This is a genomic window from Streptomyces sp. RK9, from assembly GCF_045070545.1.
Taxonomy (GTDB): domain Bacteria; phylum Actinomycetota; class Actinomycetes; order Streptomycetales; family Streptomycetaceae; genus Streptomyces; species Streptomyces alboflavus.
Genome location: NZ_CP173704.1, coordinates 3,761,179 through 3,991,864, shown reverse-complemented (window position 1 = coordinate 3,991,864; position 230,686 = coordinate 3,761,179). Strand labels below are relative to the sequence as shown.

183 protein-coding genes and 1 pseudogene (1 of these 184 cut by a window edge) are annotated in these 230,686 nt (G+C 73.4%); 76 read left to right on the top strand and 108 right to left on the bottom strand.

All coding sequences use genetic code 11. The annotated features are described in order from the left end of the window. From AB6L24_RS37380 to AB6L24_RS37370, 3 genes are all read right to left on the bottom strand, one after another. Positions 1-188, bottom strand: the start of a protein-coding gene (locus tag AB6L24_RS37380; protein ID WP_405663056.1) for a class I SAM-dependent methyltransferase. 556 nt of this gene lie to the left of the window's left edge; 188 of the gene's 744 nt are visible here — the first part of the coding sequence; the start codon lies at positions 186-188; the stop codon falls past the left edge of the window. Positions 189-446: 258 nt separating this feature from the next. Next, entirely contained in the window at positions 447-785 is a 339-nt protein-coding gene (locus tag AB6L24_RS37375) for a 4a-hydroxytetrahydrobiopterin dehydratase (RefSeq protein WP_405663054.1), read from the bottom strand. Positions 786-940: 155 nt separating this feature from the next. Continuing rightward, positions 941-2,053: an ADP-ribosylglycohydrolase family protein gene (locus AB6L24_RS37370; protein WP_405663616.1), complete on the bottom strand. Its 1,113-nt coding sequence runs from the start codon at positions 2,051-2,053 to the stop codon at positions 941-943. A gap of 28 nt (positions 2,054-2,081) precedes the next feature. Here AB6L24_RS37370 and AB6L24_RS37365 point away from each other — a divergent pair, with 28 nt between their 5' ends. After that, entirely contained in the window at positions 2,082-2,969 is an 888-nt protein-coding gene (locus tag AB6L24_RS37365) for a helix-turn-helix domain-containing protein (RefSeq protein ID WP_405663052.1), read from the top strand. 11 nt (positions 2,970-2,980) lie between these two features. Here AB6L24_RS37365 and dnaK read toward each other — a convergent pair whose 3' ends face one another. Then, positions 2,981-4,969 (bottom strand): molecular chaperone DnaK, encoded by a 1,989-nt coding sequence (gene dnaK / locus AB6L24_RS37360; RefSeq protein ID WP_405663050.1) that lies wholly within the window; start codon positions 4,967-4,969, stop codon positions 2,981-2,983. Between the two features lie 187 nt (positions 4,970-5,156). Beyond that, the gene (locus AB6L24_RS37355) at positions 5,157-5,582 is read right to left on the bottom strand and encodes an OsmC family protein (RefSeq protein ID WP_164318624.1); all 426 of its coding nucleotides are present in this window, start codon (positions 5,580-5,582) and stop codon (positions 5,157-5,159) included. 331 nt (positions 5,583-5,913) lie between these two features. On the opposite strand from AB6L24_RS37355, the gene AB6L24_RS37350 reads away from it, so the two are divergent. Together AB6L24_RS37350 and AB6L24_RS37345 are read left to right on the top strand one after the other, a co-directional pair. Then, complete coding sequence (locus AB6L24_RS37350) at positions 5,914-9,219, top strand: S8 family peptidase (protein ID WP_405663614.1); 3,306 nt, start codon at positions 5,914-5,916, stop codon at positions 9,217-9,219. 314 nt (positions 9,220-9,533) lie between these two features. Next, complete coding sequence (locus AB6L24_RS37345; protein WP_405663047.1) at positions 9,534-11,165, top strand: DUF6345 domain-containing protein; 1,632 nt, start codon at positions 9,534-9,536, stop codon at positions 11,163-11,165. Positions 11,166-11,178: 13 nt separating this feature from the next. Here AB6L24_RS37345 and AB6L24_RS37340 read toward each other — a convergent pair whose 3' ends face one another. From AB6L24_RS37340 to AB6L24_RS37330, 3 genes are all read right to left on the bottom strand, one after another. Next, on the bottom strand, positions 11,179-12,564 hold the full coding sequence (locus AB6L24_RS37340; RefSeq protein WP_405663046.1) for an amino acid permease: 1,386 nt from the start codon (positions 12,562-12,564) through the stop codon (positions 11,179-11,181). 84 nt (positions 12,565-12,648) lie between these two features. Continuing rightward, a complete protein-coding gene (locus tag AB6L24_RS37335) occupies positions 12,649-14,937 on the bottom strand; it encodes a phage holin family protein (protein ID WP_405663044.1) in 2,289 nt (762 codons plus the stop codon). A 1,460-nt stretch (positions 14,938-16,397) separates the two neighbouring features. Next, on the bottom strand, positions 16,398-16,829 hold the full coding sequence (locus tag AB6L24_RS37330) for a hypothetical protein (RefSeq protein ID WP_405663041.1): 432 nt from the start codon (positions 16,827-16,829) through the stop codon (positions 16,398-16,400). Between the two features lie 81 nt (positions 16,830-16,910). On the opposite strand from AB6L24_RS37330, the gene AB6L24_RS37325 reads away from it, so the two are divergent. Both AB6L24_RS37325 and AB6L24_RS37320 read left to right on the top strand, forming a co-directional pair. Beyond that, the gene (locus AB6L24_RS37325) at positions 16,911-17,705 is read left to right on the top strand and encodes an MBL fold metallo-hydrolase (RefSeq protein ID WP_405663039.1); all 795 of its coding nucleotides are present in this window, start codon (positions 16,911-16,913) and stop codon (positions 17,703-17,705) included. Beyond that, positions 17,702-18,334, top strand: coding sequence for a DedA family protein (locus tag AB6L24_RS37320; protein ID WP_405663036.1), 633 nt, complete (start codon positions 17,702-17,704; stop codon positions 18,332-18,334). Before AB6L24_RS37325 ends, AB6L24_RS37320 begins: the two co-directional genes overlap by 4 nt. Positions 18,335-18,392: 58 nt before the next feature. Here the strand turns inward: AB6L24_RS37320 and AB6L24_RS37315 are convergent, their stop codons facing one another. From AB6L24_RS37315 to AB6L24_RS37300, 4 genes are all read right to left on the bottom strand, one after another. Beyond that, positions 18,393-19,556: an MBL fold metallo-hydrolase gene (locus tag AB6L24_RS37315; protein ID WP_405663033.1), complete on the bottom strand. Its 1,164-nt coding sequence runs from the start codon at positions 19,554-19,556 to the stop codon at positions 18,393-18,395. Then, complete coding sequence (locus tag AB6L24_RS37310; RefSeq protein ID WP_405663030.1) at positions 19,553-20,800, bottom strand: aminotransferase class I/II-fold pyridoxal phosphate-dependent enzyme; 1,248 nt, start codon at positions 20,798-20,800, stop codon at positions 19,553-19,555. The genes AB6L24_RS37315 and AB6L24_RS37310 overlap by 4 nt, the downstream gene beginning before the upstream one ends. A 108-nt stretch (positions 20,801-20,908) precedes the next feature. Then, positions 20,909-21,820 (bottom strand): hypothetical protein, encoded by a 912-nt coding sequence (locus tag AB6L24_RS37305; protein WP_405663027.1) that lies wholly within the window; start codon positions 21,818-21,820, stop codon positions 20,909-20,911. A 78-nt stretch (positions 21,821-21,898) separates the two neighbouring features. Beyond that, the gene (locus AB6L24_RS37300) at positions 21,899-22,600 is read right to left on the bottom strand and encodes an ANTAR domain-containing response regulator (protein ID WP_405663025.1); all 702 of its coding nucleotides are present in this window, start codon (positions 22,598-22,600) and stop codon (positions 21,899-21,901) included. 99 nt (positions 22,601-22,699) lie between these two features. On the opposite strand from AB6L24_RS37300, the gene AB6L24_RS37295 reads away from it, so the two are divergent. After that, entirely contained in the window at positions 22,700-23,821 is a 1,122-nt protein-coding gene (locus tag AB6L24_RS37295) for a PAS domain-containing protein (RefSeq protein ID WP_405663021.1), read from the top strand. On the opposite strand, the gene AB6L24_RS37290 is transcribed toward AB6L24_RS37295, so the two are convergent. Continuing rightward, the gene (locus tag AB6L24_RS37290; protein ID WP_405663018.1) at positions 23,802-24,770 is read right to left on the bottom strand and encodes an RNA polymerase sigma factor SigF; all 969 of its coding nucleotides are present in this window, start codon (positions 24,768-24,770) and stop codon (positions 23,802-23,804) included. The genes AB6L24_RS37295 and AB6L24_RS37290 overlap by 20 nt on opposite strands. Before the next feature lie 265 nt (positions 24,771-25,035). On the opposite strand from AB6L24_RS37290, the gene AB6L24_RS37285 reads away from it, so the two are divergent. Further along, complete coding sequence (locus AB6L24_RS37285; protein ID WP_405663612.1) at positions 25,036-25,407, top strand: hypothetical protein; 372 nt, start codon at positions 25,036-25,038, stop codon at positions 25,405-25,407. A 130-nt stretch (positions 25,408-25,537) separates the two neighbouring features. Further along, on the top strand, positions 25,538-25,936 hold the full coding sequence (locus tag AB6L24_RS37280; RefSeq protein WP_405663016.1) for a CBS domain-containing protein: 399 nt from the start codon (positions 25,538-25,540) through the stop codon (positions 25,934-25,936). Positions 25,937-25,973: 37 nt separating this feature from the next. Here AB6L24_RS37280 and AB6L24_RS37275 read toward each other — a convergent pair whose 3' ends face one another. The 3 genes from AB6L24_RS37275 to AB6L24_RS37265 form a co-directional block, all read right to left on the bottom strand. Further along, positions 25,974-26,558 carry a TIGR03086 family metal-binding protein gene (locus AB6L24_RS37275; protein WP_405663013.1) on the bottom strand — a complete coding sequence of 195 codons (585 nt, stop codon included), beginning with the start codon at positions 26,556-26,558 and terminating at the stop codon, positions 25,974-25,976. 478 nt (positions 26,559-27,036) lie between these two features. Then, complete coding sequence (locus AB6L24_RS37270) at positions 27,037-27,999, bottom strand: AraC family transcriptional regulator (protein WP_405663011.1); 963 nt, start codon at positions 27,997-27,999, stop codon at positions 27,037-27,039. 53 nt (positions 28,000-28,052) lie between these two features. Next, positions 28,053-29,690 (bottom strand): ABC-F family ATP-binding cassette domain-containing protein, encoded by a 1,638-nt coding sequence (locus AB6L24_RS37265; RefSeq protein WP_405663007.1) that lies wholly within the window; start codon positions 29,688-29,690, stop codon positions 28,053-28,055. A gap of 177 nt (positions 29,691-29,867) precedes the next feature. Here AB6L24_RS37265 and AB6L24_RS37260 point away from each other — a divergent pair, with 177 nt between their 5' ends. Both AB6L24_RS37260 and AB6L24_RS37255 read left to right on the top strand, forming a co-directional pair. After that, positions 29,868-31,355: a bifunctional phosphatase PAP2/diacylglycerol kinase family protein gene (locus AB6L24_RS37260; RefSeq protein ID WP_405663004.1), complete on the top strand. Its 1,488-nt coding sequence runs from the start codon at positions 29,868-29,870 to the stop codon at positions 31,353-31,355. Between the two features lie 104 nt (positions 31,356-31,459). After that, complete coding sequence (locus AB6L24_RS37255) at positions 31,460-32,287, top strand: class I SAM-dependent methyltransferase (protein WP_405663001.1); 828 nt, start codon at positions 31,460-31,462, stop codon at positions 32,285-32,287. A gap of 87 nt (positions 32,288-32,374) precedes the next feature. Here the strand turns inward: AB6L24_RS37255 and AB6L24_RS37250 are convergent, their stop codons facing one another. The 11 genes from AB6L24_RS37250 to AB6L24_RS37200 all read right to left on the bottom strand — a co-directional run bounded on the left by AB6L24_RS37250 (position 32,375) and on the right by AB6L24_RS37200 (position 39,407). Then, positions 32,375-32,644 carry a gas vesicle protein K gene (locus tag AB6L24_RS37250; protein ID WP_405662999.1) on the bottom strand — a complete coding sequence of 90 codons (270 nt, stop codon included), beginning with the start codon at positions 32,642-32,644 and terminating at the stop codon, positions 32,375-32,377. Between the two features lie 25 nt (positions 32,645-32,669). After that, positions 32,670-32,966 (bottom strand): gas vesicle protein, encoded by a 297-nt coding sequence (locus AB6L24_RS37245; protein WP_405662996.1) that lies wholly within the window; start codon positions 32,964-32,966, stop codon positions 32,670-32,672. Then, positions 32,963-33,829: a GvpL/GvpF family gas vesicle protein gene (locus AB6L24_RS37240; RefSeq protein WP_405662994.1), complete on the bottom strand. Its 867-nt coding sequence runs from the start codon at positions 33,827-33,829 to the stop codon at positions 32,963-32,965. The genes AB6L24_RS37245 and AB6L24_RS37240 overlap by 4 nt, the downstream gene beginning before the upstream one ends. Next, positions 33,819-34,217 (bottom strand): gas vesicle protein, encoded by a 399-nt coding sequence (locus AB6L24_RS37235; RefSeq protein WP_405662992.1) that lies wholly within the window; start codon positions 34,215-34,217, stop codon positions 33,819-33,821. The genes AB6L24_RS37240 and AB6L24_RS37235 overlap by 11 nt, the downstream gene beginning before the upstream one ends. Beyond that, on the bottom strand, positions 34,214-35,401 hold the full coding sequence (locus AB6L24_RS37230) for an SRPBCC family protein (RefSeq protein WP_405662990.1): 1,188 nt from the start codon (positions 35,399-35,401) through the stop codon (positions 34,214-34,216). The genes AB6L24_RS37235 and AB6L24_RS37230 overlap by 4 nt, the downstream gene beginning before the upstream one ends. Further along, positions 35,394-35,978 (bottom strand): DNA primase, encoded by a 585-nt coding sequence (locus AB6L24_RS37225; protein WP_405662988.1) that lies wholly within the window; start codon positions 35,976-35,978, stop codon positions 35,394-35,396. The genes AB6L24_RS37230 and AB6L24_RS37225 overlap by 8 nt, the downstream gene beginning before the upstream one ends. Before the next feature lie 13 nt (positions 35,979-35,991). After that, positions 35,992-36,270, bottom strand: a complete 279-nt coding sequence (locus AB6L24_RS37220; protein WP_405662985.1) for a gas vesicle protein GvpG — start codon at positions 36,268-36,270, stop codon at positions 35,992-35,994. Between the two features lie 9 nt (positions 36,271-36,279). Further along, positions 36,280-37,047 carry a GvpL/GvpF family gas vesicle protein gene (locus tag AB6L24_RS37215; protein WP_405662982.1) on the bottom strand — a complete coding sequence of 256 codons (768 nt, stop codon included), beginning with the start codon at positions 37,045-37,047 and terminating at the stop codon, positions 36,280-36,282. Continuing rightward, positions 37,044-37,478 carry a gas vesicle structural protein GvpA gene (locus AB6L24_RS37210; RefSeq protein WP_405662979.1) on the bottom strand — a complete coding sequence of 145 codons (435 nt, stop codon included), beginning with the start codon at positions 37,476-37,478 and terminating at the stop codon, positions 37,044-37,046. The genes AB6L24_RS37215 and AB6L24_RS37210 overlap by 4 nt, the downstream gene beginning before the upstream one ends. Before the next feature lie 150 nt (positions 37,479-37,628). Continuing rightward, positions 37,629-37,988, bottom strand: a complete 360-nt coding sequence (locus tag AB6L24_RS37205; protein ID WP_405662977.1) for a gas vesicle protein — start codon at positions 37,986-37,988, stop codon at positions 37,629-37,631. A 54-nt stretch (positions 37,989-38,042) separates the two neighbouring features. Then, positions 38,043-39,407: an NAD(P)/FAD-dependent oxidoreductase gene (locus AB6L24_RS37200; RefSeq protein WP_405662974.1), complete on the bottom strand. Its 1,365-nt coding sequence runs from the start codon at positions 39,405-39,407 to the stop codon at positions 38,043-38,045. 147 nt (positions 39,408-39,554) lie between these two features. Here AB6L24_RS37200 and AB6L24_RS37195 point away from each other — a divergent pair, with 147 nt between their 5' ends. Both AB6L24_RS37195 and AB6L24_RS37190 read left to right on the top strand, forming a co-directional pair. After that, positions 39,555-40,658 carry an enolase C-terminal domain-like protein gene (locus AB6L24_RS37195; protein ID WP_405662972.1) on the top strand — a complete coding sequence of 368 codons (1,104 nt, stop codon included), beginning with the start codon at positions 39,555-39,557 and terminating at the stop codon, positions 40,656-40,658. 74 nt (positions 40,659-40,732) lie between these two features. Beyond that, a complete protein-coding gene (locus AB6L24_RS37190; RefSeq protein WP_405662969.1) occupies positions 40,733-41,377 on the top strand; it encodes a hypothetical protein in 645 nt (214 codons plus the stop codon). Here the strand turns inward: AB6L24_RS37190 and AB6L24_RS37185 are convergent. Beyond that, entirely contained in the window at positions 41,352-42,035 is a 684-nt protein-coding gene (locus AB6L24_RS37185) for a hypothetical protein (RefSeq protein WP_405662967.1), read from the bottom strand. The genes AB6L24_RS37190 and AB6L24_RS37185 overlap by 26 nt on opposite strands. 136 nt (positions 42,036-42,171) lie before the next feature. Between AB6L24_RS37185 and AB6L24_RS37180 the strand changes: the two genes are divergently transcribed. Further along, entirely contained in the window at positions 42,172-42,531 is a 360-nt protein-coding gene (locus tag AB6L24_RS37180; RefSeq protein ID WP_405662965.1) for a VOC family protein, read from the top strand. A gap of 159 nt (positions 42,532-42,690) precedes the next feature. On the opposite strand, the gene AB6L24_RS37175 is transcribed toward AB6L24_RS37180, so the two are convergent. The 9 genes from AB6L24_RS37175 to AB6L24_RS37135 form a co-directional block, all read right to left on the bottom strand. Beyond that, positions 42,691-44,649, bottom strand: coding sequence for a DUF5107 domain-containing protein (locus AB6L24_RS37175; RefSeq protein ID WP_405662963.1), 1,959 nt, complete (start codon positions 44,647-44,649; stop codon positions 42,691-42,693). Between the two features lie 126 nt (positions 44,650-44,775). Continuing rightward, on the bottom strand, positions 44,776-45,672 hold the full coding sequence (locus tag AB6L24_RS37170) for an arginase family protein (RefSeq protein ID WP_405662961.1): 897 nt from the start codon (positions 45,670-45,672) through the stop codon (positions 44,776-44,778). Between the two features lie 33 nt (positions 45,673-45,705). Further along, entirely contained in the window at positions 45,706-46,272 is a 567-nt protein-coding gene (locus tag AB6L24_RS37165; protein ID WP_405662958.1) for a GNAT family N-acetyltransferase, read from the bottom strand. A 77-nt stretch (positions 46,273-46,349) separates the two neighbouring features. Then, entirely contained in the window at positions 46,350-46,601 is a 252-nt protein-coding gene (locus AB6L24_RS37160; protein ID WP_405662956.1) for a hypothetical protein, read from the bottom strand. A gap of 123 nt (positions 46,602-46,724) precedes the next feature. Further along, positions 46,725-47,660, bottom strand: a complete 936-nt coding sequence (locus AB6L24_RS37155; protein ID WP_405663610.1) for an LD-carboxypeptidase — start codon at positions 47,658-47,660, stop codon at positions 46,725-46,727. A gap of 107 nt (positions 47,661-47,767) precedes the next feature. Then, complete coding sequence (locus AB6L24_RS37150) at positions 47,768-49,765, bottom strand: prolyl oligopeptidase family serine peptidase (protein WP_405662954.1); 1,998 nt, start codon at positions 49,763-49,765, stop codon at positions 47,768-47,770. A gap of 16 nt (positions 49,766-49,781) precedes the next feature. Next, a complete protein-coding gene (locus tag AB6L24_RS37145; protein ID WP_405662952.1) occupies positions 49,782-51,107 on the bottom strand; it encodes a M20/M25/M40 family metallo-hydrolase in 1,326 nt (441 codons plus the stop codon). Further along, positions 51,100-51,933 (bottom strand): M55 family metallopeptidase, encoded by an 834-nt coding sequence (locus tag AB6L24_RS37140; protein WP_405662950.1) that lies wholly within the window; start codon positions 51,931-51,933, stop codon positions 51,100-51,102. Before AB6L24_RS37140 ends, AB6L24_RS37145 begins: the two co-directional genes overlap by 8 nt. A gap of 356 nt (positions 51,934-52,289) precedes the next feature. Beyond that, entirely contained in the window at positions 52,290-52,871 is a 582-nt protein-coding gene (locus tag AB6L24_RS37135; RefSeq protein WP_405662948.1) for a TetR/AcrR family transcriptional regulator, read from the bottom strand. 344 nt (positions 52,872-53,215) lie between these two features. Between AB6L24_RS37135 and AB6L24_RS37130 the strand changes: the two genes are divergently transcribed. Both AB6L24_RS37130 and AB6L24_RS37125 read left to right on the top strand, forming a co-directional pair. After that, positions 53,216-54,364, top strand: a complete 1,149-nt coding sequence (locus AB6L24_RS37130; RefSeq protein ID WP_405663608.1) for an agmatine/peptidylarginine deiminase — start codon at positions 53,216-53,218, stop codon at positions 54,362-54,364. Positions 54,365-54,391: 27 nt separating this feature from the next. Beyond that, on the top strand, positions 54,392-55,267 hold the full coding sequence (locus AB6L24_RS37125; RefSeq protein WP_405662946.1) for a DUF4436 family protein: 876 nt from the start codon (positions 54,392-54,394) through the stop codon (positions 55,265-55,267). A gap of 45 nt (positions 55,268-55,312) precedes the next feature. Here the strand turns inward: AB6L24_RS37125 and AB6L24_RS37120 are convergent, their stop codons facing one another. The 4 genes from AB6L24_RS37120 to AB6L24_RS37105 all read right to left on the bottom strand — a co-directional run bounded on the left by AB6L24_RS37120 (position 55,313) and on the right by AB6L24_RS37105 (position 62,029). Beyond that, entirely contained in the window at positions 55,313-56,047 is a 735-nt protein-coding gene (locus AB6L24_RS37120) for a class I SAM-dependent methyltransferase (protein ID WP_405662944.1), read from the bottom strand. Positions 56,048-56,277: 230 nt separating this feature from the next. Continuing rightward, positions 56,278-58,725, bottom strand: a complete 2,448-nt coding sequence (locus tag AB6L24_RS37115; protein ID WP_405662942.1) for a SpoIIE family protein phosphatase — start codon at positions 58,723-58,725, stop codon at positions 56,278-56,280. A gap of 177 nt (positions 58,726-58,902) precedes the next feature. Continuing rightward, positions 58,903-61,344, bottom strand: a complete 2,442-nt coding sequence (locus AB6L24_RS37110) for an MFS transporter (RefSeq protein WP_405662940.1) — start codon at positions 61,342-61,344, stop codon at positions 58,903-58,905. 241 nt (positions 61,345-61,585) lie between these two features. Continuing rightward, positions 61,586-62,029 (bottom strand): SRPBCC family protein, encoded by a 444-nt coding sequence (locus tag AB6L24_RS37105; RefSeq protein ID WP_380857945.1) that lies wholly within the window; start codon positions 62,027-62,029, stop codon positions 61,586-61,588. Positions 62,030-62,178: 149 nt separating this feature from the next. Between AB6L24_RS37105 and AB6L24_RS37100 the strand changes: the two genes are divergently transcribed. From AB6L24_RS37100 to AB6L24_RS37090, 3 genes are all read left to right on the top strand, one after another. Further along, the gene (locus AB6L24_RS37100; RefSeq protein ID WP_405662937.1) at positions 62,179-63,213 is read left to right on the top strand and encodes an Rv2578c family radical SAM protein; all 1,035 of its coding nucleotides are present in this window, start codon (positions 62,179-62,181) and stop codon (positions 63,211-63,213) included. Positions 63,214-63,357: 144 nt separating this feature from the next. After that, the gene (locus AB6L24_RS37095) at positions 63,358-64,959 is read left to right on the top strand and encodes an alpha/beta hydrolase (protein ID WP_405662934.1); all 1,602 of its coding nucleotides are present in this window, start codon (positions 63,358-63,360) and stop codon (positions 64,957-64,959) included. Positions 64,960-65,082: 123 nt separating this feature from the next. Beyond that, entirely contained in the window at positions 65,083-65,499 is a 417-nt protein-coding gene (locus tag AB6L24_RS37090; RefSeq protein ID WP_405662931.1) for a RidA family protein, read from the top strand. Between the two features lie 53 nt (positions 65,500-65,552). Here AB6L24_RS37090 and AB6L24_RS37085 read toward each other — a convergent pair whose 3' ends face one another. Beyond that, positions 65,553-66,155 (bottom strand): TetR/AcrR family transcriptional regulator, encoded by a 603-nt coding sequence (locus tag AB6L24_RS37085; protein ID WP_405662929.1) that lies wholly within the window; start codon positions 66,153-66,155, stop codon positions 65,553-65,555. Between the two features lie 61 nt (positions 66,156-66,216). Here AB6L24_RS37085 and AB6L24_RS37080 point away from each other — a divergent pair, with 61 nt between their 5' ends. Continuing rightward, the gene (locus tag AB6L24_RS37080; RefSeq protein ID WP_405662927.1) at positions 66,217-66,717 is read left to right on the top strand and encodes an SRPBCC family protein; all 501 of its coding nucleotides are present in this window, start codon (positions 66,217-66,219) and stop codon (positions 66,715-66,717) included. A gap of 4 nt (positions 66,718-66,721) precedes the next feature. On the opposite strand, the gene AB6L24_RS37075 is transcribed toward AB6L24_RS37080, so the two are convergent. Next, positions 66,722-67,315, bottom strand: a complete 594-nt coding sequence (locus AB6L24_RS37075) for an adenylosuccinate lyase (RefSeq protein ID WP_405662926.1) — start codon at positions 67,313-67,315, stop codon at positions 66,722-66,724. Positions 67,316-67,696: 381 nt separating this feature from the next. Here AB6L24_RS37075 and AB6L24_RS37070 point away from each other — a divergent pair, with 381 nt between their 5' ends. From AB6L24_RS37070 to pssA, 9 genes are all read left to right on the top strand, one after another. Beyond that, positions 67,697-69,478: a 3-hydroxyacyl-CoA dehydrogenase family protein gene (locus tag AB6L24_RS37070; protein ID WP_405662924.1), complete on the top strand. Its 1,782-nt coding sequence runs from the start codon at positions 67,697-67,699 to the stop codon at positions 69,476-69,478. 118 nt (positions 69,479-69,596) lie between these two features. Next, entirely contained in the window at positions 69,597-70,424 is an 828-nt protein-coding gene (locus AB6L24_RS37065) for a TetR family transcriptional regulator (RefSeq protein WP_405662922.1), read from the top strand. A gap of 451 nt (positions 70,425-70,875) precedes the next feature. After that, positions 70,876-72,213 (top strand): crotonyl-CoA carboxylase/reductase, encoded by a 1,338-nt coding sequence (gene ccrA / locus AB6L24_RS37060; RefSeq protein ID WP_380857918.1) that lies wholly within the window; start codon positions 70,876-70,878, stop codon positions 72,211-72,213. Positions 72,214-72,230: 17 nt separating this feature from the next. After that, a complete protein-coding gene (locus AB6L24_RS37055; protein WP_405662919.1) occupies positions 72,231-74,282 on the top strand; it encodes a protein meaA in 2,052 nt (683 codons plus the stop codon). Further along, positions 74,279-75,262 carry an HpcH/HpaI aldolase/citrate lyase family protein gene (locus tag AB6L24_RS37050; protein WP_405662917.1) on the top strand — a complete coding sequence of 328 codons (984 nt, stop codon included), beginning with the start codon at positions 74,279-74,281 and terminating at the stop codon, positions 75,260-75,262. Before AB6L24_RS37055 ends, AB6L24_RS37050 begins: the two co-directional genes overlap by 4 nt. A gap of 5 nt (positions 75,263-75,267) precedes the next feature. Then, a complete protein-coding gene (locus tag AB6L24_RS37045) occupies positions 75,268-75,780 on the top strand; it encodes a MaoC family dehydratase (protein ID WP_405662915.1) in 513 nt (170 codons plus the stop codon). 2 nt (positions 75,781-75,782) lie between these two features. After that, positions 75,783-76,988: an acyl-CoA dehydrogenase family protein gene (locus AB6L24_RS37040; protein ID WP_405662913.1), complete on the top strand. Its 1,206-nt coding sequence runs from the start codon at positions 75,783-75,785 to the stop codon at positions 76,986-76,988. A 182-nt stretch (positions 76,989-77,170) separates the two neighbouring features. Beyond that, positions 77,171-77,836: a phosphatidylserine decarboxylase gene (locus AB6L24_RS37035; RefSeq protein ID WP_405662911.1), complete on the top strand. Its 666-nt coding sequence runs from the start codon at positions 77,171-77,173 to the stop codon at positions 77,834-77,836. After that, the gene (pssA, locus tag AB6L24_RS37030; protein ID WP_405662908.1) at positions 77,823-78,677 is read left to right on the top strand and encodes a CDP-diacylglycerol--serine O-phosphatidyltransferase; all 855 of its coding nucleotides are present in this window, start codon (positions 77,823-77,825) and stop codon (positions 78,675-78,677) included. Before AB6L24_RS37035 ends, pssA begins: the two co-directional genes overlap by 14 nt. 155 nt (positions 78,678-78,832) lie before the next feature. Here pssA and AB6L24_RS37025 read toward each other — a convergent pair whose 3' ends face one another. Continuing rightward, positions 78,833-80,023: a glycerate kinase gene (locus AB6L24_RS37025; protein WP_405662905.1), complete on the bottom strand. Its 1,191-nt coding sequence runs from the start codon at positions 80,021-80,023 to the stop codon at positions 78,833-78,835. A 238-nt stretch (positions 80,024-80,261) separates the two neighbouring features. On the opposite strand from AB6L24_RS37025, the gene AB6L24_RS37020 reads away from it, so the two are divergent. From AB6L24_RS37020 to AB6L24_RS36995, 6 genes are read left to right on the top strand one after another with little or no spacing between them, the layout of a single operon-like run. Continuing rightward, positions 80,262-81,392 (top strand): ADP-ribosylglycohydrolase family protein, encoded by a 1,131-nt coding sequence (locus AB6L24_RS37020; RefSeq protein ID WP_405662903.1) that lies wholly within the window; start codon positions 80,262-80,264, stop codon positions 81,390-81,392. A gap of 45 nt (positions 81,393-81,437) precedes the next feature. Next, on the top strand, positions 81,438-81,866 hold the full coding sequence (locus AB6L24_RS37015) for a CU044_2847 family protein (RefSeq protein WP_405662901.1): 429 nt from the start codon (positions 81,438-81,440) through the stop codon (positions 81,864-81,866). Between the two features lie 2 nt (positions 81,867-81,868). Further along, on the top strand, positions 81,869-84,157 hold the full coding sequence (locus tag AB6L24_RS37010) for a trypsin-like peptidase domain-containing protein (RefSeq protein ID WP_405662898.1): 2,289 nt from the start codon (positions 81,869-81,871) through the stop codon (positions 84,155-84,157). Then, on the top strand, positions 84,154-85,248 hold the full coding sequence (locus AB6L24_RS37005; RefSeq protein ID WP_405662896.1) for an AAA family ATPase: 1,095 nt from the start codon (positions 84,154-84,156) through the stop codon (positions 85,246-85,248). The genes AB6L24_RS37010 and AB6L24_RS37005 overlap by 4 nt, the downstream gene beginning before the upstream one ends. A gap of 5 nt (positions 85,249-85,253) precedes the next feature. Then, positions 85,254-89,465 carry an SAV_2336 N-terminal domain-related protein gene (locus AB6L24_RS37000; RefSeq protein WP_405662894.1) on the top strand — a complete coding sequence of 1,404 codons (4,212 nt, stop codon included), beginning with the start codon at positions 85,254-85,256 and terminating at the stop codon, positions 89,463-89,465. Positions 89,466-89,489: 24 nt separating this feature from the next. Beyond that, entirely contained in the window at positions 89,490-89,984 is a 495-nt protein-coding gene (locus AB6L24_RS36995; protein WP_405662891.1) for an NUDIX domain-containing protein, read from the top strand. Between the two features lie 60 nt (positions 89,985-90,044). On the opposite strand, the gene AB6L24_RS36990 is transcribed toward AB6L24_RS36995, so the two are convergent. From AB6L24_RS36990 to AB6L24_RS36960, 7 genes and pseudogenes are all read right to left on the bottom strand, one after another. After that, positions 90,045-90,530, bottom strand: coding sequence for a methylated-DNA--[protein]-cysteine S-methyltransferase (locus AB6L24_RS36990; RefSeq protein WP_405662888.1), 486 nt, complete (start codon positions 90,528-90,530; stop codon positions 90,045-90,047). 50 nt (positions 90,531-90,580) lie between these two features. Next, positions 90,581-92,419: an AlkA N-terminal domain-containing protein gene (locus AB6L24_RS36985; protein ID WP_405662885.1), complete on the bottom strand. Its 1,839-nt coding sequence runs from the start codon at positions 92,417-92,419 to the stop codon at positions 90,581-90,583. Positions 92,420-92,654: 235 nt separating this feature from the next. Next, positions 92,655-93,090: pseudogene (locus AB6L24_RS36980) on the bottom strand (O-acetyl-ADP-ribose deacetylase); the annotation flags it as partial. After that, complete coding sequence (locus tag AB6L24_RS36975) at positions 93,087-94,499, bottom strand: phytoene desaturase family protein (protein ID WP_405663605.1); 1,413 nt, start codon at positions 94,497-94,499, stop codon at positions 93,087-93,089. The gene AB6L24_RS36975 and the pseudogene AB6L24_RS36980, both read right to left, overlap by 4 nt. Positions 94,500-94,684: 185 nt before the next feature. Continuing rightward, a complete protein-coding gene (locus AB6L24_RS36970; protein ID WP_405662883.1) occupies positions 94,685-95,539 on the bottom strand; it encodes an inositol monophosphatase family protein in 855 nt (284 codons plus the stop codon). Between the two features lie 172 nt (positions 95,540-95,711). Beyond that, positions 95,712-97,559: a gamma-glutamyltransferase family protein gene (locus tag AB6L24_RS36965; RefSeq protein WP_405662881.1), complete on the bottom strand. Its 1,848-nt coding sequence runs from the start codon at positions 97,557-97,559 to the stop codon at positions 95,712-95,714. A gap of 9 nt (positions 97,560-97,568) precedes the next feature. Beyond that, positions 97,569-98,477 (bottom strand): response regulator transcription factor, encoded by a 909-nt coding sequence (locus tag AB6L24_RS36960; RefSeq protein ID WP_405662879.1) that lies wholly within the window; start codon positions 98,475-98,477, stop codon positions 97,569-97,571. Positions 98,478-98,901: 424 nt separating this feature from the next. On the opposite strand from AB6L24_RS36960, the gene AB6L24_RS36955 reads away from it, so the two are divergent. Further along, positions 98,902-100,287, top strand: a complete 1,386-nt coding sequence (locus AB6L24_RS36955) for a hypothetical protein (protein WP_405662877.1) — start codon at positions 98,902-98,904, stop codon at positions 100,285-100,287. 118 nt (positions 100,288-100,405) lie between these two features. Further along, positions 100,406-123,553: a non-ribosomal peptide synthase/polyketide synthase gene (locus tag AB6L24_RS36950; RefSeq protein ID WP_405662875.1), complete on the top strand. Its 23,148-nt coding sequence runs from the start codon at positions 100,406-100,408 to the stop codon at positions 123,551-123,553. Positions 123,554-123,569: 16 nt separating this feature from the next. Here AB6L24_RS36950 and AB6L24_RS36945 read toward each other — a convergent pair whose 3' ends face one another. Continuing rightward, positions 123,570-124,028 carry an SsgA family sporulation/cell division regulator gene (locus AB6L24_RS36945; RefSeq protein WP_405662873.1) on the bottom strand — a complete coding sequence of 153 codons (459 nt, stop codon included), beginning with the start codon at positions 124,026-124,028 and terminating at the stop codon, positions 123,570-123,572. A 207-nt stretch (positions 124,029-124,235) separates the two neighbouring features. Between AB6L24_RS36945 and AB6L24_RS36940 the strand changes: the two genes are divergently transcribed. After that, positions 124,236-125,462 (top strand): cytochrome P450, encoded by a 1,227-nt coding sequence (locus tag AB6L24_RS36940; protein WP_405662870.1) that lies wholly within the window; start codon positions 124,236-124,238, stop codon positions 125,460-125,462. Between the two features lie 47 nt (positions 125,463-125,509). Here AB6L24_RS36940 and AB6L24_RS36935 read toward each other — a convergent pair whose 3' ends face one another. From AB6L24_RS36935 to AB6L24_RS36900, 8 genes are all read right to left on the bottom strand, one after another. Continuing rightward, complete coding sequence (locus AB6L24_RS36935) at positions 125,510-126,787, bottom strand: cytochrome P450 (protein WP_405662868.1); 1,278 nt, start codon at positions 126,785-126,787, stop codon at positions 125,510-125,512. After that, on the bottom strand, positions 126,784-127,401 hold the full coding sequence (locus AB6L24_RS36930; RefSeq protein WP_405662865.1) for a GTP-binding protein: 618 nt from the start codon (positions 127,399-127,401) through the stop codon (positions 126,784-126,786). The genes AB6L24_RS36935 and AB6L24_RS36930 overlap by 4 nt, the downstream gene beginning before the upstream one ends. Then, the gene (locus AB6L24_RS36925) at positions 127,382-127,738 is read right to left on the bottom strand and encodes a DUF742 domain-containing protein (protein ID WP_030361827.1); all 357 of its coding nucleotides are present in this window, start codon (positions 127,736-127,738) and stop codon (positions 127,382-127,384) included. The genes AB6L24_RS36930 and AB6L24_RS36925 overlap by 20 nt, the downstream gene beginning before the upstream one ends. After that, complete coding sequence (locus tag AB6L24_RS36920) at positions 127,735-128,172, bottom strand: roadblock/LC7 domain-containing protein (protein WP_405662861.1); 438 nt, start codon at positions 128,170-128,172, stop codon at positions 127,735-127,737. The genes AB6L24_RS36925 and AB6L24_RS36920 overlap by 4 nt, the downstream gene beginning before the upstream one ends. A 188-nt stretch (positions 128,173-128,360) precedes the next feature. Then, a complete protein-coding gene (locus AB6L24_RS36915; RefSeq protein ID WP_405662859.1) occupies positions 128,361-130,370 on the bottom strand; it encodes an ATP-binding protein in 2,010 nt (669 codons plus the stop codon). A gap of 485 nt (positions 130,371-130,855) precedes the next feature. Next, the gene (locus tag AB6L24_RS36910) at positions 130,856-131,581 is read right to left on the bottom strand and encodes a DUF4232 domain-containing protein (protein WP_405662857.1); all 726 of its coding nucleotides are present in this window, start codon (positions 131,579-131,581) and stop codon (positions 130,856-130,858) included. Between the two features lie 124 nt (positions 131,582-131,705). Continuing rightward, complete coding sequence (locus tag AB6L24_RS36905) at positions 131,706-132,431, bottom strand: response regulator (protein WP_405662854.1); 726 nt, start codon at positions 132,429-132,431, stop codon at positions 131,706-131,708. A 5-nt stretch (positions 132,432-132,436) separates the two neighbouring features. Continuing rightward, on the bottom strand, positions 132,437-133,510 hold the full coding sequence (locus AB6L24_RS36900; RefSeq protein WP_405663603.1) for a sensor histidine kinase: 1,074 nt from the start codon (positions 133,508-133,510) through the stop codon (positions 132,437-132,439). 285 nt (positions 133,511-133,795) lie between these two features. On the opposite strand from AB6L24_RS36900, the gene AB6L24_RS36895 reads away from it, so the two are divergent. From AB6L24_RS36895 to AB6L24_RS36885, 3 genes are all read left to right on the top strand, one after another. Further along, positions 133,796-134,650: a class I SAM-dependent methyltransferase gene (locus AB6L24_RS36895; protein ID WP_405662851.1), complete on the top strand. Its 855-nt coding sequence runs from the start codon at positions 133,796-133,798 to the stop codon at positions 134,648-134,650. A gap of 284 nt (positions 134,651-134,934) precedes the next feature. After that, positions 134,935-135,654: a GntR family transcriptional regulator gene (locus AB6L24_RS36890; RefSeq protein WP_051810960.1), complete on the top strand. Its 720-nt coding sequence runs from the start codon at positions 134,935-134,937 to the stop codon at positions 135,652-135,654. Positions 135,655-136,069: 415 nt separating this feature from the next. After that, positions 136,070-137,956, top strand: a complete 1,887-nt coding sequence (locus tag AB6L24_RS36885) for a collagenase (protein ID WP_405663599.1) — start codon at positions 136,070-136,072, stop codon at positions 137,954-137,956. Positions 137,957-138,032: 76 nt separating this feature from the next. On the opposite strand, the gene AB6L24_RS36880 is transcribed toward AB6L24_RS36885, so the two are convergent. The 5 genes from AB6L24_RS36880 to AB6L24_RS36860 form a co-directional block, all read right to left on the bottom strand. Beyond that, complete coding sequence (locus tag AB6L24_RS36880) at positions 138,033-139,049, bottom strand: TIGR03842 family LLM class F420-dependent oxidoreductase (protein WP_405662848.1); 1,017 nt, start codon at positions 139,047-139,049, stop codon at positions 138,033-138,035. Positions 139,050-139,097: 48 nt separating this feature from the next. Next, entirely contained in the window at positions 139,098-140,501 is a 1,404-nt protein-coding gene (gene hydA, locus AB6L24_RS36875) for a dihydropyrimidinase (protein ID WP_405662846.1), read from the bottom strand. Positions 140,502-140,594: 93 nt separating this feature from the next. Continuing rightward, complete coding sequence (locus tag AB6L24_RS36870; protein ID WP_405662843.1) at positions 140,595-141,878, bottom strand: aspartate aminotransferase family protein; 1,284 nt, start codon at positions 141,876-141,878, stop codon at positions 140,595-140,597. Next, a complete protein-coding gene (locus tag AB6L24_RS36865) occupies positions 141,875-142,717 on the bottom strand; it encodes a nitrilase-related carbon-nitrogen hydrolase (RefSeq protein ID WP_030361840.1) in 843 nt (280 codons plus the stop codon). Before AB6L24_RS36865 ends, AB6L24_RS36870 begins: the two co-directional genes overlap by 4 nt. 173 nt (positions 142,718-142,890) lie before the next feature. After that, positions 142,891-144,456, bottom strand: a complete 1,566-nt coding sequence (locus tag AB6L24_RS36860; protein WP_405662839.1) for a hypothetical protein — start codon at positions 144,454-144,456, stop codon at positions 142,891-142,893. A gap of 465 nt (positions 144,457-144,921) precedes the next feature. On the opposite strand from AB6L24_RS36860, the gene AB6L24_RS36855 reads away from it, so the two are divergent. The 3 genes from AB6L24_RS36855 (at position 144,922) to AB6L24_RS36845 (ending at position 148,174) form a co-directional block, all read left to right on the top strand. Further along, the gene (locus AB6L24_RS36855) at positions 144,922-146,163 is read left to right on the top strand and encodes a Cmx/CmrA family chloramphenicol efflux MFS transporter (protein ID WP_405662837.1); all 1,242 of its coding nucleotides are present in this window, start codon (positions 144,922-144,924) and stop codon (positions 146,161-146,163) included. 95 nt (positions 146,164-146,258) lie between these two features. Next, positions 146,259-147,701: an MFS transporter gene (locus AB6L24_RS36850; protein ID WP_405662835.1), complete on the top strand. Its 1,443-nt coding sequence runs from the start codon at positions 146,259-146,261 to the stop codon at positions 147,699-147,701. Then, a complete protein-coding gene (locus AB6L24_RS36845) occupies positions 147,698-148,174 on the top strand; it encodes a MarR family winged helix-turn-helix transcriptional regulator (RefSeq protein ID WP_405662832.1) in 477 nt (158 codons plus the stop codon). The genes AB6L24_RS36850 and AB6L24_RS36845 overlap by 4 nt, the downstream gene beginning before the upstream one ends. Positions 148,175-148,176: 2 nt before the next feature. Here AB6L24_RS36845 and AB6L24_RS36840 read toward each other — a convergent pair whose 3' ends face one another. Continuing rightward, complete coding sequence (locus tag AB6L24_RS36840) at positions 148,177-148,428, bottom strand: helix-turn-helix domain-containing protein (RefSeq protein WP_380860998.1); 252 nt, start codon at positions 148,426-148,428, stop codon at positions 148,177-148,179. Between the two features lie 50 nt (positions 148,429-148,478). Between AB6L24_RS36840 and map the strand changes: the two genes are divergently transcribed. Continuing rightward, complete coding sequence (gene map, locus AB6L24_RS36835; protein ID WP_405662829.1) at positions 148,479-149,246, top strand: type I methionyl aminopeptidase; 768 nt, start codon at positions 148,479-148,481, stop codon at positions 149,244-149,246. Between the two features lie 26 nt (positions 149,247-149,272). On the opposite strand, the gene ggt is transcribed toward map, so the two are convergent. Then, entirely contained in the window at positions 149,273-151,171 is a 1,899-nt protein-coding gene (gene ggt, locus AB6L24_RS36830) for a gamma-glutamyltransferase (RefSeq protein ID WP_405662827.1), read from the bottom strand. Positions 151,172-151,275: 104 nt separating this feature from the next. Between ggt and AB6L24_RS36825 the strand changes: the two genes are divergently transcribed. From AB6L24_RS36825 to AB6L24_RS36815, 3 genes are all read left to right on the top strand, one after another. Further along, positions 151,276-152,037 carry a hypothetical protein gene (locus AB6L24_RS36825; RefSeq protein ID WP_380861004.1) on the top strand — a complete coding sequence of 254 codons (762 nt, stop codon included), beginning with the start codon at positions 151,276-151,278 and terminating at the stop codon, positions 152,035-152,037. A 189-nt stretch (positions 152,038-152,226) separates the two neighbouring features. Then, complete coding sequence (locus AB6L24_RS36820) at positions 152,227-153,438, top strand: Ig-like domain-containing protein (protein WP_405662824.1); 1,212 nt, start codon at positions 152,227-152,229, stop codon at positions 153,436-153,438. A 117-nt stretch (positions 153,439-153,555) separates the two neighbouring features. After that, positions 153,556-155,151 carry a CocE/NonD family hydrolase gene (locus tag AB6L24_RS36815; RefSeq protein ID WP_405662822.1) on the top strand — a complete coding sequence of 532 codons (1,596 nt, stop codon included), beginning with the start codon at positions 153,556-153,558 and terminating at the stop codon, positions 155,149-155,151. A 47-nt stretch (positions 155,152-155,198) separates the two neighbouring features. Here AB6L24_RS36815 and AB6L24_RS36810 read toward each other — a convergent pair whose 3' ends face one another. From AB6L24_RS36810 to AB6L24_RS36785, 6 genes are all read right to left on the bottom strand, one after another. Further along, a complete protein-coding gene (locus AB6L24_RS36810) occupies positions 155,199-156,095 on the bottom strand; it encodes an amino acid ABC transporter permease (protein ID WP_385713264.1) in 897 nt (298 codons plus the stop codon). Beyond that, on the bottom strand, positions 156,092-156,736 hold the full coding sequence (locus tag AB6L24_RS36805) for an amino acid ABC transporter permease (RefSeq protein ID WP_405662820.1): 645 nt from the start codon (positions 156,734-156,736) through the stop codon (positions 156,092-156,094). The genes AB6L24_RS36810 and AB6L24_RS36805 overlap by 4 nt, the downstream gene beginning before the upstream one ends. Before the next feature lie 9 nt (positions 156,737-156,745). Next, a complete protein-coding gene (locus tag AB6L24_RS36800) occupies positions 156,746-157,654 on the bottom strand; it encodes a glutamate ABC transporter substrate-binding protein (protein WP_405662818.1) in 909 nt (302 codons plus the stop codon). 13 nt (positions 157,655-157,667) lie between these two features. After that, positions 157,668-158,411: an amino acid ABC transporter ATP-binding protein gene (locus tag AB6L24_RS36795; RefSeq protein ID WP_087886414.1), complete on the bottom strand. Its 744-nt coding sequence runs from the start codon at positions 158,409-158,411 to the stop codon at positions 157,668-157,670. A 121-nt stretch (positions 158,412-158,532) separates the two neighbouring features. Beyond that, the gene (locus AB6L24_RS36790; RefSeq protein WP_405662814.1) at positions 158,533-158,973 is read right to left on the bottom strand and encodes a DUF6278 family protein; all 441 of its coding nucleotides are present in this window, start codon (positions 158,971-158,973) and stop codon (positions 158,533-158,535) included. Positions 158,974-159,100: 127 nt separating this feature from the next. Then, the gene (locus AB6L24_RS36785; protein ID WP_405662812.1) at positions 159,101-159,544 is read right to left on the bottom strand and encodes a DUF3093 domain-containing protein; all 444 of its coding nucleotides are present in this window, start codon (positions 159,542-159,544) and stop codon (positions 159,101-159,103) included. A 322-nt stretch (positions 159,545-159,866) separates the two neighbouring features. On the opposite strand from AB6L24_RS36785, the gene AB6L24_RS36780 reads away from it, so the two are divergent. Next, positions 159,867-161,672, top strand: coding sequence for a GDSL-type esterase/lipase family protein (locus AB6L24_RS36780; RefSeq protein WP_405662811.1), 1,806 nt, complete (start codon positions 159,867-159,869; stop codon positions 161,670-161,672). Positions 161,673-161,948: 276 nt separating this feature from the next. Here AB6L24_RS36780 and AB6L24_RS36775 read toward each other — a convergent pair whose 3' ends face one another. The 4 genes from AB6L24_RS36775 to AB6L24_RS36760 all read right to left on the bottom strand — a co-directional run bounded on the left by AB6L24_RS36775 (position 161,949) and on the right by AB6L24_RS36760 (position 165,824). After that, positions 161,949-162,728, bottom strand: coding sequence for an exodeoxyribonuclease III (locus AB6L24_RS36775; RefSeq protein ID WP_405662809.1), 780 nt, complete (start codon positions 162,726-162,728; stop codon positions 161,949-161,951). Between the two features lie 78 nt (positions 162,729-162,806). Further along, positions 162,807-163,439, bottom strand: a complete 633-nt coding sequence (locus AB6L24_RS36770) for an MBL fold metallo-hydrolase (RefSeq protein ID WP_405663597.1) — start codon at positions 163,437-163,439, stop codon at positions 162,807-162,809. Positions 163,440-163,544: 105 nt separating this feature from the next. Next, on the bottom strand, positions 163,545-164,840 hold the full coding sequence (gene pcaC, locus AB6L24_RS36765) for a 4-carboxymuconolactone decarboxylase (protein ID WP_405662806.1): 1,296 nt from the start codon (positions 164,838-164,840) through the stop codon (positions 163,545-163,547). A gap of 138 nt (positions 164,841-164,978) precedes the next feature. After that, on the bottom strand, positions 164,979-165,824 hold the full coding sequence (locus tag AB6L24_RS36760) for a PIG-L family deacetylase (protein ID WP_405662803.1): 846 nt from the start codon (positions 165,822-165,824) through the stop codon (positions 164,979-164,981). Between the two features lie 156 nt (positions 165,825-165,980). Between AB6L24_RS36760 and AB6L24_RS36755 the strand changes: the two genes are divergently transcribed. Continuing rightward, positions 165,981-166,736 (top strand): phosphotransferase family protein, encoded by a 756-nt coding sequence (locus AB6L24_RS36755; RefSeq protein ID WP_405662801.1) that lies wholly within the window; start codon positions 165,981-165,983, stop codon positions 166,734-166,736. 94 nt (positions 166,737-166,830) lie between these two features. Here the strand turns inward: AB6L24_RS36755 and AB6L24_RS36750 are convergent, their stop codons facing one another. The 4 genes from AB6L24_RS36750 to AB6L24_RS36735 form a co-directional block, all read right to left on the bottom strand. Continuing rightward, positions 166,831-167,631 carry a GNAT family N-acetyltransferase gene (locus AB6L24_RS36750; protein ID WP_405662798.1) on the bottom strand — a complete coding sequence of 267 codons (801 nt, stop codon included), beginning with the start codon at positions 167,629-167,631 and terminating at the stop codon, positions 166,831-166,833. Positions 167,632-167,696: 65 nt separating this feature from the next. Then, the gene (locus AB6L24_RS36745) at positions 167,697-169,223 is read right to left on the bottom strand and encodes an amino acid permease (RefSeq protein ID WP_030361864.1); all 1,527 of its coding nucleotides are present in this window, start codon (positions 169,221-169,223) and stop codon (positions 167,697-167,699) included. A 76-nt stretch (positions 169,224-169,299) separates the two neighbouring features. Continuing rightward, positions 169,300-170,316, bottom strand: a complete 1,017-nt coding sequence (locus AB6L24_RS36740; RefSeq protein WP_087886377.1) for a hypothetical protein — start codon at positions 170,314-170,316, stop codon at positions 169,300-169,302. Positions 170,317-171,410: 1,094 nt separating this feature from the next. Then, positions 171,411-174,836, bottom strand: a complete 3,426-nt coding sequence (locus AB6L24_RS36735; protein ID WP_405662794.1) for an AfsR/SARP family transcriptional regulator — start codon at positions 174,834-174,836, stop codon at positions 171,411-171,413. A 132-nt stretch (positions 174,837-174,968) separates the two neighbouring features. Between AB6L24_RS36735 and AB6L24_RS36730 the strand changes: the two genes are divergently transcribed. After that, a complete protein-coding gene (locus tag AB6L24_RS36730; RefSeq protein ID WP_405662791.1) occupies positions 174,969-175,958 on the top strand; it encodes an ornithine cyclodeaminase family protein in 990 nt (329 codons plus the stop codon). A gap of 15 nt (positions 175,959-175,973) precedes the next feature. Here the strand turns inward: AB6L24_RS36730 and AB6L24_RS36725 are convergent, their stop codons facing one another. The 8 genes from AB6L24_RS36725 to AB6L24_RS36690 all read right to left on the bottom strand — a co-directional run bounded on the left by AB6L24_RS36725 (position 175,974) and on the right by AB6L24_RS36690 (position 184,363). Further along, positions 175,974-177,239 carry a sulfite oxidase gene (locus AB6L24_RS36725; protein WP_405662788.1) on the bottom strand — a complete coding sequence of 422 codons (1,266 nt, stop codon included), beginning with the start codon at positions 177,237-177,239 and terminating at the stop codon, positions 175,974-175,976. A 254-nt stretch (positions 177,240-177,493) separates the two neighbouring features. Then, positions 177,494-178,102 (bottom strand): sugar kinase, encoded by a 609-nt coding sequence (locus AB6L24_RS36720; RefSeq protein ID WP_405662786.1) that lies wholly within the window; start codon positions 178,100-178,102, stop codon positions 177,494-177,496. After that, positions 178,103-179,260, bottom strand: a complete 1,158-nt coding sequence (locus tag AB6L24_RS36715) for an ROK family glucokinase (RefSeq protein ID WP_030361870.1) — start codon at positions 179,258-179,260, stop codon at positions 178,103-178,105. Positions 179,261-179,520: 260 nt separating this feature from the next. Next, the gene (locus AB6L24_RS36710) at positions 179,521-180,369 is read right to left on the bottom strand and encodes an ATP-binding cassette domain-containing protein (RefSeq protein WP_405662782.1); all 849 of its coding nucleotides are present in this window, start codon (positions 180,367-180,369) and stop codon (positions 179,521-179,523) included. Next, on the bottom strand, positions 180,366-181,418 hold the full coding sequence (locus AB6L24_RS36705; protein ID WP_405662780.1) for an ABC transporter permease: 1,053 nt from the start codon (positions 181,416-181,418) through the stop codon (positions 180,366-180,368). The genes AB6L24_RS36710 and AB6L24_RS36705 overlap by 4 nt, the downstream gene beginning before the upstream one ends. After that, positions 181,415-182,398, bottom strand: a complete 984-nt coding sequence (locus AB6L24_RS36700) for a sugar ABC transporter substrate-binding protein (protein ID WP_087886371.1) — start codon at positions 182,396-182,398, stop codon at positions 181,415-181,417. The genes AB6L24_RS36705 and AB6L24_RS36700 overlap by 4 nt, the downstream gene beginning before the upstream one ends. Positions 182,399-182,534: 136 nt before the next feature. Further along, a complete protein-coding gene (locus AB6L24_RS36695; RefSeq protein WP_405662777.1) occupies positions 182,535-183,524 on the bottom strand; it encodes a sugar ABC transporter substrate-binding protein in 990 nt (329 codons plus the stop codon). Positions 183,525-183,613: 89 nt separating this feature from the next. Further along, positions 183,614-184,363, bottom strand: a complete 750-nt coding sequence (locus AB6L24_RS36690) for a GntR family transcriptional regulator (RefSeq protein ID WP_405663594.1) — start codon at positions 184,361-184,363, stop codon at positions 183,614-183,616. A 140-nt stretch (positions 184,364-184,503) separates the two neighbouring features. Between AB6L24_RS36690 and AB6L24_RS36685 the strand changes: the two genes are divergently transcribed. Then, the gene (locus tag AB6L24_RS36685; RefSeq protein ID WP_405662775.1) at positions 184,504-185,523 is read left to right on the top strand and encodes a Gfo/Idh/MocA family oxidoreductase; all 1,020 of its coding nucleotides are present in this window, start codon (positions 184,504-184,506) and stop codon (positions 185,521-185,523) included. Positions 185,524-185,619: 96 nt separating this feature from the next. Here AB6L24_RS36685 and AB6L24_RS36680 read toward each other — a convergent pair whose 3' ends face one another. From AB6L24_RS36680 to AB6L24_RS36655, 6 genes are all read right to left on the bottom strand, one after another. Next, on the bottom strand, positions 185,620-186,102 hold the full coding sequence (locus tag AB6L24_RS36680) for a PaaI family thioesterase (protein WP_405662772.1): 483 nt from the start codon (positions 186,100-186,102) through the stop codon (positions 185,620-185,622). A 10-nt stretch (positions 186,103-186,112) separates the two neighbouring features. Further along, entirely contained in the window at positions 186,113-187,297 is a 1,185-nt protein-coding gene (locus AB6L24_RS36675; RefSeq protein ID WP_405662769.1) for a cytochrome P450, read from the bottom strand. Between the two features lie 64 nt (positions 187,298-187,361). Beyond that, positions 187,362-188,030 (bottom strand): response regulator, encoded by a 669-nt coding sequence (locus AB6L24_RS36670; protein ID WP_405662767.1) that lies wholly within the window; start codon positions 188,028-188,030, stop codon positions 187,362-187,364. A gap of 50 nt (positions 188,031-188,080) precedes the next feature. Further along, positions 188,081-189,514 carry a hypothetical protein gene (locus tag AB6L24_RS36665; protein ID WP_405662764.1) on the bottom strand — a complete coding sequence of 478 codons (1,434 nt, stop codon included), beginning with the start codon at positions 189,512-189,514 and terminating at the stop codon, positions 188,081-188,083. Further along, entirely contained in the window at positions 189,511-190,746 is a 1,236-nt protein-coding gene (locus tag AB6L24_RS36660) for a hypothetical protein (RefSeq protein WP_405662762.1), read from the bottom strand. Before AB6L24_RS36660 ends, AB6L24_RS36665 begins: the two co-directional genes overlap by 4 nt. Before the next feature lie 160 nt (positions 190,747-190,906). After that, entirely contained in the window at positions 190,907-192,181 is a 1,275-nt protein-coding gene (locus AB6L24_RS36655) for a sensor histidine kinase (protein ID WP_405662759.1), read from the bottom strand. A 179-nt stretch (positions 192,182-192,360) separates the two neighbouring features. Between AB6L24_RS36655 and AB6L24_RS36650 the strand changes: the two genes are divergently transcribed. Then, on the top strand, positions 192,361-192,567 hold the full coding sequence (locus AB6L24_RS36650) for a hypothetical protein (protein WP_030361883.1): 207 nt from the start codon (positions 192,361-192,363) through the stop codon (positions 192,565-192,567). A gap of 51 nt (positions 192,568-192,618) precedes the next feature. Here AB6L24_RS36650 and AB6L24_RS36645 read toward each other — a convergent pair whose 3' ends face one another. Next, positions 192,619-193,044 (bottom strand): ribonuclease domain-containing protein, encoded by a 426-nt coding sequence (locus tag AB6L24_RS36645; protein ID WP_405662757.1) that lies wholly within the window; start codon positions 193,042-193,044, stop codon positions 192,619-192,621. A gap of 273 nt (positions 193,045-193,317) precedes the next feature. On the opposite strand from AB6L24_RS36645, the gene AB6L24_RS36640 reads away from it, so the two are divergent. Then, positions 193,318-194,058, top strand: coding sequence for an SDR family oxidoreductase (locus AB6L24_RS36640; protein WP_405662755.1), 741 nt, complete (start codon positions 193,318-193,320; stop codon positions 194,056-194,058). 209 nt (positions 194,059-194,267) lie between these two features. On the opposite strand, the gene alc is transcribed toward AB6L24_RS36640, so the two are convergent. After that, on the bottom strand, positions 194,268-195,389 hold the full coding sequence (gene alc, locus AB6L24_RS36635; RefSeq protein WP_405662753.1) for an allantoicase: 1,122 nt from the start codon (positions 195,387-195,389) through the stop codon (positions 194,268-194,270). A gap of 5 nt (positions 195,390-195,394) precedes the next feature. Beyond that, positions 195,395-196,732, bottom strand: coding sequence for an allantoinase AllB (allB, locus tag AB6L24_RS36630; protein WP_405662751.1), 1,338 nt, complete (start codon positions 196,730-196,732; stop codon positions 195,395-195,397). Positions 196,733-197,087: 355 nt separating this feature from the next. Between allB and AB6L24_RS36625 the strand changes: the two genes are divergently transcribed. Further along, the gene (locus AB6L24_RS36625; protein WP_380856163.1) at positions 197,088-197,888 is read left to right on the top strand and encodes an IclR family transcriptional regulator; all 801 of its coding nucleotides are present in this window, start codon (positions 197,088-197,090) and stop codon (positions 197,886-197,888) included. Between the two features lie 255 nt (positions 197,889-198,143). On the opposite strand, the gene AB6L24_RS36620 is transcribed toward AB6L24_RS36625, so the two are convergent. After that, the gene (locus AB6L24_RS36620; protein WP_405662749.1) at positions 198,144-198,635 is read right to left on the bottom strand and encodes a universal stress protein; all 492 of its coding nucleotides are present in this window, start codon (positions 198,633-198,635) and stop codon (positions 198,144-198,146) included. Between the two features lie 128 nt (positions 198,636-198,763). On the opposite strand from AB6L24_RS36620, the gene AB6L24_RS36615 reads away from it, so the two are divergent. Next, the gene (locus tag AB6L24_RS36615) at positions 198,764-200,233 is read left to right on the top strand and encodes a PLP-dependent aminotransferase family protein (protein ID WP_405662746.1); all 1,470 of its coding nucleotides are present in this window, start codon (positions 198,764-198,766) and stop codon (positions 200,231-200,233) included. A 62-nt stretch (positions 200,234-200,295) separates the two neighbouring features. Here AB6L24_RS36615 and AB6L24_RS36610 read toward each other — a convergent pair whose 3' ends face one another. Continuing rightward, complete coding sequence (locus AB6L24_RS36610; protein WP_405662744.1) at positions 200,296-200,613, bottom strand: DUF5955 family protein; 318 nt, start codon at positions 200,611-200,613, stop codon at positions 200,296-200,298. 186 nt (positions 200,614-200,799) lie between these two features. On the opposite strand from AB6L24_RS36610, the gene AB6L24_RS36605 reads away from it, so the two are divergent. The 3 genes from AB6L24_RS36605 to AB6L24_RS36595 all read left to right on the top strand — a co-directional run bounded on the left by AB6L24_RS36605 (position 200,800) and on the right by AB6L24_RS36595 (position 204,664). Then, complete coding sequence (locus AB6L24_RS36605) at positions 200,800-201,423, top strand: NTP transferase domain-containing protein (protein ID WP_405662742.1); 624 nt, start codon at positions 200,800-200,802, stop codon at positions 201,421-201,423. 287 nt (positions 201,424-201,710) lie between these two features. Next, complete coding sequence (gene aceB, locus AB6L24_RS36600) at positions 201,711-203,333, top strand: malate synthase A (RefSeq protein WP_380856179.1); 1,623 nt, start codon at positions 201,711-201,713, stop codon at positions 203,331-203,333. Positions 203,334-203,509: 176 nt separating this feature from the next. Continuing rightward, positions 203,510-204,664, top strand: a complete 1,155-nt coding sequence (locus tag AB6L24_RS36595) for a serine hydrolase domain-containing protein (RefSeq protein WP_405662739.1) — start codon at positions 203,510-203,512, stop codon at positions 204,662-204,664. A gap of 30 nt (positions 204,665-204,694) precedes the next feature. Here AB6L24_RS36595 and AB6L24_RS36590 read toward each other — a convergent pair whose 3' ends face one another. Both AB6L24_RS36590 and AB6L24_RS36585 read right to left on the bottom strand, forming a co-directional pair. Next, entirely contained in the window at positions 204,695-204,997 is a 303-nt protein-coding gene (locus AB6L24_RS36590; RefSeq protein WP_405662737.1) for a SelT/SelW/SelH family protein, read from the bottom strand. After that, positions 204,994-205,908, bottom strand: coding sequence for a HipA family kinase (locus AB6L24_RS36585; RefSeq protein WP_405662735.1), 915 nt, complete (start codon positions 205,906-205,908; stop codon positions 204,994-204,996). The genes AB6L24_RS36590 and AB6L24_RS36585 overlap by 4 nt, the downstream gene beginning before the upstream one ends. A 70-nt stretch (positions 205,909-205,978) precedes the next feature. On the opposite strand from AB6L24_RS36585, the gene AB6L24_RS36580 reads away from it, so the two are divergent. Then, positions 205,979-207,274, top strand: coding sequence for a VWA domain-containing protein (locus AB6L24_RS36580; protein WP_405662733.1), 1,296 nt, complete (start codon positions 205,979-205,981; stop codon positions 207,272-207,274). Continuing rightward, positions 207,274-208,086 (top strand): hypothetical protein, encoded by an 813-nt coding sequence (locus AB6L24_RS36575; protein WP_405662730.1) that lies wholly within the window; start codon positions 207,274-207,276, stop codon positions 208,084-208,086. Before AB6L24_RS36580 ends, AB6L24_RS36575 begins: the two co-directional genes overlap by 1 nt. A 213-nt stretch (positions 208,087-208,299) precedes the next feature. Here the strand turns inward: AB6L24_RS36575 and AB6L24_RS36570 are convergent, their stop codons facing one another. Further along, on the bottom strand, positions 208,300-208,947 hold the full coding sequence (locus AB6L24_RS36570; RefSeq protein WP_405662728.1) for a winged helix-turn-helix transcriptional regulator: 648 nt from the start codon (positions 208,945-208,947) through the stop codon (positions 208,300-208,302). A gap of 84 nt (positions 208,948-209,031) precedes the next feature. Between AB6L24_RS36570 and AB6L24_RS36565 the strand changes: the two genes are divergently transcribed. From AB6L24_RS36565 to AB6L24_RS36555, 3 genes are read left to right on the top strand one after another with little or no spacing between them, the layout of a single operon-like run. After that, a complete protein-coding gene (locus AB6L24_RS36565; protein ID WP_405662725.1) occupies positions 209,032-210,243 on the top strand; it encodes a pyridoxal phosphate-dependent aminotransferase in 1,212 nt (403 codons plus the stop codon). Positions 210,244-210,270: 27 nt separating this feature from the next. Beyond that, positions 210,271-210,906 (top strand): peptidase, encoded by a 636-nt coding sequence (locus AB6L24_RS36560; protein WP_405662722.1) that lies wholly within the window; start codon positions 210,271-210,273, stop codon positions 210,904-210,906. 48 nt (positions 210,907-210,954) lie between these two features. Then, the gene (locus tag AB6L24_RS36555) at positions 210,955-212,172 is read left to right on the top strand and encodes an FAD-dependent monooxygenase (protein ID WP_405663591.1); all 1,218 of its coding nucleotides are present in this window, start codon (positions 210,955-210,957) and stop codon (positions 212,170-212,172) included. A gap of 127 nt (positions 212,173-212,299) precedes the next feature. Here AB6L24_RS36555 and AB6L24_RS36550 read toward each other — a convergent pair whose 3' ends face one another. Then, the gene (locus AB6L24_RS36550) at positions 212,300-213,946 is read right to left on the bottom strand and encodes a methyltransferase domain-containing protein (RefSeq protein ID WP_405662719.1); all 1,647 of its coding nucleotides are present in this window, start codon (positions 213,944-213,946) and stop codon (positions 212,300-212,302) included. 135 nt (positions 213,947-214,081) lie between these two features. Between AB6L24_RS36550 and AB6L24_RS36545 the strand changes: the two genes are divergently transcribed. From AB6L24_RS36545 to AB6L24_RS36535, 3 genes are all read left to right on the top strand, one after another. Next, positions 214,082-214,675 carry a histidine phosphatase family protein gene (locus AB6L24_RS36545; protein ID WP_405662717.1) on the top strand — a complete coding sequence of 198 codons (594 nt, stop codon included), beginning with the start codon at positions 214,082-214,084 and terminating at the stop codon, positions 214,673-214,675. A 626-nt stretch (positions 214,676-215,301) separates the two neighbouring features. Next, positions 215,302-215,949, top strand: a complete 648-nt coding sequence (locus AB6L24_RS36540; protein ID WP_405662715.1) for a hypothetical protein — start codon at positions 215,302-215,304, stop codon at positions 215,947-215,949. Between the two features lie 129 nt (positions 215,950-216,078). Continuing rightward, a complete protein-coding gene (locus tag AB6L24_RS36535; protein WP_405662713.1) occupies positions 216,079-216,516 on the top strand; it encodes an acyl-CoA thioesterase in 438 nt (145 codons plus the stop codon). Positions 216,517-216,539: 23 nt separating this feature from the next. Here AB6L24_RS36535 and AB6L24_RS36530 read toward each other — a convergent pair whose 3' ends face one another. Further along, the gene (locus tag AB6L24_RS36530) at positions 216,540-217,475 is read right to left on the bottom strand and encodes an oxidoreductase (RefSeq protein ID WP_405662712.1); all 936 of its coding nucleotides are present in this window, start codon (positions 217,473-217,475) and stop codon (positions 216,540-216,542) included. A 164-nt stretch (positions 217,476-217,639) separates the two neighbouring features. Here AB6L24_RS36530 and AB6L24_RS36525 point away from each other — a divergent pair, with 164 nt between their 5' ends. The 4 genes from AB6L24_RS36525 (at position 217,640) to AB6L24_RS36510 (ending at position 220,343) form a co-directional block, all read left to right on the top strand. Then, positions 217,640-218,314 (top strand): DNA-binding response regulator, encoded by a 675-nt coding sequence (locus tag AB6L24_RS36525; protein WP_405662710.1) that lies wholly within the window; start codon positions 217,640-217,642, stop codon positions 218,312-218,314. A 311-nt stretch (positions 218,315-218,625) separates the two neighbouring features. Next, positions 218,626-219,048, top strand: a complete 423-nt coding sequence (locus AB6L24_RS36520) for an RICIN domain-containing protein (protein WP_405662708.1) — start codon at positions 218,626-218,628, stop codon at positions 219,046-219,048. Positions 219,049-219,306: 258 nt separating this feature from the next. Then, positions 219,307-220,140 carry a Scr1 family TA system antitoxin-like transcriptional regulator gene (locus AB6L24_RS36515; protein ID WP_405662706.1) on the top strand — a complete coding sequence of 278 codons (834 nt, stop codon included), beginning with the start codon at positions 219,307-219,309 and terminating at the stop codon, positions 220,138-220,140. Further along, a complete protein-coding gene (locus AB6L24_RS36510; RefSeq protein ID WP_405662704.1) occupies positions 220,137-220,343 on the top strand; it encodes a DUF397 domain-containing protein in 207 nt (68 codons plus the stop codon). Before AB6L24_RS36515 ends, AB6L24_RS36510 begins: the two co-directional genes overlap by 4 nt. Here AB6L24_RS36510 and AB6L24_RS36505 read toward each other — a convergent pair. Further along, positions 220,303-220,992, bottom strand: a complete 690-nt coding sequence (locus AB6L24_RS36505) for a S1 family peptidase (protein WP_405662702.1) — start codon at positions 220,990-220,992, stop codon at positions 220,303-220,305. The two genes, AB6L24_RS36510 and AB6L24_RS36505, sit on opposite strands and share 41 nt — an antisense overlap. Positions 220,993-221,120: 128 nt before the next feature. Here AB6L24_RS36505 and AB6L24_RS36500 point away from each other — a divergent pair, with 128 nt between their 5' ends. The 4 genes from AB6L24_RS36500 (at position 221,121) to AB6L24_RS36485 (ending at position 224,699) form a co-directional block, all read left to right on the top strand. Beyond that, on the top strand, positions 221,121-221,825 hold the full coding sequence (locus AB6L24_RS36500) for a hypothetical protein (RefSeq protein WP_405662700.1): 705 nt from the start codon (positions 221,121-221,123) through the stop codon (positions 221,823-221,825). A gap of 195 nt (positions 221,826-222,020) precedes the next feature. Further along, positions 222,021-223,259 carry a Cmx/CmrA family chloramphenicol efflux MFS transporter gene (locus AB6L24_RS36495; RefSeq protein WP_405662699.1) on the top strand — a complete coding sequence of 413 codons (1,239 nt, stop codon included), beginning with the start codon at positions 222,021-222,023 and terminating at the stop codon, positions 223,257-223,259. A gap of 10 nt (positions 223,260-223,269) precedes the next feature. Next, a complete protein-coding gene (locus tag AB6L24_RS36490; RefSeq protein WP_405662697.1) occupies positions 223,270-223,848 on the top strand; it encodes a TetR/AcrR family transcriptional regulator in 579 nt (192 codons plus the stop codon). A 62-nt stretch (positions 223,849-223,910) separates the two neighbouring features. Further along, positions 223,911-224,699 (top strand): GNAT family N-acetyltransferase, encoded by a 789-nt coding sequence (locus AB6L24_RS36485; protein WP_405663588.1) that lies wholly within the window; start codon positions 223,911-223,913, stop codon positions 224,697-224,699. Here AB6L24_RS36485 and AB6L24_RS36480 read toward each other — a convergent pair. Continuing rightward, positions 224,650-226,482 carry an alpha-L-fucosidase gene (locus AB6L24_RS36480; protein ID WP_405662695.1) on the bottom strand — a complete coding sequence of 611 codons (1,833 nt, stop codon included), beginning with the start codon at positions 226,480-226,482 and terminating at the stop codon, positions 224,650-224,652. The two genes, AB6L24_RS36485 and AB6L24_RS36480, sit on opposite strands and share 50 nt — an antisense overlap. Positions 226,483-226,733: 251 nt before the next feature. On the opposite strand from AB6L24_RS36480, the gene AB6L24_RS36475 reads away from it, so the two are divergent. Both AB6L24_RS36475 and AB6L24_RS36470 read left to right on the top strand, forming a co-directional pair. Further along, positions 226,734-227,324 (top strand): hypothetical protein, encoded by a 591-nt coding sequence (locus AB6L24_RS36475; protein ID WP_405662693.1) that lies wholly within the window; start codon positions 226,734-226,736, stop codon positions 227,322-227,324. A gap of 153 nt (positions 227,325-227,477) precedes the next feature. Continuing rightward, positions 227,478-229,715 carry an alpha-N-acetylglucosaminidase gene (locus AB6L24_RS36470; protein ID WP_405662690.1) on the top strand — a complete coding sequence of 746 codons (2,238 nt, stop codon included), beginning with the start codon at positions 227,478-227,480 and terminating at the stop codon, positions 229,713-229,715. Positions 229,716-229,805: 90 nt separating this feature from the next. On the opposite strand, the gene AB6L24_RS36465 is transcribed toward AB6L24_RS36470, so the two are convergent. Beyond that, positions 229,806-230,447, bottom strand: a complete 642-nt coding sequence (locus AB6L24_RS36465) for a DUF4360 domain-containing protein (RefSeq protein ID WP_405662687.1) — start codon at positions 230,445-230,447, stop codon at positions 229,806-229,808. Positions 230,448-230,686: the final 239 nt, after the last annotated feature.

Below are 230,686 nucleotides of genomic sequence, written 5' to 3'. Positions count from 1 at the left end.
CCCACCACCCGCAGCCCCGGCTCCGCCGCGAGGCGCCGCGTCACCAGGCCCGTGCCGCAGGCCACGTCGAGCAGCGGGCCCGTCCCCGGCGGCAGCAGCGAGAGCACCGCGTCGGCGGCGGCCACGGCCCGTGGCTCACCCCCGCGCGACGCGTCGTACCGCACCGCCTCCTTGCCGTAGTCGAGCATCAGGCACCCGCTCCGCACCTCGCGCGGCCCCTGCCGGGCCCCGGGCCCGGCGGACGGCTCCCCGCCGGCCGCGAACCGGGCGGGCGCCGCATGGCCGTGACGGCCCCCGGCGCCGCGGCCCGGGCCGCCCCGGCCCCACGGCCCCGACCACCCCGGACGACCGCCGCACGACGGCGCGAGGAAGCCCCCCAGGAGGAAGCGGCACGCCCCCTGTCCCGGCGGCCCGCGCCGTCCCGCCCCGCCCCGTCGCGTCCCGCATCATTCCGCTCCGTGGCCCGTCGCCAGCGCCTCGACCCTGCGGGCCAGTTCGAAGTCGAGGTCGGTGAGTGCGCCGCCCGCGCTGTGGGTGTTCACGGCGAGGGTCACGGTGTTGTAGCCGAGGGTCAGCTCGGCGTGGTGGCCGAGTTCCTCCTGGACCTGGGAGACGTGCACGACGAACGCGGTCGCCGCGAAGTGCGAGGGAAGGCCGTAGGCGCGGGTGAGCTTCACCTCGGCGGCGGAGTCGTCGGCCGCCGCGGGGGCCGATGTGAGCGACCAGCCGGGAAGCTCGGCGAGCCGGTCCTCGATCTCCTTCTGCGACAGCGGTTCGAGAGGCATGACCGCGCTCCTTCCTGCGTTTGTGCGGGTGTGGACCCTGTCGTGAAAGCGTGCCACAGCACCTGCCGGGCGGAGCGCCGACGGCACGCCCCTTCGGGTCACGGCCGCACACATCCGGCCGCGGCGACACCGCCCCCGCCCCGCCCGGCGGGCCCTCAGCGCCGGGCGCACTCCCCCGCCAAGTCGTCCGCCACCGCCGCGATCACCGCGCGCCCCTCGGTCAACCGCACCCACTCCTCCGGCAGTTCGTGGTCGCCGCGCAGCGCCCCGAGAAGGTTGCCGCAGACGGACCCGGTGGAGTCGCTGTCGCCCGAGTGGTTCACGGCGAGGAGCAGCGCGTCCTCGACGCCGTGGCAGGCGAGGGCGGCGTACACGCCGATGGCCAGGGCCTCCTCGGCGACCCAGCCCTCGCCCAGGGACGCGACGCGCTCCGCGCTCGGCTCCCCCGCGGCGGCCAGGTCGACGGCGGCGGTCAGGGCCGTGGACGTCTCCTCGTGCCCGGCGTACCGGGCGAGCAGCCGCAGGGCGCGCAGGACGGCGCCCTCCAGGGAGTCGCCCTCGACGAGGCGCGCGACGACAGCGGCGAGCGCGCCCGCCGCGTAGTAGCCCGTCGGGTGACCGTGCGTGATCTGGGCGCAGCGCGCGGCGAGTTCGAAGGCGCGGTCGGCGGGTGCGCGCGTGAGGCCGAAGGGCGCCGAGCGCATCACGGTGCCGCACCCCTTGGACTCGGGGTTGACGCGGCCGTGCGGGCCGAGCTCCAGGGCGGGGTCGGGCGCGTATCCCTGCGCCGCTCCGCTCAGGCAGGCGTTGCCGGGGGCCCGCCGGGCGTACAGCCAGGCCTGGGAGCTGAGGTCGGCGGGGTGCGGGGGTCCCTGCGGGGTGTCCGCAGGGTCGGCGCCGGGCTTCGGCCGGGGCGCGGGGCCCGGCTTGTGCTGGGTGTCCAGCCAGCGCAGATACGCCTGCTGCACCAGCCTCGGCGCCGCGCCCCCGATGCCCTTGCGGCGCTCGCGTGCGTGCGCGGTCCGCAGGGCCTCGGCGGTGAACAGCGTCATCTGGGTGTCGTCGCTGATCCGGCTGACGCCCGTCGCGTCGACCACCGGTGCCCGCAGTCCGCGCGGGCCGTGCGCGGCGCGGATGGCGTCGAGGGAGCTGAACTCGACCGCGTACCCGAGCGCGTCACCGACCGCGCCGCCGAGCAGACAGCCCCGCACCCGGGCCCGGTACGCGGCGGTGGCCTCCCACGGCAGCGGGTCCCACGGATTCGTCATGCGCTCCTCCTCGATTACCGTCTTTGCCATGCCAACTGTCGCGCCTCGCCGCCGGAACAGTGAAGTCGGCCCCCAGAACACCCGGGCCGCCCGTGCCAAGGGCCCACGCGCCGCCGCGCCGTCCGGTGCGGCCGAGCCGTCCGAGGTGGGCGCTCTGCTGCGCGCCTGGCGCGAGGAGCGGCGCGTCAGCCAGCTGGATCTCGCCCTGCGCGCGGACTCCTCCGCGCGCCACATCAGCTTCGTGGAGACGGGCCGCGCCAAGCCCAGCGAGGACTTCGTCCTGAAGCTCGCCGAGCACCTGGACGTGCCCGTGCGCGAACGCAACGCGCTGCTGCTCGCCGCCGGGTACGCGCCCCGCTTCAAGCAGACGCCCCTGGACGACCCGTCGATGGCCACGCTGCGCGCCGGTCTCGAACAGCTTCTGCAGGGCTACGAGCCGTATCCGGCGCTGGTCGTCGACGCCACGTACCAGGTGGTCGCCGCCAACAGCGGCATCGCGATGCTCCTCGACGGAATCCCCGAGGACCTGCTCGCACAGCCCCCGAACGCGATGCGGCTCGTCCTGCACCCGCGCGGCCTCGCCCCGAGGATCCGCAATCTGCGGGAGTGGCGCGAGCATCTGCTGCACCAGATGGGGCGGCAGATCGCCCTGCACCGGTCGGCGGAGCTGAAGGCGCTGTACGACGAGGTGGCGGCGTACCCCGTGGCCGATCCCGGCGAGGACGCGGCCGCCGACGGGCAGGTGGCGCCCTTCGCGCTGCCGCTCAGGATCGAGCACGAGGGCCGGACGCTGTCCTTCGTGTCGTCGATCTCCACGTTCAACACGCCGATGGACGTGACCGTCGCCGAGCTGGCCATCGAGACCCTGCTTCCGGCCGACCCGGCGACGGTCAAGTACCTCCAGTCGAAGGCGTAGCCGGGGCGCCCTCAGGTCCGGGGCGGCTGCCCGGGCTCGCCGCCGCCCGCCCCCGGGCCACCGCTCTGCCCCGTCCCGTCGTCCGCCCGCTTCCCGCCCTCCGGTTCGTCCTCCACGATCTCCGCCTCGACGACACCCTCGTCGCCCTTGGCCCCGGCCCCGCCGTCGCCCTGCGGCGGAGCGTCCTGCGGGCCGCCGCCGCTCTCCGGACCGGCCTGGCCGCCCTGGTTCGCCTGCGCGGCCGCGTACATGGCCTGCCCCATCCGCTGGCTGACGGCGGCGAGCTTCTCCGCCGCCGCCCGGATGGCGAGGGTGTCGTCGCCGGTGAGCAGGGGCCTCAACTCGGCCGCCGCGGCCTCCACTTCGGCCTTGGTGGCGGCGGGGATGCGCCCGTCCTCGCCGCCGTTGTCCCGCAGGAACCGCTCGGTCTGGTAGAGGAGCTGCTCGGCCTGGTTGCGGGTCTCGGCGGCCTCGCGGCGCTTCCTGTCCTCCTCGGCGTGCGCCTCCGCCTCCCGGACCATGCGGTCGATGTCGTCCTTGGGCAGCGCCGAGCCGCCGGTGACGGTCATGCGCTGCTCGCGCCCGGTGGCCTCGTCCTTCGCGGAGACGTGCATGATGCCGTTGGCGTCGATGTCGAAGGTGACCTCGATCTTCGGCACGCCCCGGGGTGCGGGCGGCAGGCCGGTGAGGTCGAAGACGCCGAGCTTCTTGTTGTACGCGGCGATCTCGCGCTCGCCCTGGAAGACCTGGATGCCGACCGACGGCTGGTTGTCCTCGGCGGTGGAGAAGGTCTCCGAACGCCGGGTGGGGATGGTGGTGTTGCGCTCGATGAGCTTGGTCATGATGCCGCCCTTGGTCTCGATGCCGAGGGACAGCGGTGTCACGTCGAGCAGCAGGACGTCCTTCACGTCGCCGCGGATCACGCCCGCCTGGAGGGTCGCACCGAGGGCCACGACCTCGTCGGGGTTGACGCCCTTGTGCGGGTCCCTGCCGGTGAGCTCCCTGACCAGGTCGCCGACGGCGGGCATCCGCGTGGAGCCGCCGACGAGGATGACGTGGTCGACGGCGGCGAGCTCGACGCCCGCGTCCTTGACGGCCTGGTCGAAGGGGCGCCTGCAGCGGTCGAGGAGGTCGGCGGTCAGCTCCTGGAACTGGGCCCGGGTGAGCTTCTCGGCGAGGTGCAGGGGGCCGTCCGCGGACGCGGTGACGTAGGGCAGGTTGATGTCGGTCTCGCTGGACGAGGACAGCTCGATCTTCGCCTTCTCGGCGCCTTCGCGCAGGCGCTGCAGGGCCATCTTGTCCTTGCCGAGGTCGATGCCGTACGCGTTCTTGAACTGGCGCACGAGGTGCTCGACGACCCGCTGGTCCCAGTCGTCGCCGCCGAGCTGGGTGTCGCCGTTGGTGGCCTTGACCTCGATGACGCCGTCGCCCATCTCCAGGAGCGACACGTCGAAGGTGCCGCCGCCGAGGTCGAAGACGAGGACGGTCTGGTCGTCGCCCTTGTCGAGGCCGTAGGCGAGGGCGGCGGCCGTCGGCTCGTTGATGATCCGCAGGACCTTCAGCCCTGCGATCTCCCCGGCCTCCTTGGTGGCCTGGCGCTGGGCGTCGTCGAAGTACGCGGGCACGGTGATCACCGCGTCGGTGACGTCCTCGCCGAGGTAGGACTCGGCGTCCCGCTTGAGTTTCTGCAGCACGCGGGCCGACAGCTCCTGGGCGGTGTAGCGGGTGCCGTCGATGGTGGCGCCGGAGCCGCTCTCCGGGAAGCGCCAGCTCCCGTCGCCCATGTGGCGTTTGACGGAGCGGGCGGTGCGCTCCACGTTGGTGACCGCCTGGCGCTTGGCGACCTCGCCGACGAGGACGTCGCCGCTCTTGGCGAAGGCGACGACCGACGGGGTGGTGCGGGCTCCCTCCGCGTTCGCGATGACGGTTGGCTCGCCGCCCTCCAGGACGGCCACCACCGAGTTCGTCGTCCCGAGATCGATCCCGACCGCACGTGCCATGTCCAACAACCCCTTCCGACGCGGCGCTACTTCGCCCTCCAGCACAAAACTTGAGCGGGCCATTGTCAATGCCGCGTACGGGGGCGGGGTGTGCGGGTGGGCCGCTGCGCGCGGCGCCGGGGGCCGGACATGGCGAAGCCGCCGACCGATGGCTCCGGTCGGCGGCTTCGCCGCGGTGGTGCGGGGCTCAGGCCAGCTTGGCCGAGAGCGTGATCGTCGTGCCGGTGAGCGCCTGGCTGACCGGGCAGTTGGCCTTGGCGTCCTCGGCGGCCGAGGTGAAGGCGGCCTCGTCGAGCCCGGGCACCTCGCCCTCGACGGTGAGGTGGATGCCGGTGATGCCGGTGCCCGGCTGGAAGGTCACGTCGGCGGACGTGACGAGCTTGGTGGGCGGGGTGCCCGCGCCGGTGAGGCCGTGGGAGAGAGCCATGGAGAAGCAGCTCGAGTGCGCGGCGGCGATGAGCTCCTCGGGGCTGGTCTTGCCGTTCGCCTGCTCGGCGCGGGACGGCCAGGAGACGGCCTGCTGCCCGATGCCCGAGGAGTCGAAGGTCACGGTGCCGGAGCCCTCGGTCAGGCTGCCTTCCCAGACCGTGTGTGCGGAGCGCGTGGTAGCCACGATGCCAAATCCCTTCGGTGAAGTTCCTTGGGGTCCATCCGATCACACTCCGGGGCCGGTCCGCGCGTCGGGCGGCCGTGCGCGGCCGAGGGAGGGAGGGGCCGGTTCGGGTCCACCCCGGGCGTCCCGGCCGCGCCATGCAACGCGATGACCTCAACCGTGCGTCTGAAGAGGTGAGTTGGGGCGCACGACCGAGCGCCCCGGCCAGGACGCGACGATCGCGAGGGACACGTTGCACCATCACACCGAGGAAACGACGGCGACACCAGGGGCGGGCGGGACGCCCCGGCGGCGAAGAGCGTACGCGGCGACGGTCGCCGCGGCGACGGCCGTGGCGCTGGCGGCGGGTCTGACCGGCCCGGCGACGGCGGACGCGGGCCCCGCGCCGGACGGCCGGGGCACCGGCACGGCCGCCACCGACCGGGGCCAGGGCCCGACCGCCGCGCGGCCGGGCTCGGGGCACCGCCTCACCCTGGTCACCGGCGACCGCGTCACCGTGGACGCCGAGGGGCGGCTCACCGGCTTCCGGCCCGCGAAGGGGCGCGAGCACATCCCCGTGCGCACCCGCACCTTCGCCGGGCACACGCTGGTCCTGCCGTACGACGCGCAGCGGCTCATCACCGCGGGCAAGGTCGACCAGCGCCTGTTCGACGTCACGGAGCTGAGCCGGAAGGCGAACCGCGCGGCCCAGCGGAACGGCCTGAAGCTCATCGTCGGCTACCGGGGCACCGCGGCCCGCGACGCCCGCGCCGGGGTGCGCGCGGCCGGTGACACCACGGTCCGCCGCTCCTTCACCTCGCTGAACGCGGACGCCGTGACGACGCCGGAGCGGGACGCGGCGGCGCTGTGGAAGGCGCTCACCGACGAGCGGGGCGGAGCGACCTCCGGGGTCGACCGGCTGTGGCTGGACGGCACCCGCCGGGTGAGCCTGGACAAGAGTGTGCAGCAGATCGGCGTGCCGAAGGCGTGGGAGGCCGGGTACGACGGCAAGGGCGTCAAGATCGCCATCCTGGACACCGGTGTCGACGCGACCCACCCCGACCTGAAGGAACAGGTGATCGGGGACAAGAACTTCACGCCGTCGCCGGACAGCAAGGACCGGTACGGGCACGGCACTCACGTGGCGTCCATCGCGGCGGGCACCGGCGCCAAGAACGCCGCTTACAAGGGTGTGGCGCCCGGCGCCGAGCTCCTGAACGGCAAGGTCCTCGGGGACGACGGCCGGGGCAGCGACTCGGGGATCATCGCGGGCATCGACTGGGCGGCCGCGCAGGGCGCCGACATCGTGAACATGAGCCTCGGCGGGGGCGACACGCCCGGCGTCGACCCGATGGAGGCCGCGATCAACAAGGTCTCCGCCGAGAAGGGCATCCTGTTCGCCGTCGCGGCGGGCAACGCCGGTGATCCGGGGTCCGTCAACTCCCCGGGCAGCGCGGAGGCGGCGCTGACCGTGGGCGCGGTCGACGACCACGACAAGCTCGCGGACTTCTCCAGCCAAGGGCCGCGCGCCGGTGACGGCGCGGTCAAGCCCGACGTGACCGCGCCCGGCGTCGACATCACGGCCGCCGCGGCCCCCGGCAGCGCGATCGAGAAGGAGGTCGGCCAGAAGCCCGAGGGCTATCTGACGATCTCCGGCACGTCGATGGCGACCCCGCACGCCGCGGGCGCCGCCGCCCTCCTCAAGCAGCAGCACCCCGACTGGAAGCAGCCCGAACTGAAGGGCGCCCTCACCGCGTCCACCAAGGCCGGCAAGTACACGCCCTTCCAGCAGGGTTCGGGCCGCATCGCCGTCGACCGGGCCGTCAAGCAGACCGTGTACGCCGACCCGGTGTCCCTCAACTACGGCACCCAGCTGTGGCCGCACACCGACGACAAGCCCGTCACCAAGAAGGTGACCTACAAGAACCGCGGCACGCAGGACGTCACCCTCGACCTGACCGTCTCGGCCCTCGACCCGAAGGGGCGTCCGGCGCCCGCGGGGTTCTTCACGCTCGGCGCGAAGAAGGTCACCGTCCCGGCGGGCGGGACGGCCGCTGTCGACCTGACCACCAACACGCGCCTCGGCGGGACGGTCGACGGCGCCTACTCCGCGTACGTGGTGGCGAACGGCGGCGGCCAGAGCGTCCGCACGGCCGCGGCGGTGCGGCGCGAGGTCGAGTCGTACGACGTGACGCTGAAGTCGATCGGCCGTGACGGGCGGCCCGCGCGGCACCACGAGACGATGCTGTCGGCGATCACCGGCGCGGACACCGGCACGAACCTCTTCCCGTACGACCCGTCCGGGACCGTCAAGGTCCGGGTGGCCAAGGGGAGTTACCTCCTGGACTCCGCGGTCTACGTCGACCCGCAGAACGGGGACAAGGGCGTCGACTGGCTGGTCCGGCCCAAGCTGACCGTCGACAAGAAGACGACGGTCACGCTCGACGCCCGCAAGGCCAGGCCGGTCGACATCACCGTCCCGGACCGGAGCGCGAAGCTCGCCTTCATGGACGCGCGCTACATCTACGAGGGCTACGAGATGGGCGCCCTGCGCGTCAGCGCCTTCCAGAGCATGCGCACCGCGCACCTCGGCCCCGCGGTGCCGACCGGCCTCGGCCAGCAGTGGCTCGGCACCTGGCGCAAGGGCGCCGACACCGCGTACGAGATGCTCCTCGGCGGCAAGGTGACCAAGCTCGCCACCGGCTACGTCAAGCACCTCAAGCCCGCCGACTTCGCGACCGTGAAGGTGCGGATGGGTGCGTCGTCGGCGGACAAGACGGGCAGCCTGAGCGCGGCGGGATATCTCCCGGAGGCGGGCGGCATCTCCATGATCCCGCCGGTGCAGAAGTTGCCGCGCACCAAGACGCTGCACCTGTCGGCACTCGGCAAGGTGACCTGGGACCTCGGCTTCGAGCAGTACGGCGGCGTCGACGAGGAGGGCAACCCGCTGATCGAGAGCTACTACCGGTTCCCGGAGCCGCGCGCCTTCAAGGCGGGGCGCAGCTATCAGGAGTCGTTCGGCGTCGGCGTGTTCGGACCGCGCGTCGGCTCGGGCGCGGGCGTGTTCCGCGACGGCTCGAAGCTGTACGGCGACCTGCCGCTGTTCGCCGACGGGAAGGGCAACATCGGCTGGACCGATCTGACGTCGGCGAAGACGGAGCTGTACCGCGACGGCACGAGGATCGGCGCCAACGAGGACCCGCTCTCGGGCGAGGACGGGGCCTTCCAGGTTCCGGACACGGATGCCGAATACCGGCTGACCACTTCCGTCAGGCGCTCGGCGTCCCTCTCGGCGGCGTCCACCCGCGTCGACGCCTCCTGGACGTTCCGCTCCGAGCGGGGCGGCCCGAGGGTACTCCCGGTGTCCACCGCCCGGTTCGCGCCCGTGCTCGACCTGACCAGCCGGGCGCCCGCGGGCGAGAAGCAGCGGATGCCGGTGACCGTGCAGGGCGCGGCGGCCGGGGCGAACCTGAAGTCGCTGCACGTCTACGCCAGTTACGACAGCGGCAGGACCTGGAAGGAGCTGAAGGTCACCGACGGCCGCGTCACCGTGAAGAACCCCGCCGCGGGCAAGGCCGTCTCCTTCCGCGCCAAGATCGCCGACAGGAAGGGCAACAAGTCGACCTTGGCGGTCCACGACGCGTACTACGGCAAGTAGCACCAAGGGTGTTCGAGAGGGCCGCGCTGGTGCGCGGGGTGCGGTACGAACAGTGAGGCACCGTCGCGCGTTCCGTGCCGTGCGCCGATCCCCCTCGGACACCCGGTTCTGTACCACCCCACGCGCCCCCGCCACCGGGGCGCGTGGGGCACGCGGCATGGGCGGTACGCGGTACCTATGGCCGGAATGGCAACTGGGCAAGGCCCCCACGCGGTGACACTTTTAGGCCCCCTCGACCGTGCGGACTCAGCCACGTGACGGCTGCGCGGCGCAGGCGCCCGGGCACATCGGGGAGATCACTCAGGGGGTTAGGCATGCGCATGATCTACACGGACCGGGGTCCGTCGCCGCTCGAGCCCGACAAGCCCGGCGCCGCCGGTGACCGGGACTCGACGTTCCACTGGTGGGGCGCGTTCAGCATCGAGAAGTTCGCCACCGCGTCGCCGCTGTTCTACACCCACGAGGACGCCACCGGCTGGCTGGCGTACCTCCAGCAGTTCTACGACCGGAACTTCTGGTTCGCCGACGGGGGCGTGCAGGTCTGGGCGTACGAGGAGACGTACGACAACTGGCAGGACCGCTACGGCATGGACGCGGTGTGCGCCGTGTACCACTCGGGCCACGGCGACATGGACGGCAACGGCGTCTTCCACGCGCCCATGGGCGCGGCCTGGGACGGGCGCACCACGGCGACCTCCAACCGGATGGCGCTCGGCAACGAGAAGTGCCGGTACATCTTCTGGTCGACCTGCTTCTCGCTGCGGGTCCTCGCCGGGCACTCCCCGATCCGCACCTGGGCCGGGCCGAACCTCGGCTTCCGGATGCTCTTCGGCTTCGAGACCACCAGCATCGACCACCCGGACTACGGCCGGAAGTTCTGGGACAAGTGGCGGTCCGGGCAGACGTACTGCGACGCCTGGCTGAACGCGAGCTGGGACATCCACAAGGGCCAGGCCCCGTCCGTGTGCGCGGTCGGCGCCACCCAGGCCGAGGCCGTGAACCGGCTCAACACGGAACGGAACTTCTACCGTGACGCCGTGCCGGACAACTGGTACGCGTGGCGCTGGTACAACGCCCGCGAGTCGCTCGCCGAGCAGCTCACCGCCGCCCCGGACAACCCGCAGGTGATCCAGCTCGCGCCGCGCGACCCCAGCTCCGAGCTGGCCGCGGCGGGACGGATCGCGAGCTTCCCGACGGCGGCCCTCGAAGAGGTGCAGGTCGAGCGGCAGGGCGTGCTCAGCGCCACCTCCGGCGACCGCGTCGCGTCCACGGGCCCGCACGCGGTGCGCTGGGTGCGGCTCGCCGAGCCCAACCACCGCAACACCACGGCGCTGCCCACCGACCGCGCCGTCGAGCTGGCACGCGCCTTCGCCGAGCAGCACGCCGACGGCGCCGAACTGGTCGTCGACAGCGTGCACGACCTGATGCAGAACTCCGGCACCAAGGACGGCTCGGAGATCGGCGCGCCGGTGTCGCTGCAGACCCACGTCACGTTCCGGCAGGCCTTCGACGGCGTCCCGGTCATCACTCCGGACCGCGGTGTGATCCGGGTCGGCCTCGACAACGACGGCACGGTCGTGCAGGCGCAGCTGTCGACGCGCACGGCGACGGGCACGACGCGCGAGGCCGGCGCCCTCGTGACGCCTCCCGGCGCCGGGGGCGCCGAGGCACCGGCCGTGCGGGATCCGCAGGAGGCGCTCGCCGCGGCCCAGGAGCGGCTGCTCGCCGAGCTGGCGGTCCGGGGCACGCCCGAGGACGGCGACTACCCGGCGGCGGTCGGGCGCGCGCAGCGGCCCGAGATCAGGGACGTGCCCGGCACGCTCCAGGTCGGCTACGAGGTCGAGGGCAACGAGGCGTACCTCGCGGCCCGCAAGCTCGTCGAGATCGGTCCGCGGGACAGCGGCTACCGGACGCAGCGCTGGGTGATCGCGCCGCTGGCGAGGTAGCGGGGAGAGTGCGCTAACGGGTGGCGGTCCGCTGCTTGCGGGCCGCCATCCACGCGTACACGAGGACTCCCACGAAGAGGAACAGCACGCCCTGGTAGACGGCCGCGTACCCGGCGCCCGCGACCAGCCACATCGAGAAGCCGAACGCGAGCGCGGCGAGGACCGCGTCGCGCACGAGGCGGCCCCGGTGCACGCGCTCGCCCTGCCCGGAGGCGAGGAAGTAGATCTGCGCGGCGGTGGCGAGGAGGTACGGCACGGTGGCGGTGAACGTGGTGACGAGCACGAGGACCTCGAAGACGCCCGCCGAACCGGCCGTGTAGTTGTAGACCGTCAGGAGCGAGGCGAGGACGACGGTGACGAGGACGCCGACGGTCGGCACACCGCGCCGCTTGCGGGCGAACGCGCTCGGGAAGAGGCCGTCGCGCGCGGCGGCGTACGGCGTCTGGGCGCTCAGAAGCGTCCACCCGTTGAGGGCGCCGACCATCGACACGAGCGCGGCGAGCGCCACGGCCGTACCGCCCCAGGAGCCGCCGAACATGACGTTCACGGCGTCCGAGAACGGCGCCGTGGACGCCACCAGCTTGTCGTGCGCGACGGTCCCGAACACGGCGAGGGTGCCGAGGAGGTAGACGAGGGCGGCGCCGAGGGTGCCGAGGACGGTGGCGCGTCCGACGTTGCGCCGGGGGTCGCGCACCTCACCGGCGCTGACGGCGGCGGACTCCACGCCGAGGTACGAGAAGAGCAGGATCGCGGCGGACGCCGACACCGCGCCGACGGGGCTCTCGTCGCCCGCCCGGAACGGCCCGAGGTTCGCGCTGTCGAAGAAGAACAGACCACCGAACGCGACGAGCAGCAGCGGCAGGAACTTCAGGACGGTGGCGATCAGTTGGACGGCGCCGACATAGCGGGTCCCGGCGAAGTTGGCGAGCGCGGGCAGCAGTTGCAGCGTCAGCGCGGCGAGGCACGCCGACCACTTGTGGTCCGCCACCGGTATCAGCACGTCGAGATAGCCGACGGCGGCGACGGCGAGCGCCGCGTTCGACACCCACGTCGTGATCCAGTACGACCAGGCGGCGAGGAACCCCGCGAAGTCGCCGAACGCGGCCCGCGCGTACACGTACGGCCCGCCGGTGCGCGGGTCACGGCTCGCGAGCCGCCCGAAGACCAGCGCCAGGCAGATCGCGCCCGCCGTGAGGACGGCGAACGCGACGAGGCTGATGGTGCCGAACGGCGCGACGGACGCGGGCAGCAGGAAGATGCCGCCGCCGATGATGTTCCCCATCACGAGGCAGGTGGCGACGGGAAGCCCGAAGCGGCGGGCGTGCTTGTCGCTCTCTGCCGGAAGTTCCCCCAGGTCAGGGGCCGGAGCCGACGAGGAAACGGTTCCGGTGTCGTGCATGGGGTGGTGCGCCTCTCGTTGTGCCGTGCGCCCGGGATCGCCGGGGGCCCGCCCATGGTCGGGCACGGCACACGCTCCGCAAAATCAAGAGGTTTTGTCCTGTACGGCGTGGTCGGCGGCCGGAAAAGCTGTGGGCGGCGGGGCTTGGCGGAGGCAATCGTCCGCAGCGGCGACAGGGCCGCTGACCTGGGCGGCATCGGCTTCCGCCACCGTGGCCCGCACCCGCGCCCCGTGCCCGCACTCCTCCTCCCGCCAGCGCCGCAGCACGGCGTGCACGGCCTCGGCGCCGACGAGTTCACCGCCGTCCGGGGCGGCCGGGGACAGCGCGAGCGGGGACAGCAGGAACGGGCGGGACTGGGCGCCGCCGAGCCCGCCGTGGGAGCCGATCTGCTCCTCGAAGGCGAGGACTTCGCCGTCCTCGGGGTCGTACCAGGAGTTGACCATGATGTCGGCGGTGTGCGGGAAGGAGTCGGTGCGGCGCACGGCGTCGGCGGCGCCGGGCCCGAAGTCGTCGAGGGGGCCGGGGCCGCCGGAGCCGCCGGAGCCGTCCTCGTCGAGGCGCAGCTCCGCGCCGCGCGCGCCGAGGACGAGCGGCCCGTGCTCGGCGCTGCGGACGAGCAGGAAGCCGACGCCGGGGTGGTTGGCGAGGGTCGGCAGGAGCGCCGGGTGGCGGCGGTCGATCTCCTCGCGGGTCATGCGGTGGGGCACGTCGGGGAACGACACGAGGCCGAGGTTGCCGGAGGCGAGGACGATCGGCTCGGCGCGGCGGCCGGGACGGTGCTCGCCCGCGCCCTCCTCGACGGGACGGCGCAGCGCGGCACGGACCGCCGAACGGGCCTCGGCACCGCTGTGCGTACGCCCCGCCCTGCGGGGCACGGGCAGCCCGCACCCGGCCCGCACCAGGTCGGCGAGGGACAGGCCGTAGCGGGCGCGGAAGGTCTCGCCGGGGCTCTGGCCGTGGTCGGACAGCAGCACGATGCGGTAGAGCCGGGGCGCGTGGTCGGCGACCTGCTCGATCAGGGCGAGGGAGCGGTCCAGGCGGCGCAGGACCCGCTCGGCGTCGCCGCTGGTGGGGCCCGAGTGGTGGGCGACCTCGTCGTACGCGACGAGGTCGGCGTAGACGGCGGCGCGCCCGGCGAGCATGTCGCCGATGACGGCGGCGACGACGACGTCGCGCTCCACGACGGTGGCGAAGGCCCGGATGAAGGGGTAGAGCCCGCCACGGCTCACTCGGGGCCGTCGTTTGCACAGCCGGGCCCGGGTGGACTCGCCGATCTCGCGGCCGACCTCGGCGACGAAGGAGAGGGCGGTGCGGACCGCGTTCGCGGGGTCGGAGAAGTACGCGAAGTACCCGGCGCGGGAGCGGTTCCGCTTGCCGCGCCGCGCCGCCATCGAAAGGACGAGGGCGAGCTGGTCGGCGCCCCCGCTGAACAGGTTCCCGCGGCTCGCCCCGTCCTCGGCGAGCAGCCCCCGGTCACCGGTGCGGGCGACGGCACGGCGCTGCAGCTCCACGGCGGAGGCCGGGCGGTTGGACACCATGACCTCACCGGTGTCCTTCTCGTACCAGCGGAAGGCGGGAACGTCGAAGTTGCTGCCGTGCAGGATGGCGAGCTGGCTGGCCCCGGTCTGACTGGACCAGTCGGTGCGCCAGGGGGTGAGGCGGTGGGTGGGGGGTGGGGCGGGGGTGAGGTCGCGGGGCGGTCTTGTGCCGGTGAGGCTGCCGGTGCCGGTGAGGCTCTCGTTCCCGGCTTTCGTCTCTCTCTCGCTCTCGCTCTCGCTCTCGCCGAGCCAGCGGGCGACGGTGGGCATGAGGCCCTTGCGGACGGCGTCCTGGAGGACGTCGTGGCCGACGCCGTCGAGCTGGAGGAAGAGGATGCCCGGGGTGCTGGGGCCGTGGGCGCCGTGGGCACGGCGGCGTCTTCGGTCGGCGAGGCGGTACAGGCGGCGGCGGTAGGCGTCGTCGTCGCGGACAGCGAGGGCGCCGCCGGTCGCGGAGGCGACGGCCGACATCACGGCGGCGACGACCACGGCCGTCTCGGCGTTCGCGTCGCCGCGGCCGTCGGGGATGAGGCGCAGGGCGAGCAGGAGCAGGGAGCCGTTGAGGAAGAAGTTGAGCAGGCCGAGGACCAGGGCGGGTACGAGGAGCAGCGCGCGTACGAGCAGCGGCCACACCAGGGCCGACAGGAGGCCGAAGGCGCCCGCGCCGAGGGCCGCGGTGATCGCGATGCGGGTGGCGCTGTCGCCGTCGTCCGACTGGAGCTTGAAGTCCGGGAGGATGCCGGCGAGGGCGAGCATCGTGACCGTGCTCACCGCCCACACGGCGATCACGCGCCACAGTGCGCGTCCCACTGCCCGCCATCGCCCATCGCGCACCGCGTCTGCCCACCCTCACGTGCATTGACCTTGCCCCCAGCGTGTCACAGGCCGTGGGCCTCGACCGGACTCACCTGGCCGTGCCCGCCGGGCTGCGGCAGCCGTCCCCGCCGCTGCGCGGCGGTTCTCCCCACCCGCCCGCCCGTGACTGTGGTCCCCGGGGCACCCCCGGCGGCAACCCCCCGCCGCTGCGCGGCGTAACCCCACCCACCCACCCGTAACTGTCGGACCCGCCATGCCCCGGGCCCCCCGAGCCCCTGGGCCCCTCGGGGCGAAGCAGGGCAGGAGCAGCCGTTGCTCGGTCCAGTGACGAGTCGGTGCGCTGCACCGGACCCGCCGCGAGCCACGGGGTTGAGGAAGCAGGGGGTGCCGCCGGGGCGGCACGGGGCAGGGCGGGATGCCTGGGCGGGGTGGTGGGTGGGAGTAGCAGGTCGGCGGGGGTGGGCGGGTGTTGGGGGGTGGGGGGTGCGGTGTCAAGAGTGGCTGTGGGAGGGGCAATGTGCACGGTGGGTGGGCAGGGTGGCGGGGTTGGGGGGCGGGAGCCGAGGGACCGGCGCTGAGAGGACAGGGCTCAGGGGCCGGAGCTGAGGGCCTCAGGGGTGGGGAGGGCTGGAGCTGAGGGACCGGAGCTCAGGGATTGGGGCCATGGGGCCGGGGCTCAGGCGCGGGGGCTCAGTCGCCGTGGCTCAGGGGCCGGGGCTCGGGGACCGTGGCTCGGGGACCGGCGGCGCAGAGGGACCCGGGATCGGGACCGGAGCTGAGGGACCGGGGCTCGGGTCCGGCGCTGAGGGGCCAGGGCTCGGGTCCGGCGCTGAGGGACCCGGGATCGGGACCGGCGCTGAGGGACCCGGGATCGGGACCGGCGCTGAGGGGCCAGGGATCGGGACCGGCGCTGAGGGACCCGGGGCTCAGGCGCCGGCGCTGAGGGACCCGGGGCTCAGGCGCCGGCGCTGAGGGGCCGGGGCTCAGGCGCCGGCGCTGAGGGGCCGGGGCTCAGGCGCCGGCGCTGAGGGGCCGAGGGCTCGGCGAGCGGGCGAGGGCTCGGCGCGGGGCGACTCGGGGATCACAGTCACGGGCGGGCGGGGTGACCGCCGACGGGCACCCGGGGACCACCGTCACGGGCGGGCGGGTGGGGAGAGCCGCCGCGAAGCGGCGGGGAGGGGTGCCGCCGAGGGGGCGACCCGGGGACCACAGCAACGGGCGGGCGGGGTGGCCGCCGACGGGCGCCCGGGGACCACCGTCACGGGCGGGTGGGTGGGGAGAGCCGCCGCGGAGCGGGGGCGGGGGTTGCCGCCGAGGGGGCGCGGGGACGGCGGGCGTCGCCGGTCGGGGTGGCCGTCGAGGGTTGGTCGGGGACGGCAGTCACGGGTGGGCGGGTGGGGGAAACCGCCGCGGAGCGGTGGGGAGGGTTGCCGTGCGGCGACCGAGGGGGTGGTCCGGTGGAGGCCCAGGGGCCCGGGTCAGCAGCCGTCGTACCCAGCCGTCGGCATGGACAGACGCCGGTGCACCCGCGCCTTCATCCCCGAGTCGTACGCCGGCTCGGCGAACCCCGCGGTCTCGATCCGCACCCCCCGCCGAGCGCACTCCGCGGTGAACTCGTCGGCGGACCGCAGGGCGAGTTCGAGCACCCGGCGGCAGGGGACGACGAAGAGGTCGACGAGCCCGGCGTCGACGTCGCCCCACAGGACGGCGTGGTCGGCGCGCAGGCCACGGACGACGAGCTCACGGGTCACCACGTACCCCTGGGCGGCAGCCCACTTCGCGCACATGGCGTGCTGGCTGCGTGAGTCCACGAGGAAGGGGTCGGCGTCCAGCTCCTCCAGGGGCGTCAGGCTGGCGATCGCGGCGACCCGCACCGCGCGGGCGGTGCTCCCCCCGCCGGCATCTCCCATGGCGTCCCCTCACCTCTGGCGTCAGCCGACGACACTACTCCTGGCCGTAGGCTCGGAGACAGTCACACGAAGGAGGAACGGGTGCGGGCCGACGTCACGGTCACCTGGTGGGGCCATGCCACGTGCACGGTGGAGGACTCGGGCACCCGCGTGCTGACCGATCCGCTGTTCGTGCGCCGTCTCGCGCACCTGCGCCGGCGCAGAGGGGCGCTCCCGCCCGCGCACGCCGCCGTCGCGGACGTCGTCCTCCTGTCGCACCTGCACGCCGACCATCTGCACGTGCCGTCCCTGGCCCGCCTGGCCCCGGGCACGCGCGTCCTGGTCCCGCGCGGCGCTCCCCGCTCCGTACCGGGCCTGCGCAAGCTGTCGCACCTGCGCTTCACGGAGGTCGCCCCGGGCGACGAGGTGCCCGTGGAGAGCAAGAGCGGCGGCGGTGTCGTCGTACGCGTCGTGCCCGCCCTCCACGACGGCCGCCGCCTCCCCCTCGGCCCGCACCGCTCCCCCGCCCTGGGCTATGTCGTCGAGGGCCGCGCCCGCACGTACTTCGCGGGCGACACGGGCCTGTTCGACGCGATGGCCGACGAGGTGGGCCCCGTCGACGTGGCGCTGCTTCCCGTCGGCGGCTGGGGCCCCTACCTCGGCCACGGCCATCTGGATCCGGCCCGCGCCGCCGAGGCCCTGGCGCGGATCGCGCCGCGCAGCGCGGTGCCGGTGCACTACGGCACGTACTGGCCGATCGGCATGGACGCGGTGCGGCCGCACGAATTCCACGGCCCCGGCGACGAGTTCGTGCGCCAGGCGGCCCGCCGCGCGCCGGACGTCGCCGTGCACCGGCTCGGGCACGGCGAGTCCGTACGGCCGGAGGTCGCCCGATGATCCTGGCCGCCGCGGCGACGGTGACGCCGGAGTCCACGCAGCAGGCGGTGGGCTATCCGTCGCTGTTCCTGCTGGTGGTGCTCGGCGCGCTGGTGCCGGTGGTGCCGACGGGCGCGCTGGTGAGTTCGGCGGCGGTGGTGGCCTTCCACCAGACCGACACGTCGCCGTTCGCGCTGCTCATCGTGTTCGGGGTGGCGTCGCTCGCGGCGTTCGCCGGGGACATGGGCCTGTACTGGCTCGGGCAGCGGGGCATGCGGTCGAGGAACGGCTCGCGCTGGCTGGAGGCCATCCGGGACCGGGCCCCGGAGGAGCGGCTCGCCCAGGCCCAGGACAAGCTCCAGGACCACGGCGTGCTGGTGCTCGTCCTGTCGCGCCTGGTCCCCGCGGGCCGCCTCCCGGTGATGCTGGCCTGCCTCCTGGCGAAGCTGCCGCTGCGCCGGTTCGCCCGCGGCAATCTCCCGGCCTGCCTGGCCTGGGCCGTGACGTACCAGCTCATCGGCATTCTCGGCGGCTCGCTGTTCAGGGAGCCGTGGCAGGGCGTGGCCCTGGCCGTCGGCCTCACGGTCGTCATCAGCCTGGCCCCGACGGCGTGGCGCCGCCTCCGCGGGGCCCGCTCGACGGCCACCTGAACACACCGGCACCTCGGCCGCCGCGGCCACCTCACCCGCCTCGGCCACCTCAGCCGCCTCAGTCAGGAAGCACCCGGGACCCGCCCACCGGCAGATCCCACAGCTCCCCCCGCCCCCTCCCGGCCGCCGCCCAGGCGTCCCGCACCCGCGCCAGCGGCTCGAGGACCGGCTCCGCCGACAGCAGGAACGTCCCCCAGTGCATCGGCGCCATCCGCCGCGCCCCGACGTCCAGCGCGGCCCGCACCGCCTCCTCCGGGTCGCAGTGCACGTCCCGCAGCCACCAGCGCGGCTCGTACGCCCCGATGGGAAGCAGCGCCAGGTCGATCCCGGGGTAGCGCTCCCCGATCCGCTCGAACCAGTGCCCGTACCCCGTGTCCCCGGCGAAGTACACCCGCTGCCCGTCCGCGTCCGTGAGCACCCAGCCGCCCCACAGGCTCCGGCAGGTGTCCCGCAGCCCTCGCTTGGACCAGTGGTGCGCCGGTACGAAGTCGAAGCGGACCCCGCCGAGTTCGGCGCCCTCCCACCAGTCGAGCTCGACGACCCGGGTGAAGCGGCGGCGCGTGAACCACCGGGCGAGACCCGCGGGGACGAGGACGGGGGTGTCGCGCGGGAGCCTTCTGAGGGTGGGCGCGTCCAGGTGGTCGTAGTGGTTGTGGCTGATGACCACGGCGTCGACGCGGGGCAGCGCGCTCCAGGGGACGCCGACGGGCGTGACCCGGGCGGGGGTGCCGAGGATCCTGTGGGACCAGACGGGGTCGGTGAGGACGGTGAGGCCACCGACGCGCAGCACCCAGCTGGCGTGCCCGGCCCAGGTCACCGCGACCGTGCGGGAGTCGACGCGGGGCAGCGGACCCGGTTCGTACGGCAGCCGCGGAATGTCGGCGAGCGCAGCGAGCGGCGGCCTGAGCGCCCCCTCGCGAGCGAACCGCGCGAACGCCCGAAGGCCGGGCAGCGGCGCGGTGAGCCGATCGGCGAAGGACTTGGGCCACAGCCGGACGGTGCCGGGGGTACGGGGCGCGACCGGGAAGGCCCCGGTCCGGACGGCCCGCGCGCCCCGCGCCTGCGACCCGCCTCGTACGTCCTGCGCGACCCGTGTCTCCGACCGGCCCCCGCCGCCGTCGAGCCCGCCCCCGCCGTCCTGCGCCTCCCGGCCCCGTCCTACCGGCTGTGTCTGCTCCGTCTGTTCGCTGTCCCGTGGCTGCTGCTGCGTCTGCTGCGTCACCGAGGAGGCTCCCATCGCTGTGCTTCGGCACGGAGGTCGTCGAAGGCCGCTGCGAACGAGGTCAACGCTCGTTCCACATGCGGTAGTTCCAGGGGGTCGGGGGCGCCGAGCGCGGCCATCCGCTCGTCCGGGTCCGTGCCGAGGAACGGCCCCGTGGAGAGGCGGACGCGCAGTGCGGCGATGTCGTCGCCGAAGCGGTGGCCGCCGGGGGCGGGCATGCCGAGACGGTCGCCCAGGAAGTCCTCCAGGTCCTGCGCGTCGCCCACCCCGCGCGCGGCCAGCTCGGAGCGCAGCGGCCCGAGGTCGGCGTACAGGTGCCGCCCCGCGCTCGGCGGCCGGGCGAAGCCGCCCGCCGCGACCACCGCCTGCCGCAGGGCGACGGCCACGCGCGCGTGCAGCCTCGTCGCGGCGGTCAGGCGGGCGGTGATCTCGTCCGGCTCCCCCAGGGCGTACGCGGCCGCGGCGGCGACCGGCGCGGCCGGGGACGCGCCGAGCGCGGTGAGGACGTCGAGGACGCGGGCGCGCAGGGCCGCCGCGGGGCCGCCCGCCGGGAACCGGGCGACGGCGGCGGGCAGCGCGGGCGGCAGGAAGGCGCCGGACAGGTCGCAGACGACGGTGACCCGTTCGGGGGCCATCTCTGCGGGGCCGACCAGGACGGTCTCGTGGGGGCGGTGCAGGGTGTCGCGCCAGGTCTCGTCGCTGACGATGTGCAGGCCCTCGCCCGCCGCGGCCTCGACGGCCTCGTGCACGACCTCCGGAGGCGGCACCGTGGCTGTCGGGTCGTCGGCGACCGACATCACGAGCAGGCGCGGCGAGCCGCCCTCGGCGCGGACGCGGCGGACGGTTTCGAGGAGGGCGTACGGGTCGGGCACGCCGCCGCACTCGGCGGGCGTCGGCACGTGGTACACCGACCGGCCGAGGAGGCGTACCTGGGGCTCCCACCAGGCGGCGCACGGGCGGGGCAGGAGGACGTCGCCGCCGACGGCCGCGGTGAGCGCGAGCAGCAGCGGCGCGGCTCCGGGCGCGGCGGCCACGTGGTCGCGCTCGGCGGGCAGGCCGCGCCGGGTCCAGTAGCCGCAGGCCGCGTCCAGGAGCGGCGGGCCGCCGCCGGGCGGCTGCGCGTGCGAGCGGCCCGCGGCGGACGCGAGGACGGCGGTCAGCTCCGCGAGGACCGGGAGCCCCGGCTCCGGCAGAGGCGGGCCGTACCGGACGCGGCCGCGGCCCTCGTGGTCCGTCCGCCGCATGGGTACCTCCGTGCGCTCCCGTGACCTCTCGTGTGCCGTCGGGTGTCTGCGTACCCACGGCGGCGCCGCTCCACCTTCCGGTGGTCGGCCACTTGACCCGACCGGGAGTCAGCGGGCGGACGTCCGGTCGCGGCGCAGCCGGTGCACGGCGGCGCCCAGGGCCCCGCTGACCAGCAGGCCGCCCGCGGCGAGCGCCGCCGGCGAGTCGGTGAAGCCGCCGTCACGGCCGGCGTGGACGCCGTGGGCGGCGGGGGCCGTACGGGTGGGGGTGGGAGTGGGCCGGTGCGTGGGGGTGTGGGCGGTACGGGTGACGGTGAACGTCGCCTTCCACCGGCCGTCGTCGTGGCAGGCGCCGTCCACGGCCCACTGCGACTCGGGGCCGACGGCGTTCGGGCCGCCGCCCTCGAAGGACCCGGCTGCGGCGATGCGGGCTGTGCCCTGGTAGGCGACCCCGGCGCCGCCGCCGTTCGCGCTGTCGTCACGGTTCACGCCGTCGTCACGCGCGGCGCCGGGCCCGTTCGCGGCGCCGTCCCCCTTCGCGGCGCCGTCCCCGTTCTCGGCGTCCCCCCTGATCCCGACCTCGTCCCCCGCCCCTGCCCCCGTATCGGCTCCGGTCCCCATGTCCGTCCCCGTCCCGGTGTCGGACTCCTCGCCGGGCATCGTCCCGAGGTCGGGCTCCAGGCCGGGCCCGGTGTCGGGTTCGAGTCCCTGCGGGTCGGTGAGGCCGTACGGGTCGGCCTGCTCGTGCTGCCGTTCGTCCGGGAGCCCCTGGCCGGTCTGGACGCGGTGGAGCTGGACGCTGCCCTGCTCGAAGGCCTGGGAACTCGCGGTCATGGTCTGCGGGGGTGTGCCGCCGGTGTCGGGGCAGGACACGGAGACGGTGATCTGTTCGCCGGGGGCGAGGTGCTTGGGGGTCACTTCGGCGGTGGCGTCTCCCGCGTACGCGGACGGGGCGGCGGCGAGGGTGCAGAGGGCGGCCGTGGTCAGGGTCAGGGCGAGGTGCGGGACGGAAGTGCGCATGAGGTCATTCGAGCGTGGGGGTGCGTCATCCGCGCGGTGTGGCCTCCGGCCGGGTGACCGCGGGCCCGGCCCGCCGGCTCACTCGGCCAGTGCCGTCAGCTCGTCCTCAAGACCCCTGCCCCGCGTCTGGACCAGCGCCGCCGCCACTTCGGCGAGTTTGCGGTTGGACTGCTGGGAGATGCGGCGCAGAAGGGTGAAGGCGCGGTCGGCGTCGCAGGTCACGATGTGCATGATGATGCCGCACGCCTGGTCGACGACGGGGCGCGTGCGCAGCGCCTCGCCCAGGTGGTCGAGCTCGGTGAGCGCGGCGCGGTAGTGCCGGTCGCGGACCAGGCCCGCCGCCGCGAGGTCGCCGAGCGCCTGCGCGGGGCCGCAGCCCGCGTCGTCCAGGGTGCCGGGGCGGAAGCTGAACAGCGTGAGGGTGAGGGTGAGCCCCGAGCGCCGGAAGGGCAGCGTGACACTCGCGCGGACCCCGGAGTCCAGGGCGAGCGCGCGGTACTCCGGCCACCGGTCGTCGTGCAGCAGGTCCCCCGCGTCCACCGGCGCGCCCCGCTCCTCAGCCGCGGGGATCGGCCCGTCGCCGGAGCGCAGCTGCGCCGAGACCAGGCCCGACAGGTCGGGGTGGGTGACGGCGGCCGGATGCACCTGGCCGCCCTCGGTGACGGTCGCGCCCGCGCCGCAGCACTCCGTGGTGCAGCGCAGCGCCTGTTCGGCCAGTTCCGAAAGCCTGCGCGCGGGCAGGGTGGATTCCGGCCCGTCCGTTCCGGGCAGCATCGGCATCGTGACGCGCCTCCTCGTCTGCGCTTCTCCTGTTCTTCTCCTGTTTTCGAGTTCCCGGGGACTCCCCCGGAAAACGGCCCCAGGCGCTACGTTCATGGCATGGCGGACACCGACCGTTTCGGCGAGGACCTGGCGGACTTCGTGCGCCGGGTCGCGGAGTTGAAGACATCACGCACGGTCCCCTCCGGTGACCTGCGCACCATGCTCGACGCGGCCCTGTTCGAGCTCGACCACGTGGCGGAGCGGCTGTGGCCCGGATACGAGCGGCTGACCGCGGACGGCACGGCGGTGGGCACGACGCCCGTGCGGGACGAACAGCGCCTGCTGCGCGCCGTCTTCCAGCGGTTCCCGCTGCCGGTCGCGCTGGTCGACGGCGAGACGGTGGTGCGGCGCCTGAACACCGCGGCGGCGGATCTCACGGGCCTGCGCGGCGGGTACGCGACGGGGCGGCCGCTCGCCGGATTCCTGACGCCGTCCGACCGGACCGCGTTCCGCTCGCAGGCCGCCGCGGTGGCGCGCAGGGAGGGCGACCGCAGCCTGACGGTCCGGTTGCAGCACCAGCCGGGGATCCCGGTGCGGGCGACGCTGACCGCGCTGCACCCCGGCAACGAGCCCCGCACGGTCGTCCTCGTCGTCCTGCAGCCGCCGAGCACCCGGGACCCCCTGCCGCGCAGCGTACGGGGACGCGTCCCCGACCTCGCCGAGGCGACCCGCAACGCCGAACTCCTGGAACTGACCGACGCCATGACGGTCGCGCTGCTCACCACGCAGGCCGGGGACCCCGGCCGGGTGCTCGCCCGGGTCCCCGAGGTGCTGCACGGCCGGTTCGCCGACTGGGTGATCGCCGACGAGGGCGCCGAGCGGCCGCGGCGGCGCACGGTCCTTGGCCCCGAGGGCGGACCGGTCGCCGACGTGCTCGCGCAGGATCCGGCCGACTGCCCGCTGGTCATGGAGACGGCGCGCTGCGGGGCGCCGACGCTCCAGGTGCGGCCGGATCCGCCGGACAGCTTCGGCCGGGACGCGAGCGGCGCCCCGGTCCTGGTGCGCGCGCACGTCACGTCCCTGCTGTGCGTGCCGATCGCGCCGGGCCCCGGCGGTCCGGTCGAGGGGGTGCTCAGCCTGTTCAGGACCGGCGCGCGCCTCGCGTTCTCGATGGCGGAGGCGCGCGCCGTGGATGTGATGTCCCGGCACATCGCCCTGGCTATGCGGCGCTCGGGGTGACCCGGGCGGCGCGGGCCCGCTCCTCGTGCCGGGCGGCGGCCGTGTGGTGGGTGGCCTCGCGCAGGACCTCCTCGCGCATCCGCCCGCAGCAGCGGCTGATCAGACGCGACACGTGCATCTGGGAGATGCCCAGGTGCTCGGCGATGCGGCTCTGCGTCATGTCACGGAAGAACCGCAGGTAGAGGATGGTGCGTTCGCGTTCAGGGAGTTGGGCGAGGCGGGGTTTGACGGCCTCGCGGTCGACGACGACGTCGAGCGCCGGGTCGGGGCCGCCGAGGGTGTCCCGCAGGGCGTAGCCGTCGTCGCTGCCGGGGAGTTCGGCGTCCAGGGACAGCGCGGTGAAGCTGTCGAGCGCTTCGAGTCCGGTCGCCGCGTCCTCCTCGCTCATCCCGGCGCGCTCGGCGATCTCGGCGACGCTGGGGTGGCGTCCGGGGGTGGTCTGGGTCAGGTCCTGGCAGGCGAACCGCACGCGGTTGCGCAGGTCCTGGACCCGGCGGGGCACGTGCAGCGTCCACATGTGGTCGCGGAAGTGGCGCTTGATCTCGCCGGTGACGGTCGGCACGGCGTAGCTCTCGAAGGCGTTGCCGCGCTCGGGGTCGTAGCGGTCGACGGCCTTGACCAGGCCGAGGGCGGCGACCTGACGGAGGTCGTCGAGGGCTTCGCCGCGGTTGCGGAAGCGGCCCGCGAGGCGTTCGGCCATGGGCAGCCAGGCCCGGACGAGTTCTTCGCGCAGGGCGTCGCGCTCGGGTCCGTGGGGCAGTTCGCACAGCCGCCGGAAGGCCGCGGCGGTGTCGGGGGCGTCGTCGTGCGGGTGCCGCTTGGACCGCGGCCGCTGCGGACGCGGAGGCTGGGCGTGCGAGGACTCGGGGTGCGGGGTCTTGGAGTGCGCGGGACGGACCGCCCCGTGGTGACGGGTCGTGTCCTGGAATCGTGCTGCATCGGGTCGCATGATGCGTGCAACTCCCTGTGAGCCGGTGCCTGGTGTGGACGGTCACCGTGGGAGGGCGTGCGCCGACAGCACCTGGGCACACCCGGGCGAGCGCAACCGCTCCCACGGACGTGCCTCCGGTCCGAAGCACTGCCCTTCCGCCTGCCCCGGGCGCCGCGGGGCAAACGCCCGCCCGGGCACACCGGAGCCGCACCGTCCGAAGGGAGGCCGCCTCCGTATCCTCTGCGTCAGGCCGCCGACCAGCAGAGGAGGACACGTGGGGCTGATGCTGTACCCGGCGGGCGCGGACGCCGAAAGTCCCGATGTCTCCTGGTCGTACACCGGCTTCTCAATGTTCCGGAAGTGGCTGGCGCGGACCGAGGGTCTCGCGCCGGACGCGATGAGCGGCTTCGGCGGCACCCGCCCCTGGAGCGACACCGCGACCCCGCTCGCGCCGCTGCTCGACCACGCCGACGACGACGGCCCCGACCTCACCCCTGGCCGGTGCGCCGCGATGCTGCCGCGCCTGCGGGAGATCGCGGCGCGGTACGAGGGCGACACGGACCCCGCGCACCGGCGGCGCGTGGACGACGTACGCGAACTGATCGCCGTCCTGGAGCACTGCGTCACGCACGACGTCGGCCTCGTCTTCGGCTGACGCCGCGCCCGGACTCGCCGGGCTCCCAGGTCCCTGCAACCCCGATGTGAGAACCCCCGCCGGATGGGCACCCGGACGGCGGTGGCTCGGACCGCGAGGACGGACGGACCGGAAAGAGGGGCTCAGCACCATGGAGCGGACGGAGCGGTACGTGAGGGACGTCATGACACCGGGAGTGGCGGCGGTCAGGCCCGACGCGTCGCTGGTGGAGGCCGCGCAGCTGATGCGCGCCGAGGGCATCGGCGGTGTCGTCGTGACGGGCGGCGGTCAGGTCCTCGGGGTGCTCACCGACCGGGACATCACTCTGCGTGCCGTGGCCGACGGCGCCGACCCGCTGACGGTCAGCGCGCAGTCCGTGTGCACGCCGGACCCCGTGGTGGTGGCGCCCGACGACGCGGTGTCGGAGGCCGTCGGCCTGATGCGGGCGCACGCGGTGCGCCGGCTGCCGGTCGTCGAGGACGGCAGGCCCGTGGGCATGGTGTGCATCGGTGACCTGGCGGCCGAGCGGGGCGGCTGGGACGGGCGTTAGGCGGGGGCGGGCGCCGGGGGCTCAGCGGGCAGGGGCGTCAGGGGGTGCGGCCCAGGAGGTTCAGGAGCGCCGTCTGGGCGTCCGCTCCCGGCGGGGGCTGCACGGCCGGGGCGAACAGGCCGCTCTTGCTCAACTCGGCCGCGTACGGCGTCACTTCGCTCACGGCGTCGGCGACGAGGTCGTCCGGAAGCCGCTCGTCGGCGCCGATGGCCCGGGACAGGTCCCAGGTGTGCACGACGAGGTCGGTGACCATCTGGGCGCAGTAGTCGGTCGCGGGTGTCGCGCCGTACGAGAGGTGCACGGCGCGGTCCAGGGCGCCGGGCTCGCCGAACGCGGTGCGGGCCGCGTCGGCCGCGGTGTCCCAGGAGGCGACCGGGTCGGGGCCGAGGACGTCGCCGTCGAAGGCGTCGCCGACGGCCTCGATGGTGGCGCCGTCGCGGACCAGCGGCGGGACCCACAGCTGCTCGACGACGAGGTGGCCGACGAGGTCCCGCACCGTCCACCCTTCGCAGGGCGTCGGCGCGTCCCACTGGTCGGCGCGGACGGCGTGCACCCGGTCGGTGAACAGGTCGACGGCCCGGCCGTGGCGCCGCAGCAGGGGGGTGGTGTCGGTCGCGCTCATGCCGCCTCCGGTCGCTCTCCGGTGCGCGGCACAGCTGTGCGCGCACGCACCTCCGAGTGTGGCCCCGGCGGGCGGACCGGGCAGCGGGAGGCGGCCGGAAGGCCGGAAAAGGAGGCCGGGAGTGGCGGGCCCGATGGCACCGCGTGGGTGCCGAGGGGGAGCGACCGGGCCCGCTGGTCCGAGCCGGCCCGGCGGACTGCGCCGGGCCGGAAGCACCGGGGTTCCGTCCACGGCCGACGCCCCGGAAGCAGGCTAGGGCTCCCGCGACGGCGACCGGTCCTACCGGCACCAGCGACACCCTAGGCGGGCGCTCCGGAGCCGACGATCCGCTCGACGCGCCGGGTGTCCGAATAACGCACTACGACACGCCGTTCCGTGTCACGGACCACGCCGCACCACCCCACGCGCGGCCGCACACCAGCCACCCACGCACCACGCACCCGCGCAACTCACCGGCACACCCAGTCACCCGCGCGCCTCACCCACGCAGCGTCTGCGACGGCAGCTCCCCGAAGCGCGCCCGGTACTGCTCGGCGAACCGCCCGAGGTGCGTGAAGCCCCAGCGGTGGGCGACCGCGCTCACGCACTGCTCGTCGGGCACGGCCGCGCGCAGTTCGTCCCGCACGCGCTGCAGCCGCACGGCGCGTACGTACGCCATCGGGGACATCCCCACATAGCGGCGGAAGGCCTCCTGGAGCCAGCGCACCCCGACCCGGGCCTCGGCGGCGAGGGTCGCCGCGGTGAAGGGGTGCTCGGGCCGCTGCTGCACGGCGTCCATGGCGCGCTTGACCGGCGCGGGCCGCAACCGGGCGACGGGGTCGGCGAGTTGGTCGCGGTAGCGGTGTCCGGCGGCGAGCAGGAAGCCGTTCAGGAGCGCCTCCTGGAGGGGGGCGGCGACGAGGGACCCGCTCAGCGTCGCGGACTCGTCGAGGAGGTCGTCCGCGACCGCGCGGACCAGGCGGGTCCAGCTCCGGCCGGGCCCCTGGCCGGTGTCGAAACCCGGGTCCAGCGGCACCGGGCCGCGGGTGGGCCGGTCGAGCAGCGTCTCCAGGCTCTCCTCCAGGGCCACCCGGTCCAGCTTCACGGCGAGCACCCGGCAGTCGCCCGACCAGCGGTCGACGACGGTGTCGCCGCACGGCTGGTAGACGGCGGCGCTGTCGGGCGTGGTGAGCGTGCTCTCGGCGGAGCCCTGGCGCCAGGCCATGTGGCCGCTCAGCGGGATGTTGACGTGGTACGCCCCGAGTTCCCCGAGACGCACCCGCACATCGGTGTTGCAGGTCAGGCCCCCGACGGTGATCGCGCCGAGGTGCCCGATGGTGAACTCGGCCCGGAAGGACCGCTGCCGGTCCAGCACGTCCAGGAAGTTGCTGTAGTAGGCAGCCGCCAACACCTCCCGGGCCTCGTCCACATCACTGGTCCGAAAGGGCGTCCTGACAGCCACGGTCTCTCCAACTGCGCAGCGTACGGCGTGGTTTCACCACGCTACCCGGCGCGCTAGCGGACCCGTTCCACTCTTTGCTCGTCCCATACGGCCTCCGGGGTCTCCCGGACGCGGCCGTCGGCGCCGAAGACCAGGTACCGGTCGAAGGAACGGGCGAACCAGCGGTCGTGGGTCACGGCGAGCACCGTGCCCTCGTACGCCTCCAGGCCCTCCTGCAGTGCCTCGGCCGACTCCAGGTCGAGGTTGTCGGTGGGCTCGTCGAGCAGCAGGACGGTGGCGCCCTCCAGCTCCAGGAGCAGGATCTGGAAGCGGGCCTGCTGGCCGCCGGAGAGCTTCTCGAAGCGCTGCTCGGCCTGCCCGGTGAGTTCGTAGCGGCGCAGCCGGGACATCGCCGCGCCCCTGTCCTTGGCGTGCTCGCGCCACAGGATGTCGAGGAGGGTGCGGCCGATCAGCTCCGGGTGGGCGTGGGTCTGCGCGAAGTGTCCCGGCACGACGCGCGCGCCGAGCTTCCACTCCCCCGTGTGGGCCACCGGGTTGTCGTGTGGGCCGAGGTTCCCCGCGAGGAGGCGCAGGAAGTGCGACTTGCCGGAGCCGTTGGAGCCGAGGACGGCGACGCGCTCGCCGTAGAAGACCTCCAGGTCGAAGGGTTTCATCAGGCCCGTCAGTTCGAGGTTCTTGCAGGTGACGGCGCGCACGCCGGTGCGGCCGCCGTGCAGGCGCATGGTGATCTCCTGCTTGCGCGGCGGCTCGGGCGGCGGTCCCGCCTCCTCGAACTTGCGCAGCCTGGTCTTCGCCGCCTGGTAGCGCGATGCCATCTCGTCGCTGCGCTTGGCGTACTGCTGCATGTCCAGGACGAGCTTCTTGAGCTGGGCGTGCTTCTCGTCCCACCGGCGGCGCAGCTCCTCGAAACGCTCGAAGCGCTCCTGGCGCGCCTCGTGGTACGTCGCGAAGCCCGCGCCGTGCACCCACACCTCCGAGCCGCCGGGGCTCGGCTCCACGCTGACGATCTTCTCGGCGGAGCGGGCCAGGAGCTCCCGGTCGTGGCTGACGAACAGAACGGTCTTGCGGGTCTCCTTCAGGCGCTGTTCCAGCCAGCGCTTGCCGGGGACGTCCAGGTAGTTGTCGGGTTCGTCCAGGAGCAGCACCTCGTCGGTGCCGCGCAGCAGCGCTTCGAGGACCAGGCGCTTCTGCTCGCCGCCGGAGAGCGTGCGCACCTCACGCCACTGGGCCTTGTCGTACGGCACGCCGAGGGCCGCCGTCGTACAGATGTCCCACAGCGTCTCGGCCTCGTACCCGCGGGCCTCCGCCCAGTCGGAGAGCGCCTGCGCGTACCGGAGCTGGGCCGCCTCGTCGTCGACCGTCATGATCGCGTGCTCGGCGCGGTCGACGGCACGGGCGGCCTCGCGGATGCGGGGCTGCGCCACGGACACCAGGAGGTCGCGCACGGTGGTGCCGTCGCGGACCGAGCCGACGAACTGGGGCATCACGCCGAGCCCGCCGCTCACCGTCACGCCGCCGCCGTGCGGCTGCAGCTCCCCCGCGATGAGCCGGAGCAGTGTCGTCTTGCCCGCGCCGTTCGCCCCGACGAGCGCCACTACCGCGCCCTCGCCCACCCGGAACGAGACGTCACCGAGCAGCGCTCGCCCGTCCGGCAGGTAGTACTCGAGGTGCGCGGCTTCCAGATGTCCCATGGGGGCGATTGTCCGGGGCGCCGTTCGGTGGCGGCAAACGGATTGTTCGGGAGGGGGCGAGGGCGGGGCGGCGGAGCGGATTCCCGGGGGCGGGGGTGCCCGGGCCGTCAGGACGGCGTCAGAGGGCCTCGGCGGGTCGATCCGTTGCAGAACGCCGACGTGGGGTACGCGACCCGTATGACCTCAGATGCCGACCGCACCCTGTCCCCGGCCCGCGGCCCCAGGAGCCGGATGATCGCCCTGGACCGCCGGGTCTTCGACGCCGTGGCCGCCCGGCACTGGCCTGGCGCCGACCGGCTCCTGCCGCGGCTGAGCCACGCCGCGAACCACGGACGGCTGTGGTTCGCCACCGCGGGCGCCATCGCCGCGACCCGGGGCCCCCGGGCCAAGCGGGCCGCCGTCCGCGGCGTGGCCTCCCTCGCGCTGGCGTCCGCGACGATCAACACGCTCGGCAAGCGCTCGGTGCGGCGGACCCGGCCCGCCCTGGACACCGTGCCGCTCGTGCGCAGGCTGAAGCGGCAGCCCATCACCACGTCCTTCCCCTCGGGGCACGCCGCGTCCGCGGCGGCCTTCGCGGTGGGTGTGGCCCTGGAGTCGCCCCGGCTCGGCGCGGCCGTCGCCCCGCTCGCGGGCGCCGTCGCGCTGTCCCGCGTCTACACGGGCGTGCACTTCCCGAGCGACGTCCTCGCCGGTGCCGCCCTGGGCGCCGGTGCCGCGTTCGCCGTACGCGGCCTGGTGCCGACCCGGTCCCAGCTGCCGCTGCCCGGCCGCCCGCGCGCCGAGGCCCCCGCGCTGCCCGGCGGGCGCGGCCTCGTCGTGGTCGCCAACAGCGGCGCGAAGACCTCCGAGCGGGTGCGTGAGCTGCTCGACGTCCTGCCGCACGCCGAGGTGGTGACGTGCGCGCCCGACGGCCTGGTGGCCGAGCTGGAGAAGGCGGCGGCCCGTGCCCGCGCCCTCGGGGTGTGCGGCGGCGACGGCACGGTCAACGCGGCCGCGTCGGTGGCCCTGCGGCACGGCGTGCCGCTGGCGGTCCTGCCCGGCGGCACGCTCAACCACTTCGCGTACGACCTGGGCGTCGAGGGGCCGCGGGAGCTGGCGCGGGCCGTGGAGGTGGGCGACGCGGTCGCGGTGGACGTCGGCCGCTTCCGGTCCCACACCGGCTCCGGGCACTTCCTCAACACGTTCAGCCTCGGCGTCTACCCCCAGCTGGTGCGCGAGCGGGAGCGGTGGTCGCCCCGGATCGGCGGCTGGCCCGCGGGCGTGCTCGCCGCGGCCCGGGTCCTGCGCTCCGACCAGCACCCGCTGCGCGCCGAGATCGGCGGCACCGAGCGGGCCCTGTGGCTGCTCTTCGCCGGGAACTGCGCGTACAACCGCCTGGGCCCCGCGCCCACGCGGCGCTTCGACCTCGCCGACGGCCTCCTGGACGTGCGCGTCGTGCACGGCGGCCGCAGGCCAGGATCCCGGCTGCTCGCGGCGGCGCTGACGGCTCCCCTGGAGCGCTCCCCCGTGCAGACCACGGCCCGCCCGCGCCGACTGCGCATCGACGGTCTCGCACCCGGCACGCAGATCGCCTACGACGGTGAACTCACCTCGGCCGAGGGCGAGTTGCTGCTCGACAAACTGCCGGAGGCGCTCGCGGTGTACCGGCCTTCGCTGGCGACGTGACCCGCGCGGCCGCCGAGCGCCGTCGACCGTGAGCCGCACGCCCGACTGACCACATAGCGAGACGGGGGTCTCATCATTCGGCATGACCGGCCTACAGTGCGGTCATGTCAGCACCCCAGCGGCAGCATGCCGAGACCGCCGTCTACACACACGGCCACCACGAGTCCGTCCTGCGCTCCCACACCTGGCGCACGGCCGCCAACTCGGCGTCCTACCTCCTCGATTCACTCCGGCCGCACCTGCGGATCCTGGACGTCGGATGCGGCCCGGGCACCATCACCGCCGACCTGGCCGCACTGGTCCCCGACGGGCACGTCACCGCCGTCGACCACGCGCCCGGCATCCTGGACCAGGCGCGCGCCACGGCCGCCGGCCGCGGCCTGGACAACGTGTCGTTCGCCGTCGCCGACGTGCACGCCCTCGACCACGCCGACGACACCTTCGACGTCGTGCACGCCCACCAGGTGCTCCAGCACGTCGGCGATCCGGTGCGGGCGCTGCGCGAGATGCGCCGGGTGTGCCGCCCGGGCGGGATCGTCGCGGTGCGCGACAGCGACTACGAGGCGATGACCTGGCATCCGCACGTGGCGGGCCTGGACGACTGGCTCGACCTGTACCGGCGGGTCGCCCGCGCCAACGGCGGCGAGCCCGACGCCGGGCGGCGCCTCAAGTCCTGGGCGCTGGCGGCCGGGTTCACCGACATCACGGCGTCGGCGGGCACCTGGTGCTACAGCACGCCCGAGGAGCGGGCCTGGTGGAGCGGGCTGTGGGCGGACCGCACGGTGGCGTCCGCGTACGCGGAGCGCGCGACGGCGGGCGGGCACGCGGACCAGGAGGAGCTCGCCGCGATCGCGGCGGCCTGGCGGGAGTGGGGGCAGGCCGAGGACGGCTGGTTCACGGTGCTGCACGGGGAGTTGCTGTGCCGCGTCTGAGGTGAGCCGCCGAGGCCGGAGGGGGCGCAGGCGGCGGGGTCCGTTCCGGGGCTTCCGGGGCGGGGGCTTCCGGGGCGGGCTGCGGGATCACTCCCGGGGCAGCAGGGGGCCCAGGGGGCCGAGGTCCAGGTTCAGGTCCTCGGGCCGCAGCCCGTAGCGCTCGCGGAGCCGCGTCATGCGGTCCTCCAGGAGCATCAACGTCATGCCGACCCGCTCCTCCTGATCCTCCGTCAGCTCGCCGGACTCGAAGCGGCGGACGGCCTGGCGCTCCATCAGCTCCCGCAGCAGCTCGACGACGGTCAGGACGAGGGCGACGAGGTCGCGCTCCACGGTGTCCGGTTCCAGGTCCAGCTTCATGAGGCCTCCCGCTCGATGTCCCTCTTCATGACGCCTCCCGCTCGATCGCCTCCGGTCCCGCCCGCCGCCCGCCCGGGTCCCCGCCGCCCTCCCCGGCCGCAGGCCACGGCGAGGGCACCTGGGCGTTGACCGCGCTGATCAGTGCCTTCAGGTCGATGCGGACGAGGTCGACGTCCGCGATGCGCAGGGTGATGTCGCCCGTGATGACCACGCCACCGGCGAGCAGCCGGTCGAGCACGTCGACGAGCGCGATCTCCCGTCGCGCGAACGGCTCGGCGAAGCCGGGCCCGGCGCGGTCGGCGCGGTCGGCCGGCGCGCTCACGGCGTCCCGCCCGCGTCCTGACGCGCCGCGCCCTCCCCGCCGTGCGGTTCCTCACGCGGGTCGGGGTCGTCCGTGAAGGAGTACGCCGCCCACGGTCCGGTCACCTCCACGCGCAGCCCCGGCCGGGTGCCCTCCGTGCGGCCGATGAGCTCGAGGAACTCCTCGGACCACGTACGCGGCACCAGATAGGCGGAGTTGAGGATGTTCCGTCCTGATCCGGCGTCGGTCAGCGGCCCGCTCTGCGCGGGGTGCAGCCGCGCGTCGGCCGCGTACCGGCTGAGCTCGTCGTGCAGGCGCCGCGCGAACACGTCGGCCCGCGCGAGCGCCTCCTCGCGTGCGGCGTTCCCGGCCCGGCGGCGGCGCAGATAGTCCCGCCCCGACGTCGGCGCCCGCGAGGACGGCGAGGCGGCGGACCTGCCCCCGCCCCCGTCCGTGCTCTCGCCCCCGGCCCCGTCACCGGTCGTGGCACCCAGCCACACCTTCACGCCCCACTCCACATGGCCGTCGATCCGGTCCAGGATCCGGTGCAGGCGCTCGGACTCGTCCTCCAGCATGGCGCGTACGCCGCTGTCGTCGTGGAAGACCGTGGCGAGCCGCAGCGGCAGCGGACAGGTCACCGTCGCGAGGGCGGCGACGACGTTCTGGTGGGCGCGGGCCGTCTCCGCGAGCCAGCGCAGGTCCTCCAGGCGCGCGCGCAGCGGCTCCCGGCCGAAGTCCCGTTCGGGTACGGGGCTGACGACGGCCACCAGGCCCTCGTGGGTGAGCTGGCGCGGCGGCGCGCCGCCCACGCCGGTGAGGTCGGCGTGCAGCGGCGCGGCCGGCGGACGGCACACGGCGTACACATAGCGCAGGTCATCGTTCACGTTCACGTTCTCCTCGGCCGTCTTGCCCCGTGCCGTCGTCCGCCGTCGCGGCGCCGCGGTCGAGGGCGCCGCGGCCCTCCGCCCCCGTGCCCGCCTCCAACTGCTCGACACGGCGCCGCAGTTCCTCGTTCTCCCGCGCGAGCGCGGTCCGGCGCGCACCGCTGGACAGCGCCGGATCGTCCTCCCACCAGTCGATGCCCATTTCCTTGGCGCGCTCCACGGAGGCGACGACGAGGCGGAGCTTGATGGTGAGGAGTTCGATGTCGAGCAGGTTGATCCGGATGTCCCCCGCGATGACGATGCCCTTGTCCAGGACGCGTTCGAGGATGTCGGCGAGGTTCGCGCCGCCCTGCGGGTAGGGCTCGGACAACCGGCTCGCGGTGGTCATCGGCGGTTCCGGCCGCCGTCGGCGGCGACCAGTTCGTCATCGGCGTCCTCGTCGGCCACGTCCTCGCCGTCGTCGGCCGCCTCCGGGTCCACGTCGGCCCGGCCCTCGGCCTCGTCTTCCTCCTCCGTGCCCTCCCCCTCTTCCTCGGCGAGCGCGTCCTCGTCGGCCTCCTCGTACGCCCCCTCCTCGTCGTCCTCGTCCTCGTACGCCCCCTCGTACCCGTCCTGGTCGTCCTGGTCGTCCTGGTCGTCCCGGTCGCCGTCCTCGTACGCGCCCTCGTCGTCGGCGCCTTCCTCGTCCGCGACCGCCTCCTCGTGGCCGCGCACCACCTCGCCGTCGCGGATCTCGCCGCGCCAGCCGTCGCTCGCCTCGCCGCGCATGGAGATGTGCCGGGCGAAGTGCTTGAGGTCGAGGCGGACCCGGCGGCCCTGGGCGCGCCAGATGTTGCCGGTCTTCTCGAACAGGCCCTTCGGGTAGTACTCGACGACGAGCAGGACGCGGGTCAGCTGTTCGCCGAGCGGGTGGAAGGTGACCACGCCCTTCGTGGTGCCCTTCGCCCCCTCCGACGTCCAGGAGATCCGCTGGTCCGGCACCTGCTCGGTGACGTGGGCCTTCCAGCTGCGGCTCGAGAGGAAGATCTTGAGCTGCCAGTCGGAGTCCGTGTCGCCCGCCGCGCTCGCGCTCTTGACGCCCTTGGCGTACGTGGAGAACTCCTGGAACTGCGTCCACTGGTCGTAGGCCTCGCGCACCGGCACGCCGACGTCGACGTACTCCAGGATGACGGTGGGCTTCTGGCCGCCCCCGCCCTTCTTGCGGCGTCCGGTGAGGTTCTTCACGGCTCCCTTGACGGAGTCCTTGAGGTGGCTGCCGCCCAGCTCCAGGGCGCCGCGCAGCGGGCCCTTGCCCTGGGCGAGCTTGCGGCCGCCTTCGAGGGCGAGCTTGCCGAAGCCGGGGCTGCGGCCGTCGGCGATGTCGTTGAGCTTGACGGTGGTCTCGCCGAGCTTGCGGCCGACGCCGATCAGGGCGCGCTCGGCCTGCGCCATCGCGTAGGCCTTGGCCTCGTCCTTCAGGCGGTCCGCCGCCGGGCTGTTGGCGGCGGACCGCAGCATGTTGGGGGCCTTCGACCGGCCGCCGTTTTCGGTGGCCTCGGTGTCCTCGCGGGTCTGCTCGCGGGTGTCAGTCATCGCTGCCTCCCCGGGCCCGGGTGGTCTTCTTCGCGGTGCGCCGCTGCGAGCCGCGCGCGCTGTCCGTGCCGCGCGCTTCCTGCGTCTTGCGGGCCGGGCCCTTCTTGCGCTCGCCCCGGGCAGCCGACGTGGCCTTCTTGGTCGCCGAACCGGTCTTGCGGGCACCGGACTTCGCCGCCCCACCCGCGTTCTTGCCCGCGTCCTTGCCCGCGTCCCTGGCCTTGTCGGACGCCTCGTCCGCGCCGGGCACGGCATCCGTGGCCCCGGAGAGCCGGTCGCGCACGTCGAGGGTGCGGTCGTGCAGCCGGTCGGCGATGCCTTCGAGCTGCCGGTCGAGCAGCGACCCTGTCGCCGCCTTGCCGACGCCCCGCAGGTCCTGCTTCAGCTGGTCGCCGATCTCCTTGAACTGCGGGTTGTTCTCCAGTTGCCGGGTCACCGCACCGACGAGCGCGCCGGGGCTGAGCTGAAGCCTGCGGCCCGCCACCATCGTGCCCACGGCGAAGGCGAGTTTCGCCTTCTTCGTGCGTCCGAGAAGGTACCCCGCGCCCACGGCGAGGCCCACTGCCAGTCGATTCATGACGTTCCTGTCCTCACTGCCCTGACGGTGCCGGCGGTTGGCCGTCCGTCCCTGCCACGCCGCCGACGGGTCCGTGGCCGAGACGGGCGAGGAGTTCGTCCTCGCGGCGGTCGAATTCGTCCTCGTCGATCTCGCCGGCGTCCAACCGCTCGGTGAGAAGGGTGAGTTCCTGGGTGATGGCCGAGGGGTCGTAGTACTGCCGCTCCGCCTCCGTGACCACCTGCCGGAGCACCCAGAGGGTGCCCCGGGCCGGGGCCAGCGGCAGGGCGAGCAGTTCACCGATGAGTCCCATGGCCGGGCCTCACCGCCCCGGGCCGACGCCCGCGGCGTCGTCGGCGGGCCGCGCCGGGCCCGGGTCGACGAAGCTGTAGGGGGGCAGCGGGCCGTGCACGCGCAGCTCCAGGTGGGGCTGGTCGCGGCGCAGCTCCTCGACGGCGGCGACGAATGCGTCGGCGCTGTCGCGGTTCACCAGGAACGACACGTTGGCGAGCCAGCCGGTGCCCTCGGGCCCGACGCTCACGGAGTCGGCGCACGGCTCCAGGGCGCGCAGCACCTCGGCGCCGTCCCCGGCCTCGCGGGCCCGCACGGCCGCGGTGATCTGCTCGCCGAGGTGCAGCTTCTGTTCGTAACTGCCGCCGCCCGCGCGCCGATTGGCCTCGACCATGGTGCGCAGCTCGGGGCTCTCGGCGAGCACCTGGTGCAGGACGGCCTGTTCGTCGTGGGCGGCCTTCACGTTGTACTCGGCCTTGCCTTCGAGGGCGCGCAGCCGCTCCGCGTAGTGCTCGGCCCGTTCGGCGAGCACCGCGACGACGGCGTCGTCGTCCTGCGCGATGCTGCCGAAGCGCATCGGCAGGACGGGGCCGCCCGCGCCCGCCTCGTCCAGGACGCTCTGGTGCGCGAGCAGGTCGCGCCGCTTGGGCCGCAGGTCCTCGGGGCTGTCGGAGACGAGCGCGGCGAGGTCGCCGTGGCGCACGGTGCGCACCTTGTGCGCGGGGTCACCGATGCCGCCCATGCCTTCGGGAAGCGCCGGGTGCGTGGTGGCGGCGATGCCGTAGATGTACGTGGTCACTCCTGCTCCTCCTTCCGGCCGCGGGACGGTGCGCGCCGGGCGCGCGGCTTGGCGGGCTCCTCCTCGCCGCGGCCCTCGTCACGGGCCTGCTTGAACGCGTCGGAGATGGTCTCCGCGGCGCCGGAGAGCGCGCCCTTGGACTTGCCGCGCGCGCCGGACTCGGTGATCTCGCCGACGAGGTCGGGCAGGCCGGGGCTCTTGCGGGGGCCCGCCTCCAGGTCGAGGCGGTTGCAGGCCTCGGCGAACCGCAGATAGGTGTCGACGCTCGCGACCACGACCCGCACGTCGATCTTGAGGATCTCGATGCCGACGAGCGAGACACGGACGAAGGCGTCGATCACGAGCCCGCGGTCCAGGATGAGTTCGATGACGTCGTACAGGCCGCTGGTGCCGCCTGCGCCGCCGGATTGCTGTGCCGGGACGACGGTCATGCCGACCGGTCCTCCTTGCGTCGGGGATGTCTGATGTCTGGGGGTTGTCGGGCCGGGGATCCGGTGACGCCGGGCCCGGCAGGGGGATCGGGGCGCTCGGGCGCGCCGCGGGCGTCCGGGGCGGGTCGCCGCCGTCCGGTGGGGCGGGGGTCAGCCGCCGCCCGGCCGGGGCGGGTCGGCCCGCCCTCGTTCGTAACGCCGCACGCGCCGGTACCCGGTCAGGTCGCCCTGCGGGTCGAGGGTCACGGTGTAGGTCGCGAGCAGGCTCATCGTGTCCGGCACGCGGACCAGTTCGAGCACCTCGACGGCCAGGTCCCAGCCCTCTTCGGTCCGTTCGAAGGACGACACGGACTCGACGGTCTGGCCGGTGAGTTCCGCCAGTTGCTCACGCGCGCAGCGCAGCACGGCGACGGGTCCGGGCAGGCCATCGGTGTCGGCCTCGGTCTGGTTCTGGTTCTGGTTCTTGTTCTGGTTCGTGTTCGCGCTCTGCTTTCTCGACGTCTGGGTCATGACCACCTCCTGGTCCGAGTGACCCTGTGGGCGCGGGCCAAACGCCGTCCGCCCTCACTCCTCCCCGGTCCGCTCGGCGGCGGCGTCCCGCGTCCGCCCCGGCGCCCCCGCCACCCGCGCGGTCTCCGGCGACGCCGTGTCCAGCGGCACCGACCAGGACCGGACCAGGCCCAACTGCACGCCCTGGCGCGGGAGTACGGCGTCCAGGAGCCAGTCCGCGGCGACCCGGACCCGGTTGCCGGGCATCGCCGCCAGGTGGTAGCCGCGGGTGACGGCCCCGGCGAGGGGGCCGGACAGCGGGACGCCCAGCGGGTTGGCGGCGCCGCTGACGCCGCCGAGGTCGACGGTGAAGCCGAGGTCGTGGTGGCGGTAGGAGCGCCGCCGGCCGAGGCCGAGGGAGGCGGCGACGTTGTGGCCCGCGGTCTTGCCCTGCCGCCAGGCGTGCTGCGCGGTCATCGCCGTGTACTGCCCCTTCTCGGTCAGGTCGGGCACGGCCGCCGCGTCGCCGCACGCGAACACCTCGGGGTGGTCCGGCACGTTCAGGAACGGGTCGACGAGGAGCCGTCCCCGCTCCAGGGCGCTGCCGATCCCGGCGACGAGCGGGTCGGGCCGCACGCCCACGCACCACAGCAGGGTGCGCGTGGGCAGGTGGTCGCCGTCGGAGAGGAGCACGCCCTCGCGGGTCGCCTCCTTCACGGACGTCTGTGTGCGGACCTCCACGCCGCGCCGCCGCAGCACCCGGTCCGCGGTGGCGGAGAGCCGCCGGTCGAGCTCCGGCAGGACCCGCGGGGCGATGTCGAGCAGCACCCAGCGCGGCTCGATGCCGGTCCGCAGCGGCTGCCGCCGCACCAGGGAGCGGGTGAACAGCTCGCCGTGCGCGGCGACTTCGACGCCCGTGTAGCCGGCGCCCACCACGACGAACGTGCAGCGCGCCCGGCACGCCGACGGGTCGTCCGATGCCGCGGCCAGCTCGATCTGCCGCGTCACGTGGTCGCGCAGGTACAGGGCCTCGGGAAGCCCGCGGAAGCCGTGCGCGTGCTCGGCGACCCCGGGCACGGGCAGCAGCTTGTTGACGCTGCCGACGGCGAGGACCAGGCGGTCGTAGGAGAGTTCGCCGTCCTGGCCCTCCGGGTCGGCGTAGTGCACGGTCCGCCGCGTCAGGTCGATGTGGTCGGCCTCGCCGAGCACGAGGCGTACGTGGCGCAGTGCGCCGGTGAGCGACACGGTGACGCGGCGCGGTTCGAGCACGCCCGCGGCGACCTGGGGAAGCAGCGGCAGGTACAGGAAGTAGTCGGTGGGGTTGAGCAGGGTGATGTCGGTCTTGCCGCGGGTCAGCCGCGACAGGGTGCGGGCGGCCTGGAACCCCGCGAAGCCCGCGCCGACGATGACGACGTGCGGTCGGACGGCGGTTCGGCTCACAGTGTGCCTCCTGCGTGGTCCGGTACGTCCGGTGTGTTCCGGCGGACCTCCCGCGTGCCCTGGCCCGGCCGCGGTGAAACGCCCGCCGTTTGCCGTCGCGCCCCCCGGTTACCCGGCCCGCACACCAGAGTGAAGGGCGTGTGCCCCATGGCCGAGTCCGGATACGTCAGCGTGGAGCCGCCCATGATGTCGGCGTACACGATCCCGGCGGACGCCCCGGAGGCCGACGGCACGTTCGCGTGGGACACCACCACGATCGTCGTCGCGGAGGTCTCCGCGGGCGACGCGACCGGCACCGGCTGGACCTACGCGCCCGCCGCCACCGTCGACCTCGTACGGGAACAGCTCTCGCCCGTCCTCGCGGGCCGCGACGCCCTCGACATCCCCGCCGCGCACGACGCGCTCACCAAAGCGGTGCGCGACACCGGCCGCGAGGGGCTCGCCGCCCGCGCGATCTCGGCCCTCGACATCGCCCTGTGGGACCTCAAGGCCCGCCTCTTCGAGGTCCCCCTGGTCCGGCTGCTCGGCGCGGCCCGCGACGACGTGCCGGTCTACGGCAGCGGCGGCTTCACCACGTACCACGACACGCATCTGGCGGCCCAGCTCAACGGCTGGGTGCACGGCCAGCGGATTCCGCGCGTCAAGATCAAGGTCGGCGAGGGCTGGGGGCGGGCCGCGGCGCGCGATCTGTCGCGGGTGCGCCGGGCCCGCGATGTCATCGGGCGGCAGGCCGAGTTGTACGTCGACGCGGGCGGCGCGTACACGCGCAAGCAGGCGGTGCGGATCGGCCGGGTGCTCGCCGAGCACGGCGTGGGCTGGTTCGAGGAGCCGGTGTCCGCCGAGGACCTGCGGGGGCTCGCGCTGGTGCGCGACGCCCTCGTCTGCGACGTGGCGGCGGGCGGCTACGGGCACGGCCTCCCCTACTTCGCCCGGATGATCCCCGCCGTCGACTGCCTCCAGGCCGACGCCACCCGCTGCGGCGGCCTCACCGCGTGGCTGCGCGCCGCCGCGCTCGCCGAGGCCCACGGCCTTGAGGTGTCGGCGCGCGGCGCCCCGCACGCGCACGCGGCGGTCGCGGCGTGCGTGCCGAACCTGCGGCACGTCGAGTGGTTCCACGACCACGTCCGGGTCGAGTCGATCGTCTTCGACGGCGTCCTGGACCCGACCGGCGGCACGGTCCGCCCGGGCGGCGGCACCGGCCACGGGCTGCTCCTGCGCACGCCGGACGTGGAGGAGTACCGGGTCGCGTGAGGTCGCGCGCGGTCCGTCGGCGGCGGGGAATATCGGTCGCGCGAGGCGGTGGGGCGCGGGCATGCTCGGCGGTCATGGACGCGATGAGGGACACGGGGCCGGGCGGGGACGAGACGACGGCCGGTGGGGGCGCGGGGGCGGACCCGGCGCACGCCGGCGGGGCCGACGCGGGGCCGGGCATCGGGCCGGGCCCCGGTCCGGACGTCGCGCTGATCGGAGGGCGTTCGGGGGTGGGGAAGTCGTCCGTCGGCTGGGAGGTCGCGGCCCAGCTGGCGGCCGCGGACGTCGGGCACGCCCTGATCGAGGGCGATTTCCTGGACGCGGTCCACCCCGCCCCGGCGGGAGACCCGCACCGCTCCCGGCTCACCTGCCGCAACCTCGCCGCCCTCTGGGCGAACTACGCCGACCTGGGCTGCCGCCGCCTCGTCTACACGAACACGGCGAGCGTCCTGCCCTCCGAGGAGTGGCTGTTCACCGAGGCCATCGACCACCCCCGGCTCGTCCGGATCCTGCTCACGGCGACCGACGCCACCGCCGAAGAGCGCCTCACGAAGCGCGAGACGGGCTCCGAGCTGGAACGCCACCTGCGGCGCAGCGCGTTCATGTCCCGGCACCTGGAGGAGCTGGTGCCGCCGGACACCCACCGTGTGCCGACGGACGGCCGGACGGTGGGCGACATCGCGGCGGAGGTGATCAGGCGGGCGGGTTGGGCGGCCTGAGGGGCGCGTGGGACGGCGGGACCGTCGGGAAGTCGGCGGTGCCGCCGGTGGGGGCGGGCGGGGTCGTCGGGGGTGTGGGCTCCGCGGGGGCCGCCGGCCGCGCCGGGGTCACGGGCTGTGCCGGGGTCGGCGCGGTCGCCGGGGTGTTCGGGGCCGCCGCCGAGGGTTTCACCGCCGCCGGGGTCCCGGTCGGCGCGGGCGCCTCGGGGACCGCCGGAGCACCGGGAGCGGCGGCGGCCGCGCGGGCCACCGGAGCAGCCGCGGGGGCCTTGCGCGCCCCGGGTGCCTTCCCCGGTGACCGGGCCGCGTTGCGCATCACGACGGCGGCCACGGCGAGCAGCGCGGTCACGATCAGCGCGGCCGCCCATCCCGGCAGGCCGAGGGCGATGACCAGGCCGAGGGTGAGCGCGGCGGCGGCGCCCGCGTACAGGGCGGCGGCACCGGAGGACGCGTAAAGGGCGGCCTTGCGGCGCTGCTTGCGCGCCACCCCGGAGACCTCCGTGCGCAGTTCCTCGCGCAACTCGTGGCGCAGCTCCTCGCGCAGCGACTGCCGCACCGTCTGCCGCAGGGACTCGTCCACCGCGTCGCGGACGACCTGCGACAGGGCGTCGCCCAGGGTCCTGTCGGTCAGCGGTGTGTTCTTGTCCTGGACCGGCATGTTCCCGTCCTTCCTTTCCGAAGCGGTCGGGGCGGACGAGTACCCGGCGTCCGCGTCGCGTAACGGCGGCGGGTCGCCGGTGCCCGAGAACCGGAAACGATCTCGTGTCCGCGCGGCGCCAACTAGGCTCGTCCCCATGGAGATCCTGGGAACCGTGCTGCGCGTCTGCGTCAGCGACTTGGAGGCGTCCGTCACGTTCTACGAACGGCTGACGGGCAGCACCGCGATGCGTTTCGAGCGGGGTGGCGTCGCCGTCGCCTCGGTCGGCTGCTTTCTGCTCATGAGCGGCCCCGAGGCGGAGTTGGAGGTGCTGCGCAAGGTCGCGGCGACCATCGCCGTCAAGGACGTCGACGAGGCCCTCGCGACCCTCACCGCCTCCGGCGCGCACATCGTCGCGGGCCCCGTGCCCACCCCCGCGGGACGCAACCTCATCGCGATGCACCCCGACGGCGCGGTCTTCGAGTACGTCGACCGGAACGCCCCCGCCCCCCACTGACCCCCGCTGCCCCCACCCGCACCCACGAGCACCCGCCCGTCACCCCCGCCCCGGCACCGCACCGGGGCGGACCAGGGCGGACCGGGACGGCGTGGGCACGGAGGCGGGCCGACGCGCGCCAGCAGCGGCCGAAGCGCCCGGATCACCGCACGGGCACCCTCACGGCCGCATCCGGAAGTCGTACCTCTCCGGCAGGGGCTCGTCCGACACCGCCGCCCACACCTCGCCCATGACCTCGTCGGCTTCCCGGAGGTCGGCCACCTCGAAGCCCTCGTCGAAGATGGCGCGGGCGGCGCGGAGTTCGCCCTCCGCGAGGAGCAACTGGGCCTCGATCAGCCGGAATCGGCCCGTCTGACGCGTGTGCGCGTGCAGGCGGTCCCAGACGCTCCGCGCCGCCTCCGCGCGCCCCGCGGCCACGAGGGCGCCGATGGCCTCCCGGCCGAGGGCGGCGGTCGCCGCGGACCACACCACGCCGTCGTCGCGGCGCTCGGCACACAGGTCGTCGAAGGCCTCGGCGTACCGGTCGGCGGCGCGCTCCACATGTCCCGACTCCTGGTCGGCGACGGCGAGGCAGCGCAGCAACGGCCAACGCGACGGGGCGAGTTCCAGGCCGCGCTCCCAGCTGCGCACCGCCTGGGCCAGGTCACCGGCGTGCCACTGGGCGACGCCGAGGTGGTACTCGGCGTGCGGCCGCGCGGGTGCGGTCTCCAGCATGTCCCGCCAGTGCGGGGCGACCAGGGTGGGCCCGGGCGGCCCGACCCTGCGGGGCTCCGGCACCGCCCCGCTGTGCAGCAGCTCCAGCCACGGCTCCTGTTCGGGGCCGAGCGTGGCCTCGGCGAAGGGCGTGCCGGGCAGCTTGTACTGCCCGCGCAGGACTTCGAGGGCGCCCCACCCCGACCCGACGGCGAGGGTCTCCTCCGGCTCGGCGTCGGCGCGGGGCCGCCACTGGTCGTAGGCGGCGTCCACGGCCGCGGCGGGCAGCGCCTGTTCGAGCCGTGCCTGGGCCTCGCCGCGCGCGGCCGCCCAGTCGGCGCCGTGCACGACGTCCGGGTCGGCGGTGAGCGGCCCGTACGACTCCAGCCATGCGAACTCGCTCTCGGCGTCGAGGCGTACGTGCTCCAGCTGGGTGCGCGCGAGCCCGGCCTGGATCTCGGCGTAGCCGCCGGTGCCGGGCTCGGTGAGCCACCGCTGCCAGCGGCGCCCGCCCGTGCCGGTGCCCCACACGAAGAGCTTGCGGCCGCGCAGCGTCGGCGTGGAGGTCTGCGCGAGGCCGTGCCCGTCCTCGTCGAGGGCGGCGATCCAGCGGCGCGCCCCGTCCGGGACGTCGTAGAAGTAGTCGGCGGGGAACTCGGCGCGCGGCGGCCGGGTGCGGTCCACGCCGTCGTGCTCGGGCACCGGCACCTTCCGCAGGGTGCGCGCGTAGCCGTAGTGCCAGGCCTCGTCGGCGGGGGCGAGGACCCTGCGCTCCTCGGGCACGGCGATGTTGGACCACCAGTAGACGGGCACGGGCCGCTCGTGGGGGTTGCGGATCCGCACGCCGACGTGCAGGAAGTCGGAGTCCTCCGGCAGCCACAGGTCGACCTGGAAGGGGATGTCGCGCAGCCGCTCCCACTCCCACAGGCGCACCATCTCGCCGCCGTCGGGCGCGGTCAGGCGCGCGGCGTGCAGGGGCGCGCAGGACAGGGCGGTGTGGCCGGTGGCGCCGATGTTCCACTCGATGCCGCCGGAGTACCAGGCGCCGTTGAGCGCGAAGTCGGCGGGCTGGAACACCGGGTTGCGGTAGAGGAGTTCACGGCCGGTCGGCTTGTGGAAGAGGGAGTGGATCCGGCCGCCGAGGCCGGGCAGGACCGTGACGCGCAGCCGGGTGTTCTCGATGACGAGGGTGTCGAAGGACGTGGCGGTCCGCTCGCGGCCGTAGCCGTCGCGGACGCGCGCGGGCAGCACCGACCGGAGCGGTTCGTAGCCGAGCTGCCGCGCCATGTCGCGCGGCAGCCCCCGCAGGTCCCTGTCGTCGAGGCCGTGCGCCGCGTCGAGCGGCTTGAGCGGCGGCAGCGGGTTCTCCGGCCCCAACTCGGCGGCCGGCAGGGTCGTGGTGTCGCGTCGCACGGTCGTCGCCAAGGCATCCTCCTCAGTTCGAGGACGCTGTGCGCCCCCGGTCCTCCGTCGACCATGGAACACGCTCGGCCCCGCTCCGGCCAGGGCTTTCGCCGGTCAGGTTCGCGCACGGATCCCGCTCGGAGGGGGTCAGGACTCCGCGAAGGCCGCCACGACCACGTCGGTGAGGACGTCGCCCGCGGTGCCGTCCGGGTCCAGGTCGGGGTCGTAGATCGTGACGTTGAGGCCGATGCAGCGCGGGGAGCGCACCAACGGGCGCAGGAGCGCGAGGAGTTCGTCGGGGTGCAGGCCGTCCGCGTCGGGGCTGTCGACGGCCGGCATCACGGCGGGGTCGAGGACGTCGGCGTCGAGGTGCACCCAGAAGCCCTCCAGGGTGTCGTGCTCCAGGCTGAGGACGGCGGAGCGGGCCACGTCGTCGGCGCCCCACTGGCGCAGTTCGCCGACGGTGACGGTGGCTATGCCGAGCTCGCCGAGCTCCGACCGGTCCTCGTCCTCGTCGCGCATCCCGAAGAGCCGTACGTCCTCGTCGCGCAGATAGGGGCTCAGCCCTTCGATGTCGGAGAGGTCGCGCTGGCCGCGGCCGGTGGCGAGGGCCAGCTCCTCGCCGCCCGCGGCGCCGACGCGGTCGGAGTTGCCCGGGTGGCGGAAGTCCGCGGAGGCGTCGATCGCGGCGAGGCCGAAGCGTCCGATCCGGCGCAGCGCGAGGGACGCGCCGAGCTGGATGGAGCAGTCGCCGCCGAGGACGACGGGCAGGTCACCGGCGCGCACATGCCGCTCGATGCGGTCGGCGAGCTTCGGGGTGTAGGCGGCGATGGCGGCGGCGTTGAAGACGCCGTCGCCCTCCTTCCAGTCGCCGCGGTCGTAGCGCGGCGGTACGACGACGCCGCCCTCCACGGCGTCGAGGCGGCGCAGGATGCCGCGCTCGCGCAGCGCTCCGGCGAGCTTGTAGCAGCCGGGGACGGTGCCCGGGGCGGGCGGACGCAGGCCCAGGTTGGAGGGCGCGTCGATGATCACAACAGTTCGCATGCCGCTCATCCTCCGTGACCCGAGCGGCTGCTTTCAATGGCCTCCGGCCGCCGTCATCTCCGTCATCTCCGTGGTGAGGGCCCACCTCTGGTGGTCGCGCCAGCCGCCGTCGATGAACAGGAAGCGGGGGGAGAACCCTTCGAGGCGGAAGCCCGCGCGGCGGGCGAGCGCGATGGAGGCGGTGTTGCGGGGCTGGACGTTGATCTCCAGGCGGTGCAGGCGCAGCTCCCCGAAGGCGTGGCCCACGACGAGCCCGAGCGCCTCCCCCATGAGCCCGCGCCCCGCCGCGTGCGCGAACGCGCCGTAGCCGAGGGCCCCGCACCGGAAGCCGCCCTCGACGATGTTGTTGATGTTGATGAACCCCGCGAGGGCGCCGTCGGCCCGGTCGTACACGAGGAAGCCGGCCTTGGTGGGGTCCTCGATGAGCACGCGCGCGTACGCCGCGTAGGTCTCGTCCGTCGTCGGCGGGAACAGCCAGGGCCGGTGCAGCGCACCGCTCTCCCTGGCCCGGGCGGTGAACTCGGCGGCGTCCTCGTACGTGTAGGGGCGTATGCCCACGCGGGGGCCTTCGGCGAGCGCGGCGGGACGGGTGTGCGGCATCCGGCCACGCTACCCGGCGGCCGGTGGCGGCAGCGCCCCCGGTCGCGCCCGCCCGCGGGCCGCGCCCCGGCGGGCCGTCACTTGCGGCGGCTGACGAAGAACGCCCCGCACAGGGCGCCGATCAGGCCGGTGCCGAGCAGCGCCATCCACAGCGGCACGGTGACTTCCGGGATCAGGAGCCGGATCTTGGTGCTGCGGGTGTTCTCGAAGATGAAGACGAGCGTGAGGAGGGCGATCAACGCGACGGTCACTCTGCCGGGCGTCATCAGCGCGCCCACGCCGCCCTTCGAGGGGCTCGTGGAGCCGCCCGTGGAGCTCTTGGGGCTCATGTCTGGACCCTTCCGTTCCGTCGGAGCGTCGGCCGCTCCCCCGGGTCCAGGATGGGCAGTGGCACGGGATCCCGCGCGGTGGGTGTCGCCGGGGGCGGGACGAGGTGGGCCGTTCGGGTGACGTCAGGCCGTGCGCTCCCCCAGCGCCGGTGTGTCCAGGCGCAGCGTCCCCGTCTCCGCGTCCAGCTCCCCCGGCACCCCGAACGGGATCGTCAGCGCCCCCTCGCAGTGGCCGAACCCGAACTCCTCCACGACCGGCACGCCGAGGCCCCCGAGCCGGTCGCGCAGGACCGCGCGCACGGCGTCGTAGGGGCCGCACTCCTCCCAGGAGCCGAGGGCGACGCCCGTGACGCCGTCGAGTTGTCCGGCGCGCAGGAGCTGGGTGAGGTACCGGTCGAGCCGGTAGGGCTCCTCGCCGATGTCCTCCAGGAACAGCAGCCCGCCCCGCGCCGGCAGCCGCGTCCCCGGCACCCCGAGGTCCGCGGCGAGCAGCGACAGACAGCCGCCGAAGGTGACCCCGCGGGCCCGGCCGCCGACGAGGGGCAGCCCGGGCGAGTCGATGACCTGGACCGCCTCCGGCTCGAAGAGGGTGAGCCGCAGGTGTTCCTGGGCGCGGGCGTTCTTCAGGAAGTCGGACGCGGCCACCATCGGCCCGTGCAGGGTGACGACGCCGAGGCGCCGCGCGATCGCCTCGTGCAGCGTGGTGATGTCGCTGAACCCGAGGAACACCTTGGGCGGGAAGGCGCGCAGGGCGTTCCAGTCGATCAGCTCCACCATCCGCGCGGCGCCGTAGCCGCCGCGCGCGCAGAGGACGCCCGCCACCGACGGATCGCGCCAGGCCCGCTCCAGGTCCCTGGCCCGGTCGGCGTCCTCGCCCGCGAGGTAGTCGAACTCCCGGTGCACGTCGAGGACGTGGGGCGCGACGACGGGCTCCAGGTCCCAGCCGCGCAGGATGTCGAGGCCCGCTTCGAGCCGGTGCTCGGGCACGGGCCCGCTGGGCGCGACGACGGCGACGCGGTCGCCGGGGACGAGGCGGGGCGGCCGGACCAGGGGCGGCAGGGCGACCGAGGGCGCGGGCGGGGGTGCGGGCGGCGGCACGGTCAGCCTCGGACCGGCCACGGTCTCCTTGGCCACGGGCTGCTCGGACAAGGGCTCCTCGGATCCGCTCACTTGGCGAGCTCCAGCGTGGGCGTGCCGCCCGCCGGGTCGAGGCGGAACACCTGCGCGTACAGGGAGAGTTCGGCCTCCAGGGCCCTGATCATGGTGTCCGCGCGCCGGAACCCGTGCCCCTCGCCCTCGAAGGCGATGTACGCGTGCGGCACCCCGCGCCGCTGCATCCGTTCGAGCAGCAGCTCGCACTGCGCGGGCAGGCAGACCACGTCGTCGAGGCCCTGGAGCAGCAGGAACGGCGCGGTGATGCGCTCGGCGTGCCGGGCGGGCGAGCGTTCCTCGTAGCGGCCGGGCACCTCGGCGTAGGGGCCGACCAGCGTCTCCAGATAGCGCGACTCGAAGTCGTGGGTCTGGCCGTCCTGCCAGGAGGCGAGGTCCAGGACGGGGTAGATGATGGTGCCGCAGGCGTACACGTCGGTCGTGGTCAGGGAGGCCGCCGCGGTCCAGCCGCCCGCGCTGCCGCCGCGGATCGCGAGCCGCGCCCGGTCGGCGGTGCCCTCGTCGGCGAGGGCGAGCGCCACGGCCGCGCAGTCGTCGACGTCGGCGATGCCCCACTGCTCGCGCAGCCGGTTGCGGTAGGCCCTGCCGTACCCCGTGGAGCCGCTGTAGTTGACCTCGGCGACGCCTATGCCGCGCGACGTGAAGTAGGCGATGGCCAGGTCGAGGACGAGGGGGGCGCGGGTGGTGGGGCCGCCGTGCGCCCACACCACGTAGGGCGGCAGTTCGTCGCCGGGGGCGACGTGGCCGGGATGGTGCGGCGGGTAGATGTGGGCGTGGATCTCGCGTCCTGCGGGGCCGAGGAAGGTGCGGATCTGGGGTTCGGGGTAGTACGTCGGGTCGACCGGGTCGTCGTGCGCGGCGCCGATGACGCGGGCCCTGCCGGTGCGGGTGTCCAGCTCCACGACCTCGTAGGCGCTGCGGGGGCTGGCGGCGATGCCCGCGACGCGGGTGCCGTGGACGGCGAGCGAGGCGGACCACTCCGACCAGGGGCCCGCCGCGTCGACGACCTCGCCGGTCTCCGGGTCGAGGACGCCGAGCGCGGTGGCGCCGGTGCCGTGCACGACGGCGACAAGACCGCTGTCCAGGGGCGCGAACCAGCTGAGGCCGAGCTGCCACAGGGGCCCGCCGAACTCCTCCTCGCGCGGACAGAGCGCGCTCGCCGTGCCCTCGGGCTCCGCGCGGTACAGGTTCCACCAGCCGGAGCGGTCGCTGGCGTACAACAGCCGCCCGTCCGGCCCCCAGTCGGCCTGCGCGATCGACTCCTCCGGGCCGCCCGCGAGCACCCGGGCGCCCGCGAAGGCGCCGTCCACGACGTCGGCGACCAGGAGTTCCGTGCCGTCCCACGGCATCCGCGGGTGGTCCCAGGCCAGCCAGGCGGCCCGGGTGCCGTCCGGGGAGAGCCGCGGCCCGGTGACGAAGCGGTGCCGCCCGTCGGACAGTTCGCGCAGCGCCGACCGGTCCTCGGCGGCCGAGCCGTCCAGGGGGACGGCGACCACCACGCGCCGCACGTCGGTGGGCGCGTCGCCGGTGAACTCCTCCAGGACGCACCACACCTCGCCGCGGTCCGCGTGGACGCGCGGGTCGGCGAAGCGCAGGCCGCCGCCGACGCCGGACAGCGGGGTCAGGGGTCTGGGCTCGACCTCGGGGGCGTCGGGCTCGTGGGCGTACAGGCGCTGGTCGGTGAAGTCGGCGAACACCACCAGCGGCCCGCGCGGATCACCGGGCCGCGCGGCGGCGGCCCAGGGCAGGCCGCCGTACTCGATGACGCGGCTGCGGACGTTCCACGGCGCGGGCAGCACCGACTCCTCGGACCCGTCCGGGCGACGCCGCACCAGCGCCCGCCGCCCGCCCTCGGTGGGCCGTGGCTCGGTCCACCAGACCTCGTCCCCCACGAAGCCGACGAAGGCGGGGTGGCCGTCGTGGGCCGCGGCGAGCGCGGCGTCGATCGGGGACCGCCACGAGCCGTACGGCGTGGTCTTCGCCATGTCGTTCATCTCCCCCAAAGGTCGGTCAGGCCGTGCGCAGGAAGCGGTCGAGCACCCAGGTGCCGAAGTGCAGCGCCTCGACCGGCACCCGCTCGTCCACTCCGTGGAAGAGGGCCTGATAGTCGAAGCCCTCCGGCGTCCGCAGCGGCGAGAAGCCGTAGCCGCGGATGCCGAGCCGCGAGAACTGCTTGGCGTCCGTGCCTCCCGACATGCAGTACGGAAGGACGCGGCCCTCCGGCGCGAACTCCTCGACGGCCGCCCGCATCCTGGCGTACGTGGGGGTGTCCACCGGCGCCTGCAGCGCCACCTCCCGGTGGTGGAACTCCCAGTCGACGTCCGGTCCGGTGAGCAGGTCAAGGGTGGCGCGGAACTCTTCCTCGCCGCCCGGCACATATCGGCCGTCCACATAGGCCGTGGCCTCACCCGGGACCACGTTGACCTTGTACCCGGACTGGAGCATGGTCGGGTTGGCGCTGTTGCGCACCGTCGGCTCGACGAGGGCGGCGGTGGGGCCGAGCTTCTCCATGAACGCGTCGACGTCGAAGCCGGGGGCGTCCGGGTCGGCCTCCAGGCCGTAGAGCCCGGCGAGTTCGACCAGGGCCGCCCGCACCGTCGGGGTGATCCTGACCGGCCAGCGGTGCTCCCCGATGCGGGTGACGGCCGCGGCGAGCCTGCTGACGGCGTTGGCGCGGTTCACCTTGGAGCCGTGGCCCGCGGTGCCGCGCGCGGTGAGCTTGAGCCAGCCGGTGCCGCGCTCGCCCGCCGCGATCGGGTAGAGCTGGTTGCCCCGGCCGTCGTGGAACGTGAACGCCCCGGACTCGCTGATGCCCTCCGTGCAGCCCTCGAACAGGTCCGCGTGCTCGTCGGCGAGGTACCCGGAGCCGTCGAGGGCGCTGGCCTCCTCGTCGGCGGTGAACGCGATCACGATGTCCCGGCGCGGCGCCACGCCCGTGCGCGCCCAGCCGCGGACGGCCGCGAGGATCATCGCGTCCATGTTCTTCATGTCGATGGCGCCGCGCCCCCACACGTCGCCGTCGACGATCTCGCCCGAAAAAGGGTGCACGCGCCAGTCGGCGGCCTCGGCCGGGACGACGTCCAGGTGCCCGTGGACGAGCAGCGCGTCCGCCGACGGGTCGGTGCCCTCGATCCGGGCGACGACGTTCGTGCGGCCCGGCGTGCGCTCCAGGAGCGTGGGCTCGAGGCCCGCCCCGGCCAGCTGCTCGGCGACGTACTCGGCGGCGGGGCGCTCGCGGCAGGCGCCGTCGCCCCGGTTGGTGGTGTCGATGCGGATGAGGTCGGAGGTGAACCGGACGACCTCGTCCAGTGCTTGCGGGTCGACCTGCTCAGCCATACTGCTCCTCGACAGCGGCGGAGGCGATCGTGGTGACCGCCTTGAACGTGCGGATGCCTTCGTACATGGTGTCGCTCGTGTAGGCGACCTTCCGTTCCGCCACGCGCCGCACGCCGGGAACCACCGTCGCGGCCATCGACAGGTGTTCCGCGTCGAACTCGACCTCCACGGTGTGCGGGCCGCCCACCACCGGCTCGTGCCGCACGGCGAGGGCCGCCGCGTCCTTGGCGGCGGCCCTGATGTCGGCGGCGGTGCGCGCGGGGGTGCGGCACACCGCCGCGTACCGCGACACGTGGTCCTTGACCGCGACCTTCAGCGCGCCGGGGGCGTAGCCGAGTGCGTCCTCGCAGGCCAGGTCGTCGCCGGTGACGAGGACCACCGGGACGCCGTGCTCCGCGACGACATGCGAGTTCAGCAGGCCCTCGCTGGCGCGCACGCCGTCGACCCACACGCCGGTGATCTGGTTGGCCAGATAGGTGTGCGCGAGGACGCCCTCCATGCCCGCGCCCGCGTGGTATCCGATGAACGCGATCCCGTCCACGTCACCGTGCTGGACGCCTTCGACCATGGACAGCGACTTGTGCCTTCCCGTGAGCATCTCGGCCCGCTCGTCGAGCTGTTCGAGGAGCAGGTTGCGCATGGTCCAGTGCGCCTCGTTGACGATCACCTCGTCGGCGCCGCCGTCGAAGAACCCGAGCACGGCGGCGTTCACGTCCGAGGTGAACATCGACCTGCACCGCTCCCACTGCGGCGTGCCCGGCAGCACGTCGGCGGGCCAGGTGACGCCGGTGGCGCCCTCCATGTCGGCGCTGATGAGGATTTTCATGAGCTCCAGCCTTGGGTGCGTGGCGGTACGTGGGAGGCGTGGGCGCGGGGAGCGGCATCAGCACCGCTCACCCGGCCCGTGGGCACCGCCGGTCCGAGGTAAAGATCTTCACACGGCGTCACGCTACGCGGTACGGAACGCCCCGGCCTAGACCTCTCCCCCGAGCCCGCCGCTCAGGCCGTCACACGGGCTGCTGCTGGGTGAGGCAGTTGGATGCCGCCGCCGGGCGCGGACGGCGGCGGCCGGGCGCGTGCGGCGGGTGTCAGCGGCGGGCACAAGCAGCAGGAGTGGGCCGACTGAATTTTCAGCCACGACTCTGGAGCGCGTTGTCGCTGCCGACGGGACGCACCCGGGCGCTACTTCCGCAGCAGCAGCGCCAGTTCGGCGTCGATGGCGCCGCGCATCAGGTCCCGCGCGTGATCGAGGCGCATCCCGCCACTGAGCCAGCGCACGCTGAGCCCTTCGAGCAGCGCCGTGAGCCGTTCACCGGCCGCGGCCAGGGCGGGCGCCGGGGCCGTCGGCTGCACCCGGCCGAGCAGGACGGCGACCTCCTGCACCCACACCAGCGTGGCCCGGGCCAGGTCCTCGCGCAGGACCTCGTCGAAGACGGCACTCGCCCGCAGTTCGCCCCAGGCGGAGCTGTTCTCCCTGACCTCGCAGGTGTCCTGGAGTTCCAGGAGGAGGACCTCCTCCAGTTCCTCGCGCGGCGCGAGGGGTGCCGCCTCGGGGTCGCGGCCGGTGGTGTAGCGCTCGGCGCGGTCGTTGATGAACTCCAGGGTGCGGCGCAGGATCCCGGTGCGGTCCTTGAAGTGGTAGTAGATCAGCCCGGTGGAGACGCCCGCCTCGGCGGCGAGTTCTTCGACGCGCAGGCCGCGGACTCCGCGACGGGCGATCAGCCGTGCGGCGGCTTCGAGGATCTGGGTGGTGCGAGGCGCCATGGGTCCGAACCCTACCGGGCCGGTTCGGGCCCGGTGATCTCGGCCGACGGGCGGGGCCGGGGCCCATGCGAGCCGCACGGACCCCGGCCCCGTGCCCACCACCTGTCTCTTTGACTGAATTTTCAGTCCATGCCAGAGTGACAGCGCGGCCACGGCGACGGGGCCGCACCCCCTGGCGCAGCGCGTCACCCGGCCGCTCCCGGTACGGCACCGCCGTCCGCGCCGCGCTCGTCGAGCGCCCCACCTAGGCGACGGCTAGCTTGTGACCATCACGATGATCGGAGTTCACCGTGTCCCGCCTCACCCCCCACGCCCGCCTCGCCCCGGCCTCCCCCCTCGCCTCGATGCGCCCCTCCCGCCGCTCCGCCCTGCGCGCGCTCGCCGGTATCGGCGCCGTCGTCCTCGGCTCCGCGGCCTGCGGGCCCGGCGGATCCGGCGAGACGAAGGCCGCGGGCACCGCCGGCGCGGACACCGAGGCCGAGGGGCGGCGCCTGGGCGCCGAATGGGAGAGCCACGCGCGCACCTTCATGTCGTGGCCCGCCCTGGAGTCGGTGTGGGAGGAGGACCTGCCCTACGTACGGGAGGACATCGCCCGCATCGCGCGGGCCATCGGCGAGTACGAGTACGTGGTGATGATGGCCCGGCCCGACCAGGTCAAGGCCGCCCAGCGGGCGTGCGGGCGCGACGTCGAGGTCATCCCCCTGGCCGTCGACGACCTGTGGGCGCGTGACACGGTCCCGGTGTTCGTGGAGGAGGACGGCGAGGTCGTCGGCGTCGACTTCAACTTCAACGGGTGGGGGAACAAGCAGGAGCACACCAACGACGGCCGGGTCGGCCGCACGCTCCTGTCGAAGTACGACATCCCCCGTGAGAAGGCGCCCCTGGTCTCCGAGGGCGGCTCCTTCGAGACCGACGGCGAGGGCACGCTCCTGATCACGGAGAGCTCGATCGTCAACGACAACCGCAACCGCGGCAAGAGCCGTGACCGGATCGAGGCCGAGCTCAAGGAGACCCTGGGCGTCGAGAAGGTGATCTGGCTCGCGGGCGTGCGCGGCGAGGACATCACCGACGCGCACGTGGACAGCCTCGTCCGGTTCACCGCGCCCGGCGTGGTGCTCCTGGACCGGGCGTTCCCCGGCATGCCCGCCGACTCCTGGTCCCGCTCCGCCGACCAGGCGAAGTCCGTGCTCAGCAAGGCCACCGACGCCAAGGGCCGCCGCTTCGAGATCATCGACCTGCCGCAGCCCGACCTGGACCGGATCACCGGCGAGGGCGACGACTTCGTGTCGACCTACGCCAACTTCTACGTCGCCAACGACTCCGTGTTCATGCCGCGGTTCGGCGACCGCAAGGCCGACAAGCGCGCCAAGAGCATCCTCCAGGAGCACTTCCCCAAGCGCGACATCGTGCAGGTCGAGATCGACACCATCGCCTCCGGCGGCGGTGGCATCCACTGCGCCACGCACGACCAGCCCGGCGAGCCGGTCGACTGACCGTCCGTCCCACCCTCTGGAGCGGCTGTGGTCATCCGACGCCTCCCCCCGTCCCGCCGCAGGACTCTGCTCTCAGGGCTCGTCCTGCTCGCCGTGGCGGCGGCCGTCGCCTTCGGGGTGTGGCTCCAGTTCGGCGAACGGCACGCCCTGGACACCCGCTACCGCGCGGGCGACCCGGCACCCGACCGGGTGGACATCGAGGCGTCGGTCCAGCGGGTCGACGCGGCGGGCCGTGAACTGGTCCTGCGGCTCCTGGTGACCCCGCGCGGCGACCTGGCGGAGGCCGGCGGGATCTCCCCCGCCGAGACCCTCACGCTCCAGACGGCGGCCTCGACGCGCGGGGACCTCACCTTCCCGGCCCACAGCCGGATCTCGACCGTGGACGTGCCCGTCACCCTGACGGCGGGATCCATCACGGACTATCCGTTCGACGCCTACGACGCCGCCCTGGAGTTCGGCGCCGTGCGGGGCGGCGAGGCCGTCCCGGTCCGGATGACGCTGTCCAACAACGACGCGCTGTTCGCGACCTCGGTCGAGGCGTCCGACGAGGACGGGGTCGCGGTGTTCGACCTGGGCCTGGAGCGCTCCACCAGCGTGCTCATCTTCGCGGTGTTCATGATGGCCGCCATGTGGGCGCTCGCCGTCGCCGTCCTCATCGGGGCGTGGTTCCTGCTGAGCAGGAAGAAGGGCCTGACGTGGCCCGCGCTCGGCTGGATGGCGGCGACGCTCTTCGCCCTCGCGGCCTTCCGCAACACCGCACCGGGCGCGCCGCCCATCGGCTCCCTGCTCGACTACATCGCGTTCCTCTGGGCGGAGACGGTCGTCGCGTTCTGCGTGATCACCGTGGTGGTCATGGGCATGCGCGCGGAGGCCCGGCTCCCGGAGTCGCCCACTCCTGCGTGAGCGGGCGCCGCTGCCAGGGCCCCGGCGCCAGGAGGTGGTCCCGCGCTAGGAGGTGGCCCCGGTGCGGCCCACGACCAGCCACTTCGAGGGCAGTTCGATGCGGGTGCCGTCCGCTCTGTACTCGGTCGTGGTCAGCGGCAGCGAACCGGCGGCCAGCACCGTCAGACCCGCCGAGCGCACCAGCTCCGGGACGGCGGCGTCGGCCACCTCGCCCGGCGCGATGCCGTGCGCGAACACGGGCGCCAGCTTGGGCGGCGGGCCCCCGGCGCCCTGCACCAGGTCGCGCAGCACGGGCCCGGCGGCCTCGGCAAGATCGACCAGGCAGGCCCGGCCGCGCTCCCCGGTCAGGGCGGCGACGGAGTCGATGAGCGGCTGCCGGTCGGCGGGCTCGCACTGGTGCAGTACGCCGCGCATGTAGACGTTGGTGTCGCCGAGTTCGGCGTGCAGTTGCTCGGCCGTGCTCTTGTCGGCCGCGTCGAGCTGGCGGAACTCGGCCTGGCCCGCGGGGTCCGCGTGCCGGGCGTGGTCGACGGCGGCGGCCGCGAGGTCGACGCCGAGGACGCGCGGGAAGCGGTCGGCGAGGAAGCGGGTCTGGGTGCCGTTGCCGCAGCCGAGGTCCACCATGGGCAGGTCGGGCGCCGTCAGGTGGGGTTCGAACAGGGCCAGGTGGATGCCCGCGGTGAGGGCGGGTTCGGAGTCCCAGAAGACGCCGCCCGGCTCCGGCGGTGCCTCGCTCCAGAAGCCCTCCCAGGCCTCCTGATACCGACTGGTGACGCCCATGCCAGCTCCCCGGGGTGCGACAAGCGCCGCCGAACGCGGCGACAAGATCGGTCTACCGCTCGGGGCGGCGCCCGACAAGCCGCACGCGCACACCTTCACGGCGCTTTCGAGGCGCGTTCCCCCCGCGTGCGCCCGCACACGGCCCCGCGACCCGGGCGCGCGGACCCCGGCGCGGCCCTGCGCGCGTCCCGACCGCGCGGTCCGGCGGTCCTGCGACCCGGCGCGCGCGGCTACCGGCGCGGCGACGACAGCTCGAACCACACGGTCTTGCCCGTGCTCGTCCGGCTGGTGCCCCACTCCTTGGCGAGGCTGGTGACGATGCGCAGGCCGCGCCCGAACTCGTCGGCGGGGCCCGCGCTGAGCAGCGTCGGCAGGGTCGCGTCGTCGTCCTCGACCTCGCACAGGAGCCGGTCGGAGCGGACCAGGCGCAGGCCGATGCGGCCGCCGTGCGCGTGCCGCACGGCGTTGGTGACCAGTTCGCTGGCCAGGAGCACGGCGGTGTCGCTGATGGCGTCGAGGCCCCAGCTGCGCAGTTGGCCGCGGACCAGGTCGCGGGCCCTGCTGACCTCGCTGGGGTCGGGCGCGAGCCGCCAGTGCCCGACGTCGGCGGAGGCCACGCCGTTCAGCCGGGCCATCAGCAGGGCGACGTCGTCCTTGCGGCCGCCGCGGCCCGCTTCCGAGAAGGTCGCGGCGAGGGCGCGGATGATCGTGTCGCAGGCGTCGTCCATGGCGGCGGCGGGGTGGGCGGCCGACTCGACGAGGGTGGCGAGGCCCACGCCGATGTCCTCGCCGCGCACCTCGACCAGGCCGTCGGTGCACATCAACAGGCGGTCGCCGGGCGCGACCCGGACCCGCACCGACTCGAACGGCACGCCGCCGACGCCGATGGGCGCGCCGGTGGGCAGGTCGAGCAGTTCGCTGCGGCCGTCGAGGGCGCGCACCAGGACGGGCGGGATGTGGCCGGCGTTGGCGAGCTGGAGCTCACCGGCGATCGGGTCGTACACCGCGTACAGGCAGGTCGCCAGGTAGTGCTCGCCGAGCCGCTGGGCGAGGTCGTCGAGGTTGCGCAGGAGCTGGGCGGGCGGCAGGTCGAGGGCGGCCATGGTCTGCACGGCCGTGCGCAACTGGCCCATCATGGCGGCGGAGTTCAGGCCGTGTCCCATGACGTCGCCGACGACGAGGGCGGTGCGGGCGCCGGGGAGTTTGACGGAGTCGAACCAGTCGCCGCCGACGCGCCCGAGCAGGGTGCCCGGGAGGTAGCGGGTGGCGATGTCGCAGCCGGACATCCGGGGCTGGATCTGCGGCAGCATGCTGTCCTGGAGGGTGTCGGCGACCGACTCCTGGTACGTGTACATGCGGGCGTTGTCCAGGACGAGCCCGGCGCGGGCGGCCAGTTCGGCGCCGGTGACGCGGTCCATGTCGTTGAAGACGGGCCGCTCGCGGTGGCGCAGCAGGATCATGAAGCCGAGGACGACGTTGCGCGCCTTCAGGGGCACCACCAGCATCGAGCGGTGGTTGATCAGCGGCCGGATGTCGCGCTTCTCGAACTGGGAGGCGATGGCGTTGCCCATCTCCTCGGTGATGCGCGGTACGAGGACGGGGTCGCCCGACGTCATGCACTGGAAGAACGGGGTGTGCGCGGGGAACGGCATGGACTCGCCGACGGGCACGACGTCGTCCCAGCGGCCCGGCTCGTCCGTGTGCTCCACGGCGACGCGGTGCCACAGGGTGGTCTCGTCGGGCGGGCCCTCGGGGAAGCCCTCGCCCGCGACGACCTGCTCGCGCAGATAGGTGCCGGCGACGTCGGTGAAGCGCGGCACGACGGCCTTGCTGACCTCGACGATGGTGCGGGACAGGTCGAGTGAGGTGCCGATGCGCCCGCTGACCTCGTTCAGGAACTCCAGGCGCTCGCGGACCGCCGCGTATTCGAGGTCCTCGCCGTCGTCGGTGTCCGCCGCGGGCGGGGGCGCCTGTCCGGCGGCGGCGGCCGCCTCGGCGCGCTGTCTGCGGGCCCGGCGCTCGGCGCGGCGCGGGACGCCCCAGTCGGGGGTGACGGGCACGCGGTCGTGCTGGCTGAACTCCAGGACGGGATAGCCCAGTTCGAGGACCTGGGCGGCGATGCGGGCGCTCTCGCCGACGCTCATGCTCGGCAGGATCTCGGGGAGGCGGCGCGCGAGTTCGTCGGCTCCGGGGAAGTCGGTGTGCAGCGCGAACCCGGGCGCTATGCGCTCCACCCGGTCGGTGTCCGGGTCGCCCGCGACGGCGAGGCGGGTGGCGTCGGCGGCGAGCACGAGCAGCCGCTCCGGGCCGGGGCCGACGAGCGGGTAGGCCCACCACAGGACGTCGATGCGCTCGCGCCCGGGGGTCGGCGCGGTCAGGCGGGCGCGGCCGGCGGCGGGGTAGGAGAGCCGTCCGTCCAGGGAGCTGCCGAGGTCGGGGCCGAGCGCGTCGTACTCCCCGTGGGCGCCGCCGTCCCGCGGCAGGGCGCCGGAGACGGGCAGCAGGTCACCGGCCGGGTGGCCGACGGCTTCCTCCCGCGCGTACCCGAACAGGCGCCGTGCGCCGGTGCTCCAGTGGGAGACGAGGCCGTCGCCGTCCACGACGACCACGGCGAGGGGGACGCGGCCGGACATGCCGCCGCGGGTCACCGGCTCGCCGTCCGGGATCTCACGCTCCATGGCCTCGGCTCCTTCCCTCGGCACGGCAAGATCTGCAACGCCCCCAACCACCGTACGGCCGCATCGGGTTGCGGTGCGGCGCCTTCGGCGAATTGGCCCGCGGAGGGGGCGCCTCCGGAGCACTGGCCGGGCCCGCGGGGGCACGCGAGCACCGGCCGGACCCGCGCGGGCATCCGCTCAGTCCTCGTGGCCCAGTTGGAGATCCCGCTCCGTGCGCCCGCCGCCCGCGACCTGGAGCACCGTGGCGACCGGCGGGTAGCCGGCGGCGATCACGGTGTACTCGCCGGAGGACAGGTCGACGAAGCGGAACGTGCCGTCGGAGCCCGTGGTCAGAGTGTCGACGACGTTGCCCGCCGCGTCGAGGAGCGTGACGCGGGCGTCCTCCACGGGCCGCCCGCCACCGGCCCGCACGGTGCCGCGCAGCACCGCTCCCCCGGCCAGCTCGATGTCCTGGCGGGTCTCGCGGGACGCCTGCACGCTGACCGGCAGGGCCGCCGGGCGGAACGCGGGCGCGCTGGCGGCCAGCGTGTACTCCCCCGCGACCAGCTCCGTGATCGCGTACGCGCCCTCGCGGCCGCTGCGGGCGGTGGCGACGACGTCGCCGCGGACGTCGGTGAGGGTGACGGCGGCGTCCCTGACGGGCGAGCCGTCGGCGGTGCGCACGCTCCCGGCGAGGCGGCCCGCGCCGCCGAGGACCACGTCGAGCTCCACGGGGCGCTCGCCGACGGTGACGGTGACGGCCTGCGGCTGGTGACCGCCCGCCGCGGCGATCAGGACGAACGATCCGGCGCCGGGGGTGGCGAGCGCGTACCGTCCGTCGTCGCCGCTGGCGCCGCGCCCGATCTGCTGGCCCGCGATGTCGATGAGGGTCAGGGCGGCGCGCGGCACGACGGTGCCGTCGGGGTGCTGCACGGTGCCGCAGACGGGCACTCCGGCGGCGTACGGGGTGCGGGCCCCGGGGACGGCGGCCTGCTCGCCGAGGGGGGCGGGCGGGGTTTTCGAGGACACGGCGCTGGACACGAGGGGGGTCTCCTTGAGGAAGAAGGCGAGCAGCAGGCCGAGGACGAGGACCGGGACCAGATAGAGGAAGATCCGCGGCATCGCCTCGGCGTACGCCTGGATGTAGCCCTCGCGCAGCGGGGCGGGCATGGCGTGGACGAGCTGGGGGGTGATCGATTCGGCGTCCGGCAGGTCGGCGCCCGCGGGCAGGCTCTCGGCGAGGGCGTCGGTGAGGCGGTCGGCGAAGAGCGTGCCGAAGACGGCGGCGCCCACGCTGCCGCCGATCTGCCGGAAGTAGTTGTTGGCGCTGGTCGCGGTGCCGAGGTCGGCGGGCGGCGCGGCGTTCTGCACGGCGAGGATCAGGACGGGCATGACGAGGCCGACGCCGGCGCCGAGGACGGCCATCCAGATGCTGTAGTGCAGCCGGGGTGTGTCCGCCTCGAGCCGGGAGAGCAGGAACATGCCGACCACGGAGAGGGCGCCGCCGAGGATGGGGTAGATCCGGTAGCGCCCGGTGTGGCTGATGAGTTGACCGGCGATGATGGAGGCGCCGACGACGCCGCCCATCATCGGCAGCATCAGGAGGCCGGACTCCGTGGCGCTCGCGCCGTCGACCATCTGCAGGAACGTCGGCAGGTAACTGGCCGCTCCGAAGAGGGCGATGCCGACGACGAGCCCCACGAGACCCGTGATGTTGAAGACGGAGTCACGGAAGAGGCGCAGAGGGATGATCGGTTCTGCCGCGAACCGCTCGGCGACGAGGAAGAGCACGGTCGACACGACCGCCCCGGCGGCGAGCCCGAGGATGACGCGCGATCCCCAGGCGTGCTCCGTGCCGCCCCAACTGGTCAGGAGCACAAGGCAGGTGGAGGCGGCGACGAGCAGGAGCGCGCCGAGCACGTCGAGCCTGCCCCGGGCCGCGGGCTTGGGCAGCTTCAGGACGAGCGCGACCACGAGCAGGGTGACCAGGCCGAACGGCACGTTGAAGTAGAAGCACCAGCGCCAGGAGACGTGGTCGGTGAAGAAGCCGCCGAGGAGCGGCCCGGCGACGGAGGCCAGGCCGAAGGAGGCGCCGATGAGGCCCATGTAGCGGGCCCGCGCGCGGGGCGGCACGATGTCGGCGATGATCGCCTGGACGCCGACCATGAGGCCGCCCGCGCCGACGCCCTGGAGCGCGCGGAAGGCGATGAGCTGGTCCATGGTCCGGGACCAGCCCGCGAGCGCGGAGCCGATGACGAAGACGACGATGGCGAACTGGAAGACGCCCTTGCGTCCGAAGAGGTCGCCGAGCTTGCCGTAGATGGGCAGGCCGACGGTGGCGGTCAGCAGGTACGCGGTGATCGCCCAGGACATCTTGTCCAGGCCGTGCAGCTCGCCCACGATCTTCGGCAGGGCGGTGGCGACGATCATCTGCTCCAGCGCGGCGAGCAGCAGCGCGAGCATGAGGCCGACGAAGACCATCCGCACCCGGGCGGGGCTGAGGCCGTGCGGGGGCGTGCCGGTGGCGTCCTGGGGCGATGGCGGCTCCTGTGCCCCGCCCTGGTCCGCGGCGGCCGCGGGGGGCGGTGCCACCGCCCGTTCGCCGTGTCCGGCGCCCATCACCAGCGTCGTACCGCCCACTTGCTGCTCCCCTCGTCGCGCCTGCGCCGCCCATTTCTCGCATTACGCGACAACTGTGAGCAAGCGCGACGAGTTGGCCGCGGGCGCGCACCGGCGCGTGTAAGCGCCGGTGGGAGCCCTACGGCGTACAACCGGGCCGTCGGCGAAAACCACTCGAAACGGTGAGCGCGGCAACAACCCCGATGGGCTACGGGAGTTGGCGGGGCTCGACGCCCGCGCAGCCCCGACCGGCCCGGTGGGCCTACTTCTCGACCTCCGCGGCGAGCTTGTCGAGCACGGCGTCGTAGATCCGCGCGAGACCCTTGGGGGCGAAGGTCTTCTCGAAGAAGCCGCCGATGCCGCCCGCGCCGTTCCACACGGAGGTGACGACCACGCGCGAGGAGCCCTCGCCCGCGGGGGTCACGCGCCAGGTGGTGACCATGGACGAGTTGCGGTCCTTCTCGACGAGTTCGCCGTCGGTGGGCTCGCTCACCTCGAGCAGGCAGTCGCGGATCCGCTTGCTGGTGGCCTGGAGCTTCCAGTGGACGAGGGTGCCCTCGCCGTCGCCGCCCTCGCGCACCTCGTACTCGCTGAAGTGCTCCGAGAGGATCTTCGCGCGCGTGCCGCTGTAGTCGGCCAGTGCATCGAAGACGTCCTCCGGCCGCGCCGCGATGATCCGCTCCGTGGTCGCCTCGACCTGCGCCATTGCACTTCCTCCAGCAGTTGGGTGTCTCAGGGGTTGAGCGGTCAGCCAACCACCCCGCGCACCGGCGCCCCAAATCGGGTCCGGGCCACGTTCGCACGATCAAGGGAACATGTGTTCTATTCTGTGGCCAGTGCTACCTAGGAGGCTCCATGCGCTGGGAGAATCTGTCCGACGGGCCGCGAGGGGGCGCCGCGGACGCCGCCCTGTTCGGCGCCGACGCCGTGACCACCCGGACCTTCGACACCCCCGAGTTCCGCGGGATCACCTTCCACGAGGTGCGGGCCAAGTCGATCGTGAACCGGGTGCCGGGGGCGTCCCGCATGCCCTTCGAGTGGACGGTCAATCCCTACCGGGGCTGCACGCACGCGTGCGTGTACTGCTTCGCCCGCAAGACCCACTCCTATCTGGACCTGGACACGGGCCTGGACTTCGACAGCCAGATCGTGGTGAAGGTCAACGCCCCCGAGCTGCTCCGCCGGCACCTGTCGTCCGCGCGCTGGGGCGGCGAGCACATCGCGATGGGCACGAACGTGGACTGCTACCAGCGCGCGGAGGGGCGGTACGCGCTGATGCCGGGCATCATCGCGGCCCTCCGCGACCACGCCAACCCGTTCTCGATCCTCACCAAGGGCACGCTGATCCTGCGCGACCTCGACCTGCTGCGGCAGGCCGCCGCCGTCACCGACGTCGGCATCTCGGTGTCCGTGGGCTTCCTCGACGAGCACCTGTGGCGCACGGTCGAGCCGGGCACCCCGGCCCCCGGGCGGCGCCTGGAGGTCGTGCGCACCCTGAGCGGGCACGGCATCGAGTGCGGGGTCCTGATGGCCCCGGTGATCCCGTTCCTCGGCGACCACCCGGACCAGCTGCGCGCCACGGTGCGGGCGATCGCGGCGGCCGGGGCGACGTCGGTGACACCCCTGACGCTGCACCTGCGGCCCGGCGCGCGCGAGTGGTTCATGGCCTGGCTCGCCCACCACCACCCGCATCTGGTGCGGCGGTACGAGCGCCTGTACGCGGACGGCGCGTACGCCCCGAAGTGGTACCAGCGCCGCATCACCCGCCAGGTGCACGACCTGGCGCGGGAGTTCGGCATCGGCCCGTCCCGCGCGGGCGCGGCGCGCCGCATACCCGAGCCGCGGGAGACGGCACCCGCCCCCGGCGCCACCCAGCTCACGCTGCTCTGATCCGGGCTGGGCCATCGGCGGCCTTCGTCATGCTCCTTTCAGGTAGTTCGCCCGGAGAACCGCCGCTTCCCGGCGGCGTTTCCGGGACGATGCCGCGGGGGCCGTGGGCCTCGCGGCCCCGAACCCTCCGCTCTGGGAGGCTCGATGAGAGCAACCGCCGTCTCGCTGTGCGGCGCCGCCGCGCTGGTGACCGGTCTCGTCGTGGCGGTGCCGTCCGCCGCGGGCACCGACACCCGGGCCGTGCCGCGCACCGCGCACACCCCGCACCCCCTCACGTGGAAGAAGTGCGCCACCAAGGACCACCCGAAGCTCCAGTGCGCGTCCCTGAAGGTCCCGCTGGACCACGACCACCCGCACGGCGAGCAGATCACGCTCGCCCTGTCCCGGATCGCGCACACCGCGAAGCGCTACCAGGGCCCGCTCCTGGTGAACCCCGGCGGCCCCGGCGGCAGCGGTCTGACCATGGCCGGCTTCGTCGCCAAGACGCTCCCGGCGAAGGTCGCCGCGGGCTATGACGTCATCGGCTTCGACCCCCGCGGCGTCGGCAGGAGCAAGCCCGCCCTGACCTGCCGCCCCGGCCACTTCAAGCCCGTACGGCCCGCCACGGTGCCGCACACGGCCGCCCTGGAGAAGGCCAACCTGAACCGCGCACGCGCCTTCGCCGCGGCGTGCGGCAAGAAGTACGCGGACGTCCTGCCGTTCATCGACACGGTGAGCGCGGTCAAGGACATGGACGCGATCCGCGCGGCACTCGGCGCCCACAAGATCAACTACTTCGGGTACTCGTACGGCACCTACCTGGGCGCCGTGTACGGGAAGCTGTTCCCCGACCGGGTGCGCCGCATGGCGTTGGACTCCGTGGTCGACCCGCACAACGTCTGGTACGACGCGAACCTCACCCAGGACCACGCCTTCGACAGCCGCCACAAGGCCTTCATGGCCTGGGTCGCGAAGCACCACAAGCAGTACCGGCTCGGCAAGGACCCGGCGAAGATCGAGGCCAGGTGGTACGCCATGCGCGCCGCCCTCGCCAAGAAGCCGGCCGGAAGGAAGGTCGGCGCCGCCGAGCTGGAGGACACCTTCATGCCGGGCGCCTACTTCAACGGCTACTGGCCGTTCCTGGCGGAGGCGTTCTCCTCGTACGCGCGCACCAAGGACACCGACCTCCTGGTCGAGGCGTACGAGAACTTCGGCGCCGTGGACGCCGCGGGCGACAACAGCTACTCGGTGTACACCTCCGTGGGGTGCAGGGACGCGGCCTGGCCGCGCGACTGGGCGCAGTGGCGCCGCGACAACTGGCGGACGCACGCCAAGGCGCCGTTCATGACCTGGAACAACGCCTGGTACAACGCCCCGTGCGCGTTCTGGCCGGTGCGGTCGCTGCACCACCCCGACGTCACCAACACGTCGCTCCCGCCGGTGCTGCTGTTCCAGGCCACCGACGACGCGGCCACGCCGTACGAGGGCGCGATCACGATGCACCGCAAGCTGCGCGGATCGAGCCTGGTGGTGGAGCAGGGCGGCGGCAACCACGGCATCACGCTGAGCGGGAACGCCTGTCTGGACCGGCATCTGGCGGCGTACCTGACGGACGGAAAGGTGCCGCACAGCGGCGGTGAGGTCGACGCGGTGTGCAAGCCGCTGCCCGACCCGAAGCCGAAGGGCGCGGCGCGCGCCGGCGCGACCAGGGGCGAAGCGGCCGGCAGCGGCGCGGAACTCCACCGGATGCTCGGCTTCCGTAGCTGACACACGGCCGCCCGCAGCTGCGCACGCGGTCGTCCGCGGCTGACACGCGGTCGTCCGCGGCCGGGACGCGGGCGCCGGACTCCGCCGGGGGCGCTGTCACCGCCATGGTCCACCATGGTCACCATGAGCCGACTGACACACATCAGCGCCCCCGACGGGGTCGCGCCCGCGACCGCCTACACCCATGTGGTGTCCGGCACGGGCCGCCTCGTCGCGGTCTCCGGTCAACTCGCCCTGGACGAGGAGGGCGAGCTGGTCGGCGCGGGGGACGCGGCGGCGCAGGCCCGTCAGGTCTTCGAGAACCTGCGGCGCTGTCTGGCGGCCGCGGGCGCCGACTTCGACGACGTGATCAAGCTGACGTACTTCGTCACGGACGTGGCGCACATGCCCGCGGTCCGCGCCGCCCGCGACGCCTTCCTCGACCCGGCCCGGCTGCCCGCCGCGTCGGCGGTGCAGGTGGCGGCCCTGATGGGGCCGGAGTTCCTGATGGAGATAGAGGCGCTCGCGGTGGTGCCGGAGGAGCGCGCGACGGGCGCCTAGCGACGCCTCGGCGCCCGGCGGCTCCCGGACCCCCCTGGCCCCGCCCCGGGCTCCTAGCCGGGCCCGGCCCCCTCGCCCAGGAGCAACAGCGCGCTCTGCCCCGCGAGGTCCTCCGCGTGCGCGGGCAGCTCCTGGCCGCGGCGCAGCTGGCGGCGGACGATCGTCAGGGGCAGGTCGATCACGGCGAGCGCGACCCGGTCGGCGGCGGGCCCGGCCTCCGCGCCCAGCTCCGCGCACAGCCCCGCCACGGCCTCGCCCACCCGCCGGTGCCCCGCCTCCGCCCGCAGGACGCTCGGCGCGGGCCAGTCGTCCTGGGCGAACTCGGCGGCGCCGTACAGGAGCAGGGCCGCGGCGCGCGGGTGCGCCCTGCTCCACGCGACCACATGGACGGCCGCCGCCCGGGCCGCCGCGCGCGGATCACCGGCGCCCGACCCCAGCGCCGCGAACCACCCCTCCTGGAAGCCCTCGACGGTCCGCAGCCACACCTCCGCGAGCAGCGCCGGACGCCCCGGGAACCGGTGGTACACCGAACCGCTGGGCGCGCCGACCGCCTTGGCCACGGCCGCCATCGTGACCGCGGACGGGCCCGCGTCCGCGACCAGTTCGACGGCGGCGTCGAGAAAGCGGCTCACGTCGTACCGGGGTGGTCTCGCCATGTATTGGAGAGTACCCTCCAATTAAATAGAGAGGTCCCTCCAAAACACGCTTGGAGTCATCATGGCCGTCCTCAACGTCCACGAACGCGTCCTGCCCGTCGAGCCGGGCGCGGTCGGCGCGCTCGTCGACGCCCTCGCCACCGCGGACGACCCGCTGTGGCCCACGGCGGACTGGCCGCCCATGCGGCTCGACCGGGGGCTCGCGCCCGGCTCGCGCGGCGGCCACGGCCCGGTCAGGTACACCGTGGCGGCGTACGCGCCCCGGCAGTGGGTGCGGTTCGCCTTCACAGGACCGCGCGGCTTCGACGGGTTCCACGAGTACACGGTGCACCCCCTGGACGACGGCAGCGGGCACACGGTCCTGCGCCACACCCTGACGATGCGCGCCCGCGGCGCGGCCCGGCTGACCTGGCCGCTGGCGTACCGCGCCTTCCACGACGCCTGCCTCGAGGACAGCCTCGACCGGGCGGAGCACGCCCTGACCGGCACGGTCCGCCGCCCCGCCCGCTGGAGCCCCTATGTGCGCCTCCTGCGCCGCCTCACGCCCGACCGGCCCTCGTGACCCTTCATGACCCCTGCGCCCGCACCGACACCCGGGCCAGCGCCGCCGCCGCGGCCGCCGCGAGGCGCGGGTGCGCGCAGGCGGCCGTGAGCACCGGTATGGCCCGCGCGTCCCCGAGCGCCCCGAGGCCCTCGACGCAGGCCAGCGCGACCTTGCCGTAAGGGTCGTTGGGAGTGAGGCGGCGCTGGAGAGTGACGATCAGGGCGGGCGCCGACTCCGGGGCGCGCAGTTCCGTGAGGAGCCGCACCGGGTGCAGGGCGTAGGCGACCCGCAGTTCGTTCGTGGCCAGCGCCGCGGCCGCGCGGGCCGTGCGCCGGTCGCCGAGCCGCGCGAGGGCGTACGCGGCGGCGGCGCAGCGGGGCGGATCTCGGTGGTTCAGGAGCAGCACCAGCGACTCGAAGGCCCGCCTGTCCCCCAGGACCCCCAGCCTGACCGCCGCCAACTCCCGCGCCCACAAAGGCTGTCCGGCCGCGAGCAGCACCCCCGCGAGCTCGTCCGCGGTATGGGTGGCCAGCAGTCTCTCGTACGCGTCCAGCGCTCCCGACGCCGCCGCCTCGCGTCGTAAGCGATCCGTCACCGTCCGCAACTCCGCATCCATGCGCCGAGCCTAGTCGCGACGGACGTCACAGACACCGGGGGCTGGCGCGCTCGTTACTCGCGGGTTAATCTCATGTGAGCGGGGCACACTCCCCGCGTGGAGTTCGTTCGCAGTTCTCGCACTTCGCATTGCAGCTCCTGACGGCCTGGTGACGCAGCCGTCTTGAGTGTTGTCGGTTCGGTACGCACGTACCGCAGGACGGCGTGGCCACGGGACAGGGCCTGCCGGTTCCCCTCTCGCGCAACCTCCTTACGCCGTACGCCACTTCACGCCCGCTCGCGCGGCCGCCACGCACGCTCGCGTGGCCCGTGTCCGGTGCGCCCCCGCCACGCGCCGTGCGCGTGTGCCCCTCAGTCGTCACTCACTTCCTGGAGTCCACCCATGGACGCTCCCTTCAGCACGGTCGCCGTCGTCGGTCTCGGCACGATGGGCACCGGCATCGCCGAGGTCCTCGCCCACGCGGGCCGCGAGGTCATCGGCATCGACATCAGCGAACAGGCCACGGCCCACGCCGTCGCCGCCCTGGAGGCCTCCACCGCGCGTGCCGTGCGCCGCGAACGGATCACCGAGGGCGAGCGCGAGGACATCCTCGCCCGCTTCCGCGCCTTCACCGACCTGCGGGCGGCGGCCGACGCCGATCTGGTGATCGAGGTCGCCCCCGAGTCGTACGAGGTCAAGCAGCAGATCTTCCGTGAGCTCGACGGCATCGTGCGCCCCGACACGGTCCTCGCCACCGGCACGAACGCGCTGTCGGTGACCCGGCTCGCCGCCGAATCCGCGCATCCGGAGCGGGTGTTGGGCCTGCACTTCTTCAACCCGGCACCGGCCATGAAGCTCGTCGAGGTCGTCTCGTCGGTGCTCACCGCGCCGGCCGCCGTGGCGGCGGTGACCGAGCTCGCCTGCGCGCTCGGCAAGGAGCCCGTCGCCGTCGGCGACCGCCCCGGCTTCGTCGCCGACGGGCTGCTCTTCGGCTACCTCAACCAGGCCGCGGCGATGTACGAGGCCAAGTACGCGAGCCGGGAGGACATCGACGCGGCGATGCGGCTCGGCTGCGGCCTGCCGATGGGGCCGCTCGCGCTGCTCGACCTGATCGGCGTCGACACCGCCCGCACCGTCCTCGACGCCATGTACGCCGAGTCGCAGGACCGGCTGCACGCGCCCGCGCCGATCCTCAAGCAGCTCAGTGAGGCGGGCCTGACGGGGCGCAAGTCGGGCCGTGGCTTCTACACCTACGCGGCGTCCGGCAGCGACGAGGTGGTGCGGGACGCGGCGACCCCCCTGGAGGGCACCCGGCAGGCGCGCGGGCGCGAGGTCCGCTCCGTCGGCGTGGCCGGTTCCGGCACCATGGCGTCCGGGATCGCGGAGGTCTTCGCGAAGGCCGGCTACGACGTGGTGCTCGTCGCCCGCAGCGAGGAGAAGGCCGCCGCGGCCAGGGCCCGGGTCGCCAAGTCCCTCTCGCGCTCCGTCGACAAGGGGCGCCTCACGTCCGAGGCGGCGGCGAAGACCCTGGACCGGATCACGCCGAGCGGGACCTACGACGCGTTCGCCGACGTCGATCTCGCCCTGGAGGCGGTCGCCGAGGACCTGGAGGTCAAGCAGCAGCTGTTCGCGACGCTCGACAAGGTCTGCAAGCCCGGCGCCGTCCTCGCCACCACCACGTCCTCGCTGCCCGTGGCGGCCTGCGCCCGCGCCACCACACGGCCCGGCGACGTGATCGGCCTGCACTTCTTCAACCCGGCGCCGGCCATGAAGCTCGTCGAGGTCGTGCGCACCGTCCTGACCGAGGACGACGTGCACGCCACCGCCCGCGAGGTGTGCGCGTCGATCAAGAAGCACCCGGTGGACTGCGGCGACCGGGCCGGCTTCATCGTGAACGCGCTCCTGTTCCCGTATCTGAACAACGCGATCAAGATGGTCCAGGAGCACTATGCGTCCCTCGACGACATCGACGCGGCCATGAAGCTGGGCGGCGGCTACCCGATGGGGCCCTTCGAGCTCCTCGACGTCGTCGGCCTGGACGTCTCGCTCGCCATCGAGAAGGTGCTGCACCGCGAGTTCCGCGAGCCCGGGCTCGCCCCCGCGCCGCTCCTGGAACACCTGGTGGCCGCGGGCTGCCTCGGCCGCAAGACGGGCCGGGGTTTCCGCGAATATGCCCGGCGCTGACCGGCGCGCGGACCCCGGGGCCAGAGCACACGAGGCGGTGCGCGCCGAGCGCGCGGACTGGGGCGGGCTGCTCGAACCAGCGGGCAGCCCCGTCCCACAGGCGCACTCAGCTGCGCACATGCAGTACGTTCGGGGCATGCCCAAGGCCGCCAAGTCCTCACGTACGACAGCTACGCCCGACGCTCCGGAGAGCGCCGCGGGCAGCCGCGCCGCCGCACAACGGCTCAAGATGCGCCGCGAGCTGGCGGCCGCCGCCATGGAACTCTTCGCGTCCAAGGGCTACGAGGCGACGACGGTCGACGAGATCGCCGCCGCGGCCGGGGTGGCCCGCCGGACCTTCTTCCGCCACTTCCGGTCCAAGGAAGAGGCGATCTTCCCCGACCACGACGACACCCTGATCCGCGCGGAGGCCGTGCTCAACGCGGCGCCCGCGCACGAGCACCCGCTCGACACGGTGTGCCGCGGGATCAAGGAAGTCATGAAGATGTACGCCGCGTCGCCCGCCGTCTCCGTGGAGCGGTACCGGCTGACGCGGGAGGTGCCGACGCTGCGCGAGCGCGAGATCGCCTCCGTGGCGCGGTACGAGCGGCTGTTCACGCGCTATCTGCTCGGGCACTTCGACGAGCACGCGCACCATCACGGCAACGACGATCCGCTGCTCGCGGAGGTCGCCGCGTCCGCCGTCGTCACGGCCCACAACCACGTCCTGCGGCGCTGGTTGCGGGCCGGGGGCCAGGGGGACGTGGAGGGGCAGCTGGACCACGCCTTCGGGATCGTGCGGCGGACCTTCGGCACGGGGATCCCTGCCGGGCGGGACACGGTGCCCTCCTCGGCGGCGGCCACCGTCTCCGACGGGGGTGAGGTGCTCGTCACCGTCGCCCGCACGGACGCGCCCCTCGACGAGGTCATGCGGACCATCGAGAAGGCCTTGCGCAGCCGGACCTGACCTCCCTATGGGGCTTCGCCCCTCTCCCCCTCTTCGGCCCTTCGGGCCTCGTCCTCAAACGCCGGACGGGCTGACCATCTACCGGCAGGTAGTCAGCCCGTCCGGCTTTTGCATGCCCTCTGACCTGCAATGATCGATCATCGCTCAGATGAACCCCCTCGGTGACAACTGAGAGAAATTGTTGGCACTGAGTGTCTTGCCGACTGGCACGCGGTGTCATACGTTGATGTTGTCCGGGCGGCCGACGGGTGGAGAACTTCCCCCACCGGCTGTCCCCGCGAGCCACTGGCGAGCGCGCCCGGACGCCTGCGTCACAGGCACCCCGCGCCCCACCAGGGCGCCGCCACAGCACCACCTCCGCCGAACCGACGGCACCACCCGCTTTCCAGCACCACCCCGACGTACCCCTCAGAGCGCTCCCCCTCGAAGCGCCCTTCGCCGGAGGCAACCCATGCAGGAAATCCTGGACGCGATCCAATCGCAGGACACCTCGGCCGCCGACTTCGCCGCGCTGCCGCTGCCCGAGTCCTACCGCGCGGTGACCGTGCACAAGGACGAGACCGAGCTGTTCGCAGGGCTCGCGACGCGCGACAAGGACCCGCGCAAGTCGCTGCACCTGGACGAGGTGCCGGTGCCCGAACTCGGCCCGGGCGAGGCCCTGGTGGCCGTGATGGCCTCGTCCGTGAACTACAACTCCGTGTGGACGTCCATCTTCGAGCCGCTGTCGACCTTCGGGTTCCTGGAGCGGTACGGCAAGTTGAGCGACCTCACCAAGCGCCACGACCTGCCGTACCACATCATCGGCTCCGACCTCGCGGGCGTCGTTCTGCGTACCGGACCCGGCGTGAACGCCTGGCACCCCGGTGACGAGGTCGTCGCACACTGCCTGTCCGTGGAGCTGGAGTCCTCCGACGGCCACAACGACACGATGCTCGACCCCGAGCAGCGCATCTGGGGCTTCGAGACCAACTTCGGCGGCCTCGCGGAGATCGCCCTGGTGAAGTCCAACCAGCTGATGCCGAAGCCGGACCACTTGAGCTGGGAGGAGGCGGCGGCGCCGGGCCTGGTGAACTCCACCGCGTACCGCCAGCTCGTCTCCCGCAACGGCGCCGGCATGAAGCAGGGCGACAACGTCCTGATCTGGGGCGCGAGCGGTGGACTCGGGTCGTACGCCACGCAGTTCGCGCTGGCCGGCGGCGCCAACCCCATCTGCGTGGTGAGCAGCCCGCAGAAGGCGGAGATCTGCCGCGCGATGGGCGCGGAGGCGATCATCGACCGCAACGCCGAGGGTTACAAGTTCTGGAAGGACGAGCGCACCCAGGACCCCAAGGAGTGGAAGCGCTTCGGCAAGCGCATCCGCGAGTTCACCGGCGGCGAGGACATCGACATCGTCTTCGAGCACCCCGGCCGCGAGACCTTCGGCGCCAGCGTCTACGTCACGCGCAAGGGCGGCACCATCACCACCTGCGCGTCCACCTCGGGCTACATGCACGAGTACGACAACCGCTACCTGTGGATGTCCCTGAAGCGCATCATCGGATCGCACTTCGCCAACTACCGCGAGGCCTGGGAGGCCAACCGGCTGATCGCCAAGGGCAAGATCCACCCGACGCTCTCCAAGGTGTACTCCCTGGAGGACACCGGGCAGGCCGCCTACGACGTGCACCGGAACCTGCACCAGGGCAAGGTCGGCGTCCTCGCGCTCGCGCCCGAGGAGGGACTCGGCGTGCGCGACGCGGAGAAGCGGGCCCTGCACCTCGACGCCATCAACCGCTTCCGCAACATCTGAGGGGCGAGGGCCCATACATGACTGAGCGCCAGAAAGACCGGCCGTGGCTGATGCGCACCTACGCCGGTCACTCCACGGCCGAGGCGTCGAACGAGCTGTACCGGCGCAACCTCGCCAAGGGCCAGACCGGCCTTTCGGTCGCCTTCGACCTGCCGACGCAGACCGGCTACGACCCGGACCACATCCTCGCGCGCGGGGAGGTGGGCCGGGTCGGCGTCCCGGTGTCCCATCTCGGCGACATGCGGCGGCTGTTCCAGGACATCCCCCTGGAGCAGATGAACACCTCCATGACGATCAACGCGACCGCCATGTGGCTGCTCGCGCTGTACCAGGTCGTCGCCGAGGAGCAGGGCGTCGACATCACCCAGCTCCAGGGGACGACGCAGAACGACATCGTCAAGGAGTACCTGTCGCGCGGCACCCACGTGTTCCCGCCGGGGCCGAGCCTGCGGCTGACCACCGACATGATCACGTACACGGTGGCCAACATCCCGAAGTGGAACCCGATCAACATCTGCAGCTACCACCTGCAGGAGGCCGGGGCCACGCCGGTGCAGGAGGTCGCGTACGCGATGAGCACGGCCATCGCGGTGCTCGACGCGGTGCGCGCCTCCGGGCAGGTGCCCGAGGAGAAGTTCGGCGACGTGGTCGCGCGGATCTCGTTTTTCGTGAACGCCGGGGTGCGGTTCATCGAGGAGATGTGCAAGATGCGGGCCTTCGGCCGCATCTGGGACCGGGTCGCGCGCGAGCGGTACGGCATCAGCAACCCCAAGCAGCGCCGCTTCCGCTACGGCGTGCAGGTCAACTCGCTCGGCCTGACCGAGGCACAGCCGGAGAACAACGTCCAGCGGATCGTCCTGGAGATGCTCGCCGTCACGCTGTCCAAGGACGCACGCGCGCGTGCCGTGCAGCTGCCCGCCTGGAACGAGGCGCTCGGCCTGCCCCGCCCCTGGGACCAGCAGTGGTCGCTGCGCATCCAGCAGGTCCTGGCGCACGAGAGCGACCTGCTTGAGTACGAGGACATCTTCGCGGGCTCCCATGTGATCGAGGCCAAGGTGGATGCCCTGGTCGAGGAGTCCCTCGCCGAGATGGACCGCATCGAGCAGATGGGCGGCGCGATGGCCGCCGTCGAGTCGGGCTATCTCAAGGCGCAGCTGGTGTCCTCGCACGCCGAGCGCCGGGCGCGGATCGAGGCCGGCGAGGACAAGATCATCGGCGTGAACGTCTTCGAGACGACGGAGCCGAACCCGCTCACCGCCGACCTGGACACGGCGATCATGACGGTGGACCCGGCGGTCGAGGCGCGCGTCGTGGACGCCATCGGCGCCTGGCGCACCACCCGGCAGGAGTCGTCGGACCGGCAGGGCCTCGGCGACCCGTTCCACTTCCCGACCGTCCAGCAGGCACTCGACCGGCTCAAGGAGGTCGCGGCCGGGACCGGCAACCTGATGGAGGCCACCCTGGAGTGCGCGCGCTCCGGTGTCACGACCGGCGAGTGGGCGGGCGCGCTGCGGGAGGTCTTCGGGGAGTTCCGGGCGCCGACGGGCGTGTCCGGGGCGCCGGTGGCGGTCACCGCGGAGGCGGGCACGCCGCTCGCCCTGGTCCGCGAGAAGGTCGAGAAGACGTCCGCCGACCTCGGCAGCGGCAAGCTGCGCTTCCTGGTCGGCAAGCCGGGCCTTGACGGGCACTCCAACGGCGCCGAGCAGATCGCGGTGCGCGCGCGTGACGCCGGGTTCGAGGTCGTCTACCAGGGCATCCGGCTGACCCCCGAGCAGATCGTGGACGCCGCCCTCGCGGAGGACGTGCACGCGGTGGGCCTGTCGATCCTCTCCGGCTCGCACGCCCAGCTCGTGCCGGACGTCCTGACGCGCCTGCGCGCGGCGGGCGCGCACGACATTCCCGTCATCGCCGGGGGCATCATCCCCACCAGCGACGCCGAGGACCTGAAGGCGGCGGGTGTGGCCGCCGTGTTCACCCCCAAGGACTTCGGCATCACGGAGATCATCGGCCGTATCGTCGACGAGATCCGGAAAGCGAACCACCTCGACCCCCTGGAGGTCCCCGCATGACCCCGTCCCAGACGCAGCCCGGCGCCGTGAACCGGCTCCGCCCGCGCCGCTCCTGCCTGGCCGTGCCGGGCTCGAACCCGCGCTTCCTGGAGAAGGCCCAGGGCCTGCCCGCCGACCAGGTGTTCCTCGACCTGGAGGACGCCTGCGCGCCGCTCGCCAAGCCGGAGGCGCGGCACACCATCGTCAAGTTCCTCAACGAGGGCGACTGGACGGGCAAGACCAGGGTCGTGCGCGTGAACGACTGGACGACGGAGTGGACGTACCGCGACGTCGTCACCGTCGTCGAGGGCGCGGGGCCGAACCTGGACTGCATCATGCTGCCCAAGGTCCAGGACGCCCAGCAGGTGGTGGCCCTGGACCTGCTGCTCACGCAGATCGAGAAGACCATGGGCTTCGAGGTCGGCAAGATCGGCATCGAGGTGCAGATCGAGAACGCCCAGGGCCTCAACAACGTCAACGAGATCGCGACGGCCTCCCAGCGCGTCGAGACGATCATCTTCGGCCCGGCCGACTTCATGGCGTCGATCAACATGAAGTCGCTGGTCGTGGGCGAGCAGCCGCCCGGCTACCCGGCGGACGCCTACCACTACATCCTGATGAAGATCCTGATGGCCGCCCGCGCCAACAACCTCCAGGCGATCGACGGCCCCTACCTGCAGATCCGCAACATCGACGGCTACCGCGAGGTCGCGCAGCGCGCCGCCGCCCTCGGCTTCGACGGCAAGTGGGTGCTGCACCCGGGCCAGGTCGAGGCGTCCAACGAGATCTTCTCGCCGTCCCAGGAGGACTACGACCACGCCGAGCTGATCCTGGACGCGTACGACTACTACACGTCCGAGGCGGGCGGCAAGAAGGGCTCCGCGATGCTCGGCGACGAGATGATCGACGAGGCCAGCCGCAAGATGGCGCTCGTCATCTCCGGCAAGGGCCGGGCCGCGGGCATGCAGCGCACCAGCACGTTCGAGGCACCGGAGGCGTAGGGATCATGCAATTCGGCCGCACCTACGAGGAGTTCGAAGTCGGCGCCGTGTACAAGCACTGGCCCGGCAAGACGGTCACCGAGTACGACGACCACCTCTTCTGTCTGCTCACCATGAACCATCACCCGCTGCACATGGACAGCAACTACGCGGAAGCGACGACGGACTTCGGCAAGAACGTCGTCGTCGGCAACTACATCTACTCGCTGCTGCTCGGCATGTCCGTGCCTGACGTCTCCGGCAAGGCGATCGCGAACCTGGAGGTCGAGTCGCTCAAGCACGTGGCGCCGACGTTCCACGGGGACACGATCTACGGCGAGACGACCGTCCTGGACAAGACGCCGTCGAGGTCCAAGTCGGACCGCGGCATCGTGTACGTGGAGACCAAGGGCTACAAGCAGGACGGCACGCTGGTCTGCGTGTTCCGCCGCAAGGTGATGGTGCCCACCGAGACGTACATCAAGGAGCGCGGCGGCGAGCAGCCGGCTCGCCCGGAGCCGAAGAGCCAGGAGAAGTAGCCATGACCCGACTCGCCCAGACCGCCGGGCTCACCGACGTCCAGCGGGAAATCCTGACCACCGTCAGGGAATTCGTCGACAAAGAGATCATCCCGGTCGCGACGGAGCTGGAACACCGCGACGAGTACCCGCAGGCGATCGTGGACGGCCTCAAGGAATTGGGCCTGTTCGGCCTGATGATCCCGGAGGAGTACGGGGGCCTCGGCGAGTCCCTGCTCACCTACGCGCTGTGCGTGGAGGAGATAGCGCGCGGCTGGATGTCGGTGTCCGGCATCATCAACACCCACTTCATCGTGGCGTACATGCTCAAGCAGCACGGCACGCAGGAGCAGAAGGACCACTTCCTGCCGCGGATGGCGACGGGCGAGGTGCGGGGCGCGTTCTCGATGTCGGAGCCCGCGCTCGGCTCGGACGTGTCGGCGATCACGTCGAAGGCGGTCAAGGACGGCGAGGACTACGTCCTGAACGGTCAGAAGATGTGGCTGACCAACGGGGGCTCGTCAACCTTGGTCGCCGTACTCGTCAGAAGTGACGAAGGACACCCTGAGGGCACGGCCCCCCACAAGTCGATGACGACCTTCCTGGTGGAGAAGGAACCGGGCTTCGGCGAGGTCCGCCCGGGCCTCACCATCCCCGGGAAGATCGACAAGATGGGTTACAAGGGTGTCGACACCACCGAACTGATCATGGATGGCCTGCGCATTCCGGCCAATCGCGTGCTCGGCGGACAGACCGGCCGCGGCTTTTACCAAATGATGGACGGCGTCGAGGTCGGCCGCGTGAATGTGGCCGCGCGTGGTTGCGGGGTCGCGCAGCGTGCCTTCGAACTGGGTGTCTCCTATGCCCAGCAACGTCACACTTTCGGAAAGCCGATCGCCCAGCACCAGGCGATTCAGTTCAAGCTGGCCGAGATGGCTACCAAGGTCGAGGCCGCCCATGCGATGATGGTGAACGCAGCACGCAAAAAGGACTCCGGGGAGCGAAACGACCTCGAAGCCGGAATGGCGAAGTATCTGGCGTCCGAATACTGCAAGGAAGTCGTAGAGGACGCGTTCAGGATTCACGGTGGCTACGGCTTCTCGAAGGAGTACGAGATCGAGCGTCTCTACCGTGAGGCACCGATGTTGCTCATCGGTGAAGGTACCGCCGAGATCCAGAAAATGATCATTGGCCGACGACTCCTCGAAGAGTATCGATTCCAGGGATAAATGTCCGACTTGGGGTGATTCCTTCGAGATTTATTCGAGAAGAAGATCACACCCTGTCAGCACGCTCCGGCGGCCGACTCGGCTTCCTGGCTTGCCCAGTTGTGGCTCGCAACCGATACGATCCCGGGAAAGCCGCCGTCCCCCCGTATGCAGTGCGGCATCATCCGCTACGAAGGTCATCCATGCCCCACAGCCAAACCTCTGCACCTCGCGACAGCCTGGCCGGCGTACGCCTCGCGCGCGGAGCATCGCCGTGGCTCCTGCCGACCGTCGCCACCGCGGCACTCAGCCTGGCCAAGGCCCGCCGCAAGCCCCGGTCGACGGTTGCGGCGGCGGTCGCCGTGCCCGCGACCGCCCTCGCGGCCGGAATGCTGTGGTTCTTCCGCGACCCCGAGCGTGAGATCACCCAGGGCCGGGTGATCTCCCCGGCCGACGGCGTGGTGCAGAGCATCATGCCGTGGAAGGACGGACGCACCCGCGTCGCGATCTTCATGAGCCCGTTGAACGTCCACGTCAACCGCGCGCCCCTCGCGGGCACGGTGACCTCCGTGGAGCACATCCCCGGCGGGTTCGTCCCGGCGTTCAACAAGGAGAGCGAGAACAACGAGCGCGTTGTCTGGCACTTCGACACCGAGCTCGGCGACATCGAGATGATCCAGATCGCGGGCGCGGTCGCGCGCCGCATCGTGCCGTACGTGCCGCAGGGCACGAAGGTGGAGCAGGGCGAGCGGATCGGCCTGATCCGCTTCGGCTCGCGCGTCGACATCTACCTGCCCGAGGGCGTCGAGGTGGATGTCGAAGTGGGTCAGAAGACCGTGGCTGGGGTGACTCGCATTGACCGTGACTGATCCGGAGACACAGGCGGGCTGGGTGCCCGAGGCCGCGGACGCGGACGACGCCGAAGAGGACATGCCGCTGTCGCTGCGCCTCTCGATAGCGGACACCCTCACGCTCGGCAACGCCACGTGCGGCTTCATGGCGGTGTACTTCACCACCACCGGCATCCTCATCCCGCACCTGTCGGGCGACGAGTCGGGCATGGCCCGCAACAGCGCCGCCACCGCGGTGATCCTGATGCTGTGCGCGGCGGTCTTCGACCTCTTCGACGGCCTCGTGGCCCGCAAGCTGCGGTCGTCGCCGATGGGCGCGGAGCTGGACAACCTCTCCGACCTGATCAGCTTCGGGCTCGCGCCCGCGTACTTCGTGCTCGTGTACGGCATGGTCGCCAGGGACGCGCACGAGCGGGTCGCCGCGGTGGGCGCCATCGTGGTGCTCCTGGCGGTGGTGCTGCGGCTTGCGAGATTCTCCTGCGTGACGCTGCCGGACGGCACGTTCCAGGGCATGCCCTCGCCCTTCGGGGCGCTGACGGTGGTCTCGATCGTGCTCCTGGAGCTGCCCTTCGTGGCCACGCTCCTCGCGATCATCGGCACGGCCTGGCTGATGGTGAGCCGGGTCGAGTACCCGAAGCCGCGGGGGCCGCTCGCGGTCGCCATGCTCGCCTGGATCGTCTCCGCGATGGGGTTGCTGGCCGCCTGGGCCTTCGACGCGCCCGGTGGGCAGCTGCTGCTCCAGACCGGATGCGCGCTGCAGCTCGTCCTCGGTGCGGTGATCCCGCTGTTCGCCACGGCTCGCCGGGTGAACAACTTCCGGGACAACCGGCGTGAGGCTCGGGCGACGCAGTTGCCGTAGCGGCGCTTGTACGTAGTTCTGAGGGGCCCGAACCAGCCGGTTCGGGCCCCTCAGGCGTCGATGGACGTCGGAGTCACAGTGCCCGTCGGACGGGGCTGTGCCCACCCGTCCCGCCCTGCGGGACGATTGCCCACGGAGTGGAAGGCAGGCCAGGCTCAGGTCAAGAAGTCCGTGGCGATCTTGGCCGAGAGGCGTTCCAGGAGGGGGCCCGCCTCGGCCACGCAGCGGGACACGTCGGGCTCGATGTCGGTCAGGGCGTAGGCCCGGCGGATCCCGGCGGTGCCGAGCGCCGTGGGGGCCAGCGCGAGCCGCCCGCAGACGGCGACGACGTCGATCCCCGCGGCCCGGGCCGCGGCCGCCACCCCGGCGGGAGCCTTCCCGTGCAGGGTCTGCTCGTCGAGGGACCCCTCCCCCGTGATGACGAGGCTCGCCCCGGCGAGCGCGGGCGCGAAGCCGAGGACGTCCAGCATGACGTCGATGCCCGGCCGGAACGACGCCCCGAGGCCGACCAGCGCGCCGAAGCCGATGCCGCCCGCCGCACCGGCGCCCGGCGCGTCCGCGTGCTCCAGGGCCCGTGGCCCCGCGTCCCGCGCCAGGACCCGCGCGAAGTGCGCGAGTGCGGCGTCGAGGGCGGCGACGTCGTCCGGCGTGGCGCCCTTCTGCGGCCCGTACACCGCGGGCGCGCCCTTGGGGCCCGTCAGCGGGTTGTCGACGTCGCTGGCGAGCACGATGTCGACGTCCGCGAGGCGCGGGTCGAGGCCGGACAGATCGGCCGAGGCCAGCTCCCGCAGCGGGCCGCCGCCGGGCCCGACGGGCTCGCCCGCCGCGTCCAGGAACCGCGCGCCGAGCGCCGCCAGCATGCCCGCGCCACCGTCCGTCGTCGCGCTGCCGCCGACCCCGAAGACGATGGTGCGCGCGCCCGCGTCGAGCGCCGCGCGGATCAGCTCGCCGCTGCCGTACGTCGTCGCCGTGAGCGGCGCGAACGTGCCCGCGGGCAGCAGCTGCAGGCCGGAGGCCTCGGCCATCTCCACGACCGCCGTGCCCTCGCGCAGCGCGTACGCCGCCACCACCTCGGCGCCGAGCGGCCCGGTGACCCGTGCCTCTCGGCGTTCGAAACCGGCCGCCACGGCCGCGTCGACCGTGCCGTCCCCGCCGTCGGCCACGGGCAGCGCCCGCACCGCGAGGTCCGGCAGCACGCTGTGCAGGCCCGCCGTCACGCGCTCGGCGACCTGCACGGCCGTGAGGGACCCCTTGAACTTGTCCGCGGCGATGAGCACATGGCCCCGGCCCGTGCCCCCGGCGCCCTGTGCCGCGCCGACTCCCGCCGTCTCTGCAGCGTCCGCCACCTTGCATTCCCCTTGCTCTTGGGCCTTGCTCGCGTCAAGGCAGTCGCGCCGCTGCGACCATAACCGCAGGAGGGGGCCGCTGCCCATGGCCGACCGGGTCGGGGATTGATCCACTGCCCCGAGATTTCCGCTCATGTCGGGGCAAAGCGGTGCGGGAGTCGGACAGGGGATGATCGATCATCCCCCGTTCCGGGTCGGCGGCGCGCCGCGCGCCCCCGCCTTCGGGTAGACCGGACGCATGACGTCGACGGCATCGGACATCCCGCTCGCGGACCGCGTCCACGGCGGCTGGCTCGGCCGGGTCGCGGGGAACATGCTCGGCAAGCCCGTCGAGCGCGGCGACCACTGGACGCGCGACCGCATCGACCGCTATCTGCGGCTCACCGACGCGCTGCCCCTCACCGACTACCTGCCCGCGCCGCCGGAGGGCGCGGTGGGCTTCGAGCTGCGCCCGGAGTGGCCCGCCTGCGTGCGCGGCCGCGTCGACGGCAGCTGCCGCGACGACGACGTGGACTACGCGATCCTCGGCCTGGAGCTCCTGGAGTCGCACGGGTTCGGCTTCAGCACCGAGCAGGTGGGCGAGCTGTGGCTGCTGCGGCTGCCCTATCTCCAGACGTACACGGCCGAGCGCGCCGCGTACCGCAATCTCGCGAACGGGCTCAAGCCGCCGCTGACAGCGACGTACGACAATCCGTACCAGGAGTTCATCGGAGCGCTGATCCGCGCCGACGTCTTCGGCTGGACCTGTCCGGGCGACCCGCGCCGGGCGGCGGCCCTCGCCCGCAGGGACGCGGTGCTCTCGCATTCGGGCAACGGCGTGTACGCGGCGATGTGGGCGGCGGCGCTGGTCGCGGCCGCGTTCACGGCGGCCGGGCCACGGGACGCGCTCGACGCCGCGCTCACCGTGATCCCGGCGGGCTGCCGGTTCGCGCGGACGGTGCGCCGCGTGATGTCGCTGTACGAGGCGTCGCTGAGCTGGGAGGAGACCCTGGCGACGGCGGAGGGCGAGACGGCGGGGCTCGGCTGGATCCACGCCGTGCCGAACGCCGCCGTCCTCACGGCCGGGCTGCTGTACGGCGAAGGGGACTTCACGCGCACCATCGCGCTGACCGTGCGCGGCGGCCTGGACACCGACTCGAACGGGGCGACGGCGGGGTCGGTCGCGGGGGTGCTGTGCGGGGCCGCGGCCGTTCCGGCGCAGTGGCGCGATCCGCTGCGGGACCGGGTGCGCAGCGCGGTGTTCGGCTACGACGGGGCGCGGATCAGCGAACTGGCGGAGCGGACCGTGCGGTTGGCGGAGCAGGGGACCAAGGCGGCGGGGGCCGGGGTCGCCAGGGGCGCGGCCCGGCCCCCGGACGTGGAGGAGTAACGCGAAGCCCTGCCGTCGGCGGGCGGTGATCGGCACAATGTGCTCATGCCCGAGTACCTGGAACTCGACCTGTCCGGCGCCGCGTTGCGCGTGCGGCTCGCCGACGTGGGCGAAGCGCCGCCTGCCCCAGTCTCCGACGAGGGCGGTCTGCCCGCCGAGTTCGGTGTGCCGGGCCCGGTGTCCAGCGGGGGCGGCCGGGCCGCCGCGCTGGCCGCCGACACCCTGCGGGCGACGCTGCGGCCGCTCGGGCCGCTCCTCGACCAGGTGCACGCGTCGGTGGCCGGGGCGGAGCACCCGCCGGACGAGTTCGGTGTCGAGTTCGGCGTCGAGGTGGGCAAGGACCTCAAGCTCGGCATCGTCGGGGTGAAGGGGACGGCCACGATGACGGTGTCGGCGACGTGGCGGCGTCCGCCGGAGACGGGACGTACGGGGGCGGAGGAGCCGTCGGGCGCGGGCGGCGAGGGCGAGGGCTGAGCGTGGCCGGGTGGCAGGGTGCGACGGCGGGGGCGCCGCCGGTCGTCGCCGTGCTCGCGCGGGCGGACGACGCGGCCGTCGGCGCGGCCGCCCTGTTGTCCGCGCACCGCGTCCTGACCTGCGCGCACGTCGTCAACGAAGCGCTCGGTCTCGCGCCCCTGAGCGAGGCGCGGCCCGTCGAGGACGTGCTGCAAGTGGCGTTCGAGCGGCGGACGGTGCGGATCAAGGCGCAGATCGAGGTGTGGCTGCCACCGCGCCCGGGCGGGGGTGCGGCGTGGCAGGGCGACCTGTGCGTGCTCGCGCTGAGCGAGCCCGCGCCGCCCGGGACGGCACCGGTCGCCTGGACGGAGATGGCGCAGGGGCAGCGGCTGCGGGCCTGGCACGGCTGCGGTGATCCGATCACGTTCGCGGACGCGCGCCTGAAGCTGCTCGACGACCGGCTCGGCTACCTCGACGGGGAGCTGTCGGGCGCCCCGATCGGCCCCGGCTTCAGCGGCGGTCCGCTGTGGACGGAGTGCGGGACGGGCGCGACGGGTCTGGTCGTGGGGCGGCTCGCGCACGGCGGGCCGGCGGCCGGGGGCGACGCGGGCCGCGGGGTGCGTGCCGAGCAGACGGTGCGGCGCACCTGGGCGGTGCCGTGGCAGGCGATCCGTGACCAGCTGTACGCCGCCGGGGCCGCCGTCGTCGTCGAGTCCTGCCGGGCCGCGCGGACGCCGGTGCCCGACGACCCGGTCGCCGCCGAACTCGTGGCCACGCTCCGGTCGTTGCTGGGCGACCCCGCCGCGCGCGCCGACCACGTCCGCAGGCTCCACGCCGAGCTGGGCCGCGCCACCGCGCACGGCGCGCCCGCCCCGGCCGTCGAGGACCTGGCCGCTGACCTGCTCGCCACGCCGCGGGCGCTGCCCACGCTCAGCGAGTCCCTGGTGACGGCGGGGCCGTACGGCGCGCGGCCCGAGCAGTTGGCGCCGCTGCTCGCCCTCGGCCGGGCCGTCGGCGGGGCCGGGCTGCTGTCGATGGCCGAGTTCGCTTCCCTGGAGCGGGCGTTGGGTGAGGTCGTGGCCGCCGACGCGACGCTGCCCGCGCGGGCGGCGCGGGAGGCCCTGCGGTTCACGCCGTTGCCGCAGCCGCTGTGCGCGGCGCGGCTGCGCGGGACCGACCTGGCGACGGTGATCGGGCAACTGGAGGGCTATCACGACCCGGTGCCGGTCGCGGACTCGCCGCCCGTGCCCCCGCTCGTGCACTTCGTGGAGTTCGTCGCGGCCGCTGCCGACACGGGTCCCGGTGACGCGCTGCGCCGCTGGAGCGAGCGGGTGTGCGCCCGGCTCGGCGTGCACGAGGCGGCCCGCGACCAGCGCCGCGCGGACGCCGCGCGCTGGACGGCGTCCCGGGCCGAGCCCGTCGTCCGGCTCCTCGTGGAACTCACCCAGGACGGCCCGCGGGAGCCGGAGCGCTACCGCTGCCGCCTGTGGCAGCGGCTCGTGGACGGCGGCATGCGCCGCGTGGAGACCGGTACGAGCGAGGCGACGCTGACGCCGCAGCAGGTGGGCGCCCTGATCCGGGAGGCCGCCGAACTGTCCGCCCCGGCCGGCGCCCCGCTCACCGTGGACGTCGCCGTGGACCGCACGGGCCTGCACCTGCCCGTCGACGAGTGGGACGCGGGCAGCCCCAACGAGTTCGTGCCGAGCCTGCCCCTCGGCGTCTGCTACCCGCTGACGCTGCGCTGCCCGGAGATGAGCCGCCGGGTGCCGCGGCGCGAGGCCGAGCACCGCCGCCGCTGGGCCGACGGCCACGGCCGCCCCCTGGTCGTCGACGGCACGCACGCCGACGCCCGGCAGGTCGCCGCCCTCCTGACGGTCGGCCACCACGACGCCAACCAGGTCGTCCTGCACGGCCCGCCCGCCCTGCGCGGCCAACTCCTCGAGGTCTGCCTCGCGCTCGGCGTCCCGGTGGTGCTGTGGGACCGCGACGCCCACGGCGACGGCGACGCGGACCGCCTGGCCCCGCTCACCCCCACCGGGCTCCTGCACCGCCTCCCCGACCGCGTACGCGAGTTCCGCGGCCAGGCACTCGCCGCCACCCCCGCGACCGGCCCCTCCGGCCGCCCGTCCCTGGTCTGGGAGGAACCGTCCGCCTGGCAGGACCCGGCGACGTGGGAGCCCACCACCTGGGAGGCCCCCCGCACCACGCTGACCGACCCCGACGCGGACCCGGCCCCGGCCCCGGAGAGCCACGGCCCTGTAGCGAGTACGAACCCGAACCCCGCCCCCGGCCGAGAAGCAGGAACCGTATGACAGAGCAGTGGGATCAGGAGCAGGTGGGCGCGTCCGGCGGCTCAGGGGCATCCGGCGGCGCCGGCTCCTCCGGCGATTCCGGCTCACCCGGGGACTGGCGGCTGTTCCGTGGTGACGGCCGGACCCGCCACGTGGCCTTCCCGGAGGCGCCGCCGTGGCGCCGGTTCACCCCGGCGCCCGGCGCCGACGCGGGCGCGGCCGACGTCGACGGCACGGGCACGCGGGCGCACCGCCCGTACCTCATCGGGCCCGACGAGTCGGAGATCGTCAACGCCGCGCTGCTGCTGCGCCGCCCCCTGCTCGTCACCGGCCACCCCGGCACCGGCAAGTCCTCGCTCGCGCACGCCATCGCGCACGAGCTGAGCCTCGGCCGCGTCCTGACCTGGCCGGTCAACAGCCGCTCGACGCTGCGCGACGCGCTGTACGGGTACGACGCGATCGGGCGGCTGCGGGAGTCCAACCTGCGCAGGGAGCGGGAGGAGTGGTCCGGCGGCGCGCCGACCGGGCCAGGTGTGCCCGGCCCCGACATCGGTTCCTTCGTCCGGCTCGGCCCCCTCGGCACCGCACTCGTCCCGGGTGAGCGCCCCCGCGTCCTGCTCGTCGACGAGCTCGACAAGGGGGACGTGGACCTGCCGAACGACCTGCTCACCGTCTTCGAGGAGGGCGAGTTCGAGATCCCCGAGCTGGCGCGGCTGCCGGAGGAGGAGTCGCGGGTGGCCGTGTTCACGACGGACCCGCAGGTCCGGGCGCCCGTGGTGCGCGGCCGGGTGCGCTGCTCCCAGTTTCCCGTCGTCGTGATCACCAGCAACGGCGAACGCGAGTTCCCGCCCGCGTTCCTGCGCCGCTGCGTCCGCCTGGACCTGGCGGAGCCGGACGAGCAGCGGCTGCGCGACATCGTCGGGGCGCACCTGGGCGACGAGGCCCTGGTCGGCGTCGACGACCTGCTGCGGACGTTCCTCGCGCGGCGCGCCCCCGGCGAGCTGGCGACGGACCAGCTCCTCAACGCGGTGTTCCTGCGCAAGGGCGGCGTGGACCTGCCGCCCGGCGCCCTCCTGGACGCCGTACTGCACCGGCTCGGCGGGGCGGTGTAGGGCGGATGGGGGCGGGGCCGCCGGACGACGAGCGGGATGCCGCGCGGGAGGACGAGGCCGTCCCCGTGGCGGAGCCGCTGCCTGATCTCGGCCTGCCGCCCGGACACCCCTGGAGCGAGCTGCGGGTGCTCGGGCAGCACCGGCCGGACGAGCCGCAACGGACGACGGACGCGCCTGAGGGCGACGGCGCGGGTCAGGGGTGGTACGCCCCGGAGACCATGCCCGTCGGGGATGTTCCGGACGTCGTCATCGCCCAGTACGCCCCACAGCCGTCGCCCCCGCCCTCACCCCCGCCCTCGCAGCCCCTCCGCGACGTCCTCGCCACCCTCTCCGCCAGCGGCCTCGACCTCTCCCGCGAGGAGCTGCTCGACGCCCTGTGGCTGGCGGACCGGCTGCCCTCGGACGCGTCGGCGCCGCTGGCCCGGGCGACCGGACTCGCACCTCCGCGACTGCCCCCGCACGACATCGACGTCCTGGACGACCTCGACGCCCCGATCGACGCCCCGCCCACCGACATCGAAACCGACACCGACGCGGCCGACTTCGGCCCGGCCCCCGGGACCGCGACCAGGGAACCGACGCTGTTCCCCGGGTCCGCCCGTCCGCCGCTGCACCCGCCGTCCTTCACGTCCGCCCGTGGCGCGCCCACCCTCGACGCCCGCACCACGACGCGCGCCGTCACACCGCTGTACGCCGACGCCTCCGCGCCCGGCCTCACCCCGCGCGCGTCCCGCGCCCTGCCCGTCCGCACCCCCGGCACCACGGCACTGGGCGCACGCCAGCTCCAACTCGGGCGTGCGCTGCGGCCGTTGAAGCAGAGCCGGCCGGACCGGCGGCTGTGGGAGCTGGACGAGATCGCGAGTGCCGACGCGGCGGCCGAGAGCGGGCTCGCGGACGCCGTGCTGCGCCCCGGCCGCGCGCGCTGGCTCGACCTGGCTCTGCTCGTGGACGACGGCGTGTCGATGCTGCTCTGGCAGCGGCTCGCCGCCGAGACCCGTCGACTCCTCGAACGCAGTGGAGCGTTCCGCACGGTACGGGTCCTCGGCCTCGACACCCGCGCCGCCGCCGCGCCCCTGCTCGGCCGCGCCTACCACCCCGGCACGGCCGTCCTGTCCCCCGCCACCGTCACCGACCCCGGCGGCAACACCCTGGTCCTCGTCGTCAGCGACGGCGTCGGCGCGGCCTGGCGCGACGGCCGGATGCGGGTGGCGCTCAAGCAGTGGGCGCGGTGCGGCCCTACGGCCGTCCTGCACGCCCTGCCGGAGCACCTGTGGGACGGCTCCGGGCTGCGCGCCGAGCGCTGGCAGGTCACCACACGGCGGCGCGGCGCGCCCAACCTCACCTGGGACGTGGCCGATCCGGTCCTTCCACCGGACCTCGCGGTGTTCGACGGCGACCCGGTTCCCGTGCTCGCGCCGGAGCCGGACGCGGTGGGGGCGTGGGCGGCGCTGGTGGCATCGCCGGGCACGAGTGCGGTGTTGCCGCTTCTGGCAGGGCCGGACGCGGGGGTGGCGCCGCGCCCGCTCCGTACGAGCCCTTCCGCCAGGGGCAGCGGGGTCGCCGGGGGCGGCGGGAGGTCCGGAGCCGCCCCACACCTCGCGCACGCCGACCACACGCAGAGCCCCGACGACGCCGCCAAGGCCGTCCTCCGCTTCCGTGCCGCGGCGTCCCCGCAGGCGTACCGCCTCGCCGCCCAACTGGCCGCGCTCGCACCGCTGTCGGTACCGGTGATGCGGCTGACACAGGACGCACTCGGCGCCGAGATGACGACGGGTCATCTGGCGGAGGTGTTCCTCAGCGGACTGATGCGCCGCACCGCGGACTCGGCCGGACTCCCGCCGCAGCACCGGGCGTTCGACTTCACCGACGCGGCCCGCGGCCTGCTCCTGACCGCGGCGCCGACCCCGGATCTGGTACGGACCGGCCGCGAGGTGAGCCGACGGCTCGCCGAACTCGCGGGCCGCTCCCCGGACTTCCCCTCCTGGATGGCCCACCCGGCGGGCACGGCGTGGGCGGACGCGGGGGCGCGGCCGTTCGGGTGGGTGGACGAGCGGCTGCTGCGGCGGCTGGGGGTGGGCGGCCACCGGCGGTCGCTGACCGGCGGTGACGGCGGCGCGCCGCAGGTGGCACCCCACCCGCCGTCCGCCGCGGCCCCTTGGACCTCCGGGCCCCCCGAGGTGCCCGCGTACGTCGACGAGCCCGGCTCGGACTGGCACTCGCTGATGCCGGGGAGCCCGCGCTGGGCGGGCCCCTGGCAACTGTTCGCCCGGCATCTCATGGCGCGTACGACAAGTGGCCTTTTCCTCGGCCGGCTGCTCGGCACGGGCAGCGTCGCCTCGGTGCGCCTCACCCGGCCCGGGTCGGTCGCACGAGCGTCGCTGCCCCGCCAGGTGGCGGCACTGCGCGCCCTGAACGGCAGGCACGCCCCGCTCCTGACGGAGGTCGACCCGGCCGACGAGCCCGCGTGGCTCGCGACGGGCGTCATCTGGGAGGGCGACCGCCCCGCGCCCGACCTGCTGCGCCACACGAGCACGTCGGGACGCTACGACGACCCCGTCGCATTCGCCAGGCTCGGGCAGCAGTTGGCGGACGCCCTCGCGGGGGCCCACGCGGCCGGCATCGCCCACGGTGACCTCGTGGCGGCGCGGGTCCTGATCGCGGACGGCGACGTGTACGTGACGGGGTGGTGCGTCGAGGAGCACCCGGACGGGTTCGCGCACGACATCAGCCAGTTGGCCTCGGTGCTGGCGTCGGTGATGGGTGAGGGCCTGCCGCTCGCGTTCCACGACTTGCTCCGGCTGTGCGGGAGCCCGCTGATGTACCAGAGGCCGTCGGCGGCCGAAGTCGCCGCCCGGTTCGAGGAGTTCGCCCGCACCCACTCCCAGGGGGCCGTGCTCGGCGCCACCATCGGACACACGGCTACGGGCGCCGAACTCGTTCTGGACCTCGACCGCATGGGCCCGCACGGCGGCATCCAGGGACACAACGAAGACGCGATTGCGATCCTGGACTCGCTCGTCCTCGGCATCGCCGCCCACCACACCCCCGCCGACGTGCAGATCGTCCTGGTGGGCGACGACCCGACCCGGCTCCTGCGCCGACGGACGAGGGACCTGCCCCATGTCGTGCTCGCGCGCGACACCGCGGACACGACCCGGGCACTGACCATGGAGCTGCGGCGCCGTCGGGCACTCGTCAACAAGTCACGGGCCACGGGCACACCGCCGCCCACCCTGTCCCGCCTGGTCGCCGTCCTCGACCGGGAACTCGACGGGGTGTCGAACCTCTGGCCGGAGGGGCCGCATCCCGAACTCGGCATGCACGTCATTTCCCTGACCTACCATCATGTCTACGTCGACTCGGGCTTCACCATCGACGTCACCTTCAGACGCCAGCTCACCAACCCGCCGTGCGACGGCATCCTCTGGCACCACGGCGAGGCCACCCCCTTCACCGTCCTGCCCGCCCCACCCCTGACCCCGTTCTCCGAGACACCCCCGGCCCCCGCCCCCACCGTCGACCGCACCCGCCAGGCCCAGCTCGTCGTGGAACACCGCAACGCCGTCGCCGTCGGCCGCGCCGGGCGCCCCGAGAACGCGCTCGCGGACCTGACGCGCGTCGCCGAGAACCAGCGCCTGCTGCTCGGCCCCGACCATCCGGAGACCCTGGACAGCGCGTACGAACTCTCTATCGTGTACGCGCAGTTGGGCCGGTACGAGGACGCCCTCACCCTGTGCGCGGACACCGCCGGACGCCGGACGCGCGCCCTCGGCGCACGGGACGTCCACACCCTCGTCGCCCACCAGCAGTGCGCGTTCTTGCTCGGCCGGCTCGGCCGCCACGGAGAGTCGTACTCCGCCTACCGTGCCGTCCTGTCGTCCTGGAACACCACCGTCGGCCCGTACCACCCCGGCACGCTCCTGTGCCGCCACAACCTGGCCGTCGCCCTGATCCTGCTCGGCCGATACGGGGAGGCCGCCGAGGAGGCCCGCGCGGCGTACAGCGGCCGCGCCCTGGTGCACGGCCCCGACCACCCGGACACCCTCGCCAGCGGACACGAACTCGCCGTCGCCCTGCGGGGAGCGAGGCGCGACGCCGACGCCCTCGCCGTGGCGACGGACGTGCACATGGCCCGCGCGCGCGTGCTCGGCCCCGACCACCCGGACACCTTGGCCACCCTCGGGCTGCTCACGCCACCGAAGCGCCCCGGCGGGTGATCCACCGCCGCTACGCTTCCTGCCGTGACCACTCTCGACTACGCCACGTACATCGCGGGCCTCCCCCGCGTCCTCGCCGGAGCCGCAAGCGTCATCCGCGACCGCGCCGGACGCGTCCTGCTCGTGGAGCCCAACTACCGCGAGGGCTGGGCCCTTCCGGGCGGCACCGTCGAGTCGGACGACGGCGAGAGTCCGCGCCAGGGCGCGCGCCGCGAGACCGTCGAGGAGATCGGCCTGGACATCGCGCCGGGCGGGCTGCTCGCCGTGGACTGGGTGCCCGGCACGTCGGCACGGCCTCCGCTGGTGGCCTTCCTGTACGACGGCGGGGTGCTCGCCGACGAGCGGTTCGAGGAGATCCGGCTCCAGGAGGAGGAACTGCTCTCGTGGCGCCTCGCCACCCGCGAGGAGCTGCCGACGTACCTCCCGGCTCCGCTCGCGGGCCGGGTCATCGCCGCGCTCGACGCACTGGACGCGGGGACGGGCGCGGTGGAGCTGGAGAACGGGCGCAGGATCGGCTGACCCGGGCCTGTCCTCGGCCTTGGCCCCGCCCGGAAGAGCACCGGCCCGGGCAAGCGCCCGTCAGAAGAGCACCGATCCGCTCTCGAAGGCGAGGAGCCGCTGCTTGCGGTCGAGGCCGCCGCCGTAGCCGGTGAGGCCGCCGTTCGCGCCGATGACGCGGTGGCAGGGGACGATGACGCCGATGGGGTTCTTGCCGTTGGCGAGGCCGACGGCACGGGACGCGGCGGGGTTGCCGAGTTCCGCGGCCAGCTCGCCGTACGTACGGGTCTCGCCGTAGGGGATCTCCAGGAGCTGCTGCCACACCGAGCGCTGGAACGGGGTGCCGTCCAGGCGCAGCGGCAGGTCGAACTCCTTCAGTTCGGCGGCGAAGTAGGCCGCCAGCTGCTCCGTCACCGGGCCGAAGGGGGACGGGTCGCGGTCGCCGAAGGTCTCCTCGGCGGGGCGGTGGCGCTGCTCGGTCATGTAGAGGCCGCTGAGGGTGCCGTCGGTGGCGACGAGGGTGAGCGGCCCGTAGGGGCTGTCGACGACGGTGTGCTGTCGGTGCATGGGTCACGTCCCGTTCGGGTCCCGGCGGTGCGGGAAGCTGGTGGAAGCCGCTATGCGGGGAGGTAGTTGATGGCGTGGTCCTCGGTGGCCCACAGGTACTGGACGGCGTAGGCGCGCCAGGGGCGCCAGGCGGCGGCGCGCGCGGTGAGGGCGGCGGGGGTGTGCGGCAGGCCGAGCGCCTGGGCGGCGCGCCGGATGCCGAGGTCGGAGGGCAGGAACGCGTCCGGGTCGCCGAGGGCCCGCATCGCGATGACCTCCGTGGTCCAGGGGCCGAAGCCGGGAAGGACGGTGAGCTGGGCGCGGGCGCGCTCCCAGTCGTTCTCGACGCCCAGCTGGAGGGTGCCGTCGGCGAGGTGGCGCACCAGGGTCAGCAGGGTGGTGCGGCGGCTGCGGGGCAGCGCGAGCGACTCCGGGTCGAGGTCCGCGAGGGCCTCCGGTGCGGGGAAGAGGTGGGTGAGGCCGCCCTCGGGGTCGTCGACGGTCTCGCCGTGGGCGGTGACGAGGCGTGCGGCGTGGGTGCGGGCCGCGGCCGTGGACACCTGCTGCCCGAGGACGGCGCGCACGGCGAACTCGGCCTCGTCCACGGTCCGCGGCACCCGCCGCCCCGGCGCCTTCGCGACGAGGGGCGCGAGCAGCGGGTCGTCGGCCAGTTGACCGTCCACGGCGACGGGGTCGGCGTCCAGGTCGAGCATGCGGCGGCAGCGGCTGATGGCGAGAGCGAGGTCGCGCGGGTCGGTGAGGGTGAGACGGCAGCCGATGTGGTCGGGGTGCGGGGTGAGGGCCACGATGCCGTGTCCGTAGGGCAGGCGCAGGGTGCGGCGGTAGGCGCCGTCGCGCCACTCCTCCACGCCGGGCACGGCGGTGGCGACGAGGTGCCCGAAGAGGTTGTCGGGGTGGAGGGGGGCGCGGAAGGGGAGGCGGAGGGAGATGGTGGCGGGGGCGCCGGCGGAGGCGTCGGTACGGGCGGCGCCTCCGACACTGGCTGTGGCACCGGCGGCCGCCCCCCTGCCCCCGGGCCTCTTCGCCGCCCGCGCCCGGAGTTCCCCCGGGGCGAGCGCGAAGACCTCGCGGACCGTGTCGTTGAACGTACGGATCGAGGAGAAGCCCGCGCCGAAGGCGATCTGTGCCATGGGCAGGGCGGTGGTCTCGATGAGCAGCCGGGCGGTCTGGGCGCGCTGGGCGCGGGCGAGGGCGAGCGGGCCCGCGCCCAGTTCGGCGAGGAGCTGCCGCTCGACCTGGCGGGTGCTGTAGCCGAGGCGGGTGGCGAGGCCGGGGACGCCCTCGCGGTCGACGATGCCGTCGCCGATGAGGCGCATGGCGCGGGCGACGAGGTCGGCCCGCTGGTTCCACTCGGGCGAGCCGGGGCTGCTGTCGGGGCGGCAGCGCTTGCAGGCGCGGAATCCGGCCTGCTGGCACGCGGCGGCACTCGGGTAGAAGCTCATGTTCTCGGGCTTGGGCGGCACGACCGGGCAGCTGGGGCGGCAGTAGATGCGGGTCGTCAGGACGGCGGTGAAGAACCACCCGTCGAAGCGGGCGTCCTTGGACTGCACGGCCCGCACACAGCGCTCGAAGTCCCCGTACGTCCTTGCGGGCGCGGCTGCCGTCCCTGCGGGCGCGGCTGCGCGGGCGGGGGCGGGGGCGGGGGCCGCGGGGTCCTGTGCGGCGGGGGCCGCGGGGTCCTGTGCGGGGTCGGGGCGGCCGGTGCGGCGCGTCCCGGCGGGGCGAGGGCGGTCGGCGTTCCCTGCCCCCGTCGGACCGGAGCGGCCCGTGCCGTCCGCCCCCGTCGCCGGGCGCGCGCCGGGCGCCGCCGTGGCCTCGGACGGGTCGGCGGCTGCTGTGGCGGCGGTGGCCTCGGGGTCACGGGATGCGGTGCGCGTCACGGTCGGCATGGCTCAAGCATCGGGCATCCCCGCCCCCCGGGGCTGGCGAGAATCCGACATCAGCCTTCCGCGGCCAGGGCCTCCTCGAACGCCCGGTACGCGACCTCGTCGAACAGGACGAACCGCACCTCGTCGAAGCACCACCCCACCGACCCCGCCCCACCTGAGCCCTCTTCACCGAAGCCCGCCCCACCCGACCCCACCCCGAACGAGCCCGGCCCCTGCCCCTCCACGCCGGCCGCCAAGGCCCCCCGCACCGCCCCCACCGCGATCCGTGCCGCGTCGTCCAGCGGCCAGCGGTACACCCCCGTCGAGATCGCCGGGAAGGCCACCGTACGGGCGCCGAGCCCGGCCGCGACCCGCAGTGACTCGCGGTAACAGGAGGCGAGCAGGGCCGAGCGGTCCTCCGTGGGGGACCACACCGGGCCCACCGTGTGAATGACATGGGCCGCGTCCAGGCGCCCGGCCGTCGTCGCCACGGCCTGGCCGGTCGGCAGTCCCTTGCCGTAGCGCGAGGCCCGCAGGCGGCGGCAGTCGGCGAGGATGTCGGGGCCGCCGTGCCGGTGGACGGCGCCGTCGACGCCTCCGCCGCCGAGCAGCGAGGAGTTCGCCGCGTTCACGAGGGCGTCGGCGCGCTGCCGGGTGATGTCGCCCTGGACCAGGGTGACGCGGGCGCTCACGCGGGCTCCCGCAGTCTCTTCCAGACGGCCTTCGCGGCGTTGTGTCCCGACATGCCGTGCACACCGGGCCCGGGCGGGGTCGCCGACGAGCAGATGAAGACGGCGGGGTGCCGGGTGCGGTACGGCTGCGCGGTGAGCCGGGGCCGCAGCAGGAGCTGGAGTCCGCTGGCGGCGCCGCAGGCGATGTCGCCGCCGACGTAGTTGGCGTTGCGGGCGGCGAGCTGTGGCGGCCCCGCCGTGGCGCGGGCGAGGACGCGGTCGCGGAAACCGGGCGCGAAGCGTTCCAGCTGCCGCTCGACGGCGTCGGTGAGGTCGCCCTGCCAGCCGTTCGGGACGTGTCCGTACGCCCAGAAGACCTCCTTGCCCGCGGGCGCCCGGGACGGGTCGACGACGCCGGGCTGCACCGTGATCAGGAACGGCGCGTCCGGCGCCCGGCCCTCGCGGGACGCGGCCCGCAGCGCGGCGCCGATCTCGCGGCTGCTCGCGCCGACCTGGACGGTGCCCGCGGCGCGCGCCTCGGGCGCGGCCCACGGCACGGGCCCGTCGAGCGCGTAGTCGATCTTGAAGGCGGCGGCGCCGTACCGGAAGTCGTCGTAGTAGCGGCCGAGTCCGGCGATCCGGGCGAGCGCGGCGGGCGAGGTGTCGAAGACGTACGCGCGGGCGGGCGGCAGGTCGTCGAGCCGCTTGACCTCGTAGTCGGTGTGGATGATGCCGCCGAGGTCGGTGAGGTACGTGGCGAGCGCGTCGGAGATGGACTGGGAGCCGCCGCGGGCCAGCGGCCAGCCGCGGGCGTGCGCGGCGAGGGCGAAGACCATGCCGACGCCGCCCGTCGCAAGGCCGCCGAGCGGCGCGATGACGTGGGCGACGAGCCCGGAGAACAGCGCCCGCGCGGGCTCGTCGCGAAAGCGCCGCATCAGCCACGTCGACGGCGGCAGGCCCACGAGCCCGAACCGGGCGAGCAGCGCCGGGTCGCGGGGCAGCGCGGTCAGCGGCAGCGACATGAAGTCCCGCAGCAGGGTGTCCCAGTGGGGCAGGAAGGGCTCGACGAGCCTGCGGTACGCCCCCGCGTCGCGCGGCCCGAAGGAGGCGGCGGTCTCGGCGACGGAGCGCGCGAGGACGGCGGCGCGGCCGTCGAGGAGGGGGTGGGCCATGGGCAGCTCGGGCTGGAGCCACTCCAGGCCGTACCGCTCCAGGGGCATGGCGCGGAACGCGGGTGAGTTGATGCCGAGCGGGTGCGCCGCCGAGCACGGGTCGTGCCGGAAGCCGGGGAGGGTCAGCTCCTCGGTGCGGGCCCCGCCCCCGACGGTGCCGCGGGCCTCGAAGACGGCCACGGAGAAGCCGCGGCGGGCCAGCTCCACGGCAGCGGTCAGACCGTTCGGTCCCGCCCCCACGACGACGGCATCGAGCATCGACGGCACCTTCGGACTCCTTCGTCAGCCGATGGCCAGTGCCGCCCAGGATATGCCGGAGCGCGGGCGCTTCCCGGGCCCTGACGGCCTGTGGCAGCACGCGGGTCGGCCCTCGCCGTCACGGACGGCCGCGTCCGCCCCGCTCAGGCCCCGTCCCGCTCCGGCGCCGGGCCCCTCAGGCCTGCTCAGGCCCCGCCCGCGAGCACCCCCGCCACCCGGCGGGCCGTGGCCTCGTCGCGGGCCGCCGTGAACGGCAGGGCGTTGCCGCCGGTGATGGCGAAGGGCACGCCTTCGCGGGTGCGGTGGGCGCCGCCCGCCTCCTCCACCAGGAGCAGTCCAGCGGCGTGGTCCCAGGCCAGCTCCCAGCTGAAGGCGACGGCGTCGAGGGCGCCGCGGGCGATGGCCAGATACTCCAGGCCCGCCGAGCCGCAGGGGCGCGCGGCGAACCCGTCGGCGGTGAGGCCGAGCAGGGCGCGCTTCTGGTCGTCGGTGGTGAAGTCCGGGTGGGACGTGGCGACCGTCAGGGGGCGTCCCGGCTCCGGGGAACCGGCGCGCAGGCGCGTGCCGTTCAGCGTGGCGCCCTTGCCGCGGACCGCCGTCGCGAACTCGTCGAGCGCGGGTGCGTACGTCCACGAGGCCAGCACGACGCCGTCCAGGGCGAGGGCGACGAGCGTGCAGAAACCGGGGTCTCCGTGGACGAACTGGCGTGTCCCGTCGACGGGATCGACGATCCAGACCGGTGCGTCGCCCGCTATCGCGTCGTACCTCGCGGGGTCGGCGTGGACCGCCTCCTCGCCGACGACGACCGAGCCGGGAAGGAGGGCCGTCAGCTCTCGGGTCAGGTGTTCCTCCGCGAGCCGGTCGGCGACGGTCACCAGGTCGTGCGGGCCGCTCTTCTGGACGACGTCGCCCTCGGCGAGCTGGCGGAACCTCGGGGTGATCTCCGCCGCCGCGGCCTCGCGGACCACGCGCTCCACGTCAGCGGTCTGCCGTGCGAGAAAGTCGTCGATGCTTTCCTTGATTGCCTGTGTTTCGATCATGCCTCCATGAGAGCACGTACCACTGACAACGCGGACTCCCGGGGTGAACAGTGGGTGGAATCGGGATGAAAAGGAGTTCCTGGGGCGACTCAGGGCGACTGAGGACCGCCCGACGCTCACCCCGGCACCTGTCCCGGCGCCCGCCCCGGCGTCAGCCGCCCCCGCCCCGGCCTCACCGCCCGACCGCGTACCCCTGCATCCCCCGCGGATTCGCCGCCGCCGAGAGCACCCCGGTCCGCGGGTCCCGCGCCACCGCGCACAGCCGCCCCTCCGACCAGGGGCCGCCCACGGTCACGTCGTGGCCGCGGCGCCGCAGCTCCGCCACGACCTCCGGGTCGGTGCGGGACTCCACGACGAGGCTGCCCGGCCGCATCCCGCGGGGGTAGAACGACTCGGGGAAGGACTCGGTGTGCCAGTTGGGGGCGTCGACGGCGCCCTGCAGGTCGAGCCCGCCGCGCACCGGCGCGCGCAGCGCCACCGACAGGAAGAAGTGCACCTGCCACTGGTCCTGCTGGTCCCCGCCCGGCGTGCCGAAGGCCATGACGGGCACGCCGTCCTTGAGGGCGAGCGACGGCGTCAGGGTCGTGCGGGGGCGGCGGCCGGGGGTGAGCGAGTTGGGCAGGCCCTCCTCCAGCCAGGTCATCTGCAGCCGGGTGCCGAGCGGGAAGCCGAGTTCCGGCACGACGGGGTTGGACTGGAGCCAGCCGCCGGACGGCGTCGCCGCGACCATGTTCCCCCAGCGGTCGACGACGTCCAGATGACAGGTGTCGCCCCGGGTCCCGCCGTCCGGCGCCACGGCCGGCTCACCGTCCCGCGCGACGGTCGGCTCACCGGCCCCCGCCACCGTCGGCTCCCCCGCCCCCACCGCGCCCCCGCGCGCGACGCCCGCCCCCGAGGCGACGGCCCGCGCGTGCGCGGACAGCCTCGGCTCCCGGCCGCCGGGCCGCCCGGGCCGCAGCTCGTGGGATGCCCGCTCGCCGATCAGCTCGCGGCGCCGGGCGTTGTAGGTGTACGAGAGCAGTTCGGCGACCGGCACCTCGGCGGCGTCCCCGTACCAGGCCTCCCGGTCGGCCATGGCGAGCTTGCAGCCCTCGACGAGCAGATGCGTGTAGTCGGCCGAGCCGTGTGCGGGCAATTCATCAGGAAGCAGGGCGAGTTGCTGGAGGAAGGCGGGGCCCTGGCTCCAGGGGCCGGCCTTGCAGAGGGTCCAGCCGTTCCAGTCGTGGCTGACCGGGTCCTCGTACGTGGCCGACCAGTCGGCGAGGTCGGCGGCCGTGAGGGTGCCGGTGTGGCGCTTGCCGCTGGTGTCCAGGGTGGGCCGCGCGGACTGGCGGACCAGGGCCTCGGCGATGAAGCCGGTGCGCCACACCTGGCGGGCGGCGTCGATCTGCGCGTCCCTGTCGGCGCCGCCCGCGGCCTCGGCCTCGGCGAGGAGCCGCCGCCAGGTGGCGGCCAGGCGCGGGTTGCGCAGGAGTTCGCCGGGGGCGGGCGGGGTGCCGCCGGGGAGGTAGACCTCGGCCGACGACGTCCACTCGGTCTCGAAGAGGTCCCGTACGGTCTCGACGGTCTGCGTGACGCGTTCCACGGGCGGGTGGCCGTCCTCGGCGTACCCGATGGCGTACTTCAGGACCTCGGCGAGCGGCTTGGTGCCGTGGTCACGCAGGAGCAGCATCCACGCGTCGAAGGCGCCGGGCACGGCGGCGGCGAGGGGGCCGGTGCCGGGGACGAGGTCGAGGCCGAGGGCGTCCCGGTAGTGGGCGACGCTCGCCCCGGCGGGCGCGACGCCCTGACCGCACAGGACGCGCACGTCGCCGCCCGCGGGGGCGATGATGATCGGCACCTCGCCCGCGGGCCCGTTCAGATGCGGCTCGACCACATGCAGCACGAAGCCCGCCGCGACGGCGGCGTCGTAGGCGTTGCCGCCGTCCTCCAGGACGGCCATCGCGGACTGCGAGGCGAGCCAGTGGGTGGACGACACCATGCCGAAGGTGCCCTGGAGCGTGGGGCGCGTCGTGAACATGCCCGCAGGCTAGGCCCTGTCGGCGTGGTGCCGTCCGGCGGCTCCCGTCCCACCTCCCTCCGGCGCCCCGGCGGGGGCGGGGATCAGGCCGTACGTCTGCGCGCGCAGGACGGTGGTGACCCGGTCGCGGGTGCCGAGCTTCCGGTAGATGCTCTGGATGTGCTTCTGCACGGTGTGCACCGAGATGCCGAGGCGGCGGCCGATGACGGCCGCGGTGAGGGCGTCGGCGAGCAGACTGAGGACGGTCAGTTCGCGCGGCGTGAGATCGCCGCCGGGCACCTGCTCGTCGGCGTCCTGGCCGCCCTCCGTCTCGGCCGCGCCTGCGCCGTCGTCCCCGCCGTCGTCCCCGCGGCCCTCCGGGGACGCGGCCGCCGCGCGCCAGCGGCTGAGGAGTTCCGCCTGCTCGTCGACGCTCGCGAGCAGCGGCTGGATGCGGCGCGCGTAGGCGAGGTGGGTGTCGGTGAAGTCCGTCCCGGAGCGGCAGATCAGGAAGTAGCGGCGCGTCCCCGACCCGTCGGGCAGCGGAAGCACCAGGAGGTGGTCCGTGCCGAGGCGGTTCTGCAGCAGCCGCGCCAACTCGCTGTCGCGCCACTGCTGTTCGCCGAGGATGTCCGCGGCGGTCCGCGGCGACCGGTCGCCGGACGAGCCGTAGTGGTCCGCGAAGGGACAGCTGAGGCGGATGCGCTCCCTGAGGTGATCGTCGATACGGTGCCCGGCGGCGCCGTCCGCGGCCCAGGAGCGGACCGGGCCCCCGTCGCCCGTCCGTTCCGCCTGGGTCAGGAACAGGAACTCACCGCCGCAGGCGTTCAATAACTCCGAGACCACCGGCGGCCAGAGCCGTCCGGGGTCCGGTTCCCTGAGCGCCACGATCGCCAGGTCGAGCATGCGCTGATAGTGGCGTACGGATATAGCGGACATAACTAACACTGCGTCTCCCCGTAATTTTTATTGCGCCCTTAACGCGTTCCCCGAGTGTCGATACGCACTTTTACCCATACCACTGGGCGCCTAAGGTGAGCGAGTCTGGAGCTGCCTCACCGGTGCCGGGCACACGTATCCAGCCCGCCGGGTGGGTGAATCACGCTGCGGTGAAAGGGAAGAGCCACCCCCCACCAGGGAACTTCCCGTCCGGGTGGGGAGTTGCCCGCCCGGTTCCGCGACATCGCGCAATTCGAGGGCCGCCTGTCCTGTCGACAGGACAGGAAAAACTTTCAGTCTATCGCCCAGAAATGCGCCTCACTAAGAAGAACGACATCTGCTCATGACGCACGACAGATGACATCGGCCACCATTCAGGCAACGGACGCCCATGGTGTGCCAAACGCCCCTGAGGGAGAGTCTCTTGCACCCCACGTCTGTCGCCTCCCACACCCCCACCCACAACGAACGAGGCGTCATCGCCGAGCACTACTACGCCCTGCAGAGCCTGCGTGCCATCGAGGACGCCCGCGAGGAGGCGACCGCCGATCCGGTCACTCCGCAGGCGCTGCTCGTGGGTCTCTACCAGTCGGCCGAGATCGCTCTGCACAACCTCACGGACCTCCTCGACCGCGCCGATGGCCATCTGGAAAGGCTGGATGTCGACCGTTGCGTGACGGCTTTGCACTGGGTGCGCAGCTTCCACCGCGTCCTGGTGCGCCTGAGCGTCGCCGCGCTGCGCGTGAGCGGCGGCATGTCGGACGACGCGCCCCGCTGGGACGTCGAGGCGACCCCCGCGTTCGCCGAGTTCACCCCGGCCCTGCGCCGCTTCGACCAGCGGCTCACCGCGCTCGCCGGGCAGGGCCTGGTCGACGTGAAGGGCGTGATCGCCGAACGCGGCCTTGAGGACCAGTGGTTCGGCGTCCTGCACTGCGTGCGCGTCGCCAACCACGACGCCCGGGTGTGGAGTTCGAATCTGGCGAAGGCCGCGCACCCCGCGCCGGGCGTCGCCCCGGAGGAGCTGCTCGCCAGCGACCGGCTGCACCACGCCGTCCACGAGCACCACCTGGAGGGTGACACGTATTTCACCCAATTCCGGGCACTTCACCAGATCCCCGAACTTCTCGTACGGGAGATCAACGACCGTATCGAGTCGGCCATCCGCAGCGCCCGCGCCGGTGACGTCGCGACCGCCGTCGACGCCCTGGACGGCGCCGCCGAGCTGTTCGACCCGGTCGAGGTGTGCCTGCCGCCGATCGTCGACAACCTCAGCACCCACGACTACCACCAGATCCGCGAGAACCTCGGTCTGACGAGCGGCAGCCACTCGGTCAGCATGCGGTTCCACCTGTTCACCGACCTGTACGAGCAGTTCGGCGCGGAGCTGGCGCGGCTGCGGGCCGAGGGCTGCGCCGACCCGCTGCTCCCCCGGCTCGAACGGCACGGCGTGGGCCTTCGGGTGTTCATCTTCGCCTGGCGCGACATGCATCTGCACCTGCCGCGCAACAACCTCGGCGGCATGGAGACCAAGTCGCTCACCGGCGCCCCCGACGCCATCCGCACGGTCCGCAAGATGCGGGACAACGCGGCGCAGGGCGACCCCCTGGAGCGGCACGACATCGCCGCGCACGTCCCGTCCAGCTCGGCGGGGCCGCTGATCGGCTACCTCGACGGCCCGGACTCCTCCGACGGGATGCTGCTCGCCGCGACGGGCGCGTCCACGCAGGTCAACTTCCGTGACGTGCAGGAGCGGCGCGAGTTCTTCTCCCAGCCGTGCCCGTTCTCCAGGCCGCCGCGCCGGGTCGTCTAGCGCGTCGTCCGCCGCCGACCGGCCGCCCGTGACCCGCCGCGGTCACGGGCGGCACGGGCCGTTCCCGGCGCCCTGACCCGCCCCCCCCACGCACACCGTTCGTCCTTCTGGAGCTGTCGTGTCCCACCTTCAGGAATCCTCCCCCTCCGAACTCGGCGCGGGCGACCCCCGCGCGTTCGCCACGTTCCCCGCCCTGTTCCAGGAGCGGGTGACGGCGACACCGGACGCGCCCGCCGTCGAATCGGGCGAAGTCTCCTGGACGTACGCGGAGCTGAACGCCCGCGCGAACCGGATCGCGCACTGGCTCATCGGGCGGGGCGTGGGACCGGAACGCCTGGTCGGGGTGTCGCTGCCGCGGTCCGCCGAGCAGGTGGCCGTGCTCCTGGGGATCATGAAGGCCGGTGGCGCCTATCTGCCGATCGACGCGGACTATCCGGGCGAGCGCGTGCGGTACATGGCGGCGGACGCGGCTCCCGCGCTCGTCCTCACCACCCGGGCCACGGCCGGGGGCCTGGCCGCGGACCTGTCGGCGGGCCGGGCGTGCCCGGACGTCGTGGCGGTGGACGAGCCCGCCCTCGTCCGCGCGTGGGCGCGGCACCCGGACAGCGACCCCGTCGACACGGACCGCGCCGCCCCGCTCGACCCCGCCCACCCCGCGTACGTCATCTACACGTCGGGCTCCACGGGCCGCCCCAAGGGTGTCACCGTCACCCACACCGGTCTGGCCGCCCTGCGCGCCGTCCACACCGCCCGGTTCGAGCTCGCGCCGGGCTCCCGCGTGCTGCAGTGCGCCTCGCCCAGTTTCGACGTGTCGGTCTGGGACCTGATCATGGGCCTCACGACGGGCGTCACCCTGGTCCTGCCGCAGCAGCCGCGCCTGGTCGGCGACGAACTGGCCGCCGCCCTGGCCGACCGGCGGATCACCCATGTCTCGCTGCCGCCGTCCGTCGTCAACACGCTGCCCGCCGACGCACCCCGGACCCTCACGGGGCTGCGCGTCCTGTCCCTCGCCGGTGAGGCCTGCCCGCCCGACCTGATCGCCCGCTGGGCCCCCGGCCGCCTCGTCATGAACGCCTACGGCCCCACGGAGACCACCTGCGCGGCCACCGTGGCCCGTCTGCTCCCCGCCCCCCGCGTCCCCATCGGCACCGCCGTCCCCGGCACCCGCCTGCACGTCCTCGACGACCGTCTCGTCCCCGTCGCCGCGGGCTCCCCGGGCGAGTTGTACGTGGCGGGTCCCGGCGTGGCCCGCGGCTATCTGGGCCGCCCCGGTACCACCGCCGACCGGTTCGTCGCCGACCCCTTCGGCGCGCCCGGCGAGCGCATGTACCGCACGGGTGACCTGGTCCGGCAGGCCGACGACGGCCAGCTCGAGTATCTGGGCCGCACCGACGACCAGATCAAGATCCGCGGGCTGCGGATCGAGGTCGGCGAGATCGAGGCCACGCTGGCCTCGCACCCCCGGGTCTCCCAGGCCGTCGTCATCGCCCACGAAGGCCGGGACAGCGGACGGCAGTTGGTCGGGTACGCGGTCCCGGCCGACGCCGCCGTCGACGCCGTGGCGGCCGGTGGCTCGCGCGCGGGCGGCGGCACCGGCTATCTGGATCTCAGCTCGGGGTTCGCGACGGGAGAGCTGCGGACGTTCCTGGCCCGGCGGTTGCCGGACTTCATGGTGCCGGCGACGGTGATGGTGCTTGACCGGCTGCCGTTGACGACGAACGGCAAGGTCGACAAGAAGGCGTTGCCGGAGCCGGAGTTCAAGGGCAGTGCCTATCGTGCGCCGCGCACGGTGGAGGAGGAGGTCCTGGCGGGCGCGTTCGCCGCTGTCCTGGGTCTGGACCGGGTCGGGATCGACGACGACTTCTTCGCGGTGGGCGGGGACAGCATCCAGTCCATCCAGGTCGTCTCCCGGGCCCGCGCGGAGGGTCTGGAGATCAGCGCGCGGGAGGTCTTCGAGTCCCGGACCGTGGCCCGTCTGGCCGAGGCCGCCGTCGCCAACAAACTCTCCGGCGCGGTCACCGTGCTGGAGGAGTTGGAGGGTGGGGGTGTCGGGTGGATGCCGCTGCTGCCCGTCGCGCGGTTGCTGCGGGGGTGGGGGCCGGGGTTCGACCGGTTCTTGCAGGCGATGGTCCTGGACCTGCCCGCCGGGATCAGTGAGCAGCAGTTGGTGGGGGTGCTGGGTGCGGTCATCGACCGGCATGACCTGCTGCGGGCGAAGCTGGTGGAGGACGGTGGGGGTGGTCTGGAGGTCGCTCCGGCCGGATCCGTCGACGTCGCGGGACTCCTTAAGCGGGTGGAGTGCGACGGGGTGTGGGAGAGCGAGGCCTGGCACGCCGCGCTGATGGCCGAACTGGAGGCCGTTGCGGCCTCGTTGGACCCCAGGGCGGGGGTCATTGCGAAGTTCGTGTGGTTCGCCCCCACCGGCGACACCCCCGGGCGGCTTCTGGTCGCCTTGCATCATCTGGTGGTGGACGGGGTGTCCTGGCGCATCCTGATGCCCGACCTCGCTGTGGCCTGGGAGCAGGTTCGTGACGGGCGCACCCCGGAGCTGCCCGCGGTGGCGACGTCGATGCGGCGCTGGGCGCACGCCCTGGCCGAGGAGGCCACCAGCGACAAGCGCACGGCCGAACTCGCCCTGTGGCAGCAGATCGTGGACGGCCCCGACCCGGTCCTGGGCGCACGCCGGCTCGACCCGGCCGTCGATGTCATCGCGACCCTGACCGAGACCCGCGTCCAGCTCCCGACACAGGTCACCGAAGCCCTCCTGACCACCGTCCCGGCCGCGTTCCACGGTGAGGTCAACGACGGCCTCCTGGCCGGTCTCGCCCTCGCGCTGGCCAAGTGGCGCCAGACCCGGGGCACGGAGGAGTCGTCCGCGCTGATCCGTCTGGAGGGCCACGGCCGTGAGGAGGCAGCGGCTCCGGGGGCGGATCTCTCCGAGACGGTGGGCTGGTTCACCAGCGTCTTCCCCGTTCGCCTCGACCTGGCAGGCGCCGACCTCGACGACGCGATCAACGGCGGCCCGGCCGCCGCGCGTGTGCTGAAGGCGGTCAAGGAGCAGCTGCGGGCGATCCCCGACAAGGGCATCGGCTACGGCCTGCTGCGCCACCTCAACCCCCACACCGCGCAGGTCCTTGCCGCGCACGGCCACGGCCAGGTCGGCTTCAACTACCTCGGCCGCTTCTCCACCCACACCGACATGCCCGCCCACGCCCAGAACCTCGGCTTCACCCAAGTCCCGGGCATCACTGGACTCGACGCCCTGGACGCGGCACAGGACCAGGCGATGCCCGCGCTCATGGAGGTGGACATCAACGCCTCCGTCACCGACACCCCCGAAGGCCCCCAGCTCGGCGCCCTGTTCACCGCGCCCTCCGGCATCCTCACCCACGCCGAAGTACAAGAACTCGCCGACCTGTGGTGCACCGCCCTCGAAGGTCTCGCCCGGCACGCCGCCCAGTCCGGCGCCGGTGGCCTCACGCCGTCCGACATCCCCCTCGTCCACGCCACCCAGGCCGACATCGAGGCCTGGGAAGAGCAGTTCCCCGGCCTGACCGACGTATGGCCGACCTCCCCCCTCCAGTCCGGCCTGCTCTTCCACACGGCGATGGCGGCCGAGGCGGGCGCGTCGTTCGACGCGTACCAGGTGCAGTACGTGCTGCACCTCTCCGGGCGGATCGACCCGGCGCGGATGCGCGCCGCCGGGCAAGCCGTGCTCGACCGCCACCCCGCCCTGCGCACCGCCTTCGTCAACGGCGCCGACGGCGGCAATCTCGTGCAACTCGTCGTGGACGGCGTGGACTTGCCGTGGCAGGAGGCCGACCTCGGCGACGACGAGGCCGTGGAGGACTTCCTCGCCGAGGACCTGAAGCGCCACTTCGACCCGCTCCGACCGCCGATGCTGCGGCTCGCCCTCGCCCGCCGGGACGAGGAGCGGCACGACCTGGTCCTGACGGCTCACCACGCGCTGTTCGACGGCTGGTCGCTGCCCCTGCTCGTCCAGGACCTGCTGCGGTGTTACGCCGACGACGGCGCCGCCCCGGCGCAGCCGCCCGCACGGACGTACCGGGACTACCTCGCCTGGCTCGCCCAGCAGGACCCCGAGGTCTCCGCCGAGGCCTGGCGCGCCGAACTGGACGGCGTCGACGAGCCGACCCTGCTGGCCCCCGGCGTCCGGGCCGGAGCCGACAGTGCCGGGATCGCCCAGGTCTCCGTACCGCTGTCCGCGCCGCAGGCCCAGGAGCTCGCGCGGCGTGCCGCCGAGGCGGGCGTCACCCTCAACACCGTGGTGCAGGGCGCCTGGGGCATCCTGCTCAGCCAGCTGACGAACCGTCAGGACGTACTGCTGTCCGCCACCGTGGCGGGGCGGCCGCCCGCCATGCCGGGGGTGGACTCCGTCGTCGGGATGTTCCTCAACACCCTTCCCGTACGGGTCCGTTGCAGCCCGGGCGACAGCATCGGCGACCTCCTGACCGGCCTCCAGGAGCGGCAGGCCGCCCTCCTGGACCACCACCACTACGGCCTCACCGACATCCACGAGGCGACCGGTCTGAAGGCGCTGTTCGACACCATCGTCGGCTTCGAGTCCTTCCCGATGGACCGGGCGGGCATCGCCGAGGCGAGCGCGGCGGCCGGGATCGCCGTCACCGGCATCCGCGCGTTCACCGCGAGCCACTACCCCGTGACCGTCCTCGTCTACCCGGACGGCCCGCACCCGCGCCTCGACGTGCAGTACCAGCGGAGCGTCTTCGACCGGGACACCGCCGACGACCTCGCCGCCCGCTTCGCCCGCGTCCTTCGGCAGTTCGCGGCGGACCCCGCCCTGCCGGTCGCCGCCGTGGACATCCTGGAGCCCGCCGAGCGCCGCCGGATGCTGGAGCGCGCCCACGCCGCCGCCGAGCCGGTGCCCGACACCACGGTGCCGGGGCTCGTGACGCGGCAGACGGCCCTTACACCCGACGCGGTGGCGGTGGCCTGCGCAGACGTGACGTACACGTACCGGGAACTGGAGACGCGGGCGGACCGGATCGCGCGGGAGCTGATAGCGCGGGGCGCGGGCCCGGAGGCCGTCGTGGGCCTCGCCCTGCCGCGCTCCGCGGACCTCGTCGTCGGCATGCTCGCCGTCCTCAAGTCCGGCGCCGGATACCTTCCCATCGACCCCACGTACCCGAGCCACCGCCTGGACTTCGTGCTCGCACAGGCCCGGCCGCGGCTGATCCTGACCGACACCGCGACCGCCGGGGCGCTGCCCGCATCCGACGTGCCGCAGCTGCGCCTGGACGAGCTGACCCTGGACGGCGCACCGGCGACGCCGGTCACCGACGCCGACCGGAGCGCGCCGCTCGAACCCGACCACATGGCGTACGTGATGTACACGTCCGGTTCGACCGGCACCCCCAAGGGTGTCGTCATCACGCACTCCAACGTCGTCAACGGCGTGACACAGCTGGCCGCGCGGGTGGGCGGCGGCGCGGGCGTGCGGATGCTCGCGGGCACCTCGGTGAACTTCGACGTGTCGGTGTTCGAGACGTTCACGACGCTGGCCACCGGCGGCACCGTCGAGGTCGTCCGGGACGCGCTGGCGCTGGTCGAGCCCGGCGCGCCGGAGGTCGGCGTGGTCAGCACCGTGCCGTCGGTGTTCGCCGAGATGGCCGACCGGATCGCCGAGAGGGCGGGCGGGGACGCCTCCGCCGGTCCTGGAACGGGCGGGTGCACCCCCGGCTCCGGGCCGGACACACTGGTGTTCGCCGGTGAAGCGCTGCCCGCGTCCCTGGTGCGCCGGGTGCGCGATGCCATGCCGGGTGTGACGGTCGTGAACGCCTATGGCCAGAGTGAGACCTTCTACGCCACCGTCTTCGCGCTCGCCGCCGACACCGAGTGGCAGGGCGTGGGCAGCACCCCGATCGGCACACCGCTCGGGAACATGCGCACCTACGTCCTCGGGCCGACCCTCACGCCCGTCCCGCCGGGTGTGGTGGGCGAGTTGTACGTGGCGGGGAACATCGGCCGCGGCTACCACGGCCGGGCCGCGCTCACCGCGGACCGGTTCGTGGCCGACCCCTACGGTCCGGCCGGTGGCCGCATGTACCGCACGGGCGACCTGGCCCGCTGGAACGCCGACGGGCAGCTGGAGTACCGGGGGCGGAGCGACGCGCAGGTCAAGGTGCGCGGCTTCCGCATCGAGCCGGCCGAGGTCGAGGCGGCCCTCACGGCCCACCCGGAGGTGGCGCAGGCGGTCGTGGTCGCCCGCGACGACGGCGGTCCCGCGGGGCGGCGCCTGGTGGCGTACGTGGTCCCGGACGGCGGGGCCGGGGGCGGCACGGCGGCTGCGGACGGCGGCACGGCGGGCACGGGTGGAGGAACGGCGGGCGCGGGCGGCGGCGTGGCGGGGCTGCGGGACTTCGTGGCGGGCCGGCTGCCCGGGCACCTCGTGCCGTCGGCGTTCGTGACCCTGGAGCGGCTGCCGCTGGCCCCGAACGGGAAGGTGGACCGGGGCGCGCTGCCGGAGCCCGAGTTCGCCGGGAACGGGTACCGGGCGCCCCGCACCCCGCGCGAGGAGGCGCTGTGCGCCCTGTTCGCGGAGGTCCTCGGTGTCCGCCGGGCCGGGATCGACGACGACTTCTTCGACCTGGGCGGGCACTCGCTGCTCGCCACCAAGCTCATCAGCCGCATCCGCGCGGTGCTCGGCGCCGAGGTGGCCCTGCGCACCCTCTTCGCGCACCCGTCGGTGGCCGGTCTCGCCCCGGCGCTCGCGGACGGGCCGGGCGCGCGGGTGCCGCTGGTGCCCGCCGCGCGGCGGCCGGAGCGGCTGCCGCTGTCGTTCGCCCAGCAGGGCCTGTGGTTCCTCGACAAGCTCCAGGGCCCGTCGGCGACGTACAACATGCCGTACGTGCTGCACCTCACCGGCGCGCTCGACGTCCCGGCCCTGGAGTCGGCGCTCGGCGACCTCGTCGCCCGCCACGAGCCGCTGCGCACCCTCTGCCCGACGACCGGCGGCAAGCCGCACCAGCACGTCCTCGACCCGAGCGAGGCGACGGTCGAACTACGGGTGCGGGAGGTCGCCGAGGACGACCTCGACGCGGCGGTCGCCGGGGCGGCACGGCACGCCTTCGACCTGGCGGGCGAAGTGCCGCTGCGGGCCCACCTGTTCACGCTCGGCGCGGAACGGGCGGCGCTGGTGCTCGTGTTCCATCACATCGCCGTCGACGGCTGGTCCCTGGCGCCGCTCACCCGGGACCTCACCGCCGCCTACACCGCCCGGCTCGCGGGTGCCGCGCCCGACTGGCCGCCGCTGCCGGTGCGGTACGCCGACCACACCCTGTGGCAGCACGAACTCCTCGGCGCCCCGGACGACCCCGACAGCCTCCTCAGCGGCCGGCACGCCTACTGGGAGGAGCAGTTGGCGGACCTGCCCGAGCAGATCACCCTGCCCGGCGACCGGCCGCGCCCGGCCGCGCTCGCCCACACCGGCGACACGGCCACGTTCGCCCTCGACGCCGAGCTGCACCGCGGGCTCGTCGACCTCGCCCGGTCCTCGGGCGCCACGGTCCACATGGTGCTCCAGGCCGCGACGGCCGCGCTCCTCACCCGCCTCGGCGCCGGTACGGACATCGCCGTCGGCAGCGGCAGCGCGGGCCGCGCCGACGACCAACTCACCGATGTCGTCGGCATGTTCGTCAACACGCTCGTGCTGCGCACGGACACCTCCGGCAACCCGGCGTTCACGGACCTCCTCGCCCAGGTGCGGGAGACGAGCCTCGCCGCGTACGCCCACGAGGTGCCCTTCGAGACCCTCGTGGAGCGGCTGAACCCGCGCCGCTCCACGTCCCGGCACCCGCTGTTCCAGGTCGCGCTCACGCTGCAGAACAACGAGGAGGCCCGGTTCGAGCTGCCGGGGCTGCGGGTGCGCGCCGAGACCGTCGGCACGGGGACGTCCCGCTACGACCTGCTGCTGAGCGTGGCGGAGGAGTTCGCGGGGGCGGGGGGCTCGGGGGCCTCGGGTGCCTCCGGGGCTTCGGGCGGCTCCGGCCGTGGTGGTACGCCCGCCGGGGTCGCCGTGGAGGTCGAGTACTCGACGGAGCTGTTCGACGCGGCGACCGTCGAGGCGTTCCTCGATCGGTGGCGGCGGCTCCTGACGGCCGTGGTCGCCGACCCCGGGGTGCGCGTCGGCGCGGTCGACCTGCTCACCGAGGCGGAGCGGCGGCTGCTGCTCGCGCCCGCCGAGGAGGTGCCGTACTTCGAGGCGGCGGCCTCCGACGCGGTGGTCTCCGGTGCGGCGGTCCCGGAGGCGGCGGCCCTCGGCGCCACGACACTGGCGGAGCTGTTCGAGGCCCGGGTCCTGGCCCACCCGGACGGCCCGGCGGCCGTCGACGGCGAACACTCGTGTTCGTACGTGGAGTTGAACGAGCGCGCCAACCGGATCGCGCACTGGCTCATCGGCCGGGGCATCGGCCCCGAGCAGGTGGTCGCGGTCCTCCTGCCCCGCTCCTGCGAGCAACTGGCCGCCGTCCTCGGCATCGCCAAGGCGGGCGCCACGCACCTGCCGATCGACCCCACGTACCCGGCCGACCGCATCGCCTTCCTCGCCGAGGACGCGCGGCCCGCCCTGGTCCTCACCGACGCGGCCACGGCGGACGGCCTCCCGCCCGAGCTGCGCGACGCCCTCGACGGTGCGGAGGGACCCGGCGGCCTCGGCGCATCCGGCGACCTCAGCGCCCATGGACCCGGTGACCTCGGCGGCCTCGTCGCAGTCGACGCGCCCGACATCCGCGCGGCCTGGCGCCAAGCACCCACCACCGACCCCACGGACGCCGACCGCACCGCACCTCTCACCCCCGCGCACGCCGCGTACCTCATCTACACGTCGGGCTCCACGGGCCGCCCGAAGGGCGTCGTCGCCACCCACACCGGCCTCGCCGGGCTCGGCGCCGCGCTGGCCGAACGCGCCCGGGTGACGTCCGACAGCCGTGTCCTCCAGCTGTCCTCGGTCAGCTTCGACGCGTCCGTCCTCGAATACGCGATGGCGTTCCGCTCCGGCGCCACCCTGGTCGTTCCCGCACAACCACGGCTGGTGGGCCAGGAGTTGATGCGCGAGCTGGCCGAGCAGCGGATCACGCACGCCTTCATCCCGCCCTCCGTCCTCGCCACCCTGCCGCCCGAGGCCCCGGCCGCCCTCACCGATCTGCGCGACCTCGTCGTGGGCGCGGAGGCCTGCCCGCCGGACCTGGTGGCCCGCTGGTCGCCGGGGCGGCGCCTCCTCAACGGCTACGGGCCGACCGAGATCACCGCCCTCGCCACCATCAGCCGCCCCATGACGGGCGCCCGCGTCCCCATCGGCCTGCCGCTCCCCCGCACCCGCCTGCACGTCCTGGACGAGCACCTCGCGCTCACCCCGCCCGGCACCCCCGGCGAGCTGTACGTCGAGGGCGCCGGCCTCGCCCGCGGCTACCTCGGCCGCCCCGCCCTCACCGCCGACCGGTTCGTCGCCAACCCCCACGGCGCCCCCGGCTCCCGCCTCTACCGCACCGGCGACCTGGTCCGCCGCGCCGCCGACGGCCAGCTCGAATACCTCGGCCGCACCGACGACCAGGTCAAGGTCCGCGGCATCCGCATCGAACCCGGCGAGATCCAGGCCGCGTTGACCGCGCACCCCGGCGTGGCCCAGGCGGTCGTGACCGTCCGGGAGGGCAACGGGAGCCGTCACCTCGTGGGCCATGTCGTGCCGGTGGGCTCGTCGGCGCCCGTGGAGTCCGACGCGTTCAGCGACTTGGACGTCGATCTGGCCACCGTCGTCTCGGCGCGTGAGCTGCGCCGCTTCCTCGCCGCGCGGCTGCCGGAGTTCATGGTGCCCGCGGTGTTCGTGGTCCTCGACCGGCTGCCGCTGACACCGAACGGCAAGGTCGACCATCGGGCCCTGCCGGAGCCGGAGTTCACCGGTGGCGACTACCGCGCGCCGCGCTCGGCGGCGGAGCAGGTGCTCGCCGGGGCCTTCGCCGAGGTCCTGGGGCTCGGCCGGGTCGGTGTCGACGACGACTTCTTCGCCGTCGGCGGCGACTCCATCCGCTCCATCCAGGTCGTCTCCCGGGCCCGCGCCCAGGGCGTGGAGATCACGCCGAGGCAGATCTTCGAGTGCCGGACGGTGGCCGAGCTGGCCGTCGCGGCGGCACCCGAGGGCCCGGGCGCCGACACGGCTCTGCCGGTCCTGGAGGAGCTGGAGGGCGGCGGTGTCGGCTGGATGCCGCTCCTGCCCGTCGCCCGCCACCTGACCGCCGAACTCGGCTCCCACATCGGCCGGTTCTCGCAGTCCAGCGTCCTGGACCTGCCCGCAGGCATCGACGAGGCGGGCCTCGTGGCGACCCTGCGTGCCGTCGTCGACCACCACGACGTGCTGCGCTCGCGCTTCATGTCCGAGTCCGAGGGGGCGGAGGGCGGCCTCGAGGTTGCCGCGCCCGGTTCGGTGGACGTGGCGCCCCTTGTGCACCGGGTGGAGTGCGACGGCGACTGGGACCCGGCCACGTGGCAGCAGACAGCGGAGGCCGAACTCGACGCCGCCACCGGCCGGTTGGACCCGGCGGCCGGGGTGATGGCGCAGTTCGTGTGGTTCGACACCGCGGGTGCCGAGACCACGGGTGCCGAGACCACGGGTGCCGAGACGCCCGGGCGGCTCATCGTCGTCCTGCACCACCTGGTCGTGGACGGTGTGTCCTGGCGCATCCTGGTGCCGGACCTGGCCGCGGCCTGGGAGCAGGTCAAGGCGGGCAGGACACCGCAGCTCGCGCCGGTCGCGACATCGCTGCGCCGCTGGTCGCACGCCCTGAAGGACGAGGCGAACAGCGAGACCCGCACCGCCGAACTCCCGCTCTGGCAGCGCGTGTTGGACGGCCCGGACCCCGACCTGGGCGCGCGCCCCTTCGACAGCAGCGTGGACACCGCAGCCACCGTGGACCACCTCTGGGTGGAGCTGCCGGTGGCGGTGACGGATTCGCTCCTGACGACCGTCCCGGCCGCGTTCCACGGCGGCGTCAACGACGGCCTGCTCGCCGCGCTCGCCCTCGCGGTCTCGCGCTGGCGGGACGAGCGGGGAGTGGCGGAGTCCTCCACGCTGATCCGCCTGGAGGGCCACGGCCGCGAGGAGTACGTCGCTCCGGGCGCGGACGTGTCGCGCACGCTGGGCTGGTTCACGAGCATGTTCCCGGTACGTCTCGACGTCGCCGGGCACGACGTGGCCGAGGCGTTCGCGGGCGGCCGGGCCGCGGGATCCGTGGTCAAGGCGGTCAAGGAGCAGCTGCTCGCCGTGCCGGACAAGGGCATCGGCTTCGGGCTCCTGCGCTACCTCAACCCGGACACGGCTCGCGCCCTCGAAGGGCGTCCGACAGGGCAGATCGCGTTCAACTACCTGGGCCGGTTCTCCGCCGACGACATGCCCGAGGAACTGCGCGGCCTGGGCTGGAGCATCGCCCCCGACACGGACGCGCTCATCGCCGACCCCGACGCGGAGATGCCCGCCCTCGCCACGGTCGAGCTGAACGCGTACGTCACCGACGGCGCGGGCGGCCCCCGCCTGAGTGCCCGGTTCGGCTTCCCGGCCGGGCTGCTCGCCGAGGGCGAGGTGCGCCGTCTGGCGGACCTGTGGCGCGAGGCCCTGGACGGCCTCACCCGCCACGCCGCGACCCCGGACGCCGGCGGCCTCACGCCGTCCGACGTGCCGCTCGTCAGCGTCGGCCAGTCCGACATCGAGGCCTGGGAGGCCGCACACCCCGGCCTCACGGACGTTTGGCCGCTGACCCCGATGCAGTCGGGTCTGCTCTACCACAGCGCGCTCGGCGCCGACGAGCACGACGCCTACCAGGTCCGCCTGGTGCTCCACCTGTCCGGACAGGTCGATCCGGAACGCATGCGCGCGGCGGGGCAGGCCCTGCTCGACCGGTACGCCAACCTGCGGGCCGCGTTCGTCACCGACGCGCGCGGCGAGCAGGTCCAGCTCATCGTGGACGGCGTCCAACTCCCTTGGACCGAGGCCGACTTCAGCGACCTCCCCGCACGCGAGCGCGAGGCCGCCCTCGAAGGGCTGCTCGCCGAGGACCAGGTCACCCACTTCGACCCGGCCTCCGCACCCCTGCTGCGGATGTGCCTGGTCAAGATGGACGACAACCTCTCCGAGCTGGTCTTCAGCGCCCACCACGTGCTGTACGACGGCTGGTCCTTCCCCATGCTCATCCAGGACCTGCTGCGCCTGTACGGCTCCCACGGCGACGCCACAGACCTGCCGCGCGTGCGCAGCTACCGGGAGTTCCTGGCCTGGCTCTCGCAGCAGGACCGGGGCGAGGCGGCCCGGGCCTGGGCGCAGGAGATGGACGGCGTCGAGGAGCCCACTCTGCTCGCCCCGGGCGCCCCCGACACCCCCGGCCGCTCCGAGCCCGGCACGGTCGAGGTGCCGTTGCCCACGGAGGACGCCCGCACGCTGTCGCGGCGCGCCTCGGAGCTGGGCATCACCCTCAACACCCTCGTACAGGGCGCCTGGGCGCTCACCCTCGGCCAGCTGACGGGCCGTCAGGACGTCACCTTCGGCGCCACCGTCTCCGGACGGCCGCCATCCGTCACCGGCGTCGACACCATGGTCGGGCTCTTCATCAACACCCTGCCCGTCCGCGTCACGGCCGAGCCCGGCCAGACCCTCGCCCAGCTCCTCACCGGACTCCAGGACCGCCAGGCCGCGCTCCTCGACCACCAGCACCACAGCCTGTCGGACATCCAGCAGGCCGTCGGCCTGGACTCCCTGTTCGACACGATGGTCGGGTTCGACTCCTATCCGATCGACACCGTCTCCCTCGCCGACGCGTACTCGGCGGCGGGTGTCGCGGTGACGGGCCTCGGCGCGGTGAGCGGCACGCACTACCCGCTGACGGTGGTGGCCGACGCCGAGCCCCGGCTTCGGCTGCTCCTCCAGTACCAGCACCACGTGTTCGACCGTGCCGCCGTGGTCTCCGTCGCCGAGCGGTTCGCCCGGGTCCTGCGGCAGCTCGCCGAGGACCCGCAGCTGCCGGTGGGGCGCCTGGACACGCTGTCGCCCGCCGAGCGGGAGCAGGTCCTGCACGCGTTCAACGACACCGGCCCTTCCGTACCGGAGTCGACGCTGCCGCGGCTGTTCGAGCGGCAGGTGGCGGCCACGCCGGACGCGGTCGCCGTCACGCACCGCGGCACGTCGTGGACGTACCGGACGCTCGACGAGCGCGCGAACCGCGTCGCCCACTGGCTGCTCGCCCAGGGCGCCGGACCCGGCCGGATCATCGGGACCGCCCTGCCCCGCTCGGCCGAGCTGATCGCGGTGCTCCTCGGCATCGCCAAGGCAGGCGCCGCCCATCTGCCCGTCGACCCCGACTACCCGGCCGACCGCATCGCCCAGGTCATCGGCGACGCCCGCCCGGCCCTCACCCTCACCACCCTCGCCACCGCACCCCGCCTGCCCGATGACCTGCCCACGCGGGTCGTCGCCGTGGACGCCCCGGACGTGCGGGCGGCGTGGGAGCGGGCGGCCACGACGAGCCCCGGCGACGCCGACCGCGGCGCGCCCCTCACCACCGCCCACACCGCGTACGTCATCCACACGTCGGGCTCGACGGGGCGGCCGAAGGGCGTCGCCGTCCCCCACGCCGGGCTCGCGGGCCTCGGCACGGCCCTGGCCGCGCGGGCGCGGGTCAGCCCGGGCAGCAGGGTCCTGCAACTGGCGTCCGCCGCCTTCGACGCCTCGATCCTGGAGTGCACGATGGCGCTGTGCGGGGGCGCCGCCCTCGTCGTACCCGAGCAACCGCGCCTCGCGGGCGAGGAGTTGGCCAGGTGTCTGGCCGAGCACCGGATCACGCACGCCTTCATCCCGCCCTCGGTCCTCGCCACCCTGCCCGCCGACGCCCCGGGCACCCTCACCGGACTGCGGGGGCTCCTGGTCGGCGCCGAGGCCTGCCCGCCGGACCTCGCCGCGCGCTGGGCGCCGGGACGGCGGCTCCTGAACGTCTACGGCCCCACCGAGGCCACGTCGGTGACGACCCTCAGCGAGCCCCTGACCGGGGAGCGCGCCCCCATCGGCACGCCCCTGCCCCACGCCCGCCTGTACGTGCTCGACCCGTGGCTGGCCCTCACCCCGCCGGGGGCGCCCGGCGAGCTGTACATCGAGGGACCCGGCCTCGCCCACGGCTACCTCGGCCAACCCGCCCTCACCGCCGCCCGGTTCACCGCCAACCCCTACGGACCGCCTGGCTCGCGCCTCTACCGCACCGGCGACCTCGTCCGGCTCGGCTCCGACGGCCAGCTCGAATACCTCGGCCGCACCGACGACCAGGTCAAGGTCCGGGGCTTCCGCATCGAACCCGGCGAGATCCAGGCCGTCCTCACCGCCCAAACCGCAGTGTCGCAAGCTGTGGTGACGACACGTCATGACGACGCCGGTGAGCTGCGGCTCGTCGCGTACGTCGTGCCCGCCCCTTCGGCGGAGCTGTCCGTGCCCGCGCTGCGGGACACGCTGGCGGAGCGGCTTCCGGCCCCGATGGTCCCGTCGGCGTTCGTCACGCTCGACGCGATCCCGCTGACGGTCGGCGGCAAGGTGGACCGGCGTGCGCTGCCCGCGCCCGAGCGGGCCGTGGGCGGTGCGGGGCGGGCGCCGCGGTCGCCGCGCGAGGAGACGTTGTGCGCGCTGTTCGCGGACGTCCTGGACGCGTCGGCGGTGACCGTCGACGACGGCTTCTTCGACCTCGGCGGGCACTCGCTGCTCGCCACGAAGCTCATCAGCCGCATCCGGACGGCCCTCGGCGTCGAGGTGACGCTGCGGACGCTGTTCACGCACCCCACCGTCGCGGGGCTCGCCGCCGCGCTGGGCGACGGCGGCCCGTCCGTGACACAGGCGCCGCTGGTGCGCGCCGACCGGCGGCCCGAGCGGCTTCCGCTGTCGTTCGCGCAGCGCCGCCTGTGGTTCCTGCACCGCCTCGAAGGCCCTTCGGCGACGTACAACATGCCGTTCGTCCTGCGTCTCGGCGGGGCGCTCGACGTCGCGGCGCTGGAGTCGGCGGTGTGCGACGTCGTCGCCCGGCACGAGACGCTGCGCACGGTGTTCCCGATGGCCGACGGCAAGCCGTACCAGCAGGTCCTCGACCCGCGTGCGGCGCGGCCTCCGCTGCGGGTGCGGCGGGTGACGGACGCGGAGCTGCCGGGCGCGCTCGACGAGTCCGCGCGGTACGCCTTCGACCTGTCCGCCGAGATCCCGGTGCGGGCCTGGCTGTTCGAGGTCGGCCCGGACGAGCACGTCCTGACCGTGGTGGTGCATCACATCGCGGGCGACGGCTGGTCGCTCGCGCCGTTCGCACGGGACCTCGCCGCCGCCTACACCGCGCGGCGCGCGGGGGACGCGCCGGCCTGGGAGCCGCTGCCGGTGCAGTACGCCGACTACACGCTGTGGCAGCACGACCTCCTCGGCGACGCCGACGACCCGGGCAGCCGTTTCAGCGAGCAGTACGCGTACTGGGCGCGGCAGCTCGGCGGCCTGCCCGAGCAGGTCACCCTGCCCGCCGACCGGCCCCGCCCCGCCGCCCTGTCCAGCCGCGGCGACCTGGTCCGGCTCTCCCTGGACGCCGACCTCCACCAAGGCGTCACCGACCTGGCGCGCGGCGCCGGGGCCACGCCGTTCATGGTGCTCCAGGCCGCGATGGCCGCGCTGCTCACACGTCTCGGCGCGGGCACGGACATCCCCATCGGCAGCGGCGTCGCCGGACGCACCGACGAGAACCTGAAGGACCTGATCGGTCTGTTCGTGAACACGCTGGTGCTGCGCACGGACACCTCCGGGGACCCGGCGTTCGCCGACCTGCTCGCGCGGGTCCGCGAGACGAGCCTCGCGGCCTACTCCCACCAGGACATTCCCTTCGAAGGCCTGGTGGAGCGGCTCAACCCGCAGCGCTCCCCCTCCCACCACCCGCTGTTCCAGATCGTCCTGGTCCTGCAGAACAACGAGGAGGCGCGGTTCGACCTGCCGGGCCTTCAGGTGCGCACCGTGACCACCGGCACCGGCACGTCCCGCTACGACGTGCTGCTCAGCCTCTCCGAGACCTTCCGCGACCGGACCACGCCCGCCGGGGTCACCGTCGACGTCGAGTACTCCACGGACCTCTTCGACCCCGCCACCATCGAGGTGTTCGTCGCGCGCTGGGAGCGGCTGCTGCGGGCCGTCGTGGCCGATCCCGGGCTGCGGATCGGCGCCGCCGACCTGCTCACCGGCGCCGAGCGCGCGGAGCTGCTCGCGGCGCCGGAGCGGGCCGACGCGGACGTCGCCCCGGCGACCCTGCCGGAGCTGTTCGAGGCCGCGGTGCGGGCCACGCCCTCGGCCACGGCCGTGGAGTCGGGCAAACTCCTGTGGTCCTACGCGGAGTTGAACGAGCGGGCCAACCGGATCGCGCACTGGCTCATCGGGCAGGGCATCGGCCCGGAGGACCTGGTGGGCGTGGCCGTGCCCCGCTCGTGCGAGCAGGTCGCGGCCGTCCTCGGCGTCACCAAGGCGGGCGCCGCCCACCTCCCGGTCGACCCGGAGTACCCGGCGGACCGCGTCGCGCACCTCGTCGGGGACGCGCGGCCCGCGCTCGTCCTCACCACCCGCGAGACCGCCCGCCGCCTGCCCGCCGACCTGTCCGCGCGCCTGACCGCCGTGGACGCCCCGGAGACGCTCGCGGCCTGGGCGCGGTCCGCCGCGACCGACCCCACCGACACCGACCGCACCGCCGCGCTCACGCCCGCCCACCCGGCGTACGTCATCTACACCTCGGGCTCCACCGGCCGCCCCAAGGGCGTCACCCTCACCCACGCGGGCCTCGCCCCGCTGCGCGCCACCCAGCTGCGGGACCTGGCGCCGGGCCCGGGCGCCCGGGTGCTCCAGGCGGCGTCGACGGGCTTCGACGTGGCGGCGTGGGACCTGCTCATGAGCCTGACGACCGGCGCGACGCTGATCCTGCCGCCGCAACCGCGCCTGGTCGGCGACGAGTTGGCGCGGGCCCTGGCGGGCCGCCGCGTCACGCATGTCACGCTGCCGCCGTCCGTCGTCGCCACGCTGCCCGCCGACGCCCCCGAGACGCTGGGCGGGCTGCGGGTCCTGACGGTGGCCGGCGAGGCGTGCCCGCCGGAGCTCGCGGCCCGCTGGGCGCCGGGACGCCGCCTCATGAACGGCTACGGGCCCACGGAGGTCACCTGCGACGCCACCATGGCGCGGCTCACCTCCGGCCCCCGGGTGCCCATCGGCACCGCCGCCGTCGGCACCCGCCTGTACGTCCTCGACGAGCGCCTCGGCCTCACCCCGCCCGGCGTCCCGGGCGAGCTGTACGTGGCGGGTCCCGGCCTCGCGCGCGGCTATCTGGGGCGGGCCGCGCTGACGGCGGACCGGTTCGTCGCCGACCCGTACGGGCCCGCGGGCTCCCGCATGTACCGCACGGGCGACCTGGTCCGGCGGGCCGCCGACGGGCAGTTGGAGTACCTGGGCCGCGGCGACGAGCAGCTCAAGATCCGCGGGTTCCGGGTCGAGCCCGGGGAGGTCCAGGCGGCCCTCACCGACCAGCCCGGCGTGGCCCGCGCCGTCGTCACCACCCACGACACGGAGGCCGGGGACCGGCGGCTGGTCGCGTACGTGGTGCCCGCCACCGACGACGACACCGGCGAGCGGCACGTCGCGCAGTGGCGGAACGTCTACGACGCCGTGTACGGCGAGGCGCCCGACGTGCCGCTCGGCACCGACTTCCACGGCTGGAACAGCACGTACACGGGCCGTCCGCTGCCAATCGAGGAGATGCGGGAGTGGCGCGACGCCACCGTCGCCCTCATCCGTGAGCACCGGCCGCGGCACGTCCTGGAGATCGGCGCGGGTTCGGGGCTGCTCCTCGGGCCGCTGGCGCCGGACGTGGAGTCGTACTGGGCGACGGACCTGTCCGCCGCGTCCGTGGACCGGCTGGCCGCGCTGACCGGGCACTGGGACCACGTGCGCGTGCGCCACCAGCCCGCGCACGACTTCACGGGGCTGCCCGCAGGGCACTTCGACACGATCGTCCTGAACTCGGTGGCCCAGTACTTCCCCGGCCACCCCTATCTGACGCGCGTCCTCGACCGGGCCGTCGCGCACCTCGCGCCCGGCGGCCGCGTCGTCGTCGGCGACATCCGCCACCACGGGCTGCTCCCGGCCCTGCAGACCGCCGCGCACGCCCCGCGCGACGGCATCACGACGACGCCGGGCCTCTACGACGCGGTGCAGCGCTCCGTGCTCACCGAGGAGGAACTCCTCGTCCACCCCGGCTACTTCACCGACTACGCGCACCGCAACCCGGACACCACCGGCGTCGACATCCGCCTCAAGCAGGCCACCGCGCACAACGAACTGAGCCGCCACCGCTACGACGCCGTCCTGCACACCGCACCCCGCCCGGCCGACCTCACCACCGCCCCCACCCTCTCCTGGCCCGGCGACGGCGACCCCGCCGACCCCGCCGCCACCCTGTCCGGACTCACCGCCGCCGCCGACGGACCGCTGCGCGTCACCGGCATCCCCAACGCGCGCCTCACCCGCGAAGTCGCCGCCCACCGGGCCGCGTCGGGCCACACGCCGCTGGAGCACATCCGGCACCTCCTCGCCCACGCCGACACGACGGCCGTCGACCCCGAGGACGTGCACCGCTGGGCGCGGGAGCGGGGCCGCACGGTCCGCACCACGTGGAGCGGGCACGCCCTGGACGCCTTCGACGCGCTGATCCTGCCGCCGGGCGCCGACGGAGCGCACGTCGGCACGTACGCCGGCACCGCACCGCCCGCGGCGCCCGCCAACTCCCCGGCGGGCACGGCGGCGACCGCGGACCTGCTCACCGCCGTGCGGCGGAGCCTGAAGGAGCGGCTGCCCGCGCCGATGGTGCCGTCGGCGCTCGTCCCCGTCACGGAGGTGCCCCTCACCCCCAACGGGAAGATCAACTACCGGGCGCTGCCGAGCCCCGACCACCGCTCCGCCGGGGACGGCAGGGCGCCGCGCACACCCCGCGAGGAGATCCTGTGCGCCCTGTTCGCCGAGGCCCTGGCGCTGCCCGCGCCCGTCACCGTCGACGACGACTTCTTCGATCTGGGCGGGCACTCGCTGCTCGCCACCAAGCTCATCAGCCGCATCCGGACGGCCCTCGGCGCCGAGCTGCCGCTGCGGCTGCTCTTCGCCCACCCCACGGTCGCCAGGCTCGCCCCGCACCTGGACACGGCCGCGCGGGCGCAGACCCCGCTGGCGCCCGCGGTGCGGCAACCCGAGCGGCTCCCGCTGTCGTTCGCCCAGCAACGCCTTTGGTTCCTGCACCAGTTGGAGGGCCCGTCGCCGACGTACAACATGCCGTTCGTCCTGCATCTGACCGGTGACCTCGACGTCGAGGCCCTGACGGCGGCGCTCGGCGACGTCGTGGCGCGCCACGAGACGCTGCGCACGGTCTTCCCGGTCACCGACGGCAAGCCCCACCAGCACGTCCTCGACCCGCGGGAGGCGCCGCTCGACCTGCCCGTGCGGCGGGTCCGCGAGGACGAGCTGCCGGCGGCCGTCGCGGCCGCCGCGCGGCACGCCTTCTCCCTGACCGACGAACCGCCGCTGCGAGCCTGCCTGTTCACGCTCACCCCGACGCGGTCGGTGCTCGTGCTCGTGCTCCATCACATCGCCGCCGACGGCTGGTCGCTGACCCCGCTCACCCGGGACCTCACCACCGCGTACACCGCGCGGCGCGCGGGCGGCGCGCCGGACTGGGTGCCGCTGCCGGTGCAGTACGCCGACTACACGCTGTGGCAGCACGACCTCCTCGGCGACGCCGACGACCCGGACAGCCGCTACGGCAGGCAGCACGCCTACTGGGCCGACCGGCTCGCCGAGCTGCCCGAGCAGGTCACCCTGCCCGCCGACCGGCCGCGCCCGGCGAACCCCGCCCACACCGGCGCGTTCACCCGGTTCACCGTGGACGCACGCCTGCACCAGCGGGTCACGGAGCTGGCCAGGGCCGCGGGCGCCACCGTGCAGATGGTGTTCCAGGCCGCGATGGCGGCGCTCCTGAGCCGGCTCGGAGCGGGCGACGACATCGCGATCGGCACGCCCATCGCGGGGCGCACCGACGCGGGTCTCGACGACCTCGTCGGGTTCTTCGTGAACACGCTGGTGCTGCGCACGGACACCTCGGGCAACCCGGCGTTCACGGACCTCCTCGCGCAGGTGCGGGAGGCGAGCCTCGCCGCGTACACCCACCAGGACGTGCCGTTCGAGAGCCTCGTGGAGAAGCTGAACCCGCGTCGCTCGGCGTCCCGGCATCCGCTGTTCCAGGTCGCGCTCGCCCTGCAGAACAACGAGCAGGCCCACTTCGACCTGCCGGGCCTGCGGGTGCGCACGGAGGGCGCGGCGACCGGCACGTCCCGGTACGACCTGCTGCTCACCCTGTCCGAGCGGTTCGAGGGCCGGGCGACGCCCGCGGGTCTGGTGATCGGTGTCGAGTACTCCACGGAGCTGTTCGACGCGGCGACCGTGGAGGCGTTCGTGGACCGCTGGCGACGGCTCCTCGCCGCCGTGGCCGCCGACCCCGCGCTGCGGATCGGCGACGCCGACCTGCTCACCACGGCGGAGCGCGACCGGCTCCTGGCTCCCGCGGAGCTGCCGGACGAGGCCGCGGTGGAACCCGTGACGCTGCCCGCGCTGTTCCGGGCCAGGGTCCGTGCGACGCCGGACGCGCCGGCGGTCGTGGAGGGGGCGCGCACCTGGTCGTACGGGGAGTTGAACGAGCGGGCCAACCGGATCGCGCACTGGCTCATCGGGCAGGGCGTCCGCCCGGAGCAGCCCGTGGGCGTGGCCCTGCCCCGCTCCGGCGAGCAGATCGCCGCCGTCCTCGGCATCACCAAGGCGGGCGCCGCCCATCTGCCCGTCGACCCGTCCTACCCCGCCGACCGCATCACCTTCCTGACCGCCGACGCCCGCCCCGCGCTCGTCCTCACCGACCGTTCCACGGCCCGGGACCTGCCCGCGGAGCTGCCCGCGCCCCTGGTCCACCTCGACGCGCCCGAGGTGCGCGACGCCCTGGCGCGGGCCCGGGACACCGACCCCACGGACGCCGACCGGACGACGCCTCTCACTCCGGCGCACCTGGCGTACGTCATCCACACGTCGGGGTCGACGGGGCGGCCGAAGGGCGTCGCGGCCACGCACGCGGGCCTCGCGGGGCTCGGTGCGGCGCTCGCCGTGCGGGCCGGGGTCACCGCCGACAGCCGGGTGCTCCAGCTGTCGTCCGCGAGCTTCGACGCGTCGGTCCTCGAATACACGATGGCCTTCCGCGCCGGGGCCGCTCTCGTCGTGCCGGATCAACCCCGGCTTGCGGGCCAGGAGTTGGCCGATGCCCTGGCCGAGCACCGGATCACGCACGCCTTCGTCCCGCCCTCGGTCCTCGCCACCCTGCCCGCCGACGCCCCGCGCGCCCTCACCGGGCTGCGGACGCTCATGGTCGGCGCCGAGGCCTGCCCGTCCGATCTGGTCGACCGGTGGGCGCCGGGACGGCGGCTCCTCAACGGCTACGGCCCCACCGAGACGACGGCGCTCGCCACGATCAGCCGCCCCATGGCGGACGGCCGCGCCCCCATCGGCGTACCGCTGCCGCACACCCGCGCACACGTCCTCGACGAGCGCCTCGGCCTCACCCCGCCCGGCACCCCCGGCGAGCTGTACATCGAGGGCCCCGCTCTCGCCCGCGGCTACCTCGGCCAACCCGCCCTCACCGCGAGCCGGTTCACCGCCAACCCCTACGGACCTCCGGGGTCCCGTCTCTACCGCACCGGCGACCTCGTCCGGCTCGGCGCCGACGGCCAGCTCGAATACCTCGGCCGCACCGACGACCAGGTCAAGATCCGGGGCTTCCGCATCGAACCCGGCGAGATCCAGGCCGCCCTCACCGCCCAACCCTCCGTCTCCCAAGCGGTGGTGACGACTCGTCAGTCCGATAAGGACGACCTGCGTCTGATCGCGTACGTCGTGCCCGCCGTTCCCGGCGAGCTGCCCCTGCCCGAGCTGCGCACGGCTCTCCAGGAGCAACTTCCCGCGCATCTGGTCCCGTCCGCGATCGTCCCGCTCGACGCCGTCCCGCTCACCCCGAACGGGAAGGTCGACCGGCGCGCCCTGCCCGCGCCCGGGCTCCCCGCGACGACCGGCGGGCGGGCGCCGCGGTCACCGCGCGAGGAGATCCTGTGCACGCTGTTCGCCGAGGTCCTCGGCATCGGCGAGGTCGGCGTCGACGACAGCTTCTTCGACCTGGGCGGCCACTCGCTGCTCGCCACGACCCTCATCAGCCGCATCCGCACGACCCTCGGCGCCGAGGTGCCGCTGCGCGTCGTCTTCGTGCACGCGACGGCCGCCCGGCTCGCCGCCCACCTCGACGACGCCACGGACGGCGACAACTCCCTGGACGTCCTGCTGCCGCTGCGCACCGGCGGGGACCTGCCGCCGTTGTTCTGTGTGCACCAGGGCGGCGGCGACAGCTGGAGCTACGCCAACCTGCTGCCGCTGCTCAGCGCCGACTTCCCCGTCTACGGCCTGCAGTCGCGGCTGCTTCGGCACCCCGACGACGTGCCCGCGAGCATCGACGAGATCGCGGCGGACTGCGTCGAGCAGATGCGGCGCGTCCAGCCCACGGGCCCGTACCACCTGCTCGGGCACTCCTTCGGCGGCATCGTCTCGCACGCCATGGCCGCGCTCCTTGAGCGGTCCGGCGAGCGCGTCGAGGTCATCGTCTCGCTGGACAGCGAACCCGCGCGCCCGGTCCCGGACCACGAGCTGGAGCGCATGGACGACACCGGACGCATCTACGCCACGCTGCTCGAACTGATGGGCGCCGACCCGGAGACCGACCGCCTCACCTACGAGCAGTTCACGGAGGCGGCGCGGACCACCGGCACGGCGCTCGGCTCGCTGTCGGAGGAGGAGGTGGCGGCCCTGGTGCGGCGGACCCGGCACTTCGTGCGCCTGGCCGGGCAGCACCGGCACGAACGGGTCTCCACCGACATGCTCCTGTTCGCGGCCACCGACCGGGAACCGCCGCTCGTCACGGCGGAGATGTGGCAGGGGTACGTCGACGGGGACATCACCCGGCACCTCGTCCGCTCCAAGCACCACACCCTCGTACGGCCGGACGTCCTGCGGTCGGTCGTGCCGCTCGTCGAGGAACGGCTGCGGCGGTCGGCCGGGGCCCCAGGCGGGCCGCGGTCCGCGTGAGCGCCGCCGTCAGCGGCTACGCCGCGTGCTCCCCGAACGGGCTCTCGCTGTCGCCCAGGCAGGCGGCCACGAGTTCGTCCAGGCAGATACGCTCCGCGCCCGGCGGCACGACCTCGTGGGCGGTGGCGAGGAAGGCGGTGACGTCGGCGGCGGCGATGTGCAGCACGCCGTGGGAGCGGCCCGCGGGGCCCGGCATGCCGAACAGCTCGATGCGCACGCCCGGCCCGCGGCCCTGGTCCGCGGTCGGCTCGACGCGCACGTCGCCCTCACCGGCCGGGCCCCGGCAGCCGTCGCCGAGGAGCTGGCGGTCCAGACGCCAGCGCGTCACCTCACCGCCCTCGCAGTGGAACGTCATGGTGACCGCGAAGGGATCGGCGGCCGCGTAGGCGAGCTCGGCGGAGAGGGGGGCCCGGCCGCCGGGTGTGTCGGCGGTCTCCAGTTCCATGAACACCGTCACTCTGACCTCGGCCTCCACGGCGTGCCTCCAGGGGGTTGGGGGGGTGGTGGGAACCCGTATGCCCCGACGGGCTCGGGGAATGCGGGGAAAACACTTGATGGGTGACATGTAACAACTGACCGATGACGACGAACAGCTGACAGATGACAGCTGACGCACTCTGTTGGTTCTTTTCCTTGATCAATAGGCTGAGCCGGCCAGGCAGTCGCCCTCCGAAGGAGCACCGTGTCCACTGCTCAGCCCATACCGGACATTCTCTCGCCCGAGTTCGCGGCCGATCCTTACCCTGTCTATCGCGCCCTGCGGGAACAAGCCCCCCTGCTGTGGCACGAGCCCACCAAAAGCTACCTCGTCTCCCGCTACGAGGACGTGGCCCGCGTCTTCAAGGACAAGGAGGCGCAGTTCACCACGGAGAACTACGACTGGCAGCTCGAACCCGTGCACGGCCGGACGATACTCCAGCTCAGCGGCCGTGAACACGCGGTGCGCCGGGCCCTGGTCGCCCCGGCCTTCCGCGGCAGCGAGCTGCGGGACGTGTTCCTGCCGGTCATCCGGCGCAACTCCGAGGAGCTGATCGACGCCTTCCGCGACCGCGGCTCCGCCGACCTGGTGGCCGACTACGCCACCCGCTTCCCGGTGAACGTGATCGCCGACATGCTCGGCCTGGACAAGGCCGACCACGCGCGGTTCCACGGCTGGTACACGACCGTCATCGCGTTCCTGGGGAATCTGGCGGGCGACCCCGAGGTGGCGGCGGCGGGCGAGCGGACCCGGGTGGAGTTCGCCGAGTACATGTTCCCGGTCATCACCGAGCGCAGGAAGAACCCGGGGACCGACCTGCTCTCGGCGCTGTGCGCCGCCGAGGTCGACGGCGTGCGGATGAGCGACGAGGACATCAAGGCGTTCTGCAGCCTGCTGCTCGCCGCGGGCGGCGAGACCACCGACAAGGCCATCGCCGGGATCTTCGCGAACCTGCTCACGCACCCCGACCAGCTCGCCGCCGTGCGCGCCGACCGCACCCTGATCGACCGGGCGTTCGCGGAGACCTTGCGCCACAGCCCGCCCGTCCACATGATCATGCGGCAGAGCGCGGTCGACGTGGCGGTGGCCGGCGGCACCATTCCGGCGGGCGCCACCGTGACCTGCCTCATCGGCTCCGCCAACCGGGACGGCGAGCGCTACCGCGAACCGGACCGCTTCGACATCTTCCGGGACGACCTGACGGCCACCAACGCCTTCTCCGCGGCGGCCGACCACCTCGCGTTCGCCCTCGGCCGGCACTTCTGCGTGGGCGCGCTGCTCGCCCGCGCCGAGGTGGAGACGGGCGTCAACCAACTCCTGGACGCCATGCCGGACATCCGGCTCGCCGACGGCTTCGTACCGTCGGAGCAGGGCGTGTTCACGCGGGGCCCCGCCGCCCTGCCCGTGGAGTTCACGCCCGTGAAGCGCTGAGCGCCGTCCCGCCGCGTGCGGCGCGGAGCCTCTCCGCGCCGCCGCCGTCACTGTGCCACGGGCGTGAACTGCACCGGCAGCGCCGTGAGTCCACGCATCCAGATGGAGGGCCGCCAGGTCAGCTCCGCCGGGTCGACGGCGAGCACCAGGTCCGGAAGGCGCTCAAGGAGCGTCTCGACCGCGGTGCGGGCGATGACGTCGGCGAGCAGCGGCGCCGGGTAGGGGCAGCGGTGTTCGCCGTTGCTGAAGGACAGGTGCGCGGAGTTCTCCGAGCCCACCTGCGCGCCCGGCCAGATCTGCGGGTCGGCGTTGGCGGCGGCGAGGCCGAGGACCAGGCAGTCGCCGGCGCGGATGCGGCGCCCGCCGAGCTGGGTGTCGCGGACCGCCCAGCGGCCGATGAAGTTCTGGGTGGGCGTGTCGAGCCACAGGACCTCGTTGAGCGCCTGGCTGACGCTGAGGCGGCCGCCGGAGACGTTCAGGGCGAACCGCTCGTCGGTCAGGAGCAGCCGCAGGGCGTTGCAGATCCAGTTCGCGGTGGGCTGCTGGGCGGCGGCGATGACGGAGATCAGGTCCTGGACGATCTCCTCGTCGGAGAGGCCCGCCGGGTGCTCCAGCATGCGCGAGGTGACATCGGCCCCCGGGTTCTGCCGCCGCTCCTTGACCAGGTGGTGGACGCGCTCGCCGACCCGGATGTACGCGGCCACGGGGTCGTCGCCCTCAGCGGCGTCCAGGGACATCCGCAGGTCCTCGACGAGGGCCTCGGTGTCGGCGGCGCCGGGCGGCATGCCGACCATGTGGACGGCGGCGCGCATGGCGAGCGGGTGGGTGTAGACGCTCATCAGCTCGGCGCTGCCGCGGCCGGAGAAGGACGCGATCAGCTGGTCGGCGATGTAGGCGCACTCGCGGCCGAGTTCGAACTGGTCGACGCTCTCCAGGGCCTCGGTGATGACGCCCGCGCGGCGGCGGTGTTCGGCGCCCTCGGTGAACAGGACGGAGGGCTGGTAGCCCACGAACGGCATCAGGGGCCAGTCGGCGGGGATGTTGTCCCACTGGTTCCAGCGCCGTGAGTCGCGGGCGAACAGCTCGTCGTGCGCGGTGACGTAGGAGACCTCGGAGTAGCCGAGGACGAGCCAGGCGGGCACGCCGCCGTCGAGCAGGACGGGCGCGACCGAGCCGTGCTTGCTGCGCAGGCTGCGGTACAGGTCGAAGGGCGTCTGCTGGTACTCGAGGCCGCTCAGGGGCACCGCGTCGGGGTGGGCGGTGTGGGCGGGGCAGCCGGGCGGCGGGGTGTTCGGCGCGGCCGCGGGTCCACTCGCTTCGGTCATGCTGTCAGTTCCCGTTCCCGTGCCAGGTGGTGGAGGTGGTCGACGAGCGTGATCAGCACGTCCTTGCCGGACGAGCGGACCCGGGCGTCGCAGTCGATGAGGGGGACGTGGTCCGGCAGCGCGAGCGCGGTGCGGATGTCCTCCAGGGAGTGGCGCGCGGTGTCGTCGTCGAAGCGGTTCACGGCGACGACGAAGGGCGTGCCGTGGTGTTCGAGCCGGTCGATGGCGTACCAGGACTCGTCCATCCTGCGGGTGTCCACGAGCACCACCGCGCCGAGCGTCCCGGAGAAGAGCCGGTCCCACAGGAACCAGAAGCGTTTCTGGCCGGGGGCGCCGAACAGATAGAGCACCAGGCGGTCGTTGAGGCTGATGCGGCCGAAGTCGAAGGCGACGGTGGTGGTGTTCTTGCCGCTCGACTCGGGCATCCGGTCGACTCCGGCGCCCGCCTGCGTCATCACCTCCTCGGTGTTGAGGGGGCGGATCTCGCTGACGGAGCGGACGAGGGTGGTCTTGCCGACGCCGAAGCCGCCCACCACGACGATCTTCAGGCCGTTTTCGGCCGTGTCGCGCAGCGGTGTCCGGGACGACGGCAGCTCAGAGGTTGCGGAGCCCATGGAGCACCTCCGTGAGAAGAGCGGAATCGGGCAGCGCGGCGGAGGCCGCCACGCGGGGGTGACGAGGGGTGATGCGGCCGGTCGCCAGCAGGTCCTCCAGGAGGATGCGGACGACCGTGATGGGCAGCGAGAGCTCCGCGGCGATCTCGACGACGGCCGTGGGGTGGCGGCACAGTTCGAGGATGCGCGCGTGCTCCGACTGCTGGCCGACGGACGGCTCGCACTCGGCGACGATCAGCGTGACCAGGTCGAAGGAGCTGCCGTCGGAGCGGCTGCGGCCTCCGGTGACCGTGTAGAGCCGGTCGGGTTCGCCCACGTCGACGGGCCTGCGCGTCACGAGGCCGTGCTCCCGGGGCTCCCGGGCCGGGCACTCCCCTCGGCGCGCGGCTCGGCCCGCAGGTGCTCGCCTATCTGGGACACGAGCTGGCTCATCTGGTGGCCCACCACACCGGGGTCGGCGTCCTCGTCGGCGATGACGGCGAGGTGCGCGCCCTGTCCGGCCTCGACGACGAAGAGCAGTCCGCCGTGGAACTCGGTCATGGAGTGCCGTACGCCGCCGGTGCCGTCGCCGAACTCCATGGAGGCGCCCTGGGCGAGCGCCTGGATGCCGGAGCAGATCGCGGAGAGCTGGTCGGCCTGGTCGAGGCTGAGGCCCGGGCTCCAGCAGAGCTTGAGGCCGTCCCGGGACAGCACGAGGGCGTGCCGGGTGCCGGGGGTGCCGTCGAGGAGGGTGTCCAGAAGCCAGTTCAGGCTGTTGTCGGTGGTCTGCATGGTGAATTCGGGCGATCACCGGGTGCGCGAACGCCCGTGCCTCCCTTTCGGTGCGGGGCGGGGGTGGGGAAGGTGAGAACGGTGGGGCGCGTCGTCGCGGACCCGTGGGGCGGTGCGGGGCGCCGGGTGCGGGCCCGGCACCGGGGACGCGGTCCGGGCGGACCGGCCCAGGCCGCCGCGGGGGCCGGTCACTCGGCCCGCGGCGGCTCGCTCTCGCGGGCGGGCCGCGGGGTTCGCTCTCCCCGGTCGCCCGCGGTGGCTCGCTCTCTCCCGGCGGCCCGCCGGGCGCGGTGGAAGGCGCCGAACCGGGCGCCGAGGTCGCGCGGCGGGCGCGCCGCGGCCGGGTCCGCGCCGTCCGTGCCGGGGGTGGTGCCGGGGGTGCCCGGGTCGGTGTGCCCGTGGGCGTCGGGGGCGCCGGGGGTGGTGGCGCGGCCTCCCGGGGTGGTGTCGGGGCCGCTCCGCGCGGCCTCCCGGGCGGCGGAGTTGGCTGCCTGGCGCTGCTGGAGTTCGGCGTGCGCGGCGGCCATGGTGCGGCCGGGCCGTCGCATCGGCAGGCCGCCGAGGGTGGCGCCCCTGCCGTCGGTGCCGTCGGCGCCGATGCCCCGGCCGTCCGTACCGCCGCCATGCGGGCCGCCGGTCGCGATGCCCCGGCCGCCCGTGCCGTGGCCCGAGGCCCGCCCGTACTCGTCGGCCCCGTCGGCGGCGCGCTCGCGCACGGCGGTGTGCTCGGGCGCCTCGGCCCGCTCGCCGGGGGCGCCGCCGAGGCCGGCGTCGGCGGGGGCGGTGCGGGGTGCCGCGGGGATGCCCGCGGGGTCATCGGCGGCGGGGCGCGGCGCGGGCACGCCTTCCGCTCCGGTCACGGCTCCCGTGCCGGTGCCGGGCAGCGCGGGGGCGTCGAGCGCGGGGGCGCGTTCCGGCTGCGGCTGCTGGGCGATCAGCTGCGGGGGCAGCAGGACGACGACGCCGGTGCCGCCGCGCGCGGAGGGGCGGAAGCTGACGTTGATGCCGTACTTCACGGCGAGCCCGCCGACGACGGCGAGCCCGAGCCGGGTGCCCTGGAGGAGCGCGAGGTCGGTCATGCGCCCGGACACCGACTCCTCGGCCCGGCGCTGGGCGGCCTCGGACATCCTGAGGCCGCTGTCCTCGATGGTGATGACGATGCCGGTGCGGGACTCCTCCACGTACACGTGGACCTCGTCGGTGGGTGGCGAGAAGTTCGCGGCGTTGTCGGCGAGTTCGGCGAGCAGGTGCATCACGCCCTCGGCGGCGAAGCCGACGACGGCGACCCGGGTCGAGCAGTGCAGCCGCACCCGCTGGTAGGCGGCGATGCGGCCGACGGCGCCGCGCAGGATGGACTCCATCACGATGGGCTTGTTCCAGGCGCGGCTGGAGCGGCCGCCCATGAGCAGCGCGAGGCGGTCGGTCATGAGGCCGAGCTGCGAGGTGCTGTGGTCGAGCCTGAGCAGGTCGCCGAAGACCTCCTCGCCGTGCCGGTCCTGCATGTCCCGCAGGTCGGCGAGCATGCTCACGGACTTGGCCTGGACGCGGCTGAGAGCCTTGGCGCTCGCGGCCTGCGCGGCGGCCGCGCGCCGCTCGCTGAGGGCGAGTTCGCGCACGGCGGCCTCGGTCAGGGCGCGCAGCGCGGCGTCGTCGGGCCAGCGCGTGCCCGCGAGGGCGCGGTCGACGGAGGCGCCGGCGCGCAGGGTGGCGACCACGTCCGGGAGGGTCTCGCCGGCGAGGAGGCGGACGTCGTCGGTGATGCGGGCCAGGTCGTCGACGGCGCGGCGCTGGGTCGCGGCGGCGGTGGCGGCGCGCTGCTCGGCGTCGGCCAGCGCGCTCACGCACACCCGGAGGAGTTCGCGCTGGGAGGGCAGGGCGGGCGGCCGGGTCTGCCGAAGCACCTCGTCCGGGGCGACGCCCTCGCGCACGAGCCGTGCGACGCCGGGCAGGGTCACCTGCGCCAGGCCCATGTCCTCCGCGGTACGGGTGTCCAACTGGCTGCGTACGGAGAGCAGTTCGCCCTCGGCGTCGGCGGCCCGCGCGCGCAGCCTGTTCGCGGTCGCGAGGCCGACCAGGACGGCGGCGGTGAGCAGGATCCAGCCCCCGGCGGCCGCGGCGCCCACCCAGGCGCGGGCCTCGTCCGGGGCGAGGGCGGCGACGGCGGCGCCCGCCGCCGCGGCGGCTATGAGGAGACACACAGGCAGCGTGTATGCCGTTCGCCGGCTGCTCGGGGTGCGGTCCGGACGACGATCGGCGGGCTGTGTCATTCCGTGGTCCCTCGGTGTCGGCACGGGTGCGCGGGCCGTCGGCCCGCCCTCGACTGTGTGCCGCCGCGAGGGAAGTCCGCCTGGTGGCGCTGTCTTCCGACGGCACTTGTGGTGGTCATGCTAGTCACAAGATCGCACAGTGGAAGCGGGCATTCAGCTCCGGGGGGCCCTGTCCGGAAGGTTCGTCGCGAAAGGACTCATCGGGGCCGCGCGCGTGCTACCCCGCCCACAACCCGACTCCCCAGGCCGGGCGGTGACGCACCGTCGTACACGTACACACGTACGGTGCATGGGTCAGCCATCTATCGCGGACAGGAACCTTCCTGCGGCTGAAATCGCACCCCCAAGGTGTCGATTTCAAGCCAACCTGTCCTCGAGCGCGGCGCGTCCCGTGGCACGGAAGGACCCGGGCCGACTCACCTGCCGGTGCCGTCGGGCTCGTCCTTCTTCCAGGCCGTCGTCCCGATGCGGCCGGTGCTGCCGAGGTCGATGCCGCCGTCCGGCGTGACGGTCCGCGCCGGGGCACCGGGGGCGGGGACGACGCGCAGTCGCGGCGCGTGCACGGCGGGGTTCGCCAGGTCCGTGTGGGTGTTGCGCCACACCACGACCACGGTCGCCGACTCGCCGCGGCGCAGCGCCACGGGGTGCGGCCCGGGGTCGGGCACGCCGGTGGTGATCCTCCCGGCGCCCCGCAGGGTGCGTACGTCGAGGGGCGCCCCGTCGTCGCCGAGCGCGCGCAGGCCGGGGTAGCCGTCGAGCCGGTAGGTGCCGGTGCCGCAGTGCGTCAGGGTCAGCCGCATCGCGCGCAGGCCCATCGCGGCGTCGACGGGGCCGGGTTCGACGAGGGCGCCGCGCTTCCCGGAGCAGTCCCGGGAGGCCTGCCGGGGCTCGGGCGGAGGCGCGCCGTACGGGGGCGCGCTCTCGGCGCCGGTGGGGAGTTCGTCGGGGGTGACGCGGTAGGACGGGCCGCCGTGGGACGGGGTGGGGCCGGCGGCGGACGGGGGCAGTCCGCCCTTGCCCGCGACGCGGGTCGCGGCGCCGTCCGCGCCGTCCCGCCCTGATCCCTTCGACTGCCCGCACCCGGCGACGAGTATCGCGAGGGCGCAGAGGGCGGCGGCGCGGCGGGGCGAGAGGAGAGTCACACCGGGATCATGCCACGCGGCACCCGGCACCGCCCCGGCCCGACCACCGGCGCCCCACCGCCCACCCGCACCCCGGACCGGCTACGGCTCACCTCGCCCCGCCCCGACTCACCCCCGCCCCCGGCTACGACTCCCCCGCACCCACGCCCCCGCCCGGCCCCGCGTCCACGCCCCCGTCCCCCTCCACCCGCGCCCGCACCAGCCCCGACTCGTAGGCGAACACGACCAGTTGGGCCCGGTCCCGCGCGCCCAGCTTGGTCATCGCCCGGCTCACATGTGTCTTGGCCGTGAACGGGCTGATGACCATGTGCGCGGCGATCTCCTCGTTGGTGAGGCCGCGGGCCGCGAGGGCCGTCACCTCGCGTTCGCGGCGCGTGAGACCTTCGAGGCCCGGCGGGGTCGCGCGGTCCGGCGGCCGGGCCACGAACTCGCCGATCAGGCGCCGCGTCACGGCGGGCGAGAGCAGCGCGTCGCCGCGCGCCACGACCTCGATGGCCTGCAACAGGTCGGCGGGCTCGGTGTCCTTGAGCAGGAAGCCGCTGGCCCCGGCGCGCAGCGCCTCGAAGACGTACTCGTCGAGGCCGTAGTTGGTGAGGATGACGACGCGCACGTCCGCGAGGCGCGGGTCGGCGGCGATGCGACGGGTCGCCTCGATGCCCGTCATGACGGGCATCTGTACGTCGACGAGCGCGACGTCGGGCACCAACTCGCCGACGAGCGCCACGCCCTGGGCCCCGTCGGCGGCCTCGCCCACCACCTCGATCCCGTCCTCGGCGTCCATCAGCGCCCGGAACCCGGCCCGCATCAGGGCCTGGTCGTCGACGAGCACGACCCTGACGACCCCGTTCACGCGGTTCACCCGGCCGCCCCCACCGGCAGTTCGGCCCGCACCGAGAAGCCGCCCTCGTCCCGGGCCCCGGCGCGCAGCGCTCCCCCGAGCGCCTCGACCCGCTCGCGCATCCCGGTGAGCCCGACCCCCGGCGCCACGGGCAGGTCCGGGCGCGCGGCCCCGTCGTCGTCCACGCGGACCACCACCTGCCGCTCCCCGTAGTCGAGGTGGACGCCGACCTTCGCCGGGCCGCCCGCGTGCCGGGCCGCGTTGGTGAGGCACTCCTGGACGATGCGGTACACGCCCTGTTCCAGGGCCGCGGGCAGGGCCCGTTCGCGCCCGGTCACCGTCAGCTCGACGGGAAGACCGGCCGAGCGCGCGCGCTCGACGAGCAGGGCGGGGCTGCCGGTGGGCCCGTCGGTGCGCAGGACCTCCAGGGTGGCGCGCAGCTCCCGCATGGCCTCGCCGCTCGCCTCCTGGATGGCGAGCAGCGCGGGCGGCACCTCCTCGCCGCGCTTGCGCGCCAGGTGGACGGCGACGCCCGCCTGGAGCTTGACGATGGAGATCTGGTGGGTGAGGGAGTCGTGCAGTTCGCGGGCGATGCGCAGGCGCTCCTCGCCGGCCCGGCGCAGCGCCACCTCCTCGCGGGTCCGCTCGGCCTCCAGGGCGCGCTCCTCGGTCTGGCGCAGATACGCCTGCCAGGTCGTGGCCGCGATGCCGGTGGCGACGGCGCACACGAACCAGCCGGTGAGCAGCAGGGTCCGCTCGACGGCGCCGTCGCGGCCCGGGTCGGCGGCGAAGAACACGGCGAGGAAGGCGAGTCCGGTGCCCGTGGCGAGCAGCCGGTGTCCGCTGTGGGCGGCGGCGTGCACGGCGCCGAGGACGGGGAAGGCCGCCGCGGTGGCCGGTTCGGCGTGCAGGGCGAAGACGGCCATGGCGGCGGCGCTGACGAGGAGGACGGCGCGCGGCGCGCGCCGGTACTCGGCGAGGACGAGCGAGCCGACGCACACGAGGGCGTAGTCGACCGCGCCGGCACCGCCCTCGTACGCCGTCGCGCCCACGACGACCGCGGCGACGGTCGCGGCGAACGCCACGAGCATCGCCCTGACCTTGCGCTCGTCGAGGTGGTCACAGCCACCGGAGCCTTCGCGTTCCCCCAACATGTCCCGCACCCTAATCCGGCGCCCGGACAGGGACGTCCCCCCTGCGGACCGCTCCCGCGCTACTCCCGGCGCAGTAGTCGCGCGACCGCCCGGCCCCGTCGCCGTAGATCCAACTGCCTTCGCCGGTACGACGACCGGGGGCCGCCCGTGCGGCGACGATCGGCGGCACCGAACACCGCACGGCGCCACCCCATGGACGATCCCCGAGGCGAAGGAACCCCCATGACGACGCACACCCGCCCCGAAGCCCGCCCCAACGCCCGCCAGGAGGAGCTCTGGAACGGCCCCATCGGCCGGCACTGGGCCGAGCAGCAGGACCGCTACGACGCCATGAGCGGCGACCTCAACGGCCGCCTGTTCGCGGCCGCGCGGATCAGCGGCGGGGCCCGGGTCCTGGACATCGGCTGCGGCGCGGGCACCGTCACGCGGATCGCGGCGCGGCTCGCCGAGCCGAACGGGCACGCGGTCGGGGTCGACATCTCCGCGCCGCTCCTGGAGCGGGCACGGGCGCGCACCGCGGCCGAGGCGGTCACCAACGTCTCGTACGAACGGGGGGACGCCCAGACGCACACCTTTCCCGAGGGCCGCTTCGACGTGGCGATCAGCCGGGGCGGTGTGATGTTCTTCGCCGACCACGCGGCCGCGTTCCGCAACGTGGCCCGCGCGCTGCGGCCCGGTGGGCGCCTGGTGTTCGTGTGCCCGCAGCCCGCGAGCCCCGACATCGAGGAGTCCCACGCGCTCGGCCGGATCGCGGGCCTGCTCGGCGCCCAGGGGGCCGCCCCCTCCGCCGACCACACCGACGCCCGCGCCGCGATGGCCTCCCTCAGCGACCCCGCGCACATCCGCCGCTCCCTCGCCGCCTACGCGGACGTGACGGTGACGTCGCTGCCCGTCGAGACGTACTGGGGCCGCGACCCGGCCGACGCCGTCGACTTCCTCCTCTCCCGCACGCCCGACCGCGTGGTGCCGAGGGTCACCCGCAAGGCCCTGGAGGACACGCTCAGCCCGTACGCGGGCGGGCGCGGGGTGCGGATGATGGCGCGGGTGTGGCTGGTGACGGCGACCCGCCCGAACTGACGGGCCGCTGCCGACTTCCCCGCCACCGGGCCTACGAGTCCGCCGAGTTCGCCCCGGGCCTGGACCTCTTCGTCGGCGCCGACGACGTCCTGCTCGAACTGGCCCTCGCGGGCGCGGTCGACTGGATCGCCGGGTACCCGAACGTCTTCGCCGACGGCCGGCGCCGAGGGTCCGGACCCGCTTCTTCCCGCCCGCTCAGCTGCGAAAACAACGTGACATTGTACGCTGGTGATCCGCTCGGCCACGAAGGCGCGGGGCGCAGGCACGAAGGGATCACCACCGCCATGGGTCATCTGACGCAGCGCGACCTCATCACCACCCGCGAGCGCCTGCGCGACCAGGTGGCGAACGCGCTGCGCGCGGCCCTGATCTCCGGCGAGCTCAAGCCCGGCGAGGTCTACTCCGCGCCCGCGCTCGCCGAGGACTTCGGCGTCTCGGCGACGCCGGTGCGCGAGGCGATGCTGGACCTGGCCAGGGAGGGCATGGTCGAGCCGGTCCGCAACAAGGGCTTCCGCGTCACCGAGGTCAACGAGAAGGACCTCGACCAGTACACGGAGATCCGCACCCTGATCGAGGTCCCCACGGTCGGCCGGATCACGCGGACCGCCGCCCGCGAGGACCTGGAGGCGCTGCGCGAGGTGGCCGAGGAGATCGTGCGCGCCGCCCGCGCCCACGACCTCATCGGCTATCTGGAGTCGGACCGCCGCTTCCATCTGTCGCTGCTCGCCCTGTCGGGCAACGACCGGCTCGTGGAGGCCGTCGGCGACCTGCGCAAGCGCTCCCGGCTCTACGGCCTGACGGGCCTGGACGAGCGCGGCGAGCTGCTCCCTTCGGCCGAGGAGCACATCGAACTCCTCGACCTGATGCTGGCCGGTGACGCCAAGGGCGCCGAGAAGTGCATGACGCGCCACCTCGGGCACGTGCGGACCCTGTGGGCGAAGGGCCGCCAGCCCCAGGAGCCGGCCAAGCGCCCCCGCAGGGGCGGACTCGGCACCGCCCGCTGACCCCCGGCCCACCCGAGCCCCTTCACCACAGCCCTCTCGCCGGAGCCCCCCCCCCCCGCACCGGAGCGCCGACGCGTCGCACGGGCGACGCCACGGCCGCACCGCACCGCACAACACCCTCCCCCCACACCGCACATGACGCTGCGTCAATCTCTGCCCATGCCCGCACAGGCCTTCTCTGGCCATGTGATGTGTGCAATATTACATGTCACGCATCCTTCGTGGGCATGACACTTCAAGGGTTTCCGCAGTTCAGCGCCTCCCACCCTTGGTCGCCACGGTTCGCGCACCCCCACGGCCGTGCTCGGGCACGGCCGCCGACCGCCCGGAGGGCACTTTGAAACGCACCTCACGACCACAGAAGTCCCGCGCACCGAGAACTCCCCTGGCCCGGCTCCTGATATCGGCCCTCGCCATGTGCCTCGGCCTCGGCCTGGTCGCCTTCACCGGCCAGGGCGCCACGGCGGCCGCCGGGGCCGAGCCCCCCGCGCCCCGCCCCGGCACCGCCCCCTCCCCCGCCACCCCCACCTCGACCGAGGACCTGCGGGCCACCGAGGCCGAGCACGCGGCCAAGCCGACCAAGGACCCCTCGAAGCGCCCGCCCGCGCACACCGTCGAGCAGGCGCCCAAGGCCTCCCGCAGCGCCCCGAAGGCGGCCTGCAACGTCTCCGACTTCACCTCGAAGACCGGCAGTGCCCTGGTCAGGCAGATCAAGTCCTCGGAGACCGCCTGCGTCAACACGCTGTTCGGCGCGACCGGTTCGGACGCCAGGGCCCTGTTCCGCGAGGAGCAGATGGTGACGGTGGCCCGCGCGCTGCGCGACACGGCCGTCAACTACCCCGGGAACAACAGCGGTTCGATCACGCAGATCGTCCTCTACCTGCGCGCGGGCTACTACGTGCAGTGGGGCCAGCCGGACACCGTCGGCTCCTACGGCCCGGCGCTGAAGAGCGCGGTCCAGGGCGGCCTCGACGCGTTCTTCCGCTCGGCGCGCGCCTTCGACGTCACCTCGGCCAACGGCGAGACCCTCGCCGAGACGGTCACCCTGATCGACAGCTCGGGCGAGAACGCCCGCTTCCTGAACGTCGTCAAGCGGCTCCTCAACGACTACGACGCCTCCTACGACGCCCACTGGTGGATGGTCGCGGCGGTCAACAACACCTACACCGTGCTGTTCCGCGGCCACCAGGTGCCGGAGTTCGTGGCCGCCGTACAGGCCGACCGGAGCGTGCTCACCACCCTGCGGGACTTCGCCGTCACCCACGACGGCCTGCTCGGCACCGACAAGTCGTACCTCACCGCCAACGCCGGGCGCGAGCTGGGCCGCTTCCTGCGGCACGAGCAGTTCGGCGGCGTGGTGCCGCAGCTGGTCAAGCAGCTCCTCGACCGCAGCCGCATCACCGGCCGCACGGCCCAGCTGTGGGTCGGCCTCGCCGAGATGACGGACGCGTACGACAAGGACAACTGCTCGTACTACAACACCTGCGACCTGCAGAAGCGCGTGCGGGACGCCGTCCTGACGGTCAAGCACACCTGCGCCCCGAGCCTGCGGATCGTCGCCCAGCAGATGACGTCCACCGAGCTGGGCGCCGCCTGCTCCAGCCTGCTCGCCCAGGACTCCTACTTCCACGGCGTGGCCAAGGACAACGGCCCGGTCGCGAACGACAACAACACCACCCTCGAAGTCGTCGCGTTCGACTCCAGCAGCGACTACAAGACGTACGCGGGCATCGTCTTCGGCATCGACACCAACAACGGCGGCATGTACCTGGAGGGCAACCCGGCGCAGGCCGGCAACCTGCCCCGGTTCATCGCGTACGAGGCGGAGTGGCTGCGCCCCGACTTCCAGATCTGGAACCTCAACCACGAGTACACGCACTACCTCGACGGCCGCTTCAACATGTACGGCGACTTCGCGGAGGGCATGAAGACGCCGACCGTGATGTGGGTGGAGGGCTTCGCCGAGTACATCTCCTACTCGTACCGCGGTGTCACCTATGACGACGCGATCGAGCAGGCGGGCAAGAAGACGTACCGGCTCAGCACGCTCTTCGACACCACCTACGACAACGCCGACAGCACGCGCATCTACAACTGGGGCTACCTGGCCGTCCGTTACCTGATCCAGTCGCACCCCCAGGACGTGACGACCCTGCTCGGCCACTACCGCAAGGGCGACTGGGCGGCTGCCCGCACCCTGCTCACCAGCACCATCGGCACCCGCTACGACGCGGACTTCGCCAACTGGCTGGACAAGTGCGCCGCGGGCGACTGCGGCACCCGTCCGGGCGTCCGGGGCTGACGCTCCATCAGTCCCCCACGGGACGGCGCGCGGGCGGACAACGGCGTCCGCCCGCGCGCCGGTCTCACCCGTGCGGCTACCGCCCCAGCGCCGGGATGACCGTGCTGCCGTAGCCGTCGATGACCTTCTCGCGGGCGTCGTGCATCGCGTACACCGCGAACTGGTCGACCCCGAGGTCCCGCAACTGCTCCAGTTTCTCCTGGTGTTGAGCGGCGGTGCCGATGACGCAGAAGCGGTCCACGATCTCGTCGGGCACGAACGCGGTGTCCGGGTTGCCGGCGCGGCCGTGGTGGGCGTAGTCGTACCCCTCGCGGGCCTTGATGTAGTCGGTCAGCGCCTCGGGCACCAGGCCCGAGTGCTCCCCGTACTTGGCGACCAGGTCGGCCACGTGGTTGCCCACCATGCCGCCGAACCACCGGCACTCGTCCCGGGCGTGCGCCAGGGACTCCGGCGAGTCGTCGTCGGTGAGATAGGCGGGCGCCGCCACACAGATCTTCACGGCCGCCGGATCGCGTCCCGCCTCCACCGCCGCGGCCCGCACCGCCTTGACCATCCACTCCGTCAGGAACGGGTCGGCCAGCTGGAGGATGAACCCGTCGGCCTTCTGTCCGGCGAGCGCCAGGGCCCTCGGGCCGTACGCGGCCATCCACACCGGCAGCTTCCCGTCGCGCACCCACGGGATGCGCAGCGTCTGCCCGCCGACGTCGGCCTCCCGGCCCTCGGCGAGGTCACGGACCACGTCGATGCACTCGCCGAGGCGGGCCAGGGTGTTGGGCTTGCGGCCGGCGACGCGCATGGCCGAGTCGCCGCGACCGATGCCGCACACGGTGCGGTTGCCGTACATGTCGTTGAGCGTGGCGAACGTGGAGGCCGTGACCTCCCAGGTCCTGGTGCCCGGGTTGGTCACCATCGGGCCGACCGTCAGATGTTCGGTGTGCTCAAGGATCCGGCTGTAGATCACGAACGGCTCCTGCCACAGGACCGCCGAGTCGAACGTCCAGCCGTAGCGGAAACCGCGCTCCTCGGCGCGGCGCATCAGGTCGACCACGGCGGACGCGGGCGGGTCGGTCTGCAGGACAAGTCCGAAATCCACGAGGGACCTCCTTGCTGGTTCAGGTGAGTGAGCGGCGCGCGCGGCCGGTCAGCTCAGGTACTGGCAGGTGGCGCGCGGGGTGTAGAGGCCGTGCCCGGCGCGGCCGGTGAACTCCCGCTGGTCGATGACGAGTTCACCGCGCGAAAGGACCGTCTCGACGCGGCCGGTGACCTGCTTCCCCTCGTACGCGGAGTAGTCGACGTTCATGTGGTGGGTCTCGGCGGAGATCACCTGGGTCGCGGCGGGGTCGTAGACGACGACGTCCGCGTCGGCGCCGGGGGCGATGGTGCCCTTCTTCGGGTAGAGGCCGAACATGCGGGCCGGGGTGGCGCAGGCGATCTCGATCCAGCGGCGGCGGGTGATGTGCCCGTCGAGGACGGCCTGGTGCAGCAGGTCCATGCGGTTCTCGACGCCGGGCAGGCCGTTGGGGATCTTCGAGAAGTCGCCGCGGCCCAGCTCCTTCTGGCCGGTGAAGCAGAACGGGCAGTGGTCGGTGGAGACCACCTGGAGGTCGTTGGTCCTGAGGCCCCGCCAGAGCGCCGCCTGGTGCTCGCGGGGCCGAAGGGGCGTCGAGCAGACGTACTTGGCGCCCTCGAAGTCCGGCTCGGCGAGGTTGTCGGTGGACAGGAACAGATACTGCGGGCAGGTCTCCCCGAAGACGTCGAGACCCTTGTCCCGCGCGGCCGCCAGCTCCGCGACGGCCTCCTCGGCGGAGACGTGCACGACGTACAGCGGGGCGCCCGCGACCCGGGCGAGCTGGATGGCGCGGTGCGTGGCCTCGGCCTCCAGGAGGACCTTCCTGACCTCGCCGTGGTAGCGGGGGTCGGTCTCGCCGCGCTGGAGGGCCTGCTCGACGAGGACGTCGATGGCGATGCCGTTCTCGGCGTGCATCATGATCAGCCCACCGTTGGCGGCGGAGCGCTGCATGGCGCGCAGGATCTGCCCGTCGTCGCTGTAGAAGACGCCCGGGTAGGCCATGAAGAGCTTGAAGGAGGTGATGCCCTCCTCCACCAGTAGGTCCATCTCCTTGAGCGTCCGGTAGTTGACGTCGGAGAGGATCATGTGGAAGGCGTAGTCGATGGCGCACTTGCCGTCGGCCTTCGCGTACCAGGCGTCCAGGCCCTCGCGCAGCGACCGGCCGACGGTCTGGACGGCGAAGTCGACGATGGTGGTGGTGCCGCCCCAGGCGGCGGCGCGGGTGCCGCTCTCGAAGGAGTCCGACGCGAAGGTGCCGCCGAACGGCAGCTCCATGTGGGTGTGCGCGTCGACGCCGCCCGGGATGACGTACTTGTCGCTCGCGTCGATGACGCGGTCCGCGCTCCAGGCCTCGGCGGCCCGGGTGCCGCGCGCGGCGAGCGCCGCGATCCGGCCGTCCTCGATCAGGACGTCGGCGTGCAGCTCCTCGGCGGCGGTGATGACGAGGCCGCCGCGGATCAGGGTGCGGGTACTCATGGTGGTGCGCTCCCTTTCGTACGTACGGGGGTACGCGAAGTGCGGTGCGGTGCGCGGGCCCGGGGGGTGCCCGCCCACGGGGCGGGGCGCGGCCTAGACGCTCCGCAGGGCCCGCTCCAGGATCGCGGCGCCCTCCTCGGCCTCGGCGACGGTCAGCGACAGGGGCGGGGCGACGCGCAGCACGCTGGTGCTGTGCCCGCCGCCCTTGCCGATGAGCAGTCCGCCGTCGCGGGCCGCCTCCAGGACCGCCGCGGCCGCCTGCGGGTCGGCCTCGTCGGTGCCGGGCCTGACCAGCTCGATGCCGATCATCAGGCCCCGGCCGCGCACCTCGCGGACCACGGGGAGCTGGGCGCAGATGGCCCGCAGCCGCTCGATGAGCAGCCCGCCGACGCGGCGCGCGTTGCCCTGAAGGTCGTGCTCCAGGAGGTACGAGAGGTTGGCGAGGCCCGCGGCCATGGTGACGGGCGAGCCGCCGAAGGTGGAGATGGAGTTGGCGTCCAGGGAGTTCATGATCTCTGCGCGGCCGACGACGCCGCCGATGGACATGCCGTTGCCGATGCCCTTGGCGAAGGTGAGCAGGTCCGGCGGTCCGGCGGCGGCGTGCGCCTGCCAGCCCCAGAAGTGGTCGCCGGTGCGGCCCCAGCCGGTCTGCACCTCGTCCGCGATCCACAGGATGCCGTGCTCGGCGAGGACCTCGCGGAAGGCGGCGTACAGGCCGTCGGGCGGCGAGGTGAAGCCGCCGACGCCCTGGACCGGCTCGGCGATGAGCGCGGCGACGCCGCCGCGGGACTGGCCGAGCATGTCCCGCAGATCGGCGACGCACGCCGCGGTGAACTCGGCGTCACTGAGGGCCGCGTAGGGCCCGCGGGAGCGGACGCCGCCGTGGACGTACAGCGTCTGCAACGGCGACAGGCTCGTGGGCGACCAGGACTGGTTGCCGGTGATGCCGACCGTGGTGAAGGAGCGGCCGTGGTAGCTGTTGCGCATCGCCAGGATCTGGTTGGAGCGGCGGTGGGCGGTGGCGAGGAGCAGCGCCGTGTCGTTGGCCTCGGTGCCCGACGTCGTGAAGAACACGCGGGCGTCCGGGATGCCGGACAGGGCCGCGATCCGCTCGGCGAGGTCGACCATCGGGCGGTTCAGATAGAGCGTGGAGCTGTGGATGATCCGGCCGGCCTGCTCGGCGATCGCCTTGGTGACGTCGGGCAGCGCGTGCGCGGTCATGGTGGTGAGGATGCCGCCGAAGAAGTCGAGGTAGCGCCGTCCTGCGGCGTCCCAGACGTGGCGGCCCTCGCCGTGCGTCAGCTCGATCGGCTCGTCGTAGTAGAGCGCGAGCCAGTCCGGCAGGACGGCCCGGTGCCTTGCGTAGAGGTCCTTCACGGGTTGACCAGCCCTTCGTACGCGTCCGGGCGGCGGTCCCGGTAGAACGCCCACTGTTCGCGGACCTCGTCGATCAGGTCGAAGTCGAGGTCGCGCACGACGAGTTCCTCCGCCTTGTCGCTCGCCGTCTCGCCGACGAACTGCCCGCGCGGGTCCACGAAGTAACTCGTGCCGTAGAAGTCGTTGTCGCCGTACTCCTCCTGGCCGACGCGGTTGATCGCGGCGATGAAGTACTCGTTGGCGACGGCCGCCGCGGGCTGCTCCAGCTGCCACAGATAGGCGGAGAGACCGCGGGACGTGGCCGACGGGTTGTAGACGAGCTGGGCGCCGTTCAGGCCCAACTGGCGCCAGCCCTCGGGGAAGTGGCGGTCGTAGCAGATGTAGACGCCGACGCGGCCGACGGCGGTGTCGAAGACGGGCCAGCCGATGTTGCCCGGCCTGAAGTAGAACTTCTCCCAGAATCCCTTGACTTGGGGGATGTGGTGCTTGCGGTACTTGCCGAGATAGCTGCCGTCGGCGTCGATCACCGCGGCGGTGTTGTAGTAGAAACCGGCCTGCTCGACCTCGAAGACCGGCACGACGATCACCATGCCGGTCTCGCGCGCGAGGTCCTGCATCCGGCGCACCGTGGGCCCGTCCGGCACCGGCTCCGCCCAGCGGTAGTGCTCCTTCTCCTGGACCTGGCAGAAGTAAGGAGCGTTGAAGACCTCTTGGAAACCGATGACCTTGGCGCCCTGCCGAGCGGCTTCGCGGGCGTGTTCCTCATGCTTGGCGATCATGGATTCGGTGTCGCCTGTCCAGGTCGCCTGGACCAGTGCGGCGCGTACGACATTGGCCATGAGCTGCTCCTTCGACGGGACGTCAGAGAGCCTCTACGCCCGTAGACTTCTTGCGTAGACAGACGAACGTAAGCCCCATCGACGGCCTTGCCAAGACCATCGTCGTAACGCGGCGGAGTCGATCATGTTTCGCACCCGAGCGGGTGACGGACCCGCGCGGGCCACGGCGTGGCTCAGGTGGTGAAGCCCGCGACGCGCAAGGCGTGCACGAGGTCCCAGTGGCGCTCGTCCGACGCCGCCTTCGCGGCTTCGAGGAGCTGCGGGATGAGCCGGGGCGGGTCGGTGTGCGCGCAGGCCGCGACGTCCTCGGCGCTGCGGACCCGGACGAACGCGTCGAGCAGCGCCCTGGCCTCGCGGGTGCGCCCCGCGTCGGCCAGCGCGATCAGGGACTCGGCGATCTCCGGGGCGGGCCGGGCCACGCCCTGGCGCAGCAGCTTGCGGCAGTCCTCGGCACGGCCCGCGCCGGCGAGCGCGTCCGCGACGGCCACGAGCCGGCCGGGCGGCAGCGACGCGGCCTCCCACAGCAGGGTGGCCCAGTCGGCGGCGAGGCCCGCGTGGTGCAGTTCCTCGGCGAACAGCGGGAGCCTCGCCGCAGGCCATCCCGCCGCCTCGACGAGCACCCCGTGCGCCTCCCCGCTGCGGCCCTCGCCGCGCAGCCGGATCAGGGCCTTCACGGCGTCGACGGTGACGCGCTCGTCCGCGAGGTGCGCCTCGGCGGCGGCACGCGCCTCGGCCGCCTCGCGGTCACCGGCGGCCCGGTCCACGGGCCTGGACCGCCTCGGGGCGCGCGGCGCGGCGTCCATGGCCTGGGCGTAGCGCGCGCCGCGGGGCGTCCCCACGTCGTCGGACGCCCCGTCCGCCACGGGGACGACAGCGTCCCCGTAGGGCTCCACGCCGTCCGCCTCGTCCGCGTCGAGCCCGGCGAACCCCGCGAAGCGGGCGCCCCGGGGGCGGCGGCGGGGGTGGGACTGGGGCGGGACGCGGGGGGTGCGGCCGTTCGCGTCGGCCTGGGCGTGCTCGTCCGGGGCGGGGGCGGACTCGCCGGTGGGGGCGGGAAGGGGCGCGCCGGGCTCGTACTCGGCGGGGCGGGAGTCGTACGCGGAGCGGGCGTCGTACTCGGCGGGGCGGGAGTCGTACGCGGCCTGCCGGGCGTCCGGGGAACTGCCCGGCTCCGCCCCCGGCGGGGCCCCGTCCTGCCCCGGCCCCCCGAAGTCCACCCACTGCGGCGCGCTCGCCCGGTCGAGGCGGTCGATCCGCGCCCGCAGCTCCCCGCAGCGCGCGGCCGCGCGTTCGTGGTCGTCGCGCACCCACGCCAGGTCCAGGTGGATGCGGTCCACCTCGTCGGGGGTGGGGGCGACGGCGAGGGCCCGTGCCAGTTCGTGCTGCCGGTCCAGGGCGAACCGCTGCTCCTGGAGCATCAGGTCGAGCCGGTCGCTGAGGAGTTCGCGGGCGCCCGGCCGGTCGTCGTGGGCGGCCACCGACGCCGCGTGCAGGGCCCGCGCCCGTGCCGTCTCGGCGTGCGCGACGCCCACCCCCGCGTCGGCCGCGAGGTCGTGGAGCAGCGCCTGCACCACGTCCCAGGGCGGCACCTCGGCACCCTCGAGGCAGGCCCGCATGCCGTCGGGGTCACGGGCCAGGAACACCCCGCACCACCCGCCGTCCCGATCGAGCCGGGCCAGCAGGTCGTTCAAGTACTTTGCGAACTCCCGGATCTCGTCCGGGAGTTGTCCCACTGCCATGGTCGGGCACCGCCCCCTGGGAGACTGGAGTCTGCCGGTCCGGAAGATAACACCAGATGGGTTACGGGACGGCTACACGCGGTTTTCCGAAGGCTTCATTAATTACTTGGACGTGCGGCGACAGACGTGGTTAGTCTGCGCACATGTCCAGTCCCGAGGCGAACAGACGCTAGCCACCGGCGCTCCGGTGGCTGCTCCACGGACTCCTTGAGCTCCTGACCGGGTTCCGGAGTCCCTCGCTGCCGCGTGGCAGCGACACCGACGTCGTGCCACATCCCGGTACGACATCGTGTCGCTCCGCGGCCCTCCGCCACAGGATCGCCGCAGTGCCGTGGTCACGGACTGCTCTCTCCCCCTCTCCTTCCCCGCGCGGCAGCCGCGCGGCGCGAGCGCGGCCTTCGCCGCGCCGCCGAGGGCTGCCCGCGGGGCTCGTCGATCCTCTTTCAGTGGTTGCGGAGTCTCGCTGTGCCATTCGTCCTGTACCTGCTCGCTCTCGCCGTGTTCGCCCAGGGCACGTCCGAGTTCATGCTGTCCGGCCTGGTGTCGGACATCGCCGCCGACATGGGGGTGTCTGTCCCGGCCGCCGGTTCGCTGACCTCGGCGTTCGCCGTGGGAATGATCGTGGGGGCGCCGCTGATGGCGGTGTTGAGCCTGCGCTGGCCGCGCCGCCGCGCCCTCCTCGGCTTCCTGATCACGTTCCTGCTCGTGCACGTGGTCGGCGCCCTGACCACCAGCTACGCCGTCCTGCTCGGCACCCGCGTCGTCGGCGCGCTCGCGAACGCCGGTTTCCTCGCCGTGGCCCTCGCCACCGCCACGACCCTGGTCGCGCCGGACGCCAAGGGCCGGGCCACCTCCATCCTGCTCGGCGGCACCACGCTCGCCTGCGTCGTGGGCGTGCCGGGCGGCGCGCTGCTCGGCCAACTGTGGGGCTGGCGCGCCGCGTTCTGGGCGGTGGCACTGATCTCGGTGCCCGCCGTCGTCGCCGTCGCCAAGGCCGTACCGCCGCCCGCAGCCGTCTCCGCCACCCCGGCCACAACCGCCGCCCCGGCCGCACCCTCCGCCGCGCCCCCGTCCACGCCCGTCACCCCGCGCACCGGGGCCCGCGCGGAACTCCGCGCCCTGCGCTCCCCCGTGCTCCTGGTGACACTCCTGCTCGGCGCGCTCGTCAACGGCGCCACGTTCTGCGTCTTCACCTACCTGGAACCGCTGGCCACGCGCGTCTCCGGCATCGACGACGCGTGGATGCCCGGGCTGCTCGCCCTGTTCGGGCTCGGCTCGTCGGTCGGGGTCGCGCTCGGCGGGCGGCTCGCCGACACGCGGCCGCTGCCGCTCCTGGCGGGCGGCACGGTGGCGCTGCTCGCGGGCTGGGTGGCGTTCGCGCTCACGGCGGGCAGCCCGGTCGCGGCGGTCGTCCTCGCCTTCACCCAGGGGATGTTGTCGTTCGCGGTCGGCTCCACCCTGATCTCGCAGGCGCTGTACGCGGCGACGGAAGCGCCGACCCTCGCGGGCGGCTTCGCCACGGCCGCCTTCAACCTCGGCGCGGCGGTGGGCCCTTGGGCGGGCGGCCGGGCCATCGCGTCGGGGCTCGGCTACCGCTCCCCCGTGTGGGTCGGCGCCCTGTTCGTGGCACTGGCGCTCGCGACGGCGGGGGCGGCGCTGCTCGCGCGGAAGCGTCTCCAGCATCGCCAACACCTCCAGAAGCTCTAGCACCGCCGGCACCGCCGCCCCCGGAAGGTAACGCTCAACATTTAGTTGTGTCATTGTAATGATTACAGCAACACAACTACTTTCCGGGGGCGCTCATGACCCACCCCACCCCTCACGGCCGCTGGACGGTCCTTGCCGTCTGCTGCCTGAGCCTGTTGATCGTCAGCCTCGACGTCACCGCCCTGAACGTGGCCCTGCCGTCCATCCAGCAGGACCTCGACAGCTCGCTGTCCGGGCTCCAGTGGACGGTCGACGGCTACACCCTCGTGCTCGCGAGCCTGCTGATGTTCTCGGGCTCGCTCGCCGACCGCGTGGGCCGCCGACGCGTCTTCCAGGTCGGCCTGACGGTCTTCACCACGGCCTCGCTGCTGTGCAGCGCCGCTCCGGGCCTCGGCTGGCTGATCGCGGCACGCGTGCTCCAGGCGATCGGCGGCTCGATGCTCAACCCCGTGGCCCTGTCGATCATCAGCAATGTCTTCCCCGACTCCCGCGAACGCGCCCGCGCGATCGGCGTCTGGAGCGGCGTCGTCGGCATCAGCATGGCCGCGGGGCCCATCATCGGCGGCGCGCTCGTGGAGTCGGCCGGCTGGCGGGCGATCTTCTGGATCAACGTGCCCATCGGCCTGGCCGCGCTCGCCCTGACCCGGCGGTACGTGCCGGAGTCCCGCGCCGAGCGCCCCCGCCGCGCCGATCCGGTCGGGCAGGTCCTGGTCGTCGTCCTGCTCGCCACGGTGACGTACGCGATCATCGAGTCGCCGGTCAGGGGCTGGACGTCACCACTGGTCGCCGGGTGCGCGGGCGCGGCGCTGTGCGCGCTGCTCGGACTTCTGCGGTACGAGACCCGCCGCGTCGACCCCCTCATCGACCTGCGATTCTTCCGTTCCGTCCCCTTCGCGGGTGCCACCGTCATCGCCGTCGCCGCGTTCTTCTCGCTGGGCGGCTTCCTCTTCGTCAGCTCCCTGTACCTGCAGGACGTACGGCGGCTCGACGCGCTGCACGCCGGTCTGTTCCTGCTGCCCATGGCCCTCGCGGCGCTGATCGCCGCGCCGCTGTCCGGGCGGATCCTCGCGGCACGCGGGCCCCGCGTGCCGCTGGTGACGGCCGGGGCCGCGCTGTGCGCGAGCGCCGCCCTGCAGGCGCTCACCTACTCCGGACACCTCTCGGTGGCGCCGCTGTTCTGCGCCTACGCGCTGTTCGGGATCGGCTTCGGGATGGTGACCGCCCCCATCTCCCACACCGCCGTGTCCGCGATGCCGCGCTCGCAGTCCGGCGTGGCCGCCGCGGTGGCCTCGGCCTGCCGCCAGTTCGGCCAGTCGCTCGGCGTGGCGGTCACCGGCGCGCTCATGGCGACCGGCGCGCACAAGGGCACGGCGGCCTTCCTCCAGTCGAGCCGGACGGCCTGGTGGATCATCGCCGGGTGCGGCGGGGCGGTCCTGCTGCTGGGTACGCTCACCTCTGGCCGCTGGGCGCAGTCCACGGCCCGGCTCACCGCGGAGCGGCTGGCCGCCGAGGAGACAAGAACGACGGTGAGGACTTGACGGAACGCCCGGGCGACGACACGGACCGGCGGGTGGACGACCCCGGCGCGCAGCGGGACGACGCCACCGTGCAGGCGGCCACGCGGGCCTGGCAGGGCCTCAACACCCTCCTGATGGACCGCCACAACCGCCGCAAAGAGGTCGCCGAGGCGCTCGGCATGAGCTTCAGCCGCATCCGGGCCCTGCGCCGGATCGCCCCCGGCCCGCTCACCCTGCGGGAGTTGGCGCAGCGGCTCGGCGCCGACCCGCCGTACACCACCGTGATCGTCGACGACCTCGTGCGGCGCGGCTTCGCCGAGCGCGTCCCGCACCCCGTCGACCGGCGCGCCAAGCTGGTCCGACTCACCGCCGAGGGCGAGGCGGCCGCCGAGCGTGCCGTCGCGATCCTCTCCGCCCCGCCGGCCGACCTGCTCGCCCTGGGCCGCGAGGACATCGAGGCCCTCGACCGCGTGGTGGCGAAACTGCTCGGCTGACCTCAGACGGGAACCAGCGCGCAGGCCCGCGCCACCTCGTCCATCGAGAGCTCCAGGGCCACCGCGAGGGCCGCCACCGTGAAGAAGGCGGGCGTCGGCGCCCGGCCCGTCTCGATCTTGCGCAGCGTCTCCGCCGAGATCCCGGCGCACGCGGCGACCTCCACCATGCTCCGCTCACCGCGCGCCGCGCGCAGGAGCAGACCGAGCCGCTCGCCGCGTTCACGCTCTTCAGGGGTCAAGGGGGTGCGAACCATGTTCCCATCCTACCCCTGGACGCCATTTAAATACCGGTATAGTAATTGGCATGGTCGAACTCAAGACAGACACATCCATCGAAGCGATGCGGGAGGCCGGGCGCGTGGTCGCGCGCGCCCTGACGGCGGTGCGCGACGCGGCGGCCGTCGGCGTGGTGCTCCGGGACCTGGACGAGGTGGCGCACCAGGTCCTGAAGGACGCGGGCGCCACGTCACCGTTCCTGCACTACCACCCGGCGTTCGCCCCGGTCCCCTTCCCCGCGACGCTCATCACGTCGGTGAACGACGCGATCGTGCACGGCATCCCGGACGGCTATCGCCTGCGGGACGGCGACCTGGTCTCCGCGGACTTCGGCGCCAGCCTGAACGGCTGGGTGGGCGACTCGGCCATCAGCTTCGTCGTCGGCACCCCGCGCCCCGAGGACACGCTGCTCATCAAGACCGCCGAGCAGGCCCTGGAGGCCGGCATCGCCGCGGCCGTCGTGGGCAACCGCATCGGCGACATCGCGCACGCGGTCGGCACGGTCTGCCGGGACGGCGGGTACGGCATTCCGGACGGATTCGGCGGCCACGGCGTGGGCCGCAGCATGCACGAGGACCCCGGGGTGCCGAACGAGGGCCGCCCGGGCCGCGGCATGCCGCTGCGGCACGGCATGGTGCTCGCCATCGAGCCGATGCTGATCGCCGGTGGCAAGGACGGCTATCACGCCGCGCCGGACGGCTGGACCCTGCGCACGAACGACGGCAGCCGCGCGGCCCACGTGGAGCACACGGTGGCGATCACGGACGCGGGCCCGCGCATCCTCACGGCCCTGTGAGCCACGGGAGGCGGGCCCGAGCCGGACTACGACCTCGGCTTCACCACCATCGCGGACCCGCCTCCCCTGCGCTCCTTCTCGGCCGCCGCGAGCCACTGCCCGCCCGCGAGCCGCTGCACGCCGGTCGCGGCGCCGATCTCCGGGTTCTGCCGGAAGGAGTGCCCGATCGCCTCCAGCCTGCGCCGGGTCTCGCTGTTCCACAGGCCCGGTTCGAGCTCCGTCTGGGCGGCGTTGCGCTGGCTGGCGCGCGGCGCCGCGATGGCGTCGACCAGCGGCAGGCCCCGGTCGAGGAAGCCGGTCAGGGTCTGCAGGACGGTCGTGATGATGGTCGCGCCGCCGGGCGAGCCGAGGGCGACGACCGGCCGGTCCCGCTCGTCGAGGACGATGGTCGGCGAGAGCGACGAGCGCGGGCGCTTGCCGGGCCCCGGCAGGTTCGGGTCGTGCACGGCCGGGTTGGCGGGCGCGAAGGAGAAGTCGGTCAGCTCGTTGTTGAGCAGGAAGCCGCGCCCGGGCACGGTGATCCCGCTGCCGCCGGTCTGCTCGATGGTGAGGGTGTACGCGACGACGTTGCCCCATTTGTCGGCCGCCGTCAGATGCGTGGTGCTCTCCCCCTCGTACGTCGTCGGGGCCGCCTTGTCCCCGGCGCGGCAGGGCACCGGGTTGCGCGGGTCACCGGGTGCGAGCGGGCTCTTCAGGACGGCGTCGTCCTTGATCAGGCAGGCCCGGGAGTCCGCGTACTTCTGCGAGAGGAGCTCCTTCTTCGGTACGTCCTCGAAGGCCGGGTCGCCCACCCAGCGCCCCCGGTCGGCGAACGCGATGCGGCTGGCCTCGATGAAGCGGTGCAGATAGCGCGTGCGGGTGGCCTCGGAGAGGTCGGTGCGCTCCAGGATGTTCAGGGCCTCGCCGACGGTGGTGCCGCCGGAGGAGGACGGCGCCATGGAGTAGACGTCGAGGCCGCGGTAGGACGTCTTGGTGGGGGTGCGGCGCTTCACCGCGTAGTCGCGCAGGTCCTTCATGGACAGGTCGCCGGGGCGGGCGTTGCGCCCGGAGTCCGGGTCCACGGGCGGCTTGTTGACGGTGCGCACCAGATCGCGGCCGAGCTTGCCGTCGTACAGCGCGTCGACGCCCTTGTCCCCCAGCTCCGCGTACGTCCGCGCGAGGTCGGGGTTCTTGAACGTCGAGCCGACGACGGGCAGTTCCCCGCCGGGCAGGAACAGGCGGGCGGTGTCGGGGAAGTCCGCGAACCGCGCCTGGTTCGACGCGGTCTGGGAGCGGAAGGTCTCATCGACGGTGAAGCCGTGCCGCGCCAGGCGCTCGGCGGGCTTCAGGACCGTGCCGAGCGACCTGCTGCCCCAGGAGTCGAGCGCCTCCTGCCAGGTGGCGGGCGTGCCGGGGGTGCCCACGGCCAGGCCGCTGGTGACGGCGTCCGCGAACGGCAGCGGCTTGCCGTTCTCCAGGAAGAGCCCGGAGTCCGCGGTGCGCGGCGCGGTCTCACGGCCGTCGAGGGAGCGCACCGTGCGGGACTTCGCGTCGTAGTACACGAAGTAACCGCCGCCGCCGATGCCCGCGGAGTAGGGCTCGCTGACGCCGAGCGCCGCGGCCGTGGCGACCGCCGCGTCCACGGCGTTGCCGCCCTTCTTCAGGACCTCGATGCCGGCGGCGGACGCGTCCTGGTCGACGCTCGCCACCGCGCCGCCGTGGCCGACGGCCACGGGTGTCTTCTCCGGAGTCGTGGCACGCGAAGCGCCCGTTCCGGCCGTAGTGGCCGATGCCGGTCTTGCGCCGTGTTCGGCCGCGGTGGCCGATTCGGCGCTCGTGCCCGGTTGCGCTGAGCGCGAAGGCGAAGGGGGCGCCGCCGCACCGACCGTCACCAATACCCCGCCGACCGCACATAGCGTCAGATTCCGCACGAGACAGCGCCGCATTCGTACCTCCAGTCAACAGCCGTCTGCGCAGCGTAACTTCGGGCTCCGCGCCTGGCCATGGACTCTTCGAACGAGGCTCCGAATGGCCGCTAGCATGCGCCCCCATGACTGAAGACGTGCGCTATCTCGTCCTCGGCCTGGTCGCGGCCGTGCTCGGTGCCACCCTGGGCTGGCTCCTGCGTTCGCAGCTGTGGAAGCGCAGGCTCCGCCGCAAGCAGGCCTTCTTCGGGCTGCCCGCGAACGCCGAGTCGCTGCTCGTGGTCAACCGCGAGGCGAGCGGCCCGGAGCTGCTCGTGACCCGGCACGACGTGTTCTCGCTGCTCGAACTGGCCGCACTGATCAAGGAGTGCGGCGGGCACGCCCAGATCGTCGCGCACGACGCCGCCCAGCAGGGCTTCGGCGAGCGCACCGAGTTCTGCGTCGGCAACCCGGCGGTCCACCGCCGCATGGCCGCGCACATGCACTCGCTGCTGCCCGGCGTGCGCGTCAACACCGACCCGGAGCCGGGCCCGGACCGGGGCGCCTTCCAGATCGGCTCCGAGCGCTACCGCATGGAGGGCGGCAGGACCGAGTACGTCATCCTGGCCCGCCTCACCGCCGGGCAGGCGCCGGACGCGCGGCCCGTCTTCCTCTTCTGCGGCCAGCGCGCCATCACCAACCAGGCCGCGACCCGCTATCTGGCCCGCCACCACGAGCGCCTCGCCCGCAAGCACGGCAACCACTCCTTCGCGCTGCTCCTGAAGGTCGTGAACTCGCAGGCGTACGGACCGGACGTGGTCGAGCTCGTCGCGGACGTGACCCGCCCCGCCCAGGAGCCGATCCCGACCCCCGCCCCGACCGCGCGCAACTCCCACCGCGCCAAGTGAGCGGCCCCGCGGGCGGCGCGACGAGCGGCATCCGCGTGCGCGGCACGTGAGCACACCCCCACGGAACGTATGCCGCGAATAACGCCTCTATGACGTAGTCGGCAATTTCCGGGCGACGGGCAACCGAAGCGGACCACGCGCACTCTCACTCCGGGCAGGCCCTGAACATTCGCACGGAGGTACGTTTCCTTGAGGTCCCGGTCCCTGAGCCCGTCGTCCCGCCGACGCTCCATACGCCCCCGCCACGCCGCAGTCGCGGGCGTCGCGGCCCTGGCGGCCACCCTGTCCGCCTGCTCGGACGGCGGCTCCGGCTCCGACGACGCCAAGGCGGCCAAGCCGAAGGTCGCCGTGAACCTCTCCGGCGGCCAGGCCAAGGCGGGCGTCCCCGTCACGGTGAAGCTCACCACCAAGGACGCCAAGCTCAAGGACGTCGCGGTCGCCGACGCCGAGGGCACCAAGCTGGCGGGCAAGGTCTCGGCGGACGGCCGCAGCTGGACCTCGGCGCGCAAGGCCGCGCCCGGCACCAGCTACACCCTGCGGGCCACCACCGACGAGGGCGGCGAGGCGACGAAGTCCTTCAAGACGGCCCCGCCCGAGAAGGTCAACAAGGTCACGATCACGCCGGGCAGCAACCTCAAGACCGTCGGCGTGGCCCAGCCGCTCTCGATCGTCTTCGACCACCCGGTGAAGAACAAGGCCGAGGTGGAGAAGCACCTCAAGGTCACCACGTCCAACGACACCACCGGGTCCTGGGGCTGGATCAAGAACTACGACGGCAAGGACCGCGTCGACTGGCGGCCCGAGGAGTACTGGAAGTCGGGCACGAAGGTGAAGCTCGACGCCCAGCTCAACGGCGTCGACTCGGGCACGGACGGCGGCTGGTTCGTGCGCGACTACGACACCGCCGTCACCGTCGGCAAGAACCAGGTCGTCAAGGTGAACCTGGACAGCAAGACGGCGACCCTGACGCGGGACGGCAAGTCCGTCAAGCGGGTCCCGATGTCGGCCGGCACCCCCGGCGGCGAGAAGGCGTCCTGGGGCGGCACGTCGGTCCTGATGGCCAAGGAGGGCACGATCAACATGCGCTCCGAGACCGTCGGCCTCGGCGACGCCTACGACAAGATGGTCGACTACTCGATGCGGCTGACCTGGTCGGGCATGTACGCGCACGCCGCGCCCTGGAACGCCGCGTACTTCGGCAACACCAACCACAGCTCCGGTTGCGTCGGCATGAGCACCTCCGACGCCTCCTGGCTGTACGGCCAGGTCCAGGTCGGCGACCCGTTCGAGGTCACGGGCTCGGGCTCCAAGGGCACGCCGGACCCGGGCAACGGCTACGGCGAGTGGAACCTGTCGTGGGCGGACTGGCAGGCCAAGAGCGCGCTGAAGCAGACCTCTTGAGGTGACAGCCGCGTCAACAATCGTTACCGGGGCGTAACTTACCGACGGGTTACCCCCGGTAAAGAACCGCGGTTACCGTTCGGTCACTTTGCACTTTCAACAAGTGAGGAGTGACCCGTGCGAGACCCCCACCCGTCCCTGCGGTCCACTGCCGCAGGGACCGTCTCCGCCGCTCTGATCGCGGGCGCCGCCTTCGGGCTCGCCCCCGCTGCCCAGGCCGCGCCCGCCGAACGCCCCGCCGCGACGGCTGCGCCGAGCGTGCGGTTCGTCGACATCCCCGGTGACGGCGGCACCGTCCTGAAGGCCAACGTCGTCGCGCCCGCGGGCGCGACGACGGACAGCTCGTACCCCGCGATCGTGCTTCCCACCAGCTGGGCCATGCCGCAGATCGAATACATCGCGCAGGCCAAGAAGCTCGCCGCGGCCGGGTACGTCGTCGTCAGCTACAACTCCCGCGGCTTCTGGCAGTCCGGCGGCGAGATCGAGGTCGGCGGCCCCGAGGACATCGCCGACGCCTCCAAGGTCATCGACTGGACGCTGAAGAACACCCCCACCGACCCCGGCAAGGTCGGCATGGCGGGCGTCAGTTACGGCGCGGGCATCAGCCTGCTCGCCGCCGCCCACGACAAGCGCGTGAAGGCCGTCGGCGCGCTCAGCGGCTGGGGCGACCTCGTCGAGTCCATCTACAGCGGCCGCACCCAGCACGCCCAGGCGGGCGCCCTGCTGGGCGGCGCGGGCTACCTCACCGGACGCCCCAGCGCCGAACTGAAGCGCATCCTCAAGGACTTCCTCGGCTCGAACCTCGACAGCGAGGACGAGATGATCGCGTGGGGCAGCAAGCGCTCCCCCGCGACCTACCTGGACCGCCTCAACAAGAACGGCGCCGCGATCCTGCTCGCCAACGCCTGGGGCGACACCATCTTCCCGCCCAACCAGTACGCGAGCTTCTACGAGAAGCTGACGGGCCCCAAGCGCCTGGAGTTCCGCCCCGGCGACCACGCCACCGCCGAGGCCACCGGCCTGCTCGGCCTGCCCAACGACACCTGGACGACCACCAAGCGCTGGTTCGACCACTACCTCAAGGGCGAGAGGAACGGCATCGACAAGGAGCAGCCCGTCCAGCTCAAGTCGCGGTCCACGGGCGGATACGAGGGCTACGCGGACTGGAAGTCGGTCGGCGCGACCAGCAAGAAGATCGACCTCGCGGGCTCCACCACGATCCGCGCGAACGTCGACTCCGGGGCCAACGGCGGCATCGTGATGCTCTCCAACACCCTGGACCAGTTCCTGAAGTTGCCGCCGGTGGCGTCGATGCCGCTCCTTCCGCGCCGGTACGCGGCGGTCTGGCAGTCCGAGCGGGCGGAGCGGGAACAGCGGGTGCGCGGCACCGCCAAGCTGCACACGACGGTGACCAGCACCAAGGAGAGCGGAACCCTCGTCGCGTACCTCTACGACGTGGGCCCGCTCGGCCTCGGCAAGCTGGTCAGCAACGCGCCGTACACCTTCCACGGCAAGACCCCGGGCAAGCCGTTCGCCGTCGACCTGGAGCTGTTCTCCACGGCCTACGACGTCCCGGCGGGGCACCGGCTCGCCCTGGTCGTCGACACGGTCGACCCGCTCTATGTCGAGCACAACCCGTCCGGCGCGCAGCTGACCTTCTCCTCGCCCGGAACCGACCCGTCGTACGTGTCGGTCCCCCTGCGCGAGCAGTGATCTCCGGCTGCTGCCGGGCGGGCCTGGCCCTCCAGCTGCTGCTCCCGTCAGGGTCCTGGGGCCCTGGGGGGACCCCCGCCCGGCAGCAGCGTCCCTGGTTCAGCCGGGGCGACATCCACGGCCTCTGTCTTGGGACTGCGCTGCTGACGCTTGGACACCCAGTAGGCGAACCACGAAAGCAGCATGCACATCCCGATGTAGATCGGTGAGATCACCATGACCACGGGGATGAAAGGCAAATCGTAGTCGAGATTCGACGCGATGAGCTTCCCGGCATGGAGGAACTCCTCATAGGTGATCAGATAGCCGAGTGAGGTGTCCTTCAGGGCCACGACCAGCTGGCTGATGATGGCGGGCAGCATGGCCCGCACCGCCTGCGGCACCAGGACGTACGACATGACCTGGGTCTTTCTCATGCCAAGCGCGTAAGCGGCCTCCCTCTGGCCGCGCTCGACCGAGTTGACGCCGGAGCGGAACACCTCGGCGAGCACGGAACCGTTGTAGAGCGTGAGCCCGGCGACCAGCGCCGGCAGCGGCTGGACCTTCAGCGCCACGAAGACGAAGAAGATCATCACGAGCACGGGCATGGCCCGGAAGAACTCCACCAGGAGCGTGGCCACCCAGCGCACGGGCCGGTGGTCCGAGAGCCGCCCGGTGGCGAGCAGTCCGCCGAGGGCGAGCGAGAGCACGGCGGCGATGGCGAAGGCCTTCAGCGTGTTGCCGAGCCCGCGCAGGAGCAGTTCCTGGATGCCCTTGTACTCGAACGGCGTCCACTTGGTGGCGGTGAACTGGTCGGTGTCGAACAGCAGATACAGGATCCAGCCGACGAGCGCGACGATCAGGGCGGTGGAGAGGATGCCGTAGATCAGATGTCTGCGGCGGGTGCGCGGGCCCGGGATGTCGTAGAGCGCGGTGGCTTCGGGAGCGTGGGCGGTGGTGGTCATCGGGCGACTCCCCAGCGCTTCTCGAGGATGTTGAAGACGGCGCTGATGGCGAGGGTGATGATCAGGTAGCCGAGGGCGATCCAGACGAAGGTCCAGATGATGCTGTAGCCGAGTTCGCTGAGGGTCTTGTAGCTGCCGAGCAGTTCGGTGACGCTGAACGCCCCGGCGATCGCGGAGTTCTTGGCGAGCGCGATGAGCGTGGAGCCGACCGGCGGGATGACCGAGCGGAACGCCTGCGGGAGCACCACCGCGGACAGCGTCTGACGGAAGGTCATGCCGAGGCTGCGGGCCGCCTCGCCCTGGCCCTTGGGCACGGTGTTGATGCCCGAGCGCAGCGCCTCGCAGATGAACGCCGAGGTGTAGCAGCCGAGCGCGAGCACCGCGAACACCTTGAAGGGCAGCACGAGTCCGAACCGCGGCAGGCCGAGCAGCACCGCGAAGAACAGCAGCGTCAGCGGCGTGTTCCGCAGGACCGCCACCCACACCGCGCCGAACACCCGGAAAGAGCCGACGGGCGCCACCCGGAACGAGGCCATCACGAACCCGAGCGCGAGCGCGAGCAGCGAGGCGTACACGGTGAGTTCCACGGTGCCGAGGAAGCCGTCCCCGAAGGTGGAGAAGTTGTCTGTCAGTACGTCCACGACGCCTCCTCAGCTCGCCGGGTAGCGGTCGATGGCGGGCGGCTTCGGCGCCGGGACACCGGAGAGCCCGAGGGTCGCGTCGTACGCCTTCTTCCAGTCGCCGTTCTTCTCCCGGGCGGCGAGGGCATCGTCGATGGCGAACCGCAGTGTGGTGTCGCCGCGCGGCACACCGATGCCGTAGGGCTCCTTCGAGAACGGCTTGCCGACCAGCTTCAGTTCGTCGGGCACCTTGGCCGCGTACCCGATGAGGATCGCGTCGTCGGTGGTGACGGCGTCGACCTGATAGGTCAGCAGATTGTCGACACACACGGAGTACGTGTCGTACGCGACGAGCGTCGCCTTCGGGTAGTCCTGCTTGATGCGCTGGTACGGCGTGGAGCCCGCGGCGGAGCACACGCGCTTGCCGTTCAGGTCCTCGGGACCCTTGATGTCGTCCTCGTCGTGCCGCACGAGCAGGCCCTGTCCGGCCATGTAGTACGGCCCGGCGAAGCCGACGAGCCTCTTGCGGAGGTCGTTGATGGTGTAGGTGCCGACGTAGTAGTCGATCTGCCCGTTCTGCAGGGCCGTCTCGCGGTTGGCCGAGGCGATCGTCTTGAAGGAGATCTTCCCGGGGTCCAGGCCGAGGGAGGCCGAGACCATCTTGGCGATCTCGATGTCGAAGCCCGAGTACCTGCCGGTCGCCGGGTCCTTCTCGCCGAGGTAGGGCTGGTCCTCCTTGGCGCCCACGACGAAGCGGCCGCGGCTCTCGGCCTTCCGCCAGGTGCCGGACTTCGTCAGCTCGAAGCCCTTCGCCACCTGGTACTTCGGCAGCTCGCCGGCCGCGGGGCCCTTGGTCGGGGGGCTGCCCTCCTTGCCGCAGGCCGCGGTGGCGAGCGCGGTGAGGACGAGCGCGGCGAACAGACGTGTCGTACGGAGCATGCTCAGCCCCCCGTCAGTGCTTGAGGATCTTGGAGAGGAAGTCCTTGGCGCGCTCGCTCTCCGGGTGGGTGAAGAAGTCCTCGGGGGCCCGGTCCTCGACGATGCGGCCGTCGGCCATGAAGACCACGCGGTTGGCCGCCGAGCGGGCGAAGCCCATCTCGTGCGTGACGACGACCATGGTCATGCCGTCCCGGGCGAGCTGCTGCATGACCTCGAGGACCTCGTTGATCATCTCGGGGTCGAGGGCCGAGGTCGGCTCGTCGAAGAGCATCACCTTGGGGTCCATGGCGAGCGCGCGGGCGATGGCCACGCGCTGCTGCTGGCCGCCGGAGAGCTGCGCCGGGTACTTGTCGGCCTGCGAGGCGAGGCCCACGCGTTCGAGCAGCTCACGGGAGCGCCGGTCGGCCTCGTCCTTCTTGCGGCCCCTGACCTTCACCTGGCCCATGGAGACGTTCTGCAGCACGGTCTTGTGCGCGAAGAGATTGAACGACTGGAAGACCATGCCCACTTCGGAGCGGAGCCGCGCGAGTTCCTTGCCCTCCTCGGGCAGCGGCTGTCCGTCGAGCCGGATCCTGCCCGACTGGATGGTCTCAAGACGGTTGATCGTCCGGCAGAGCGTTGATTTTCCCGACCCCGAAGGGCCGATGACCACGACCACCTCCCCCTTGCCGACGGTGAGGTCGATGTCCTGGAGGACATGGAGCTCTCCGTAGTACTTGTTCACGTCACGCAGCTCGATCAACGGATCGACGGCCATGCCCAGACCTGCCCACTTTTCGCCGTGTCGGTCAGCGCAAACTATCCACGCGAAAACGGGACTTATTGGACGACACGCACTTATGGGCATTAACCGTATTTGAGGCTACGTTGCCTGGCGGCTACGTCTCGGACGCCTCCGCGTATACCTGAGACAACTCGGGGGTCCCCTGAACCGCCCAGTCGAGCCCCGCGGCGACCACGTCGATCTCCCGCCCGGACGCCAGGCGCACCACCGGCGTGCCGCCCGGCAGGACCTGCCAGACCGCGCCCGGCACGGTCCGCACGATCACCGTGCCCAGGTACAGGCCCGCGTCGTTGCCGAGCCAGGGCAGCGTCTCCGCGTCGTCGCGCCAGCGCGGCGGCAGCTGGTCGAGGGCGGCCAACGACGCCGGGGAGTCGTCGAGTTCCAGGCCGGCCGCGCCCGCCTGCGAACGCAGGAGTTCGCACTCGGACAGCAGTTCGCCCACACCGACCGGATCGTCCTCGAAGGCGGCCGCGAGCCTCAGGCCCGGCTCGCTCGGGTGCCGTTTGCGCCATTTGTCCAGGAACGGAATGTTCATGACCGGCCTCTCCGTGGGGTGCCCGGGGCGGCCTCCCCGGGTGGGCCGGGACGGCCGGACGGCGGATCCGCGCTCCAAGGAATGTATCTTGCGGCAGTTGATCTCGGAATGAGCGGAATCAGGCGAATCAGCGGCGGGTGAAGGCCAGGATCGTGGCCAGGTTCATCGGGCGGCGGGTGGAGAGGTAGAGGTAGGGCGCGGTGTGGTGCGGGCCCCGCAGCTCGACGCGCAGCGCGGTGGGGACGTAGGCGCGCAGCAGGAGCAGGGCGTAGGCGTTCGCCTTGTACGTGCGCCACTCGAAGGCCTCGCCCGCGTCGAGGATCTCCGTGCGTCCGAGGTCGTCGATCGGGATGACCCGGTCGCCCACGACGAGGGTGCCGGGCGTCACGACGATGCGGGCCGAGCCGTAGCGGTGGACCAGCGGCCCGAACACCCCGCCGACGAGGAGTACGCCGAACGCGGCGGCCACGGGCCCGAACGGCAGCAGCAGCCCGCCGAAGAGACAGCCCGCGAGCACGACGAGGAACCACCACACGGCCGGGACACTCAGGCGCTCATCGTAAAGGTGCATGCCGCCATCCTGGCACTGGCGCCCGGGCGGGGGTGAGGGGGCCGCCCCTGGCCGGGCGCGCGACCTCCGCCCCGGGCACGGGGTCACCCTCCGGCCGACGCACTCGGCCTTGGCCGGATCATGCGCCTGTGTCCATGCCGCGTTCATTGACGGGCCTCTGACTGCTCCTTAGTTTCATCACGCACCGTCCGTCGCCCCTTTCATCACGCACCACCTGTAGTCCGTTTCACCACGCACCACCTGTCGTCCGCCACCGCATGACGCACCGTCAGTCAGTCGTGCGGGTCGTGTCCGCCGTGCACCACGTCGTGGGAGGTCCGTCGTGCGAAGACGCATCTGGGGAGCCACCGCCGTACTCGCCCTGCTCACGGGCCTCGCGCCGGTGGCCGCCGCCGAGGCGGCACCGGGGGCCGAGCGGGCGTCCACCGCACCGACCACCCGGCCGCTCCCCCTGGAGCGGCTGTTCGACAACCGGGCCGTCAGCGACGACGCGCGCCCCGGCGACGCGGACTTCGACGGCGCCGGTGCCTCGCTGTCCGCGCGGGACCTGGCGGCGGCCGGCTGGACCCCCGGCCGGGTGCTCGGCGTCGACGGCGCCCGGGTCACCTGGCCGGACACGGCGGCGGGCGAGCCGGACAACGTACGGGCGGACGGGCAGGCGGTACGGGTGCGCGGGCGCGGTGACGCCCTCGCGTTCCTGGTCGCGGGCACGGGCGGCGACGCGAGCGGCACGGGCGGCGTGCGGTACCGGGACGGCTCGCGCGGCAGCTACCGTCTGACGGCCCCGGACTGGCGCGGCGGCCCCCTCGCCACCAAGTCCGTCGCCCTGCCCCATGTCAACACGCCCGGCGGCCAACTCACCGAGCGCGCCCGGCTGTACGTGGTCACGGTGCCGGTCGTCCGCGGGCGCGAGATCGCCTCCGTGACGCTGCCCAGGGACCCTGGCGGGGGCGCCGACCTGCATGTCTTCGCGCTGTCCGTCCGGGGCGGGACGACGGGGTGGACGGGCAGCTGGGCCGCCTCGACGGCCGGGTACGCCGCGGTGGGGCCCTGGCAGGACCGGACCGTGCGGCTCGTGGTGCACACCAGCGCCGGGGGGCCGCGGGTGCGGATCCGGCTCGACAACACCTTCGCGGGTACGCCGGTACGCATCGGGAGCGCCACGGTCGCCGTGCGGGCGGCGGGCGCAGGGGCCCGGGGGGAGCCGGTGGCGCTGCGGTTCGGGGGCCGGGCGGGCACCGAGATTCCCGCGGGGGCGCAGGTCTTCAGCGATCCGCTGCGGTTCGCGGTGCCGTCGGACGCGCATCTCCTCGTCAGCTTCCATCTGCCCGGCCCCGTGGCCGCCGCGCCCCTGCACAGCCAGGCCCTGCAGACCTCGTACGTCAGCGGGCCCGGCGACCACACGGCCGACGGGTCCGGGGCCGCGTACTCCTCGACCCTGCGGACCTGGCCGCTGCTCACCGGCGTCGACGTCGCCGGTGGGCCCGGGTCCGTGGTGCTGCTCGGCGACTCCATCACGGACGGCGTCGGCTCCACACCCGACACCGACCGGCGCTGGCCCGACGAGCTGGCGCGGCGCCTCCTCGCCCAGGGCCCCGGTTCCGGGGTGCCGCGCTACGGCGTCCTGAACCAGGGCATCTCCGCGAACCGCGTCCTCACCGACCGCTACCCCGGTGACGGCGTGTCCGCCGACACCGGTGGGGTCAGCGCCCTGCACCGCCTCGACCGGGACGTCTTCGCCCAGACCTCCGCGCGGACGCTCGTCGTCTTCGAGGGCGTCAACGACCTGCGGGCCGGGGCCGCCGCATCCGACGTCGTCGCGGGGCTGCGGGAGATCGCCCTGCGGGCGCGGGATCGGGGGGTGCGGGTGGTCGCCGCGACCGTCGTGCCGTGTGAGGGGGAGGCTCGGTGCACCGCCGCGGTGGACGCGGAGCGGGTGAAGGTCAACGCCTATCTCCGGGACGGCGGTGACTTCGATGCCGTCCTCGACTTCGACGCCGTGCTGCGTGATCCCGGGCGTCCCTCGCGGATGCTGCCCGCCTACGACAGCGGGGACCATCTCCATCCGGGGGATGCGGGGCTGGCGGCGCTGGGGCGGTCGGTACGGCTGAGCACGCTGGTGCCGTAGCCCTGGCGGGGGCTCCGCCCCCGGACCCCGTATCGGCGCTCCGCGCCTCGTCCTCAATCGCCGGACGGGCTCTCTCCCACCCACCCGCCCAACCTTGGACCTGCTGAGCAACAGCCCGGCACCTTCAGGCCGAGGCGGCACATTCCAGCCCGTCCGGCGTTTGAGGACGAGGCCGAAGGCCGATCGGCGGCGCCCCCGTCCTGCCCGAAGGGGCCCCCGCCCCCGGGGTCCAGGGGCGAAGCCCCGGTTTCGGGAAGGGGCGGGGTTGGGGAAAGCTCACAGGTCCAGGTCGACCACCACGGGCGCGTGGTCCGAGGCGCCCTTGCCCTTGCGTTCCTCACGGTCGACGTAGGAGTCGGACACCGCCTTGGTGAAGGGCTCGTTGGCGTAGACGAGGTCGATGCGCATGCCGTTGTTCTTGGGGAAGGCGAGCTGGCGGTAGTCCCAGTACGTGTACGGGCGGTCGTACTTGAGGGGGCGGGGGACGACGTCCGTGAGGCCGGTCTCGCGGAGGGCGGCGAGGGCACCGCGCTCGGCGGGCGTGACGTGGGTGGCGCCTTCGAAGAGGGCGGGGTCCCAGACGTCGTCGTCGGTCGGCGCGACGTTGAAGTCGCCGAGGACGGCGAAGGGCCGGGGCCCGGCCGCGTCCTCGGTGACGGCGACCTTGAGGGCGTCGAACCAGGCGAGCTTGTAGGCGTAGTGGGCGTGGTCGACCTCGCGGCCGTTGGGCACGTACACCGACCAGACGCGGGCCGGGCCGCAGGTGGCGGCGATGGCCCGGGGCTCCTGCGCGGCGTCGTAGTCGGGGCCGTCGGGCAGGCCCGTGGTGACGTCCTCGAGGCCGACGCGGGAGATCAGTGCGACGCCGTTCCACCGGCCCGTGGCGTTCACCGCGGACTCGTACCCCAGCTCGCGCAGGGCCTCGGCGGGGAACTGCTCCGCGGTGCACTTGGTCTCCTGGACGCACAGCACGTCCGTGCCGGTCTTCTCCAGCCAGGCCAGGAGCCGGGGCAGACGGGCGGTGATCGAGTTCACGTTCCAGGTCGCGATGCGCATGGGAAACAACCTACCCGCCACCACTGACAGCCCCGGATCGCCCGCCCCCGACACCACCGGCCCGCCCGCCCCGCCCCGTCACACCTCGGCCGACTCCCCCGGCGTCAGCCGCACGTGGTCCGTGCCGCCGAGCCGCCCGATGTGCCCGCCGTAGATCGGCAGCGCCAGGTCGGTGAGGAGGGCGTCGTGGATGTCGTGGGCGCGCCTCGGCTTGACCTCGCGTACGTAGTCGATGACTTCGGAGATCTTGTTCCAGGGGGCCATCACCGGGACCATCAGCGTGTCCACGGGGTGCTCGGGCACCGTGAAGGCGTCGCCGGGGTGGAAGACGGTGCCGTCGACGAGGTAGCCGACGTTGGTGACGCGCGGCAGGTCCGGGTGGATCACGGCGTGCAGCTCGCCGTGGACCTGGATGTCGAACCCGGCGGCCGTGAACGTGTCGCCGTGGCCGACGGTGTGCACCCGCCCGGGGAAGGCCGCCGCGAGCTGCTCGGCGACGGACGCGAGGGTCCACAGCTCGGTGGCCGGGTCGGCCTCCAGGGCGGCGCGCAGATGCCGCTCGTCGAAGTGGTCGGGGTGCTCGTGCGTGACCAGGAGGGCGTCGGCCCCGGTCGCGGCGTCGTCCTCGCTGAAGCCGCCGGGGTCGATGACGAGGAGGCGGCCGTCCTTCTCCAGGCGCACGCACGCGTGGGACTTCTTGGTGAGCTTGATGGGAGGGGTCGTCATGCCCCCATCCTGCCCCTCGGGGCCGGCCGGGGCGGCCCCGAGGGGGGTGTCCGGGCGGAGCGCGTGCCCGCTGCTCCTAGGGCGTGCCCGCTACTCCTGCGGTGTCGTCTCCTCGCGGATCACCTTCTGCGCGACCCGGAACGCGCTGTTCGCCGCCGGGACCCCGCAGTACACCGCGGCCTGCAGCAGCACTTCCTTGATCTCGGCCGGGGTGAGGCCGTTGCGGAGCGCGGCGCGGGTGTGGAACGCCAGCTCCTCCAGGTGACCGCCCGCGACGAGGGCGGTGAGGGTGACGCAGCTGCGGGTGCGGCGGTCCAGGCCCTGGCGGTTCCAGATCTCGCCCCAGGCGTAGCGGGTGACGAGGTCCTGGAAGTCCGCGGAGAACTCGTCGGCGGCGTCCATGGCCCGGTCGACGTGGGCGTCGCCGAGGACCTCACGGCGGACCTTCATGCCCTGGGCGTACGCGTCGGGGCGGGCGTCCCTCGCCACCGGCTGCTCGACCGCGGCGATCTCGGCGACGGGCGCGGCCGGGGGCGGGGCGAGCACGGGCTTGACCGGGGGCGCGGTGATGGCGTGCTGGCCGGTGGCGTGGGTGTCCGGGGCGGCCTGCCAGGCGCTGGAGAAGTGGCGTACGAGCAGGTCGGTGACCGCGGCGGGCTGTTCCACGGGGGCCAGGTGGGAGGCGCCGGGCACCACGGCGAGGCGGGCGTCGGGGATGCCCGCGACGAGGGTGCGGGCCTCGCCCTGCCCGGTCACCTGGTCCTCGGAGCCGACCAGGACGAGGGTGGGCACTCCTATGCTGGCCAGCTCCGCGCGGATGTCGAAGGCGGCGAGCGCCTCGCAGGCGGCGATGTAGCAGCCGGGGTCGGTGGTGCGCACCATCTGCACGGCCCAGTCGGTGATGGCGGGCTGGGCGGCGGCGAAGCCGGGGGTGAACCAGCGCTCCGGAGAGCTGCGGGCGATGGGGTCGAGGCCGTTGGTGCGGACGATCACTCCGCGCTGGCGGAACTCGTCGGCGGTGCCGAACCGGGGCGAGGTGGCGATGAGCGCGAGCGAGGCGACGCGGTGCGGGTTGCGCAGCGCCAGTTCGGCGCCGATGGCGCCGCCGAGCGCGCAGCCCGCGAACCCGAAGCGCTGCACGCCGAGCTCGTCGAGCGTGGCGAGCACGCGGCGGGCGAGTTCACCGACGGAGTCCACGGGGTGGGCGGGGGCACCGCCGTGTCCGGGCATGTCGAAGCGGATGACCCGCCAGCTCTTGCTCAGTTCCGGCACCTGCCGGTCCCACATGTGCCATGTGGTACCGAGGGAGGGGCCGAGGACCAGGACAGGGGCGTCTTCTGGCCCGTCAAAGCGGTATTGCAGGGCAGCAGTCTTCGTCTCACTCACCCGTTCACGCTCGCACATCTCACAAAATCCCACCGACGGGGGTGGCGGTCTCCACCAAACCACCGCAGGTTTCCGCGGCGGGCGCGCACGCGTGCTCCCGGACCTCGCCCCGGCCCGGCCCCCCGTCGGCAGGGGGGATCAGCGCAGTCCGGCGAAGAGGTCGTTCTCGGGCAGAGCCGTGCCGGTGGCGTCCTGGACGCGTACGAAGGTCTCCATGCCCATCAGCTCGCCGAAGCGCTCCTTGCCCATCTTGAGGAAGAAGATGTTCTCGCCCTGGCTGGCGTGCGCGGCCAGGGCGTCGAACTTCTGGTCGCTGAACGCGGTGGTGTCGACCCATGTGCGGATCTCGTCGTCGGGGAGTCCGATCTCGGCAAGGGCGGCGGCCTCGGCCGGGTCCGGCTCCGGCTGCGACTCCGGCGCGTTGTCGTCGAGCTCGCGCAGGACCTCCTCGAACCGCTGCATCGTGGAGTGGGGCATCGTCGTCCAGTAGACCTTCGGCGTCAGGTCGGTCATCTCCAGCGCCGCCATCGTGATGCGGTGGGCCTGGATGTGGTCGGGGTGGCCGTAGAAGCCGTTCTCGTCATAGGTGACTACCACATCGGGGCGGTAGTGCCGTATGAGGTCCGCGAGCCGGGCGGCGCCTTCCGCCACGGGCGTCTGCCAGAAGGATCCGGGGGCGTCGTTGCTCGGCCAGCCCATCATCCCGGAGTCGGCGTAGTCCAACGTCTCCAGATCGCTGACCTTCAGGACGTCACAGCTCTCCTGGAGCTCTCGCCTGCGCATCGCGACGACGGCCGCCGGATCGTGCCCGGGGTCGCCCGGCTTGGCGCCCTCCGCTCCGTCGCCGCAACCGCCGTCGGTACAGGTCACGAGAACCGTCCGGATGCCCTCCGCCGCGTACCGCGCGAGGATCCCTCCCGTTCCGGTGGCCTCGTCGTCGGGGTGGGCGTGCACAGCCATCAGCGTCAAGGGCCGGTCAGTCATGGAGCTTTCCTCCTGCGGGAGTACCTCGGTCCGGGCATGCGGCAGGACTGCCGCACATCCGGTGCAACAGCGCCGACAGGACCCGCTGTTCCTGACGGCGCCGGGCACACGGAAAACCCGGCGACGTCGACGATCGTCCCCGGGACACTGGTCGCCATGGATGAGGTCGAAGTCGTCGTCGCCCACTCCGAGCGCGCGACCCTGCGCGTCGGCGACGTGTTCCTGAAGGTGGACGCCGATCGGGCGCGCGTCGGCATGGAGGTCGAGGCCATGGCCCTGACCCCGGTCCCGACGCCGGAGGTCCTGTGGCACAAGCCGCCCGTGCTCGCCCTCGCCGCCCTCCCGGGGACGGCCATCGGCCGCCTCGGCGAGCCGTCGACCGCGTCACCGGCGGCCTGGGCCGCGGCGGGCGCCGCCCTCCGCACGCTGCACGACGCGCCCCCGCCGCCCCGGCCCGGCCGGGCGGGCCGGAGCGCCGACGAGCTGACGGCGGAGCTCGACGCCGAGTGCGGGTGGCTCGTGGCGCACGGCGTCCTGCCCGCCGACCTGGTCACCCGCAGCCGCCGGATCGCCGAGGCCGCGCTCCGCCCCTGGACCCCGGCGTTCACCCACGGCGACCTGCAGGTCGCCCATGTGTTCGTCGACGGCGACGAGGTCACGGGCATCCTCGACTGGTCCGAGGCGGGCCGGGGCGACGCCCTGTACGACCTCGCCACCGTGACGCTCGGACATCGGGAGCACCTCGGCGACGTGATCGCCGGCTACGGCACCGACGTCGACCTCGACCTCGACGTGATCCGCGCGTGGTGGGCGTTGCGCAGCCTGCTGGGCGTCCGCTGGCTGATCGAGCACGGCTTCGACCCGTCCACGCCGGGCTGTGAGGTCGACGTCCTCAAGTCCCTGAGTCGCTGAGCCCCTGAGTTCCTGAGTCCCTGAGTCCCTGATGTGAGGCTGCCGGGTCGGCCGCCCTGCCGGCCGGGCCGGCTCACCCCTCAGCCGGGTCGGCTCACCCCTTCAAGGTGTAGAAGTGGATGGGGGTGTTCGGCTCGAACCCGATCCGCGGGTACACGGGAGCCCCGGCCTCGGTCGCGTGCAACGTGGCGCGGGTCAGGCCGGTGGCGCGGGCGCCCTCGTGCAGCGCCTTGCGCGTCACGGCCTCGCCGTAGCCCCGGCGCTGCCAGTCCGGGTCGGTGGCGACGAAGGCGACGAAGAGCCGGCCCTCCGCCTCGACCGTCGCGGCGCACGCCACCGCGACGTCGCCCCGCATGGCCAGATAGGCGAACATCTCGCTCTTCCAGTACGCGGATCCGGCCATCCCGACGCGGCCCTCCTCCAGGGGGAACCCGTAGGCGCGGGACTGGAGGTCCGCGTAGGCCCGCAGGTGTTCGTCGGTGCGCACGCGCACGAACGTCAGGTCGGGGTGGACCGGGTCGGGGACGGGCAGCAGGTCTCCGGCCATGCCCGTGCCGGGGAAGGCGTGCTCGAAGCCGGCCCGCTCGGCCGCCGGGGCCAGCGCGGTGCGGGCCTCGTCGTCGAGCAGGTCCTCGAAGAGCCACAGGAAGCCCGGGTTCTTCTTCGCGCGCATGATGTCCGCCGCCTGGCCCAGGCGTTCCGCGACGAGTTCGGGGCCCGCTCCCTGGTCGGTCAGGGTGACGCAGTTCCAGAACGAGAACGGGGAGTCGGCCCAGCGGACGGCGATGCCGGGCAGGTCGCGCACGTCCGCGTCCGCGTCGCGGTCGAGCACCATGGCACGCCAGGCCACGGTGAGCTGTCGCACCGATTCGATGGATTCCGTGAGACCGGTCACCGTACTCCCCTGGGTCGTTGCGGTCGTTGCAGTCGTGGCGGCCCCCGCACGCGGTGTCGCCGTCATCAGATGATGCCCTCGAACTGCTTGTCCTCGCTGGGGGAACTGGAGCGGGGCACGTGGTAGGAACTGCGTCCGAAGCGTCGCCACACGGCGGCGATGAGGAAGGCCACCACGACGGCGACGGGGGTGTAGTTGAAGGTCGTAGCGGTGACCGGGCTGCTCTGCGGCAGCAGGAAGAGGATCGTGACCGCGCCGGCCCACAGCACCGCCACCCAGCCGATCGGCCGGCTCCAGCGGCCCAGGTTCCAGGGCCCCGGGGTGAACCGGTCGCGGTGGATCAGCCGCAGCAGCACCGGGATGGCGTAGGCCGAGGTGAAGCCCACGGCCGAGATGGCGGTCACCGCCGAGAACGCCGTCGAGGAGTACAGGGACGGCAGCGCGAGCACGAAGGCCACGACGACCGCGAGCCAGACCGCGTTGGCGGGGATGGCGGTGCGGGGGCTGACCTTCTTCCAGTGCCCGGATCCTGGCAGGGCGCCGTCCCGGGCGAAGGCGTAGATCATCCGGCTGGCGCTCGCGGTCACGGTGTAGCCGCACAGGAACTGGGCGACGATGATCACGAGAAGCAGCGCCTTGGCCGCCGCCTCGCCCAGCGCGTCGAGGAGGATCTGCGCCACCGGCACGCCGGTCGATCCGCCCAGGGTCGCGGCGTAGTCCTGGATGGCGAAGAGCAGCGTGAGCAGCAGGATGCCGCCGGCGATCCAGGACACCGCCACCGAGCGGAAGATCCCGCGGGCCGCGGCGACGGAGGCGTGGTTGGTCTCCTCGCTCAGGTGGGCCGAGGTGTCGTAGCCGGCCAGGGCGAAGACCGGAAGGAGCATGCCGATCAGGATCACGTAGATCGGGACGCCCCAGCCGGTGTTGTTGGTGAACTCGGTGAAGACGAAGCCGGCGGACTGGTGGTCGGAGGGCACGAACGCCAGGGAGCCGATGATGACGACGGCCCCGGCCAGGTGCCACCACGCGCTCACGGAGGTGAGGATGTTCATCAGGCGGGTGCCGAAGAGGTTCAGGACCGCGTGCAGCGCGAGGATGATCCCGTACAGGAGCAGCAGGGATTCCGGCGTCGGCTCGTAGCCGAACTGCAGGTTCATCCACGCGGCGGTGAACGTCGCGATGCCGTAGTCCTGGGCGGCGATGCCGCCGAGCAGGCCGAGGAGGTTGAGCCAGCCGGTGTACCAGCTCCAGCGCTCGCCGCCGAGCTGGCGGGCCATGTAGTACAGGCCGCCGCTGGTGGGGTAGCGGGAGGTTATCTCCGCCAGGGCGGCGGCCAGGCACAGCACCAGCGGGCCGACGGCGAGCCAGCCCCACATGATCACCGCGGGGCCGCCCGAGTTCAGACCGAACCCGAAGAGGAGCAGGGTCCCGGACATGATCGAGATGACCGAGAGGGAGGCGGAGAAGTTGCCGAAGGCGCCCATGCGACGGTGCAGTTGCTGGGTGTAGCCCAGCGATTGGAGGATGCGTGCGTCCTCCCCGTCGTCATGGACCGGGTTCGGCTGCTGGCGCCGTGCTCTTACCGATGTCATGGGTTCTCCGCACAGGGACTGTAAGAAGGGGTGCAGGCGGGATGACTGCCGGGCCGCCAGGGGGACGTGGCGGCGGTCACGGGTGTTCTCCCGTGGGCCGGGGATGGGATCTCAGGCAGGCGACACGGTCCTCCTCGAATGCCTTGCGCCACTGGTCCTCGGGATACCGGGCGTCGTACTGCCACGGCGCCGGAGTGGCGAAGTCGCCGATGGCGTCGAAGACTTCGGTCGCCCACCGGGCGAAACCGCCCCTCGCCAGGGCGTAGGCGAGGTAGTTCAGATCCAGCTGGGAGCTGGTGGCCGGATCGCACTTCCGGAACCAGCCCTCGAACGCCTGCGTGACGGCCCGGGTGATGTCCTCCCTGGTCCACAGCAGGTTCAGCATGACCTCGGCGCCCCGGTCCCGTCGCTCCCTGTGCTCCTGGACCCGGGCGTGGAGGGGCAGCAGGAGCAGGGGCGAGTCGGGCGGCGCGAAGGAGACCGTCCAGCGGGCGAAGTCCGTCGCGACGGCCTGGCGGCCCGCGGGGCCCGGGCGCGCCTGGAGGGCCTGGGACATGCGGTGCCAGGCCTCGCGGTTGAACTGGTCCCTTCGGTGCGCTTCCCCCAGCAGGCCCCAGGGCCCGCGGGGCAACAGGTACTCGTGGGGCGGCGGTGCCACGTCGTGCTCGGGGTGGAGTCCCGCCGTGTCCGTCTCGGCCAGGGCCAGACGGCAGATCCAGGGCACCGCGTCGTCGGGGTTGCCCTCGGCCGCGCGGTGGCACGCGTCCCGGGCCCGGGCCACGAGCTTCTCCAGGTCCTGGGCCTTGCGGTAGTCGCGCGCCCAGTTCCTGCGGTGGGCCTGCAGCACCCGTTCGGTGGCGACCCTGGCGTACATCACCCGGGCGGCGAGGCTCTCCGGTTCCTCCTTGAGCCACAGCTCCACGACGTTGGCCTGAGCCGCGACGATCCCGAGGACCTGGGTACGGGACGTCCACTGCGGCCAGTTGCCCGTCCGGGCGAGCACCTGCCGCATCTCCATCCAGTAGCCCGCCTGAATGTCCTGCACCGCCGCGTAGAGGTCTCTGTCGCGGCCGGCCGGGTTCGAACTCGCCATCAACGTCCCTCTCGGCCGGCCGGCCACAGGGCGGGCCGGCGGAGGCCGTGGGGCTGCTCGGGTCGTGCGTCGCGGCGGTCCGCCCGCTGGTCGCTGCCGTCAGCACTGGGCCTCGCCGAGTGACGTGAGCACGACACCAGACGGTGTGCGCTGGCGGTCATAGACAGAGGACCCCTCGGACAGTCGGGACGGAGCGGCACGGTGGCGCAGGGACAGCGGCGTGGGCTGACGAGCGGCGCGGAGACGACCGACGGCCCGTCAACTGGGCCGACGCCTTTCGCCCTTGGCTGGTAGCGCGTGCCTGACAGGTACTTAAGTGCCTGAAGGGGCGCATGACCAGAGAATTCCAAGATTCTTCTGTCGTGCAGAAGCTATTTTCAGCCATGCCGTTTCCGTACGTCGCCATCCGTGACGGAAGCCGTCGGCGGCAGCGCCCGGACGGTGCGCGCCACCACGGCCAGGACGCTCACGGCCCCGCGCGAACGGGCGTGCGAAACGGGACCGCCACCCCGAGCCGAAGCCCGAAGATCCCTCGCTGACCTGGCCATATTCCGTGCTCGGCACGGCTCACGGCCGCCCGCGCACGAGGGAAGCGCGGGTCGACCCACACCACGGACGGACGATTGAACACGAGTCAGCCGTACGGCCCGACGAGGGAGCACGACCGCTCGGCACGACCGCGCACCGCTCATCACGGGCCCGCCGGGGCCGACCGGACAACGCTTCCTCGCCACCCGTGGCGGCCGCCCGCCGGGCAGCGAAATCAAGCACAGGCATGGTCACTTCGGCGCGCCGCCGTGACACGATCTTCTTCCCGGACCCCGGTTCCGCACCGGCATACCGGGGCCACCCACCCGATGAGGGGCACTGTCAAGGCACATACGGGACAGGCGCGTCGCAGGCCGCGAGGGCGCGACAGGTGCCTGTTGGGGCACCACGTCCGGACACGCACGGGATGCGGAGTGACGATCTCCCGACGCGGAGTCATTCGGCCAGTTCGATGCGGTCGTCACGGTCCGTGATCATGCGCCGCCATAGGGGTAAGTACGAGGAGATCAGGGCGAAGCAGGCGAACAGCCGGGACCGGGGCGGTTTCACCCGGCAAGGGTGGCCTCGGCCTGCTCCCGCCAGTCCCCCGCCCGCCCTGCCAGGATCGCCTCGGCGTACGCCGTCTCGCCGAGGCGGGCGCGGGCCGCCGCGGTGATCCGGTCGACGTCGGGCAGCGAGCCGTCCGGTGTGCCCCGCACGCTGTCGCTCGCCGCGAGCAGCGCCACGGCCCGCTCGTGCCGCCCCTGACGCAGCGCGAGGTCCGCGACGCCGACCAGCACGTGCGCGAGCAGCGGCAGGTGGCCCAGCTTCACCGCCTCGCGGAAGGCCTCGGCGCGGTGGCCGCGGGCCTCCTCGACGTCCTCGGCGAGGTAGCCGTACAGGTCCTGGGTGATGACCAGCAGATATCCCCTGGTTCCGGTGACGCGCAGCGGCTGCGCCACGTCCAGTTGCGCGTACGCCTCGTCCCGCCGCCCGCGCCAGCGGGCCAGCTGCGCCTTCGCGAGGGCGAGCTCCGCCAGCGCGTCCGGCCAGGCGACCCGGTCCACGCAGGCCTGCGCGTCGGCCAGGGCTGCGTCACTGGCCGCCTCGTCGCCGAGCAGCCAGTACAGCTGGGCCTGGCGCGCCCGCAGGCCGATCGCGTCCTCGATCGCACCCAGCTCGGTCAGGGCCCTGATGCCCTGTTCGTAGTGCGCGCAGGCCTCCGTGAACGCGCCGCGCTGGGCGAGCCGGTCGGCCAGGGACATCAGCGCGAGGGACATCCCCCACCGGTCGCCGAGGGCGCGGAACTCGGCCAGGGCGATCTCCATGTCCCTGTCCGTGTCCGGCTCGACGCGGCCGACGGTGAGCCGCAGCCGGCTGCGGTTGAGCCGGGCCTGGGCGCGCACCCACGCGTCCTCGTCGGTGAGCATGGGCTCGAACGCGGCCAGGAACTCCAGCGGCTCCGCCAGCATCCGCTCCATCAGGTCGACCATGACCATCAGCGGGTGGCGGCTCGTGCCGCGCCGGGCGAAGCGGTACGCCTCGTGGATCCAGTCCTGCGCCGCGTACTGGTCGCCCTGGCCCGAGGTCAGGAACAGCGTCACGACGGCGTACGCCATGGCGCGCACGTCGTCGGGGACCGGGCCGTCCAGGGAGGCGGCGGCCACGCTCAGTTCGGTGCCCTCGGCCTTGCGGCCGCTCAGGAACCAGTACCAGCCCGCGGGTCCGACGAGCCGCATCGCCTCGTGGGCCCAGCCGTCCGCGACGGCGCCGCGCAGGGCGGCGTTGATGTTGTCGTGCTCGGCCTCCAGGACGGCCAGCCACTCCAGTTGCTCGGTCCTGCGCAGGTGCGGCTCGGCCGTCGCGGTGAGCTCCGTGAAGTACGCGAGGTGCGCGCGGCGGGCCGACTCGGTCTCCCCGGCCTCGGCCAGGCGGTGGGCCGCGTACTCCCTGATGGTGTCCAGCATCCGGTAGCGCGGCACGGCCGTGTCGTCGGCGAGCAGCAGGGACTTCTCGATCAGCGCGGTGAGCACGTCGAGGACCTGCTCCCCGTCCAGGGCCTCGCCCCCGCAGACCCGCTCGGCCGCGTCCGGCGTCGCCCCGCCGGAGAACACCGAGAGCCGCCTGAGCACGCTCCGCTCGGCCTCGGTGAGCAGGTCCCAGCTCCAGTCCACGACCGCGCGCAGGGTCTTGTGCCGGGGCAGCGCCGTGCGGCTGCCGCTGCTGAGCAGCCGGAAGCGGTCGTCGAGCCGCAGGGCGAGCTGCTCGACGGACATCGTGCGCAGCCGTGCCGCCGCCAGTTCGATGGCCAGCGGAATGCCGTCGAGGGCACGGCAGATCCGGGCCATGGCGGCCAGCGTCGGCTCGTCGAAGACGATGTCCTTGCGCACGGCGCCCGCCCGGTCCCGCAGCAGCAGCACCGCGGGCGACGCCCCGACCGCGGCCGGGTCCGCGCCCGTCCCGGGCAGGGCCAGCGGCTCCACCTGCCAGAGCGCCTCGCCGGTGATGCCGAGCGGCTCCCGGCTCGTGGCCAGGATGCGCAGGCCCCGGCACTCCCCGAGGAGCCGGTCGGCGAACGCGGCGGCCGCCTCGATCATGTGCTCGCAGTTGTCGAGGACGAGGAGGTGCGCGCGCTCCCGGACCGCCGCGACGAGCCGGTCCATGGAGTCCCCGCCGGGTCCGCCGCCCGCGTCCCCGCCCGCGCCGCCGCCGACCAGCGCCTGGTCGCGCAGGCCGATCGCGGTGAGCACGACCTGGGCCAGCTCCCCGCCCGCCCGCACCGCGGCCAGCTCGACCAGCCAGGCCCCGTCCTGCAGGTCCCCGAGCATCCGCCGCGCGGTCTCCGTGGCGAGGCGCGTCTTGCCGGAGCCGCCGGGCCCGGTGAGGGTGACGAGGCGGTGCTCGGTGATCAGGTCGGCGACCGCGGCGACGTCCTCGTCCTTGCCGACGAAGCTGGTCAGTCCGGCGCGCAGGTTCGTGCGGGGCTCGTGCGGCTGTGCGGGGCCGCCGCGAGCGCCCTGCGCGGGGCGCTCACCTCGGCCGGCCGGGTCGACGGGGTCGGCGCTGCTCGCGGCAGGGGAGGCATGGTCGGCGCGGGAGGCATCCTCCGGGCGGGACACGTACCCGGCTCGGGAGGCGAGCCCGGTGCGATCGGCATCCCCTGCGCGGGAGGCGTACTCGGCACCAGAGGCATGCCCCGCGCGTTCAGTGCCCCCGGCGCGCGTGGCGTGCTCCCCGTACTGTCGGCGAGCCCCGCCCGACCCCAGATCGCCCCGCAGCAACGCCGTATGCAGCGCCGAGAGTTCGGCCGAGGGTTCCACGCCCAGCGCCTCGACGAGCCGCTCGCGGAGCTTCTGATACGCCATCAGGGCCTCGCTGCCCCGCCCGGCCTCCGCGAGCGCCCGCATCAGCGCGGCGACGAGCCCTTCCCGCAGCGGGTGGGTCGCGACCAGCTCGGTCAGTTCGGAGACGAGGTCGGGGCCGCGGCCGAGGCGGATGTCCGCGTCCACCCGGTCCGCGAGCGCGGCGAGGCGGAGTTCGTCGAGACGGGTCGCCGCGGCGACGAAGGCGTCGCTGCCGTGCGGCGCGATGTCCGCGAGGGCCGCGCCGCGCCACAGCTCAAGGGCCGAGCGCAGCAGCTCCGCCCGCCGCGGCACGTCGTCGGCGGCACGCGCCCGGCCGAGCAGCTGCTCGAACCGGCTCACGTCCACGGCGTCGGGCGCGACGGCGAGGCGGTACCCCCCGGACACCGCGTCGACCGACTCCTCGGGCAGCACCCGGCGGAGCCGGGACACGAGCACCTGCAGGGCGTTCGCCTCGTCCGCGGGCGGCCGCTCCCCCCAGATCCAGTCCACGAGCCTCGTCCGCGTGACGACCCGGCCGGGTTCGAGGGCGAGCGCGCACAGCAGGGCGCGCAATCGGGTGCCCGGGACCTCCACCGCCACCCCGGCGGCGGTCCGGACCTCGAACGGCCCGAGCATCGTGATGTGCACCCGGCCATACTGCCGCACGGCCGCGACGCCTGACCAACCACTCGCGCGCAGGTCATGGCCGCCCTTGCGGCGGTCGCACGGGCCCGGCGCGCCACGGTGTTTCGGTGCGGCGTCCGCGGTGAGGATCACCGAATGACCCCGCACCTCGAATCCCCCACACCACAGGAACCTCTCCCGCCCCACCAGGCCCTCCCCCATCTCGACGCCGCCACGCTCGCCCGGCTCGTCCCGATGGGCGCCGCCGTCGACGCCGTCGAGGACGTGCTCGTGAGCGGCGGGCTCGACCCCGAGGCGGAACCCGCGCGGTCCGTCGTCGGCGTGACGGGCGGTCAGCTGCTGCTCATGCCGTCGTCGACGGCCTCGTACGCGGGCGTGAAGGTGGCGTCCGTGACCCCGGGCAACCCCGAGCGCGGGCTGCCCCGCATCCAGGGCCTCTACCTCCTGCTCGACGGCGCGACGCACCAGCCCCTCGCCCTGCTCGACGGCATCGCCCTCACCTCGCTGCGCACGCCCGCCGTGTCCGGCGCCGCGATCCGGCGCCTGGCCGCGCCGGAGGTCGGACGGCTGCTCGTGTTCGGGACGGGGCCGCAGGCGTGGGGGCATGTGGAGGCGGTACGGGCGGTGCGTCCGGGGCTCGCGCACGTGGACGTCGTCGGGCGTGACCAGGGGCGGGTGGCCGCGTTCGTGGAGCGGTGCCGGGCGGCGGGGCTCACGGCGGCGGCCGCGGTGCCGAAGGACGTCGCCCACGCCGACGTGGTGTGCTGCTGCACCACGGCGCGCGAGCCGCTGTTCGACAGCTCGCTGCTCGCCCCGCACGCGACGGTCGCCGCGGTCGGTTCGCACGAGCCGGACGCCCGCGAGGTCGACGAACGCCTCCTCGGCCGGGCCACGGTCGTCGCCGAGTCCCGGTCCGTGGCGATGCGGGAGTGCGGCGACATCGTGCAGGCGGTCGCCACCGCCGCGTTCGACCTGCGGCGCCTTCGCACCCTGCGCGAGCTGGCCCGCGGCGAGGTGCCCGTCGACGAGGCCCGCCCGCGCCTGTTCAAGTCGGCGGGCATGGCGTGGGAGGACCTGGCGGTGGCGGTGGCGGCGTACGAGGGGTGGCGGGGCGCCGACGCCTGAGCGCCCCGCCCACCCTCACGCCACCGTCACGGGGTGCCGCACCACCGCGTCGAACAGATACCCCTGGGTGTTGTGGACCGTCGTCGGCGGCTGGCTGCGCCCGGTCGTGTCCGTGGCCCGGGCGAGGAGTGTCGCGGGCCCCGGCGTGCGCGGCAGCCAGTCGGTGGACCAGCGCACCCAGGAGCCGCGCCGGGGCACGTCGTGGAGGCGGGCGCGGCGCCAGCTGCCGCCCTGGTCGGTGCTGATGTCGACGCGGGTGACGGCGCCGTCGCCCGACCACGAGCGGCCCGTCAGGCGGTGCCGGGCACCGGCCCGGAGCGTTGCGTTCCAGGGGAGTTCGAAGGCCGACTTCAGGGTCTGGCGGGTGAGCGGCGGTGAACCGTCGGCCGGGTGGTGCGCGCCGAACAGACGGTAGAAGTCGGTGTTCCAGGGCGAGTAGAGCGGCGTCGTCGCGACCTCGATGTCGCCGACCCACTTGATCGACGCGATGCCGATCCAGGAGGGCACGACGACGCGCACGGGGTGGCCGTGGTCGGGCGGCAGCGGCTCGCCGTTCATCTCGTACGCGAGGAGGACGTCGTCCAAAGCCTTGGCGAGCGGCAGCGGGCGGCGCACCCGGCCGAGGTCGGTGCCGTCCGCGGTGACGTAGTCGTCGTCGAGGCCCCGGGGCATGACGTCCACGGCGCTGCGCGCGAGGCCCGCCCGGCGCAGGACCTCGGCGAGGCGCACCCCGCGCCAGCGTGCCGTGCCGATGGCGCCGAGGGTCCAGGCCGTGCCCGACACCGCCTGGCCCTGCTGGCTCTGGAACAGGCTCCTGCCGTTGCCCGCGCACTCCACGAACGCCGTGCGCGTCGTCGCCGGCAGCTTCTTCAGGTCGGCGAGCGTGAACTCCCGCGCGCCGCCGGTGAGTCCGTCGCCCCACACGGTGAGCCGCCACGCGGCGGCGTCCAGGCGGGGCGTGGTGGTGTGGTTGCGGACGAAGAAGTGCGAGGCGGGGGTCAGATGGCCGGTGTCGGCGAGCGCGTCGAAGCGGGTCTCGGCGTTCGTGCCGCGCAGCGTGAACACGTCGTCGGGCAGCGGTTTGACGATGCCCGGCGCGGTCGCGGCCCGTGCGCGCGCCGCGGGCCAGGCGATCGGGGCGGCCGCCGCGAGGCCCGCGGCGGCGGCGAGCCGCAGCACGTCGCGGCGGGCCACCCCGTCGGCGCGGGCCTCGCCCGCGAGCCACTGCCGCAGTCGGCGGCGGTCGTACGCGGCTTCGGTGATCGGTTCCATGGGCGTCATGAGGGCAGCCTTCCGCGGTGGGCGTGACGGTGTGCGCGTGCGCGAAGTGCCGTACGCCGTCAGGGAAGCGAGCGCACGGGACGAGGAGCGACGTACCGAGGAGAACGAGAGAGGATCAACAACAGTCGCGCGACGGCAGTGCGCGGAGCCGGAGATCTCCGGTGGCACAGGTGCTGCGGCTGAGGACCATGCCGACATGCTACGAGGCCGTGACGGCAACCGTCACGGCCTCGGCCCGTTCGTGCGCGGAGCGGCTAGGGCGTCGTCGTCGAGACGACGTACACCATGGGGTGCTTCGGGTCGGAGCGGTTCACGACGATGTCCTGGGTGGGGGTGGGGTTCTTCATCTCGTGGGTGAGGCCCCACCAGGGCCCGGGGTCGGTGAACTCCCAGCCGACGACCTTGCGGTCGCGCTTGCTGATGGTGATGTCGTTCTTCTTCAGCGCGCTGACGCCCTTGCCGGTGCCGGTGGCCCTGAGGAACTTGTCGAGGCCCTCGTTGCTGGTGAGGAACTGGACGTACAGGCGGCTGGTGCGCCAGTTGTTGGTCTCGTAGTAGGCGACCTCTTCGGAGTACGGCGGGATCGGCACGTCGTAGAGGCGGCGCTGGACCTTGGAGGGCCAGCCCGCGGTGAGGCCGGTCGCGGAGTACTTCTTCTCCTTGTCGCGGCCGCTGTCGCGGCTCTGGTTCGCGGAGATGAGCAGGTACACCGCGGGGACGCCGATGAGCAGCACGATGATCGTCGCGGTGAGCCAGCGGCGGCGGAGCATGTGGCGGCGGTCTTCCGGAGGGTGCTGCTCCGCGTCACCCGGTCCGGGCGGGCCCGGCAGGTCCGGGGACGAGGGCTGGCGGGGCACGGTCATCTACTGGGTTCCCTGGGCGGTGCGGTCGTTGGAGCGGCGGGCCTCGGCGTAGCGCTCGTACCGCTCGTAGCGCTCGACGCGGCGGCGGTTGGCGCGGCGGAAGCGGCGGGCGACGAGGCGGGCCAGGTCGGCGGCGCCCACCATGCCGGCCTCGGGGCCGAGCTGGGCGCGGGCGATGCGGGCCTCGGGGCGGTAGCCGCGGCCGGTGAGGTGGCGGCGGAAGGCGTCCCTGGCCGGGCCGATGAGCAGGTCGTCGGCCGCGCTGACGCCGCCGCCGATGACGAAGCAGGACGGGTCGAGGGCCGCGGCGAGGTTGGCGATGCCGACGCCGAGCCACTGGCCGATGTCCTGGAGCAGCTCGACGCACATGGCGTCGCCCTCGCGGGCCAGCTCGGTGATGAGGGGTCCGGTGATGTCGGGGACGTTGCCCTTGACGCGCTCGATGATGCCGTACGCCACCGGGGAGTCCGCCGCCGCCAGCTCGCGGGCCTCGCGGACCAGGGCGTTGCCGGAGCTGTACTGCTCCCAGCAGCCGCGGTTGCCGCACGGGCAGCGGTGGCCGCCGGGGACGACCTGCATATGGCCGAATTCCCCGGCCACCCCGAACTTGCCGCGCTTGACCTGGCCGTCCTCCAGGATCGCGCCGCCGATGCCGGTGCCGAGCGTGATCATGACCAGGTGGTCCTCGCCGCGGGCCGCGCCGAAGCGCCACTCGGCCCACGCGGCGGTGTTCGCGTCGTTGTCGACGAGCACGGGCACCGCGAGGCGTCCTGAGATGCGGTCGCGCAGGGGTTCGTTCCGCCAGGACAGGTGCGGGGCGAACAGGACGCGGTTGCGGTCCGCGTCCACCCAGCCCGCGGCACCGATGCCGACGGCGTGCACGTCGTGCCGGTCGGACAGGTCCAGGACCAGCTCGACGATGGTGTCCTCGACCACCTTCGGGCTCTTGGACTTGTCCGGCGTCTCGGTGCGCAGCGTCTCCAGGATGTTGCCGTCGGCGTCCACGACGCCCGCCATCACCTTCGTGCCGCCGATGTCGATGCCGACGGTGGGGACGCGGGGCGCCGTCAGATGGGATCGGCGCTCACGCGTGCCCACGGTCCGCAGAACGGTGGCTCGTGCGGAGCCGCGGTGCGTGAGGTCGCGGTAGGTGCTCATCGGGCCGATTCTGCCTCACTCTCGCGGGGGCGCGCACAACGGGACCGGGGTGCTGGGCACACCCCGGTCGGCCCCGGGTGCTGAGGCGCCCCCGCCTTCCGGGTGTGGGCGGTCCGGGCTTCCTAAGGGGCGCGGGGAACTGCGCGCTCAGCCGAAGAAAAGCCGCAGACGCGTCTGCCGGGCTGCTGAGCAGATGCGTCTGCGGCCTTTTCGTGGCTGGTCGCGCAGTTCCCCGCGCCCCTTACGGGGCGCACCCACGCTTACGGGGCGCCGGCGCCAAGGTCAGGCTCTGGAGCCCGCTCAAGCTCGTGGCGGAGGTCGTCCAACTCGGATCCCCCGGCCATCTGGCGGGTCAGTTCGTCCAGGGTGATCTCGTCGCGGGTGTGGCTGCCGGACATCGCACCGCGCTTGAGGAGGACGAAGCGGTTGCCGACCAGGTACGCGTGGTGCGGGTTGTGGGTGATCAGGACCACGCCGAGGCCCGCGTCCCGGGCGGCGGCGACGTACTTGAGGACGACCCCGGACTGCTTCACGCCGAGCGCGGCGGTGGGCTCGTCCAGGACCAGGACCTTCGCGCCGAAGTACACGGCGCGGGCGATCGCCACGCACTGGCGCTCACCGCCGGAGAGCGTGCCGATCGGCTGGTCCACGTCGCGCAGGTCGATGCCCATGCGAAGGAGCTCCGCGTGCGTGGTGCGGCGCATCAGGTCGACGTCGAGGCGCTTGAACGGCCCCGTGCCCTTCGTCGGCTCGGAGCCGAGGAAGAAGTTCCGCCAGACCGGCATCAGCGGGACGACGGCCAGGTCCTGGTAGACGGTCGCGATGCCGCGGTCCAGGGCCTCACGGGGGCTGGCGAGCTTGGTCTCCTCGCCCTCGATGCGCAGGCTGCCCGCGTCGTGCTGGTGAAGGCCCGCGATGATCTTGATGAGGGTGGACTTGCCCGCGCCGTTGTCGCCGAGCACGCAGGAGATCTCCCCGGCGTGTACTTCGAGGGAGACGCCCTCCAGGGCCCGGATGTTGCCGTAGTACTTGCTGACGGCGTCGAGCTCGACCAGCGGCGTACGGTCCGCGGGGGCCGTCTCTTCCTCGGTCACGGCCTCAGTGGTCATTTCGTCGCCTCCGCGCGCTTGCGGACCCAGGCGTTCAGCAGGGTCGCGAGGAGCAGCATCGCTCCGAGGAAGAACTTGAACCAGTCCGGGTTCCACTCGGCGTACACGATGCCCTTGCTGGTCATGCCGAAGATCAGGGCGCCGACGGCGGCGCCGACCGCCGAGCCGTAGCCGCCGGTGATCAGGCAGCCGCCGATGACGGCCGCGATGATGTAGATCAGTTCGTTGCCGACGCCCTCGCCGGACTGCACGACGTCGTAGTTGAAGAGCAGGTGCTGGCCGGAGACCCAGGCGCCGAAGGCGACGCCCATGTACAGGCCGATCTTGGTCCGGCCGACCGGGACGCCGACCGCGCGGGCGGCGTGCTCGCCGCCGCCGACCGCGAAGATCCAGTTTCCGGCGCGGGTGCGCAGCAGGATCCAGGTGGCGACCGCGACCATCGCCAGCCACCACACGATGGTGATCTTGAAGTCGACGCCGCCGACGGTGATCGTGGAGGCGAAGACGTCCTTGGCGGACGAGAAGCCCTCCATGTCGGAGATCGACTTGGTGGAGACGGTGTCGCTGATCAGCTTGGTGAAGCCCAGGTTCGCGCCGGTCAGCATCAGGAACGTACCGAGCGTGATGATGAAGCTCGGCGGGTCCGTGCGGATCAGCATCACGCCGTTGAAGACGCCGATGGCGAGGGTGGCGAGCAGGGACACGCCCACGCCGACCCAGACGTTCGCCGTCATCTGGTAGCTGAACATCGACGAGATCAGCGCGGACGTCGTCACCATGACGCCCGCCGACAGGTCGAACTCGCCGCCGATCATCAGGAGCGCCACCGGCACCGCCATGATGCCGATCGTGGAGGCCGCGTACAGGACGGTGGCGAGGCTCGCCGCGCGCAGGAAGCTGTCGGCGACGACCGCGAAGAACAGGAACACCGCGAGGGCGCCCACGACCGAGCCCAGCTCGGGCCGCCCGAGGAACTTCTTCAGCGGCGAGGTCTTCAGGAGCCGCTCGTCGGCCACCGGCTTGCCCGGTGCGGGCGCGGTCGTGCTCATCGGGTCCCCCGCTTCGCGTAATCCTCCAGCTCGGCGGCCTGATCCTTGGTGATGATCTGCGGCCCGGTGAGGACCGGCTTGCCGCCGCCGAGCACGTCGGCGTTGTACTTGTACAGCCACAGCAGGTCCACGGCCTCGTAGCCCTGGAGGTAGGGCTGCTGGTCCACGGCGAAGCCGAGGGCGCCGGACTTCAGGCCCGCGGCGACCTTCTCGTTGAGGTCGAAGGTGTCGATCTCCGCCTTGCTGTCCGCGCCCTCCTTGGCCTTCACGGCCGTGTCCGCGAACGGCGCGCCGAGCGTGACGACGGCGTCGATGTCCTTGTCGGCCTGCAGCTTGGCCTCGATGGCGGACTGCACGTCGGGCATGTTGGTGCCCGTCACGTACAGGTTCTGCATCTTGCCCTTGAAGGTGGACTTGGCGCCGTCGCAGCGCTGCTCGTGGCCCACGTTGCCCTGCTCGTGCAGGATGCACAGGGCCTTCTTCTTGCCGCGCTTGGTCAGCTCCTCGCCGACGGCCTCGCCCGCGATCGTCTCGTCCTGGCCGATGTGGGCCAGGGCGCCGAACTCCTTGGACTCCTCCGAGCCGGAGTTCACCGTGATCACCGGGATGCCGGCCTTCTTGGCGCGGGCCACGGCGGCCTTCATCGCGTCCGGCTTGGCCAGCGTGACGATGATGCCGTCGACCTTCTTGTCGATGGCCGCGTCCACGAGCTGGGCCTGCTGCTGCGCCTCGTCGTCGTGCGAGTACAGGAAGTTGATGTTGTCCTTCACCGCGGCCTGCTTGGCGCCGTTCTGGACGATGTCCCAGAACGTGTCGCCGTCGCCCGAGTGCGTGATCATCGCGACGGTCCAGCGCGGTGTGTCCACCGCCGCCCTGCCCTGCGCCTGAGAGGCCTTGCGCGCGTCCTCGGCGCGCTTGCCCCCGGTGCTGCTGCAGCCCACGAGGGACGCCCCGAGCACCGCCGCAAGCACGGCACCCACCGCACGTACTCCAGTCCCAACCCTTGCCACGTCGCCGTGCCCTTCTTGCTTCTCTTGCTTTGCAGTGTTTGCAGTGCTTTTCGCAGTGCTCGCGGTCTCGCCGCCCAAGTATCGGTCACGCGGATCACCCGAGTGGTCATCGGGTACCGCGCGCGGTGTACTTCTCCAGCTTCGGCACATCCTTCTCGGTGACGACGGCGGGGCCGGTCAGGACCGGTTTGCCGCCGCCGAGGACGTTCGCGTTGGTCCGGTACAGCCACAGCTCGTCGATCGCGAGGTAGCCCTGGAGGTAGGGCTGCTGGTCGACGGCGAAGCCGACCTCGCCCGCCTTGAGGCGCTTGACCACCTCGGCGTTCAGGTCGAAGGTGTCGATCTCGGCCTTGCTGTCGGCGTCCTCCTTGGCCTTGACGGAGTACGCCGCGATCGGCGCGCCGAGCGTGACGACGGCGTCGATGTCCTTGGCCGCCTGGAGTTTCGCGCTGATGGACGACTGCGATCCGGGCGCGTCGGTGCCGTCGACGTTCAGGTTCTCGACCGTGCCGTCGAAGGTCTTCTTCACGCCCGCACAGCGCTGCTCCAGCGAGACGTTGCCCTGTTCGTGGATCACGCACAGGGCCTTCTTCCTGCCCCGCCTCGTCAGCTCGTCGCCGACCGCCTCGCCCGCCACCGACTCGTCCTGCCCGATGTGGCTCAGCGCGCCGAAGGGCGTGGAGAACTCGCCGCCCGAGTTGATCGTGACGACCGGGATGCCCGCCGCCTTCGCCTTGCCGAGCACGGTCCTCATCGCCTCCGGCTTGGCGAGCGTCACCACGATCCCGTCGACCTTCTTGTCGATCGCGGTCTGGACCAGCTCCGCCTGACCCTTGCCCTCCTTGTCGTTGGAGTACAGGAACTCGACGTTGTCCTTCTTGGCGGCCTCCTTGGCGCCGTTCTGGACGATGTCCCAGAAGGTGTCGCCCTCGCCGGAGTGCGTCACCATCGCGATCTTCAAACGCGGGGTGCCGGCCGCCTTCCCGCCGCCCCCGCCGTCCCCGTCCTCCTCGTCGCCCTTGCCTCCGGAACCGCTGCACCCGGCCGCGAGCGCGACGACCGCGATGAGGGCTGCTGCCGTGCGGGCTGTGCGCATGGTCCACCTCTTCTCCCGGCCGCCTCGTGCGGCTGGTGGGAGTTTTAGCCGTGCGCCCCGGCAGCGTCAATGACTTTGTCAGAACATTCTTACGGCCGCACGAGGAGCTGGAACTCGAAGGAGTACCGCGAGGCCCGGTAGATGTGCGAGCCGAACTCGACCGCCCGTCCGGTGTCGTCGAAGGTCGTCCGGCGCATCGTGAGCAGCGGCGCGCCCTCCGGCTCCGCGAGCAGGTCGGCCTCCTCCGCCCCGGCGGCGCGGGCGCCGACGGACTGACGGGCGCTGTGCAGCGTGATGCCCGCGGCCCGCATCAGGCGGTAGAGGCCGGTGGCCTCCAGGCGCTCGGTGTCGAGCGGCAGGAGCCCGGCCGGGATGTGGTTCCGGAGATACGCCATCGGCTCGCCGTGGGCGAGGCGCAGGCGCTCCACCAGGTGGATCTCGCTGCCCTCGGCCACCCCGAGGGCGGCGGCGGTCTCGGCGGTCGCGGGCTCGACGACGTTGCGCAGGACCCGGGTCTCGGGCCGCTGTCCGGCCGCCTCCAGGTCGTCGTAGAGGCTGCTCAGCTCCAGCGGGCGCTTGACCTGGCTGTGCACGACCTGGGTGCCGACGCCCCGGCGGCGCACCAGGAGGCCCTTGTCGACGAGGGACTGGATGGCCTGGCGGACGGTGGGCCGGGAGAGGCCGAGGCGGCCCGCGAGGTCGATCTCGTTGCCGAGGAGGCTGCCGGGCGTCAGGGCGCCGCGCTCGATCGCCGCCTCCAGCTGCTGCGACAGCTGGAAGTACAGCGGGACCGGGCTGCTGCGGTCGACGCCGAGGTGCAGGGCCACCGTGGGGTCCACGGCCGGTTTGGCGGCTTTGGCCGCGCCTTGATCGGTCACGGGGTGAGCGTAGTCCTGGGAGATGATGACGGGAAGTTCGGAAGTTCTGTTGTCAGGACAAACCATTGACAGGAGCGCGGGTGCCTGGCGAAGGTGTGCCCATGCGCATCGGACTGATCGGAACGGGACGTATCGGAACTTTCCACTCGGCGGCCCTGGTCGGCCATCCGGGGGTGGACTCGCTCGTCGTGGCGGACGTGGACACCGCACGGGCGGCGGACCTCGCGGCCCGGGTGGGCGCGGAGACGGCGCCCTCGGTGGACGCGCTCTTCGCGGCGGGGACGGCGGGCTCCGGGGTGGACGCCCTGGTCGTCACGGCGGCGACCTCGGCGCACGCGGAGCTGATCGGCAGGGCGGCGCGGGCCGGTCTGCCGGTGTTCTGCGAGAAGCCGATCGCCCTGGACCTGCCCGGCACCCTCGCCGCGCTCGTGGAGGTCGAGGCGGCGGGCACGGTGCTCCAGCTCGGCTTCCAGCGGCGCTTCGACGCCGGGTACGCGGCGGCCCGCGAGGCCGTGCGGGCCGGGCGCCTCGGCCGGCTGCACACGGTGCGGGCCATGACGTCGGACCCGGCGCCGCCGCCCGCCGCGTATCTGCCGCTCTCCGGCGGTCTGTACCGCGACTGCCTGGTGCACGACTTCGACATCCTGCGCTGGGTGACGGGCCGTGAGGTGGTGGAGGTGTACGCCGTCGGGTCCGACGCCGGACCCGCGATGTTCCGCGAGGCGGGCGACGTCGACACGGCCGCGGTGCTGCTCACCCTCGACGACGGCACCCTGGCCACGGCGACGGCGACGCGCTGCAACGGCGCGGGCTACGACGTCCGCATGGAACTCGCGGGCGAGGACGACCAGGTGACGGTCGGCGTCAACGACCGCACCCCGCTGACCTCGGCGGAGCCGGACGGCCCCGCCGCGCCGGACAAGCCGTGGCCCGGCTTCCTCGAGCGCTTCGCGCCCGCGTACGAGGCGGAGCTGGCCGCGTTCGTGGAGGTCGTGCGCGGTGAGCGGACGAACCCCTGCGACGGCCACGAGGCGCTGCACGCGCTGCGGATCGCGGAGGCGTGCGAGCGGTCGCGGGCCGAGCGGCGGCCGGTGCGGCTCACGGAGATCGACGGGGACTAGGGCCTGTCCGGTGCGACGGTGGGCCGGGCCACCGGACAGGCCCTGAGGCCGCGGGCCCCGGCGACGCCCGACGGCGGGCGCGGCTCAGCCAGGCGCTCAGGCCGACGTGGCGCGGACCGTGCCCTGGGCCAGCGCGCACAGCGACTCGGTGCCGTCGTCGGCTACGGCGAACAGGTCGCAGCGGACGACGGCCTGACGGCGGGTCGCCTCCGCCACCGTCGCGCGCGCCACCAGGCGGGCGCCGGTCGCGGGGCGTACGTACTGGATGGTGAAGCCGGACGTCAGGACCGCGGCGCCGAGCACGGTCCCGGCCGCGAACGTGATGCCGTTGTCGGCGGCGTACGCGAGGACGCCGCCGTGCACGAAGCCGTTCTGCTGGCGGAGTTCGTCGCGTACGGGGATCTCCAGCGTGGCCGCGCCGTCCCCGAACGCGGTGACCTCGGCGCCCACGAGGCGGCTGAAGGGCTGGGCGTCCAGGGTCTTGCGGGCCAGGGGGAGGTCGAGGGCGCCGGGGAGGTCGGGGGCGCCGGTGGAGTCGACGTCCCGCGCAGCGCCGTGCTCTTGGTCGTGTTCCGTCATGAGGTGACTTCTACCACCGGACGCCCAGATGGTGCCTGCTCCGCATGAGCATTCCCGGCTTCCACTCCCCCGGTGTGCCGTCCAGGGCGAGGTCCGGGCAGCGCTCCAGGAGCGAGCGGAGGGCGATCTTCCCCTCGATGCGGGCGAGCGGGGCGCCCAGGCAGAAGTGGATGCCGTGGCCGAAGGCCACGTGGCCCTGCGCGGCGCGGTGGATGTCGAAGTCGTCGGGGGCGGGGAAGCGGTCCGGGTCGCGGTCGGCCCCGGCGAGGGAGACGATGACGGCCGCGCCCGCCGGGATCACCGTGCCACCGATGTCGACGGGCTCGGCGGTGAAGCGGTACGTCGCGTTCGCCACCGGTCCCTCGTGGCGCAGGGTCTCCTCGACGGCGCCGTCCAGGAGGCTCATGTCGGCGCGCAGCTCGGCCAGCTGACCGGGGTGGGTGAGCAGCGCGTGCACGGCGTTGGCGATGAGGCTGACCGTCGTCTCGTGGCCCGCGACGAGCAGCAGGAAGGCCATCGCGCGCAGCTCACCCGCCGAGAGCCGGTCGCCGTCCTCCGCCGTCGTGCGGATCAGCGCGCCGAGCAGATCCTCATCCGCGGAGGCACGCTTCGCCTCGATCAACCCGTCGAGATAGGCGGCCATTTCCGCCAGGGCGCTGTCGCGCACCTCCACGGTCGGCGGGGCGACGCTGTCGTTCGACATCCTGCGGAACGCCGCGCGGTCCATGTCGGGAACGCCGAGGAGTTCGCAGATGACGGTGATGGGCAGGGGGAAGGCGAAGGCCTCGATCAGGTCGGCGCGGTCGCCCGCGGCGAGCATCGCGTCGAGGAGGCCGTCGGTGATCTCGTGGATGCGGGGGCGCAGGGCCTCGACACGGCGGGCGGTGAACTCGCGGGCGATGAGCTTGCGCAACCGCGTGTGCTGGGGCGGGTCCGCCATCAGCAGGTTGGTGCCGAGCGCTTCCTCCTCGGGGAGCTGAACGCCCGCGACGGCCGAGGACTTGGCGAGGCGGGGGTCGGCGAAGGCCGCCCTCGCCTCCTCGTACCCCACGATCAGATAGCAGTCCGCGCCGTCGTCCCGATGCGGGATGCGGACGCGGTGGACCGGCCCGCGGGCGCGGAGGTCGGCGTAGACGCTGTAGGGGTCGGTGGTGAATCGGGCGCCGTACGCCGCGAGGTCGACACGCTCCGCCATGCAGGCCCCCTTCGGTCTCCGTACCCCCTCAACGCGCGGGCGGACGGTCCGAGTTCCCCCCGGCTCACTCCTCGTTGAGCAGCCCCGCGTCATGGACGAGCAGCGCGATCTGCACCCGGTTGTTGAGGTCGAGCTTGGTCAGGACGCGGGAGACGTGGGCCTTCACCGTGGCCACGCTCAGGTACAGCTCGCCGGCGATGTCCGCGTTGGACGCCCCCTTGCCGACGGCGACGGCGACCTCACGCTCCCGGTCGCCGAGCACGTCGAGCCGGTCGAGGGCGCGCCGCCGCCGGTCGAGTTCGGGCCCGCCCCCGGCCACCTGCGAGATCAGCTGCTGCGTCACGCTGGGCGAGAGCACCGGCTCGCCCGCGGCCACCGCGCGTACCGCCGCCACGATCTCGGCGGGCGCGGTGTCCTTGAGGACGAAGCCGGCGGCACCGGCCCGCAGCGCCCGCAGGACCTGCTCGTCGGCGTGGAAGGTGGTGAGCACGACGACCTCGGGGGCGTCGGGCCGCTTGCGCAGGGCCTCGGTGGCGGCGAGCCCGTCCATCGTCGGCATCCGGATGTCCATCAGGACGACGTCGGGCCTGACCTCCGCGACGAGGGCCGCGACCTCGCTGCCGTCGCCCGCCTCCCCCACGATCTCGATGTCGTCGGCGCCGCCGAGCATGAAGGAAAGACCGGCGCGGACCAGCGGGTCGTCGTCGACGAGCAGCAGCCTGATCGGTGTCATGCGCCTACCGTAACCAGCCTCGCGGGCCCCCTCGGCACGCCCCGGCCCGCTCACGCCGGGAGCCTCAGGCGCAGCGGCCCGCAGCCGATGCGGTCGGCCTCGGCGGCGACGTAGCGCGGCGTGAGCCTGCGGATGTCCGCGGCCCGGCCGCCGTCGTCCGAACGGATCAGGAAGGTGACGTCGCCGGTCTGGCAGGAGGCCTGGTACAGCGCCATGTCCTCGCGCAGGAAGCCGCGCCCCCGCACCTGGTCCTTGGTGTCGCCCTCAGCCGTGATCCGGCGGCCGCCCTCGAAGGAGAACCCCTCGTAGAGCGCGGCGAGCCGGGAGTTCTCCACCGTCATCAGACGCAGCTTCGGATGCCCGAACAGGACGTCCCGGTCGCAGGTCCGCACGGGGCCGCCGCCGCTGCTCACCATGGGGCGGTCGTAGCGGCTGCTCTCGCGCGAGCCGGGCAGCCTGAGCCCCTTGACGCCGCAGAACGCGTCCGGCTTCTCGTCGAGGAACCGCGCGGGGGCGGCGAGGCGGTCCGTGGGGTCGGGGAGGTCGCTGTCGCAGCCCTGGTCGGCCATGTAGTGGTTGACGAGCTTGACGACGGCGCGGGCGAGCCGGGCGCGTTCGTCGGGGTCGACGGCGTCGCGGTACGTCGTCCAGCCCGCCTCCATGTCGACGACGAGCGGGCCGTCCCGGTCGGGGGTGCGGCCCACGCAGCCCTCCGGTACGGCGAGCCACGCGCGCGTGTCCGACACCATGCCGAGCAGCCCGCCGCCCAGGGGCGTCATCCGCGCGGACAGGTACTCGTCGGCCCACACGTCGCGGTCGCCGCCGAACCGGGTGTCGAGCCGGTGCAGTTGGGCGCGGACGCGGTGACCGCGCGGCGACCGCAGCTCGCACCGCCCCGAAGGTCCGTCCGACGCGATGCGGTCGTACCCGATGTCCATCTGGGAGTACTCGATGTCCCGCTTGCCGTGGAACAGGTCCGCCACGTCGTCCTCGTCGAGCGCGCCCCAGCAGGCCCGCTCCCGCTCGAACGGCCCCGCCTCGGCCTGCCAGGCCACGAGCGTCCCACCGAGCAGCGCCCCCGCGACCGCGGCGGCGACGGCCCGCCGCCGGTGCCCTCGGGTGAGCCGACGCAGACTGCGCCAGTGCCACCAGGGCGGCGGGGCGGCGGCGATGGCGGCGGCGACCACGCCGAGGGGCTTCTCGGCGGGGCCGGGGGGCGTGTCGTCGTCGGGCTCGCCCGCGGACCTGGGACGGGCGTCGCCACCGGATTCCTCCGCCGACCCCGACCGCACGCCGTCGCCGGGCTTCGCCACCGAACCGGAAGGCACAGCATCGCCGGGCTTCACCCCGCTCGCCCCGCCCTCGGCCGACCCCTCACCCACAGCGCCCTCGCCCTTCTCCGCCTGCTCGACCTGCTCGACCTGCTCGACCCGCTCAGCCGTCTCGGCCTTCTCACCCTTCTCACCCTTCTCCACGTCACTCATCGCCCGTTCCCCTCCGCGTCGGTGGTCGGCGCGACGGGTGCGCAGCCGAGGCGTCGTGCCACCGCGTTGGTGAACGTGGCGAAGTAGTCGGATGTGGACCCCGTCGGCGTGCCGAGGAGCAGGAATGCCGTCGGGCGGCCCGCGCAGTCGGCGCGTACGAAGCGACGGTCGGACGTGAAGTCACCGGTGCCGCGCCAGCCCTTGGCGGGTGCCTCGGTGCCGGCCGCGCCGTCGAGGAGTCGCGTGAGCCGGGGCTCGCGCACCATCACGGCGTCGAACAGGGGCTGGTCGCTGCGCTCGCCGAGCCGCAGCGAGCGGCCGATCCGCGCGGAGCAGGACTGCAGGTCCCGGGTGACCGCGCCGACCTGGTACTCCAGGCGCATCGCGGTCTCCTTGGTGAGGTCGGCGCGGACGTCGAGGCCGGGGATGCGGCAGACGGGGCCGCGGGAGAAGGTGTCCGCGCGTTCGGGCAGCTCGGGCAGCGCCGAGGTGACGCGCAGCGGCTCGGCTCCGGCGCAACCGGCGGCCTTCATCCCCTTGTTGGCGGCGGCGACGAGGAGTTCGGCGACGTCCTGGGAACCCCCGAGGTCGGGGACGTCGGGCACCTTGTCGTCGGCGGCCGCCTCCTCGTGGGCGTCGAGGGTGACGGCGGTCGGGCGTCCGTCGCGGGCGTCGCAGCGCTCGGGCAGGACGAGGATGCCGTGGTTGCCGTCGGCGGCGCCGGGCAGGCCGTCCGGCAGGGGCATCGCGCGGTCGGCGAGATAGCCGCCGAGCCAGCTGACGCGTTCGCCCGCGGACTTGGGCGGCGGGCCGTACCGCACGCGGACGGTGGTGCGCTGCCGGTCCTTGTCGCCGTCGCTGAACGTGTGGCTGGAAGCGACCGTGAGCTCGCACGCGCCGCGCGGCGAACCGGGCGTCGGCGCGGTCCCCGTGGACGTACGGCTGCGGCCGTCGTCGCCCTCGAAGCCCTCGTCGCCGAGGACACCGGGCCCGCTGTCCTGCTCCCAGGCGCCCCAGCAGTACTGGTCCCGGCCGTCGAAGGGCCAGGTGTCCGTGGCCCAGGTGCCGAGGCCGCCCGCGAGCAGCGCGACGGCGAGGCCGGTGGCGACGGCGCCGCGTCGTGTCCGGACGAACCGCCGTACCCGTGCGAGCCGTTGGGCGTCCGCGCCGTGCGTCCGGTCCGCCCCGCCGTCACCCGGTATGTCCCCCGGCGCACCGCCGGACGACCCCACTGGACTCTCCCCCGTCACGTTCTCCGCCCTCCGACTCTCCGTGGTGTGGCGGCTGATCGTACAGAAGGTGTGCGGAAGCGAAGTCACCAGGTCGTCAGGTCCACGACAGCCCCGCCATCAGACGGGCAGCAGGGCCGCCACCCCTGCGACAGCCCGGCCGTCAGGCCCAGGGCAGCCAGGCCTCCACCACGAAGCTCCCGCCGGGACCACCGCCGTGGGTGAGCCGGCCGCCCGCGAGCGCGGCGCGTTCGGTGAGGCCGATGAGGCCCTGCCCTGAGCCGGGCACCTGCGGCACCTCGCCGGGGGGCGGCGGATTGCGCACGGACAGGGTGAGGCCCTCGCCGGGCGCGCCCGCGACGACGACGGTGACCTCGGCGCCGGGCGCGTGCTTGCGGGCGTTGGTCAGGCCTTCCTGGGCGATCCGGTACGCGGTGCGGCCGACGGCGGCGGGCACGGTCTCCGGGTCGGGGACGCGCAGGTCGAGGACGACCTTCATGCCGGCTTCCCGGGACTCGGCGACGAGTGTGTCGAGGGCGGCGAGGGTGGGCTGGGGCCGCCCCGAGGCGTCCGCGTCGCCGCCGCGCAGGACGCCGATGACCTGCCGCAGGTCCTGCAGGGCCTCGTGCGCGCTCTCCCGGATGACCCCGGCCGCCCGCGCGACCTCCTCGCGGGGCGCGTCGGGCCGGAACTCCAGGGCGCCCGCGTGCACGCTGAGCAGGGTGAGGCGGTGGGCGAGGACGTCGTGCATCTCGCGGGCGATGGCCTCGCGGGCGAGCTGCTGGGCCTTCTCGGCGCGCAGCGCGGCCTCGTTCTCGGCGCGCCGGGCACGGTCGCGCAGGGCGAGCAGGAGCTGGCGCCGGGAGCGGACGAACATGCCCCAGGCGACGGTGGTCGCGGCGAACAGCGAGGTCAGGATGATGGAGAGGGCGTAGGGCAGGTCCGGGTCGGGCCGCCACCAGTAGAAGGGCAGCATCAGCACCACGGACGTGCCGACGACCCACGCGGAGTACTTCCAGGGCCGGTGCACGGCGAGCGTGAAATAGGCGACGACGGCCGCGCCGCCCGAGGTGTTCGACAGCAGCCCGATGCCGATCATCGCGATCGCGAGCCCCACCGGCCAGCGCCTGCGCAGCCACACGGCGGCGCAGGCGAGCGCGCCCAAGAGGTGGTCGAGCGCGGCCCAGCCCTCGGAGACTGCGGGGTTGTGCTGCACCTCGTCGCTGATGACCAGGCCGAGGAAGACGGCGAACAGGAAGCAGGCGAAGTCGACCATCCAGTCGCGCACGGTCCGCTTGTACCGCCCGGTCCTGCCGGTGGCCCGGTCCGGATCGAGCTCGGCGGCGACCGCCGAGGGCAGGAACCACTGCCTGCGGGCCACGGGCTCCGCCCCGGCCGCGACGTCTGGCGTGCCCACGGGCTCCGTACGACTCTTCACCCGACAAATCTACGCACCGTACGGCGCCGCACCCGGTCCCCGGACGTGATCATCGACGAAAGTCGGAGCGTCCGAGACTTTGGGCGCACGGGCCGGGCGCCGGTGTGCGCCTTGGGACCGGCGAGGCCCCGCCCCGCGGCCGATGTGTGCGCGGGGCCGCGGGACGAGGCTGTTGTGCCATGAAACAACTGCTGGAGTTTCTCGGTGTGATCCTGCTGATCCAGGGCGCGGTGGGCCTGCTGAACGAGCTCACCGGCTGGCTGGGCGGGTGGGGCGCGGTACAGCACCTGGCCTTCGTCGACGGCTACGAGCTGTACCTGAGCATCGCGATGATCGTCCTCGCGTGCGCGCTCTTCGCCGCGGCGGAGAGCCGCAGGTTCGGCTGAACCCGGGCGCGCGCCCCGGCCCGGCCGGGCCCCGCCCCACTCCGCACGTGCTCAGCAGCCGCGGTCGACGAGGTCGAACGAACGGTAGTGGTCGGCGGTGTAGTAGTCCTCCTGCTGGGACTCACCGGTGACGATGCGGCGCGCGCCCCGGTTCGGGGAGCCCGGCGTCTTGACGGTGTACTCGTGGTAGTAGCCGTTGTTCTGCTGGGGCAGGATGCCTTCCCTGTTCTGGAAGACGGTGCCGTCCTGCGGGTACGGGAACGGGCCGCCCCGCCCGATCAGTTCGAGCGTGTCGTGCGCCTGGGACGGCAGGTCGGAGTAGCAGATCTCGCCTACGGCGGCGGCCGGGAACCCGGCGGGCGCGACGGCGGCGACCGTGCGGGGGGCCGCGGTGTCCGCGGTGGCGGTGACGGAGCCGCCGACGAGCAGGGCGGCGGCGAGGGCAGTGACGCTGAGGATCCGTGGGGGGATTCGCATGCCCCCAGGATGACGCGCGTAGAGGTTGATGTGTCAACGTCAAGTACATCGAATTTTCCGGAAGTTAACCACCTCCCCGGGGCCCTCACGTTCACGGCCCCGCCCGCACACCACGTTCACCCCGCGGCCCATCACCCTTCGCACGGGTGACCCCCGGCGCCCCGGCATCCCTGTCCGTTTACCGCCAGCCGTCCCCCGTGCCCGCGGCTTTGATGGAACACGTCGAAGCGGTTGAACCCGCAAGTACTTCTCTCCACATCAAGGGGCATGGACATGTCTTCTCTGAACGGCAAGACGGCTCTGGTCACCGGCGGCAGCCGCGGGATCGGCGCGGCGACGGCCCTGCGGCTCGCCCAGGAGGGCGCCGACGTGGCCCTCACCTACGTCCAGGGCGAGGCCGCCGCCCGTGAGGTCGTCGCCAAGATCGAGTCGATGGGGCGGCGGGGGTTCGCGATCCGGGCCGACGCGGCCGACGCCGGGGACGCCGCGGGCGCCGTCGAGCGGGCCGCGGACGACCTCGGCGGCCTGGACATCCTCGTCAACAACGCCGGCGCCGGGGTGCTCGGGCCCGTCGGGGACCTCGCCCTCGCCGACGTCGACCGGGTGCTCGCCGTGAACGTGCGCGGGGTGTTCCTCGCGTCCCAGGCCGCGGCCGGGCTGATGCGGCGTGGTGGGCGCATCGTGTCCATCGGGTCCTGCATCGTGCAGCACGTGCCCGGGGCCGGGGGGACGTTGTACGCCACCAGCAAGGCCGCTCTCGTCGGGCTCACCAAGGCGCTCGCCCGCGAACTCGGTGAGCGCGGCATCACCGTGAACCTCGTCCACCCCGGGCCCATCGACACCGACATGAACCCCGCGGACGGGCCGCACGCCCCGGCGCAGGCCGCCGGGACGGCGCTCGGCCGCTATGGCTCCGCCGGGGAAGTCGCGTCCGCCGTGGCCTACTTGGCCGGGGAGGAGGCGTCGTACGTGACGGGGGCGGAGTGGGCTGTGGACGGGGGGCATGCGGCGTAGCGCCCTCGCGGGTGCGCCCCAGACCCGCCCCTTCTCCGAAACCGGGGGCTGCCGCCCCCTGGACCCCCGCTGTCGGCGCTCCGCGCCTCGTCCTCAAACGCCGGACGGGCTGAAATCAGCCCCTCCGGCGTTTGAGGAGCGGGGTCTGGGGCGGAGCCCCAGTTACGGGAAGGGGCGGGATTGGGGAGCCCCCGGCAAGGCCCCCGGCCTCAGCCCCCGAGCTCCCGGTGCCGCGCCGCCAACGCGTCCGCCCCGCCCGCCGTGGGCGCCCCGTACAGGCGGAGCCGCGAGATCCCCCCGTCGGGGAAGATGTCGACGCGGGCGTGCGTACCGACGGCCGCCGCGGGCAGCGCGAAGCGGTGGTTGGTGTCGGGCTGGAGCCGCGTACGCGGAAGGACCTCGACCCAGTCCCCGGACTCCCCGTCCCGGACGGACACGGAGGCCCACCCGGCGGAGTTCCCCTTGAGGTAGGCGGTGTCGATCTCGAGGGCGCGGACCTCGGACTGCGCCGCGAGGCGATAGCGGATCCAGTCGTGCCCCTGGTCCCGCCGCCGCCGCGTCTCCCACCCGTCGTCCATCTTCCGCGAACGGCCGGGCTGAATGGTGTTGGTGGCGGGCGAGTAGAACCGGTCGGAGGCGTCCTCGACCTGGCCGCCGTTCTCCAGGGCGACGACGTCGAAGGTGCCGAGGGCGGCGAGCCAGGCGGGATCGGCGACGACTTCGCCGTACACGCGAAGGCGGGCGATGCCCCCGTCGGGGTGCTGGTTGACGCGCAGGTGGGTGAAGCGCTGCGCTGTGTCCACGGCGAAGCCGTTCGCGGCGTGACCGCCGACAGCCGTACGCGGCACCAGGGTTGTCCACTTGACGCCGTCGGCGAGGAGCTCGTCGGGCGTGGGCGAGCCCTCGACGTTGGCGCCCTCGACGGACACGGCCTGCGGATAGTTGCCGCGGAAGTGCGCGGTGTCGACCACGATGCCGTGGATGACGCCGGGCGCGCCGAGCCGGACGAGCGCCCAGTCGTGGTCGTCGGCGGTGGGCCAGGGGTGCTCGGCGGAGGCACCGCGCCGCCGCCGGGTCTCCCAGCCGTCCATGACCTTGCCCTTGTGGCCGAAGTGCTCGGGGTCGAACTCGGCGTCGTTCGGGAGCAGCAGGTTCTCGCGCATGGCGAAGAACTCGTCGTTGGCGGCGATGACACCGGCCCCGAGCCGGCGGTCCGCGAGGTTGGCGTACTGGGTGAAGGGGAAGTCGGCGGTGCGGTAGTCGGCGTAGGGCTCGCCGCCGCCGTAGGGGCTCGCGTCGCCGGTGAAGCGGGGAATCGGTGTCGCCGTCACGGTGATCAGTTCTTCCTTTCCAGAAGTCGGCCCGCCGGCGCGCTGAACTCGCCGTCGGACACGATGCGTTGACCGCGCAGCCAGGTGGACTTCACGACACCGCTGAGGGTCTTGCCCGCGTAGGCGGTGACCCGGTTGCGGTGCTGGAGGCGCGCGGGGTCCACGGTGAAGGTCTCGTCGGGCGCGAGGACCGTGAAGTCGGCGTCGCGGCCGGCCTCGATGGCGCCCTTGCGGTCCAGGCCGACCAGCTCGGCGGTGCGCGTCGACATCCAGCGCACGACGTCCTCAAGGCCGTACCCGCGGGCCCGGGCCGCCGTCCACACGGCGGGCAGGCTCAGCTGGAGGCCGGAGATGCCGCCCCAGGCGGTGGCGAAGTCGGCCGTCTTGAGGTCGGCGGTGGACGGGGAGTGGTCGGTCACGACGCAGTCGATGGTGCCGTCGGCGAGCGCCTGCCACAGCAGGTCCTGGTTGGCGGCCTCGCGGATCGGCGGGCAGCACTTGAACTCGCTGGCCCCGTCGGGGACTTCCTCGGCGGTCAGGGTGAGGTAGTGCGGGCAGGTCTCGACGGTGAGGCGGACGCCCTCGCGCTTGGCGGCGGCGATCAGCGGCAGCGCGTCGGAGGACGACAGGTGCAGGATGTGGATGCGGGCGCCGATGCGCTTGGCGACGGCGATGAGGCCCTCGATCGCGGTGTCCTCGCTGACGCGCGGGCGCGAGTCGAGGAAGTCGGCGTACCGAGGACCGCTCCTGGCGGGGGCCGCGGCCAGCTCGTGCGGGTCCTCGGCGTGCACGATGAGCAGGCCGCCGAACCCGGCGATCTCTCCCATGGACACAGCCAGTTGATCCTGCGTCAGCTCGGGGAACTCATCGACGCCGGAGGGCGAGAGGAAGCACTTGAAGCCGAAGACGCCCGCGTCGTGCAGGGGCCGCAGGTCCTTGACGTTGTCGGGCAGCGCGCCGCCCCAGAAGCCGACGTCGATGTGCGCCTTGGCGGCCGCCACGTCCTTCTTCGTACGGAGGTTCGCGACCGTGGTCGTCGGCGGCAGCGAGTTCAGCGGCATGTCGACGAGGGTGGTGATGCCGCCGGCGGCCGCGGCGCGCGTGGCCGTCCAGAAGCCCTCCCATTCGGTGCGGCCCGGGTCGTTGACGTGGACGTGGGTGTCGACGAGGCCGGGCAGCAGCGCGTCGTCGCCGAAGTCCTCCACGCGGGCGTGCGTCGACACGGCGGCGTCATGTGCGCGCACCGCCACGATCGTGCCGTCCGAGACGACGACGGACGCGGCCCGCGTCCCTTCCGGGGTGATGACGCGCGTCGAGCGCAGCACCAGTTCCTCGCCGGACACCGCGGCCCCTCTCTGTTCGCCTGACCTGTTCGCTTGATCTGTTCGCCTGAGCGCCTGTGCGCCTCCACCGGCCTTCCGGCCAGCGGAATTCAACGTTCTGTTGAAGAAGTCTTCGCCTCGGGCCCTGATCCGTCAAGGGCCTATACGTTTCCACAAAGTGGAATTAGAATTCCGCAGACCAGAACGTAGCTATCTACAACGCGGACCGTCAAGGGAGGTCCCCGCTCGCCTCGAAGACCGGACAAACGCCCACTGACCGGCACTGACGTGACGGCCGCACCGGGGCTGTCCGGGAAAGTGCCCGGTAGGCTGCTGCCTTGCCTGCCCTCCCGTAAGGCCCCGAAAGGAACGCGCCGTGCCGACGTCTAGCGCCAGCACCACCGACGCCGCGAAGTCCCCCGCGAGCGGAGGCGTGCAGTCCCTCGAGCGCGCCTTCGACCTGCTCGAGCGCATGGCGGACGCGGGGGGCGAGGTCGGCCTGAGCGAGCTGTCCGCCAGCAGCGGGCTGCCGCTGCCCACGATCCACCGGCTGATGCGCACGCTCGTCGCCTGCGGCTACGTACGCCAGCAGCCCAACCGGCGCTACGCCCTCGGGCCGCGCCTCATCCGCCTCGGCGAGTCCGCGTCCCGGCTGCTCGGGACCTGGGCCCGGCCCTATCTCGCCCGCCTCGTCGAGGAGACCGGCGAGACCGCGAACATGGCGCTGCTCGACGGGGACGAGATCGTGTACGTCGCGCAGGTGCCGTCCAAGCACTCCATGCGCATGTTCACCGAGGTGGGGCGGCGGGTCCTGCCGCACTCCACCGGGGTCGGCAAGGCGCTGCTCGCGCACACCCCCGCGGAGGAGGTGCGGGCGCTGCTCGCCCGTACGGGCATGCCCGCCGCCACCGAGAAGACCATCACCACGGCCGACGGGTTTCTCGACGCGCTCGAGGAGGTGCGGCGGGCGGGGTACGCCGTCGACGACAACGAGCAGGAGATCGGGGTGCGGTGCCTCGCCGTGTCCGTGCCCGACTCCCCCACGGCGGCGGCCATCTCCATCTCCGGCCCCGCGGGCCGCGTCACCGAGGAAGCCACCGAGAAGATCGTCCCCGTCCTGCAGCAGGTGGCGGCCGAACTCTCCGAGGCCTTGGCCACGTCGACCGCGTCGGCCTGACCTTCGCGGGGCGCCCCAGTCCCACCCCTTCTCCGAAACCGGGGCTCCGCCCCTGGACCCCCGATCGGCGCTCCGCGCCTCGTCCTCAAACGCCGGACGGGCTGGAGACTTCGCCGATGTGAGCCAGAAGGTGCCGGGCTGTCGGTCTGCTGGTGCAGGTTTGGGCGGGTGGGTGGGAGAGAGCCCGTCCGGCGATTGAGGACGAGGCGCGGAGTGCCGATAGCGGGGGTGCGCCCGGCCCACCCGCACCAGAGGTCAGCGTCGACCGAGCCCGGAGGGCCGCAGGGCGCGCCGCAACCCCCGGACCACCATCACCGCACCCCCCGCATGCGCGTCCACATACCTCCGCACCCGCCCCCGCCCCCACCGCCGCCCACCCCGCGCCCCGATCACCAACAGATCCCCCGGCCGGGAGGCCACCCCGCACAGCACCGGCCCGGCGGGCCCCCGCAGGACCCGCCGCTCGACCGCACCCCCGGCCCACACCCCCGCGGGCACCCCGCCGAACACGGAGTCGAAGGCGGCGTCCAACCGCTGCCACGCGGCTCGCTCCCAGTGCCGTGCCCACTCCCGGTCGGGCCACCGCGCGTACAGCGCCTCGCCCTCCGGCGGCTCCCAGGCGAGGACGACGACGAGCCGCCGCCCACCCCACCGGGCCTCGCGCGCGGCGGCCCGCAGTGCCGCGAGGCTGGCCCGCGACCCGTCGGCCCCGCTGACCCCGACGACGACCCGCCCTTCCGTCTCCATGCCTGCCACCTCTTCGCTCTGCACTCCGGAGGGGGCCACAGCCGGGCCACATTGCTCCCGGCACCCCGTCGCCATCGAGTCTGTAGGCTGATTGGCCTGGACAGCAGGGCCAATACGCAGGAGTTGGCATGGCAGACGTACACACAGTGGTCCCTTCCCCGGACCGCCGCCTCGGCGGCACCCAGGTGGCGGCACTGGTGACCGGCACGGCCGGTGAGCGGCCTGGCTACCGGGCTTTGGCCCACACCGTCCGCACCCTCCTGCTCGACGGCCGGGTCCCCCTGCACACCCGGCTGCCCGCGGAACGCGAGCTCGCGTCGGCACTGGGTATCAGCCGGGCCACGGTCACGGCGGCGTACGACCTGCTGCGCGAGAGCGGGTTCGCGGCCAGCCGGCGGGGCGCCGGCACCTGGACGGAGCTGCCGGAGGGGCGGCGCCCGGCGAGCGTGGCCGCGTTCCCGGTGGGGGTGCCGGACGAGGGCGTCCTTGACCTCGCGGTGGCCGCGCCCCCGGCACCGGCGGGGCTCGGCGACGCGGTGGCGGCCGCCGCCGCGCTGCTCCCCGCGCACGCGCCGACCTCGGGCTACCACCCGTACGGGCTGCCGGAGTTGAGGGCGGCGGTGGCGGAGCGGTACACCCGGCGCGGGCTGCCGACGCTGCCCGGCCAGATCCTCGTCACCACGGGCGCCCAGCAGGCGATCTCCCTCGTCCTCGCCCTCCTCGGGCGGCCGGGCGACCGCGTCCTGGTGGAGAACCCCTCGTACCCGAACGCCCTGGACGCGGTCCGCCGCGCGGGGCTGCGCGCGGCGCCCGTGCCGGTGACGGACACGGGCTGGGACACGGCCCTGGTGGAGTCGACGCTGCGGCAGACGGCGCCACGGCTCGCCTATCTCGTACCGGACTTCCAGAACCCGACGGGCGCCCTGATGCCGCGCGAGCAGCGGCTGCGGATCCTGGAGACGGCGCGCGCCACGGGCACCTGGCTGCTGGTCGACGAGACGATCGCCGACATGGCCCTCGATGTGCCGCCGCCCGCGCCGTTCGCCGCGCACGGGGTGGCCGAACAGGTCGTCACCGTGGGCTCGTTGAGCAAGTCGTACTGGGGTGGCCTGCGGATCGGCTGGGTGCGGGCGGGCTCACGGCTGATCACGGAGCTGACCATGGCGCGGATCCCCGCGGACATGGCCACGCCGGTGCTCGACCAGTTGGTGGCGGCGCAGTTGCTGACCGGGCTCGACGAGGTGCTGCGCGAGCGGCGGGCGGCGCTGCGGGAGTCCCGCGCCGCACTCGCCGCCGCGCTCGGCCGCCATCTGCCCGACTGGCGCTGGCAGTTGCCGCCCGGCGGCCTGTCGCTCTGGGTCGACCTGGGCGCGCCCGTCGCCTCGTCCCTCGCGCGGGCGGCGCTCGGGCACGGCGTCCGGATCGAGGGCGGTTCGCGGTTCGGCGCCGACCCGGGCACCCATGAACACCGGCTGCGCGTCCCGTTCACGCTGGCGCCCCACCGGTACGAGGACGCGGCCGTCCGCCTGGCCGCGGCGCTCGGCGGCGAGGCGCGGCCGACGGTCGCGGAGCCGGACCGCGTGGACTGGGTGGCGTGACGCGGCGGGACCCGGCTGGGGGAACGGGGCACCGCCGCGCTCAGCGCGAGAGAGCCACCGCATCACCCCGGCTGCGGCGGCTCCCCGAACAGCTCGACGGCACCCCTGACACCCGTCAGCGCACCGGTCAGCGCACTGACCGAGCCGATCGAACTCGCGACAAGCAGCAGCGAACGCCGCAGCCTACGGGCCTCGGGCGCGCCGGCCGCGGCCATGGCGGCGAGAGCCGCTAATTCGTCCTCCGCTATCGCCCGGTCCGGGAACTCACCCGGATACGCGGCCAGTTCACGGCGCAGCCGGGACACGGCCGCCCGCAGCTCCGTCACCCGCGGATCCTCGAAGTTTCCCCTCACGGCTCTCTGGCCCACGCTCCGCAACACAGCTCTCCCCCTCGCACGTCGTTGTGCGCCTGTACGCGCGCGGGCCCGGGCGGACCCGCCGCGGCGGCCGGACACCGAAGGGGCGCGGGCGCGGGCCGATGAGGCCACAGCGCGACGCAGGCGTCACTTTCGGCCACGCCCCCGGCCGGAACAGGGTCCCCAGAACCCATGCGGTAAGCAAGAGTCATGACCGAATCACTGTCACCTTCCGCCCCCACCGCCCCCGTCGAGGTCGTCGGCCTGCTGTTGGCCGCGGGCGGCGGCCGGCGCCTCGGCGGGTGCCCGAAGGCCCTTCTGGAGCATCGCGGCGAGCTGTTCGTGGAGCGGGCGGCGGGGGCGCTGCGGGACGGCGGCTGCACCCGCGTGCACGTGGTGCTCGGCGCCACCGCCGATGTCGTACGGGAGCGGGCGGACCTGCCCGGGTACGTCCTGGTGGACAACCCGGACTGGCGCGAGGGCATGGGGTCCTCGCTGCGGGCGGGTCTCGCCTCGCTGCGGGAGACCGGGGCGGGGGCGGCGCTGGTGTGCCTGGTGGACCAGCCGGGCATCGGCGCGGCGGCGGTGGCCCGGGTGCGGGGCGCGTACCGCTCGCCGGGGACGCTCGCGGCGGCGACGTACGCGGGCGAGCGCGGCCACCCCGTGCTGTTCGGCGCGGACCACTGGGACGGCATCGCGGCGAGCGCGACGGGCGACCGGGGCGCGCGGGCCTACCTGAAGGAGCACGCCGGGGCGGTCACGGCCGTCGAGTGCGGGGACGTGGCCGAGCCGTCCGACATCGACACGTTCTCCGATCTGGAGCGGCTGGAGTGAGCTCGCCGTCCGGCTTGGAGAGCACGGCCCGAGCTGGTCAACTTGGAGTGACGGCCATGGCACTCAGCGCCATGTTCTGTCGACGAAGAGAATCTCGACGTCAACAAACCATTGAACTTCCACCATGAGGAAACTAGTATCCACTGCTCAGAAGCGCCCGACCCGGTGGACGGCGCCCGCAGCCGTATCTCGGCCCCGCGGCACCCAGTGCCGCGAGACCCGGCCCGGCGGCTGTCGGGGGCAGCGCACCGCCCGTGAAGCAAGCTCGCTGAAGGAAGTGACAGCTCATGTCCGCACCAGCGCCGTCACCGCTGGCCATCGTCGACGCCGAGCCCCTGCCCCGGCAGGAAGAGGTCCTCACCCCCGCGGCCCTCGCCTTCGTGGCCGAGCTGCACCGGAGGTTCACGCCCCGGCGTGAGACGCTCCTCGCCCGCCGCGCGGAGCGCCGCGCCGAGATCGCCCGCACCTCGACCCTGGACTTCCTCCCGGAGACCGCCGCGATCCGCGCGGACGACTCCTGGAAGGTGGCCCCCGCCCCGGCCGCCCTGAACGACCGCCGGGTGGAGATCACCGGCCCCACCGACCGCAAGATGACCATCAACGCGCTCAACTCCGGCGCGAAGGTCTGGCTCGCCGACTTCGAGGACGCCTCGGCTCCCACCTGGGAGAACGTGATCCTCGGCCAGCTGAACATGACCGACGCCTACGAGCGCCGCATCGACTTCACGGACGAGCGCACCGGCAAGTCGTACGCCCTGAAGGACGCGGCCGAGCTCGCGACCGTCGTGATGCGCCCGCGCGGCTGGCACCTGAACGAGCGGCACCTCACGGACGCGGACGGCACCCCGGTCCCGGGCGCCCTCGTCGACTTCGGCCTGTACTTCTTCCACAACGCCCAGCGCCTGATCGACCTCGGCAAGGGCCCGTACTTCTACCTCCCGAAGACCGAGTCGCACCTGGAGGCACGCCTCTGGAACGACATCTTCGTCTTCGCGCAGGACTACGTCGGCGTCCCGCAGGGCACCGTCCGCGCCACCGTCCTCATCGAGACCATCACGGCCGCGTACGAGATGGAGGAGATCCTCTACGAACTGCGCGACCACGCCTCCGGGCTGAACGCCGGACGCTGGGACTACCTCTTCTCCATCGTCAAGAACTTCCGTGACGGCGGCCAGAAGTTCGTCCTGCCGGACCGCAACCTGGTCACGATGACGGCCCCGTTCATGCGCGCCTACACCGAACTCCTCGTCCGCACCTGCCACAAGCGCGGCGCGCACGCCATCGGCGGCATGGCGGCCTTCATCCCGTCCCGCAAGGACGCCGAGGTCAACAAGGTCGCCTTCGAGAAGGTCCGCGCCGACAAGGACCGCGAGGCGGGCGACGGCTTCGACGGATCCTGGGTCGCCCACCCCGACCTGGTCCCGATCGCCCTGGAGTCCTTCGACAAGGTCCTCGGCGAGAAGCCGAACCAGAAGGACCGCCTGCGCGAGGACGTCTCCGTGGCCGCCGGCGACCTGATCGCCATCGACTCCCTCGACGCCAAGCCCACCTACGACGGCCTGGTCAACGCCGTGCAGGTCGGTATCCGCTACATCGAGGCCTGGTTGCGCGGCCTCGGCGCGGTCGCCATCTTCAACCTCATGGAGGACGCGGCCACCGCCGAGATCTCCCGGTCCCAGATCTGGCAGTGGATCAACGCGGGCGTGGTCTTCGCGGACGGTACGCCCGCGACGGCCGACCTGGCCCGCGAGGTCGCCGCCGCCGAACTGGCCGCGATCCGCGCCGAGATCGGCGAGGAGGCCTTCGCCGCCGGCAAGTGGCAGCAGGCCCACGACCTGCTGCTCCAGGTCTCCCTGGACGCCGACTACGCGGACTTCCTCACGCTGCCCGCGTACGAGCAGCTCCGCTGAGCCCACGCGCGCACGGCCGCAGCCCCCGGCACCCCTCGGTGCCGGGGGCTGCGGCGCGTCCGCCCGCTGTCCCGTCGACGGGCAGATCTTCGCCTCCGCCCGCCCCTGTGGCATAACATCCCCGCCCAGCACGGCAGTTGACGGGATGTTCGACACGGGTGCGACGGAGGACGGGCATGAAGCTGCGCAGACGACTGGTGGCCGCGGCGATATCGGTGGTGACGCTGACGACGCCGGCCGCGACCACCACCGCCACCGCCGCACCCCGTCAGGGGGAAGGCCCCGGCCACGAGGCGACCCGCAAGGCCATGGACGCCGTCGTCGCGGGCGGAGCGCCCGGCGTGACCGCGCGGGTCACCGGCGCGGACGGCGTCTGGAAGGCCGCGGCGGGCCTCGGCGACCTGGAGCGCGGCACCCCGCGCGGCGACCGGGACCACTACCGGGTCGGCTCCATCACCAAGACGTTCGTGGCCACCGTCGTGCTCCAACTGGAGGCCGAGGGCAAGCTGGACCTCGACGACACCGTGGGCTCCTGGCTGCCGGGCGTGGTCGAGGGCAACGGCCACGACGGCGACCGCGTCACCATCCGCCAGCTCCTCAACCACTCCAGCGGGATCTACGACGTCAACGCGGACCCGGAGTACGCGCGCAAGGTCTTCTCCAAGGACTTCCTGGAGCACCGCTACGACACCTGGACCCCGGCCCGGATGATCGCCATGGCGATGCGCCACGCACCGCACAACCAGCCCGGCGAGGGCGTGCTCTACTCCAAGACCAACTTCCTGCTCGCGGGCCTCATCATCGAGAAGGCCACGGGCCGCCCCTACGGCGACGAGATCCGCCGCCGCATCATCGACCCCCTCCACCTGCGCGGCACCCGCGTCCCCGGCACGTCCCCGACCCTCCCCCGCCCCAGCAGCCGCGCCTACGACCTGCTCTCCGGCGCCCCCGGCGGCCCCCTCCACGACACGACGGAACTCAACCCCTCGTACGCCGGAGCCGCCGGCGAGATGATCTCCAACGGCAAGGACCTGAACCGCTTCTACACCGCGCTCCTCACCGGCAAGCTCCTCCCGAAGCGCCAGCTGGACGCGATGAGGACGACCGTCCAGGTCCACCCCGACGTCCCCCACATCCGCTTCGGCCTCGGCATCGGCTCCTACCGCCTCTCCTGCGGCATCACCGTCTGGGGCCACACCGGCAGCGCACTCGGCTCCTCGTCGGTGGCGGTCACGTCGGCGGACGGCCGCCACACCCTGGCAGCCAACGCGAACGGCGACCGGTACACGTCGACGATGGCGCTGGTGGACGCGGAGTACTGCGGGACCTGACCTGCGGTGTGCGCCCGGGGCTCGATGCGGCTAGCGCTCCGAGTGCCCGAGGCTCCGCCCCGGCGCCACCACGTCCCGGACCAGGCGCTTCACCGCGGTCGGCTCCGGGAAGCCCTGTTCCCTGCGGTCCCAGACCACCGCGCCGTCGACGCGTACGACGAAGACGCCGCCCGTTCCCGGCTTCAGGGCCAGCTCGGTCAGTTCGGCCTCGAAGGTGGTGAGGAGTTCCTGGGCGAGCCAGGACGCGCGGGGCAGCCAGCGGCACTGGGTGCAGTACTCGATCTCCACGCGGTGGGGCCCGGGCGGGGGCGTCTCGGCGGGGCGGTCGCTCATGGGTACCTCTTCGCGGGGCGCGGGTCGGGCTTGCCGTGCAGGTTCGGGACGCGCTTGAGCCAGGTCGGGCGGGACGCCTCGGTGGCGCGGGCGCGGCGGACGTCCTCGGCGGCGAGTTCGGCGCGGGAGGGGAAGTCGGTGGGGAGCCAGGTCGCGGAGGCGCGGGCGCGGGCGGTGAGGTAGGTGACGTACGCGTCCCGCAGGGCGTCGGCCGTGGCGAAGCCGGGCTCGTCGGCGAGCCAGGCGTCCGGGACCTCGGCGACGATGTCGCGGAGGAGTTCCTCGGTGACGCGCGGGGCCAGCTCCGCGTCGGCGGCCGCGGTGTCCGGGCCGTAGCGGCCGAGCGCGTGCTGGCGGAAGTCGTAGGGCTTCTCGGCGGTGGCGAGGACGGTGGCCGCGTCCCAGCGGTGGTGGAAGACGAGGGCCGCGCCGTGGTCGATGAGCCACAGGCGCGGCTCGCGGGTGCCGAAGGTCGGCCAGACCATCAGGTTCGAGCTGTGCACGGTGCGGTCGACGTTCGCGGTGAGGGCGTCGAGCCACACGACCTTGCCCGCCTCCAGCGGGTCGACGTCCAGGTCGGTGTCGGGGGTGAAGTCGCGGGCTCCCGGCAGGTAGTCCATGCCCAGGTTCAGGCCCGCGCTGGCGCGCAGCAGGTCCTGCACCTCCTGGTGCGGTTCGTGCGCGCCGACGGCCGGGTCGAAGTGGGCGAGAACCAGCTCGGGCACGCGCAGGCCGAGGCGGCGCGCCAGCTCGCCGACGACGATCTCGGCGACCAGCGCCTTGCGGCCCTGCGCGGAGCCGGTGAACTTCAGGACGTAGGTCCCGAGGTCGTCGGCCTCGACGATCCCGGGCACGGAGCCGCCGGCCCGCAGGGGTTCCAGATACCGGACAGCCGTCACTTCTCGCAGCACACCAGCCACCCTAACCGGCGCCCGCAAGCCATTTTTGGAGCGGGCGGTCCTTGATCCATAAGATCCTCCGATGATCACTGGAAAGCGGTTCGCGGCGGGCCTCTGTGCCCTGTTCGCGGCCCTGAGCATGGGGCTCTCGCCCACGTCCGCGTTCGCGGACGACGAACCGGACGGCGCGGACGGCGGGTCCGGGCCCGTCCCGAAGGTCGAGTTGCTGCTCGACGCGAGCGGGTCGATGCGGGCCCGCGACATCGACGGCAAGAGCCGCATGGCCGCGGCGAAGCAGGCGTTCAACGAGGTGCTCGACGCCACCCCCGAGGACGTCGAGCTCGGCATCCGCACCCTCGGCGCCAACTACCGCGGGAACGACCGCAAGACGGGCTGCAAGGACACCGAGCAGCTCTACCCGGTGGGCCCCCTGGACCGCAGGGACGCCAAGACGGCGGTCGCCACGCTCGCGCCCACCGGCTGGACCCCGATCGGCCCGGCCCTCCTGAAGGCCGCCGACGACCTGAAGGGCGGCGAGGGCTCGCGCCGCATCGTCCTCATCAGCGACGGCGAGGACACCTGCCAGCCCCTGGACCCGTGCGAGGTGGCGCGGGACATCGCCGCCAAGGGCATCCACCTCACCATCGACACGCTCGGCCTGGTCCCGAACACCAAGATGCGCGCGCAGCTGAGCTGCATCGCCGAGGCCACCGGCGGTACGTACACCTCCATCCGGCACACCGACGAACTCACCGACCGGGTCGGCCAGTTGGTGGACCGGGCGGCCGACCCCGTCGTCACGCCCGTGGCGGTCGAGGGCGCCGACCGGTGCTCTGCCGCACCGCAGCTCAAGCCCGGCCTGTACACCGACCGCACCGGGTTCGGCGAGCACCGCTGGTACCGCGTGGACGTCGAGCCGGGGCAGGAGCTGCGCGCCTCGGTGAGCGTGGCGGCCGACCGGGCCGTGACCAACGACTACGGCGTGCTGATGCGGGCCGTCACCAAGCACGGCCGCGAGATCGTACGCGGCTCGGAGGCGGGCGACGGACGCACGGACGCGATCTCGACGGGCCTGCGCTACCCGAAGCCGGAGCAGGACTCCGACGACGCCGACGAGGCCGAGTCGGTGTGCCTCCAGGTGTCCCACTCCTACGCGCCCGCGTCCGGCGAGGCGGCGGCCGCCAAGGGAAAGCCCGGCCTGCCCGTCGAGCTGGCCGTGGACCTCGTGGACGCCCCGCACGACGCCTCCGACGTGGCGGCGTTCGGGCTCGGCCGCGGCTGGTGGCTGCTGGGCGCGCTGGTGCTGACCGGCTTCGTCGGCGGCTTGGTGTGGGGCTGGGTGGCGCGGTGGCGCGTCGCTGTCTGGAGGACTAGCTGATGCGTACGACACGTCTGCTGAAGACCCGTCTGCTGAAGACCCGTCTGGTGGCGGCCGCGGGCCTCGCGGGCCTGGCCGCGCTCCTCAGCGCCGCCCCGGCGCTCGCCGCCTCCGGCGATGACGACAAGGGCAAGGCCGACGCGGGCACGTCCTTCCGCACGGCCACGGAGATCGAGCAGGGCCACCGGGCCACGGCGAGCGCGTCGACCGGCGACTACCTGTACTGGTCGTTCCCGGCCGACGCGGGCCAGCGCCCCACCGTCAAGGCGACGGTGAAGCTCCCCGACGCGGCGCGCAGGGCCGAGGCCCGGTGGCGCGTCGACGTGTACGACGGCCTGAGGCGCCGTCAGTCCTGCATGTACGGCATGCAGTCGAGGCCCGCGGACGCGGCGACGGTCGACCTGGCCTGCGTCCTGCGCCCGGTCCGCGCCTGGTCGGACCCCTGGTCCAACGACCCCCTCCCGGGCACGTACTACATCCGCCTCACGGCGACGGGCCTGAGGACGGCCGACCTGGGCTCCCCCGTCACCGCCGAGGTCGAAGTGGCGTCGAAGGACATCGGCGGCGCGGCGGCGGTGGACGGCTCCCTGGCGAAGCCCTTGGTGCCGGGCGCCTCGGTCGACTCCGACGACACCGGCGACTCCAGTTCCCGAGCGTCCCTGTCGACGGCGGAACCGGAGGACGGCTGGGCGTCGGGCTGGTGGACGGACCGCTGGATCTGGACGGGCGCGGGCGGAGTGCTCGCGGCGCTGGCGGGAATCGGCGGCTACGCGTTGACGCGGGGCACCGGAAGGCCCCCATCGGCCGCCTGAGGGTTTTCAGCCCACCGGCCGCCTGAGGGTTTTCAGCCCACCGGTTGCCTGAGGGTTTTCAGCCCGTCCGGCGTTTGAGGACGAGGCGCGAAGCGCCGATTCGGGGGCGCCCCCGTCTCACCCGACGGGAACACCCACCCCCGGGTCCCAGGGGCGAAGCCCATGGTTTCGGGAAGGGGTGGGACTGGGGCGCCCCCGCGAGGGCACCCCACCTCACCCCTCCCGCAACACCTTCGCCAACACCCCTCCCCCCTCCACCACCACATCCCCACCCCGCACCGCGTCCCCCCACGCCAACTCGCCCCGCGCAAGGGCAACACACACATCCGCCCCCAGTACGACCCGCGCGTCAGCCTCGCCCTCCCCACCCCCATCGGCGTACACGGCCCGCCCCTCGGCCACGTCCCCGAGCCGCAGCAGGAACTCCCCTTCCTCAAGCCGCACTTGAACGACCCCGTGCCCACCGAGCGCCTCCAACCGCCCCCGCAGCGGCAGGGCGAACCAGTGCGCACGCACCGCGTCGGTGGGGGCGCGCTCACCGAGGTCGAAGGCCCCCCACTCCCCGAGCGCCGCAAGGACGGGCAGCAACGCCCGTCCGCGCGGGGTGAGTTCGTAGACGTACGCGGAAACGGGCGCGGCCATCCGCCGCCGCGAGGCGATCCCGCCCTGCTCCATGTCCTTGAGCCGCGAGGCGAGCACATCCGTGCTGACGCCGGGCAGATCGGCGTGCAGATCGGTGTACCGCCGGGGCCCGGCGAGCAGTTCGCGGACGATCAGCAGGGTCCAGCGGTCGCCGACGGCGTCGAGCGCGCGGGCGGCGGCACAGTACTGGTCGTAGCTTCGGCGTGATCGAGGTGGCATGCGTCGCAGTCTAGACAAGTTGTTGGACTTTCCAAGCGGCAGCTTGGTAAAACCAAGTAACGCACGCCACGGGAGGCACAGCACATGGAGTTCCGGCAGTCGAGCAAGCTCAGCGAGGTCTGTTACGAGATCCGGGGCCCGGTCATCGAGCACGCCAACGCCCTGGAGGAGGCGGGCCACAGCGTCCTGCGCCTGAACACCGGCAACCCCGCGCTCTTCGGCTTCGAGGCGCCCGAGGAGATCGTCCAGGACATGATCCGGATGCTGCCGGGCGCGCACGGCTACACGGACTCGCGCGGCGTCCTCTCCGCGCGCCGCGCCGTGGTCCAGCGCTACCAGGCGCTCGGCCTGGACGACATCGACGTGGACGACGTCTTCCTCGGCAACGGCGTGTCCGAGCTGGTGACGATGGCCGTACAGGCACTCCTGGAGGACGGCGACGAAGTCCTCGTCCCCGCACCGGACTTCCCGCTGTGGACGGCCGTGACGACCCTCTCCGGGGGCAAGGCCGTGCACTACCTGTGCGACGAGCAGGCCGACTGGTACCCGGACCTCGACGACCTGGCGTCGAAGATCACCGACCGCACCAAGGCCCTGGTGATCATCAACCCGAACAACCCGACGGGCGCGGTCTATCCGCGCGAGATCCTCCAAGGCATGCTCGACCTGGCCCGCCGCCACGGCCTGATGGTCTTCGCCGACGAGATCTACGACCAGATCCTGTACGACGACGCGGTGCACCACAGCGTCGCCGCCCTGGCCCCGGACCTGGTGGTCCTGACCTTCTGCGGCCTCTCCAAGACGTACCGGGTCGCGGGCTTCCGCTCCGGCTGGCTGGTGGTGACGGGCCCCAAGCAGCACGCGCGGAACTACCTGGAGGGCCTGACGATGCTGGCCTCCATGCGCCTGTGCCCCAACGCCCCCGCGCAGTACGCGATCCAGGCGGCCCTCGGCGGCCGCCAGTCCATCCACGACCTGACCGCGCCCGGCGGCAGGCTGTACGAACAGCGCGACCGGGCCTGGCAGAAGCTGAACGAGATCCCGGGCGTCTCCTGCGTGAAGCCGCGCGGCGCGCTCTACGCCTTCGCCCGCCTTGACCCGAAGGTGCACAAGATCCACGACGACGAGAAGTTCGTCCTGGACCTGCTGCTCCAGGAGAAGATCCAGGTGGTCCAGGGCACCGGCTTCAACTGGCCGCGTCCCGACCACTTCCGCATCCTCACCCTCCCGTACGCTGACGATCTGGACGCGGCGATCAGCCGCATCGGCCGCTTCCTGAGCGGCTACCGCCAGTAGCGAGCAGCCCCCAGGAGGAGCCTGCCGATGACCCTCTGCACCACCTGCCGCACAACGTCCCTCGTCCAGTTCGCCTCGCCGGACCTGGTCGCCAAGATCGTGTACGAGGGTCACGACGCCACGGACGACCCCGCCTGGCGGACGTCGGGCGCCGCCACGCTCGCGGACTACGGACGCTGGTGCAAGCACCTGTGCGGCATCACCTGCCTGCGGATGGCGCTCGGCCAGGACGCGCCGTCGCTGTTCGAGCTGCGCGACGGCGCGCTGAAGTACGGCGGGTACACGGAGGACGCCGACGGCACGATCCGGGGGCTGATCTACGCGCCGTTCGCCGAGTACGTACGCGACGTGCACGGCGTGGAGGCGACCGTGCACCGCCATCTCGCGCTCGACGAGATCCCGGCGCTCCTGGACGCGGGGCGCACGGTGATGGTGTCCGCGCACTTCGAGATCCGGCGCCCGGAGCGGCCCGCGCCGGGCAGGGGCGGGCATCTGGTCCTCATCACGGGGCGCACGGCGGACGGCGCACTGCACTTCCACAACCCCTCGGGCATCGACGCGCGCACCCGCACGGCCGAGCTGCCCATGTCTCAATTCGAGCCGTTCTTCGCAGGCCGGGGCGTATCGCTCGGCCCGCACCCGGACGCGCCGACCACGCACTGACAGGCGCTCATGACAGAACGTCACCCTCCCTGCCAGGATGGCGCGATGATGCATTCAGGCAGGGTCGCCGTCGTCGGCGGCAGCGTCGCGGGGTGCGCCATGGCCCTTGCGGCGCACCGTGGCGGAGCGGACGAGATCACGGTGTACGAGCGGGCGGGCGGCCGCCTCGCGGAGCGGGGCGTGGGCCTCGCCGTGCACAACTCCCGGTACGCGGAACTGGAGTCGGCCGGGTACATGGACGCCGACATGCCCTGGGTGCAGCTGGTCAGACGCCGCTGGTACGTACGGGACGAGCGGGCGTCGGGCCCGCTCGGGCACCCGATCGGCACGATGCCCTTCCCCTTCCGCACCTACAACTGGGGCCCGCTGTGGGGCGAGTTGCGGCGCCGGGTGCCCGAGTCCGTGGAGTTCCGCACCGCCACGTCGGTGGCGGCCGTGCGCACCGGGGCGGTCGGCGCCGAGGTGGACACGGCCGAGGGCACCGAGCGGTTCGACGTCGTGGTGGGCGCGGACGGCTACCGCTCCGTGGTGCGCGCCGCCGCCCACCCGGGCCTGCGCGCCGAGTACGCCGGCTATCTGGCCTGGCGCGGCGCCTACCCCGCCGGGCGCCTCGCCGACGCGCACCTGTGGGACGAGGAGGACTGCGTGTACGCGGTCTTCGACGGCGGGCACGTGATCATCTACCGGATCCCGGACGGCGTCGGCGGCCACCGCGTCAACTGGGTCCTGTACACCGCGCCGCCCCCGGGCCTGGACGCCGACCTGGGCTTCACCAGCCCCACGAGCCTGCCGCCCGGCGGCCTCACCGACGCGCTCGGCGCCCACCTCGCGCACGTGGCCGACGCGCTCCTGCCGCCGTACTGGGGCGCCGTGGTCCGCGCGACCCGGCCCGAGGAGCTGTTCCTCCAGCCCATGTACGACTTCACGGCGCCACGCTACGCCCTGGACCGGGTGCTCCTCGCGGGCGACGCGGCCACGGTCGCGCGGCCGCACACCGGCGCGGGCGCGGTGAAGGCGCTGCAGGACGCCACGGTCCTGGAGTCCGCCATCGCCACGGCGACGACCTGGCCGGAGGCCCTGGAGTCGTACGACACCGACCGCACGGTGGCGGGCCGCACGATGGTCGACCTGGGGCGGCGGCTCGGCCGGGCACTGGTCGAGCGGACCCCGCGCTGGCGCGATCTGGACCAGGCGGGCCTGGAGTCGTGGTGGAAGCAGGCGGACGGCTCGGGGGCGTTCGGGGGGCGCGAGCTGCGGCCCCGGTGAGGGCGGGCGGGCCGGAGCACCGAGGCCTGTCGGCGCTGCTCCGCTGCTCCGGCCCAGCCCCGCCCTGCCACCCGGACCTACGCGATCCGGGAACTACGGGAACTACGGGAACTACGGGATCCGGGAACTACGCACCGTTCCTGAAATGCTGGATGCCCCACGTGATGTGCCCGTCGCGCCCGGCGGCGACCCAGCGGGCGAGGCCGATCTTCATCTGCGTGAGGTAGTCGTGACTGACCTGGGCGGCCAGCCCTTCCGCCTCCTGGCGCTCGGTCTCCTCGAGGACGCGCGCGTAGTGCGTGATCAGTTGCTCGCGGTGCTCCTCGAACCCGCCCGGCGACGCGGTGAACCCGAGCCGGGCGAGCTCGCGCGCGTAGAAGCCGGGTGAGCCCATGTCGTCGAGGTGGATGCGGTCGAGGATCGGCTGCAGGACACCGGGCGGACAGTCGTCGACGGCCATCGGGTCGGTGAAGATGAGCTGCCCGCCGGGCCTGAGCACCCGGGAGATCTCCTCCAGGACCCGCACGCGGTTGCCGCTGTGCAGGAAGGCGTCCTGCGACCACACCACGTCGACCTGGTCGTCCGGGTAGGGGATGTCCTCGAAGGACCCGTCGACGACCTCGATCAGGCCGGAGAGACCACGGGAGTGGTTGAGCTCCTTGTGGCGCTGGTTCTCCACCTCGCTGAGGTTGAGGGCGAGCACGCGGCAGCCGTACGTCGACGCCAGGTACCGCGCGGAGCCGCCGTAGCCGGAGCCCAGGTCGAGGACCACGGACTCCTCGGTGAGGCCGAGCTTGCCCGCCATCCGCTCGACGGTGCGGCGGCTGGCGTCGGCGATGGGCTCGCCGGAGTGGTCGTACAGGCCGATGTGGATGTCCTCGCCGCCCCACACGCGGGCGTAGAAGTTGTCCGCGTCGGTGGAGTTGTAGTAGCTGCGGGCGACGCCGACCGCGCCGCTGTACCGCTCGTCCTGCTCGTCGTCCGCGCGGTACTCCTTCTCCGCGACGTGCACGAAGAAGTCGGGCTGCTCGCCCCGGTAGGTGTGCTGGAAGTCCCCGTACGTCTCGATGTTCTGGAACCCCACCTCCGACATGAGCCGCCGGGTGTAGTCCTTGCGCAGCGGGAACATGTTGAGGTGGTAGACGGAGTCGTCCGGGAAGCTGTACCGCATCCGCACGAGGCCCTCGTCGACGTACTCGGGCTCCACGGACACGTCTTCGCCGCAGTAGTAGTACGTGTGCTTGCTGGTGTAGCCGTCGTCGAGGATCGCGTCGTAGTTGCGCTGGTCGAGGACGAGGATGCCGTCGTGCTTGAGCATCGCGTAGAACTCGGCGAGCGCCCTGCGGCGGTCGCGCTCCGAGAACAGGTGGGTGAAGGAGTTGCCGAGGCACACGATGGCGTCGTACGCCCCGTGCACGTCCCGGTTGAGCCAGCGCCAGTCCGCCTGGACGACCCGCATCACGTGGCCGTCCTTCATGCCGTTGGAGAAGGCCGCCGACAGCATCTCCGCGCTGCCGTCCGCGCTGACCGTCTCGAACCCGGCGGCGAGCAGCTGCACGGAGTGGAAGCCGGTGCCGGTCGCGACGTCGAGCACGCTCTTCACGCCGCGTTTGCGCAGCAGATCGATGAAGAAGTCTCCTTCGCTCTGCGCCCTCCTCTCCCAGTCTATGAGCGAGTCCCATTTCTCCACGAAGCTGGGTACGTACTCCTCGGTGTAGTGGCCGGTTTCCCGTACTTCGACGGGGTTTTCGCCGAACTTCTGAGCCGGATGCACGATGAACACCCTTCGACTTCAATGGGGGATGGCCTGGGCACATCGCTATCCCAAGGCGGGTACCCCCATGCGTCCGCGCTTCGTATACATACGCTGGGCTGACAATTCGCCGACCGGAACAGGACCGTCAACGCCATGGGTGATCTTCTCCTCGTACGTCACGGCGAGACCGAATGGTCCATGTCAGGGCAGCACACCAGCTGGTCGGACATCCCTCTCACCGAGAACGGGCGGGCCCAGGCGCGGGCCGTCGCGCCGCTCCTCGGCAAGTACCGCGTTGACGCGGCCTTCACGAGCCCGCGCGTGCGCGCGCGTGAGACGGCCGAGCTGGCGGGGTTCGCCGATGCTCGTGTGGACCCCGATCTCTCCGAGTGGGACTACGGCGCGTACGAGGGCGTCACCACCGTCGAGATCCACCACAGCCGTCCCGACTGGTTCCTCTTCACGGACGGGGTCGCGCCCGGGCCCGTCGAGCATCCCGGCGAGACCCCCGCCCAAGTCGGCGAGCGGGCCGACCGGATGCTGGCGAAGGTCGACGCTGCCCTCGCCAACACCGAGGGCAGCGTCGTCCTCTTCGCCCACGGCCACTTCCTCCGCGTCCTCACCGCCCGCCGCCTCGGCTTCCCCCCTGCGGCGGGCGCCCACTTCCAACTCGCCACGGGCACCGTGAGCCGCCTCAGCTACGAACACGGCCGGCCGGTCCTGGCGACGTGGAACGTGCGGCCGTGAGCGCGGTGCGGGCCCTGCCGGGGGCTCCCCAATCCCGCCCCTTCTCCGAAACCGGGGCTCCGCCCCTGGACCCCGTAGCCGGTCGTCCCGTGGCGGGTGGGACAGTCCTCCCCCGCTATCGGCGCTCCGCGCCTCGTCCTCAAACGCCGGACGGGCTGAAATACAGCCGGGGCGGGCCGGAGAGGCGCTGCGGCGTGAGCCCGTTTCGGGGCTGAGGGTGCCGGTCTCCTGCCCAGCCGAAGCACTGGCGGGGGCGGGCGGGTGGGAGAAAGCCCGTCCGGCGCTTGAGGACGAGGCGCGGAGCGCCGATACCGGGGGTGCCCCCGGCAGGGCTGAAGGTGCCGGGCTGTCGGCCAGGCCGCTGCAAGTTCGGGCGGGCGGGTGGGAGAGAGCCCGTCCGGCGCTTGAGGACGAGGCGCGGAGCGCCGATACCGGGGGCGCCCCCGGCAGGGCAGAAGGTGCCGGGCTGCTGGCCCGGCCGGTGCAAGTGGGGGCGGGCGGGTGGGAGAGAGCCCGTCCGGCGCTTGAGGACGAGGCGCGAAGCGCCGATACCGGGGGCGGGCAGGAGCACCCGCACAGGCCGCCCGCCCCGGGCCGATGTCAGTGGCACGAGGCACTATCGGGGCATGGCCAAGCCCACCACACCCGCACAGCGCCGCGTCATCGCGGGGGCCGACCCGGTCACGGGCCGCCTGACCGGCACAGAGGCCCAGCTGACCGCCCTCGTGCGCCTCCAGCTGGCCTTCCGCCACCCCCGCCCCCCGCACGCGTACTTCCTGACCCCGGCAGGCCACCGCGTCCGGGAGGAGCCGGAGCAGGCCGTCCCGGAGACGGCCCCGGTGGAGCCGGTCCCGGGCGTCTTCGCGGCCCGCACGGGCACGGAGGACACCGAGGACACAGAAGGCGTGGCGGAAGGCCCCGCCCGGCAGCGCGAGGTGCGTGCCGCGTGGCTGGGCCTCGTCGAGATGCGCCGCATGACGAACGCGGACGCCGACCGGGACCGCCCCTGCGCCTGGGAGCGCACCCACCTGGTGCAGGCCGCCGCGATAGCCCTGGAGGCGGCGGGCCGCACCCCGGCGGGCCCAGGCCGCGAGGGCTACCGCGTGACGGCGACCCCGCAGCCGGACGCGGTGGCGGTGCGCGAGCCGACACCGGAGGGCGTCCGGGCCTGCGCGACGGCCCTGGAGCGGGCGGGCTGGCAGGTCAGCGAGCACAGCGAGCGGACAGCGGGCGGCACGGGCCGGTATGTCCTGGTGTCACCCCGGAGGGGATGAGTTTCGGCGATGGCCGGAATGCCGCACGCCGAGCGGGTGTTGGTGTTCAACCTGATGACATCCATTGAAGTTGAAGTAGTTGAAGTCGAAGACGTTGAAGACGTTGAAGACGTCGCAGAAGGGAAAGCCGTGTCGCAGCACTCGTCGCCCGAGCCGTTCTCCGTGGGCATCAGCGTCCGCGGGTACGAGACGGACTCGCAGGGGCACCTCAACCAGTCGGTGTACCTGCAGTACGCGGAGCACGCACGCTGGTCGGCCCTGCGGGCGGCCGGCATCGACCAGAGCGATCTCCTGGGGAAGGGGGTCGGCCCGGTCGCTCTGGAGAACACGGTGCGGTATCGCAGCGAGCTGCGGGCGGGCGACGAGGTCGAGGTGACGTGCCGGTTCGTGTGGGGTGAGCGCAAGACGTTCCGGATCGAGCAGACCCTCGTGCGGGCGGACGGCCAGGTGGCCGCGACGGTCTCCGGTCTGGGCGGTCTGCTCGACCTGAAGGAGCGCAGGATGGTCGAGGACCCGAAGGAGTACTTCAGGGCGCTGGCGTCGGACCCGCGCGTGCTCGGCCTCTGACACGTACGGGGACGCCGGACGCGTCAGTCGGCGGGCAGCTCCGCGAGGTCGGCCGCGTCGAGGCGCAGCGCGGCCGCCGCGACGTTCTCCTCCAGGTGGGCCGGGGACGACGTCCCGGGGATGGCGAGCATCGCCGGGGAGACGGACAGGGACCAGGCGAGGGTGACCTGCGCGGCCGTGACGCCGTGCCGGTCGGCGACGGCGCGCAGGCCCGCGAGGTGCGGGGCGCCCGCGCCGCCGAGGGGGAAGAACGGCACGTAGGCGATGCCCTGGCGGGCGCAGAGGGCGATCATCGCCTGTGCCTCCGGGTCGTGGTGGCCGGGGCTGAACCTGTTCTGGACGGCGGCGACGGGCGCGACGGCCCGGGCCTCGGCGAGCTGTGCTGGCGTGGCGTTGCTGACGCCTAGGTGTCGGATGAGGCCCTGTTCGCGGAGTTCGGCGAGGGCTTCGAAGCGGCCGTCGCCGGGCCCGTCCTCGCCGAGGAACCGCAGGTAGACGAGGTCGAGGTGGTCGACGCCGAGTTCGCGCAGGTTCCGGTGGACGTCGTCCTTGAGCTTGGCGGGCCCGGCGGCGCCGAGCCAGTTGTGGTCCGGGTCGCGGTCGGGGCCGACCTTCGTGGCGATGACCAGGTCGTCGGGGTAGGGGTGGAGGGCTTCGCGGATGAAGGTGTTGGCGGCGAGGTCCTTGTAGAAGTAGAAGGCGGCCGTGTCGATGTGGTTGACGCCGAGTTCGACGGCGCGGCGCAGTACGGCGCGGGCCGTGCGGGGGTCGCCCGCGGGGCCTTCCCAGGTGCGGCCCGGCAGCCGCATCGCGCCGAAGCCCATGCGGTGCACGGGGAGGTCACCGCCGAGGAGCCAGGTCCCGGCGGCGGAGGCGGGGCGCGTGGGGACGGCGGGGCCAGATGCGGGGGTGGCGGCGGTGGCTTCCGTGGCGGCGTGCGAGTCGTTCGTGTTCGGCATGGCCACATCCTGTGGGTGCCGGGGCGCGGGTGGGCGCGGGTGGCACGTTGTTGCCAGTTCGGGGAGGCTGTCCCGGTCGGGGCACGGGCCCACAGGGGCACAGGGGCACAGGGGCCACAGGGGCCACAGGGGCCACGGAGCACGCGGATATGGGGCACGGGGACATGACACACGAGGAGACGGCCGACTTCGTCACGTTGCGGGGCGAGGAAGAACTGGTGCGGCGCGCCGGTGACCTCTTCGCGTCGGCCCGCGAGGAGTTCCTGTGCGGCGCCGCCGACCTCGTCACCTGGTCGGGCGGGGTGAACGCCGCCTTCGCCTGCGGAAAGCGGCCGCCGCTGCGGACGGGGAGCGAGGGCGGGCTCGCGATGCGCAAGGTGTACACCAGGCGGGCCCTCGGCGACCCGCACTCGGAGCGGCGGCTCGCCGCCATCGCCGCGTCCGGCGCGCAGGTGCGGATCTCGGCCGCTCCGCTCGCCCGGGAGGCGATCGTCGTCGACCGGCGGGTGGCGGTTCTCGCGGGGTCCGAGGCGCGGGGTGCCCGCACGTACACGGTGGTGCGGGCGGCCGATGTCGTCGAGGGGATCCACTCGCTCCTGTACGCCACGTGGGAGGCCGCCGAGGATGTCGCCGAATGCCTCGGGGCGGCCGCGGTGCCCGCGCTGGACGCGGAGGCGCGGTCGGTGCTCGGGGCGTTGTCCGCCGGGCTCACCGACGAGGCCGCCGCCCGGCGGCTCGGGATGTCGTTGCGGACCTACCGGCGGCGGGTGGCCGGGCTCATGGCCGCGGTGGGGGCCACCTCGCGGTTTCAGGCGGGGGTGCGGGTGCGGGGGCGTTAGCCCCCGCGGGGCGGGCTGCGGCCGCGCACCGTGGGCCGATGGAGTGTCGGGCTTGAAAGCGTGGGGTGCGGGGCGGTGTTCCGGTCTTCGTCGGGCGCGGGTACGTCGGTGAGTGTGCCTGGTGGTTCTGCTCGCGGGGCTCGTCCATCCCCACCGCCACAGGTGGCCCTCGGCAGAATCCGCTCATTTGACCGCGCTTTGGAGCCACTTGCCGCTATGGCCGCTTTTTGCCTCTCCGTCCCCTGGAGCGAGCCCTGAGAGTGAGCCGGTGTACGACGACCGACGACCGACGACGACCGAAGGGGAAGTACATGTCCGACCTTCAGCTGCCGAGCGGGATCTACATCATCGGCGCGCACATCGGCTTCCGTACGGTTCTCACGCCCACCCCGCACTCCGTCAGCCACGGCCGCCCCGTCATCTCCGCGCCCGAGCTGATCCCGCCCATCGTCCAGGAATGGATCATCGAGCGCGCCGGTGAGCTCCTGCCGGGTCAGTACCACATCCGCCCCGCCCACGGCCCGTCCGACCAGTACCTGAACTACACCGACGAGGGCGCCTTCGTGCGGAACGGCTCCCCCGTGCCGTGGCGCATCCAGCCCACCCCGTACGGCATCCAGATCGTCTCGGACAAGGACCTCGTCCTGCGCACCGAGTACGTCGGCGCCCAGGTCAGGCTCGCCCCCGAGGACGACTCGCCCAACGAGGCCTGGACGCTGCACCAGCTCCGGTAGACACCCTCCGTCGGCCCCGGCCCCGCCCTCGCGCGCGGCCGGGGCCTTGCTGCGCTGCGTGAACGTATGTGCTGGCGTGGGGGTTCGCACCCGAAGCGCCACGGCACCCGCGGTGACCTGCGCTGTCGTCCTGCGGGAGCCAGAGAACTCGTACGCTGCGTAAGTGTACGGGTGCGAAATGTAGACAGTACGGGTAACTGTCCGTGAGCATGGGCGCGTTGGCGGGGAACGGTACGCAAGCGTCTGGGGAGACCCGTGATGTCGTCAAGCACGCCTGGCACGAACGAGCCCGAGCCGACCGATGGGCTCAAGGCCTTCGGCGCGGCCCTGAAGAGCTTCCGCAAGCGGGCCGGTTACACGCAGGAGGCGTTGGCCCCGGAGATCGGTTACTCGACGCACTTCATCGCGTCCATCGAGCAGGGCCGGCGGTTCCCGCCCTCACGGTTCGTCGATCAGGCCGAGGCCACGCTGGATGCGTTCGGGACGTTGCGGTTGGTGGTCAACCAGCTGACGCGGCAGCGGGGTCTGGCCGCGTGGTTCCGGCGGTGGGCCCAGCTGGAGCAGGAGGCGGTCAACCTCTATACGTACGAATGCCGTCTGATTCCCGGCCTCTTGCAGACGGAGGCCTACGTGCGGACGTTGTTCGGAGCCCGGGTCCCCTCGCTCTCGGACCAGGAACTGGAGGACCAGGTGAGTGCGCGCCTGGAACGACAGAAGCTGCTGCGCGAACGACCGAACACCGGCTTCAGCTTCATCATCGAGGAGCACGTCTTCCTGCGGCGAACGGGCGGATCAGATGTGACACGGGAACTCATCGATCACGTGCTGGAGGCGGCGGCGCCCCGCAACATCGAGGTGCAGATCATGCCGCTGTCACGGGGCGTTCACGGGGGCCTCGACGGCCCGATTCAGCTACTGGAGACGTCAGAGAACAAGTGGTTCGGATACTGCGAGGGACAGGAGACGGGCCAGTTCATCTCAGACCCGAAAGTGATCAGTACGCTCCAGACGCGGTATGCCAAACTGCGCTCACAGGCCCTCACGCCCGAGGATTCCGCAAACCTGTTGGAGCGACTGCGAGGAGCACCATGAGCACTACTCCCGAGCCAGCATGGTTCAAGAGCAGTTACAGCAGCGGAAGTTCCGGCGACTGCGTCGAGGTGGCCCCCGGCCCCGCCGTAGTCCACATCCGCGACTCCAAGAACCGCCAAGGCCCCCAACTCGCCCTGGAACCGGCCGCCTGGGCCGACTTCCTCACGTACGCGCGTACCCGACCCGGAGGCCGTGCGCGCTGAGGATCGGCGGGAGCGGCTGGAAGAACGTCGTGCCGCCGGACGAGCAGTTGCCGCTGCCGCCCACGGCGATGCCGAGCGCCGCGTCACCGGCGAAGCCGGGGCCGCCCGAGTCGCCGGGCTCGGCGCAGACGTTCGTGCGGATGAGGCCGTGCACGGTGCCCTCGGGGAAGGTGATCGAGGAGTTCAGGGACTGGATGGTCCCGCAGTGCATGCCGGTCGTGGGGCCCGTGCGGCAGATCTGCTGGCCGACGACGGGCTGCGGGGCGCGGTTGATGCGGATGATCTGGCTGCCGGCCCTGATCTCGCTGGGATAGGTCAGCGTGGTGTTGGTGTAGCGCACGAGGGCGTAGCTGCTGCGGGGGAAGACGACGGTCTCAGTGACGCCTACCGGGACGGTGAGGCGGGGGTCGGCGTACCACTGGGTGCCGACCGTGCCGCAGTGGCCGCCCATGATTCCGTAGAAGCGCGAGCCGTTGCTGACGTTGAAGGCGACCGGGCAGCGGCCGCTCGCGGAGTAGAGGACGTCGCCGCCGCGGACCGCTGTCGCGGTGGGGGCGGCGGGCGCGGCGGTGGCGGAAGGGGCGGCGAGCAGGCCGAGGGCCGCGAGGGCGGCGCACAGTAACTGAGCGATGATCAGGCGGAGTCTCATGGGGTCTCCTGTGGGGGTGGGGATGTGCGCTTCGTCGAGCGTGGGCATTGTTGCGGAGTCCGGCGGGCTCGTCACGGGTCGCGGCGCGGACCCGCCTCACCGGCTCCGGAGGCGGGCATACTGGCACCATGGGCACCGACCCGCTGGACGAATCGGACCTGACGAACGACGAGGCACAGCCCGAAGAGGCGAACGGGCAGAGTGCCGGTGAGCGACATCGGGCGGCCGACGCACGCGACGCCGCCGCCGACCAGCGGGAAAAAGCCGCCGACGCACGCGAAGTCACGGCCGACAGGCGGGAAACCGCCGCCAACAAGCGGGAGGCCGCCGCCGACCAGCGCGACGCCGCCGCCGACGCATGGCAGAACGGGCTCGCCGCGCACGAGAAGCGCCTGGACCTTCGCCGGCGCGCGGCGGGCGATCCGACTCCGAGCATCCGGAAGCGCTCGTACGAGCAGATCGGCCGGTCCCAGGCACTGCTCGCCTCCAGCCAGGAGCGCCTGAACCGCAGCGAGGCGGCCCTGCGCCGCGCGGACGCGGCGGACCTGCGGGAGCAGGACACCATCAACCGCGAGATGGCCGCCGGCGCCAAGGACATGGCAGCGAAGGGCCCTGTGCCGCTCAAGGCCCTGCAGGCCCGGGCGGACCTGCTGCGCGAGCGGGCCGTGGCGGCGACCGAGGCACTGGCCAGGACGGAGGACGCCCTGGCCGACGAGCACGGACAACGGCACCGGGCCCGGGATGCGGCCGGACACCGCCACCGCGCCGCCCAGGCCCGCACCGCGTCCGAAGCACTGCGCGCCACCACCGAACCGCCCGAGGACAAGGGCTAGCAGCACCTTCCCGCAGAGCCGCACGCGTCAGTACCCCCCACTCACCCCGGCATCGCCCTGACACGCACCGGCCGTCGCCCTGACTCGTTTTGAAGCACTCGCTTCAGAACGTGCTAGGGTCCGTCCGCCGATGTTTTGAAGCGACTGATTCAAAACATCGGCGCACGCACCCGTCACCACCAAGGAGGGACCTTCATGCCGCTCGCGGTCTATGTGTTGGCGCTCGGCATCTTCACCCAGGGGACGTCGGAGTTCATGCTGTCGGGACTGCTCCCCGGCATGTCCGACGACCTGGGCGTCTCCATCCCCGACGCCGGGCTGCTCATCTCGGCGTTCGCCATCGGCATGGTCGTCGGCGCGCCACTGCTCGCCGTGGCGACGCTGCGCTGGCCGCGCCGCACGGCGCTCGTGCTGCTCCAGGCCGTGTTCATCGCGGGGCACGTCGTGGGCGCGCTCGCGCCGGGGTACGGCGTCCTGTTCGCGACCCGGATCGTCAGCGCCCTCGCGTACGCCGGGTTCTGGGGCGTGGCCGTCGCCACCGCCGTGGCACTCGTGCCGAGCGAGGCCAAGAGCAAGGCGGTCGGGCTCGTCGCGGGCGGCCTGACGCTCGCGACCATCGTCGGCGTCCCCGCGGGCACCGTCCTCAGCCAGTCCGCGAGCTGGCGCGCCGCCTTCTGGGCGGTGGCCGCGGCGACCGCCGTCAGCCTGGCCGCGACCGTGTTCGCCGTGCCGGGCGGCCGGGGCGCGCGCGAGGCGCCGTCCGTGCGCGCCGAGCTGCGCGGCATGCGGCGGCCGCAACTGTGGCTCTCGTACGCCATCACCGGCTTCGCCTTCGGCGCGGTGATCGTCACCTTCTCCTACCTCGCCTCCCTGCTCACCGACGAGAGCGGACTGAGCGAGGGCTGGGTGCCCGCCGTGCTCGCGCTGTTCGGGGCGGGCGGCATGCTCGGCCTGCTCGTCGGCAGCCGCACCGCGCAGGCGCACGCCGTCGGCACGCTCGGGTGGGGGCTCGGCGGGCTCGCGGTGATCTCGGCGGCCCTCGCGCTCACCGCGCACACGGCCATCGCCGTCGTGCTCGCCCTCGTCTTCCTGCTCGGCATGGCGGGGTACGTGACCAACCCGGCGCTCCAGTCCCGGGTGTTCACCCTCGCCCCGGACGCGCCCACCCTCGTCGGCGCGACCAACACCGCCGCGTTCAACGTCGGCAACACCCTCGCCCCGATGCTCGGCGGCCTCACCATCGACGCCGGGTACGGGTACACGTCGGTGGCCTGGGTCGGGGCGGGGCTCGCGGTGCTCGGGTGCGCGGGGGCGCTGTGGGCGGGGCGGCTCGAACGGGGGACGGCTCGGGGTGCCGAGGGGGTGACGCACGCGGTCGGCCCGGCCGTCCCGGCAGCCGGCACCAGTTTTGAAAAGGTGTTCCAAAACCGGTAGGCTCCGGCCCATGGCCAGGCCACGACAGTTCGACGAGGACCGCGTCATCACCGCCGCCATGGAGACCTTCTGGCGCCACGGGTACGAGGGCACGTCCACCCGCGACCTGTGCGACAGCACGGGCCTCGGCCCGTCCAGCCTCTACAACACCTTCGGCGGCAAGCGCGAGCTGTACCTGCGCGCCCTCGACCGCTACTACGAGACGGTCACCGGCGCGCAGATCGAGCGGCTCCAAGGGCCCGGCACCGCCAAGGACCGGCTGCGCGCGATGATGCTGCATTCCGTCGACAGCGACCTCGACGCGGACGACGGACGCGGCTGCTTCGCCATCAACGCGGCGATCGAGCTCGCCGGGCTCGACGCGGACGTCAAGCGGGTCGTGCGGCGCAACTTCACGCGCGTCGAGGACGAGGTGCGCGCGGTCGTCGAGGAGGGCCAGGGCGCGGGCGAGATCCCGGCGGACCGCGACGCCCGTGCCCTGGCCCGGCTCGTCCAGAGCACGTACTACGGCCTGCGCGTGCTCGGCCGCGTACAGGACGACCGCGACGTGCTGCTCGCCACCGTGGACAACACCCTGGAGCGGCTTTGACCAGCGAGAACGCACACGAGGGCGCCGGGTCCCCGCCGCCGCGGACCGACCTCCTCGCCGCCATGGAGGACAACCTCGCCGCGCACGCCGGGCATCTGCACCGCAAGCTGCCCGGCGCCACCGTCACCGAGGCCGGTGACCTGTTCGTCGCCGACAGCGGCATCGACGACGACACCTTCAACATCGTCGCTGCCGCACGGTTCGCTCCGGAGACGGCGGACGCCCGCATCGCCGAGACCGTCGGACGCCTCGCCGCCACCGGGCGCACCTTCTCCTGGTGGGTCGGCGCGGCGTCCACGCCCGCCGACCTGGGCGACCGGCTCGCGGCGGCCGGGCTGCCCGCCTCCGAGACCGAGACCGGCATGTGGCTCGACCTCGGCGCCGCCCCGCCGCCCGCCCGTGCGCCGGGCCTGGAGATCCGGCCGGTGACGACGGCCGCCGAACTCGCCGCGTACGCCGCGATCCTCGCCGCCAACTGGGAGCCGCCCGCCGCGACGGTCCGCGCCTTCTACGCGGCCGTCGCCGAGGGCGCACTCGCCGTCGGCTGTCCGGCCCGCTACCTCGTCGGGTACGTCCGCGGGCGGCCCGTGTGCACGGCCGAGGTCTTCCTGCACGCGGGCGTCGCCGGGATCTACAACATCTCGACGCTCGCCGCCGACCGGCGCCGCGGCCACGGCGGCGCGATCACGCTGGCCGCGCTGCACGCGGCCCGCGACGCCGGGGCCACCACGGCGGTCCTCCAGGCGTCACCCGAGGGCGAGCCCGTCTACCGCAAGCTGGGCTTCGCCGCCCTCGGCCGCTTCACCGAGTACGCAGTTGCGTCGACGGCACGATCTGCTGCGGCTGGTTAGGGCTCGACCACAGCAGCTTCATGTGCGCCTCACCGGTGTTCTCCGCGTAGTCGACGCGGATGCTGTGGCGCTTGCCCGCCGTCAGCGGCACCTGCGCCTTGTCGACCTTCGGCTCGTGCGGGTTCCACGAGTCGATGACGAGCCTGCCGTCGATCCAGACCCGCACCACGTCGTCGGAGACCGTCGTCAGCGTGTACGTCTCCGTGCGGCGCGGCTCGATCGAGCCCGTCCAGCGGACGCCGAAGCGGTCCGACGGGATCGACGCGTCCGGTGAACCCCCGAACTTCCAGGCGTGGTTGACCGTCGGGTCGGTGCGGGTGACCTTCGGGGCGCCGGACAGCTCCGCGTTGTCGAAGATCTCCTGCTTGAGGCCCGTGCCCTTGCCGGGGCGTGCCGTGCGGCCGGGGTCCACGGTCAGCTCGATCACGGTGGCGGTCGGGTTCGTGGCGTCGCCGGAGGGCGTCAGGTCGTAGCCGTCGCCCGCCTTGGTGACGGTCACGTGCTGCCGACTGCCGAGCACCCGGGCCGACTTGACCCGGAAGTCGGTGCGGGCGGTGAGGTGCAGGGCGTTGCCCGCGCCGGGCCAGCGCGTGACCGCCGCGTACAGCTTGTTGCCCTTGCGGCTCACCGTGCCCCACTTCGGCTCCTCGACCAGGCCGCCGTAGCGCGCCCCGTACACCGCCTCGCCCTGGCCCGCCGTGCGCAGCCAGGTGCCCATCTCCTTGAGGCGGTCGACGGAGGGCCCGGGGATGCGGCCGCGCGCGTCGGGGCCGACGTTCAGGAGGTAGTTGCCGCTGCGGGACGTGGTGGCGAGCAGGTTGTGGACGAGGCTCGTGCCCGACTTCCAGTTCTGGTCGTAGCGGGCGAAGCCCCAGTTGTCGTTGAGCGTCATGCAGGACTCCCACAGCTGGCCGTCCACCGGGGCGTCGGGGATCTCCTGCTCGGGGGTGCCGTAGTCGCCGTCGGTGACGCGGCGCTTGCCGACCCGGTTGTTGATGACGAGGTCCGGGTCGAGACCGCGCAGGTACGACTCCAGGCGCTCGCCGTCCTTCGCGGTCCACGGGTTGTGCGGGTCCTCGGTGTCCCACTCGCCGTCGAACCACAGGAGGGCCGGGTCGTAGGTGTCGACCAGCTCCTTGAGCTGGGCGTACATGCGCTTCTCGTACTGCGGGAAGGTCACCGGGTCGGGGAAGTCCGGGTCGTGCCAGTCCCAGATCGAGTAGTAGAAGCCGAGCTTGACGCCCGCCTCGTCGGCGGCCTTCTTCAGCTCGGCGAGGATGTCGCGCCTCTTGTCGAACGCCGAATGGTCGCGCAGGTTCCAGGAGTTGACCTTCGTCGGCCACATCGCGTAGCCGTCGTGGTGTTTGGACGTGATGACGATGTACTTCATCCCCGCGTCCTTGGCCGCCCTCACCACGGCCTTCGCGTCGAAGTCCGCGGGGTCGAAGGTCTTGGCCTGCTGCTCGTACGCGTCCTTGGGGATCTTGCACTGGCGCTGGATCCACTCGGCGTTGCGGCAGACCGTGCCGTCGGGGCGCTGGTACTCGCCCTCCAGGTTCGAGTACGCGCCGAAGTGGATGAACATGCCGAAGCGGTCCTGGCGGAACCAGTTGGTGCGGTCGGCGGTGAAGGGGTCGTCGGCGGCGTGGTCGGTGCCGGGGCCCCCGGCGGGTCCGGGCGGGGCGGGGGCGCGGGGCGCGGGCGTGGCGGCGGCCGCCGGGAGGGCCGTGGCGGCGAGGGCCGCGGCGAGGAGCAGAGCGAGCGTGGGGACTCTTCTACGCATGTGCGGGCTCCTGTTCGTTGACGGAACGCTGGGGAACGTAGGAGCAGATACATCCGATGTCAATGCGAGGAACGAGACGTTCCTGGGGTTCAGTTGGGACGTACGGCACTCGCTGATCCGATGAATTCTGATGGTCCTTGGTGCAGTCGAACTGATCCCAGGAACATGTTTGGCGGCCCTGGATCTCGCGCTCGGGCGTGTGGCAGGCTCCTCCGAGTCCCCCCACCAGACCCGGAATTCAGGACTTCTCTGTGCGCCGAACACCTGCCGTTGTCACCTGCGTCGCCGCCGCGCTCTCCCTCGCGCTGACCGGATGCGGAGGTGACGGCAAGAAGAGGGACAAGGGCTCGTCGGGTTCGACGGCGTCCGTGGAACCGGCGGAGAAGACCCCCGGCAAGGGCGGCGGGAAGGACGGCGCCGAGAAGACCGCGTCGCCCACCCCGACCCGTACGGAGAAGGCGACCCCCACACCGACGCGCCCCGCCACCCCCACCGCCGCGGCCACCCCCACCCGGCCGCGCGCGAGCGCCCCCGCCGTCCCCCCGAAGAAGACCGCGCGCCCCGACGCCGCCGGGCCGCAGTCCGTGCAGGGCACCTGGTACCACGTGCGGCGCGGCACCGGCGGACGGCTGATCGTCCTGACCGTCAACGGCACCTCGATGAGCATGACGTCCGGCGGCAAGTCCTGCCCCGGCACCATCACATCGGCGATGGTGATCCGGGCGACCTGCATGGGCGAGTCGGCGGCCGGAACGGCCCGGCTCAGCGGCGGGCAGCTCACCTTCGCCTGGCCGGACGGCAGCGGCAACGACTACTTCCGGCGGACGCAGCCTGCGGCGTGAACCGGCGTCCGGCATCGGGCCGCGTGGATTGAACGGCGCACGACGGGGCGGTGAAGGACAGCGCAACCTCCGGCCCGAGGGTTACGCAGGGGTGCGGGGCCGGGCAAGAGTCACCTCGGTACTCGCTGCCCGCCCCGACCCACGGAGCCCCGCATGCCGCATCCGCCCCGCCGCCGTACCGTCCTGACCGCGTTCGCCGGCACGGCCGGTGCCGCCGTGGCCTGTTCGCCCGACTCGTCCCGGGGCGGCGCGGGCGGCCCGGCGCCCGGCACGTCGGTCCGTACGCGCACCGGGACCGGACCCGCCGCGGCGGCCGGCGCGGCCGCGCGGCGGCTGCTCCCCGACCATTGGGAGCAGATCGCGTTCAGGACGGTGCCGAGCGACGACGACGTCTTCCGCGTGTCCGGAAAGCGCGGTCACATCGTGGTGTCGGGACCCACCGCAGGTGTCCAACTCACCGGCCTGCGGCACTACTTGCAGCACACCGCGCACGCCTCGATCACCTGGGCCGGCGACCAGCTCGACCTGCCCGCGACGCTCCCCGCCCCCGCCGCCCCCGTCACCCGGCGCGCCGACGTCCCGCACCGCTTCGCGCTCAACGACACCAACGACGGCTATGTGAACGCCTACGCCGACTGGACCTACTGGGAGCGTGAACTCGACGTACTCGCCCTGCACGGTTACAACGAGGTCCTGGTGTACGCGGGGGCGGACGCGGTCTATCACCGGATGTTTCAGGAGTTCGGGTACGACGACGAGGAACTGCGGGCCTGGGTGCCGGGCCCCGCGCACCAGCCGTGGTGGCTGCTGCAGAACATGTCGTCCTTCCCGCACCCCGTGTCACGGCAGCTGCTCACCAAGCGCGCCCGCCTCGGCCGCCGCATCGCCGACCGGGCCCGCGACCTTGGCATGACGCCCGTGCTCCCCGGCTACTTCGGCACCGTCCCGCCCGGGTTCGCCGACCGCAACCCGGGGGCGCGGACCGTGCCGCAGGGCGACTGGGTGGGGTTCGCGCGGCCGGACTGGCTGGACCCGCGCACCGACGCGTTCGCGCGCGTGGCCGCCGCGTTCTACCGGGTGCAGGACGAGCTGTTCGGCCCGTCGACGATGTACAAGATGGATCTGCTGCACGAGGGCGGCAAGCCCGGTGACGTGCCGGTCGGCGAGGCCGCCAAGAGCGTCGAGAAGGCACTGCGGAAGGCCCACCCGGACGCCCTCTGGGTGATCCTGGGCTGGCAGCACAACCCGCCGAAGGCCCTCACGGACGCCGTCGACAAGTCCCGCATGCTCGTCGTCGACGGGCTCAGCGACCGCTTCCCGACGGTCACCGACCGCGAGTCCGACTGGGGTTCCACGCCGTACACCTTCGGCTCGATCTGGAACTTCGGCGGGCACACGGTCCTCGGCGCGAACACGCCGGACTGGGCGGAGCTCTACGAGAAGTGGCGCACCAAGGACGGCAGCACCCTGCGCGGCATCGCGCTGATGCCGGAGGCGGCCGACAACAACCCGGCTGCGTTCGCCCTTTTCTCCGAACTGCCCTGGCTGGATGGCGACTTGGACCTCAAGGCGTGGTTCGACGCGTGGTCCGTGTCCCGCTACGGAGCGGCCGATCCGCACGCGCGGGCCGCCTGGGACGTGCTGCGCCGCACCGTCTACGGCACCACGCGCGCCGACAAGTGGGCCGAGGGCGCCGACGGCCTGTTCGGCGCGCGCCCCGGGCTCGCGGTGACATCGGCGGCCTCCTGGTCGCCGAAGGCGCTGCGGTACGAGGCGGCGGACCTGGAGCCCGCGCTCGGTGAACTGCTCGCGGTGCGCCGGGAGTTGCGCGGGTCGTCGGCGTACCGCCGCGATCTGCTCGACGTGGCCCGGCAGGCCCTGTCCAACCGCAGCCGGGTGCTGCTCCCGCGCGTCAAGGACGCGTACGACCGGCGGGACACCGCCCGCTTCGAGCAGCTGACCCGCACCTGGCTCGGCCTGATCGACCTCCTGGACCGCCTCGTGGCCACCGACGCCCGGCATCTGCTCGGGCGCGCGATCGCCGACGCCCGGGGCTGGGGCGCCGACGCCCGCGAGAGGGACCGACTGGCGTACGACCAGCTGTCGCTGCTGACCGTGTGGGGCACCCGCGCCGGGGCCGACGCGGGCCTGAGGGACTACGCCAACCGGGAGTGGGCGGGCCTGGTCGGCGGGTTGTACCGGCTGCGCTGGAAAACGTACTTCGACGAGCTGCGCGCCGCGCTCGACGAGGGTCGCGCGCCGAAGGACATCGACTGGTTCGCCCTGGAGGACCGCTGGACCCGGCAGCCGGGCCGGCTCGCGGTCCGCCCCACCGGGGACACGTACGCGATCGCGAAGCAGGTGCGCGCCGCGCTCGCCGGGTCCGGGTGAGTCGCCGCGCCCGCGGACGGACGGAAGCAGGATTCCGCCGCGGGCGCGACCCCCTCACCAGGAACTGGTCAGTGCCTCACCCGGGCACGATCAGGGGCACTCCTTCCACTTCACGCGGTAGATGGTGCTGATGTCCCCGTCGGTGGAGTCCATCGTCATGAAGCTGGTCTTGGTGCGGTCCGAGGTGCCGAGGTCGACGCGCAGCTCGGTGTTGATGTTGAAGTTGCGCTGTTTGCCGCAGGGCGCCCAGACCAGCTGGGTGACCTCGGTCTCGTCGGTGGCCTGCCAGTTGTCGGCGACCGGGCCGTTGAAGGAGTGCGTCCTGGTTCCCGTGTCCGGGGAGCCCTGGAAGTAGTACGACGCCTTCTCGGTGCCCTTGGCGCCCCTCTCCAGTGCCGCGAAGCCGCGGTAGTCGGCGCTCGCGATCGCGTAGGTGAAGCCGTGGGGGACGTGAACGACCAGGCTGAGCTGGCAGTTCTTGCGGAACGCCGTGGGAGCGGAATTGCCGCCCGCTTGGGCGAGGTAGTCGCTGTAGGTGACGGTGAAGGCCGTGTTGTCCTCGGAGACGGCGACGGCGGCCGTCCCTCTCGGGCAACCCGAACCGTTCACGGTCGCGACGTCGATCACGATCTTGTCCGGCGGCGGGTCGGAGAAACCCGTCGGATCCTGCGCGGGCAGGCCCGCGCCGATCAGGGCGGCGAGAGCGCCCCCGGCGAGCAGTGCAACGGACATGGTTCTCCCAATTCTTGCTTCGGCCCACGGCGGCACGCGCGCAGGGCGCGGGGCACCGTGAGGTGGGGGATGTAGCGGTGCTGGGAGGAACTGACTCAGCCCTCGCACGGGGGCCACGAGCGGCCCGCGGGCGATGAGCGGAGGCTGAGGGTGATGGGATAGTACGGACCAGCGTGAGCAGCGACTAGGTCGATGTCCGGCCATGTATGGGCGACGTCGCGCGGCCGGTGAGGCAGGCG

What these genes read in the sequence shown, in the direction of transcription:
- AB6L24_RS37375 (WP_405663054.1), bottom strand. Translation starts at nt 785, where the DNA reads ATGCCTCTCGAACCGCTGTCGCAGAAGGAGATCGAGGACCGGCTCGCC.
- AB6L24_RS37370 (WP_405663616.1), bottom strand. Translation starts at nt 2,053, where the DNA reads ATGACGAATCCGTGGGACCCGCTGCCGTGGGAGGCCACCGCCGCGTAC.
- AB6L24_RS37365 (WP_405663052.1), top strand. Translation starts at nt 2,082, where the DNA reads ATGCCAACTGTCGCGCCTCGCCGCCGGAACAGTGAAGTCGGCCCCCAG.
- dnaK (WP_405663050.1), bottom strand. Translation starts at nt 4,969, where the DNA reads ATGGCACGTGCGGTCGGGATCGATCTCGGGACGACGAACTCGGTGGTG.
- AB6L24_RS37345 (WP_405663047.1), top strand. Translation starts at nt 9,534, where the DNA reads ATGCGCATGATCTACACGGACCGGGGTCCGTCGCCGCTCGAGCCCGAC.
- AB6L24_RS37340 (WP_405663046.1), bottom strand. Translation starts at nt 12,564, where the DNA reads ATGCACGACACCGGAACCGTTTCCTCGTCGGCTCCGGCCCCTGACCTG.
- AB6L24_RS37330 (WP_405663041.1), bottom strand. Translation starts at nt 16,829, where the DNA reads ATGGGAGATGCCGGCGGGGGGAGCACCGCCCGCGCGGTGCGGGTCGCC.
- AB6L24_RS37320 (WP_405663036.1), top strand. Translation starts at nt 17,702, where the DNA reads ATGATCCTGGCCGCCGCGGCGACGGTGACGCCGGAGTCCACGCAGCAG.
- AB6L24_RS37310 (WP_405663030.1), bottom strand. Translation starts at nt 20,800, where the DNA reads ATGCGGCGGACGGACCACGAGGGCCGCGGCCGCGTCCGGTACGGCCCG.
- AB6L24_RS37305 (WP_405663027.1), bottom strand. Translation starts at nt 21,820, where the DNA reads ATGCGCACTTCCGTCCCGCACCTCGCCCTGACCCTGACCACGGCCGCC.
- AB6L24_RS37300 (WP_405663025.1), bottom strand. Translation starts at nt 22,600, where the DNA reads ATGCCGATGCTGCCCGGAACGGACGGGCCGGAATCCACCCTGCCCGCG.
- AB6L24_RS37295 (WP_405663021.1), top strand. Translation starts at nt 22,700, where the DNA reads ATGGCGGACACCGACCGTTTCGGCGAGGACCTGGCGGACTTCGTGCGC.
- AB6L24_RS37290 (WP_405663018.1), bottom strand. Translation starts at nt 24,770, where the DNA reads ATGCGACCCGATGCAGCACGATTCCAGGACACGACCCGTCACCACGGG.
- AB6L24_RS37285 (WP_405663612.1), top strand. Translation starts at nt 25,036, where the DNA reads ATGCTGTACCCGGCGGGCGCGGACGCCGAAAGTCCCGATGTCTCCTGG.
- AB6L24_RS37280 (WP_405663016.1), top strand. Translation starts at nt 25,538, where the DNA reads ATGGAGCGGACGGAGCGGTACGTGAGGGACGTCATGACACCGGGAGTG.
- AB6L24_RS37275 (WP_405663013.1), bottom strand. Translation starts at nt 26,558, where the DNA reads ATGAGCGCGACCGACACCACCCCCCTGCTGCGGCGCCACGGCCGGGCC.
- AB6L24_RS37265 (WP_405663007.1), bottom strand. Translation starts at nt 29,690, where the DNA reads ATGGGACATCTGGAAGCCGCGCACCTCGAGTACTACCTGCCGGACGGG.
- AB6L24_RS37260 (WP_405663004.1), top strand. Translation starts at nt 29,868, where the DNA reads ATGACCTCAGATGCCGACCGCACCCTGTCCCCGGCCCGCGGCCCCAGG.
- AB6L24_RS37255 (WP_405663001.1), top strand. Translation starts at nt 31,460, where the DNA reads ATGTCAGCACCCCAGCGGCAGCATGCCGAGACCGCCGTCTACACACAC.
- AB6L24_RS37250 (WP_405662999.1), bottom strand. Translation starts at nt 32,644, where the DNA reads ATGAAGCTGGACCTGGAACCGGACACCGTGGAGCGCGACCTCGTCGCC.
- AB6L24_RS37235 (WP_405662992.1), bottom strand. Translation starts at nt 34,217, where the DNA reads ATGACCACCGCGAGCCGGTTGTCCGAGCCCTACCCGCAGGGCGGCGCG.
- AB6L24_RS37230 (WP_405662990.1), bottom strand. Translation starts at nt 35,401, where the DNA reads ATGACTGACACCCGCGAGCAGACCCGCGAGGACACCGAGGCCACCGAA.
- AB6L24_RS37225 (WP_405662988.1), bottom strand. Translation starts at nt 35,978, where the DNA reads ATGAATCGACTGGCAGTGGGCCTCGCCGTGGGCGCGGGGTACCTTCTC.
- AB6L24_RS37220 (WP_405662985.1), bottom strand. Translation starts at nt 36,270, where the DNA reads ATGGGACTCATCGGTGAACTGCTCGCCCTGCCGCTGGCCCCGGCCCGG.
- AB6L24_RS37210 (WP_405662979.1), bottom strand. Translation starts at nt 37,478, where the DNA reads ATGACCGTCGTCCCGGCACAGCAATCCGGCGGCGCAGGCGGCACCAGC.
- AB6L24_RS37205 (WP_405662977.1), bottom strand. Translation starts at nt 37,988, where the DNA reads ATGACCCAGACGTCGAGAAAGCAGAGCGCGAACACGAACCAGAACAAG.
- AB6L24_RS37195 (WP_405662972.1), top strand. Translation starts at nt 39,555, where the DNA reads ATGGCCGAGTCCGGATACGTCAGCGTGGAGCCGCCCATGATGTCGGCG.
- AB6L24_RS37190 (WP_405662969.1), top strand. Translation starts at nt 40,733, where the DNA reads ATGGACGCGATGAGGGACACGGGGCCGGGCGGGGACGAGACGACGGCC.
- AB6L24_RS37185 (WP_405662967.1), bottom strand. Translation starts at nt 42,035, where the DNA reads ATGCCGGTCCAGGACAAGAACACACCGCTGACCGACAGGACCCTGGGC.
- AB6L24_RS37180 (WP_405662965.1), top strand. Translation starts at nt 42,172, where the DNA reads ATGGAGATCCTGGGAACCGTGCTGCGCGTCTGCGTCAGCGACTTGGAG.
- AB6L24_RS37170 (WP_405662961.1), bottom strand. Translation starts at nt 45,672, where the DNA reads ATGCGAACTGTTGTGATCATCGACGCGCCCTCCAACCTGGGCCTGCGT.
- AB6L24_RS37165 (WP_405662958.1), bottom strand. Translation starts at nt 46,272, where the DNA reads ATGCCGCACACCCGTCCCGCCGCGCTCGCCGAAGGCCCCCGCGTGGGC.
- AB6L24_RS37160 (WP_405662956.1), bottom strand. Translation starts at nt 46,601, where the DNA reads ATGAGCCCCAAGAGCTCCACGGGCGGCTCCACGAGCCCCTCGAAGGGC.
- AB6L24_RS37150 (WP_405662954.1), bottom strand. Translation starts at nt 49,765, where the DNA reads ATGAACGACATGGCGAAGACCACGCCGTACGGCTCGTGGCGGTCCCCG.
- AB6L24_RS37145 (WP_405662952.1), bottom strand. Translation starts at nt 51,107, where the DNA reads ATGGCTGAGCAGGTCGACCCGCAAGCACTGGACGAGGTCGTCCGGTTC.
- AB6L24_RS37140 (WP_405662950.1), bottom strand. Translation starts at nt 51,933, where the DNA reads ATGAAAATCCTCATCAGCGCCGACATGGAGGGCGCCACCGGCGTCACC.
- AB6L24_RS37135 (WP_405662948.1), bottom strand. Translation starts at nt 52,871, where the DNA reads ATGGCGCCTCGCACCACCCAGATCCTCGAAGCCGCCGCACGGCTGATC.
- AB6L24_RS37130 (WP_405663608.1), top strand. Translation starts at nt 53,216, where the DNA reads ATGCGCCCCTCCCGCCGCTCCGCCCTGCGCGCGCTCGCCGGTATCGGC.
- AB6L24_RS37120 (WP_405662944.1), bottom strand. Translation starts at nt 56,047, where the DNA reads ATGGGCGTCACCAGTCGGTATCAGGAGGCCTGGGAGGGCTTCTGGAGC.
- AB6L24_RS37115 (WP_405662942.1), bottom strand. Translation starts at nt 58,725, where the DNA reads ATGGAGCGTGAGATCCCGGACGGCGAGCCGGTGACCCGCGGCGGCATG.
- AB6L24_RS37105 (WP_380857945.1), bottom strand. Translation starts at nt 62,029, where the DNA reads ATGGCGCAGGTCGAGGCGACCACGGAGCGGATCATCGCGGCGCGGCCG.
- AB6L24_RS37100 (WP_405662937.1), top strand. Translation starts at nt 62,179, where the DNA reads ATGCGCTGGGAGAATCTGTCCGACGGGCCGCGAGGGGGCGCCGCGGAC.
- AB6L24_RS37095 (WP_405662934.1), top strand. Translation starts at nt 63,358, where the DNA reads ATGAGAGCAACCGCCGTCTCGCTGTGCGGCGCCGCCGCGCTGGTGACC.
- AB6L24_RS37090 (WP_405662931.1), top strand. Translation starts at nt 65,083, where the DNA reads ATGAGCCGACTGACACACATCAGCGCCCCCGACGGGGTCGCGCCCGCG.
- AB6L24_RS37085 (WP_405662929.1), bottom strand. Translation starts at nt 66,155, where the DNA reads ATGGCGAGACCACCCCGGTACGACGTGAGCCGCTTTCTCGACGCCGCC.
- AB6L24_RS37080 (WP_405662927.1), top strand. Translation starts at nt 66,217, where the DNA reads ATGGCCGTCCTCAACGTCCACGAACGCGTCCTGCCCGTCGAGCCGGGC.
- AB6L24_RS37075 (WP_405662926.1), bottom strand. Translation starts at nt 67,315, where the DNA reads ATGGATGCGGAGTTGCGGACGGTGACGGATCGCTTACGACGCGAGGCG.
- AB6L24_RS37070 (WP_405662924.1), top strand. Translation starts at nt 67,697, where the DNA reads ATGGACGCTCCCTTCAGCACGGTCGCCGTCGTCGGTCTCGGCACGATG.
- AB6L24_RS37065 (WP_405662922.1), top strand. Translation starts at nt 69,597, where the DNA reads ATGCAGTACGTTCGGGGCATGCCCAAGGCCGCCAAGTCCTCACGTACG.
- ccrA (WP_380857918.1), top strand. Translation starts at nt 70,876, where the DNA reads ATGCAGGAAATCCTGGACGCGATCCAATCGCAGGACACCTCGGCCGCC.
- AB6L24_RS37055 (WP_405662919.1), top strand. Translation starts at nt 72,231, where the DNA reads ATGACTGAGCGCCAGAAAGACCGGCCGTGGCTGATGCGCACCTACGCC.
- AB6L24_RS37050 (WP_405662917.1), top strand. Translation starts at nt 74,279, where the DNA reads ATGACCCCGTCCCAGACGCAGCCCGGCGCCGTGAACCGGCTCCGCCCG.
- AB6L24_RS37045 (WP_405662915.1), top strand. Translation starts at nt 75,268, where the DNA reads ATGCAATTCGGCCGCACCTACGAGGAGTTCGAAGTCGGCGCCGTGTAC.
- AB6L24_RS37040 (WP_405662913.1), top strand. Translation starts at nt 75,783, where the DNA reads ATGACCCGACTCGCCCAGACCGCCGGGCTCACCGACGTCCAGCGGGAA.
- AB6L24_RS37035 (WP_405662911.1), top strand. Translation starts at nt 77,171, where the DNA reads ATGCCCCACAGCCAAACCTCTGCACCTCGCGACAGCCTGGCCGGCGTA.
- AB6L24_RS37020 (WP_405662903.1), top strand. Translation starts at nt 80,262, where the DNA reads ATGACGTCGACGGCATCGGACATCCCGCTCGCGGACCGCGTCCACGGC.
- AB6L24_RS37015 (WP_405662901.1), top strand. Translation starts at nt 81,438, where the DNA reads ATGCCCGAGTACCTGGAACTCGACCTGTCCGGCGCCGCGTTGCGCGTG.
- AB6L24_RS37005 (WP_405662896.1), top strand. Translation starts at nt 84,154, where the DNA reads ATGACAGAGCAGTGGGATCAGGAGCAGGTGGGCGCGTCCGGCGGCTCA.
- AB6L24_RS37000 (WP_405662894.1), top strand. Translation starts at nt 85,254, where the DNA reads ATGGGGGCGGGGCCGCCGGACGACGAGCGGGATGCCGCGCGGGAGGAC.
- AB6L24_RS36990 (WP_405662888.1), bottom strand. Translation starts at nt 90,530, where the DNA reads ATGCACCGACAGCACACCGTCGTCGACAGCCCCTACGGGCCGCTCACC.
- AB6L24_RS36985 (WP_405662885.1), bottom strand. Translation starts at nt 92,419, where the DNA reads ATGCCGACCGTGACGCGCACCGCATCCCGTGACCCCGAGGCCACCGCC.
- AB6L24_RS36975 (WP_405663605.1), bottom strand. Translation starts at nt 94,499, where the DNA reads ATGCTCGATGCCGTCGTCGTGGGGGCGGGACCGAACGGTCTGACCGCT.
- AB6L24_RS36970 (WP_405662883.1), bottom strand. Translation starts at nt 95,539, where the DNA reads ATGATCGAAACACAGGCAATCAAGGAAAGCATCGACGACTTTCTCGCA.
- AB6L24_RS36965 (WP_405662881.1), bottom strand. Translation starts at nt 97,559, where the DNA reads ATGTTCACGACGCGCCCCACGCTCCAGGGCACCTTCGGCATGGTGTCG.
- AB6L24_RS36960 (WP_405662879.1), bottom strand. Translation starts at nt 98,477, where the DNA reads ATGTCCGCTATATCCGTACGCCACTATCAGCGCATGCTCGACCTGGCG.
- AB6L24_RS36935 (WP_405662868.1), bottom strand. Translation starts at nt 126,787, where the DNA reads ATGACCGAAGCGAGTGGACCCGCGGCCGCGCCGAACACCCCGCCGCCC.
- AB6L24_RS36930 (WP_405662865.1), bottom strand. Translation starts at nt 127,401, where the DNA reads ATGGGCTCCGCAACCTCTGAGCTGCCGTCGTCCCGGACACCGCTGCGC.
- AB6L24_RS36920 (WP_405662861.1), bottom strand. Translation starts at nt 128,172, where the DNA reads ATGCAGACCACCGACAACAGCCTGAACTGGCTTCTGGACACCCTCCTC.
- AB6L24_RS36900 (WP_405663603.1), bottom strand. Translation starts at nt 133,510, where the DNA reads ATGCTCGTGGCGTTCGCCGCGACCGTCGCCGCGGTCGTCGTGGGCGCG.
- AB6L24_RS36895 (WP_405662851.1), top strand. Translation starts at nt 133,796, where the DNA reads ATGACGACGCACACCCGCCCCGAAGCCCGCCCCAACGCCCGCCAGGAG.
- AB6L24_RS36890 (WP_051810960.1), top strand. Translation starts at nt 134,935, where the DNA reads ATGGGTCATCTGACGCAGCGCGACCTCATCACCACCCGCGAGCGCCTG.
- AB6L24_RS36885 (WP_405663599.1), top strand. Translation starts at nt 136,070, where the DNA reads ATGTGCCTCGGCCTCGGCCTGGTCGCCTTCACCGGCCAGGGCGCCACG.
- hydA (WP_405662846.1), bottom strand. Translation starts at nt 140,501, where the DNA reads ATGAGTACCCGCACCCTGATCCGCGGCGGCCTCGTCATCACCGCCGCC.
- AB6L24_RS36865 (WP_030361840.1), bottom strand. Translation starts at nt 142,717, where the DNA reads ATGGCCAATGTCGTACGCGCCGCACTGGTCCAGGCGACCTGGACAGGC.
- AB6L24_RS36860 (WP_405662839.1), bottom strand. Translation starts at nt 144,456, where the DNA reads ATGGCAGTGGGACAACTCCCGGACGAGATCCGGGAGTTCGCAAAGTAC.
- AB6L24_RS36850 (WP_405662835.1), top strand. Translation starts at nt 146,259, where the DNA reads ATGACCCACCCCACCCCTCACGGCCGCTGGACGGTCCTTGCCGTCTGC.
- AB6L24_RS36840 (WP_380860998.1), bottom strand. Translation starts at nt 148,428, where the DNA reads ATGGTTCGCACCCCCTTGACCCCTGAAGAGCGTGAACGCGGCGAGCGG.
- map (WP_405662829.1), top strand. Translation starts at nt 148,479, where the DNA reads ATGGTCGAACTCAAGACAGACACATCCATCGAAGCGATGCGGGAGGCC.
- ggt (WP_405662827.1), bottom strand. Translation starts at nt 151,171, where the DNA reads ATGCGGCGCTGTCTCGTGCGGAATCTGACGCTATGTGCGGTCGGCGGG.
- AB6L24_RS36825 (WP_380861004.1), top strand. Translation starts at nt 151,276, where the DNA reads ATGACTGAAGACGTGCGCTATCTCGTCCTCGGCCTGGTCGCGGCCGTG.
- AB6L24_RS36810 (WP_385713264.1), bottom strand. Translation starts at nt 156,095, where the DNA reads ATGACCACCACCGCCCACGCTCCCGAAGCCACCGCGCTCTACGACATC.
- AB6L24_RS36800 (WP_405662818.1), bottom strand. Translation starts at nt 157,654, where the DNA reads ATGCTCCGTACGACACGTCTGTTCGCCGCGCTCGTCCTCACCGCGCTC.
- AB6L24_RS36795 (WP_087886414.1), bottom strand. Translation starts at nt 158,411, where the DNA reads ATGGCCGTCGATCCGTTGATCGAGCTGCGTGACGTGAACAAGTACTAC.
- AB6L24_RS36790 (WP_405662814.1), bottom strand. Translation starts at nt 158,973, where the DNA reads ATGAACATTCCGTTCCTGGACAAATGGCGCAAACGGCACCCGAGCGAG.
- AB6L24_RS36785 (WP_405662812.1), bottom strand. Translation starts at nt 159,544, where the DNA reads ATGCACCTTTACGATGAGCGCCTGAGTGTCCCGGCCGTGTGGTGGTTC.
- AB6L24_RS36775 (WP_405662809.1), bottom strand. Translation starts at nt 162,728, where the DNA reads ATGCGCATCGCGACCTGGAACGTGAACTCGATCACCGCCCGTCTGCCC.
- AB6L24_RS36760 (WP_405662803.1), bottom strand. Translation starts at nt 165,824, where the DNA reads ATGACTGACCGGCCCTTGACGCTGATGGCTGTGCACGCCCACCCCGAC.
- AB6L24_RS36755 (WP_405662801.1), top strand. Translation starts at nt 165,981, where the DNA reads ATGGATGAGGTCGAAGTCGTCGTCGCCCACTCCGAGCGCGCGACCCTG.
- AB6L24_RS36745 (WP_030361864.1), bottom strand. Translation starts at nt 169,223, where the DNA reads ATGACATCGGTAAGAGCACGGCGCCAGCAGCCGAACCCGGTCCATGAC.
- AB6L24_RS36740 (WP_087886377.1), bottom strand. Translation starts at nt 170,316, where the DNA reads ATGGCGAGTTCGAACCCGGCCGGCCGCGACAGAGACCTCTACGCGGCG.
- AB6L24_RS36730 (WP_405662791.1), top strand. Translation starts at nt 174,969, where the DNA reads ATGACCCCGCACCTCGAATCCCCCACACCACAGGAACCTCTCCCGCCC.
- AB6L24_RS36725 (WP_405662788.1), bottom strand. Translation starts at nt 177,239, where the DNA reads ATGACGCCCATGGAACCGATCACCGAAGCCGCGTACGACCGCCGCCGA.
- AB6L24_RS36720 (WP_405662786.1), bottom strand. Translation starts at nt 178,102, where the DNA reads ATGACCGTGCCCCGCCAGCCCTCGTCCCCGGACCTGCCGGGCCCGCCC.
- AB6L24_RS36715 (WP_030361870.1), bottom strand. Translation starts at nt 179,260, where the DNA reads ATGAGCACCTACCGCGACCTCACGCACCGCGGCTCCGCACGAGCCACC.
- AB6L24_RS36710 (WP_405662782.1), bottom strand. Translation starts at nt 180,369, where the DNA reads ATGACCACTGAGGCCGTGACCGAGGAAGAGACGGCCCCCGCGGACCGT.
- AB6L24_RS36705 (WP_405662780.1), bottom strand. Translation starts at nt 181,418, where the DNA reads ATGAGCACGACCGCGCCCGCACCGGGCAAGCCGGTGGCCGACGAGCGG.
- AB6L24_RS36695 (WP_405662777.1), bottom strand. Translation starts at nt 183,524, where the DNA reads ATGCGCACAGCCCGCACGGCAGCAGCCCTCATCGCGGTCGTCGCGCTC.
- AB6L24_RS36685 (WP_405662775.1), top strand. Translation starts at nt 184,504, where the DNA reads ATGCGCATCGGACTGATCGGAACGGGACGTATCGGAACTTTCCACTCG.
- AB6L24_RS36680 (WP_405662772.1), bottom strand. Translation starts at nt 186,102, where the DNA reads ATGACGGAACACGACCAAGAGCACGGCGCTGCGCGGGACGTCGACTCC.
- AB6L24_RS36675 (WP_405662769.1), bottom strand. Translation starts at nt 187,297, where the DNA reads ATGGCGGAGCGTGTCGACCTCGCGGCGTACGGCGCCCGATTCACCACC.
- AB6L24_RS36670 (WP_405662767.1), bottom strand. Translation starts at nt 188,030, where the DNA reads ATGACACCGATCAGGCTGCTGCTCGTCGACGACGACCCGCTGGTCCGC.
- AB6L24_RS36665 (WP_405662764.1), bottom strand. Translation starts at nt 189,514, where the DNA reads ATGAGTGACGTGGAGAAGGGTGAGAAGGGTGAGAAGGCCGAGACGGCT.
- AB6L24_RS36650 (WP_030361883.1), top strand. Translation starts at nt 192,361, where the DNA reads ATGAAACAACTGCTGGAGTTTCTCGGTGTGATCCTGCTGATCCAGGGC.
- AB6L24_RS36645 (WP_405662757.1), bottom strand. Translation starts at nt 193,044, where the DNA reads ATGCGAATCCCCCCACGGATCCTCAGCGTCACTGCCCTCGCCGCCGCC.
- AB6L24_RS36640 (WP_405662755.1), top strand. Translation starts at nt 193,318, where the DNA reads ATGTCTTCTCTGAACGGCAAGACGGCTCTGGTCACCGGCGGCAGCCGC.
- AB6L24_RS36620 (WP_405662749.1), bottom strand. Translation starts at nt 198,635, where the DNA reads ATGGAGACGGAAGGGCGGGTCGTCGTCGGGGTCAGCGGGGCCGACGGG.
- AB6L24_RS36615 (WP_405662746.1), top strand. Translation starts at nt 198,764, where the DNA reads ATGGCAGACGTACACACAGTGGTCCCTTCCCCGGACCGCCGCCTCGGC.
- AB6L24_RS36605 (WP_405662742.1), top strand. Translation starts at nt 200,800, where the DNA reads ATGACCGAATCACTGTCACCTTCCGCCCCCACCGCCCCCGTCGAGGTC.
- aceB (WP_380856179.1), top strand. Translation starts at nt 201,711, where the DNA reads ATGTCCGCACCAGCGCCGTCACCGCTGGCCATCGTCGACGCCGAGCCC.
- AB6L24_RS36595 (WP_405662739.1), top strand. Translation starts at nt 203,510, where the DNA reads ATGAAGCTGCGCAGACGACTGGTGGCCGCGGCGATATCGGTGGTGACG.
- AB6L24_RS36590 (WP_405662737.1), bottom strand. Translation starts at nt 204,997, where the DNA reads ATGAGCGACCGCCCCGCCGAGACGCCCCCGCCCGGGCCCCACCGCGTG.
- AB6L24_RS36580 (WP_405662733.1), top strand. Translation starts at nt 205,979, where the DNA reads ATGATCACTGGAAAGCGGTTCGCGGCGGGCCTCTGTGCCCTGTTCGCG.
- AB6L24_RS36575 (WP_405662730.1), top strand. Translation starts at nt 207,274, where the DNA reads ATGCGTACGACACGTCTGCTGAAGACCCGTCTGCTGAAGACCCGTCTG.
- AB6L24_RS36570 (WP_405662728.1), bottom strand. Translation starts at nt 208,947, where the DNA reads ATGCCACCTCGATCACGCCGAAGCTACGACCAGTACTGTGCCGCCGCC.
- AB6L24_RS36565 (WP_405662725.1), top strand. Translation starts at nt 209,032, where the DNA reads ATGGAGTTCCGGCAGTCGAGCAAGCTCAGCGAGGTCTGTTACGAGATC.
- AB6L24_RS36560 (WP_405662722.1), top strand. Translation starts at nt 210,271, where the DNA reads ATGACCCTCTGCACCACCTGCCGCACAACGTCCCTCGTCCAGTTCGCC.
- AB6L24_RS36555 (WP_405663591.1), top strand. Translation starts at nt 210,955, where the DNA reads ATGCATTCAGGCAGGGTCGCCGTCGTCGGCGGCAGCGTCGCGGGGTGC.
- AB6L24_RS36545 (WP_405662717.1), top strand. Translation starts at nt 214,082, where the DNA reads ATGGGTGATCTTCTCCTCGTACGTCACGGCGAGACCGAATGGTCCATG.
- AB6L24_RS36540 (WP_405662715.1), top strand. Translation starts at nt 215,302, where the DNA reads ATGGCCAAGCCCACCACACCCGCACAGCGCCGCGTCATCGCGGGGGCC.
- AB6L24_RS36530 (WP_405662712.1), bottom strand. Translation starts at nt 217,475, where the DNA reads ATGCCGAACACGAACGACTCGCACGCCGCCACGGAAGCCACCGCCGCC.
- AB6L24_RS36525 (WP_405662710.1), top strand. Translation starts at nt 217,640, where the DNA reads ATGACACACGAGGAGACGGCCGACTTCGTCACGTTGCGGGGCGAGGAA.
- AB6L24_RS36520 (WP_405662708.1), top strand. Translation starts at nt 218,626, where the DNA reads ATGTCCGACCTTCAGCTGCCGAGCGGGATCTACATCATCGGCGCGCAC.
- AB6L24_RS36515 (WP_405662706.1), top strand. Translation starts at nt 219,307, where the DNA reads ATGTCGTCAAGCACGCCTGGCACGAACGAGCCCGAGCCGACCGATGGG.
- AB6L24_RS36510 (WP_405662704.1), top strand. Translation starts at nt 220,137, where the DNA reads ATGAGCACTACTCCCGAGCCAGCATGGTTCAAGAGCAGTTACAGCAGC.
- AB6L24_RS36505 (WP_405662702.1), bottom strand. Translation starts at nt 220,992, where the DNA reads ATGAGACTCCGCCTGATCATCGCTCAGTTACTGTGCGCCGCCCTCGCG.
- AB6L24_RS36500 (WP_405662700.1), top strand. Translation starts at nt 221,121, where the DNA reads ATGGGCACCGACCCGCTGGACGAATCGGACCTGACGAACGACGAGGCA.
- AB6L24_RS36495 (WP_405662699.1), top strand. Translation starts at nt 222,021, where the DNA reads ATGCCGCTCGCGGTCTATGTGTTGGCGCTCGGCATCTTCACCCAGGGG.
- AB6L24_RS36490 (WP_405662697.1), top strand. Translation starts at nt 223,270, where the DNA reads ATGGCCAGGCCACGACAGTTCGACGAGGACCGCGTCATCACCGCCGCC.
- AB6L24_RS36485 (WP_405663588.1), top strand. Translation starts at nt 223,911, where the DNA reads ATGGAGGACAACCTCGCCGCGCACGCCGGGCATCTGCACCGCAAGCTG.
- AB6L24_RS36480 (WP_405662695.1), bottom strand. Translation starts at nt 226,482, where the DNA reads ATGCGTAGAAGAGTCCCCACGCTCGCTCTGCTCCTCGCCGCGGCCCTC.
- AB6L24_RS36470 (WP_405662690.1), top strand. Translation starts at nt 227,478, where the DNA reads ATGCCGCATCCGCCCCGCCGCCGTACCGTCCTGACCGCGTTCGCCGGC.
- AB6L24_RS36465 (WP_405662687.1), bottom strand. Translation starts at nt 230,447, where the DNA reads ATGTCCGTTGCACTGCTCGCCGGGGGCGCTCTCGCCGCCCTGATCGGC.